The organism is Paraburkholderia sp. A3BS-1L (assembly GCF_051125215.1).
Classification (GTDB): Bacteria; Pseudomonadota; Gammaproteobacteria; order Burkholderiales; family Burkholderiaceae; genus Paraburkholderia.
The window spans coordinates 400,604-631,289 of sequence record NZ_CP120444.1 but is presented as its reverse complement, the minus strand read 5'-3'; the positions used below and the strand labels follow the sequence as shown (position 1 = coordinate 631,289).

Annotated in this window: 200 protein-coding genes and 11 pseudogenes (1 of these 211 only partly in view); 139 read left to right on the top strand and 72 right to left on the bottom strand. The window is 63.3% G+C overall.

Annotated elements, in window-relative coordinates:
* Positions 1-821 precede the first annotated feature (821 nt).
* The 4 genes from P5W99_RS27995 to P5W99_RS27980 are packed head-to-tail and all read left to right on the top strand — an operon-like array spanning position 822 to position 4,611.
* A complete protein-coding gene (locus P5W99_RS27995) occupies positions 822-1,772 on the top strand; it encodes a hypothetical protein (protein ID WP_434665370.1) in 951 nt (316 codons plus the stop codon).
* A 54-nt stretch (positions 1,773-1,826) separates the two neighbouring features.
* Positions 1,827-3,830, top strand: a complete 2,004-nt coding sequence (locus P5W99_RS27990; RefSeq protein ID WP_434665367.1) for a SpoIIE family protein phosphatase — start codon at positions 1,827-1,829, stop codon at positions 3,828-3,830.
* Positions 3,827-4,252, top strand: a complete 426-nt coding sequence (locus P5W99_RS27985) for an ATP-binding protein (RefSeq protein WP_421027111.1) — start codon at positions 3,827-3,829, stop codon at positions 4,250-4,252. Before P5W99_RS27990 ends, P5W99_RS27985 begins: the two co-directional genes overlap by 4 nt.
* A 14-nt stretch (positions 4,253-4,266) precedes the next feature.
* Complete coding sequence (locus P5W99_RS27980) at positions 4,267-4,611, top strand: STAS domain-containing protein (RefSeq protein WP_421027110.1); 345 nt, start codon at positions 4,267-4,269, stop codon at positions 4,609-4,611.
* Positions 4,612-4,710: 99 nt separating this feature from the next.
* Here the strand turns inward: P5W99_RS27980 and P5W99_RS27975 are convergent, their stop codons facing one another.
* Both P5W99_RS27975 and P5W99_RS27970 read right to left on the bottom strand, forming a co-directional pair.
* Entirely contained in the window at positions 4,711-5,199 is a 489-nt protein-coding gene (locus P5W99_RS27975) for an Hcp family type VI secretion system effector (protein ID WP_421029157.1), read from the bottom strand.
* A gap of 164 nt (positions 5,200-5,363) precedes the next feature.
* Positions 5,364-5,711 carry an STAS domain-containing protein gene (locus tag P5W99_RS27970; RefSeq protein ID WP_035532714.1) on the bottom strand — a complete coding sequence of 116 codons (348 nt, stop codon included), beginning with the start codon at positions 5,709-5,711 and terminating at the stop codon, positions 5,364-5,366.
* Between the two features lie 504 nt (positions 5,712-6,215).
* On the opposite strand from P5W99_RS27970, the gene tssB (P5W99_RS27965) reads away from it, so the two are divergent.
* The 21 genes from tssB (P5W99_RS27965) (at position 6,216) to P5W99_RS27865 (ending at position 33,492) form a co-directional block, all read left to right on the top strand.
* A complete protein-coding gene (tssB, locus tag P5W99_RS27965) occupies positions 6,216-6,710 on the top strand; it encodes a type VI secretion system contractile sheath small subunit (RefSeq protein WP_421029155.1) in 495 nt (164 codons plus the stop codon).
* 61 nt (positions 6,711-6,771) lie between these two features.
* Positions 6,772-8,259 (top strand): type VI secretion system contractile sheath large subunit, encoded by a 1,488-nt coding sequence (gene tssC / locus P5W99_RS27960; protein WP_421046687.1) that lies wholly within the window; start codon positions 6,772-6,774, stop codon positions 8,257-8,259.
* 184 nt (positions 8,260-8,443) lie between these two features.
* Complete coding sequence (locus P5W99_RS27955) at positions 8,444-8,932, top strand: Hcp family type VI secretion system effector (RefSeq protein ID WP_421029157.1); 489 nt, start codon at positions 8,444-8,446, stop codon at positions 8,930-8,932.
* Between the two features lie 71 nt (positions 8,933-9,003).
* Positions 9,004-9,411 carry a type VI secretion system baseplate subunit TssE gene (gene tssE, locus P5W99_RS27950; protein ID WP_035535285.1) on the top strand — a complete coding sequence of 136 codons (408 nt, stop codon included), beginning with the start codon at positions 9,004-9,006 and terminating at the stop codon, positions 9,409-9,411.
* Between the two features lie 50 nt (positions 9,412-9,461).
* Positions 9,462-11,186 (top strand): type VI secretion system baseplate subunit TssF, encoded by a 1,725-nt coding sequence (gene tssF / locus P5W99_RS27945; RefSeq protein ID WP_434665363.1) that lies wholly within the window; start codon positions 9,462-9,464, stop codon positions 11,184-11,186.
* Positions 11,150-12,133, top strand: coding sequence for a type VI secretion system baseplate subunit TssG (gene tssG / locus P5W99_RS27940; protein WP_421029152.1), 984 nt, complete (start codon positions 11,150-11,152; stop codon positions 12,131-12,133). Before tssF (P5W99_RS27945) ends, tssG begins: the two co-directional genes overlap by 37 nt.
* A gap of 32 nt (positions 12,134-12,165) precedes the next feature.
* Positions 12,166-14,811, top strand: a complete 2,646-nt coding sequence (gene tssH, locus P5W99_RS27935) for a type VI secretion system ATPase TssH (protein ID WP_421029153.1) — start codon at positions 12,166-12,168, stop codon at positions 14,809-14,811.
* Positions 14,812-14,905: 94 nt separating this feature from the next.
* Positions 14,906-17,593, top strand: coding sequence for a type VI secretion system Vgr family protein (locus P5W99_RS27930; RefSeq protein WP_421029154.1), 2,688 nt, complete (start codon positions 14,906-14,908; stop codon positions 17,591-17,593).
* A 376-nt stretch (positions 17,594-17,969) separates the two neighbouring features.
* Entirely contained in the window at positions 17,970-18,464 is a 495-nt protein-coding gene (gene tssB, locus P5W99_RS27925; protein ID WP_421029155.1) for a type VI secretion system contractile sheath small subunit, read from the top strand.
* 61 nt (positions 18,465-18,525) lie between these two features.
* Positions 18,526-20,013 (top strand): type VI secretion system contractile sheath large subunit, encoded by a 1,488-nt coding sequence (gene tssC, locus P5W99_RS27920; RefSeq protein WP_421046687.1) that lies wholly within the window; start codon positions 18,526-18,528, stop codon positions 20,011-20,013.
* A 184-nt stretch (positions 20,014-20,197) separates the two neighbouring features.
* Positions 20,198-20,686: an Hcp family type VI secretion system effector gene (locus tag P5W99_RS27915; RefSeq protein ID WP_421029157.1), complete on the top strand. Its 489-nt coding sequence runs from the start codon at positions 20,198-20,200 to the stop codon at positions 20,684-20,686.
* A 25-nt stretch (positions 20,687-20,711) separates the two neighbouring features.
* Positions 20,712-20,894 (top strand): hypothetical protein, encoded by a 183-nt coding sequence (locus P5W99_RS27910; RefSeq protein WP_421027996.1) that lies wholly within the window; start codon positions 20,712-20,714, stop codon positions 20,892-20,894.
* Between the two features lie 7 nt (positions 20,895-20,901).
* Entirely contained in the window at positions 20,902-23,601 is a 2,700-nt protein-coding gene (locus P5W99_RS27905) for a DUF2169 family type VI secretion system accessory protein (protein ID WP_421027995.1), read from the top strand.
* On the top strand, positions 23,598-24,665 hold the full coding sequence (locus tag P5W99_RS27900) for a pentapeptide repeat-containing protein (protein ID WP_421027994.1): 1,068 nt from the start codon (positions 23,598-23,600) through the stop codon (positions 24,663-24,665). Before P5W99_RS27905 ends, P5W99_RS27900 begins: the two co-directional genes overlap by 4 nt.
* 23 nt (positions 24,666-24,688) lie before the next feature.
* Complete coding sequence (locus P5W99_RS27895) at positions 24,689-25,354, top strand: DUF3540 domain-containing protein (protein ID WP_421027993.1); 666 nt, start codon at positions 24,689-24,691, stop codon at positions 25,352-25,354.
* Positions 25,355-25,363: 9 nt separating this feature from the next.
* Positions 25,364-25,759: a DUF4150 domain-containing protein gene (locus P5W99_RS27890; protein ID WP_421027992.1), complete on the top strand. Its 396-nt coding sequence runs from the start codon at positions 25,364-25,366 to the stop codon at positions 25,757-25,759.
* Positions 25,760-25,775: 16 nt separating this feature from the next.
* Positions 25,776-26,561, top strand: a complete 786-nt coding sequence (locus P5W99_RS27885) for a hypothetical protein (protein ID WP_421027991.1) — start codon at positions 25,776-25,778, stop codon at positions 26,559-26,561.
* Positions 26,562-26,744: 183 nt separating this feature from the next.
* Positions 26,745-27,554, top strand: a complete 810-nt coding sequence (locus tag P5W99_RS27880; protein ID WP_421027990.1) for a type VI secretion lipoprotein TssJ — start codon at positions 26,745-26,747, stop codon at positions 27,552-27,554.
* 1 nt (position 27,555) lies between these two features.
* Positions 27,556-28,944, top strand: coding sequence for a type VI secretion system baseplate subunit TssK (tssK, locus tag P5W99_RS27875; protein ID WP_421027989.1), 1,389 nt, complete (start codon positions 27,556-27,558; stop codon positions 28,942-28,944).
* A 1-nt stretch (position 28,945) separates the two neighbouring features.
* A complete protein-coding gene (locus tag P5W99_RS27870) occupies positions 28,946-29,632 on the top strand; it encodes a DotU family type IV/VI secretion system protein (RefSeq protein ID WP_421027988.1) in 687 nt (228 codons plus the stop codon).
* Entirely contained in the window at positions 29,629-33,492 is a 3,864-nt protein-coding gene (locus P5W99_RS27865) for a type VI secretion protein IcmF/TssM N-terminal domain-containing protein (RefSeq protein WP_434665351.1), read from the top strand. The genes P5W99_RS27870 and P5W99_RS27865 overlap by 4 nt, the downstream gene beginning before the upstream one ends.
* A 74-nt stretch (positions 33,493-33,566) precedes the next feature.
* Here P5W99_RS27865 and P5W99_RS27860 read toward each other — a convergent pair whose 3' ends face one another.
* The 4 genes from P5W99_RS27860 to P5W99_RS27845 all read right to left on the bottom strand — a co-directional run bounded on the left by P5W99_RS27860 (position 33,567) and on the right by P5W99_RS27845 (position 39,587).
* Complete coding sequence (locus P5W99_RS27860; RefSeq protein ID WP_434665349.1) at positions 33,567-35,132, bottom strand: serine hydrolase; 1,566 nt, start codon at positions 35,130-35,132, stop codon at positions 33,567-33,569.
* Positions 35,133-35,197: 65 nt separating this feature from the next.
* Entirely contained in the window at positions 35,198-36,811 is a 1,614-nt protein-coding gene (gene tssA / locus P5W99_RS27855; RefSeq protein ID WP_421027985.1) for a type VI secretion system protein TssA, read from the bottom strand.
* A gap of 41 nt (positions 36,812-36,852) precedes the next feature.
* Positions 36,853-37,587, bottom strand: a complete 735-nt coding sequence (locus P5W99_RS27850; RefSeq protein WP_434665347.1) for a response regulator — start codon at positions 37,585-37,587, stop codon at positions 36,853-36,855.
* The gene (locus P5W99_RS27845; protein ID WP_421027983.1) at positions 37,584-39,587 is read right to left on the bottom strand and encodes an ATP-binding protein; all 2,004 of its coding nucleotides are present in this window, start codon (positions 39,585-39,587) and stop codon (positions 37,584-37,586) included. The genes P5W99_RS27850 and P5W99_RS27845 overlap by 4 nt, the downstream gene beginning before the upstream one ends.
* 333 nt (positions 39,588-39,920) lie before the next feature.
* Between P5W99_RS27845 and P5W99_RS27840 the strand changes: the two are divergent.
* A pseudogene (locus tag P5W99_RS27840) lies at positions 39,921-40,244 on the top strand (ABC transporter substrate-binding protein); the annotation flags it as partial.
* A gap of 534 nt (positions 40,245-40,778) precedes the next feature.
* On the opposite strand, the pseudogene P5W99_RS27835 reads toward P5W99_RS27840, so the two are convergent.
* Positions 40,779-41,619 (bottom strand): annotated as a pseudogene (locus P5W99_RS27835) (TolC family protein); the annotation flags it as partial.
* 77 nt (positions 41,620-41,696) lie between these two features.
* On the opposite strand from P5W99_RS27835, the gene P5W99_RS27830 reads away from it, so the two are divergent.
* The 4 genes from P5W99_RS27830 to P5W99_RS27815 all read left to right on the top strand — a co-directional run bounded on the left by P5W99_RS27830 (position 41,697) and on the right by P5W99_RS27815 (position 47,487).
* Positions 41,697-42,314, top strand: a complete 618-nt coding sequence (locus P5W99_RS27830) for a TetR/AcrR family transcriptional regulator (protein WP_421027982.1) — start codon at positions 41,697-41,699, stop codon at positions 42,312-42,314.
* 82 nt (positions 42,315-42,396) lie between these two features.
* Positions 42,397-43,512, top strand: coding sequence for an efflux RND transporter periplasmic adaptor subunit (locus P5W99_RS27825; protein ID WP_421027981.1), 1,116 nt, complete (start codon positions 42,397-42,399; stop codon positions 43,510-43,512).
* On the top strand, positions 43,509-46,649 hold the full coding sequence (locus P5W99_RS27820) for an efflux RND transporter permease subunit (RefSeq protein WP_434665342.1): 3,141 nt from the start codon (positions 43,509-43,511) through the stop codon (positions 46,647-46,649). Before P5W99_RS27825 ends, P5W99_RS27820 begins: the two co-directional genes overlap by 4 nt.
* Before the next feature lie 31 nt (positions 46,650-46,680).
* Complete coding sequence (locus P5W99_RS27815) at positions 46,681-47,487, top strand: oxidoreductase (RefSeq protein ID WP_434665339.1); 807 nt, start codon at positions 46,681-46,683, stop codon at positions 47,485-47,487.
* Between the two features lie 444 nt (positions 47,488-47,931).
* On the opposite strand, the gene P5W99_RS27810 is transcribed toward P5W99_RS27815, so the two are convergent.
* Entirely contained in the window at positions 47,932-48,795 is an 864-nt protein-coding gene (locus P5W99_RS27810; protein ID WP_434665337.1) for a class I SAM-dependent methyltransferase, read from the bottom strand.
* On the opposite strand from P5W99_RS27810, the gene P5W99_RS27805 reads away from it, so the two are divergent.
* Positions 48,794-49,195 (top strand): DUF736 family protein, encoded by a 402-nt coding sequence (locus P5W99_RS27805; protein WP_421027977.1) that lies wholly within the window; start codon positions 48,794-48,796, stop codon positions 49,193-49,195. The two genes, P5W99_RS27810 and P5W99_RS27805, sit on opposite strands and share 2 nt — an antisense overlap.
* Here P5W99_RS27805 and P5W99_RS27800 read toward each other — a convergent pair.
* Complete coding sequence (locus P5W99_RS27800; RefSeq protein WP_421027976.1) at positions 49,090-49,983, bottom strand: NAD(P)/FAD-dependent oxidoreductase; 894 nt, start codon at positions 49,981-49,983, stop codon at positions 49,090-49,092. The two genes, P5W99_RS27805 and P5W99_RS27800, sit on opposite strands and share 106 nt — an antisense overlap.
* 291 nt (positions 49,984-50,274) lie before the next feature.
* Between P5W99_RS27800 and P5W99_RS27795 the strand changes: the two genes are divergently transcribed.
* Positions 50,275-50,907: a TetR/AcrR family transcriptional regulator gene (locus P5W99_RS27795; protein WP_421027975.1), complete on the top strand. Its 633-nt coding sequence runs from the start codon at positions 50,275-50,277 to the stop codon at positions 50,905-50,907.
* Positions 50,898-51,017, top strand: a pseudogene (locus P5W99_RS27790) (IS5/IS1182 family transposase); the annotation flags it as partial. The gene P5W99_RS27795 and the pseudogene P5W99_RS27790, both read left to right, overlap by 10 nt.
* Before the next feature lie 322 nt (positions 51,018-51,339).
* Here the strand turns inward: P5W99_RS27790 and P5W99_RS27785 are convergent.
* From P5W99_RS27785 to P5W99_RS27755, 7 genes and pseudogenes are all read right to left on the bottom strand, one after another.
* Positions 51,340-51,516 (bottom strand): annotated as a pseudogene (locus tag P5W99_RS27785) (3-hydroxyacyl-CoA dehydrogenase NAD-binding domain-containing protein); the annotation flags it as partial.
* A 41-nt stretch (positions 51,517-51,557) separates the two neighbouring features.
* Positions 51,558-52,880, bottom strand: a complete 1,323-nt coding sequence (locus P5W99_RS27780; protein ID WP_421027974.1) for an MFS transporter — start codon at positions 52,878-52,880, stop codon at positions 51,558-51,560.
* 143 nt (positions 52,881-53,023) lie between these two features.
* Positions 53,024-56,599 (bottom strand): indolepyruvate ferredoxin oxidoreductase family protein, encoded by a 3,576-nt coding sequence (locus P5W99_RS27775; protein ID WP_421027973.1) that lies wholly within the window; start codon positions 56,597-56,599, stop codon positions 53,024-53,026.
* A gap of 81 nt (positions 56,600-56,680) precedes the next feature.
* Positions 56,681-57,694, bottom strand: coding sequence for an Ldh family oxidoreductase (locus P5W99_RS27770; protein ID WP_421027972.1), 1,014 nt, complete (start codon positions 57,692-57,694; stop codon positions 56,681-56,683).
* The gene (locus tag P5W99_RS27765; protein WP_421027971.1) at positions 57,691-58,395 is read right to left on the bottom strand and encodes a GntR family transcriptional regulator; all 705 of its coding nucleotides are present in this window, start codon (positions 58,393-58,395) and stop codon (positions 57,691-57,693) included. The genes P5W99_RS27770 and P5W99_RS27765 overlap by 4 nt, the downstream gene beginning before the upstream one ends.
* Before the next feature lie 6 nt (positions 58,396-58,401).
* The gene (locus P5W99_RS27760) at positions 58,402-59,556 is read right to left on the bottom strand and encodes a UxaA family hydrolase (RefSeq protein WP_421028057.1); all 1,155 of its coding nucleotides are present in this window, start codon (positions 59,554-59,556) and stop codon (positions 58,402-58,404) included.
* Positions 59,557-59,560: 4 nt separating this feature from the next.
* The gene (locus P5W99_RS27755) at positions 59,561-59,851 is read right to left on the bottom strand and encodes a UxaA family hydrolase (protein WP_421027970.1); all 291 of its coding nucleotides are present in this window, start codon (positions 59,849-59,851) and stop codon (positions 59,561-59,563) included.
* 241 nt (positions 59,852-60,092) lie between these two features.
* On the opposite strand from P5W99_RS27755, the gene P5W99_RS27750 reads away from it, so the two are divergent.
* The 10 genes from P5W99_RS27750 (at position 60,093) to P5W99_RS27705 (ending at position 68,899) form a co-directional block, all read left to right on the top strand.
* Complete coding sequence (locus tag P5W99_RS27750; protein WP_421027969.1) at positions 60,093-60,554, top strand: hypothetical protein; 462 nt, start codon at positions 60,093-60,095, stop codon at positions 60,552-60,554.
* The gene (locus P5W99_RS27745) at positions 60,544-60,909 is read left to right on the top strand and encodes a hypothetical protein (protein ID WP_421027968.1); all 366 of its coding nucleotides are present in this window, start codon (positions 60,544-60,546) and stop codon (positions 60,907-60,909) included. The genes P5W99_RS27750 and P5W99_RS27745 overlap by 11 nt, the downstream gene beginning before the upstream one ends.
* Before the next feature lie 38 nt (positions 60,910-60,947).
* Complete coding sequence (locus tag P5W99_RS27740; RefSeq protein WP_434665332.1) at positions 60,948-61,919, top strand: quinone oxidoreductase family protein; 972 nt, start codon at positions 60,948-60,950, stop codon at positions 61,917-61,919.
* Positions 61,920-61,967: 48 nt separating this feature from the next.
* Positions 61,968-62,762: a TauD/TfdA dioxygenase family protein gene (locus tag P5W99_RS27735; RefSeq protein ID WP_434665329.1), complete on the top strand. Its 795-nt coding sequence runs from the start codon at positions 61,968-61,970 to the stop codon at positions 62,760-62,762.
* Positions 62,763-62,951: 189 nt separating this feature from the next.
* Positions 62,952-64,073 (top strand): porin, encoded by a 1,122-nt coding sequence (locus P5W99_RS27730; RefSeq protein ID WP_421027965.1) that lies wholly within the window; start codon positions 62,952-62,954, stop codon positions 64,071-64,073.
* Between the two features lie 68 nt (positions 64,074-64,141).
* Positions 64,142-65,287 carry a Re/Si-specific NAD(P)(+) transhydrogenase subunit alpha gene (locus tag P5W99_RS27725; protein WP_421027964.1) on the top strand — a complete coding sequence of 382 codons (1,146 nt, stop codon included), beginning with the start codon at positions 64,142-64,144 and terminating at the stop codon, positions 65,285-65,287.
* 11 nt (positions 65,288-65,298) lie between these two features.
* Positions 65,299-65,631, top strand: coding sequence for an NAD(P) transhydrogenase subunit alpha (locus P5W99_RS27720; protein ID WP_421027963.1), 333 nt, complete (start codon positions 65,299-65,301; stop codon positions 65,629-65,631).
* A complete protein-coding gene (locus tag P5W99_RS27715; RefSeq protein WP_421028056.1) occupies positions 65,631-67,094 on the top strand; it encodes an NAD(P)(+) transhydrogenase (Re/Si-specific) subunit beta in 1,464 nt (487 codons plus the stop codon). The genes P5W99_RS27720 and P5W99_RS27715 overlap by 1 nt, the downstream gene beginning before the upstream one ends.
* A gap of 371 nt (positions 67,095-67,465) precedes the next feature.
* Positions 67,466-68,230, top strand: coding sequence for an SDR family oxidoreductase (locus P5W99_RS27710; RefSeq protein ID WP_434665456.1), 765 nt, complete (start codon positions 67,466-67,468; stop codon positions 68,228-68,230).
* A 438-nt stretch (positions 68,231-68,668) separates the two neighbouring features.
* Positions 68,669-68,899: a hypothetical protein gene (locus P5W99_RS27705; protein ID WP_434665326.1), complete on the top strand. Its 231-nt coding sequence runs from the start codon at positions 68,669-68,671 to the stop codon at positions 68,897-68,899.
* 97 nt (positions 68,900-68,996) lie between these two features.
* Here P5W99_RS27705 and P5W99_RS27700 read toward each other — a convergent pair whose 3' ends face one another.
* The 6 genes and pseudogenes from P5W99_RS27700 to P5W99_RS27675 form a co-directional block, all read right to left on the bottom strand.
* The gene (locus tag P5W99_RS27700; protein ID WP_421027960.1) at positions 68,997-69,266 is read right to left on the bottom strand and encodes a hypothetical protein; all 270 of its coding nucleotides are present in this window, start codon (positions 69,264-69,266) and stop codon (positions 68,997-68,999) included.
* Positions 69,267-69,292: 26 nt separating this feature from the next.
* Positions 69,293-69,523: a hypothetical protein gene (locus tag P5W99_RS27695; RefSeq protein WP_421027959.1), complete on the bottom strand. Its 231-nt coding sequence runs from the start codon at positions 69,521-69,523 to the stop codon at positions 69,293-69,295.
* Positions 69,524-69,633: 110 nt separating this feature from the next.
* Positions 69,634-69,831, bottom strand: a complete 198-nt coding sequence (locus P5W99_RS27690; RefSeq protein ID WP_434665322.1) for a hypothetical protein — start codon at positions 69,829-69,831, stop codon at positions 69,634-69,636.
* 99 nt (positions 69,832-69,930) lie between these two features.
* Positions 69,931-70,386 (bottom strand): hypothetical protein, encoded by a 456-nt coding sequence (locus tag P5W99_RS27685; RefSeq protein ID WP_421027958.1) that lies wholly within the window; start codon positions 70,384-70,386, stop codon positions 69,931-69,933.
* A 198-nt stretch (positions 70,387-70,584) separates the two neighbouring features.
* Positions 70,585-70,858: pseudogene (locus P5W99_RS27680) on the bottom strand (IS21 family transposase); the annotation flags it as partial.
* A gap of 120 nt (positions 70,859-70,978) precedes the next feature.
* Complete coding sequence (locus P5W99_RS27675) at positions 70,979-71,989, bottom strand: AraC family transcriptional regulator (protein WP_421027957.1); 1,011 nt, start codon at positions 71,987-71,989, stop codon at positions 70,979-70,981.
* Positions 71,990-72,191: 202 nt separating this feature from the next.
* On the opposite strand from P5W99_RS27675, the gene P5W99_RS27670 reads away from it, so the two are divergent.
* The 10 genes from P5W99_RS27670 (at position 72,192) to P5W99_RS27625 (ending at position 84,217) form a co-directional block, all read left to right on the top strand.
* Positions 72,192-73,127 carry a 3-keto-5-aminohexanoate cleavage protein gene (locus tag P5W99_RS27670; protein WP_421042767.1) on the top strand — a complete coding sequence of 312 codons (936 nt, stop codon included), beginning with the start codon at positions 72,192-72,194 and terminating at the stop codon, positions 73,125-73,127.
* Positions 73,128-73,396: 269 nt separating this feature from the next.
* Positions 73,397-74,368: a quinone oxidoreductase family protein gene (locus tag P5W99_RS27665; protein WP_421027955.1), complete on the top strand. Its 972-nt coding sequence runs from the start codon at positions 73,397-73,399 to the stop codon at positions 74,366-74,368.
* Between the two features lie 118 nt (positions 74,369-74,486).
* The gene (locus P5W99_RS27660; RefSeq protein WP_421027954.1) at positions 74,487-75,335 is read left to right on the top strand and encodes a TauD/TfdA dioxygenase family protein; all 849 of its coding nucleotides are present in this window, start codon (positions 74,487-74,489) and stop codon (positions 75,333-75,335) included.
* Positions 75,336-75,568: 233 nt separating this feature from the next.
* Entirely contained in the window at positions 75,569-76,627 is a 1,059-nt protein-coding gene (locus P5W99_RS27655; protein WP_434665454.1) for a 3-keto-5-aminohexanoate cleavage protein, read from the top strand.
* A gap of 238 nt (positions 76,628-76,865) precedes the next feature.
* A complete protein-coding gene (locus tag P5W99_RS27650) occupies positions 76,866-77,294 on the top strand; it encodes a nuclear transport factor 2 family protein (protein ID WP_421027953.1) in 429 nt (142 codons plus the stop codon).
* A 181-nt stretch (positions 77,295-77,475) separates the two neighbouring features.
* Entirely contained in the window at positions 77,476-78,795 is a 1,320-nt protein-coding gene (locus P5W99_RS27645; RefSeq protein WP_421027952.1) for an MFS transporter, read from the top strand.
* Between the two features lie 244 nt (positions 78,796-79,039).
* A complete protein-coding gene (locus P5W99_RS27640; protein ID WP_434665317.1) occupies positions 79,040-80,239 on the top strand; it encodes a porin in 1,200 nt (399 codons plus the stop codon).
* A 127-nt stretch (positions 80,240-80,366) separates the two neighbouring features.
* Positions 80,367-81,113 carry an SDR family NAD(P)-dependent oxidoreductase gene (locus P5W99_RS27635; protein ID WP_434665315.1) on the top strand — a complete coding sequence of 249 codons (747 nt, stop codon included), beginning with the start codon at positions 80,367-80,369 and terminating at the stop codon, positions 81,111-81,113.
* Between the two features lie 220 nt (positions 81,114-81,333).
* Positions 81,334-83,025: a fatty acid--CoA ligase gene (locus P5W99_RS27630; protein ID WP_421028053.1), complete on the top strand. Its 1,692-nt coding sequence runs from the start codon at positions 81,334-81,336 to the stop codon at positions 83,023-83,025.
* Positions 82,994-84,217: a multidrug effflux MFS transporter gene (locus P5W99_RS27625; RefSeq protein WP_434665312.1), complete on the top strand. Its 1,224-nt coding sequence runs from the start codon at positions 82,994-82,996 to the stop codon at positions 84,215-84,217. Before P5W99_RS27630 ends, P5W99_RS27625 begins: the two co-directional genes overlap by 32 nt.
* Before the next feature lie 227 nt (positions 84,218-84,444).
* Here P5W99_RS27625 and P5W99_RS27620 read toward each other — a convergent pair whose 3' ends face one another.
* Together P5W99_RS27620 and P5W99_RS27615 are read right to left on the bottom strand one after the other, a co-directional pair.
* Positions 84,445-85,575, bottom strand: a complete 1,131-nt coding sequence (locus P5W99_RS27620; protein ID WP_434665310.1) for a DSD1 family PLP-dependent enzyme — start codon at positions 85,573-85,575, stop codon at positions 84,445-84,447.
* Positions 85,576-85,713: 138 nt separating this feature from the next.
* Positions 85,714-86,634, bottom strand: coding sequence for a LysR substrate-binding domain-containing protein (locus P5W99_RS27615; RefSeq protein ID WP_421027947.1), 921 nt, complete (start codon positions 86,632-86,634; stop codon positions 85,714-85,716).
* A 200-nt stretch (positions 86,635-86,834) separates the two neighbouring features.
* Between P5W99_RS27615 and P5W99_RS27610 the strand changes: the two genes are divergently transcribed.
* The gene (locus tag P5W99_RS27610; RefSeq protein ID WP_434665307.1) at positions 86,835-87,239 is read left to right on the top strand and encodes a RidA family protein; all 405 of its coding nucleotides are present in this window, start codon (positions 86,835-86,837) and stop codon (positions 87,237-87,239) included.
* 146 nt (positions 87,240-87,385) lie between these two features.
* Here the strand turns inward: P5W99_RS27610 and P5W99_RS27605 are convergent, their stop codons facing one another.
* From P5W99_RS27605 to P5W99_RS27585, 5 genes are all read right to left on the bottom strand, one after another.
* Positions 87,386-88,858: an NAD-dependent succinate-semialdehyde dehydrogenase gene (locus tag P5W99_RS27605; protein WP_421027945.1), complete on the bottom strand. Its 1,473-nt coding sequence runs from the start codon at positions 88,856-88,858 to the stop codon at positions 87,386-87,388.
* A gap of 104 nt (positions 88,859-88,962) precedes the next feature.
* Positions 88,963-89,454 (bottom strand): Lrp/AsnC family transcriptional regulator, encoded by a 492-nt coding sequence (locus P5W99_RS27600; protein WP_421028052.1) that lies wholly within the window; start codon positions 89,452-89,454, stop codon positions 88,963-88,965.
* Between the two features lie 84 nt (positions 89,455-89,538).
* Positions 89,539-90,939, bottom strand: a complete 1,401-nt coding sequence (locus P5W99_RS27595) for an aspartate aminotransferase family protein (RefSeq protein WP_421027944.1) — start codon at positions 90,937-90,939, stop codon at positions 89,539-89,541.
* 159 nt (positions 90,940-91,098) lie between these two features.
* The gene (locus P5W99_RS27590; protein WP_421027943.1) at positions 91,099-92,025 is read right to left on the bottom strand and encodes a 2-hydroxyacid dehydrogenase; all 927 of its coding nucleotides are present in this window, start codon (positions 92,023-92,025) and stop codon (positions 91,099-91,101) included.
* Positions 92,026-92,035: 10 nt separating this feature from the next.
* On the bottom strand, positions 92,036-92,896 hold the full coding sequence (locus P5W99_RS27585) for a GNAT family N-acetyltransferase (RefSeq protein WP_421027942.1): 861 nt from the start codon (positions 92,894-92,896) through the stop codon (positions 92,036-92,038).
* A 454-nt stretch (positions 92,897-93,350) separates the two neighbouring features.
* On the opposite strand from P5W99_RS27585, the gene P5W99_RS27580 reads away from it, so the two are divergent.
* From P5W99_RS27580 to P5W99_RS27525, 12 genes and pseudogenes are all read left to right on the top strand, one after another.
* The gene (locus tag P5W99_RS27580) at positions 93,351-94,019 is read left to right on the top strand and encodes a haloacid dehalogenase type II (protein ID WP_434665304.1); all 669 of its coding nucleotides are present in this window, start codon (positions 93,351-93,353) and stop codon (positions 94,017-94,019) included.
* A 291-nt stretch (positions 94,020-94,310) separates the two neighbouring features.
* Positions 94,311-95,897, top strand: coding sequence for an ABC transporter substrate-binding protein (locus P5W99_RS27575; protein WP_421027940.1), 1,587 nt, complete (start codon positions 94,311-94,313; stop codon positions 95,895-95,897).
* 49 nt (positions 95,898-95,946) lie between these two features.
* A complete protein-coding gene (locus P5W99_RS27570) occupies positions 95,947-96,900 on the top strand; it encodes an ABC transporter permease (RefSeq protein WP_421027939.1) in 954 nt (317 codons plus the stop codon).
* A 30-nt stretch (positions 96,901-96,930) separates the two neighbouring features.
* A complete protein-coding gene (locus tag P5W99_RS27565; protein ID WP_421027938.1) occupies positions 96,931-97,887 on the top strand; it encodes an ABC transporter permease in 957 nt (318 codons plus the stop codon).
* On the top strand, positions 97,887-99,761 hold the full coding sequence (locus P5W99_RS27560; RefSeq protein WP_434665300.1) for an ABC transporter ATP-binding protein: 1,875 nt from the start codon (positions 97,887-97,889) through the stop codon (positions 99,759-99,761). Before P5W99_RS27565 ends, P5W99_RS27560 begins: the two co-directional genes overlap by 1 nt.
* Before the next feature lie 197 nt (positions 99,762-99,958).
* Entirely contained in the window at positions 99,959-101,236 is a 1,278-nt protein-coding gene (locus tag P5W99_RS27555) for an NAD(P)/FAD-dependent oxidoreductase (protein ID WP_421028051.1), read from the top strand.
* Positions 101,237-101,259: 23 nt separating this feature from the next.
* Complete coding sequence (locus tag P5W99_RS27550) at positions 101,260-101,751, top strand: helix-turn-helix domain-containing protein (protein ID WP_434665297.1); 492 nt, start codon at positions 101,260-101,262, stop codon at positions 101,749-101,751.
* 118 nt (positions 101,752-101,869) lie between these two features.
* Entirely contained in the window at positions 101,870-102,604 is a 735-nt protein-coding gene (locus P5W99_RS27545) for a cupin domain-containing protein (protein ID WP_421027935.1), read from the top strand.
* A gap of 2 nt (positions 102,605-102,606) precedes the next feature.
* The gene (locus P5W99_RS27540; RefSeq protein ID WP_421046662.1) at positions 102,607-103,932 is read left to right on the top strand and encodes an NAD(P)/FAD-dependent oxidoreductase; all 1,326 of its coding nucleotides are present in this window, start codon (positions 102,607-102,609) and stop codon (positions 103,930-103,932) included.
* Positions 103,933-104,061: 129 nt separating this feature from the next.
* A pseudogene (locus tag P5W99_RS27535) lies at positions 104,062-104,235 on the top strand (FAD-dependent oxidoreductase); the annotation flags it as partial.
* On the top strand, positions 104,232-105,689 hold the full coding sequence (locus P5W99_RS27530) for an aldehyde dehydrogenase family protein (protein WP_421027933.1): 1,458 nt from the start codon (positions 104,232-104,234) through the stop codon (positions 105,687-105,689). The pseudogene P5W99_RS27535 and the gene P5W99_RS27530, both read left to right, overlap by 4 nt.
* A gap of 93 nt (positions 105,690-105,782) precedes the next feature.
* Positions 105,783-106,946, top strand: a complete 1,164-nt coding sequence (locus P5W99_RS27525) for a M20 aminoacylase family protein (RefSeq protein ID WP_421028050.1) — start codon at positions 105,783-105,785, stop codon at positions 106,944-106,946.
* On the opposite strand, the gene P5W99_RS27520 is transcribed toward P5W99_RS27525, so the two are convergent.
* From P5W99_RS27520 to P5W99_RS27490, 7 genes are all read right to left on the bottom strand, one after another.
* A complete protein-coding gene (locus P5W99_RS27520) occupies positions 106,925-107,389 on the bottom strand; it encodes a hypothetical protein (RefSeq protein ID WP_421028059.1) in 465 nt (154 codons plus the stop codon). The genes P5W99_RS27525 and P5W99_RS27520 overlap by 22 nt on opposite strands.
* A 21-nt stretch (positions 107,390-107,410) precedes the next feature.
* Positions 107,411-108,172 (bottom strand): enoyl-CoA hydratase-related protein, encoded by a 762-nt coding sequence (locus P5W99_RS27515; protein ID WP_421027932.1) that lies wholly within the window; start codon positions 108,170-108,172, stop codon positions 107,411-107,413.
* A 30-nt stretch (positions 108,173-108,202) separates the two neighbouring features.
* On the bottom strand, positions 108,203-109,111 hold the full coding sequence (locus tag P5W99_RS27510; protein ID WP_421027931.1) for an amidohydrolase family protein: 909 nt from the start codon (positions 109,109-109,111) through the stop codon (positions 108,203-108,205).
* A gap of 4 nt (positions 109,112-109,115) precedes the next feature.
* The gene (locus P5W99_RS27505) at positions 109,116-109,733 is read right to left on the bottom strand and encodes a glutathione S-transferase N-terminal domain-containing protein (protein WP_421027930.1); all 618 of its coding nucleotides are present in this window, start codon (positions 109,731-109,733) and stop codon (positions 109,116-109,118) included.
* A gap of 186 nt (positions 109,734-109,919) precedes the next feature.
* The gene (locus tag P5W99_RS27500; RefSeq protein WP_421027929.1) at positions 109,920-110,675 is read right to left on the bottom strand and encodes a GntR family transcriptional regulator; all 756 of its coding nucleotides are present in this window, start codon (positions 110,673-110,675) and stop codon (positions 109,920-109,922) included.
* 102 nt (positions 110,676-110,777) lie between these two features.
* Positions 110,778-111,467: a carboxymuconolactone decarboxylase family protein gene (locus P5W99_RS27495; RefSeq protein WP_421027928.1), complete on the bottom strand. Its 690-nt coding sequence runs from the start codon at positions 111,465-111,467 to the stop codon at positions 110,778-110,780.
* A 45-nt stretch (positions 111,468-111,512) separates the two neighbouring features.
* A complete protein-coding gene (locus tag P5W99_RS27490) occupies positions 111,513-112,700 on the bottom strand; it encodes a CaiB/BaiF CoA transferase family protein (protein WP_421028049.1) in 1,188 nt (395 codons plus the stop codon).
* Positions 112,701-112,916: 216 nt separating this feature from the next.
* Here P5W99_RS27490 and P5W99_RS27485 point away from each other — a divergent pair, with 216 nt between their 5' ends.
* The 5 genes from P5W99_RS27485 to P5W99_RS27465 all read left to right on the top strand — a co-directional run bounded on the left by P5W99_RS27485 (position 112,917) and on the right by P5W99_RS27465 (position 118,283).
* Positions 112,917-114,257 (top strand): MFS transporter, encoded by a 1,341-nt coding sequence (locus tag P5W99_RS27485; protein ID WP_421027927.1) that lies wholly within the window; start codon positions 112,917-112,919, stop codon positions 114,255-114,257.
* A gap of 144 nt (positions 114,258-114,401) precedes the next feature.
* Positions 114,402-115,577 (top strand): porin, encoded by a 1,176-nt coding sequence (locus tag P5W99_RS27480; protein WP_421027926.1) that lies wholly within the window; start codon positions 114,402-114,404, stop codon positions 115,575-115,577.
* Positions 115,578-115,707: 130 nt separating this feature from the next.
* On the top strand, positions 115,708-116,577 hold the full coding sequence (locus P5W99_RS27475; protein WP_421027925.1) for a fumarate hydratase: 870 nt from the start codon (positions 115,708-115,710) through the stop codon (positions 116,575-116,577).
* An 11-nt stretch (positions 116,578-116,588) separates the two neighbouring features.
* Positions 116,589-117,218 (top strand): fumarate hydratase C-terminal domain-containing protein, encoded by a 630-nt coding sequence (locus P5W99_RS27470; protein ID WP_421027924.1) that lies wholly within the window; start codon positions 116,589-116,591, stop codon positions 117,216-117,218.
* An 84-nt stretch (positions 117,219-117,302) separates the two neighbouring features.
* The gene (locus P5W99_RS27465) at positions 117,303-118,283 is read left to right on the top strand and encodes a ketopantoate reductase family protein (protein ID WP_421027923.1); all 981 of its coding nucleotides are present in this window, start codon (positions 117,303-117,305) and stop codon (positions 118,281-118,283) included.
* A 116-nt stretch (positions 118,284-118,399) separates the two neighbouring features.
* Here the strand turns inward: P5W99_RS27465 and P5W99_RS27460 are convergent.
* A pseudogene (locus P5W99_RS27460) lies at positions 118,400-118,584 on the bottom strand (IS110 family transposase); the annotation flags it as partial.
* Positions 118,585-118,626: 42 nt separating this feature from the next.
* The gene (locus P5W99_RS27455) at positions 118,627-119,073 is read right to left on the bottom strand and encodes a lipocalin-like domain-containing protein (RefSeq protein WP_421027922.1); all 447 of its coding nucleotides are present in this window, start codon (positions 119,071-119,073) and stop codon (positions 118,627-118,629) included.
* 234 nt (positions 119,074-119,307) lie between these two features.
* Between P5W99_RS27455 and P5W99_RS27450 the strand changes: the two genes are divergently transcribed.
* Both P5W99_RS27450 and P5W99_RS27445 read left to right on the top strand, forming a co-directional pair.
* The gene (locus tag P5W99_RS27450) at positions 119,308-119,820 is read left to right on the top strand and encodes a lipocalin-like domain-containing protein (RefSeq protein WP_421027921.1); all 513 of its coding nucleotides are present in this window, start codon (positions 119,308-119,310) and stop codon (positions 119,818-119,820) included.
* Between the two features lie 105 nt (positions 119,821-119,925).
* Positions 119,926-120,489, top strand: a complete 564-nt coding sequence (locus tag P5W99_RS27445) for an isochorismatase family cysteine hydrolase (protein WP_421027920.1) — start codon at positions 119,926-119,928, stop codon at positions 120,487-120,489.
* A 120-nt stretch (positions 120,490-120,609) separates the two neighbouring features.
* Here P5W99_RS27445 and glcC read toward each other — a convergent pair whose 3' ends face one another.
* Positions 120,610-121,362, bottom strand: a complete 753-nt coding sequence (gene glcC / locus P5W99_RS27440) for a transcriptional regulator GlcC (RefSeq protein ID WP_421027919.1) — start codon at positions 121,360-121,362, stop codon at positions 120,610-120,612.
* A 236-nt stretch (positions 121,363-121,598) separates the two neighbouring features.
* On the opposite strand from glcC, the gene glcD reads away from it, so the two are divergent.
* The 5 genes from glcD to P5W99_RS27415 all read left to right on the top strand — a co-directional run bounded on the left by glcD (position 121,599) and on the right by P5W99_RS27415 (position 127,643).
* Complete coding sequence (gene glcD, locus P5W99_RS27435; RefSeq protein WP_421027918.1) at positions 121,599-123,098, top strand: glycolate oxidase subunit GlcD; 1,500 nt, start codon at positions 121,599-121,601, stop codon at positions 123,096-123,098.
* On the top strand, positions 123,098-124,165 hold the full coding sequence (gene glcE, locus P5W99_RS27430) for a glycolate oxidase subunit GlcE (protein ID WP_421027917.1): 1,068 nt from the start codon (positions 123,098-123,100) through the stop codon (positions 124,163-124,165). The genes glcD and glcE overlap by 1 nt, the downstream gene beginning before the upstream one ends.
* 13 nt (positions 124,166-124,178) lie before the next feature.
* Positions 124,179-125,417: a glycolate oxidase subunit GlcF gene (gene glcF / locus P5W99_RS27425; RefSeq protein WP_421027916.1), complete on the top strand. Its 1,239-nt coding sequence runs from the start codon at positions 124,179-124,181 to the stop codon at positions 125,415-125,417.
* A gap of 5 nt (positions 125,418-125,422) precedes the next feature.
* Complete coding sequence (locus P5W99_RS27420; RefSeq protein WP_421027915.1) at positions 125,423-125,827, top strand: heme-binding protein; 405 nt, start codon at positions 125,423-125,425, stop codon at positions 125,825-125,827.
* A gap of 172 nt (positions 125,828-125,999) precedes the next feature.
* The gene (locus tag P5W99_RS27415; RefSeq protein WP_421027914.1) at positions 126,000-127,643 is read left to right on the top strand and encodes an L-lactate permease; all 1,644 of its coding nucleotides are present in this window, start codon (positions 126,000-126,002) and stop codon (positions 127,641-127,643) included.
* A gap of 125 nt (positions 127,644-127,768) precedes the next feature.
* Here the strand turns inward: P5W99_RS27415 and P5W99_RS27410 are convergent, their stop codons facing one another.
* Together P5W99_RS27410 and P5W99_RS27405 are read right to left on the bottom strand one after the other, a co-directional pair.
* Entirely contained in the window at positions 127,769-128,482 is a 714-nt protein-coding gene (locus tag P5W99_RS27410; protein WP_421027913.1) for a M24 family metallopeptidase, read from the bottom strand.
* 75 nt (positions 128,483-128,557) lie between these two features.
* Complete coding sequence (locus tag P5W99_RS27405; protein ID WP_421027912.1) at positions 128,558-130,216, bottom strand: APC family permease; 1,659 nt, start codon at positions 130,214-130,216, stop codon at positions 128,558-128,560.
* Positions 130,217-130,468: 252 nt separating this feature from the next.
* On the opposite strand from P5W99_RS27405, the gene P5W99_RS27400 reads away from it, so the two are divergent.
* The 18 genes from P5W99_RS27400 (at position 130,469) to P5W99_RS27315 (ending at position 151,861) form a co-directional block, all read left to right on the top strand.
* On the top strand, positions 130,469-131,896 hold the full coding sequence (locus P5W99_RS27400; protein ID WP_421027911.1) for a PAS domain S-box protein: 1,428 nt from the start codon (positions 130,469-130,471) through the stop codon (positions 131,894-131,896).
* A gap of 78 nt (positions 131,897-131,974) precedes the next feature.
* Positions 131,975-132,991 (top strand): GlxA family transcriptional regulator, encoded by a 1,017-nt coding sequence (locus P5W99_RS27395; protein ID WP_421027910.1) that lies wholly within the window; start codon positions 131,975-131,977, stop codon positions 132,989-132,991.
* 171 nt (positions 132,992-133,162) lie between these two features.
* Positions 133,163-134,374 carry a M24 family metallopeptidase gene (locus P5W99_RS27390; protein ID WP_421027909.1) on the top strand — a complete coding sequence of 404 codons (1,212 nt, stop codon included), beginning with the start codon at positions 133,163-133,165 and terminating at the stop codon, positions 134,372-134,374.
* A 164-nt stretch (positions 134,375-134,538) separates the two neighbouring features.
* A complete protein-coding gene (glyA, locus tag P5W99_RS27385; protein ID WP_421027908.1) occupies positions 134,539-135,798 on the top strand; it encodes a serine hydroxymethyltransferase in 1,260 nt (419 codons plus the stop codon).
* 7 nt (positions 135,799-135,805) lie between these two features.
* Positions 135,806-137,182, top strand: coding sequence for an L-serine ammonia-lyase (locus P5W99_RS27380; RefSeq protein WP_421046637.1), 1,377 nt, complete (start codon positions 135,806-135,808; stop codon positions 137,180-137,182).
* 11 nt (positions 137,183-137,193) lie between these two features.
* On the top strand, positions 137,194-138,438 hold the full coding sequence (locus P5W99_RS27375) for a sarcosine oxidase subunit beta family protein (RefSeq protein WP_421027177.1): 1,245 nt from the start codon (positions 137,194-137,196) through the stop codon (positions 138,436-138,438).
* 28 nt (positions 138,439-138,466) lie between these two features.
* Positions 138,467-138,838: a sarcosine oxidase subunit delta gene (locus P5W99_RS27370; protein WP_434665276.1), complete on the top strand. Its 372-nt coding sequence runs from the start codon at positions 138,467-138,469 to the stop codon at positions 138,836-138,838.
* Positions 138,835-141,843, top strand: a complete 3,009-nt coding sequence (locus P5W99_RS27365; protein WP_421027175.1) for a sarcosine oxidase subunit alpha family protein — start codon at positions 138,835-138,837, stop codon at positions 141,841-141,843. The genes P5W99_RS27370 and P5W99_RS27365 overlap by 4 nt, the downstream gene beginning before the upstream one ends.
* Complete coding sequence (locus tag P5W99_RS27360; protein WP_421027174.1) at positions 141,833-142,471, top strand: sarcosine oxidase subunit gamma; 639 nt, start codon at positions 141,833-141,835, stop codon at positions 142,469-142,471. Before P5W99_RS27365 ends, P5W99_RS27360 begins: the two co-directional genes overlap by 11 nt.
* Positions 142,468-142,935: a dihydroneopterin aldolase gene (locus P5W99_RS27355; RefSeq protein WP_421042759.1), complete on the top strand. Its 468-nt coding sequence runs from the start codon at positions 142,468-142,470 to the stop codon at positions 142,933-142,935. Before P5W99_RS27360 ends, P5W99_RS27355 begins: the two co-directional genes overlap by 4 nt.
* Before the next feature lie 52 nt (positions 142,936-142,987).
* The gene (gene purU, locus P5W99_RS27350; protein ID WP_421028048.1) at positions 142,988-143,875 is read left to right on the top strand and encodes a formyltetrahydrofolate deformylase; all 888 of its coding nucleotides are present in this window, start codon (positions 142,988-142,990) and stop codon (positions 143,873-143,875) included.
* 121 nt (positions 143,876-143,996) lie between these two features.
* Positions 143,997-145,247 (top strand): YbfB/YjiJ family MFS transporter, encoded by a 1,251-nt coding sequence (locus tag P5W99_RS27345; protein WP_421027905.1) that lies wholly within the window; start codon positions 143,997-143,999, stop codon positions 145,245-145,247.
* A gap of 343 nt (positions 145,248-145,590) precedes the next feature.
* Complete coding sequence (locus tag P5W99_RS27340) at positions 145,591-146,952, top strand: MFS transporter (protein ID WP_421027904.1); 1,362 nt, start codon at positions 145,591-145,593, stop codon at positions 146,950-146,952.
* 733 nt (positions 146,953-147,685) lie between these two features.
* Complete coding sequence (locus P5W99_RS27335) at positions 147,686-148,060, top strand: sensory rhodopsin transducer (protein ID WP_421027903.1); 375 nt, start codon at positions 147,686-147,688, stop codon at positions 148,058-148,060.
* A gap of 79 nt (positions 148,061-148,139) precedes the next feature.
* Entirely contained in the window at positions 148,140-148,514 is a 375-nt protein-coding gene (locus tag P5W99_RS27330; protein WP_421027902.1) for a phage holin family protein, read from the top strand.
* Complete coding sequence (locus P5W99_RS27325) at positions 148,511-148,819, top strand: hypothetical protein (RefSeq protein WP_421027901.1); 309 nt, start codon at positions 148,511-148,513, stop codon at positions 148,817-148,819. Before P5W99_RS27330 ends, P5W99_RS27325 begins: the two co-directional genes overlap by 4 nt.
* 200 nt (positions 148,820-149,019) lie before the next feature.
* Positions 149,020-150,759, top strand: a complete 1,740-nt coding sequence (locus P5W99_RS27320) for an IS1634 family transposase (protein WP_434661312.1) — start codon at positions 149,020-149,022, stop codon at positions 150,757-150,759.
* Between the two features lie 211 nt (positions 150,760-150,970).
* Positions 150,971-151,861 carry a YihY/virulence factor BrkB family protein gene (locus P5W99_RS27315; protein WP_421027900.1) on the top strand — a complete coding sequence of 297 codons (891 nt, stop codon included), beginning with the start codon at positions 150,971-150,973 and terminating at the stop codon, positions 151,859-151,861.
* A gap of 119 nt (positions 151,862-151,980) precedes the next feature.
* Here the strand turns inward: P5W99_RS27315 and phbB are convergent, their stop codons facing one another.
* The 3 genes and pseudogenes from phbB to P5W99_RS27300 form a co-directional block, all read right to left on the bottom strand.
* Positions 151,981-152,724, bottom strand: coding sequence for an acetoacetyl-CoA reductase (gene phbB, locus P5W99_RS27310; RefSeq protein WP_421028047.1), 744 nt, complete (start codon positions 152,722-152,724; stop codon positions 151,981-151,983).
* A 143-nt stretch (positions 152,725-152,867) separates the two neighbouring features.
* Positions 152,868-153,221: pseudogene (locus P5W99_RS27305) on the bottom strand (acetyl-CoA C-acetyltransferase); the annotation flags it as partial.
* A gap of 110 nt (positions 153,222-153,331) precedes the next feature.
* Positions 153,332-153,481 carry a hypothetical protein gene (locus P5W99_RS27300; RefSeq protein ID WP_421027899.1) on the bottom strand — a complete coding sequence of 50 codons (150 nt, stop codon included), beginning with the start codon at positions 153,479-153,481 and terminating at the stop codon, positions 153,332-153,334.
* Between the two features lie 264 nt (positions 153,482-153,745).
* Here P5W99_RS27300 and P5W99_RS27295 point away from each other — a divergent pair, with 264 nt between their 5' ends.
* A complete protein-coding gene (locus P5W99_RS27295) occupies positions 153,746-154,813 on the top strand; it encodes a hypothetical protein (RefSeq protein WP_421073384.1) in 1,068 nt (355 codons plus the stop codon).
* Between the two features lie 182 nt (positions 154,814-154,995).
* On the opposite strand, the gene P5W99_RS27290 is transcribed toward P5W99_RS27295, so the two are convergent.
* Positions 154,996-155,964: a cation diffusion facilitator family transporter gene (locus P5W99_RS27290; RefSeq protein WP_421027897.1), complete on the bottom strand. Its 969-nt coding sequence runs from the start codon at positions 155,962-155,964 to the stop codon at positions 154,996-154,998.
* Between the two features lie 278 nt (positions 155,965-156,242).
* Entirely contained in the window at positions 156,243-156,455 is a 213-nt protein-coding gene (locus tag P5W99_RS27285; protein WP_421027896.1) for a CsbD family protein, read from the bottom strand.
* A 314-nt stretch (positions 156,456-156,769) separates the two neighbouring features.
* On the opposite strand from P5W99_RS27285, the gene ligD reads away from it, so the two are divergent.
* The 6 genes from ligD (at position 156,770) to P5W99_RS27255 (ending at position 163,046) form a co-directional block, all read left to right on the top strand.
* Entirely contained in the window at positions 156,770-159,502 is a 2,733-nt protein-coding gene (gene ligD, locus P5W99_RS27280; RefSeq protein ID WP_421027895.1) for a DNA ligase D, read from the top strand.
* Positions 159,503-159,645: 143 nt separating this feature from the next.
* Complete coding sequence (locus P5W99_RS27275; RefSeq protein WP_421028046.1) at positions 159,646-160,731, top strand: extracellular catalytic domain type 1 short-chain-length polyhydroxyalkanoate depolymerase; 1,086 nt, start codon at positions 159,646-159,648, stop codon at positions 160,729-160,731.
* Between the two features lie 162 nt (positions 160,732-160,893).
* Positions 160,894-161,184: a hypothetical protein gene (locus tag P5W99_RS27270; protein ID WP_421028045.1), complete on the top strand. Its 291-nt coding sequence runs from the start codon at positions 160,894-160,896 to the stop codon at positions 161,182-161,184.
* Positions 161,185-161,535: 351 nt separating this feature from the next.
* Positions 161,536-161,697: a DUF1328 domain-containing protein gene (locus tag P5W99_RS27265; RefSeq protein ID WP_421027894.1), complete on the top strand. Its 162-nt coding sequence runs from the start codon at positions 161,536-161,538 to the stop codon at positions 161,695-161,697.
* A complete protein-coding gene (locus tag P5W99_RS27260; protein WP_434665266.1) occupies positions 161,697-162,758 on the top strand; it encodes an NRAMP family divalent metal transporter in 1,062 nt (353 codons plus the stop codon). Before P5W99_RS27265 ends, P5W99_RS27260 begins: the two co-directional genes overlap by 1 nt.
* Positions 162,759-162,779: 21 nt before the next feature.
* Positions 162,780-163,046 carry a hypothetical protein gene (locus P5W99_RS27255; protein ID WP_434665264.1) on the top strand — a complete coding sequence of 89 codons (267 nt, stop codon included), beginning with the start codon at positions 162,780-162,782 and terminating at the stop codon, positions 163,044-163,046.
* A gap of 2 nt (positions 163,047-163,048) precedes the next feature.
* On the opposite strand, the gene P5W99_RS27250 is transcribed toward P5W99_RS27255, so the two are convergent.
* The 3 genes from P5W99_RS27250 to P5W99_RS27240 all read right to left on the bottom strand — a co-directional run bounded on the left by P5W99_RS27250 (position 163,049) and on the right by P5W99_RS27240 (position 166,586).
* Positions 163,049-164,344 (bottom strand): NRAMP family divalent metal transporter, encoded by a 1,296-nt coding sequence (locus tag P5W99_RS27250; protein ID WP_421027892.1) that lies wholly within the window; start codon positions 164,342-164,344, stop codon positions 163,049-163,051.
* A 138-nt stretch (positions 164,345-164,482) separates the two neighbouring features.
* Positions 164,483-166,012, bottom strand: coding sequence for a CHAD domain-containing protein (locus P5W99_RS27245; protein WP_421027891.1), 1,530 nt, complete (start codon positions 166,010-166,012; stop codon positions 164,483-164,485).
* Between the two features lie 115 nt (positions 166,013-166,127).
* Entirely contained in the window at positions 166,128-166,586 is a 459-nt protein-coding gene (locus P5W99_RS27240; protein ID WP_421027890.1) for an NUDIX hydrolase, read from the bottom strand.
* A 440-nt stretch (positions 166,587-167,026) separates the two neighbouring features.
* Here P5W99_RS27240 and P5W99_RS27235 point away from each other — a divergent pair, with 440 nt between their 5' ends.
* Positions 167,027-167,287, top strand: a complete 261-nt coding sequence (locus P5W99_RS27235) for a hypothetical protein (RefSeq protein ID WP_421027889.1) — start codon at positions 167,027-167,029, stop codon at positions 167,285-167,287.
* A gap of 194 nt (positions 167,288-167,481) precedes the next feature.
* Here P5W99_RS27235 and P5W99_RS27230 read toward each other — a convergent pair whose 3' ends face one another.
* Together P5W99_RS27230 and P5W99_RS27225 are read right to left on the bottom strand one after the other, a co-directional pair.
* Positions 167,482-167,670: a hypothetical protein gene (locus P5W99_RS27230; RefSeq protein ID WP_421027888.1), complete on the bottom strand. Its 189-nt coding sequence runs from the start codon at positions 167,668-167,670 to the stop codon at positions 167,482-167,484.
* 856 nt (positions 167,671-168,526) lie between these two features.
* On the bottom strand, positions 168,527-169,012 hold the full coding sequence (locus tag P5W99_RS27225; protein WP_421027887.1) for a winged helix DNA-binding protein: 486 nt from the start codon (positions 169,010-169,012) through the stop codon (positions 168,527-168,529).
* A 170-nt stretch (positions 169,013-169,182) separates the two neighbouring features.
* On the opposite strand from P5W99_RS27225, the gene P5W99_RS27220 reads away from it, so the two are divergent.
* The 14 genes and pseudogenes from P5W99_RS27220 to acs all read left to right on the top strand — a co-directional run bounded on the left by P5W99_RS27220 (position 169,183) and on the right by acs (position 185,808).
* Complete coding sequence (locus tag P5W99_RS27220; protein WP_421027886.1) at positions 169,183-170,298, top strand: LLM class flavin-dependent oxidoreductase; 1,116 nt, start codon at positions 169,183-169,185, stop codon at positions 170,296-170,298.
* Entirely contained in the window at positions 170,288-170,824 is a 537-nt protein-coding gene (locus P5W99_RS27215; protein WP_421027885.1) for a flavin reductase family protein, read from the top strand. The genes P5W99_RS27220 and P5W99_RS27215 overlap by 11 nt, the downstream gene beginning before the upstream one ends.
* Positions 170,825-170,931: 107 nt before the next feature.
* Positions 170,932-172,047: a porin gene (locus P5W99_RS27210; protein ID WP_434665258.1), complete on the top strand. Its 1,116-nt coding sequence runs from the start codon at positions 170,932-170,934 to the stop codon at positions 172,045-172,047.
* 202 nt (positions 172,048-172,249) lie between these two features.
* A pseudogene (locus P5W99_RS27205) lies at positions 172,250-172,477 on the top strand (glycogen/starch/alpha-glucan phosphorylase); the annotation flags it as partial.
* A gap of 346 nt (positions 172,478-172,823) precedes the next feature.
* Complete coding sequence (locus P5W99_RS27200) at positions 172,824-174,551, top strand: methanol/ethanol family PQQ-dependent dehydrogenase (protein WP_421027883.1); 1,728 nt, start codon at positions 172,824-172,826, stop codon at positions 174,549-174,551.
* 52 nt (positions 174,552-174,603) lie between these two features.
* Complete coding sequence (locus P5W99_RS27195) at positions 174,604-174,918, top strand: high-potential iron-sulfur protein (protein ID WP_421027882.1); 315 nt, start codon at positions 174,604-174,606, stop codon at positions 174,916-174,918.
* 70 nt (positions 174,919-174,988) lie between these two features.
* A complete protein-coding gene (locus tag P5W99_RS27190) occupies positions 174,989-176,656 on the top strand; it encodes a cbb3-type cytochrome c oxidase subunit I (RefSeq protein WP_421027881.1) in 1,668 nt (555 codons plus the stop codon).
* The gene (locus P5W99_RS27185) at positions 176,653-177,249 is read left to right on the top strand and encodes a cbb3-type cytochrome c oxidase subunit II (protein WP_421027880.1); all 597 of its coding nucleotides are present in this window, start codon (positions 176,653-176,655) and stop codon (positions 177,247-177,249) included. The genes P5W99_RS27190 and P5W99_RS27185 overlap by 4 nt, the downstream gene beginning before the upstream one ends.
* Positions 177,246-177,833 carry a c-type cytochrome gene (locus P5W99_RS27180; protein WP_421027879.1) on the top strand — a complete coding sequence of 196 codons (588 nt, stop codon included), beginning with the start codon at positions 177,246-177,248 and terminating at the stop codon, positions 177,831-177,833. Before P5W99_RS27185 ends, P5W99_RS27180 begins: the two co-directional genes overlap by 4 nt.
* Before the next feature lie 4 nt (positions 177,834-177,837).
* A complete protein-coding gene (locus P5W99_RS27175; protein ID WP_421027878.1) occupies positions 177,838-180,084 on the top strand; it encodes a heavy metal translocating P-type ATPase in 2,247 nt (748 codons plus the stop codon).
* 76 nt (positions 180,085-180,160) lie between these two features.
* On the top strand, positions 180,161-180,505 hold the full coding sequence (locus tag P5W99_RS27170) for a hypothetical protein (protein ID WP_421027877.1): 345 nt from the start codon (positions 180,161-180,163) through the stop codon (positions 180,503-180,505).
* A gap of 201 nt (positions 180,506-180,706) precedes the next feature.
* On the top strand, positions 180,707-181,831 hold the full coding sequence (locus P5W99_RS27165) for a porin (RefSeq protein WP_421027876.1): 1,125 nt from the start codon (positions 180,707-180,709) through the stop codon (positions 181,829-181,831).
* A gap of 322 nt (positions 181,832-182,153) precedes the next feature.
* Positions 182,154-183,680, top strand: coding sequence for an aldehyde dehydrogenase family protein (locus P5W99_RS27160; RefSeq protein WP_421046602.1), 1,527 nt, complete (start codon positions 182,154-182,156; stop codon positions 183,678-183,680).
* A gap of 145 nt (positions 183,681-183,825) precedes the next feature.
* The gene (gene acs, locus P5W99_RS27155) at positions 183,826-185,808 is read left to right on the top strand and encodes an acetate--CoA ligase (protein ID WP_434665250.1); all 1,983 of its coding nucleotides are present in this window, start codon (positions 183,826-183,828) and stop codon (positions 185,806-185,808) included.
* Between the two features lie 282 nt (positions 185,809-186,090).
* Here the strand turns inward: acs and P5W99_RS27150 are convergent, their stop codons facing one another.
* From P5W99_RS27150 to P5W99_RS27140, 3 genes are all read right to left on the bottom strand, one after another.
* Complete coding sequence (locus P5W99_RS27150) at positions 186,091-187,374, bottom strand: c-type cytochrome (RefSeq protein WP_434665247.1); 1,284 nt, start codon at positions 187,372-187,374, stop codon at positions 186,091-186,093.
* Positions 187,375-187,471: 97 nt separating this feature from the next.
* On the bottom strand, positions 187,472-189,199 hold the full coding sequence (locus P5W99_RS27145) for a methanol/ethanol family PQQ-dependent dehydrogenase (protein WP_421027872.1): 1,728 nt from the start codon (positions 189,197-189,199) through the stop codon (positions 187,472-187,474).
* Positions 189,200-189,540: 341 nt separating this feature from the next.
* Positions 189,541-190,557 carry an alpha/beta fold hydrolase gene (locus P5W99_RS27140; protein WP_421027871.1) on the bottom strand — a complete coding sequence of 339 codons (1,017 nt, stop codon included), beginning with the start codon at positions 190,555-190,557 and terminating at the stop codon, positions 189,541-189,543.
* Positions 190,558-190,861: 304 nt separating this feature from the next.
* Here P5W99_RS27140 and P5W99_RS27135 point away from each other — a divergent pair, with 304 nt between their 5' ends.
* The 6 genes from P5W99_RS27135 to pqqE all read left to right on the top strand — a co-directional run bounded on the left by P5W99_RS27135 (position 190,862) and on the right by pqqE (position 196,377).
* Entirely contained in the window at positions 190,862-192,847 is a 1,986-nt protein-coding gene (locus P5W99_RS27135; RefSeq protein WP_421027870.1) for a sigma-54-dependent Fis family transcriptional regulator, read from the top strand.
* Positions 192,848-193,192: 345 nt separating this feature from the next.
* A complete protein-coding gene (pqqA, locus tag P5W99_RS27130) occupies positions 193,193-193,267 on the top strand; it encodes a pyrroloquinoline quinone precursor peptide PqqA (protein WP_006485436.1) in 75 nt (24 codons plus the stop codon).
* 66 nt (positions 193,268-193,333) lie between these two features.
* The gene (pqqB, locus tag P5W99_RS27125; RefSeq protein ID WP_421027869.1) at positions 193,334-194,257 is read left to right on the top strand and encodes a pyrroloquinoline quinone biosynthesis protein PqqB; all 924 of its coding nucleotides are present in this window, start codon (positions 193,334-193,336) and stop codon (positions 194,255-194,257) included.
* Positions 194,258-194,259: 2 nt separating this feature from the next.
* Positions 194,260-194,979: a pyrroloquinoline-quinone synthase PqqC gene (gene pqqC / locus P5W99_RS27120; protein WP_434665243.1), complete on the top strand. Its 720-nt coding sequence runs from the start codon at positions 194,260-194,262 to the stop codon at positions 194,977-194,979.
* Positions 194,976-195,257, top strand: coding sequence for a pyrroloquinoline quinone biosynthesis peptide chaperone PqqD (gene pqqD / locus P5W99_RS27115; RefSeq protein ID WP_421027867.1), 282 nt, complete (start codon positions 194,976-194,978; stop codon positions 195,255-195,257). Before pqqC ends, pqqD begins: the two co-directional genes overlap by 4 nt.
* 1 nt (position 195,258) lies before the next feature.
* Complete coding sequence (gene pqqE / locus P5W99_RS27110) at positions 195,259-196,377, top strand: pyrroloquinoline quinone biosynthesis protein PqqE (RefSeq protein ID WP_421046597.1); 1,119 nt, start codon at positions 195,259-195,261, stop codon at positions 196,375-196,377.
* A gap of 159 nt (positions 196,378-196,536) precedes the next feature.
* Here the strand turns inward: pqqE and P5W99_RS27105 are convergent, their stop codons facing one another.
* From P5W99_RS27105 to P5W99_RS27080, 6 genes and pseudogenes are all read right to left on the bottom strand, one after another.
* Positions 196,537-197,691, bottom strand: coding sequence for a DUF3300 domain-containing protein (locus P5W99_RS27105; RefSeq protein WP_421027865.1), 1,155 nt, complete (start codon positions 197,689-197,691; stop codon positions 196,537-196,539).
* Complete coding sequence (locus P5W99_RS27100; RefSeq protein ID WP_421027864.1) at positions 197,688-198,590, bottom strand: DUF2950 domain-containing protein; 903 nt, start codon at positions 198,588-198,590, stop codon at positions 197,688-197,690. Before P5W99_RS27100 ends, P5W99_RS27105 begins: the two co-directional genes overlap by 4 nt.
* Before the next feature lie 181 nt (positions 198,591-198,771).
* Positions 198,772-198,924 (bottom strand): annotated as a pseudogene (gene glyA / locus P5W99_RS27095) (serine hydroxymethyltransferase); the annotation flags it as partial.
* A 153-nt stretch (positions 198,925-199,077) separates the two neighbouring features.
* Positions 199,078-199,851, bottom strand: coding sequence for a slipin family protein (locus tag P5W99_RS27090; RefSeq protein WP_421027863.1), 774 nt, complete (start codon positions 199,849-199,851; stop codon positions 199,078-199,080).
* Complete coding sequence (locus tag P5W99_RS27085) at positions 199,848-201,416, bottom strand: NfeD family protein (protein ID WP_421027862.1); 1,569 nt, start codon at positions 201,414-201,416, stop codon at positions 199,848-199,850. Before P5W99_RS27085 ends, P5W99_RS27090 begins: the two co-directional genes overlap by 4 nt.
* Before the next feature lie 208 nt (positions 201,417-201,624).
* Positions 201,625-201,918 (bottom strand): GYD domain-containing protein, encoded by a 294-nt coding sequence (locus tag P5W99_RS27080; protein ID WP_213306825.1) that lies wholly within the window; start codon positions 201,916-201,918, stop codon positions 201,625-201,627.
* A 499-nt stretch (positions 201,919-202,417) separates the two neighbouring features.
* Between P5W99_RS27080 and P5W99_RS27075 the strand changes: the two genes are divergently transcribed.
* Positions 202,418-202,630: a DUF1059 domain-containing protein gene (locus tag P5W99_RS27075; RefSeq protein WP_421027861.1), complete on the top strand. Its 213-nt coding sequence runs from the start codon at positions 202,418-202,420 to the stop codon at positions 202,628-202,630.
* Here the strand turns inward: P5W99_RS27075 and P5W99_RS27070 are convergent.
* Both P5W99_RS27070 and P5W99_RS27065 read right to left on the bottom strand, forming a co-directional pair.
* The gene (locus P5W99_RS27070) at positions 202,588-204,027 is read right to left on the bottom strand and encodes a sensor histidine kinase (RefSeq protein WP_421027860.1); all 1,440 of its coding nucleotides are present in this window, start codon (positions 204,025-204,027) and stop codon (positions 202,588-202,590) included. The genes P5W99_RS27075 and P5W99_RS27070 overlap by 43 nt on opposite strands.
* Positions 204,014-204,679, bottom strand: coding sequence for a response regulator transcription factor (locus tag P5W99_RS27065; protein ID WP_421027859.1), 666 nt, complete (start codon positions 204,677-204,679; stop codon positions 204,014-204,016). Before P5W99_RS27065 ends, P5W99_RS27070 begins: the two co-directional genes overlap by 14 nt.
* Positions 204,680-204,776: 97 nt before the next feature.
* Here P5W99_RS27065 and P5W99_RS27060 point away from each other — a divergent pair, with 97 nt between their 5' ends.
* The gene (locus P5W99_RS27060; protein WP_421027858.1) at positions 204,777-205,817 is read left to right on the top strand and encodes an ABC transporter substrate-binding protein; all 1,041 of its coding nucleotides are present in this window, start codon (positions 204,777-204,779) and stop codon (positions 205,815-205,817) included.
* A 69-nt stretch (positions 205,818-205,886) separates the two neighbouring features.
* The gene (locus P5W99_RS27055) at positions 205,887-207,155 is read left to right on the top strand and encodes an MFS transporter (RefSeq protein ID WP_421028044.1); all 1,269 of its coding nucleotides are present in this window, start codon (positions 205,887-205,889) and stop codon (positions 207,153-207,155) included.
* A 66-nt stretch (positions 207,156-207,221) separates the two neighbouring features.
* On the opposite strand, the gene P5W99_RS27050 is transcribed toward P5W99_RS27055, so the two are convergent.
* The 3 genes from P5W99_RS27050 to P5W99_RS27040 form a co-directional block, all read right to left on the bottom strand.
* The gene (locus P5W99_RS27050) at positions 207,222-208,331 is read right to left on the bottom strand and encodes an S-(hydroxymethyl)glutathione dehydrogenase/class III alcohol dehydrogenase (protein WP_421027857.1); all 1,110 of its coding nucleotides are present in this window, start codon (positions 208,329-208,331) and stop codon (positions 207,222-207,224) included.
* A 39-nt stretch (positions 208,332-208,370) separates the two neighbouring features.
* Positions 208,371-208,646 (bottom strand): formaldehyde-responsive transcriptional repressor FrmR, encoded by a 276-nt coding sequence (frmR, locus tag P5W99_RS27045; protein WP_421027856.1) that lies wholly within the window; start codon positions 208,644-208,646, stop codon positions 208,371-208,373.
* A gap of 83 nt (positions 208,647-208,729) precedes the next feature.
* Positions 208,730-208,930: a DUF2905 domain-containing protein gene (locus tag P5W99_RS27040; RefSeq protein WP_421027855.1), complete on the bottom strand. Its 201-nt coding sequence runs from the start codon at positions 208,928-208,930 to the stop codon at positions 208,730-208,732.
* A gap of 254 nt (positions 208,931-209,184) precedes the next feature.
* On the opposite strand from P5W99_RS27040, the gene P5W99_RS27035 reads away from it, so the two are divergent.
* From P5W99_RS27035 to P5W99_RS27005, 7 genes and pseudogenes are all read left to right on the top strand, one after another.
* Positions 209,185-211,722, top strand: coding sequence for a type VI secretion system Vgr family protein (locus P5W99_RS27035; protein WP_434665232.1), 2,538 nt, complete (start codon positions 209,185-209,187; stop codon positions 211,720-211,722).
* 5 nt (positions 211,723-211,727) lie between these two features.
* Positions 211,728-212,729: a DUF4123 domain-containing protein gene (locus tag P5W99_RS27030; RefSeq protein WP_434665230.1), complete on the top strand. Its 1,002-nt coding sequence runs from the start codon at positions 211,728-211,730 to the stop codon at positions 212,727-212,729.
* 45 nt (positions 212,730-212,774) lie between these two features.
* Positions 212,775-215,618: a T6SS effector BTH_I2691 family protein gene (locus P5W99_RS27025; protein ID WP_434665227.1), complete on the top strand. Its 2,844-nt coding sequence runs from the start codon at positions 212,775-212,777 to the stop codon at positions 215,616-215,618.
* A complete protein-coding gene (locus P5W99_RS27020) occupies positions 215,618-216,355 on the top strand; it encodes a putative type VI secretion system effector (RefSeq protein WP_421027851.1) in 738 nt (245 codons plus the stop codon). Before P5W99_RS27025 ends, P5W99_RS27020 begins: the two co-directional genes overlap by 1 nt.
* A gap of 206 nt (positions 216,356-216,561) precedes the next feature.
* Complete coding sequence (locus P5W99_RS27015) at positions 216,562-217,614, top strand: IS630 family transposase (protein WP_434664674.1); 1,053 nt, start codon at positions 216,562-216,564, stop codon at positions 217,612-217,614.
* A gap of 3 nt (positions 217,615-217,617) precedes the next feature.
* A pseudogene (locus P5W99_RS27010) lies at positions 217,618-218,208 on the top strand (putative type VI secretion system effector); the annotation flags it as partial.
* A gap of 64 nt (positions 218,209-218,272) precedes the next feature.
* Positions 218,273-218,548, top strand: a complete 276-nt coding sequence (locus P5W99_RS27005; protein WP_421027850.1) for a PAAR domain-containing protein — start codon at positions 218,273-218,275, stop codon at positions 218,546-218,548.
* On the opposite strand, the gene tssF (P5W99_RS27000) is transcribed toward P5W99_RS27005, so the two are convergent.
* The gene (tssF, locus tag P5W99_RS27000; RefSeq protein WP_434665223.1) at positions 218,517-219,866 is read right to left on the bottom strand and encodes a type VI secretion system baseplate subunit TssF; all 1,350 of its coding nucleotides are present in this window, start codon (positions 219,864-219,866) and stop codon (positions 218,517-218,519) included. The two genes, P5W99_RS27005 and tssF (P5W99_RS27000), sit on opposite strands and share 32 nt — an antisense overlap.
* 200 nt (positions 219,867-220,066) lie before the next feature.
* Here tssF (P5W99_RS27000) and P5W99_RS26995 point away from each other — a divergent pair, with 200 nt between their 5' ends.
* Positions 220,067-222,547 (top strand): DUF3772 domain-containing protein, encoded by a 2,481-nt coding sequence (locus tag P5W99_RS26995; protein ID WP_421027849.1) that lies wholly within the window; start codon positions 220,067-220,069, stop codon positions 222,545-222,547.
* Positions 222,548-222,617: 70 nt separating this feature from the next.
* Here the strand turns inward: P5W99_RS26995 and P5W99_RS26990 are convergent, their stop codons facing one another.
* Complete coding sequence (locus P5W99_RS26990; RefSeq protein ID WP_421027848.1) at positions 222,618-223,715, bottom strand: TAXI family TRAP transporter solute-binding subunit; 1,098 nt, start codon at positions 223,713-223,715, stop codon at positions 222,618-222,620.
* A 61-nt stretch (positions 223,716-223,776) separates the two neighbouring features.
* Positions 223,777-224,367: a hypothetical protein gene (locus P5W99_RS26985; protein ID WP_421027847.1), complete on the bottom strand. Its 591-nt coding sequence runs from the start codon at positions 224,365-224,367 to the stop codon at positions 223,777-223,779.
* 697 nt (positions 224,368-225,064) lie between these two features.
* On the opposite strand from P5W99_RS26985, the gene P5W99_RS26980 reads away from it, so the two are divergent.
* From P5W99_RS26980 to P5W99_RS26965, 4 genes are all read left to right on the top strand, one after another.
* Entirely contained in the window at positions 225,065-225,607 is a 543-nt protein-coding gene (locus tag P5W99_RS26980; protein ID WP_421027846.1) for a DUF4142 domain-containing protein, read from the top strand.
* A complete protein-coding gene (locus P5W99_RS26975; protein WP_421027845.1) occupies positions 225,604-225,957 on the top strand; it encodes a cupredoxin domain-containing protein in 354 nt (117 codons plus the stop codon). The genes P5W99_RS26980 and P5W99_RS26975 overlap by 4 nt, the downstream gene beginning before the upstream one ends.
* 17 nt (positions 225,958-225,974) lie before the next feature.
* Positions 225,975-226,667: an RNA polymerase sigma factor gene (locus P5W99_RS26970; RefSeq protein ID WP_434665219.1), complete on the top strand. Its 693-nt coding sequence runs from the start codon at positions 225,975-225,977 to the stop codon at positions 226,665-226,667.
* Positions 226,668-226,818: 151 nt separating this feature from the next.
* Positions 226,819-227,892, top strand: a complete 1,074-nt coding sequence (locus tag P5W99_RS26965; RefSeq protein WP_434665217.1) for an MBL fold metallo-hydrolase — start codon at positions 226,819-226,821, stop codon at positions 227,890-227,892.
* Positions 227,893-227,907: 15 nt separating this feature from the next.
* Here P5W99_RS26965 and P5W99_RS26960 read toward each other — a convergent pair whose 3' ends face one another.
* The 4 genes from P5W99_RS26960 to P5W99_RS26945 form a co-directional block, all read right to left on the bottom strand.
* Positions 227,908-228,942, bottom strand: coding sequence for an SGNH/GDSL hydrolase family protein (locus P5W99_RS26960; protein ID WP_434665214.1), 1,035 nt, complete (start codon positions 228,940-228,942; stop codon positions 227,908-227,910).
* A gap of 261 nt (positions 228,943-229,203) precedes the next feature.
* Entirely contained in the window at positions 229,204-230,139 is a 936-nt protein-coding gene (catA, locus tag P5W99_RS26955) for a catechol 1,2-dioxygenase (RefSeq protein WP_421027841.1), read from the bottom strand.
* A 76-nt stretch (positions 230,140-230,215) separates the two neighbouring features.
* The gene (gene catC, locus P5W99_RS26950; RefSeq protein WP_421027840.1) at positions 230,216-230,506 is read right to left on the bottom strand and encodes a muconolactone Delta-isomerase; all 291 of its coding nucleotides are present in this window, start codon (positions 230,504-230,506) and stop codon (positions 230,216-230,218) included.
* Positions 230,507-230,534: 28 nt separating this feature from the next.
* On the bottom strand, positions 230,535-230,686 hold the final stretch of the coding sequence (locus P5W99_RS26945; RefSeq protein ID WP_421027839.1) for a muconate/chloromuconate family cycloisomerase. It continues 985 nt past the right edge of the window; only the last 152 of its 1,137 coding nucleotides appear in the window; its start codon lies beyond the right edge, outside the window; its stop codon occupies positions 230,535-230,537.

Here is a 230,686-nt window from a genome sequence, read left to right as displayed (position 1 = left end):
GTCGGTGCATCCCGGACAGTGGGGAAAGGGCACCGCATGATCCCGCTGCGATCCCGGTCAATTAATAAGTAATCCAGATAAATATGTGGCTTCTTTCGTTCGCAATCGTGCCACGATTGAAGATTGGGAAACAGCTTGATATCTTGATCGTCGGCACGACGCGACGGTCGGACCAATAAACCGATCCGCATTCGATTCAACCGTAAGAAGGGAAAACAACATGTCACGGAGACTTTGCGCGATCGTTCTGGCGCTGCTCGTGATGCCGTCGAAGCTTTCAACATCAGGGATACTCCCTCCGGACCACGGCGGCGAATTCATGGTCGAGCCATCCGGTGGACAGCCCTTGCGCTTCGGCGCCACGGTTCTTCCTGTTTTGCAACGGTAGTGGCTTGCATTACGCGACAATCGGGTTTACGACCATGAACATCAAGACTTGAGCCACGCCGAAATGAACCGCCGTCGCCAGCAAGCTCGAAGCGATGTGGCGATGCGCGCTTTGCCGAGGTCGCGATTGACACTGCCGGTTTGTTTGGGTACCTTCACTGCGCGTTTTGCTGCATGGACGGTCCCGCACAAAAACGTACGGACGTATTCGAACTTGTGCGCGGTTTCGCGAGTTTTCGTCTCGTTGTCGTCAGCAGCGACCCTGCGCAGTCAACAGCAATACCGAGAAAGACGGCATGAGGGGGCAGGCCTGTGAAAGTATCGCCGCGAGGCGGCGCGAGGCGTGCGTTCCCGTTTGTCCTCTGCGCTGAGGTGGTGGCGGTTGCAACGCATGCATGCTGCTGCATTCAAGGGGCCGCGTTCGGGGAATGTCGATGGTCGACCATACAGACCATTATTTCGTGGGTTTGACGCAGCAGTCCAGCGCAGGCGGACTGGCGCGCCTGCGCGGGCATGGTGCCGTGACGCTGCCGGCATCGCGTGTCTATCCGGTGGGCGCGCGCTTCGACGAGTTCGTGCAGCCGCTGCTGCGCCTGCTCAATGGCGACGACCACGTGCGGGAGATCGTGCTGCGCCCCGTGCTGGGGCGCTATGGCGTGAGCCAGGAGCTCTCGGTCGGCCTGGAGGTTAAGGCGGCGGCGGGCTTCAATGCGGCGGCGCTCGCCGCTGGCGTGTTCCGGCTCGCGCAGGCCGCCGCGCAGATCGACGCGTTCGTCGGCCGGGTGCTGTCGCCAGGCGAATGGACCGACAATGCGCGCCCCGGCCTCACGGTGCTTTTCAAGGAGCCGCGGCGCATTGCCGACACAACCGACCTCGTGCGGCAGATCATCGATTTCCCGGGCGACGGATGGCCCATCGACGGCTTCACGACCATTCCCTCCGCCGAGCGGCGCATCGGTCTCGTGCAGGGGCTGCGCTACATTTTTCTTCCCGAGATCAGCGTGCGCTGGGACCGCGAACTGCGCCAGCGCCTGAGCGTCAACGACGAGGAGATCGACGTGATCCTGCTTGATCAGGCCACGCGCATCGGCCGCATGTGCAAGGTGCTGCTGCAGGATGCGTCGATCGAGGCGGCGTGGCTCAGCTGGTTCGACGTGATGGTGGCCGGCATCGAGGACTACCAGGAGCTGATCGCCGTGCTGGCCGCCGAGCAGGGCGCGCGTGCCGCCGATCCTGGCTCGATGGCGCGCAAGGCGTTTTCGGCGATCCTGCGTCTGACGAGCCTCGGCGTGTTCCAGAAGCGGCTCACGCATATCGGCTTCGACGAAGCGCAGCGGGACCGCACCGCAAGCGCGCCGGCCATGGCCGCGAACCTGGCCCGATGATGCTGCGCGACCTCACCCGGCATGGCGCCGGATTCCCACGGAGCGAGGCAGCGTATGGCTGACCTGACGGCGGCATTGTTCGCCCGCTACAACCGCGTCATGCGCGGCACCTTCGTCGGTGTCCTGATCGTCGCGTGCGCGCTCGTCTACATCCAGTTCCGGATGACGCTGGGCGCCGAAACGTCCAGCCTGGGCCAGCGCATGCAGGAGCAGGCCGTGTCGCTCGACGCCATCGTCAAGACCGCCTCGGACGCTGTCAACACGATGCGCATCCAGGCACAAACCTGGTTTCGCCTGCATCCACAGGGCGCCGCGCCTTCCGTGCTGCTGCGCGCGCTGCAACCGGGCGCCGCGCCCGGCAGCATCGAACTCGAGCAGTTGCCGCCGCCGTGGACCGTCGCCGACGCCGGCAACCTGACCGGGCTCGTCGGCGTGCGCACGCCCGCCATCGACCGCGAACTGGAGATGGCGCTGAGCCTGAACGGCACATTCAAGACCCTCAAGGCCAATCTGCCCGGCGCGACCTGGGTCTATTACACGTCGGCGTACCGCTTCATCAATATCTATCCGTGGGTGTCGTCGAAAAACTTCTTCTACGCGGATTCGCTCAAGCAGAAGGAGTTCTTCGCCGGCGTCGAGCCCGCCGCGGATCCGTCGCGGCACATCCTCTGGACGCCGGTGTATCTGGACGAAGCGGGCCAGGGCGTGATGGTGACGGCCTCGGCGGGGGTCTACGACGACAAGGCGTTTCGCGGTTCGGTCTCGCTCGATCTCACGCTCGTGCGGCTCAACCAGTTCGTGCGCAACTGGGACGAGAGCCTCGGCACGCTCTTCATCATCAACGATCGCGGGCAGTTGCTCGCGCATCCCACCCTCGTGCGTTCGGGCGCACAAACCATTCTGCAGGCCGCTGAAGCGTTTCCTCTGGCATTGCGCCGCGATCTGCCAGCCACGCTGCAGGCGGCGGACGGCGACCTCGTCGAGCTGGACGGCTATTACGTGGAGACGCTTGGCATCCAGAACGCGCCGTTCCATCTCGTGCTGCTCGTGCCGCGCTGGAATCTCGTGAAGGTGGCGCTGGAAACGGGCGTGCCGAGCGTGCTGCTGCTCGTCATGGGCCTGACCTTGATGCTGCTGATCGCGAGCAGCTTCACCTATCGCGACGCGATCGTGCCCGCGCAAAAACTCGTGCGCTATATCCAGGAGGAAGACCGCGGCTCGGTAAAAACGATCCCCGATATTCCGCAGGCGTGGCGCCCCTGGTTCCTCACTATCCAGAACGTATTCAACGCACACACGCAGCTCGTGTCGATCCAGCAGGAGCTGGACGTCGCGCGGCGCATGCAGCAGTCGATCGTGCCCACGCGCTTTCCGTCGCGCCCCGATCTGCAGATGTTCGCGCGCATGATTCCGGCGCGCGAGGTGGGCGGCGACTTCTACGACTATTTCTGGCTGTCCGACCAGAAGCTCGGCGTGGTGATCGCCGACGTTTCGGGCAAGGGCGTGCCCGCCGCGCTGTTCATGGCCGTGGCGCGCACGCTGCTGCGCGCGATCGCGCCAAGCGCAGCCGGTCCCGGCGCCTGCCTCGCGCTTGCCAACGACCTGCTCGCGCAGGATAACGAGGCCACGATGTTCGTGACGCTGTTCTACGGTATTCTCGATACGGGCACGGGTATGCTCGAATACGCGAACGGCGGGCATAATTCGCCTTGGCTGATCGCGCCGGACGGCACGGTTTCTCAATTGCCGGGCACGGGCGGCATGGCGCTCGGCGTGATCGAAGGCGTGCCGTTCGTGCAAGCGAGCGCCCAGATCGCTTCGGGCTCGACGCTGCTGCTCTACACCGACGGCATTACCGAGGCGTTCAACCCCGCCGACGAGGAGTACGGCGAAGTGCGCCTTTCCGGGCATCTTGCGGCTTCGGCGGGACTCGGCGTGGAGGCGCTGCTCAAGCGGCTCGTCGACAGCGTCTACGAGTTCGCCGATGGCGCGCCGCAGTCCGACGACATTACCTGCCTGGCAGTTCACTATGGAGCGGCCGGGCCGACGAAGGCATGAACGTGAGCGACCGATTCGATACGCAGTTGACGGTGCACGCACCGGATATCGGCGGCCTTGTCGATTCACTCGACATATTTTTTGCCGCGCACGGCTTGCCGCATGCGCTGCTGCAGTCCTTTGCGATGGCGTTCGACGAGGTCGTTTCGAACATCGCGGCCTACGGCTCGGCGCAGCAGCCGATCCGCATTCACGTGACGGTCGCGGCCGACGAGGTGTGGGCACAGGTGATCGACGACGGCGTCGCGTTCGATCCGCTGCAGCTCGCCGACCCCGACGTGACGAGCAGCGTCGAGGATCGCGCGATTGGCGGGCTGGGTGTCTTTCTCGTCAAGAAGATGATGGACAAGGTGGCCTATGAACGCCGCGAGCCGTACAACTGTTTGAGCTTCGCGAAGCGCATCGCGCCCGCGCGAAACTGATCTACGAGGGAAACATGAATATCAGCGAAGTCAACGAGGGCGAAGTGCTGGCAATCGCCGTGTCGGGGCGCGTGGACAGCACGACGGCGGGGCAGCTCGAAGAAGTGTTGCCCGAGCGCGTGCAGAGCGCGTCGTGCGTGCTGCTCGATCTCACCGACGTGCAGTACGTGAGTTCGGCGGGGCTGCGCGTGATGCTCAAGGCCGCGAAGATTGCGAAGGGCACCGGGCACGATCTCGTGCTGGCGGGACTCGCGGCGCCGGTTCACGAGGTGTTCCAGGTGATCGGCTTCGACTCGCTGTTTCGCATTCTGCCAGACCGCGCGGCGGCGCTTGCCGCGCTTTCGGGCAACGGCGCCTGAGCGTCGCGCCTCGCTTGCCCATGCGTGACGGGCCGCCTTGCGGCGGGCCCCTTGCCGCTCAGCCGCAGGTTCAGGCGCGGCCCGGATTGTGTGTGCCGTTCAGGACTTCGGTGCGAGCCACGAGTCTTCCGCCTCGATGCCGTCCGGGTCGAATGTCCACGTGATCTTCTCGTAGGTGAACGAGATATCCTCCATGTGGCCCATCTGCTTGTTCTCCAACGCCAGGCAGTTCGGCGTCCATGCGCGGACGTTCGTCAGGATCGCGTTCGACAGCTTCACCGTGTAGTACTTCTCTTCCGTGCCCTTCGGCGAGATGCGGTAGTACTCCAGCGTCACGTCCTTCATCTGCTCGCCAGAGGTCAGCGCCTGGAACAGCTTGGGCGAGGACTTGTCGATTTCCTTGGTCAGCGTCATCGGCAGGTGCACCCGCTTGCCCGTGGGCAGCCCCGTCTGCGGGCTCTTCGGAATTTCAATGGTGTGGTCCACGGCCTGCACCAGGATCTTTCCCTCGTGGCCCTTGACCTTCGTCGAGCCTTCGATCTTTCCCTGGTTCTGGCCTTCGAGTACGAGATAGCACGGCATCGGCATGATGATTTCTCCAGTTGGTATTCGGTTGCGGCGTTGTCTTCAGTCGTTGCTCAGAGTTCGTCTCTGCGCATGGGATGAATTCTGGTCGCGGGCCATTACGAGCTTGTTTCAGGAAAGCCGCACCGTGTTACCGATGAAATACGCGCTGCCCCGGCGTGTTTCTCTCAGGCAACCTGATTAAAGCGCTCGAGTGCCTGCGCGCGCGTGTCCGCGACACTCAGGATCGATAGAAAGCCGCTGATTTCGAAGGCTTCGCGAATCTGGTTCTGCACGCCGCACAGCACGAGCAGGCCGGCGGACTGCTTGAGCCGCTTGGCCGCCACGAGCACGACGCGCAGCCCGGCGCTGGAAATGTAGTCGAGCGCGCTCAAGTCGATCAGCAATTGATTGATCCCCCGGTCGAGCTGCCGCAGAATCTCGGCCTCGACTTGCGCGGAGTTCGTGCTGTTGAGCGCGCCTTCGAGGTTCGCTACTAGCACATCTCCGTGCATTTCATACTGGTTTGCCAACATGGTCTCTCGTGCAATGGTTTACCGCTGTTTACCGTTGCAACGGTAAGTCGTGGTGTGGACGTTATCGTTCATGTACTCGCCACACAGGGAATTCACGCGCCCAATTTTATGATTGCGTCTTGTGAAACAGGCGGTTGGGGCAACTAAAAAGCTTTCAAACGATTGACAAAAAAACCGTCAATGCTCCATGGCATCCATAGCTCTCGCAATGTCGCGCCCACGTGAATCGGGCGTATGGCGCGCGTAGCGTATCACGTACCGTGCGCGGATCGAAGTGGGAAAAAAACCGATAAAAATATTCAGTCTGACTCGTTTGCATACCACATCGATGTGGTATGCAAATTTCCTTATGGATCGTAATCGCGTCATGCAAGGAAAAGCATTGTCCAATGCGTGAGAAACAGATTTTTGTGGCGTGCGAATTGGGTAAACGCTATTCTCCAGGGCTACAAGAAAGCTCTCTGTTTTCACCAACAGCTACGGGTACAAGAAAGGGGATCGGCCATGGCATCTGACGGGTCAGTCGCTCCGAAGGAGCGCGTCAATATCGTATATCGTCCGGCGACAGGGGATGCCAAGGCGGAGGTGGAGTTGCCGCTGAAGCTGCTGGTGCTGGGGGACTTCACGCTGCGCGACGACGATACGCCGATCGAGGAAATGAAGCCCGTCAACGTCGACAAGGACAATTTCAACGACGTGCTCAAGGGGCAGAAACTGTCGCTGGATCTGGCGGTGCCCAACCGTCTGGAAGCGAATGCCGATCCGGACGCCGCGCTCGCGGTGAACCTGAAGTTCGAGTCGATCGACGACTTCTCGCCGGACGCGATTGTCGAGAAGGTGCCGGAGCTGCGCCAGATGATTGCGCTGCGCGATGCGCTCAAGGCGCTCAAGGGGCCGCTGGGCAACATCCCGGATTTCCGCAAGCGGGTTCAGGATCTCATCGAGGACGAGGGCGTGCGCGCGCGTCTTCTGAGCGAGCTGGGCATCGGCGAGAAGTGATTGCGCCGGGCGGGCATCGTCCATATCGTCGATTTCGTCCGTATCCATTCGGGGACAGCACATGAGTGAAGAGCAAAAGCAGCAGGAGCAGGCCGTCGCAGAGCAGGCGGCCGCGGGGGGCTCGCTGCTCGATCAGCTGATCGAGTCGGCGCGCATCAAGCCCGGCGACGAGGCGTATTCGATCACGCGCCAGGGCATCCAGGCGTTCATCTCGCAGTTGCTCGAGCCGCAGCATGCGGTGGAGCGCATCACGCAGGCGACGGTGGACAGCATGATCGCCGATCTGGACCAGAAGCTGTGCGCGCAGGTCGATGCGATCCTGCATCACGGCGATTTCCAGAAGATGGAGTCGGCGTGGCGCTCGCTGAAGTTCCTGGTCGAGCGCACCAACTTCCGCGAGAACGTCAAGATCCAGGTGCTCAGCGTGAGCAAGGGCAAGCTGCTCGACGACTTCCAGGATGCGGCGGACATCACCAATTCGGGGCTGTACAAGAACCTGTACACGGCGGAGTACGGCCAGTTCGGCGGACAGCCGTTCGGCGCGATCGTGGCGAACTACGAGTTCGGGCCGGGCACCCAGGACGTGAAGCTGCTGCAGTACGCGGCGAGCGTATCGGCGATGAGCCATGCGCCGTTCATCGCGGCGGCGGGTCCGCAGTTCTTCGGGGTGGACACCTACGACCAGTTGCCGAACCTGAAGGACCTGTCGTCGATCTTCGAGGGTCCGCAGTTCGTCAAGTGGAACGCGTTCCGGGAGTCGGAGGACGCGCGCTACGTGGGGCTGACGCTGCCGCACTTTTTGCTGCGTGTGCCGTACGGTGCGGATACGGTGCCGGCGAAGAAGTTCAACTACAGGGAAGACGTGTCGGGCGGCAACGGGCAGTTCCTGTGGGGCAACGCGGCGTTCGCGTTCGCCTCGCGGCTGACGTCGAGCTTTGCGGACTACCGGTGGTGCGCGAACGTGATCGGGCCGCAGGGCGGGGGCACGGTGGGCGACCTGCCGGTGTACACGTACGAGTCGATGGGCGAGCTGCAGAACAAGATCCCGACGGAGGTGCTGATATCGGAGCGGCGGGAGTTCGAGCTTGCGGAGCAGGGTTTCATCGCGCTGACGATGCGCAAGAACAGCGACAACGCGGCGTTCTTCTCGGCGAATTCGGCGCAGAAGCCGAAGTTCTTCGGCAACACGAAGGAAGGCAAGGAAGCGGAGCTGAACTACAAGCTGAGCACGCAACTGCCGTACATGTTCGTGGTGAGCCGTCTGGCGCATTACATCAAGGTGATCCAGCGCGAGCACATTGGCACGTGGAAGGAGCGTGTGGATCTGGAGAGCGAGCTGAACACGTGGATCCGGCAGTACGTGGCGGACATGGACAATCCGGCCGAAGGGGTGCGCAGCCGCCGGCCGCTGCGCCAGGCGGAGATCGTGGTGGCGGATGTGGAAGGGGATCCGGGGTGGTACCGGGTGGACCTGAAGGTGCGTCCGCACTTCAAGTACATGGGTGCGTCGTTCACGCTGTCGCTGGTGGGCAAGCTGGAGAAGAAATAAAAGAGCCGCGGCGAAGTTTCGGTTCGATGTTTCGTATGTAACACAGCTGAAACGTCGCGCTAACGGAGCGCCTGCATGATGTGAATCATGCGCAGCGCACACAGGAAAGCTGGGCAGAACAGCCGGGGCGCCGAGCCCTGGCGCCATTGACGACTTGCCACCAGTTAAACCGGGGAAAACTATCATGCCGATGCCGTGCTATCTCGTACTCGAAGGCCAGAACCAGGGAAAGATCGAAGGCTCGACGAAGGTCAAGGGCCACGAGGGAAAGATCCTGGTGCAGGCCGTGGACCACACCATTGAAATTCCGAAGAGCCCGCAGACGGGGCTGCCCACGGGCAAGCGGGTGCACCTGCCGATGACGCTGACCAAGGAAATCGACAAGTCCTCGCCCAAGCTGTTCCAGGCGCTGACCTCTGGCGAGCAGATGAAGGACGTGACGCTGGAGTACTACCGCATCTCGCCGAAGGGCACGGAAGAGAAGTACTACACGGTGAAGCTGTCGAACGCGATCCTGACGAACGTCCGCGCATGGACGCCGAACTGCCTGGCGTTGGAGAACAAGCAGATGGGCCACATGGAGGATATCTCGTTCACCTACGAGAAGATCACATGGACGTTCGACCCGGACGGCATCGAGGCGGAAGACTCGTGGCTCGCACCGAAGTCCTGAACGGGCTGAACGTGGTGAGCGGGCGGTGACAATGCATTGACAAAGCGGGGGCGGGGGTGAAAGAGCGTCGGTTGCTCGAACGGATTGCGAGCTGGGAGGCGGGCGAGGAGGGCGACGCCCGCACTAACCAGACGCAGGTGGACGTGCTCGTGCGCTCGGTGATGAATCACCTCACGCGCCTGCTCAACACGCGGCAAGGCAGTGTGCAGATCGACCCGCTGTTCGGCGTGCCCGACTTCACGAACCTCGCGGGCACGACGGCGATGGGCTCGACGCGCGAGATCGAGGAAGAGATCCGCCGCATGGTGCTGCGCTACGAGCCGCGAATCAAGTCGCCGCGCGTCACGCTCAATCGCGAGGAGACCGACGTGCTGTCGATCCGCTTCGCGCTCGAAGGAGCGCTGGAAGTGGACGACCGCGAAATTCCGCTACGCATATCGACAACGGTGGGCGCCAACGGCCGGGTGAGCATTGCCTGAGCGTCGGGTCCACCTATCTTTCCGCTCCTGTGTCAGTCAGTCGGGCAGCCATGTTCAATCAATATTACCTGGATGAGCTGAACAAGCTGAAAGGCTTGGCTGCGGAGTTCGCGCGGGTCAATCCCGCGATTGCGCCCATGCTTTCGGGCGCGTCCGCGGACCCCGACGTCGAACGCCTGCTCGAAGGCGTGGCGTTCCTCACGGGCCTTACGCGCCAGAAGCTCGACGACGAATTCCCTGAGTTCGTCCAGGAGCTCACGAACCTTTTGTTCCCGCATTATCTGCGGCCCGTGCCGGCGTCCACGCTGATCCGTTTCGCCGCGAAAGGGCCGCGCTCGCAGGCGGCGCGCGTGGCGGCTGGCACCGAGCTTGCGTCGGTGCCGGTGGATGGCACGCCGTGCCGCTTTCGCACTGCCTGCGATCTCGATGTGGAGCCGCTCGCCATCGCCGAGGTCAATCTGCTGAGCCACGCGGGCGCCGCGCCCGTGCTCATGATCGATTTCGAGATGCAGGGCGGCCTGTCCATCGCGCAGTGGGGCGGCGACAGCCTGCGGCTGTTTCTCGGCGGTGGCTATGTGGATGCCTCGAAGCTGCTGCTGCTGTTGATGAACCACGTCGTCGGCGTGCGCATTTCGAGCGGCAACGGCGAGCGGCTCTCGCTCGGCGCGAAGTGCCTGCGCATGAGCGGCTTCGACCACGATCTGCTGCCCTATCCGAGCCAGGCGTTCAGCGGCTACCGCACGATCCAGGAGTTCTTCACGCAGCCGGAGAAGTTCCTGTTCGTCGACATCGCGGGCCTGCAACGCTGGACGGCGAACGCGAAGGGGACCAGCTTCAGCGTGGTCATGACGCTCGATTCGCTCCCCGAATGGCTGCCCGAGATCGGCAACGAAAGCTTCATGCTCAACGTGGTCCCGGCCATCAACGTGTTCTCTCACGCGGCTGATCCGATCGCGCACAACCATCGCGCTACCGAATACCGCGTCGTGCCCGAAGGGCGGGACCGCCGCCATCACCAGGTCTACTCGGTCGACCAGGTGCTGGGCTACCAGCAAGGCCAGGCGCGAGAGCGCGTCTACCAGCCCTTCGGCATGTTCCGCCACGACGGGCGCGGCGCGCAGCTGAGCTACCGCACCTCGGTGCGCAGCGCGAACGTGGAGCGCGGCAGCGAAGTTTATCTCTCGCTCAACTATCCACCCTCGGATACGCCGCTGCCCGAGACGCTGTCGATCCGCATCACCTGCACGAACCGCGCGCTGCCGGAGAGTCTCAAGCTCGGCGACATCAGCCAGCCCACCAGCACCTCGCCGGACCAGATGACGTTCAGCAACATCCGTGCGGTGACGCCCGCCCAGGACCCGCCGGCCGGCGAGGAACTGCTGTGGTGCCTCATCTCGCACGTCTCGCTGAACCTGCTTTCCCTTGCCAACGCGGAGAACCTGCGCAAACTGCTCGGCCTGTACGTGTTCTCGGGGCGCCAGGGACCGGAGGCGGTCAATCGCCGGCGCATCGAAGGCATTCTCGAGCTGAGCGTCACGCGCGAGACGCGCCTCGTCGGCCGCGGCGGTATCCAGCGCGGCCAGCTCATCCGCATGCGCTGCCGCGAAGATCACTACGCCGGGCTCGGCGACCTGTATCTGTTCGGCTGCGTGCTGGAGCGCTTTCTCGGCGATTACGCCGGCATCAATTCGTACACCCGCGTCGAGCTCGAAGGCGCGCATTCAGGAACCGTCTTCAAATGGCCGCAGAGACTCGGGCAACAGCCGACGCTGTAAAGGACCTGCTGCTCACGAACGGTGAGAAGTACTCCTGGTTTCAGGCGATCCGTCTGCTGCGGCTGTACGACCGGCATACGGGCCTGCGCCAGGAGAATCTGCGCGTGCGCCCGCGCCTCGGGCTTGGCTTCCCCGAAAACGACATCGACCGCATCGAGGCGCTGCCCGGCGGCGGCTATCGCATCACGGCCAACTTTTTCGGCCTGTATGGCGTGTCCTCGCCGCTGCCGACGTACTACACCGAAGATCTGTTCGAGGAGCAGCGCGAGGGACGTCATGTCACGCGCGACTTTCTCGACATCGTTCACTACGCGCTGTATCCGCTGCTGTTCGACGCGTGGGCGAAGTACCGCATCGAGCAGCGCATCGTCGAGGACCGCGACGAGACGGTGCTCAATCATCTCTACGCGTTTGTCGGGCTGAACGATGCGGACCTGCGCGTCGAGCTGCTGCCGGCCAGCGCGGAGTTGCTGCGCTACGCGGGCCTCTTCAACCAGCGGCCGCGCTCGGCGCTCGGCCTGAAGACGATGCTGGCCGACGCGTTCGCGCCGGCGCGGATCCGCGTCGAATGCGGCCTGCGGCGCGCCCAGCCGATTCCCGCCGACCAGCGCTGGCAACTCGGTGCCCAGGGCAGCCATCTTGGCGACGATGCATGGCTGGGCGAGCTGATCGACGATTACGGCGGCACGATCAAGGTGCAGTTCGCCGACGTGCCGCAGCCGCTCTTTCATCAACTGCTGCCGGGCGGCGCGGGGCATGCGCGGCTGCGCTTTCTCACGCGCTTTTACCTGATCGATCCGCTTGACGTGGAAGTCGAGCTCGATCTGTGCCGCGAGGAGGCGCACGCGGCGCGCTGTGGTTGCAGCACCTGGTCGCGGCTCGGCTACGACACGTGGCTCAATCCCGGGCTGGCCGATCTGCCCACACGCGTCCGCTACCGCCTTTAACGCTACGGATAGAACAAGAGAGGAGAACCAACATGCTGCTGGTCGAGCTCAAGCCCCTCGTGGGGCGACTGAACGCCTACTGCAAGCAGGCACTCGAAGATGGCGTGGGGCTGTGCGTGTCGCGCGGCCACTATGAGATCACAGTCGAGCACCTGCTCGTCAAGCTGTTCGAGGATATCCAGGCCGACCTCGCGCTGCTGCTGCGTCAGCACGGTATCGACGCCGCGCTCGTGCAGCGCGGCATCAATCTCTCGATCGAAGACATGAAGACGGGCAACGCGGGCCGTCCGGCGTTCTCGCCGCTCCTGCTCGAGCTGCTGCAGGACGCGTGGCTCATCGCCTCGGTCGACCTGCAGGAGCCGCGCATACGCTCGGGCGCCGTGCTGCTGGCGTTCCTCGCGCGTCCGACCTATTACGCAACGGGCGATTACGCGGCGCCGCTGCGCGAGCTCAATCGCGAACTCCTGCTGCGTTCGTTCGATCAGATCTGCGGCGGCTCGATCGAAGCGGGCGAGCGCGAGTCCGGCGGCGGCGAGGGCGCGGCCGCGGCGCCCGCTGGCGCCGACGGTAGCGCCATTGCGCGCTTTTGCGAGAACTTCACCGAAAAGGCGCGGGCCGGCAAGCTCGATCCCGTGTTCGGCCGCGACGCGGAAATCCGCCAGATGGTCGACATCCTCGCGCGGCGCCGCAAGAACAACCCGATCTGCGTGGGCGACCCCGGCGTCGGCAAGACGGCCGTCGTGGAAGGGCTCGCGCTGCGCGTCGTCGAGGGCGATGTGCCCGATTCGCTCAAGGACGTGACGATCCTCGGCCTCGACATGGGCCTCCTGCAGGCCGGCGCGAGCGTGAAGGGCGAATTCGAGAACCGCCTGAAGGGCGTGATCACCGAAGTCAAGGCATCGGCGAAACCGATCATCCTGTTCATCGACGAAGCCCACACGCTGATCGGCGCGGGCGGCCAGGCCGGCACTTCGGACGCGGCCAACCTGCTCAAGCCGGCGCTCGCGCGCGGCGAACTGCGCACGGTCGCGGCCACCACGTGGGCCGAATACAAGAAGTACTTCGAAAAGGACGCGGCGCTTGCGCGCCGGTTCCAGCTCGTCAAGCTCGATGAGCCCGATCTCGCCACCGCGGTGCTGATCCTGCGCGGCCTGAAGGAGAAGTACGAGGACGTTCACAAAGTGGTGCTGCGCGACGACGCGATCATCGCCGCAGCCGAGCTGTCGAGCCGCTACATCACGGGGCGGCAATTGCCGGACAAGGCGGTGGACCTGCTCGACACGGCCTGCGCACGTGTCAAGGTGCTGCAAAGCGCGAAGCCTGACGTGCTCGAAGACAAGGAGCGCTGCATTCAGGCGCTCGAGCGCGAACAGCGCGGCCTCGAGCGCGACGAGGACAACCAGCAGCCGGTGGACCGCGCGCGTCTCGAAGCGATCGGCGCGGAGTTGCAGAGCCTCGCTGCCGAAGCCGCGGCGCTGCGCGAAGTCTGGCAGCGGCAGCAAGCAGCGGCGAAGGTGCTGCTCGATGCGCGCACGGCGCGCCACGAGGCCAAGGCCAATGGCGCCGCGCCCGAGGAACTGCAGCGGCTGGCGCAGGCGATCGCCGGGGCCGCCGAAGCATTCAGGACCGCGCAGGGCGACGAGCCGCTCGTGCATATCGACGTTGATCCCGATGTCGTGGCGCGGGTGATTTCCGACTGGACCGGCATTCCCGTGGGCAAGATGCTGCGCGACCAGGCGCAGAGCGTACTGGGCATGGCCGCCACGCTCAAGGAGCGGATCCGCGGCCAGGATCACGCGATGGAGCTGATCGCCGAAGTGCTCAAGACAGCGAAGTCGGGCTTGAAGGACCCGCAGCAGCCGATGGGCGTGTTCCTGCTCGCGGGACCGTCGGGCGTGGGCAAGACAGAGACGGCGCTTTCGGTGGCGGACATCCTGTTCGGCGACGAGAAGTCCACCACCGTCATCAACATGAGCGAGTTCCAGGAGAAGCACAACGTGAGCCGCCTGATCGGCTCGCCGCCTGGCTACGTGGGCTACGGCGAGGGCGGCGTCCTGACCGAGGCGGTGCGCCAGCGGCCTTATTCGGTCGTGCTGCTCGACGAGGTGGAGAAGGCGCACCTCGACGTGATGAACCTGTTCTACCAGGTGTTCGACAAAGGCATGCTCTCGGACGGCGAGGGCAAGGAAATCGACTTTTCGAACACGGTGATCTTCCTCACCTCAAATCTCGCGACCGACGTCATCACCGAAATGACGGTCGGTGACGACAAGCCCGACGCGGCGACGCTGCTTTCCGCGGTGCGCCCGATCCTCTCGAATCACTTCAAGCCCGCGCTGCTCGCGCGCATGACCGTGATTCCTTACTTCACGCTGCAAGGCGAGGCGCTCGCGGGCATCGTGCGCCTGAAGCTCGACAAGGTGGTGCGGCGCGTCGCGCACAACAACAAGATGCGCTTCACCTATAGCGACGCGGTGGTGGCACAGATTGCCGCGCGCTGCACGGAGGTGGAAACGGGCGCGCGCAACATCGACTTCATCCTGCGCGGCAACGTGCTGCCGCTGATGTCGCAGGAGATTCTCGCACGCATGAGCGAGGGCGAGGCGCTCGAAGAGGTGGCGCTCGACGTGGACGAGGACGGTGAGTTCGTCGTGACCTTCCCCGGCGCTCACGCGTGAGCCGCGAAGCACCGTTTCAGATGTAACGCGATTGCAATCTCGCAGCAAAGCAGCGCCGCGAGAATAGAAAGAAATCACTGTACGGAGAATCAGCATGGTCTCAATGGCCGATCGGATATTGGCGAACAAGCGCTTCGCGTTCAGCTCGCAAGCGTTTGGCGCGGACAAGTTCGCGGTCGTGGAAATGGAGGGGTTCGAGTCGATCTCGCAGCCGTTCCGTTTCGTGCTCACGCTGGTATCGGACGATGCGTCGATCGACTTCGATTCGATGCTGAGCCACCCGGCGACGTTCGAGATTTACGGCCCGGAGGGCGAGATCCGCACGCCCCGGCACGGCATCCTTGCCGAATTCGAGCAGTTGCATCGCGCGGATGGCTACGTGTTCTACCGCGCCGTGCTGGTGCCGCGCCTGTGGCGGCTGTCGCTGTTCCGCATCTCGGAGGTCTACCTCGGCGAGCAGTCGATTGTAGACACGCTGCGCACGGTGCTCGAAAACGGCCGGCTCAACTCGGCCGACTACGAGTTCCGCCTCACGGGCACGTACCGGCCGCGCAGCTTCGTGTGCCAGTACCAGGAGACCTATCTGGACTTCCTCTCGCGCTGGATGGAGAAGGAAGGCATCTACTACTACTTCGACCATTCCGGCAGCACGGAAAAGCTCGTCGTCGTCGACGACAAGGTCATGCTTGACTCCCAGGCGCTGCCGGTCTCGTACCGGCCCGACGATTCGCTCGATACGGGTGTGGCGGCCGATTCGGTGCGCGACTTCGTGTGCCGGCAGCGCCCGCTGCCGCACGAAGTCGTACTGCAGGACTACAACTACCGCAAGGCGGCGCTGCAGTTGAAGGCGAGCGCAACGGTTTCGGATTCGGGGATCGGCGAAGTCGTGCTGTACGGCGAGAACTTCCGCACCCAGGACGAAGGGGAGCGCTACGCGAAGCTGCGCGCGCAGGAAATCGTCTGCGCGAGCAAGGTGTTTTCCGGCGAAGGCACGGCGATGGGGCTGCGCGCGGGCTACTTCTGCACGCTCTCGCATCACTATCGCGACGACTTCAACGGCGAGTACCTCGTGACTGAGGTGCATCATCAGGGATCCCAGGCAGGCGCGCTGCTCAGCGGCGTGGCGAGCCCGTACAGCGACGGCGCGCGCGGCGGCGAAATCGCCTATCGCAACAGCTTCCGCGCGATTCCCGCGGCGACCCAGTTCCGTCCGGAGCGCGTGACGGCCAAGCCGCGCGTGGCGGGCACGATGAACGCGACGATCGACAGCGAAGGCGACGGCCAGTACGCGGAGCTCGACGAGTTCGGCCAGTACAAGGTGCAGTTGCCGTTCGACGTGACGGACAAGAATCCGAATAAGGGCTCGGCGCGGCTGCGCATGGCCACACCCTACGCAGGCACGGACCACGGCATGCATTTTCCGCTGCACAAGGATGCGGAGGTGCTGCTGTCGTTCATCGACGGCGACCCCGACCAGCCGGTGATCGTGGGCAGCCTGCCGAATTCGGAGAATCCCAGCGTGGTGACGCAGGAGATCGCGCAGGCGAACCGGATCAGCACGGCGGGCGGCAATCAGGTCTACATGGGCGATGGCGAGGGCAAGGAAGTGATCTGGCTGCACTCGCCGTTCCATAACAGCTCGGTGGGCATCGGCTCGACCGACCCGAAGGGCGGAGGCAGCCTGTGGATGGCGACGGCCGGCACCTCGGAAAGCGTGACGGTGGGCGCGAACAACGGTGTGACGGTCGGGCCGAAGACCGCCATCACGGTCGGCACCTCGGTTGCGCTTTCGGCCGGCGTGAACAGCAATTACACGCTGGGCTCGAACGTGAACGTGACGTGGGGCCAGAATGTCGGGTGGACCGGAGGACGGAATGTGTCGCTGAGCGACGCCGAAACCGTCATGCTGAAGACCGACGCCAAGCTGCAGGGCAGTACCACCTTGAAGCTTTCCGGCGGGATGCAGCCGGCAATCGATACGGCGGTTCAGGCTGCGAAAAAATCGGTTCTGCGCGCCGCGCAGATCAGCACGGCCGTCAATGCTGCGCTGGGCGTCGCGGCGGGCGGCACGGTGACTGCCGGCGTGTACCTCGGCGGCGGGGAGAAGACCAACGGCAAGCTCGACCTCGCCAACCCGTGGGGTTACGGCACGACGGCCGGGCAGATGGCGGGCGCGGTCGGCGCCGGCCTCAACCTGTTCCGGGTACTGCGCAATGCCGGTAATTCGATTGCCGCAGCCGTTGCGGCCGCGCCGACCTATTCGAGCAATATCGACCTCGATATTTCCGGCATCACGGCCATGGCCGGCGTGGCCGCCGCCGGCGGACAGCTTAAGCTGACGCCGCTGACGGGAGAGTTCTCGGTAACGAACGCCGCCGCCAAGGGCAGCATCGACGTCACGAGCCTGAGTGTCACGGTGACGGCGGCGGCCACGAACACGGTGGTCGTGGATGGCCAGGGCGTCGCCGCGAAGGGCGCGATGGCAAGCCTCGAAGGCACGAGCACCGCCAGCGTCAAAGCCGGCACCAGCGCCAGCGTCACGGGCGGTACCGGTGTTGGCGTCAAGGCCGATACCGGTGCTGTCAGCATCGAGGCCACGGCCGGTAGTGTCGGCGTCAAGGCCGGTGCGGGCGTTTCGGTCGAGGCGGTGTCGAACGTATCGATCACCGGCGCCAAGCTCTCCGTTGTGGCAGACATGGACGTCGCCCTGGAGGCCGGCAATGCGTTCAGGGTGACCGCGGTGACCGCCAAGATCAACGGCAGGCTGATCCAGCTCGGATGACAACGGTATGAGGATCGAATTGCAATTGACGACCCATATCACCCGATATGCATTCCATTTAATCGTTGCAAAATGAGCTGGGGCAGGATGTGTATTCCTGCTTTATATGTGCTTTATTAAGGTATGCAGGGCAATAACTTCGAGGTTTTCAAAAAAATAACACGGGAATCATCCGCGCGGCATGTCGTCGATGCCGGATAGCCCTTGTTTAAAGCAGCGAACGAAGGTTCGCTTTCTTGAAGATTCGCGGTGCCCATAGGTGCGCGGCAGATTCTTGTAGCGTGAAGAATAGCTAAGCGCTATGCTCATCGCGCTGTAAGAAAAGCGCTCGGGTTTACTAACTAACGAAGCGGTACAAAGAAGAAGGGGATCGGCCATGGCATCTGACGGGTCAGTCGCTCCGAAGGAGCGCGTCAATATCGTATATCGTCCGGCGACAGGGGATGCCAAGGCGGAGGTGGAGTTGCCGCTGAAGCTGCTGGTGCTGGGGGACTTCACGCTGCGCGACGACGATACGCCGATCGAGGAAATGAAGCCCGTCAACGTCGACAAGGACAATTTCAACGACGTGCTCAAGGGGCAGAAACTGTCGCTGGATCTGGCGGTGCCCAACCGTCTGGAAGCGAATGCCGATCCGGACGCCGCGCTCGCGGTGAACCTGAAGTTCGAGTCGATCGACGACTTCTCGCCGGACGCGATTGTCGAGAAGGTGCCGGAGCTGCGCCAGATGATTGCGCTGCGCGATGCGCTCAAGGCGCTCAAGGGGCCGCTGGGCAACATCCCGGATTTCCGCAAGCGGGTTCAGGATCTCATCGAGGACGAGGGCGTGCGCGCGCGTCTTCTGAGCGAGCTGGGCATCGGCGAGAAGTGATTGCGCCGGGCGGGCATCGTCCATATCGTCGATTTCGTCCGTATCCATTCGGGGACAGCACATGAGTGAAGAGCAAAAGCAGCAGGAGCAGGCCGTCGCAGAGCAGGCGGCCGCGGGGGGCTCGCTGCTCGATCAGCTGATCGAGTCGGCGCGCATCAAGCCCGGCGACGAGGCGTATTCGATCACGCGCCAGGGCATCCAGGCGTTCATCTCGCAGTTGCTCGAGCCGCAGCATGCGGTGGAGCGCATCACGCAGGCGACGGTGGACAGCATGATCGCCGATCTGGACCAGAAGCTGTGCGCGCAGGTCGATGCGATCCTGCATCACGGCGATTTCCAGAAGATGGAGTCGGCGTGGCGCTCGCTGAAGTTCCTGGTCGAGCGCACCAACTTCCGCGAGAACGTCAAGATCCAGGTGCTCAGCGTGAGCAAGGGCAAGCTGCTCGACGACTTCCAGGATGCGGCGGACATCACCAATTCGGGGCTGTACAAGAACCTGTACACGGCGGAGTACGGCCAGTTCGGCGGACAGCCGTTCGGCGCGATCGTGGCGAACTACGAGTTCGGGCCGGGCACCCAGGACGTGAAGCTGCTGCAGTACGCGGCGAGCGTATCGGCGATGAGCCATGCGCCGTTCATCGCGGCGGCGGGTCCGCAGTTCTTCGGGGTGGACACCTACGACCAGTTGCCGAACCTGAAGGACCTGTCGTCGATCTTCGAGGGTCCGCAGTTCGTCAAGTGGAACGCGTTCCGGGAGTCGGAGGACGCGCGCTACGTGGGGCTGACGCTGCCGCACTTTTTGCTGCGTGTGCCGTACGGTGCGGATACGGTGCCGGCGAAGAAGTTCAACTACAGGGAAGACGTGTCGGGCGGCAACGGGCAGTTCCTGTGGGGCAACGCGGCGTTCGCGTTCGCCTCGCGGCTGACGTCGAGCTTTGCGGACTACCGGTGGTGCGCGAACGTGATCGGGCCGCAGGGCGGGGGCACGGTGGGCGACCTGCCGGTGTACACGTACGAGTCGATGGGCGAGCTGCAGAACAAGATCCCGACGGAGGTGCTGATATCGGAGCGGCGGGAGTTCGAGCTTGCGGAGCAGGGTTTCATCGCGCTGACGATGCGCAAGAACAGCGACAACGCGGCGTTCTTCTCGGCGAATTCGGCGCAGAAGCCGAAGTTCTTCGGCAACACGAAGGAAGGCAAGGAAGCGGAGCTGAACTACAAGCTGAGCACGCAACTGCCGTACATGTTCGTGGTGAGCCGTCTGGCGCATTACATCAAGGTGATCCAGCGCGAGCACATTGGCACGTGGAAGGAGCGTGTGGATCTGGAGAGCGAGCTGAACACGTGGATCCGGCAGTACGTGGCGGACATGGACAATCCGGCCGAAGGGGTGCGCAGCCGCCGGCCGCTGCGCCAGGCGGAGATCGTGGTGGCGGATGTGGAAGGGGATCCGGGGTGGTACCGGGTGGACCTGAAGGTGCGTCCGCACTTCAAGTACATGGGTGCGTCGTTCACGCTGTCGCTGGTGGGCAAGCTGGAGAAGAAATAAAAGAGCCGCGGCGAAGTTTCGGTTCGATGTTTCGTATGTAACACAGCTGAAACGTCGCGCTAACGGAGCGCCTGCATGATGTGAATCATGCGCAGCGCACACAGGAAAGCTGGGCAGAACAGCCGGGGCGCCGAGCCCTGGCGCCATTGACGACTTGCCACCAGTTAAACCGGGGAAAACTATCATGCCGATGCCGTGCTATCTCGTACTCGAAGGCCAGAACCAGGGAAAGATCGAAGGCTCGACGAAGGTCAAGGGCCACGAGGGAAAGATCCTGGTGCAGGCCGTGGACCACACCATTGAAATTCCGAAGAGCCCGCAGACGGGGCTGCCCACGGGCAAGCGGGTGCACCTGCCGATGACGCTGACCAAGGAAATCGACAAGTCCTCGCCCAAGCTGTTCCAGGCGCTGACCTCTGGCGAGCAGATGAAGGACGTGACGCTGGAGTACTACCGCATCTCGCCGAAGGGCACGGAAGAGAAGTACTACACGGTGAAGCTGTCGAACGCGATCCTGACGAACGTACGCGCGTGGACGCCGAACTGCCTGGCGCTGGAGAACAAGCAGATGGGCCACATGGAGGATATCTCGTTCACCTACGAGAAGATCACATGGACGTTCGACCCGGACGGCATCGAGGCGGAAGACTCGTGGCTCGCACCGAAGTCCTGAACGGGCTGAACGTGGTGAGCGGGCGGTGACGGGACGTGACCACCCCGCCGTTCGGCGTATCCGATTTCACGACAAGCCCTTCGGCCAGTTTCCGGTCGCCACCGATATCGGCCTGAGCGTCGGCAATGCGTTCAGCGCGAACGCGGCGCAGGTGAAATTCAACGGCTCGACGCCGAAGTTCAGCGGCCCGCTGAGCCAACTGGAATGACGACGGTATGAAGATCCTCAAGCCCGACAACCTCGCGCTCGTCTACCGCGCGCTGCGCTTCGCGCGGCGCGACACGCTCGCCGTCGGCATGATCGCGGGCTTTCGCTTCGAGCCGGCCGGCCTCGACGGATTGATGACGGAAGACGCGTTCTGGCCGGTCGTCGCCGCAGCGCTCGGCAAGGACGCGATCCTCGACGAGGGCTATCCCAAGCCGGCCGGCGAATACAAGGTCTATGGCGCGGCGCATGCGCCGGCCGGCACGCAGGTCGCGGAGATGCGCGCGGGCGTGCGGATCGGCGCGCTGTCGAAGGCGCTGATCGTCCTCGGCGACCGCGAGTTCAATGCGCTGGGCGCGATCACGGCGCCCAAGCCCTATGCAAGCATGCCGATTGCGCCGGCCACCGCATTTGGCGGCGCCGGATGCGTCGACAATCCGCACGGCAAGGGCTTTGCCGAAATCGTCAACGACGACGGTACGCGCGCCTGGCCGCTGCCCAATGTCGAAGCCGAGGGGCAGCGTTTCTTGCGCCGCGGCGAGCGTGCCGTGCCAGCCGGATTCTGGGGCTTCGACATGGCGGCGCCATTGCGCCAGCAGCACCTCGGCGTCTGCGACGAGCGCTGGGTGAAAGAGGAGTGGCCGCACCTGCCGTCCGATACGCGGCCCGAGCTGTTCCTGAGCGCGCCGCTCGACCAGAGGCTGTCCGGCTACTTCGCAGGAGACGAGCGCTTCGAGCTCGACAACCTGCATCCGCATGCGCGGCGCCTCGCGGGCTCGCTGCCCGCGCTGCGCGCGCGGTGCTTCGTGAACGTGCGCACGTCCGAGGGCGAAGCGTTGCGCGAGTTGCAGACCCGTGCGGAAACGGTGTGGCTGTTCCCCGAGTTCGAATGCGGCGCGGTGCTGTACCGCGCGCTCGCCGACGTGGCGGACGCCGACGGCAGTGACGTCCTCCACGTCATGGCCGAATGGGAGCGCATGGACGAAGCGCCGTTGCCGTTCGAACACTATCGCGCGCGCTTGCACGAACTGCTGACGCAAGCGGCCGCCGCGACGCCCGCAGCGGCGCCAGCTATTGCGCCCGAGGCTGGGGCGGCCGTCGCCGAAGCGCAACCCGCTGCCGCGGTACCGCTGGCCGCCGCGGCGTCTGCCACCGCAGTGGCGGACCCGGCGCTGGCCGCCGAGCCGCATCTCGCGATCGCCCGCGCGCTGGCCGAGGAGCTCAATGCCGAGTCGCGCGCGCGAATGCAGCAGCACAATCTGACCGATGCCGATATCGCGCGCTTCCTGAAGCCGGAAGCGCCCGAGCGCACGTATTCGCTCGCCGAGGTCGAGCAGATGGCCGAGCGGCTCAATGCCGAGTCGCGCGCGAGGATGCAGCAGCACAACCTGACCGATGCCGATATCGCGCGCTTCCTGAAGGCGGATACGCCTGAGCGCGTGCCGACGCTCGCCGAGATCGGCAAGCTCGCCGACGACGTCAAGATCGAGGCGCGCGCGCTGATGCAGCAGCACAACCTGACCGAAGCGGATGTGGCGCGCATGCTGCCCGCCGAAACGGCCGCTACTCTGGGACCGCTGTCGTTTGCGGGGGGCGAAGCGCAATCCGCCTTTGCCGCGCTCGGCGCGGTGCTGAAGCCACCGTCGCCACCCGCGCTCGAACTGTCGGGCAAGCTGCCGGAAGCCGCGGCGGCGGCACTGCCGGTGCGGGCGGCCGCGCCGCTCACGCGCGAAGATGTGATCGCTCGCCACGCGGCGCGGCAAAGCCTTGCGGGTTACGACCTCTCTGGTCTCGATCTCTCCGGCCTCGATCTGTCCGGTGCCGATTTTTCGGGCGCCGCGCTCGACAAGGCCTCGTTCGCGAAGAGCCGCCTTGAGGGCGCCGATTTCACCCACGCCCTGCTGCGCGAGACCGATTTCAGCGAAGCCGGTCTGCAGCACGCGCAATTGGGGGGAGTCAGTGCTGCGAACGGAACGTTCGCAAACGCCGACCTGCGGGAGGCGCAACTGGCCGTCGGCGACTTTACGGGTGCCGATTTTTCCGCCGCGCAGCTTGCGAGTGCCGATCTGCGCCGTGCGGTGTTCGACACCGCGAAAATGCCGGGCGTCGACGCATCGGCCTGCCGGGCCGAGCACGCGAGCTTCACGGGCTGTGATCTGGCAAACGCGAAGTTCGGCGGCGCGGCGCTCGCGAAGGCGAGCTTCAGCGGCAGCCGTCTTGCCGGCAGCGACTTTTCCGCCGCGGCGTGCCAGCAGGCCGAGTTCTACGGCGCCGATGCGCAGGCGGCGCAGTTCGCCGGCACCAACCTGAACGGCTCGCGCGCCGACGCCGACACGCGTTTCGACGAAGCGCGCTTCACGCGCACGCAGCTCAACCGCGCCTGTTGGGAAGGTGTGCAGCTGCGCGGTGCGAAGTTCGAGGAAGCCGTGCTCGATTACGCCGATTTCACTGGCGCGCAGGCGCAGGCCGCGCAGTTCGGCATGTCGTCGGCGAAGGGCGCGCGCCTCGCGAACGCCGACCTGAGCGGCGCGAACCTGGACGCGGTCAACCTGTTCGGCGGCTCATTGCGTAAAGCGAACGTGAGCGGCGCGCACCTGCGCTTCGCGAACCTGTACGGCGTCGATTTCGACGGTACGCGGCCCACTGTCGCGATGCTCGAAGGTTCGAACATCGACTGCACCATTCTTCAATTCAGGCCGCCCGTCCTATGAGCACCACGCACACCACCGCCCCGGCACGCATGAGCGCGGACGAAGCCCGCGCAGCGCTCGCGGCGAACCGCGCGCTGGCCGACGCCGATCTGTCGGGCGCCGACCTTGCCGGCGCCGATCTGGCCGGCTGCCGCCTGCACAACATCGTGCTTGCCGGTGCCGACCTGCAGCGCGCGAATCTCGCCGATGCCGATCTACAGAACGTGTCGCTCGCGCGCGCGTTGCTGGGCGCCGCGAACGCGCAGCAGGCGCGCTTCGAAAACGTCGACTTCAGCGGGGCCGAGGCGCGCGGCGCGGATTTCACCCATGCCGCCTTCGATCGCTGCAACTTCACCGGCACCTCGTTCGCATCCGCGCGTCTCGTGCGCAGCGACGCGCACGGCTGCGTCCACGCAGGCACAGACTACTCGGGCGCCGACCTGCATCGCCACACCGCGATGGACGCCGACCTGAGCGGCGCGCGGTTCGACGGCGCGTCGCTCGTGCAGGCGTTTTTGCGCGGCTGCGACCTGAGCGGCCAGGACCTGCGCAGTTGCGACCTCACCATGACGATCATGGACGGCGCGCGGCTGCGCGGCGCCAACCTCGCGCTCGCGCGGCTCGACCGCACAAGCCTGATCGGCGCGCAGTTGCAGAACGCCAACCTGCAGGGCGTGAACGCCACCTTCGCCGCGTTCATGAACGCGGTCTTCACGCAGGCCGACCTGAGCGGCGCCGTCTGTGAAATGGTCAACGCCAGCGAAGCCGACTTCGGCGAGGCACGTGCGGAGGCGTCGCGCTGGAACAAGTCGGTGCTGACCGCCAGCGCCTGGCGCGCCGCCTCGCTGAAATCAGCTCGCTTCACCTATTGCGATCTTTCGCATGCCGATCTGTCCGTGGCGGATTGCTCGCAGGCCGACTTCAGCGGCGCAAATCTTCACGCGCTCACGCAGAACGGCACGCGCCTGAACGGCGCGCGGCTCGACGGCGTGCGTGAAACCGATCCCGTCCTCGCGCGCGCCGAAAGCTGGCAGCCGCGTGCCGCTCCCCGGCCGGACGCCCCTAAGCCGGGCGCGCCGAAATAAACATCCGTAAAGGAACCCTGGACATGAACCGCACGCTCGTCACGATGTCCCGACCCGGCAATGATCCGCAGGCCGGCCTCACGTACGCCACGGTGACTGGCCGCGCCGACCCGTGGTACCTCTTCGACGCTTCGCCGAACGCGCCGCAGCGCGCACTGCGCGCAGACAGCTGCCTCATCGAGCCCGATTGCGGCGACACCGTGCTCGTTTGCTCCGGCGGTCCCGGCACGGTGCCGTATATCCTCGCGGTGCTCGCGCGCGCGGTGCCCAGCGGCGCGGCGCTCGTGCTGCCCGGCGACGTGGCGCTGCATACGAGCGAAGGCGCACTGCGCGTCGAAGCGGCCCAGGTGGACCTGAGCGCCACGCGCGGCGTAGCGATGCACGCGCCTGAGATCGTGATGGACGGCGTGCGCGGCGAGATGAAATTCCAGCGCGTGGATGCGGCGATCCAGCAGCTGCACGCGGGCCTTGGCGCCGTGAGCACGGTCGCACAGCAGATCACGACGACGGTCGGCCGGCTGGTCCAGCGCGCCCGCGATAGCCTGCGCTGGACCGACAACGCCGACGAAACGCGCGCCGGCCGCCTGCGCATGCAGGTGGACGAGCGGCTGCACGTGTCGGCGCGCCATGCTACGGTGCTGGCCGAAGGGCAGGTGAAGATCGACGCCAGCAAGATCGATCTCGGATAGGAGTGCGATATGTTTGCAGTCACCAAGGCGGGCGGCCAGTGCATGGCAGCGCCCGATGTATGCAAGACACCTGCGCCGCCTGCGCCGCCGGTGCCCATGCCCTATCCGAACATCGGCATGCCGCCGATGGGCAACCCGGCCACCACCACGGTGCTGATCGCGGGCATGCCGGCGCTCAACAAGTCGTCGGAGATTCCGATGACGTCGGGCGACGAGGCGGGCGTGGCCGGCGGCGTCGTGTCGTCCAAGGTGATGGGGAAGGTGCAGTTCGCGAGCGGCAGCATGACCGTCAAGCTCGAAGGCTCGCCCGCCGTGCGGCTCTCGGACCCGACCCAGCACAACGACGGCAATATCGTCGGCGCCGTGCTCGCGCCGAGCCAGTCGGTCGTGATGGTCATGAGCTGAGGGGGCGCGCTACATCATGAAAACCGTCTGGATCACGGCCTTCGACAAGCAAAAGGACGCCGCGCGCGTGAGCGCCGTCTCGCAGTTGCTCAAGCGCTACGGCCTCGCCACGCAGGGGCACTTCTGGGTGGACGAGCCGGCCAAGCTCGCCTGGCGCGTCGGGCTGGAAGCGCTCGCGGCCGCGCGCGCCGACTTGTGGCTCGTGCTCGCCGACGCCGACGCCCTGGCGAAGCCTTCGGTGCGCTATGGCCTGTCGCTCTTCGCGGCGAGCTTGCGCGAGGCGCGCGGCCTGGGCTTCCCGGTCGTGCTGTCCGCGCAGTCGGCCAGCATGGGCGCCGATACTGTTCCCCCCATGCTCGAAAACGCCATCACGCTCGTGGAGAGTCATCCCGCGTGGCCGGCGAAGATCGTTGCGCGCGCGAACATCGCGAAGGCGGGCGAGGCGCAGGACTACCGGCTCGAGGTGGTCGGCGAGGAGCAACTGGGCCAGTGGTTCGCAATCGGCCCGCGCGAGGGAGTATGGACGGGCGTCGTATTCGGCGTGCAAGGCGGTGACGCGAAGATCGACTTTCAGGCAGTCGGCCCGCGCGGCGCGCTGCCCGAGAAGACCGTGCTCGAGTACGCGCAGGAGGGCCTCACGCTGCAGGTGGGCGAGCGCGCCTTCACGGCCTGGGCGGTGCGCAACCGGCTCGGTCCGGGCGAGGCCTATTACGCGCGCGTGAGGGGCGAGCCCGAGTCGATCCTCTTCATGCCCTATACCGAGGACAACGAGGCCGACGCAACGATCCTGCCGCTGGTCTGAAGTCGGGCCAGCGCCGCGCCGCCTGAAGATCCTTCGGCGCGGCTTTTCTGAGACATCTATGCAACAGAATCGCGGCGTCACAGTAACTGCAATGGTTTTTTTATATACGGGCAAGGCTTTTGTTGGAGAATGCTCGGCTGGACGGGCGGTTAGACTCGATAAGACAAGAGTGGGGCAGAGCGAATGAGAGGGGCGGTAGCGGGGGGCGCCGGAGCAACGGTTGACCGGAACAGCGCGGGCCGGCCGGCATGGCTGGCTGGAGCGGTGCGCGCGCTGGGTACGTTGGGTACATTAAGCGCCGCGCTCGTGCTGAGCGGCTGCGGCGGCGGGCCGCCGAAAGACCCGCTCGCGGACGTCTCGTGGAGCTACGCCACGGACGCCGTGATACTCGAAATCACGGCCGATGCTGGCCTGAACGATTTCGACGGGCAGCCGCACACGCTGCTGCTCGGCATCTACGAAACGGCGGACGCGCAGGCGTTCCGCAATCTCGCGGCCGACCCAGCCGCACTGGCGGGCACGATGGCGGGCGGCAAAGCGCCGACGACGTTCTCGCAGTTCTCGCGCTACGTGGTGGCGCCGGGCCAGCATTCATACCTGATCCTCGATCGCGCGCAAAACACGCGCTCGGTCGGCATCGCGGCCGGCTATGCGCAGATGGGCGTGGCCAACGCAGCGCGCCAGTTCGACGTGCCCGTCGTCACGAAGACCAGCGGCTTCATCTTCAAGACGCGCACCAAGCTGCCCGCGCCGCTCGTCGTGCAGCTCAATCTCGGCGCGCAGGGCATCCTCAACGCCGTGGTGCTGCCCAAGGGTCCCGACGAGGCGGCGCTGCAGCGCGCGCAACAGGTGGAGGGCGGCGGCAAGCAGATCCGCCTCGATGGCAACGGCAACGCGAGCGGCACGGCGTCCGGCGGCGCGAGCAGCAGCGAAACGGGCGTAGTCGGCGCCGCAAATACTCAGGAGACCCCTTTGCGCAAGGTCGGAAACTAGCATGGATCACAACAAGGGCATCTACTGGCATCAGGGCATGTTCATGCAGCCCCAGCACTTCCAGCTGGCAGCGCTGTACGAGCAGTTTCGCGTCAAGCCCGTGTTCGAAACCGGGCTGCCGCACTTCTGGGGCGCTGGCGCGCTCGACATCGCGCCGAGCGCGATCGCGCGCCAGGTGATCGAGGTGCGCGCGGCGCAGCTGATCTTCCCCGACCATACCTACGTGGAGTTTCCCGGCAATGCCGTGATTGCGCCACGCGAGTTCGATGCGGCCGCCGTCGGCGAAGGACGCTCGCTCACCGTCTACCTCGGCGTGCGCAAGCTCGCCGCCGACGGCAACAACGTCACGCTGTGCGAGACGCCCGACGAGGCCATGGCCGTGCCGACGCGCTATGCCAGCATCGCGAACCCGCCCGAGGTGCCGGACCTCCATTCGGACGGACCGCCCGCATCGGTGCACACGCTCCTGCACGTGGTGAAGGTGTTCTTCGAGGGCGAGCAGGCGAACCTCGGCCAGTACGACCTGATTCCGGTCGCGCAGCTCGTGCGCGTGGGCGAGACGGTCAAGCTCTCGGACCGCTACATCGCGCCATGCTATGCGCTCACGGCGTCCGACGCGCTGCTGCGCATCGCGCGCGAGATCCGCGACGACGTCGTGGGGCGCGCGCATCATCTGCAGGAGCTCAAGAGCCCGCGCGAGTTGCAGAAGGCGGAGTTCGATCCCGGCTACATGACGCTGCTGCTCGCCATGCGCACGCTCTCGCGCGCGAGCCCCGGCCTCGTGCATCTGACGCAGACACCCGCGGTACATCCATGGCTGCTGTACGGCGAGCTGCGCCGGCTGATCGGCGAGCTGAGCGCGTTTTCGGAGCGCTTCGATATGCTGGGGGAAGCGCAGGACGGCACCCCCGGGCTGCCCGCCTACGACCACATGGATCTGTACGCGTGCTTTTCGCGCGCGCAGGTGCTGATCGGCTTTCTGCTCGGCGAGATCGCCACGGGCCCCGAGCATCTCGCGGTGCTCGAGTATCGTGACGGCCTGTATGCGGGCGAGCTGCCGCGCGCGTTCTTCGACCGGCGCAATCGCTTCTATCTCGTGCTGCGCTCGGACGAGAACGCCGCGCAGGTGGTGGACGGCGCGCTGCGCGACGCGCGTCTTGCCAATGCCGCCGACGTCCCGCGCCTCGTCGCGCACGCGTTGCCGGGCCTCGACCTGATTCACCTGCCGCAGGCGCCGCAAGGCTTGCCGCGGCGCTCGTCGTCGAGCTATTTCCGCATCGAGCAGGCGAGCGAGTTATGGGACGCCGTCGAGCGCGACGAAAGCATCGCACTGCAATGGCCGGACGCGCCGCAAGATCTGCGCGCGGAAATCGTCGTGCTGCGGAGGTAGCATGACGCTCATCGACTGCCTGATGCCTTTGTTCGCGCAGGTTCGCGCGTTTGCCCAGGCGCCCTCGGGCGATGCGCAAACGCTCACCGTGCAGCTCGACAACGCCATCGCCGCCGCGCGCCACCGCGCCCAGGACGCGGGCCACGCGCAGGCCGACGTCGATGCCGCGCTGTTCGCGTTCGCCGCATGGGCCGACGAAGTGCTGCTGACGACGCGCTGGGAGGGCGCCGCGCAATGGCAGCGCCACCTGCTGCAGCGCCGCTACTTTAATCTGAGCAACGCCGGCGTCGCGTTCTACGAGCGCCTCGCGCAGCTCGCGCCCGCAGAGCGGGCGGTGCGCGAGGTTTTCTACCTGTGCCTCGCGCTCGGCTTCGGCGGGCGCTATGCATACGACCGCAACCAGAAGGCGCTCACCGACATCAAGCGCGCCAACCTGGCGATGTTGCTGCCCGACACCGAGCTGAGCGCGAGCGCGCAGGCGCTGCTGTTTCCGGACGGCTACGGCGTGGCCTCCGGTGCGCAGGACCCCGCGCGGCCGACGCTGCGCGCGCGCCTCGCCACGCGCTGGTCGCGCGCGGCGCTGGCCGCGATCCTGCTGCCGCTGTTTCTGCTGGTGCTTCTCTTTGGCACCTATCACTACGTCGTCGGGCAATCGGTCGATACGCTTCTTGCACAGATCCACTTATGAAAAAGCTCGGCCTCGTGCTGCTCTGGCTGCTCGCCCTGATCGTGCTCGCGCTCGTGAGCTGGGGCGTGGTCCTGTACTTCGGCTGGCCGCTGTGGGTCGCGCTGGCGATCTTCATCGGCGTGCTCGCGCTGTATTTTTTCGCCGGCTTCGTGCGCCGCATGATCGTCATGATGCGCTCGCGCAGCCGTCTCGCGCAGCAGTCGGCGGCGCTGCGTAGCGAGACCGTCACGACCGTGGCGCCCGAAACGCTGCTGCGGCGCAAGTGGAAAGCCGCCGTGGCGACGCTGCGCCAGTCGAACCTGCGCAGCCAGGGTGATCCGCTCTATGTGCTGCCGTGGTACATGGTGATCGGCCGCTCCGGTACCGGCAAGACCACGGCGCTTACGCGCGCGCGGCTGTCCTCGCCGATCCAGAAGGTCAGCCAGCAGGCCGAGATCGGCCAGACCGCCAACTGCGACTGGTGGTACTTCGATCGCGCCGTCGTGATCGACTGCGCGGGCCGCTACGTCCAGGCCGAGGACATCGACCAGGATCGCCGCGAGTGGGAACTCGGTCTGGACCTGCTTGGGCGCTACCGGCCACGCGAGGGTCTCGACGGTCTCGTGCTCGCGGTCAGCGCGGACCGGCTCGCGGCGCCCGACGCCGATGGGTTCGCGGACGAAGGGCGCGTGGTGCGCGCGCGCATCGAGCAGCTCATCAAGATGTTCGGCAAGCGCTTTCCCGTGTACGTGCTGATTACGAAATGCGACCGCCTGTACGGCTTCGAGGCGTGGGCGCAGGCACTGCCCGCGGACGCGCTCGACCAGGCGATGGGCTATCTCGCCGACGAAGCCAGCGACGGCGAGGCCGCCTTCGCGGCGCGCGCGCTCGACTCGATCGGCGCACGTCTTGCCGCGTTGCGGCTCGCGCTCGTCGCGCGCAACCCGGACGCGTCGCCCGACCTGCTGATGTTTCCGAACGAGCTTGATCAGCTGCGCACGGGGCTCGCGCAATTTCTCGCGGCTTGTCTCGCCGATAACCCGTACCTCGAGCGGCCGCTGCTGCGCGGCATCTTCTTCAGCAGCGGGCAGCAGGAGGGCGGGGCGGTGTCGTCGCTGCCGGGCGTGCCGCTGCCGCCGACGCCCGTGCACACGGGCGGCATCGCCGGGCTGTTCCTGCACGACTTCTTCGGCCGCATCCTGCCGCAAGACCGGCATACGGCGAAGCCGGCCGTGCTCGTCAATCACTGGCGGCGCGTCACGCAAAGCGTGGGAATCGCGGCGTGGCTGCTGCTGCTCGTGATGATCGGCATCCTGCTGTCGGTCTCGTTCGCCGGCAACATGCAGACTCTTGCGTTCGTGCGCAGCACGCGCCCCGACCAGCCCGCATTGAACGGCAACCTGGCTCACGATGCCGATGTGCTGGCCGTGTCGAACGACGTGCTCACGCAGGTCGCGCAGAACGACCGGCGCTGGCTGTCGGGACTGCTTGGCAACGGCGCCGGACTGCCGGATCTGGAAGCGCGCCTGCATGGCGTGTTCGTGAAGCAGTACCGCGAGGCGATCCAGCCCGCCGTCGACCAGAATGAGCAGGCCGCGCTCGCGTCCGCGGGTAACGCGCCCGTCGAGGCGGCGAGCCAGATCCTGAACCTCGCGCGCTCCATCGGCATCGAGCAGGCGCGCCTCGGCGGCGCGGATCGCGCAGCGCTGGAGGCGCTGCCGCAGCCGGTGCCGACCCAGCTCTATCCCACGCGCCTGAACGAGCAACTGAACCAGCTCGCGATCTCGTCGCTCGTCTGGTCGCCCGAGGACGCGCCGTGGCTGCGCGAACGCGTGAAGGCGCAGCGCGCGCTGCTCGATCAGCTCGTGAGCGCGGATCCGCAGATGACCTGGCTTGTCGGCCTCGTGCCGGATGGCGCGGGCGCGCCATCCGTGCGCGCGAGCGACTACTGGGGTAGCGGCCTCGTGAGCCGCGCGCCGCAGGCAGCGCCGATGGGGCAACCCACCCAGATCGCGCAAGCGCCGCAGGTGGCCGGCGCACCCGAGGTCGTCGTGCCGGCCGTCTACACGGTGGCGGGCAAGCAGGCGCTCGACCGGCTCGCGGCGCAGATCCGCGCTGCCGTGAGCGACACGGCGCAGTTCGACCGCGAGCGCGCCGCCTTCGATACCTGGTATCGCGCGCAGCGCGTGACGGCGTGGCAACGCTTCACCGACGCGTTCGCGAGCGGCGCGACGCCGTATTCGAACGAAGCCGACTGGCGCGCCGCGCTCGGCACCGTGAGCGGCGCGCAGAGCCCTTACTTCCGCCTGATCGCACGGCTCGCCGACGAGTTCAAGGACGACTTCCACACCTCGCGCGGTGCCGCCGCCGACGAAGCGCCGCTGCCGGGCTGGCTCACGCTCGCACGGCAGTTCGAGCAACTACGCGAGCAGGCGACACGACTCGGCGCGACGAACCGGGCCATCAAGCTGGCCGGCGCGCTCAACGCGGTGGGCGCCTCGGCCATCCGCGAGACGCTGGCGGGCGGCCCGATCGCGGGCGGCCAGACCGTCAACAGCAACCTGGGCGCCGTGGACGCGCTGAGCCTTTACCTCGGAGCCTTGAACAAGCTCGCGATCGACAGCGGCACGGGCAGCGGCAAGGACTATCAGCTCGCGGCGGATTTCCATCAGGTCGCAACGAGCGCGCAGCCACAGCCATCGCTGATGATGGGCGCGCTGGAGCCGCTCACGCGCCTGCACACGCTGATCGGTGCCGGCGACGGTTCCGATCTCGTGACCTGGCGGCTGATTCGCGGGCCGTTCGATTTCCTCTCGAGCTATATCGAGCAGCAGACCTCGTGCGAGCTGCAGCGCAACTGGGATTCGAGCGTGGTGTGGCCGCTGCAAGGCGCGCTCGACAAGAGCGCGGCGGTCGATCAGCTATTCGGCGCGAAGGGCACGGTATGGGCGTTCGCGGACGGGGCCGCCAAGCCCTTCCTCGTGCGCGACGCGAGCCGCTACGACGTCGTGCAGACGCAGGGCTACAGCGTGCCGTTCACGCCGGCCTTCGTGACCCTGCTCAACGGCGCGCTCGGACGCCAGGTCACCCAGCAGCAGACGCAGCAGCGCAGCGCCGCAGCAAAGCAGACGCAGCAGTTGCAGGCGCAACAAGCCCAGTTGCAGGCGCAGCAGACGCTCGACCAGCTCGACCGGACGCTGGCTACGGCGAAGCAGCAGGCCGACGCCGGCCGCGCGCTCTCGGTCCCGCTCACGATCACGGCGCAGCCCACGGGCGTCAACGCGGGCGCGAAGTCCAAGCCGTACGCGACGATCCTCACCGTTCAGTGCGCGGCCGGCGTGCAGACGCTCAACAACTACAACTTCCCGGTGAGCAGCAGCTTTGCGTGGACGGCCGGCCAGTGCGGCGACACGCGGCTGCAGATCAAGATCGGCAATCTCGTGCTGACCCGCAGCTATCCGGGTCCCCTTGGCGTCGCCGCGTTCCTCAAGGACTTCGCCAACGGCCAGCGCCAGTTCGTGCCGGCCGACTTCCCGGCCGATGAGGCCGCGCTCGATGCGCTCGGCGTGCGCACGCTCACGGTGAGCTACGCGTTCACAGGCAACGACACGGTGCTCGACGCGGCGCGCGCGATCAATACCTACGAGACGCTGCAGAAGACCACGGCGGAGCAGAAGCAGCAGATCCAGGACGCGCAGGCGCAACGCCAGCAACTGAGCATCGTCGATCAGATGGCCGCGCAGAATCCGCCGCTGCCGGCGTCGGTGCCGAGCGTCGCGGGCAGCGCGCCGAGCCTTGCGACTCTCGGGCTGCCCGCGATCATCGGCGCCTGCTGGCATGCGCCCGTGCTCGCGGGCGCGGCGCGCAGCGACGGCATGTAAGGCGCGCCGCGACGGCGGGCGAGTCAGGCGGGCGGCGCGTGCGCCGCGCCGCCGAACCGCATTTGTGCGCCCGGCTACGCGGTGCGCGTAAACGTCCCCAGGCCCTCGTCGTTGAAATAGTCGAGCGTCACCTGCTGCCCCGCGAAGCTGACCTCGAAGCGCGAGCCGGCCGGCGCCTCCGTGAGCGGCAGGACGTAGCTGAACACGTCGCCGTTCCAGTGCGTGCAGGTGAACTGGGTGCCGGCGGGACCGAGCGTGAGCACGAGCGCATTGTTCTGGACGGCAACCTGTAGCGGACCGAAATAATCATTGGCGTAGACGCCCGCGTAATTTGCGAGCGGCTGCGCGGGTGTCGGCGATGCGGGGGGCGTCGCGCCCGCCAGCGCGCCCATGGGTTTCGAGTACTGGCCGAACACCGTGCCGAAAAACGTCGCCCAGTCCCGCTGGGCCTTGCCATACTGCACGAGATCGAGAAACTGGTAGGCGAGCGTTTCGGGCACGCCGATCGGCGCCGTGTTGGTGAGCACGACAATCGCGAGGTTCATCGACGGCACGACCATGAAGGTGGTGGCGGCGCCGGTGGTGAATGCACCGGAGTGATTGAACGTCACGCGGCCACTATCGAGCGTGCTCACGACGAAACCGAAACCGTAATACGAGGCCGGCAGCGTCGCACTGGCGGCGCGGCTCTGGATCTGCTGCGAGAGTGCTGGCTGGAGCGCGCTGGCGGGAATCAACGTCTGGCCGTTGACGGTGCCGTTGCCGAGCAGCATCGCGAGCCATCGGGCCATGTCGTTCGCGGACGAGCTGACACCGCCCGCCGGCGATTGCGGGTCGGGGTCGCGCAGCGGGCCGGGCACGTATTGGCCGTTGACCAGGACGTGGCCCGCCGCGGCATTCGTGCGCACGGCGAAATCGGCGTAGAGCGAACTGGTGCGCGTCATACCGAGCGGCGCGTAGATTGCCTGTTGCGAAAGCGTGGCCCAGTCCGTGCCCGCCGCGGCCGCGACGCCGGCCGCGCCCGCGGTGAGTCCGAAGTTCGTGTAGTGATAGGTCGTGCGGAACGGGTCGAGCCCGAGGTAGTGCAGACGTTGCAGTATTTGCGTCTGGTCGTAGCCGATCTCTTCGAGGCTGTCGCCGGCATGGTCCCGCAATCCCGAGCGATGGGCGTAGAGATCGCCGACCGTCACCTCCGCGGTGACGGCCGGATCGGACAGCGTGAACCACGGCAGCACGCTGGACATGGGGGTGTCCCACTTCACGACACCGTTGCCGACTTGCGCGGCGACCACCGTCGCGCCGACCGATTTGGATACCGAAGCAAGCTGGAAGACGGTGTCGGCGTCGACGCTTTGCTGCGTTTTCACGCTCGTGACGCCATAGCCTTTGGCGAAGACGGTCTTCGCGCCCTGCACGACCGCGACCGACATTCCGGGAATGCCCGAGCTCGCCATCAGGTTGCGGGCGAGCGCGTCGAGCTGCGCAAGCGCGTTGACGATCTGGGTGTCCGACACCGGGCCGTCCGGGCCGAGCGAGACCACCGCGCCACCGCCGCACGCGCTCAGTGCGCCGCACAGCGCCGTTCCGAGCATGCGCCGGCGCATCAGGAAATGGGAAGTCACTGCCGGGTTCGTCTTCATGGTCTCTCGCTTGCTTTGTTGTGCGTGGTGGGGGCATGCGAAGCGGCGACGCGCCGCTCAGGCAATCAGATAATCAGGCGCACGGCCGTGGCCGCGTTCAGTGGCGCGATGCGCGCGAGCAGGGCGTCGGTTTCAGCCTGGTTTTCGTCGTTGCGGCTAAGCACTGCCCAGGCCGCGCGCAGGCCGTCGGCGGCGAGCGCCGGGTCCCATGCGGCGATGCCGTAGCGGTCGATCTCCGCGACCACGGCGCGCGCGAACGAATCGAGCCGCGCGCCCGGGCGATGCTCGAGCAGCAGATCGCAGAGCGCCGTGCGCAGCCGCAGCCGCGCAGCCACGGCGGCGTTGCGCTCGATCGCGTCCTGCAGGCACTGCGCGGCGTCGGCCAGTTCACCTTCGGCCGCGAGCGCCCGCGCCCGCGACAGCGCGCCGGCGAGCGGATCGGGTGCCGCCGCGGCTTCGCCGCCGCTGCCTGCCGCGAGCGACTGCAGCCATTGCACGGTGTCCGAGTTCGCGAATGGCACGCCGTTGGCAAACTTCAGCTGTGCGATGCACGTCATGCGGTCGACGAACTTCGCGGTTTCGTTGCACACCTCTTTGCGCGCGGCGGCCCATGTCTCGCCGAGTTGCGCGAGCGCCGCCGCGGCGACACAGTTCAGGTCGAGCCAGAACGGATGCTGACGCAGCTGGGTTTCGGCGAAGCTCACGAGATCGGCGTGCGCCGCGCGCGACTGCAGCGCGCGCAGCGCGTCCTGCAGCGGCGGGATCGGGCCGGGCAGCGCGGTGTCCGTGCCGGCGCCCACCGGCACGCGTTCGATGCCGGTCCACACGGCGATGCGCCGCAGGCGGAAACCCATCGCGTTGGACGGATCGGCTTCGGCGTACCAGGCGCCGATATTCGCGAGCCGCTCGAGCGCTTCAGTCGCGGCGCGCTCGGCGCTTTCGGGCCCATCGACTGCCGTGGACGCGAGCGCGGTGTCCGCCAAGCCGGACGCCGTTGCGGCAGGCGCGGCGGAGGTGAGCGCAGGGGCCGCAGCAGGGGCCTCGCTGCGCGGCGCACTGGCCGGCGTGGTCGCCGTTGCGGGTGCATCGGTTGCCGCCGGCGTTTCGGCGACCGGCGGGGGCGGCGCAGCTTCGGCGATCGGCACGGTGCCGGCGAGTGCGCGCAAAGGCTGCATCGAGGGCGCTTCGCTGTCCTTGTCGGCGAGCACGCGATCGATCGTATCGAGCGCCGTGCGCAGGCTCTCGACCTGCTGCGGGTCCTGCGGCGGCCAGCTCGACCAGTCGTGTTCCTCGGCATGCGCGCGCACGCGGTCGATCAGCCATTGCAGGGCGTTGCGCCGCGCGCGCAGCCGCGCGAGCGGCGGATGCAGTTGATCCCACCACATGTCGAGCAGCGCGGCCAGCATCTGCGCGCCGTCGCTCAAGCCCGGCAGGCCGCGCGTGACGAGCAGGCCGCCGGCCAGATAGCAGGCGACGAGCACATCCTTGCCCTTGCTCGCGAGCAGCGTCGACGAGAGCTGCACCACCTGCTCCCAGTCCGGCGTGCCGCTAGCCGCCGGGTTCGACATCCTGGCGATTTCGTTCTGCAGCGACTCGAATTCGGGTTCGTCGCGCACGTCGGCGCCGCAGGGCTGCGCTTCGCTGACCGGTTGTGTTGCGAGGCTCGTGTAGTCGTTCACTGGGCAATGGGCTGTCTGGAAAAGTTGGTCGGGAAGGGCGCTCAGGTCCACAGCGGCTCGATGACCGCATCGAAGAGATAGCCCGCGCCGCGCTCGGTGCGCAACAGCGTCGGGTTCTTCGGATCGCGCTCGATCTTGCGGCGCAGCCGCAGGATCTGCACGTCGATGGCGCGGTCGTAGATGTCGTCGAACGCGCGCGTGCTCTCGAGCAGCTTCTCGCGCGAGATGATGCGTTGCGGCGAGCTCAGGAACACCACGAGCAGATTGAATTCGGCGTTGGTGAGCGGCACGACGCTTGCGTCGGGCGAGGTGAGCCGCCGCGTGTTCAGGTTCAGCGTCCAGCCCGCGAAGCGATAGGCGCGCGGATGCTTGCCGCGCGTCATCGGCGCCTGCGTCGCCTGCCCCGCGCGGCGCATCACGGCCCGCAGGCGCGCCAGCACCTCGCGCAGCGAAAAGGGCTTGGTGATGTAGTCGTCTGCGCCGAGCTCGAGCCCCATCACCATGTCGGCTTCCTCGTTGCGCCCCGTGATGTAGACGATGGGCACCGGCGCCTGCTCGCGCCAGCGGCGCGCGAGCTCCGTGCCGTCGCCGTCGGGCAGGCCGAGGTCGAGCAGCACGAGATCATAGGGCTTCGCGTCGAACACGCTCATCGCCTCGACGGCGCTCGCGGCGCCATCCACGCGATAGCCGTGACCCGACAGGTACTCGATCAGCATGGTGCGCATCGAGTGGTCGTCGTCGACGATCAGAATGGAAGGTTGCGGCGGCAGGGTCATGGCAGGCTCTTGAGGGCGGACGCGGCGGCGCGGCCGAGCGCCTCGCGGTCGAAAGGTTTGGGGAGGACCGTCGCACGCGCGGCCCGCGCGACAGTGACGACATCGGAGTTATCCGAGCACAGGATCACGCGCAGCGCCGGCACCTGGTCGCGCAGGTGCTCAGCGAGGTCGGCGCCGTCCATCGACAGGCCGTCGAGGTCGGCCAGCAATAGCGCAATGCTGTCGCGCAGATCGGTGGCATCGGCGAGCGCTTCGAACGCCTCGCTCGCGTCGCCATAGCCGAGCGGCTCGAAGCCCAGTTCCGCGAGCCAGTTTTCGCTGCGCTCGCGCGAAGCCGGATCGCCGCCGATCAGCACGACGGCCTCGCCATTGCCCAATTGCCCGGCTGGCGGGAAGGGCGCTGCTTCGGCCAGTGGCAGGACGAGTCGAAAGCGCGTGCCAGCGCCGCTCGTCTCGACACTCACGCCGCCCTGGTGCTCGCAGGCGACGCCAGCAACGATCGCAAGGCCAAGACCGGTGCCGTTTCCTTGTGCGCGCGTTGAATAGAACGGCTCGAACAGATGCGCAAGGTGTTCCGCGGGAATGCCACCGCCGTCGTCCTCCACCTCGATCCAGACGGAGGAGCCCGGCGGCGCGTCGCCAACGGCGAGCGGCGCAGCCATCGGCCCGGCGCTGGCCACGCGCACGACCACACGCGAGCGCGCGGCGAGGCATGCATTGCGCACGAGATTGAGCACGGCGCGCACGAGCTGGCCACGGTGCGCGGTGACGGGCCACGGGCCTGCGTTTGCCTCGATATCGATGACGACGCCGTTGCGGCTGAGCGGGCGCGCGAGCGCGACGGCTTCGCCGACGACCGACGCAAGCTCGTGCATTTCGCGCACACGATCGCCGCGGCGCGCGGCGAGCAGAATCTGCTCGGTCAGGTCACGGCCCCGCGCAGATGCGGTCCGCACCTCGTCCAGCGCCGGGCGGGCGGACGAACCCTCGGGCAGGCGATCATGGGCGATTTCCGCGTAGCCGTCGACGGCCGCGAGGATATTGTTGAAGTCGTGCGCAACGCCGCCGGCCAGCAGGCCGAGCGACTCCATGCGCCGCGCCCGCTCGAGGCGCAATGCAAGCTGCCGGCGCTCGCGCGTGGCCACGGCGACGAAGAAAGTCAGAATGGCGAGCCCGGCCATATCGACCTGAAGGCTCCAGGAGCTGTTCGCACCCTCGTACTGGTAGGGGCCGAGATGCACGAGCGTCAGACTGACGCCGAGTATTGCCGCGGTCGCCACTGTCGCCGCAGCCGCGGGCAGGCCGCCGTAAATGGCAACGGCGGCGAGCACGAGCGCGAGCATCCCGCGCTGCACTTCTTCGGAAAGGTTCAGTGCGGCCGTTGCGGCGAGTATCGTGACGACGGCGAGGCATCCTGCCAGCGCACTGAGACGCTCGCCGGGCGCCGCGGCGGATGATCGGTCCCGCCATGCGAGCAGGGCAGGCACGAGCACCAGCACGGCGACGCCATTGCCGACGAAGAGGATCTGCCATTCCCGCCACCAGCTGTCGCCGCCCAGATCGGCCGCGAATGTGGCGCCCAGCATGGCAGTGAGCCCGATGCCCACGAGCGGCAGCAGCACGAGAAAGCGTATCAGCGCCGAGGTGGTGGACAGTATGCCGCTCGCGCCGACATAGCGCCGGCCCAGCCACGCGCATAACGCCACCTCGAAGACGTTGAGGAGGCAAAAGCCGACGTCGCTACGCCAGGATTCGGCACTGAAATGGCCGTTGGACGCGACTGCGGCCAGGACTGCGAGCAGAAAAGGGAACCACTGTCGCGGCGGCAGCGGCCAGAGAAAAGCAATTGCGGTGGCCGGCGCCGGCCAGGCGATGGCAGCGAGGGAGTTGGCGCTCTCGAGGTTCGCGACGGGGCGGGCGAGCAGGTAATAGAGCGTGCCGAGCGCAATGGCTTGCAGGAGCGTGCGTGCGCGAGTCGCCGTCCACGGCACTGTATTCATGCAAATGATCCCCGAATTGCGCCGACGTCTTTCATGGACGGAGCTCGCTACGATTTTTGGGAAATCATATCAAAATCACTCGTCAGTTCGGTGCACAAGCTTCGGTCAGGCGCGATTGAGACGGCCTTCCGGTATTGGGGTTGCGGGCTGCGATTCGGCGCGTGCGTGACCTGGGTGTGCCGCATTCCTTGAATGCAAATCTCGGGTAGCACCAAACGCCAGACGATCTGGTCGATTCATTGTTTTAATAAGGAATCCAATTTTTATGAGTGGCGTGTGTTCGGTTCGTTCAGATAATCTCTAGTGCAACGCGGTGCGCACGCCGGATTTATATTGCGTAGAAATCTGATTCATAACTCGAATCATCGTGGATTGGCTGCGGGCGGCATTAACCCTGCATGGGCTGCGCCACCGGATGCCCTCGTGGCCGCGGCCACGCAGGAAGGGCAGTTGACCTCGATCGCCCTGCCTAATGACTGGTGCGCGGCTCGCTGATCGCCGCATTCCAGAAGAAATACGGCATCCATGTCAACGAGCACAACCCTTGTGCAGGCTCGGGGGGGCGAGATCGAAGCGATCAAGGCGACCACAGGCAATAAGGGACCACAGGCGCCCGACGTGATCGATGTCGGCCTGTCTTTCTCACCCTTAGTCCGGATTGGATAGGGCGCCGGTCTTTCCGGACGTCCACGGATAGCCACTTCATTCCGTTGACTGCCACCGATTCTTGGGGGTAGTTTTGAGTAGGTCGCAGGCTGTGAAGCGAGATACTCCAAGTCCCCGCCGGGACTTCAATCCGCAAAGCCAAGTTGGGTATGATGTCTGTTGCACGGTGCTGGCGGAGCGTGCGTAAATTGAAAAGCAATCCGAAGTTTGTGTGCGGCCACTGACAATAGCGGGAACATTACGACGGAGTCGTATGGTTTTGCCATAGCAAGAGAAGAAAACTTGTCGTAATGGCCCGGGTATTTCATATTTTTCCGGAGAAAGCGGGGCGCTCACGCGAGTAAAACAGCCTACGGCCTCCCCCCGTTTTGCAAACCCGGACGCTTCATGCAGCGTTGGCCTGCTCAAATCTATCGTTGTGGGGACTGCTCCTCGCGACACGATAAAGTTCACGCTCGCGAGCCCCCCATAGTTAGGCGGCTTCAGGAGCGTCTTTCTTGCCGGGCGTCCCATGCGCATCCCAACTCCGTTGCCTGCGAACCCCGGGGCGGCCGGGATCTCGCCGCCCTCGATGAGTTCCGCCCGATGCGTGCCGGGGCTGTGCACCCATCACACCCGGCGCGTTCATCGCCGCATCCAGGCCGGCCTCCAGGACCGGAATGGATGCCTGCACCCGGGCCAGCGCACCCTCGGCCTGGCTCACCTGGAGATCTGCCGCCGGCTCCTTGCCGTACAAAAGGTTGATGGTCGACAGCAGTTCCTGGTGCGTCTGCAACTGCTTGCGCGCCACCTGCAGACGAGCCTGCAATCCGCGAATGGTGATGTAGATGTCGGCGGTCTGGGAGGTCACAGCCAGGCGCGTGGCCGCCTCGCTGGCCTCTGAAGCCTGATAGTCGGCAAGTGCCGCTTCCCGCCCGCGACGCAGGCCACCAAACACATCGAGTTCCCAGCCCGCGCTGAAATTGGCCTCGAGCGCTCGAAACCGCGTCGAGTTCAGGACACGTCCCAGCGGCGTTTCAACCGACTGGTAGACCCGGGCCGCCGGGCCGCTTGCGTTGCCGGAAGGCAGCAGCGCTGCATTCGCTGCCCCGAGTCCTGCGCGCGACTGCGAGACGCGCGCCGCGGCCTGCGCGAGGTCAAGGTTCTGCTCCAGCGCAAGCGTAACGAATCGTGTCAGTTGCGGATCGCCGAAACCTGACCACCATGTGGCCAGGTCCGCACTCGCTACCGCCTGCCGATGACCTGGCGGCCTGCCCTCGGATATGCTCTGGCATCGCTACAACTGGGCGACATAGTCGGGGCCGCCAGCGCAACCCGCCGATAGGCTGACGACAATGGCCGCAGCAAGGAAGTGTTTGGGTAGCATGAGCGTCTTTGCGAGAACCTTTTCGATGACCATAAAACCAAATAGTCACTAGTTGTCCATTTCTGTATGCTATGCCCATGAAAAAGACCACCACTCCTTCCGCTCCCGCGCGCGGCCCGGCTGATCACGAGGTGCGGGACCAGATCGTTGCCGCCGCCACCGAGCACTTTAGCCGGTATGGCTACGAGAAAACGACGGTATCTGACCTCGCCCGGGCGATCGGGTTTTCGAAGGCGTACATCTACAAGTTCTTCGAATCGAAGCAGGCCATTGGCGAAATGATCTGTGTTAACTGTCTGCGCCAAATCGAAGGCGAGGTGCGGACAGCGGTTGCACAGGCGGATCTGCCGCCGGAAAAGTTGCGACGAGTGTTCAAGGTCTTTACCGAGGCCAGCCTCAGGCTGTTTTTCCGGGACCGCAAGCTGTACGACATCGCTGCGTCAGCCGCAACGGAAAACTGGCAGGCGGTGCAAGCTTATGAAGCACGGGTTCAGAAGCTGCTCCAGGAAGTGCTCCAGGAAGGCCGGCAAAGCGGTGACTTCGAGCGCAAGACGCCATTGGATGAAACCGCGATGGCGATCTATCTGGTGCTGCGCCCCTACCTCAATCCGCTTCTTCTGCAATACAACCGCGATACCACCGACGTCGCGCCGGCGCAACTCTCCAGCCTGGTACTTCGAAGCCTGTCGCCATGACCCCGTTCTTTTTGTGACTGTTGACTGATTTGGTCACTAGAACCATAATGAAAGCCATCATCATTCCCTCGATGGGACTTTCATGTTCTCGCGTTGCCTCGCCACCTCCGCACTCGCCTGTGCGCTGCTACTTGCGCTAGCGGCGTGCGTCGAAAAAAACCAGTCTGATCCGCGCACCGTGGTGCCGCTGGTGCGCACGGCAATCGTTCAGCGCGCCACGCCTGCATCGCGCTCGTTTACGGGGACGGTCGCGGCTCGCGTGCAAAGCGACCTGGGTTTCCGCGTTTCCGGCAAGGTGCTGCAAAGGCTTGTGGATACCGGCCAAACCGTCAAACGGGGTCAGCTGCTGATGCGTCTCGACCCCATCGATCTCAAACTTGCCGCGCAGGCGCGGCAAGAGGCGGTCACCGCTGCGCGGGCGCGAGCGCGGCAGACCGCACAGGATGAGAAGCGCTATCGCGATCTGCGCGGCACGGGTGCGATCTCGGCTTCGGCCTACGACCAGGCCAAGGCGGCCGCCGATGCAGCCAGGGCGCAGCTCAGCGCGGCGGAAGCCGACGCCGACGTGGCGCGCAATGCGACGGGCTATGCCGAGCTGGTGGCGGACGGGGATGGCGTCGTGATGGAGACGCTGGCCGAACCGGGACAGGTCGTGAGCGCCGGACAATCCGTGGTGCGCCTCGCTCACGCGGGGCGGCGCGAGGCTCTCATCCAGCTACCGGAAACCCTGCGTCCCGCCATCGGTTCGGACGCACAGGCCACCCTGTTCGGCAACAGCGGCGTCAGCGTGCCAGCCACGCTGCGCCAGCTCTCGGAGACGGCGGATCCCAGTACCCGCACCTTCGAAGCGCGTTATGTGCTGCAGGGTGCGCTGGCCGACGCGCCGCTAGGCGCGACCGTAACGGTGGAGATACCGGATGCACACGTGGCGCTCGAGGGCGGCTTGCAGGTGCCGATCGGCGCGGTGCTCGATGCGGGCAAAGGACCCGGGGTGTGGATCGTCAACGGCGAGCCGGCCCGGGTCGCATGGCGACCGGTCACGGTCCTCCGCCTGGACGACGACAGCGCTCGCGTGTCAGGCACGCTGGAACAAGGCGACCGCGTCGTTGCGCTCGGTGCCCAATTGCTGCGCGATGGCGAACAGGTCCGGATGTCCGGCCAGACCGTCGCGGCGGCGAAGGAGGGAGCGCATCCGTGAGCGAAGGCCGATTCAACCTGTCGGCGCTCGCCGTGCGCGAGCGCTCCATCACCCTGTTCCTGATCTGCCTCATCTCGCTGGCCGGGCTGCTATCGTTCTTCAAGCTGGGTCGCGCCGAAGACCCGGCGTTCACGATCAAGGTGATGACCATCGTCACCGCGTGGCCTGGCGCCACCGCACAGGAGATGCACGATCAGGTCGCGGAGAAAATCGAAAAGCGCATGCAGGAACTGCGCTGGTACGACCGGACCGAGACCTATACGCGACCTGGACTGGCCTTCACAACGCTGACGTTGCTCGACAGCACACCGCCGTCGCAAGTGCAGGAGCAGTTCTACCAGGCCCGCAAAAAAATCAGCGACGAGACAGCCAATCTTCCGGCTGGTGTGATCGGGCCGCTGGTCAACGACGAATACGCGGATGTCACGTTTGCGCTTTTCGCACTGAAGGCCAGGGGCGAACCGCAGCGCCTGCTCGTGCGCGATGCGGAGTTGCTGCGCCAGCGGTTGCTGCACGTGCCGGGCGTGAAGAAAGTCGACATCATCGGCGAGCAGGCCGAGCGCATCTATGTCCAGTTCTCGCATGACCGGCTGGCAACGCTCGGTGTCAGCCCGCAGGACGTGTTCGCCGCGCTCAATGGCCAGAACGCCCTGACGCCAGCCGGCTCCGTGCAGACCAAAGGTCCGGAAGTGCTGATTCGCCTGGACGGCGCCTTTGACAAGCTGCAGAAGATCCGCGATACGCCCGTCGTCGTGCAAGGTCGCACGCTGAAGCTGTCGGACATTGCCACTGTCGAGCGCGGTTATGAAGATCCGGCGACATTCATGATTCGCAACAACGGCGAACCGGCCTTGCTGCTCGGCATCGTGATGCGCGACGGCTGGAACGGGCTCGATCTCGGAAAGGCACTCGACAGCGAGGTCGGCGTAATCAACGCCGGGCTCCCGCTGGGAATGAGCCTGACCAAGGTCACGGATCAGGCCGTCAACATTCATTCGGCGATTGACGAGTTCATGCTCAAGTTTTTCGCCGCTCTGCTGGTGGTCATGTTCGTTAGTTTCGTGAGCATGGGCTGGCGCGCAGGCCTGGTGGTTGCCGCCGCCGTGCCGTTGACGCTGGCCGTCGTGTTTGTGGTCATGGCCGCGACTGGCAAGAACTTCGACCGCATTACGCTTGGATCACTGATCCTGGCGCTGGGACTGCTGGTGGACGACGCAATCATCGCCATTGAAATGATGGTGGTGAAAATGGAGGAAGGCTACGGCCGTGTGGCCGCCTCTGCCTATGCCTGGAGCCACACTGCCGCCCCCATGCTCTCGGGCACGCTGGTGACGGCGGTCGGCTTCATGCCCAACGGCTTCGCGCGGTCCACCGCAGGCGAATACACCAGCAACATGTTCTGGATCGTCGGCATTGCACTGATCGCGTCCTGGGTCGTTGCCGTGGTCTTCACGCCCTACCTCGGCGTGAAGATGCTGCCCGACTTCAATAAGGTCGAAGGGGGGCACGACGCAATTTACGACACGCCGCGCTACAACCGCTTCCGTCAACTGCTCACGCGCGTCATCGCGCGCAAATGGCTGGTCGCTGGTTCGGTCGTTGGCCTCTTCGCCCTGGCTATCCTTGGCATGGGCGTGGTCAAGAAGCAGTTCTTTCCGATCTCCGACCGCCCTGAAGTGCTGGTCGAGGTGCAGATGCCCTATGGCACATCGATTTCCCAGACCAGCGCCGCCACGCAAAAAGTGGAGGCATGGTTGTCTAAACAGAAGAACGCCAGAATCGTCACAGCTTACGTCGGGCAAGGTGCGCCGCGCTTTTTCCTGGCGATGGGACCGGAACTGCCTGATCCGTCGTTCGCGAAGATCGTGATCCGCACGGACAGTCAGGAGGAACGCGATGCATTGAAGGCGCGACTGCGGCGAGCCATCGCCGACGGTCTCGCCCCGCAAGCGCGCGTGCGCGTCACGCAGCTCGTGTTCGGGCCGTATTCGCCGTTTCCCGTCGCCTATCGCGTCACCGGTCCGGACCCGGACAAGCTGCGTGGTATCGCGGCTGAAGTCCAGCAGACGATGGAGGCCAGTCCGATGATGCGCACGGTCAACACCGATTGGGGCACGCGTACGCCCACGCTGCACTTCACCTTGCAGCAGGACCGCCTGGTGGCGCTCGGGCTGACATCCAGTGCCGTGGCGCAACAGCTGCAATTCTTCCTGACGGGCGTGCCTGTCACCGCCGTCCGTGAGGATATTCGAACCGTGCAGGTCATCGCGCGTTCGGCCGGCGATGTGCGTCTCGACCCGGCGCGGCTCGGCGACTTGACGCTGGCCGGGGCGAACGGGCAGCGTATTCCGCTGTCGCAGGTGGGCAAGGTCGACGTACGCATGGAAGAGCCGATCATGCGTTGGCGCGACCGCGTGCCGACGATCACGGTGCGCGGCGATATCGCCGATGGGCTGCAGCCACCGGATGTTTCAACGGCGATCACCGGGCAGCTTCAGCCGATCATCGCGAAGCTGCCCAGCGGCTATCGCATCGAGCAGGCGGGCTCCATCGAGGAATCGGCCAAGGCGACGACCGCCATGTTGCCGCTGTTCCCGATCATGCTGGCAATCACGCTGGTCATCATCATTCTCCAGGTTCGCTCGATATCGGCGATGGCGATGGTGTTCCTGACGAGTCCGCTCGGCCTCATTGGCGTCGTGCCGACATTGATCCTGTTCCGGCAGCCGTTCGGTATCAATGCGCTGGTCGGACTCATCGCGCTCTCGGGCATCCTGATGCGGAACACGCTGATCCTGATCGGGCAGATCCATCAGAACGCCCACGCGGGCCTGGATCCGTTCCACGCAGTTGTCGAAGCTACTGTGCAGTGTGCCCGCCCGGTGATCCTGACGGCGATGGCCGCAATCCTCGCATTCATCCCGCTGACGCATTCGGTGTTCTGGGGAACGCTCGCCTACACGCTGATCGGCGGCACGTTCGCCGGGACGATCCTGACCCTGGTGTTCCTGCCGGCCATGTATTCCATCTGGTTCAAGATCCGCCCCGGCAAACCAGCGGGTTCACACAGGGACCACCATCGCCTGCCATTGCATTCAGATTCGATGACACAGGACGCGCTCGACGCGCGCAGTTAACACCCCATCCATTCACCAAACGGAGCTGTTCATGTCGAATTCCACGGTTGTCGTTGTGACCGGCGTGTCATCGGGTATCGGTCGCGCCACCGCCCAAAAATTTGCGAGGCGAGGTTGCCGCGTGTTTGGCACAGTACGCAGCTTCGCAAAAGCGGTGCCTGTCGCCGGCGTCGCGCTCGTCGAGATGGATGTTCGCGACGATGCTTCGGTCAAGGCCGGAATCCAGTCCGTCATCGAACGCACCGGGCGAATCGACGTACTCGTCAATAATGCGGGAACGAGCCTGATCGGCGCCGTGGAGGAAACGTCGACTGCCGAGGCCTTGTCGTTGTTCGATACCAACTTCCTCAGCATTCTGCGTACGACACACGAAGTACTTCCCCATATGCGGGCGCAACGTGGCGGAAGGATCGTCAACGTCAGTTCGGTGCTCGGGTTCCTGCCCGCTCCCTACATGGGACTCTATTCGGCATCCAAGCATGCCGTCGAGGGGCTGACCGAAACCCTGGATCACGAGGTGCGCCAGTTCGGCATCCGGGTAACATTGGTCGAACCGTCCTTTACCAGGACGAACCTGGACATCAACACCGCTGCGGCAAGCTCGAAAATCGCCGACTATGACCGCGAGCGGGTGCTTGCATCGAGCGCAATCGTCAACAGTGCCAAAGGTGCTCCCGCGCCAGACGGAGTGGCAAACACGATTGTCGACGCGGCGCTTGGCGCCTGGCGTATGCGTCGCACACCGGCCGGCGAAGCATCGCTGTTGCGCAAATTGCGGCGCTTCATGCCCTTCGGTCCGGTCGACTCCAGCTTGAGGAAAACTTTCGGGCTCGTGTGAAGTTTTCTTTCTCGCCGCAACGTGGTCTGTGCATCACGTTCGCGGGCGCGCCCTGCGCCGACGAGCAATCAGCTGCAGACGTCCATGGTCATGACGATCTCGACGCGTCGCAACAGCTTCGCGTTAGGGATCGTGTTCAGAACTCGTTTTCCCGCACTGAGCCATCAACATAGAGCCGATGCGGTGCAAGCGGTACGGCACCTGGCTCGAATGCAGCGCGAGGTTCGGTATAAAGACCTTCTCCGACCAGCCAGGTCGGCAAAAATTTTGAATAGCATCCCTAAACATGTGCACCAACGTTTTCGAGTGTCGTGCAAACGCTGTACCCCGCCGTCAAGGCATCTAGCTCGCCAATGGCGGCTTCCAAACCCAGAAGGGACATCAGTCTGAGCGCCCAAAGACGCCCAGCTCCACCGAGCGGGGCATCTCCCCTGTTAATCCCTGTCAGCTTGCCGGATTGCGTGCCATGACGATCCACGCCGCGCCGTCGATCATCACCGACCGCTCGCCGGGGAGGCCCGCGAAGGCGGCACGAACCGCGGCCGAGGCGCGGGCGCGGATGTCGTCGGGCTGATCAGCGAGCGCACGCGACAGTGGGCCGACCTCGAGCGTCATCTTCACCGCGTCGTCGATCGCCGCGTCCCGCGTCTCGCCCTCGCCGAACGGGACGGAAGCATCGAAGGGCGCGATAGCGATATCGGTGAAGCCGGCCGCCGTCAGGATGCGTGCCACGCGCCCCCGGTCGCCGAACGAAAATGGGCCGGGCGCTTCGGGATCGGGCAGCGCGCTTGGCGGGACGATGCCCTTGAGCGCGCCCATCGGCAGGCGCACCCAATCGTTTTCGGCCGCGCCGCGCCAGCAGACGAAAGCGACCCGCCCGCCCGGCCGCAGCGCGCGTCGCATATGGGCGAACGCCGCTGTCGGATCGTCGAAGAACATCACCCCGAAACGCGAGAACAGGATGTCGAACGCGCCCTCGGGCAGCTCGGCGCTGCTGGCGTCGGCCACCTGGAACAGGACCGGCGTATCCTGTGGCACTAGCGCGCGCGCCCGGCTGATCAGCGGTTCGGATATGTCCACGCCGAGCACCTGGCCCCCCGCGCCGACGCAGGCGGCCAGAGCCAGACTCGACGCGCCCGCGCCGCAGCCGACGTCCAGCACGTGCTCGCCCGTCATGGGCGCGGCGGCTTCTATCGCGGCGTGGCCGAACACCGCCACCATGGCGTCGAGCCGGGCCTGGTTGGCGACCCAGCGCTCCCCGCTTTGACCATTCCAGTCGGCCACCTGATAGGCATTTTCCTTTGCCATGTCATCTCCTTGTTCTGATTCGTTCTTAACTCGCTACCCTTTGTTCGAGGCAACGGGGAGCCGAACCGATGGCAACGTGCGTACCGTCTCGAACAAACCCGCCTCCACCTGCGATAAGGCGCAAGACCTGCGTGTGATCGTCTCAGGCATCGAGATCGGTGCCGCCTGGCGCCAGACCTCGAAGGACAACCGCTCCTGCCATTCCGTCAATCTCGACGATCAGTACTTCACCGCGCCGATCTACGCCAACCTTTTCGACAGCGAAGACGCAACGGGAGAAGGGAATCCGTGCTCTCAAACCAGCATCGACTGCTGGGCGACGATACCCGCCATCGCGCCCTGCGATGATGCCTGGGTGACCGAGGGCAAGAAGGGCGTGGTAAGGTCGCCAGCGGCGTAGATGCCGGGCATGCTGGTTTGGCGGCGCTCGTCGACCTTGAGGACGATGCCGGTGGTCGTTTCGACCGTGGCGAGGCCCAGCGATTCATGCAGGCTTGCGGACGGCCTGTTGCGCGGCTGGGCGAACAGGACGTCGACCGCGATATTGCGGCGGGTATCGAGATTGACGGTGGTGATATGGCCGTTGTGATGGGCGATCTCGACGATCCGGCCATCGACGACAGGTACGTTGCGGCGCGCCAGATCGGCCTGGATATCGGGCGCAATGTCATGACCATCGGCGAACACAGTCAACTTGTCCGTCCAATCGCGGAACAGCCTGACAGACTGGTGCGACTGCGGGCCGGACCAGACGAGGCCCCAATGCTGGCCGGCGACTTCAAAGCCGTCGCAATAGGGGCAGGGCACGATGGACGTACCCCAGCTTTCGGCAAAGCCCGGAACATCAGGCATCTGGTCGGAGACGCCATAGCTCAGGATCAGGCGGCGCGCCCTTAGGCTTTCGTTATCGTCAGTGACGACGCAGAAATCGTCGACGGCGCCAGACACGCTCTCGGCCCGGGCATCGACCAGCCTGATCGTTGGATAGCGCGCCAGCTGCTGCCGCGCCTCGGCCAGGATGTCCAATGGCGGCTTGTGATCGTGGCCGAGCAGGCCATGCGAGTGGCCTGCAAAGCGGTTGCGCGGCCGGCCGGTATCGAGAACCGTGACCTTGCGGCGGGCACGGCCGAGCTGCAGGGACGCGGCGAGGCCGGCAAAGCTGCCGCCGATGATGATGACGTCATCCATGGTGATGGATTCCGTGTTGTGGATGGAGGGGTGGGCTGGGCGTGCTGTGCAATATCGTCCGGCGATACGCGTTCGAGGCGTCCGGCGGGCAGGGTTTCGGCATCGGCATCGGCGAGAAAGTGGCCCATCACTGTGTTGAACGGTCGGACAATGCCGCATTCGCTATCGCCGGGCGGCCCGGGGAAACCTGATTCGGACAACCGGTTGAGACCTGCCCTTGGTTTGCACATTTAAGATACTGAGTGGTATCGTAATTCAAGAATTTGAATACTGTCAAGTACCGTAATTGTCATGACTGAAAACAGCCAGGGCCGGCGGGGCCGGCCCGCCAACGAGGCGCTTCGCCAGACGATAGTCGACGCCGCCTGCGAACTCTTTGTGGAATTGGGTTTTCAAGCGACGACCATGGACAAGGTCGCCCAGCGGGCGAAGATTTCCAAGCTAAGCATCTATCGGCACTTCGAGAACAAGGAGGCGTTGTTCAGCGCGGCCATGGTGGCCCGCTGCCATCAATTTGCACCACAGGCCCTTTCTGAAGGCGTCGACGGTTCGGCCGAAGATCAGCTCATGGCGGTGGGATCATCCCTGCTTCGCACGCTGTTGAGCCCGGACGTCCGCAGTGTCGAAGCCATGGTTTTGGCCGACAAGACGAATCAAAAGTCGTTAAGCAAGCTCCATTACGAAGCCGGGCCCGCCCATGTCATCGCCCAGATCGAGGCCGTGTTGCGTCAGTTGCACGCGAAGGCGATTCTGAACGTGCCCGATGCTCTCCGGTCCGCCCGCTTGTTTGCCGCGCTTTTCAAAGGATCCGATCTCCTGCTTATCGCACGCTTCGATGAGGCGAGAGCAGAGGACGACAACGAAATCGAATCCTATTGCCGGTCGGCCGTCGCCATGTTCATCGCCGCGCACGGTCGCATCTAAAGGTGCGCTATCGCGGGTTGATGAAGAAGCCGCAGCAGTTGCACACGCTGTTTACTCTGAGCAATCTGTGGATGACTCGCGAACAACTGATGCGCGAGACCATTGCATGAGCGCAAAAGCCGCGGGGTCGCGGGGCCGGGCAGTGTGATGTACGAAACAGCGGCCTCGACGCACACACCTGAAATCGTCAGCACGGAAGGCACGGGCGGCTACGTGCAGTCGCTCGTGATCGTGACTGGCGATCTCGTCTTCCTCGACGGGAGCGACAAGGTGGTGGCCATCGAGAACTGGAAAACAGCGTTGCAGCGATACCTTGCCTACTGCGAGAAGCATGGCAGCGGCGCGCGACCTTACCGCGTTCCATTGATCTCGCGCGATGCGCCGCCCCGGGGCGCATCAAGATCGAACAGGAGAGGCGTTGGACACCGGATCAAGCTTGCCCTTCGTAACCAGTCGCTCGAGACTGCTGCTGAGGCTCGCCACTCCTCTGGAGAGGGCGGCCTCGGTCACGTCGATCATGACGACCTTCAACCCGGCGATGGCGGCGGTCTGGGCGATCCCGTTGCCCATCGTGCCAGCGCGAACGATACCGATCGATTCAGTTTGCATGTGCATGAAATCCTGCCATGCCGGATGTTCTCGAAGATTGGCTACTTCAGGCGGCGACCCATCGTTTCCGGAACCATCGCCAGGCCGACCAGCGAGAGCAAACCGCAGCCGATCACGTAGAACGCCGGTGAATCGGCATTGTGGGTCAGGTGAATCAGCAGCGTCGAGAAAAACTGGGAGAAGCTGCCGAAGATGACGGTAGCAACGTAATAGCTGACCGAGAGCCCCGTGGCCCGAAGACGCTGCGGCAGCACCTCGCTGACGAGCACAAGCGTGGCCGGCGAAGTCATCGCCATCGGCACGCCGAGCATAGCCGCAACGCCCAGCACGGTGGAGAGCGATGGATGACTGTTCAACATCAGGAAGGCCGGGTAGATCAACACCAGCATCGCAATTCGAGACCACCACACAACCGTGCGGCGGCCGATCCGATCGCTCAGCCAGCCGGAGAACGGGGAGAGGATCACCAGCAGCAGGGAGCCGACGAATCCGGCCCAGATCGACCGTGAGAGCGGAATATGCAGTTCAATCGCGGCATAGTTCGGCAGATAAAAGACGACCATATGCACGGCGGAGGCGAGCCCGATCATGAGCAGCACCGTCGCGACCAGCGCGCGCCAGTGACGCGTGGCGAGCTGCCAGTGCGTTTCGGCGGTGCTGTCCCCCCACTTCGTGGGCACCAGCGTTTCGTCGAGACGGCTGCGGATCATTACGCTGATCGGGATGACAAGCACGCCAATCACGAAAGCGACGCGCCATCCCCAGGAAGTCAGCGCGGGCGGCGTCAGGAGGTTCGCCAGCGCGAGCGCGACGAGCGCCGCGAAGACTGCGGCAAGCCCCTGGCTGAAGGGTTGCCAGCTCGTGTAGAAGCCCCGTGACCGGTCGTCCGCATACTCGAGAAGCATGGCGCTTGCGGGGCCCATTTCGCCGCCGATGGCAAAACCCTGGAGCAGTCGCGCGGCCGTCATCAGGATAGGCGCGGCAATACCGATCTGCGCATAGGTGGGCGTCAACACGAGAACCGCAGCGCTTAGCGCCATCAGCCAGAGCGTGAGTACGACAGCTGGCTTGCGTCCGACGCGGTCGGCATATGCTCCGATGACCAGCCCGCCGACCGGCCGCATCACATAGCCGACCCCGAACGCCGCAAACGACAGCAGCAGCTGGCCCACGCGATCGGTCACGGGGAAATAGAGCGGGCCGATCAGCGTGGCGAAGAAGTTGTAGACGACCGAGTCGTACAGTTCGAGGCCGCTACCTACGGTTATCGCCGCGATGACCATGGGTTTGGAAAGAGGCCGGGATGCCGATGTGGACGACGTCATGGGAGGATGAGCGCCGGGCGCGACACGGGGGTTCGACATGAGTGTCTCCTGATTTGTCTGGCGAGGCCAGTAGTTGCCCGCTCTTTGGCGGATAGGTGCCTGTATTGCACGTCTGGATGGCGGCACCGTCCAGGGCCGTCCGCCGGACTCGTTTTTCCATCAACTGAACGTGAGGCTATCCGTCAGCGTGCGACGCCGTTGCCGACGGCGGGTGTGGACCTGGACGTTTTCGCCAGGCGCCACTGCTGCATGAGAGCGGTCCATTTCGTGCGCACCGCGTCCAGGTTGCGCCCCTTGACGTGGCCGTAACCCCGGATACCTTCGGGAAGGCTCGCGATATCCAGCGCGAGCGTCAGGTTGGATTTCGAAAGCACAGGCAGGATTTCCTCGATGCAGGCCTGGTATTCGCGGATGAGCTCACGTTCGGTCCGGCGTTCGCCGGTGTGGCCGAACGGATCGAGGAACGTCCCGCGCAGGCCGCGCAGTGCGGCGAGAACGCGAAATGCGCTGCGGACCCACGGGCCGAACGGCCGCTTGACGGGTTCGCCATTCGCATCCTGCTTCGCGAAGAGCGGCGGGGCGAGATGGTGAACCAGTTTGAAGTCGCCTTCGAACATCCCCTCCACCTTTTTCGTGAATGCCGCATCCGTGTGCAGGCGCGCCACCTCATATTCGTCCTTGTACGCCATCAGCTTGAACAGGTATCGGGCGACGGTCTCGGTCAGCCGGTGACCGCCAATGCGCGACTCAGCTTGCTGCACCTTCGCCACAAATGCTGCATAGCGATCGGCGTAAGCGCGGTTCTGGTAGCTGATGAGAAACTCGCTGCGCTTGCTGATGATTTCATGCACCGACGGCTTCTTCGCGAACTGGATTACCTGGGCGTCGGCGGCCTGCATCGGCACCTTCGCGAAATGGTGCGCACAATGACGGCCCCATTCGAACGCCGCCTTATTGCTGTCGACCTGCACGCCATTGAGCTCGATGGCGCGCATCAGCGTGGCGCGCGAGAGCGGCACGCGCCCCTTCTGCCAAGCATAACCGAGCAGCATCAGGTTCGAGTAGATCGACTGGCCGAGCAGTTGGGTCGCGACCTGTTCCGCGTCGAAGACTCCGAGATGGTCGGGTTCGACGCCGGCCGAGATCGCCGCCAGGGCCTCGTCGTTCGGCGACTTCCAGTCGGGGTTGCGCACGAACGCCGCGGTGGGCGTGGCGTGGCTGTTCAGCACGACGTATGTCCGGCCCGGCAGCATTGTCGACAGTGTCGTCTTCTGCGCGCCGACGACGGTGTCGCAGGCGATCACCAGATCCGCCATCGCCACGTCGACTCGCGAAGCGTGCAGGGCGCTTGCGTCACCGGCAATCTGGATGTGACTCCAGGTGGCGCCGCCCATCTGGGCCATCCCGGTTGCGTCCTGCGTGATCACGCTTTTGCCTTCGAGGTGCGCGGCCATGCCGAGCACCTGGCCGATGGTGACGACCCCGGTCCCGCCCACGCCGGCCACCACGATCCTCGATGCAACGGCAGCATCGGGCAGCTGCGGCACAGGCAGCGCAGGCATGTCCGCGAGTCCGGCCTTGCGCGCGGCCTGGGGCTTCCTGAGCTGTCCGCCCTCGACGGTGACGAAGCTCGGGCAGAAGCCCTTCACACAGGAGAAGTCCTTGTTGCACGTGTTCTGGTTGATCTCGCGCTTGCGGCCGAATTCGGTCTCGAGAGGCTGCACCGCAACACAGTTGCTTTCGACCGAGCAGTCCCCGCAGCCTTCGCAGACCAGTTCATTGATGATGACGCGCTTCGCAGGGTCGGCCATCGTGCCGCGCTTGCGCTCGCGGCGCTTCTTGGTCGCGCAGACCTGATCGTAGATGATGACGGTGGTGCCTTCCGCTTCGCGCAGTTCGCGCTGCACGGCATCGAGCTCGTCCCGATGACGCACCGTGACTCCCTCCGCGAGGTTCGCGACTCCGGTGTACTTTGCGGGATCATCGGCCACCACGACGATGCGCTTTACCCCCTCCGCGGCCAGTTCGCGCGTCATGCCGGGCACGTCGAGCTGACCGTCTACGGGCTGTCCGCCCGTCATGGCCACTGCGCTGTTGAAGAGCACTTTGTAGGTGATGTTGACGCGGGCATGAATCGATTGCCGGATGGCGAGCAGTCCGGAGTGGTTGTACGTGCCGTCGCCGATGTTCGCGAACATGTGCTTGCGCGTCGTGAATGGCGCCTGGCCCATCCACGAAACGCCTTCGCCGCCCATCTGCGACCAGGAAGTGGTCGAGCGGTCCATCCATACCACCATGCCGTGGCATCCGATTCCCGCTGTCGCGAGCGAACCGTCGGGCACGCGGGTGCTGGTGTTGTGCGGGCAACCCGGGCAGAACCAGGGCAGCCGTTCAGCGCCGCCGGCGGGTTCGGAAGCGGCGCGTTCGCGCGCGTCGATTTCCGCGAGCCGGATATCCATGCGCGCGGCGACATCCGCGGGTACGCCGAGCTTTTTCAGACGGCTCGCGACCGCCTTTGCGACGAGCGACGGGGAGAGATCGGCCTTCGCGCGCAGCAACCAGTCGTCGCCCGGCGAGGAGTGACTCCATTCGCCCCCGCGATGGCTGGTGCCGTCGTCACGGTACTTGCCGACGATGACGGGACGCAGGTCGGAAGGGTAATGGTAGAGCTCGTCTTTGAGCTGTTGCTCCACGAGCGGACGCTTTTCCTCGACCACGAGGATTTCGCGCAGCCCACGCGCAAATTCGCGCACGCTTTGTGGTTCGAGCGGCCACACCACGCTGACCTTGTGCAGGCGGATACCGAGTTCCCGGCACCGCGCATCGTCCAGTCCGAGGTCGAGCAGTGCCTGACGCGTGTCGCTGTACGCCTTGCCGGTCGCGATGATGCCGAGCCGGTCGTGCGGTCCCTCGATGACATTGTGATTCAGCCGGTTCGCACGGATATAGGCAAGGGCTGCCGGCCACTTGTACTCCATCATCCGCGCTTCCTGGACGAGCGGGGCGTCGGGCCAGCGGATATGCAGGCCACCTTCCGGCATCGCGAAATCGTCGGGCAGGATGATGCGCACGCGCTCCGAATCGGTCTCGACCGGCGCGCCCGATTCGACCACCTCCTGCACGGTCTTCATGCCCGCCCACAGGCCGCTGTAACGGCTCATGGCAAAGGCATGGATGCCGAGGTCGAGAATGTCCTGCACGCTCGACGGAAAGAACACGGGCAGACCGCAGGCGATGAAGGTGTGGTCGCTCTGGTGCGCGAGCGTGCTGCTCTTGGAGACGTGGTCATCCCCGGCCAGTGCGATGACGCCTCCAAGGGGCGCAGTACCGGCCAGGTTGGCATGCTTGAGGGCGTCCGCGCTGCGGTCCACACCCGGGCCCTTGCCATACCAGATGCCGAACACGCCGTCGTATTTCCTGTTGTCCCGGTCGAACTCGACCTGCTGCGAGCCCCAGACGGCCGTCACGCCCAGTTCCTCGTTGACGCCCGGCTGGAACACCACGTGCTGTTCTGCGAGATGTCTTTTGGCCTGCCAGAGCGCCTGATCGTAAGTGCCAAGCGGCGAGCCGCGATACCCGGAAATGAAGGCGGCGCTCTGATGGCCGGCGAGTGCATCGCGCCGGCGTTGCATCAGTGGAAGGCGCACCAGTGCCTGCACGCCGCTCATGAAGGCGCGCCCCGTTTCCAGTGAATATTTGTCGTCTAGCGTGACGACCTCCATGGCCTTTCGGGTCGATTCGGTAAGGGGGGCATTCATGTGACTGACACTCGCCAAGATATTTGATATGGATAACTAATCGAATGGCGTGGAAGGAATCCAGCACCAGATTCGATAAACCTACGCAGGAAACCGGATGCGCAGTCGTTCGCCGAGCGACATCAGTTCCTGCATGATCGCCGGGGGCAGGGCGATGCCGCGTTCGCGTCCGGCGCGCTCCATTGCATCGCCGCGGTTGCCGGGCAGCCTCGCATCCTCGCCGCCGGCTGCAAGATAAACCTGCGTCCATTTGTGCATGTAATCGCCGAAGGCCTGTTGGCCACCCCAGCTAGCGGGGTTCACCAGCCAGAGGAACGCCCCTTGCATCGCGTCGCCACGACTGACGGGCGGAGTAGGTGCCCCGGCCGTGAGCGCGCCAGCGAGGCATTCGACCATCATTGCAATGCCAATGCCCTTGTGTCCGCCCATCGGCACGAGGAACCCGTCCAGCGCACGCTTCGCATCGGTGGTGGGGCAGCCTTCCGCATCGAGCGCCCAGCCCTCGGGAATGGGCTGGTTCTCGCGCGCCGCAAGCAGGATATGGCCACGCGCCGCGACGCTGCACGCGACGTCGAACACGATCGGTGCCTCATCGGGCACCGGGCACCCGAACGCGATCGGATTGTGTCCGATCGCCGCGCCGGTAAAGCCTTCCATCGCCAGCGCTGGCGGGGTGTGCTGCCCCATCATGCTGAAGGCGCCGCCTTCGGCAGCGAGCAGCGTATGAATGCCGAGCGCACCCAGGTGAGCGCACGACTGCAACACGACCAGCACCGACGCGCTTGTTTTGAGCGCTTCGAGCCCGAGGCGCACGGCATGGGGGCCGGCAACGTGCCCCATCGCGCCATCCGCGTCCAGAACGATGCCGCCGGCAAAGGCGCGGCTGGTCATTTGTGGCCTGGGATTGAAGGCGTTCGACTGAAGCCGGTCGACGTACGAGGCGAGACGCGTCATGCCATGTGTCTTGTAGCCGCGCAGTTCACTGCGAACAAGCATCGATGCCGCCTCGGTGGCCTGCTCCGGTGGTACATCGCAGGTTTCCAGCACGGCCGCCGTCCATTCGGCGAGCGCGTCGGGACGCAGGCGCTGGTTCATTGTCCATTCTCCCGGAGGATGACCAGTCGTTCGGCAAACGGCCCCGAATAGATCGACTGGTAGTAAAGGGGCCGGTTGCGCAGCGTATAGCCACGCAGTTCCATGATGAATCCGGGCACTTTGGACTCGAGGCCCAGTTCGCGCGCGGCAGCGGCAGGCAGTTCGCCGAACCGGATCCACTGGTCCACGCGCAACGTCGGCAGAGACAGACGTTGCGCGACCAGCTCACGCAGGTTCTTTTCGAGTGCGGCGCGGTTCACGCCACCCAGCTCGGCGAAATCTTCCTCGCGTAGCCAGAACTCGCTATATAGATCGAAACGCCCGCCGACGCTGATTACGCGATCGATGCGCACATAACCTTCGCCATCCAGGAAGTCGGACCATGGCCCCTTGCGCTTCAGACGCTTGACCGCGCGCGCATGCACGTAAGCGGGCAACTCATTGCCGTCGGCGTCGTGAAAGCGCAGGTAACGGACATCGGCCGGCGCGACGCGCGAGCCCGAGACGAACGTGCCGCGGCCCTGCTCGCGCGTGATGACGCCCGAGTGCACGAGCTGCGTGAGTGCCTTCTGGACGGTGCCGACGCTCACGCCGTGGCTTGCAGCCAGTTCGCCCTCGGAGGGCAGGCGATCACCCTCGCGAAGCGCCTGGGATTCGATGTGCCGGATGATTGCGTCCGACACCATGGATAGCTTGGTCATTTTGTCTCAGAGACTGCGTTCGAAACGGCTGATCGCTGTTTCCCTGACGTCCAGCACCTCGCTTGCGAGACGTGTACCCGATGCGACATCCATCGCGTACTGGAACAGCTCGTCGCCGATCTGTGAAATTTTCATGCCTTTTTCAAGGATCCCGCTTGCGTCGAAGTCGATGTTATCCGCCATCGTTTGCAAGGTCTGGATATTGCCACACACCTTGATCGTCGGCGCCACCATACTGCCGATCGGGTTGCCGACCCCGGTGCCGAAGAACGTGAGCTGGCAACCGGCGGCGGCAAGCCCGGTCAGGTTCTCGACTGCCGCGGCCGGTGCGTCCATGAAGTGCAGGCCCTTGCGCTGCGGGGCTTCGCCATAGCGGAGCACCCCGACGAGCGGGCTCGAGCCGGCCTTCGCCATCGCACCCAGCGCTTTTTCCTCGACCGTGGTCAGCCCGCCGCGCTTGTTGTCGGGCGAAGGCTGGGAGTCGCGCATGTCGACGCCACGGGCGAGCGCGAGATTCTCCATGTTGCGAACGGCCTCGACGAAGGCGGTCCTGACCGATTCATCGACGGCGCGTGCGGCGAACAGGTGATCCGCGCCGATGAACTCCGAGGTTTCGGAAATGATCACGGTGCCGCCTTCGGCGATGATTTCGTCCGCCATCCGTCCGATAACCGGATTGCAGCTGAGACCGGAGGTCGTGTCGGACCCGCCACACTCGACCCCGACGACCAGTTCCGACACCGGGCACGCTTCGCGACGCAGGCGCGAGGCCTCGATCGAAAGTTTCAGCGCCTTGCGCGTGCCTTGCGCAATGCAGTCAATGGTGCCGTGCGGCTGCAGGTGCACGGCCTCGACGGGCTTGCCGGTAGCCCGAATGCGGGCGGCGACTTCCTCGGTGGAGGATTCCTCGAGTCCCACCAGCAGCACGCTGGCGATGTTCGGATTGCGGCCCAGGCCGGCAATCGATTCGTACGCAAAGTCCAGGTCGGCGCCGAACTGCCCGCGCACAAACAGCGTGGTGACGGCGATCGTGCCCTCGACCGCGCCCGCAATCGACCGCGTCACCGGATTGCAGTTGTCCATGACAGAAACGACGGCGACCCAGTTGCGCACACCCACAGCGCCATTCGCGCGCCGATAGCCAAAAAACGTCTTCATTATCTGCTTACCTCGTATTCAGATCGCCGCGAGCGCGGGTGGAATCGATGTTGTGGACATGTGCGTGCTCGCCGACGACGAGGGCCTTGCGCGCAGAGCCGATCACCTGCCCGTACTTGAGCACCTTGTCGCCCGCAGCCGTTTGCACGATGCAGATCTTGTGTCCGAAGGGCACGTCCTGCCGCAACGTGACCTGCCCGGATCCTTCGCCCTGCAGGATGCAGCGTTCTCCCTCTTTGCCGGGATCGAGCAGCGTCGCGACGTTGTCCGAGGGGTGAAGCACGATGGCACGGGGCATCATCCAACTCCTATATATATCTTGAGACAAATTGCGGAAACCCTGACGGTGATCGATCGGCCTTGAAACGATGCGTTCAATCAACCTCTCGGTGAATGAAGCATAGGAGAGTGCGAACAACTCCTATATAGGTATTTTCCTGAACTCCTATATAGAAGTGTTGACTTGGATGTGGCTGGCGTCTATCTTTCAAACCATCCGCTGCACTTGCAGGGGCGCAAATGCGAGGAGACAGATTCTGATGAATGTGCAATCCCACCTTGAGAAGATCGCGAGGCTGGAGTCTTTACGCAACCGCATGGATCCGCTTCAGGATTTCGATCTCTGGTTCTGGGCCGGCATGACGGCCGGCACGCACGCGGTGAACGCGGCACTCCATCATGGCGGCATTACCGCGAGTGACGACATGTATCCGACGCAGCCGGGCGTTTATCTCGTTCCCCAGTGCGACGGTGGATTGAGGGCAGCGTTCCGGTCGGTCGGAGACATATTGCATGTCGGGCGTCCGGTCATCGAGGCACGAGTGCCAGAAGACGTGGCGTCGATGATGCACCTGATGGAAACGATCGAGCGGCACCGGGATCCATGCGTGCGTGAGGGGCGGACGCCGACAGCCGCGATTGTTGAGGAGTGCGATGCGGCACTCAGGCAGTGTCTGCTGCTCTTGGACAATCGCTTGAAAGGGGATGGGCATGGACTTTGAACAGCACCTGGCGGCCGCAACGCGTATCGAGCGGTCGCTGCAAAAGTGCGGCGCGAACGACTGGGAGATGAAGATAGAAGGCGCAATGCTCGCGGGTACACACTGGCTGAACGCCGCACTGCACCGCATGGGTGTCACGCAGCCAACGGGCGATGTATTTCACAGTTATCTGCTGACGGTGAACGAATACCGGCGACTGTGTGTTGCCGCTGATGAAACGGTTCGCGCGCTCTCGGAGATCGAAGACCTGCGTCCGCCATTCGTGCGCGGAAACTGGCCCGGCGCCGAGGCAGCTGCGGATCGTGCGCTCGCGCTGTTGTCGGTTATCCGCAGTAAGGTGACGGCCGCCGGTTGATCGCGTAGGGGCGAATTCAATTAGAGGAGAAAGGAATAGTGAAAGCAGTTCGTGTGACACCGACGCCCGATGGTGGCAGAGTGGAAGTTCTGGATATTCCCGTGCCGCAGGTCGGCGCGGGACAGGTGCTGGTCAGGGTGCGCGCTACGGGGCTGAATCGCGGCGAGATCAAGCAGGCGGGCGAACTGCGCTCGGGCAGCGCGATTACCGCCGGCGTCGAGTTCGCCGGTGAAGTGGAGCAGGTCGGAGAGGGTGTGACGCTCTGGCGCAAGGGCGACCGGGTGATGGGTCACGGGCGCAACTGCCAGGCGGAATACGTGATCGCAGACCCGCGGGCATTGATGCGTGTGCCTGACAACCTCTCCTGGATCGACGCGGCCGCGTTTCCCAACGTGTTTATCACGGCGCACGACGCCGTCGCGACCAACGGCCAGCTCCGCGAGGGCGAATCGATTCTGGTCAACGGGGCGTCGGGTGGCGTGGCCATGGCGGCCATCCAGATTGCCTCGGTGCTCGGGGCGAAGCCGGTGATCGCGACGTCCCGCTCCGCTGCGAAGCTCGACAAACTGAGCCAGTTCGGCGTGGACGTGGGCATCGACTCGTCGCGCGAATCGCAGGTGGAAGCCGTGATGGCAGCGACGGCTGGGCGCGGTGTGGACGTCGTCATCGATACTCTGGGCGGCCCGGTATTCGAGGCGAACATGGATAGCCTCGCGGTGAAGGGCAGACTGGTTCAGATCGCGCGCGTGGGTTCCCCGACTGCGCAGATCGACCTGGCAAAGCTGTGGCTCAAGCGCCTGAAACTGATCGGCGTGACGTTTCGCACGCGCACCGAAGCGGAGCGGCTCGAATGCATTCAGGCCTGCGCGCGCGATCTGCTGCCCGCGCTGGAAGCGGGCCGTATCCGGCTGCCGATTGATCGAACCTTTTCGATCGATGCGATTGGCGAAGCACACGCGTACATGCAACTCGATCAGCACGTCGGCAAGATCGTGCTGACGGTGGCGTGACGAATCCGACGAAAAGTGACGCATAGCGTCAACACACAGGAGACATGGATGAGCATCCGGATTACCCCGCTGACGGGCACGACCGGCGGGCTGGTCGAAGGCGTCAGCCTGAACGAGCCCATTAACCGCGATACGTTTGACGTGCTGCATCGCGCATTTCTCGACCACGGTGTGCTGGTCTTCCGTGGGCAGTTCCTGCAGCCGGCCGCACATATCGAATTTGCGAAGCTCTGGGGCAATCCCGCCCAGAACAACCCGCTCGATCCGCCGGTGCCCGGTTTCCCCGGCCTGATCCAGGTCACGAAGATTCCAAAGGAAACGGCTTCGACGGAAGCATGGCATTCGGACTCGATCTATACGCCGGTGCCGCCGAAGATCTCGATCCTCTCGGCCGTCGTTGTGCCGCACGGCGGCGACACGATGTGGTGCAACCAGTACGTGTCGTACGAGCGTCTGTCGCCGACCATGCAGCGCATGCTCGAAGGCCTGCGCGCACGCTTTGCCGGCCTGCGACTGGCGCGCATGAGAAACATCGACAAGGTCCCCGAAGCGGTTCATCCGATCGTGCGAACCCACCCCGAAACGCAGCGCAAGGCGCTCTATGTCGGCCACCCGGAAACGGCCAAACAGATCGAGGGCATGACCGTCGCCGAAAGCCGTCCGCTGCTCGACTTCCTGTACGAGCACTCGACGACGCCCGACAACGTCTACCGCCACATGTGGCAGGCCGGCGACGTGGTGATGTGGGATAACCGCTGCACGATGCACTACGCCGTGCATGACTACGGCGAGGCGGAACGTGTGCTGAACCGGATCACGCTCGAAGGCGAAGTGCCCGTCTGACCCGGGCACGCTGCGGAGTCTTCCGCAGCGTGCATTTTTCGGGCATTCAGCGTCTGCAATATAAACAGGATTGCTAATCATAAGAGCCGTGCCGGATATCGTGACAGGTTGCATGCAATTTCAAGGGGCGTCGCAGCCGATATGCCGTCGTGGAATGCGTGGCCGTGCGCCCGCGCTGGAGGAGATCTGATGAAGAAGAAGGGGCTTGCGGCGTTCGCCGTCACTGCGATGGCATCCGCGCCGGCATTTGCGCAGAGCTCGGTCACGCTCTACGGGATCGTCGATACGGGTGTCGAGTTCATCACGCATGCCACGCCGACGGGAGGTTCGGTTGTGCGAATGCCGGTGATCGGGGGAGGCGACGTGCCGTCGCGCTGGGGCATCAAAGGCGCGGAAGACCTGGGCGGGGGCCTCAAAACGGTCTTCACGCTCGAAAGCGGATTTTCCGCGTCGAACGGGGCATTACAGCAAGGTGGCCGGCTGTTTGGCCGGCAGTCCTATGTCGGCGTGAGCGGCCCGTGGGGGCAGCTTACGTTCGGCCGCCAGTACAGCATGACGAACTGGGGCATGGCGGAGTCGAACATCATGGGCGCGGGAGGATTTGGCGGGCTCGCATCGTTCGATCCTTATCTGCTTGCCGCGCGTTTCGACAACGACGTGGTGTACATGGGCACGTTTTCTGGCCTGACGGTCGGCGCCAGCTATTCGTTCGGCCGCGATTCCAGCGCGGCGGGAAATTGCGCAGGGCAGACGGCCAATGACTTCCTCGCCTGTCGCGCCATTTCCGCCATGCTCAAGTACGACGGCAACGCATGGGGCGCCGCGGCGACCTACGACGAGCAACGCGGCGGTGCGGGCGCGACGCCGGTCACGATCGTTCCGGGTGTGCCGGGTATCGCCTTCACGAAGTCCGGCGACACCGACCGGCGCTACCAGCTGGATGGGTATTTCAACATCAGGTCCGTGCGGGTGGGCGCCGGATGGCTGCATCGTATGGTCGAGGGCGATGCCCGCTCGGCGCGGGTCGATATCGAATACCTCGGTGCGTCGGTGCCGTATAGCGCATGGGTCTTCGATGGTCAGATCGCGCATGTCCACAGCAGCGCCTACGACGCGACCGGCACGATGGGTACCTTGCGGGCGAACTACAACCTCAGCAAGCGCACGGCCGTCTATGGCGTGTTCGCCTACATGAAAAACAGCGGCAAGCAGGGCATCTACTCAGTTTCGGCTTCCAGCGCGGTCCCTGCAGCGCCGCATCCCGGGTCAAATCAGCTCGGCGTGGAGATCGGCCTCCGGCATCTATTCTGATCAGGAATGTGTCTGTACCGACGGCCTGAAAACAGTATCGCGCAGACATGCGCAATGTGAGGTTGAAAATGGAAATTGGAGTACCCGCAGAGTCGAACGAACGCAGATCGCTCGTTGCGGCGACGCCCGAGACGGTCAAGTCGCTGGTTGCCCGGGGGCATGGGGTGATTGTCCAGGCAGGCGCCGGCGAGTGCGCACACTACACGGACGATGCGTACCGAAACGCCGGCGCGCAGATTGGCGATGCTGCAGCCGCGTTCGGCGCGCAGATCGTGTTGAAGGTCGGGTCGCCCACAGTCGATGAGTTGCCGCTGATGAAGCGCGGCGCGGTGCTCGCGGGCATGCTCGATCCATTCGACACGGAGAATGCCCAACGTCTTGCCAATGCGGGCGTGACGGCTTTTGCACTTGAAGCAGCGCCCCGCACGACGCGTGCGCAAAGCCTCGATGTCCTGTCCTCACAGGCCAACATCGCAGGCTACAAGGCTGTGCTGCTTGCCGCGCATCATTATCCGCGCTTCATGCCGATGCTGATGACAGCGGCGGGCACTGTGAAGGCCGCACGCGTGCTGATCCTGGGCGCGGGTGTCGCGGGCCTGCAGGCGATCGCTACCGCGAAGCGCCTCGGGGCTGTGATCGAGGCGTCGGATGTTCGTCCGGCAGTGAAGGAGCAGATCGAGTCGCTGGGCGCGAAGTTCCTCGACGTGCCCTATGAAACCGACGAGGAGCGCGAAGCGGCGCAAGGCGTCGGCGGTTATGCGCGGCCAATGCCGCCTTCCTGGCTCGCGCGCCAGGCGGCGCTCGTCCACGAACGCGCGAAACAGGCGGACGTCATCATCACGACCGCGCTGATTCCGGGCCGTCCCGCGCCAACCTTGATCACGGTCGAAACCGTGCGGGCGATGAAGCCGGGTTCTGTCATTGTCGATCTGGCCTCCGGGCGCGGTTCCGTCATCGACGCTCGTCGGGGCGGCAACTGCCCGCTCACCGAGCCGGACAAGGTCGTCGTCACGGAGAACGGCGTGCAGATCGTCGGCTTTACGAACCTCGCGGCGATGGTGCCAACGGATGCGTCATCGCTTTACGCACGCAACCTGCTCGATTTCCTGAAGTTGATCGTTGCGAAGGACGGTTCGCTCAACATCGATCTCACCGACGACATCGTTGCGGCCACGCTGCTGGCGCGCGACGGCGAAGTTACACGCAAGACTTAAGGAGGCGGTTGATGGAAGTCCTCAACCATACGGTGATCAACCTGATCATTTTCGTGCTGGCGATCTACGTCGGCTATCACGTCGTCTGGAACGTCACCCCGGCGCTGCATACGCCGCTGATGGCCGTGACTAACGCGATTTCGGCGATCGTCATCGTCGGTGCGATGCTCGCGGCCGGCCTCACGGTGGGCGACTCGGGCAAGTTTTTCGGCGCGATTGCGGTAGCGCTTGCAGCCGTGAACGTGTTCGGCGGGTTCCTGGTCACACGGCGAATGCTCGAAATGTTCAAGAAGAAGGAGCCCAGGAAGGTCGCTGGTTCCGGCAATGCAAAGGGGGGCGCATGATGAGCCTGAATTTCGCGAGCGTGAACGTCGTCACGCTTCTTTATCTGATTGCGTCGGTCTGCTTCATTCAGGCACTCAAGGGTCTGTCGAATCCACGGACCGCGCGCACCGGTAACGCGTTCGGCATGACCGGCATGGCCGTAGCGATTCTCACGACCATTGTGCTGATCGCGAAGCAGGCGGCGGCGCTCGGCTCGAATCTCACGCTCGGGCTCGCGCTCCTCTTTGCTGCGCTGGTCGTTGGTGGCGCGATTGGCTCGTTCGTTGCCGCGCGCGTCGAGATGACGAAAATGCCGGAGCTGGTCGCTGCGATGCACTCGCTGATCGGTCTTGCTGCCGTGTGCATTGCGTATGCCGTCGTGTCGGAGCCGGCTGCTTTCGGGCTGGGCGCGGAGGAAGGGATTAAGGGCTTCCTGCCGTACGGCAACCGGATAGAGCTGTTCATCGGTACGTTCGTTGGCGCGATTACTTTCAGCGGCTCGGTGATCGCGTTCGGCAAGCTTTCGGGCAAGTACAAGTTCCGCCTGTTCCAGGGCGCGCCTGTCGTCTATGCGGGCCAGCATCTGATCAACCTGTTGCTCGCGCTGGGCATGATCGGCTTCGGCATTCTGTTCTTCCTCACGCAGTCGTGGCTGCCATTCATCATCATGACGGCGATCGCATTCGCGCTGGGCGTGCTCATCATCATCCCGATCGGCGGCGCCGACATGCCGGTGGTCGTGTCGATGCTGAACTCGTACTCGGGCTGGGCGGCGGCGGGCATCGGCTTCTCGCTGAACAACGCGATGTTGATCATCGCCGGTTCGCTGGTGGGTTCGTCGGGCGCGATTCTCTCTTACATCATGTGCAAAGCGATGAATCGCTCGTTCTTCAACGTTATTCTTGGCGGCTTCGGTGCCGAGCCCGGCGCGGCTTCGGCGGGCGGACCGGCCGAGCAGAAGCCGGTGAAGGCGGGCTCGGCGGAAGACGCTTCGTTCATGCTCGGCAATGCCGAAACCGTCGTTATCGTGCCGGGCTATGGTCTCGCCGTCGCACGTGCACAGCATGCATTGAAGGAGCTCACCGACAAGCTCGTCGAGAAGGGCATCGACGTGAAGTACGCGATTCATCCGGTTGCGGGCCGCATGCCGGGCCACATGAACGTGCTGCTGGCGGAAGCGGAAGTGCCGTATGAAATCGTCCATGAAATGGAGGACATCAACGGCGAGTTCGGCCAGGTCGATGTGGTGCTGGTGCTCGGCGCGAACGACGTGGTGAACCCGGCAGCGAAAAACGATCCGAAGTCGCCGATCGCCGGCATGCCGATCATCGAGGCGTACAAGGCACGTACGGTGATCGTCAACAAGCGGTCGATGGCAGCGGGCTATGCCGGTCTCGACAACGATCTCTTCTACATGGACAAGACCATGATGGTCTTTGGCGATGCGAAGAAGGTGATCGAGGAGATGGTCAAGGCGGCGTGACCGACCGGACCGGGAAAAACTCATGGCGGAACTTTATCTCGTGCGCCACGGCTTGGCGCCGTTTCCGGACTTTTCGTCAATTTGAGAACAAGGTGGAATGGCGACGAATGACGCCATGCAGGTAGATGTGGGAACGCTTCTCCCGTATCTCGAGTGGACGATCGAAGGGTTCAGCGGGCCGGTCAGCGCTGGCGTCAAGAGGCGTGCGATGGATGGCAATGCATCGCATGCCGACGCTTGCGAAGTCGGCGGAATAGTTGAGCATGGCAGTGAGCGTGCTGAAAGAGCAGGGCTAAGCGGCTGTAATGGAAGGCATATGTCAGGCATTTAGTGCCAGCAAACATGAATCCTCTACGGGAGTTGTCAGCAACATGAGCACCAAACTCTTCGATCTGAGCGGAAAAATCGCGCTCGTCACAGGAGCCAGCAGAGGCATTGGCGAGGAAATCGCCCGATTGCTCGCAGAGCAAGGCGCATACGTGATCGTATCGAGCCGAAAGCTGGAAGACTGCCAAGCCGTTGCGGAAAGCATTCGCTGCGACGGCGGCAACGCCGAAGCGCTCGCGTGCCATGTCGGCCGCATGGAGGACATCGCCCGGGCGTTCGAGCATATCCGCAAGGCTCATGGCCGGCTGGATATCCTCGTCAACAACGCTGCGGCCAATCCGTATTTCGGCCACATTCTCGACACCGATCTGGCGGCGTACGACAAGACGGTCGAAGTGAATGTCCGCGGATACTTCTTCATGTCGGTCGAGGCGGGCCGCCTGATGCGCGAAAACGGCGGCGGGGCGATCGTCAACACCGCGTCGGTCAATGCGCTGCAACCGGGCGACATGCAGGGTATCTACTCGATCAGCAAGGCGGCCGTGGTGAACATGACCAAAGCGTTTGCCAAGGAGTGCGGACCTCTGGGCATTCGCGTGAATGCACTGCTGCCTGGCCTGACCCGGACGAAGTTCGCCGGCGCGCTCTTCGAGACCCCATCGATCTACGAAGAGTGGATGAAAAAGATTCCGCTTCGTCGCCACGCAGAGCCGCGGGAGCTTGCCGGCGCCGTGCTTTACCTCGTATCCGATGCCGCGAGCTACACCAACGGCGAATGCCTGGTCGTAGACGGCGGACTGACAATCTAGTGAAAGGAGCCGCCGCAAAATATCGTCGCGACCGGATCGGTGCACGGTGTTGACGCGGCTGGCGAGCGAAAGGAGCAACGATGCAATTCGATTACACACTGAAGGTTGGAGAACTGCAGGCGCGGCTGCTCGATTTGCCGTTCGCCAACGACTTTCGGGTTGTAATGAGCAGAGTTCGATAATTGCTAGCGCCGTGCAATGCCGTTGCCGATGCGCGGCTTCACTGGGATGCGTGCGAGCGGAGAGGCGAGCTTCGATGGGCAAGGCGTTGAGTAGCGCAGCCCGCGCCCATGAGTCGAAAGAGGGTGATCAAGACTGGCTGGACCTCGCCTCTGCAGCCAACGCGGCACTTCACGCATGAGCCTCGTCCGCCATCCGCGCAAATCGATACGCGCACAATGAACGCTACCGCCGTGACCGGGGCCACTGCAACCAGTCATGGTGATTCAGATTGCGCAGCAGATCGGCCCGGCGCCGTTCGCGACGGTAGTGGGCAGCGACACACATTGCAGCAATGACAAGCACGATCGTGCCCACAGCCATGTCCAGCCAGGATTGGTCCATGCCACGCTCCTCGGACAACGTCCGGAACGCCGCCTGCCACAGATGACGGCGTCCACATTGATTATGGCCTGTCGGGACGACGGGCCATGTATTGTTTATCGCTGACCAGTGACCCCGTGCCGTGGCTTGCAGGACGACGTCCGCGCCTTGTGTCAAGCGGGAAACGGCAATTCAGGCACGGCAGTCTCGACCACGTTCGACTTCAGGTCGAGGAGACAAGATCATCGACGATTTGGCGGCCCGCACTGAAGCCGCCCATGAGCGCATCGATCTCTGTTGCGAACGGATTGCAGCAGGTGCCGCTGAACCTCAAAGGCGAGAAGGCTGCCATCGCTTTACCTTCCCTGGAAATCGTGACGACAGGGACGTAACCAGGGGCGGCTCGTGTCTCCACGCTCGCCCCGATTCGAATCACGTCGACATCGACTGAAACCTCGACGGTGAATCCGTGGTATTCGTAACTTCGATACATTTTTTGCTCGTCACGTCATTGTTTCGTCACCTTCCCCTCGCATCAGCTGCCAGCCAGTTCTGTGGAGTCGCCACCGTTTTCAGCGCCGGGTCCAACGCATCGTTCAGCGTCGCTCGCGTGAACTGCGCCTTCAGTTCGGCGAGTCTACAGATGCTCTCCATCATCGTGCTGGACTGACCCAAAGCCTCATCCAGATTGGCAAGCTGAACATCTGCAACGTGTTCCTGGGTTGCATGATCAATGATCTCCTGAATCAACTGGATAGTAGTGAGCCAGCGCCATTTTTAAGCGCTTCTTCAGCTACTCTATCGTGTATTAGCACGTCTTGCCGGGTCTGGCACGACCTACGCGGCCGACCGCGCGCGGATCACCGTTTTCTCATGATCGCTTCGAGAAGGAATTCGCCGTGGTCTGTTATACACGGACGGTGCATACCGGTGGAGAGGCTCTCGAGTGATACGAGCTGTTGCTCGAGCAGTGTGTCGAGTTCCTTCCGGTCCATGTCGATCTGTTCGGGCGACGACTTGACCAGCATGAGCGTCGCAAATTCGTGAGGGCTCAGCACTTATGTCTCCTGGGTATATCGAACAGGCGGCTTTGCCGCTCTATAGTTATCTCCTGAAACGACATCAGATCGTGCGCGCCTCCTTCGCGTTGTGCGTGATCAGTCACACGTGCGAGGCGGGCAATGGTTGCCGGCATTCCCCACTACTGTCAGTTTCAGGCCCGGACGCGATGAGTTCGGAGCGAAGTCGCAGCATTTTGTTGGGAAATCGCCGAAGACGTCACTGGCGGATCGCGAAGTCGAGATGACCGTCATAATGGAAGCCGTGACGGTCATCTCCAGAGGAGGCCTGCCGAGCGCAGCGGCGATCTCTTCAGTTCGTAGCGGATCAGCTTCAACAATGTCGACCGTCATCGAGTCCATACCATCATTGTGGTCCGTGCGGACGTTCCAGCGAACAACATTGGCGCCGCTCCGTGCCAGGCATCTCCAAACCGGAATGATCTTGAGCTTGCCCGTGGCAGCACGGATTGTGAGCCTTTGAACGCCCATTTTTGTATCCATGGTGTCACTCTTCCTGACCGGGAAAGGCTCGTTGATATCTTGCTTGAGCATAATCCAGGCACCACCGGAAAGTACACCGTGGTGACCTGTCCGTAACCTTGTCCTTATGGACAGACGTGGCAGACAGGGCCACCGGTCTGGCTGAACGGCAGGTTGCCGAGTTCGTCGAGAATCAAACGTGCGCCTGTGCGAAGTCGAAGCCCTTCAGGTCGCGGTGAGCCGGGAAGCGCGCAGCGGTCATCTGGTAAGTGTTGACGAGACCCGCAGGGTCTGCTCGACATAGCCGTCGAACGGCCGTGGATTGGGCATCAGCCGGGTGCGCTCGTCCTGCAGCACATCATCGACTGTCAGCTCTGGCCATTGCGGGTGCCGCATGTGCCAGGTTTCGCGACACTGGCCGGCAACCGATTCGTTCAGGATTTCCAACGTTTCCCAACGTCGCAGAGCCGCTTCGTGCCAGATGGCGTCGCCGGTCCTGTACGTTCTTCTCGACGATGCCTTTCTCCCAGCCAGCACCGTGATCACCTCTGTATGCCCTGCTCAAAGATTGAGCAGGGCATTCAAACACGTGGGTCAAAATTCGATGAAAACCTGTGGCTCAAGTGGGTCAGTTCTGCGTGAACATCAACACACCGGGCGCCACCTACCGGCTATTTGCTGGCTTACCGCTTCGCCAACGCGTCGGCGTCATTCCGAACTGCGCCTCGAACCAGCGTACGAATGAACCATAAGCGGAGTATCCAAGCGACTCGGCAATCCGTCCCAGCGTGTAGCTCTTGTTGTCCATATAGTGCATGACGAGATCGCGGCGAACGCCATTGACCATCTCCGAGAAGACGCTTCCGGCGCTTTCGAGCTGGCGCTGTAGCGTACGCACGTTCATGCCAAGGCCGTGTGCCACCTGTTCAATCGTTGCGCGCCCAACCGGTAGCAGCAGGTAGATTGCTTTGCGCACCTCGAGCACAATTGACGGCTCGCTGGCCCCCGGCAGGCCCTCGAGCAAGCGTTGCGCGTGGCGTGCCATGACCGGGTCAGCGATGGGGTTGGGAAAGTCCATATCGGCAGCACGGCAAATCATGCCATTGAAGGAGCTGGCGAACTCTAGTTTTCCAACGAATACGCGGCGGTGCAGCCGCAGATCCGGGGGAGCATCATGGGTGAAATGGACGCTCAGCGGGTGCCAGGCGGCACCCATCAGCGTGCTGCACATTCGCGATAATGAGCCGAGTACCAGCTCGGTATGTTGTATAGATGTCCCGGTCTCGTCCGCGACGAACTCCTCTCGTACGATAACTTTCTTGCCGACATCTTCCATACGTATGACCAGGAACTCGTTGAGCAGGTGCCGAAACCGAATCAAGGTTCCAACGGCTTCGCGCAGGGTTCTCTGATGCGTAAGCAACACGCTGACGACACCGAGGTCGGACAGTTGCCACAGGTCGGCCATACGCAGCCCAAATGTCGGGCATTGGGTCATTTGCGCTGACACCTTCAACAAGGTAACGGCGGCACTCGCAGGGATCCGGCATTCCGGGTCCGCAAACATCTCACTGTTCAACCCCAGTTTCCGTAGCAGCGGCTGAGGCTTGAAGCCTAATTGCTGCGCTACCTTGAGATAGTTGGTCAGCACCCCTGTTCGAATCAATGTGTCCATCGCTTCTCGTCCATGTAGCGTGTGGTCCCGCCGCCTTCTGCGTAGAAACCCGGACCCCCAATGATTCTGTCATGAAATGAGATATCTATGTCATCAAATGAGAGAAAAACGAAGACCCGCGATTCCTAGAATATTGCTCATCTGACATGCCGCGTTGATTCTCCGACCCACTCTTCAGAAGCACGAACGGAACACAGATGCCATGGCCGCACCTCAAAACAAGGTAATCGTCACCTGCGCCGTGACCGGCGCCATTCATACACCGACGATGTCCCCCTATCTGCCCATCACGGCAGAAGAGGTCTCGCGCGAGGCGGTTGCCGCTGCCGAGGCCGGCGCTTCGATTGTCCATTTGCACGCGCGTAAAGCCATGAACGGCCAGCCGTCCCAGGATCCACTCCTGTTCCGGGAATTTCTCCCGGAGATTGCCGCACGCTCCGACGTCGTAATCAACCTCACGACGGGTGGCGCCCCCAACATGCTCGTCGAGGAACGACTGCAACCGGCGCTGCAACTCAAGCCCGAAGTCGCCTCGCTGAACATGGGATCGATGAACTTCGGACTGTACCCGATGCTCGACCGCTACAAGGAGTTCAAGCACGATTGGGAGCGCCCGTACCTGGAAGGCTCGGAGGACCGCGTCTTTCGCAATACCTTCAAGGAAATCCGCTACATCCTCGAGTCCTGTGCCGACAACGGCATGCGCTTCGAGATTGAATGCTACGACACCAGCCACCTCTACACGGCGGCGCATTTCATCGACCGCGGCATTCTCAAGCCGCCATTCCTCATTCAGTCCGTTTTCGGCCTTCTCGGTGGCATCGGCACGCACCCCGATGACGTCACGCATATGCGCCGCACCGCTGAACGGCTGTTTGGCAAAGATTACTACTGGTCCGTGCTTGGTGCCGGCCGCAGCCAGATGCCCATCGCGTCTATGGCTGCCGCCATGGGCGGCAACGTTCGCGTGGGCCTGGAGGATTCGCTCTGGGACGGTCCCGGCCGGCTGTCGACGAGCAACGCGGACCAGGTCCGGCGCATCGTAGACATCCTGCATTCGCTGAATCTGGAGGTGGCCACGCCAGACGACACGCGCAACATGCTTCAACTGAAGGGCAAACATGCTGTCGCGTTCTGATCGCTCCCGGGCGCATCGCGTGGATGCTGCCGGAGGACGGCGGGGATTCCGCCATCCGGACAGATTTTTGGCAAGCAGGCGAAATGAAGCGCTTCGAAAGTGAAGCGATGTTCCCGCAGAACCAGGGGAGCCGCATGATGGCCATCAGCGTCCGATGGCACCGATTGGGTGCATGAGGACTTCCGGGCTGACGCCGAAGCGATTATTCGAAGCAACGCTTCCGAAGAAGCTCCGGATCCAGTTGAGCAAGCATTTACAAGAGACATGACATGGCAAAAGCAATCCGCTTCTACGAAACAGGCAGCGCAGACGTTCTCAAGCTCGAGTCGGTGGAGGTCGGCGATCCCGGCCCCGGCCAGGCTCGCGTCAGGCACACGTATATCGCAGTCAACTTCATCGACATCTATTTCCGCACCGGGCAATATCCGCTGGCGTTGCCGAATGGCGTTGGCTCGGATGCCGTTGGCGTTGTCGAGGCGGTCGGCCCCGGCGTGGCGGACATCCGTGTTGGTGATCGCGTGGGCTACCTGCTCGGACCGCAGGGGGCATACTCGGACGTCCGCGTCATGCCGGCGGACGTGCTGATCCCGCTGCCGGATGGCGTTTCTGACCGCACCGCCTCTTCGCTCATCATGAAGGGCATGACGGCGCAGTACCTGTTCCGCCAGGTCTACCCACTCAAGGGCGGCGAGACCATCCTCTATCATGCCGCGGCCGGCGGGGTGGGGCTGATCGCGTGCCAGTGGGCGCGCGCGCTGGGCGTGAACATGATCGGCGTCGTCAGCACCGATGAAAAGGCCGAACTCGCCACGGTCAATGGCTGCACCCACACCATCGTGACATCGCGAGAGAACATTCTTGAGCGCGTGATGGAGATCACCGACGGCAAGAAAGTCCCGGTCGTCTTCGACTCGGTCGGCAAAGCGACGCTTGATGCCTCGCTGTCCTGCCTGCAGGTGCGCGGCACCCTCGTCAGCAACGGCACCACCTCCGGACCGGTGGAAATCGACAGCCGTACCCTTGCGGCCAAGGGCTCGCTGTGGGTTACGCGTCCGGCCATGGTCCACTATGCCACGCCCCGCTCACACATGCTCGACATGGCCAGGGAGGTGTTCGACATGGTGCTGGCCGGCAAGATCAAGAGCGAGCCGAAACAGACCTTCGCGCTGGCCGATGCCGCACAAGCGCACCGCGCGCTGGAATCCAGGCAGACCAGCGGAGCCACCGTGCTGGTGCCTTAATGATCACACGCGCCCATTAAAAGCAGTTCGCCGCTGAAGCACGTTCCGGGCTGGAAGCGGGACAGCATGGCGATCGCGACCGAAGCCCTTCCACATCGAGCCCGAGGGTGGACTCTTCATGCACATTGAACAACTAACCTGCTCAATTGGCGCCGAGCTGACCGGCGTCAGCCTGGCCGACGCAATCCATGACGTTGCTTTGTTTGTCAGCATCCGCAAGGCACTGCTGCGACATAAGGTGCTGTTTCTGCGGGATCAGGACATCACGGCAGCGCAGCACGTAGCCTTTGCGCGTTGCTTCGGCAGTCTGGAGGATCATCCGGTCACGGGAAGCGACCCGGAGCACCCGGGATTGGTTCAGATCTACAAGACGCCAGCGAACCCACCGGATCGTTATGAGAACGCCTGGCACACCGATGCGACCTGGCGCGATGCTCCGCCGCTCGCCAGCGTCCTGCGCTGCCGTGAATGCCCCCCGGTCGGTGGCGACACCATGTGGGCCAACATGGTGCTCGCGTACGAGAATCTGCCGCATCACGTTAAAGAGCAGATCACGGACCTTCGTGCGCGCCACAGCATCGAGGCCAGCTTTGGCGCGGCCATGCCCATCGAGAAGCGCATGGCTTTGAAGGATCAGTTCCCGGACGCCGAACACCCGGTTGTGCGGACCCATCCGGAGACTGGCGAGAAGATCCTCTTCGTCAACGGCTTTACCACCCATTTCACCAATTTCCACACGCCAGGTCGCGTGCGGTTTGGTCAGGATTACAACCCCGGCGGGGCTGAGTTGCTGCGCTATCTGATCACTCAGGCCTACGTTCCCGAGCATCAGGTGCGCTGGCGCTGGACCAGGAACAGCGTGGCGATCTGGGATAACCGCTCAACGCAACACTACGCCGTCATGGATTATCCACCGTGTCATCGCAGGATGGACCGGGCCACGATCATTGGTGACAGGCCATTTTGAGCCATGAGCAGGAATGCTTTTACCTGTCTTCAATGAAGGTTATTTCGGTTCACAGAATTCAACGCCGCGTATCAGCTTAAAAAAGCGGCAGAAACATGTACGTGAACTCGAATGATTCGCCTGCACCAATGCGCAGTAGCAGCGCCGGCCTACGCGTCAGCGAAGCCTGCCTTATCGTCATCCCGAGATTCGGGCGTGCTGAAATTTTTTTAAATTCTTATCCTTTACTTGCCATGAACTTTCTAGACGGACACCTGTTCCCCGAAAACCAGCAACCGCTGATCATCACCGCTGCGCCATATGCGCCCTCGTGGGTTCCATCGGACTTCCCCGAGGACATCGCAGTGACAATGGAGGAGCAAATCCAGAAAGCGGTGGATTGCTACAACGCAGGCGCCACCGTACTGCACCTGCACGTACGCGAACTCGATGGCAAAGGCTCCAAGCGTCTGTCCAAGTTCAATGAGCTTATCGCTGGCGTCCGCGCCCGCGTACCGGAGATGATTATCCAGGTCGGCGGATCAATCAGCTTTGCTCCCGAGACAGAAGGTGCGGCTGCAAAGTGGCTCTCGGACGACACGCGCCACATGCTAGCCGAACTCGACCCCAAGCCTGACCAGGTGACGGTAACCGTGAATACGTCGCAGATGAACATTCTCGAGCAGTTTGACCATCGCGATGTCATGGGTACCTCCATGGAAGACCCTGCGGTTTTTGACGCCTACAAAGAGATGACCGTACCAGCGCAGCCGGGCTGGGTCGAGGAACACATCCGCCGCCTGACTGCGGCGGGAATCCAGAGCGAGTTCCAGTGCTACAACATCAACAGCTTCGAGTCGGTGGAGCGATTGATCCGCCGCGGAGTCTATAAGGGCCCGTTGGTACTGAACTGGGTGGCGATAGGCGGGGGGATGGATTCACCCAGTATCTACAGCCTGGCTAATTTCGCGCGCGCCGTGCCAGATGGGGCAGTGTTGACAGTGGAGAGCTCGGTGCTCCACGTGCTGCCGGTGAACACCATGGGTATTGCGATGGGGCTGCATGTTCGCTGCGGTACTGAGGATACCCTCTGGAACCAGACGCGCACGAAGAAGATTGGCACGGCGGCACAGGTCGAGCAGCTGGTGCGTATATCGCGCGAACTGAGTCGCCCGATCGCTACCGCCAGGCAAGCGCGCGAAATCTGCAGGATCGGCGTGTTCTATGACACGGTGGAGGAAACGCTGCAGGCCAACGGCTTCGCGCCCAATCGAAATGGGAGGCAACAAGGCTTCCTGCAGAAAGTCGCCTGATCGGGCTTCTGTTCTCGGGGGCTTGCCTCCCAAACGCACAGTTTCTGTGCCCGACTCGCTCCATCGTCAGCACCGGCCGCAAATGGCACTCACTTGAGGGTTTTTGGGGTCTGGCCTGTGCTGACACCGTCCGGTTTCGGCGCGGAAATGGCGCGTTTTCGCAAACCATCGTCCGTACCGGGCCAGCGTATCCCGGCTGAACGAGCGTTACTAGCGACACACTTCAGGTAACAGAACCATGAACAACCCAGAGCGTTTCTACCAGGTCTATGCCGCCGAGCAAACCGTGATGCGCATGTACCATGCCCTCGACCGCAACGATTATTCTCGCGCCGCCCGTTGCTTCACGCTCGATGGCAGTTGGGAGCGGGGCGATATTGCACTTCGCGGGCAACAACAGATCTTCGTTTCTCTGAACCAGCGGTCCGCGACGCTGCTTACCCGACACTATGTCACCAATTTTTTTGTCATGGAGCATAGCGGACCAGTGGCCAAGGCCTCATTCGGTCTGACCGTCTATCGCTCTGACAAGGGTGCACCGCCAACGCTCCCCGTGGGCGGAGCGGGACCAGCCATGTTGGCTGACGTGGAATGCGAACTGGCATGCAGTGACGATGGCAATTGGCTAATCAAGCGCCTCCAGGCCTGCATCACTTTCACGGCATAACGTGGAAGCGCTATTGCAACGAGAGGACATATCCATCAACGTGGCATGAGATTCATGAACAGGGCAGTGCACATAATACGCTTTTTGAAAATCTGACTGTTCTGATAAGTGCCGAAGTCGATGGGGAAACAAATTACTCGAAAATGCTTACAGGCTGGGCATAAAAATTAGCGGAGGAGACATGCAACAACATATCGAAAGCGATAGAGTCGGTGATCGCGATGGCTATATTTGCGGACGCGCGCAAGCATGGTTTGCGTTCGCCATGACATTCGTTTTGATGCTGTTCGATTACGTCGATCGTCAGGTCGTCGTCTCCCTGTTCCCACAACTGAAGGCGGTCTGGAATCTATCTGATAAACAACTCGGAGGCCTCGTTTCCATCATTTCCATTGTCGTTGCCCTCGCTGGTTTGCCTGTAGCCCTGATCGCTGATCGATTCAGCCGTGTCAAAAGCGTATTTGTAATGGGGGCTGTGTGGAGCCTTTCGACAATGGCTTGCATGTTTACCGCGAATTACGCACAGATGTTTATTGCCCGTGCCATGGTGGGTGCCGGTGAGGCAGGATATGGCTCGGTCGGAGCGGCATTGATTGCCACGCTATTCCCGAGGCGGATGCGTTCAGCTCTTCTGGGGGCACTCTTCGCTGCAAGTTCCCTCGGCGCTGTGCTCGGGGTGCTCCTCGGTGGGATCATTGCGGCGCGCTGGGGATGGCGGGCGGCATTTGGTGTGGTTGGTATTCCAGGCATTATCGTCTCATGCCTTTACCTCATGGTACGCGACTACAAGACAGTCTCAATCGCGCAAAGTGGGAAAGGTCAGACCGGTACATCGATGCTCGCGAGTATGCGCCGTATTGTGCGTGGGCTTACCAGTTCGCGTACGGTTTGGTGGACGTGCATTGGCACCTCTCTCCAGGTCGTTACCGTTTCCACGGTGTGGGCGTGGCTGCCAAGCTATCTCACGCGCTTCCACGGTATTGCTGGCAGCCAGGCGGCAAAGCAAGCAGCATTTGTCGTATTGCTTGGCGGTATCGGTACCTTCTTTTGGGGCTATGTCGCAGATCGTTTCGGAACTCGCCGCGCGCGCAACAAACTGCTGGTGACTGCCCCGTTGTGCATCCTTACCTTTGTTGTGCTTGTATCAGCTTTTTCTGGAAGAGTCGCGGGCTTCTTCCCTATCGCGACAGGCGGGTTTCTCATGGCGTGCACGGGTGGCGTCGGGGTCGGTGTGGTGCTCGATATCATGCATCCAGCCCTGCGCTCGACGGCCGGAGCCATGCTGTCGCTCTTCCAAAACCTGTTTGGACTTGCCTTGGGGCCGTTTGTCGCTGGGGTCCTCTCGGATCTGTGGGGGTTGGAGAAAGCGCTCGAAATTATGCCGTGCTTCAGTATTGCAGCCGCATTGTGCTATTTGCTGGCAGCAAGGAGCTACGAGTCTGATTTGAAAATTGTCGTAGCCGCAGAAAAAAAATCCCTGGTAGCGGACATCGCCATTTAGCGGCACCCACCGGCATCAGTGGCGGCAGGATTACTTCAGGGCGTATGGCGCGAAGGATCACTGCAGGAACGATGCATCGCAGGACTTGCAGTCAACTTGTTTGGCGGCCGGTTACAACGGCGATTCAAGGACGCGCGTTCACTTAAGATTCCAAAAGTTCTTCCTGCCGCAGACGGTAATCTGATTATAGAAAAATCCGCTTGTGGCAGCGGAGATTTGTTTGCATCACTACTGATTTAACCATATGATTAATATGGATTCCAAAATTGCGTGGAAAACAAAGATCCCTGCTGCGCTAATCGTCAGCGCCGGTGTCGCACACGCGCAGTCCTCGGTTACTTTGTACGGGGCGGTGGATTCATCCCTGCTCTGGCAAACCACTTCGGCAACCAGTTTCGCACCTCATCCGGCTGTCAATCCCAACAGGGGTTCGGTCGTCCGCTACAAGGACGGTGGTATGTTCTCCAGCATCCTCGGGATGGTCGGAAGGGAGGATGTCGGCGGTGGCTATGCGATCAACTTCAAGCTGCAAGGATCGTTCGACAGCGGGACGGGAAGGTTACAGCTCTCAGACACGCCAGGCGCTGCCGCAATTTTCAACCAGGTGGCAAGCGTCGGGGTGTCCGGCCCATTCGGCACATTAAACGCCGGTCGCCAGTTTGCCCCTATGGCGTATGCGTTCTCCGATACGGACGTGCGCGGCGCACAATTCTTCGGCAGCGTGTTGACCGCCTGGTTGTCGATGCTAACCTCCACCGGCTGGCCCGGCACGAGTACAAACGGGACGATAGGTTCGCTGTATGACAGCAATGCAATTGTCTACAATTCCCCGTCCTTCTATGGTGCATCGGTTTCGCTGGAGTACGCGTTCGGTGGCATCCCTGGTAATTTCTCGGCCGGGTCCCACGAGTCCGCAGTGCTCAGATACTCGAACTACGGCCTGAATCTCGCGGCGGTCTACTACAACGCACACGACACCAACCCGTTCCTGCCGACCTACCCGGCGACGCCTGCCGTTCCGGCAACCGGTCTGGACAACAACCGCTTTGTCTATTTCGGTGGAAAGTACGTTTGGCGTGGCTTCTCCGTTTCGGGCTCTTTCAGCAACGGCCGGCAACCCGCGTACGAGAACGGCAATCCTGCGTTTGGTGCAACGTCTGGGGATTTCGACATGTGGACGGGTGGCCTCGGCTACCAGTTTTCTCCCGCATTTGGTGTGACGTCGGGCGTGTATTACGTGCGCGACGAGAAGCACTCGAAAAACCAGTCGACCGCCTACATTCTGGGCGCCCTCTACATGCTTTCCAAATCGACGATGCTTCATGCGGACTTCGGCTACGTGTCCAATCGCGGCGCGATGAATCAGGAACTCGCGTACGGTGCGCCACCTGCGCCGGGACGCAACACGACAGGCGCGATGATCGGGCTTCGTCATACATTCTGACGACTACTTGAGCGACTTGTTGTAAGGGAACGTTGGTAAGCGGCCGTCGGTAGCTGGTGGCCACATTCTGTTCCGATGCCGCTGGAATGCTGCGGCAAGCGAATATTTACTCACTGCTGGAGGTTATGTGAATCCTTTGATTGTGCTTGTTACCGGGGCCACTGCCGGCATCGGCCGTGCGACAGCCATTGCCTTTGCCCGCGATGGGGCCCGGCTGGTCTGCTCCGGCCGTAACGCGGCCGCGGGCGCTGTGCTCGTTGCCGAACTTCGCGAGATGGGGGCAGAGGCCGATTTCGTGGCCGCCGATGTGAGCAAGGAGGCCGAGGTCGCCAATCTCATCGACTTTGTCGTCTCCCGTTTCGGTCGACTCGATGTGGCGGTGAACAGTGCAGGAACGGAGGGCACACCTGGGCCGATCGTCGGGCAGACAGTCGAATCCTATGCAGCCACATTCGATGCGAACGTTTTGGGAACATTCCTGAGCATGAAGCGCGAACTGCGGGTGATGCTTGCGCAAAACTGCGGTGCCATTGTCAACCTTTCTTCCACGATGGGAAGTCGTGGCAATGCACTCAATCCAATGTACGTGGCCAGCAAGCACGCAGTCGAGGGGTTGACGAAGTCAGCGGCGCTCGAGGCGAGCAAGTCAAACGTCCGGGTGAATGCCGTGGCTCCGGGGCCGATCGATACAGGGATGCTTGAGCGCATTGCGGGTGGTACCGATAAGTTCGAAATGGTTGCGGCAACAATACCGGCTGGGCGTATCGGAACCCCCGAGGAGGTGGCCGATGCGATTGTGTTTCTTGGGTCGGATCGGTCGAGGTATATCGCCGGTCAAATCATTCACGTGAACGGCGGCAAGACAGCGATGTGAAGACTCGACGACGCAACGTTGGTTGGGCCGTTAAGGGACAACGCTGCGCGGAATGCCGCGCTGGCGAGGTAGTGTAGATAGTTCATCGCAACCTTCAGGCAGAGCCCTCCTGGAGGTTGTGTCACGAATCGACAAGTCGCGCAAGGACGCGGCAATTTTCCGATTCCAGACGGAGGAACCTCTCGTGCAGGCGATCGATAAACCAGATAGCTTGATTGCTATGACGCCTTCGGCATACGCTTACCCGCTGCTCATCAAGCAGCTATTGCTGAATTCGCTGAGCCTGAGTTCAGGACAGCAGATCACCTACCGCAACAAGCTGCGTTACACGTTTGCCGACATGCGCAAACGCGTTGGACAGCTCGCTTCCGCGCTCGAGGTGCTCGGTGTGCGGCACGGGAGCACCGTTGCCGTGATGGACTGGTGCAGTCACCGTTACCTCGAAAGCTACTTCGCGATTCCGATGATGGGCGCGACACTCTTGACCGTCAATGTACGCACGTCGCCCCAGCAGATCGCGTATGCGCTGAACGACTCGAAGGCCGAAGTCGTGCTCGCGAACATGGATTTCCTGGCCGTGCTCGAACAGATCCAGACGGAATTGAAATACGTGCGCCAAGTGCTGGTGCTGGCCGACGGCAACCCGATGCCGTCGAGCACGCTCCCCGTCGCAGGCGAGTACGATGCGCTGCTCGAGCAAGCCTCGCCGGAATTTGCGTTTTGCGAGTTCGACGAGAACACGCGTGCGGCGCTTTTCTACACTTCCGGCACCACGGGCGATCCGAAAGGCGTCTACTACAGCCACCGGCAAATCGTGCTGCACGCGATGACGAGCGCGATGACTCTGTGTTCTCCGCACGATGGGCAGCGGCTGCACCGCGAAGACGTGTACATGCCGATCACGCCGATGTTTCACGTGCTGGCATGGGGCCTGCCGTATGTGGCGGTGCTGCTCGGACTGCGTATCGTGTTGCCCGGACGCTATGTGCCGGAGATGCTGCTGGACCTCAAAAAGACTGAGAAGGTGACTTTCTCGCACTGCGTGCCCACGATCCTGCAGATGCTGCTCGATGCCGCTGCCCGTGAGGGTGCCGATCTGCAGGGCTGGAAAATCATCATAGGGGGTTCGGCGCTGTCACCCGCGCTATGCCGCGCCGCCGTCGAGCGCGGCATCGACGTATTTGCGGGCTACGGAATGTCGGAAACGGGTCCGACGGTGGCGCTATCGCAGTTTCCTCCCGGCAGCACTCCGGCCGATCAGGACGAGAACATCCGCAGGCGTTGCATGACGGGGCGGGCATCGCCGATGGTGGAACTCCGCATCGTCGATGCCGACATGCACGACGTGCCGCGTGACGGCAAGACGCCGGGTGAAATCGTCCTGCGAGCGCCGTTCCTCACGCAGGGGTACCACAATCAGCCGGAGGCGTCCGAGGCGCTGTGGGCCGGCGGCTACCTGCACACGCAGGACGTCGCGGTCATGACGCCGGACGGTCATGTGCAGATCGTCGATCGCATCAAGGACGTGATCAAGACTGGCGGAGAATGGGTTTCTTCGATCGAGATCGAAGGGTTGATTGGCGAACTTTCGAACGTGCAGGAATGTGCAGTGGTCGGCGTCAAGGATGACAAGTGGGGAGAGCGTCCATTCGTCGTAGTGGTGTGCCGGGATGGGAGCGTGCTCGGCCCCGGCGATGTGCGCCAGCATCTGCTGCGTTATGTCGACGCAAAACGCATCAGCCGGTATGCCGTTCCCGAAGAGCCCCGGATTTCGGTCGTGACGGAAATACCCAAGACGAGCGTAGGCAAGATCGACAAGAAGGCCATACGCAAGTGGGCTGAATGCGAACCTGAGGACAACATGAAGCTGGAGTCTGTGAATGTCGAACGTGCCCTTTACGGCAGAGATTGAACCGCAAGGTTTTCACACCCGGACGATCATCGTGCTCGTTGCCGGGCTTTCGATGCTTGGACAGTTCGCGATCGCCACGTACCTGCCGGCATTTTCCATCATGGCGCAGGCGCTGCACGCTACACCCGCTCACATCCAGCAGTCGTTGTCAGCCTACCTTCTGCCTTTCGCGCTGATGGTGCCGTGGCATGGGGCGATCTCTGATGCGGTCGGCCGCCGCGGGATGATTCTTGCCGGCAACGTGCTGTTCACCGTTGGATCGCTGATGTGCGCGGCCGCCCCGGGCATATCGCTGCTCTACGCCGGTCGTGCCCTGCAGGGCATGAGTGCCGGGGCCGGCGTCATCATTGGCCGGGCGATGGTGCGCGACGTCTTCCACGGAACCGAGGCGCAGAAAATCATGGCACTGGTCGCTATGATCTTCGCGCTCGCACCCGCTATCGCGCCCGTCTGTGGCGGGTGGCTGCTGCTGTGGACGGGTTGGCGCAGCATTTTCCTTTTCCTCGCATTCCTGTCGGCATCGCTCGTCGTGATCAGCTGGTTTCTCGTCCCGGAGACGCTGCCGCCGGCGCGCCGGCATCCGCTGCATCCCGTCCCGGTTGCGCGCGCATATGGCGCGTTGTTCGCGAAGCCGCGCTTTGTTGCGCTAGCGCTCGCCAACGCAGCGGTCAATCTCGGAATCTACCTTTATGTCCTCTCCGCGCCGACCTTCGTCGTGAAGCATCTCGGCCTTCGAGAGCAGTCGTTCGGCTACCTTTTCATTCCGATCGTGGTGGGACTGGTCGCCGGCGCCGCAGTCGCCCACCGTACCGCCGGGCATGGCAGTGCGGCGCGCAATGTGCTGCTTGGCCATCTCGTGATGGTCGTGGCCGGTGGGATCAACATCGGCGTCAACGCGATGCACGCGTCACCGATGCCGTGGGCGCTGGTGGCGCTACCGGTTTTTGGTCTTGGCATGATGATGACACAGCCGTTCCTGATGGTTCTCGCGCTGGATTGCTTTCCGGAGAGACGCGGCCTGGCGTCAAGCTGCTACGTCACCGTGCAGCAGTTTGGCAACTTCCTGTCCTCGGCCCTGCTGGTTCCCATGCTGCTCGACAGCACCCTCTGCATGGCTCTTGGAATGGCGGTTTTGCAGTGTTTTGGCCTGTTGATGTTCTGCATCGCAAGGCGCTATGGGGACTCCGACTGAGCAACCTGCGAGGTTGCCGGTTGCCTCATCTCACACAATAAGTCCGGTGGTCCCGCGCGATCATGCCGTCGGACTACGTTTCGGTGGCGAACAGGCTGGAGATGAACGGCTGGGGGCGATGCAGTGCGACAATCCGCTGCTTATCCAGCGCCGCCCGCAGGTAAGAGCACTCGCAGGGCGAGTTCCCGTGTCCGGACTGGATTGTCAACGGGGAATGGCGTTATCTCTTACCAGCCATAGAAGCGTGGCCAGGTTTCGACTCTTCCGTCAGGACCGACGGCCTGATAGACGGGATGCTGCGCGCCGGTGGCACACGCATGGTTGGGCAGGATGCGCAGACGTGTCCCGATTGGGAAGCGCTGCTCGATGTCGTGATCTGGCGTTCCTGACCGGGACACTATGCCGTGCTCCTGGTTCGCGCCGCTCATCACATATCCGCCTGCCACCTCCCCGTTTTCGAGGCAGACGAGGCCGTAGCCAAAATCGCGCTTCTGGCGGTGAGTACCCCGGTCGCGGCTCATTGCCATCCAGCCCGCATCGACGATGGCCCAGCCTTTCTCGCTTTGGTGGCCGATGACAGTAGTCAATACGCTCAATGCAATCTCTGACGTGTCGTTGACGCCCACGTTATGCATGACGAGATCGAACATCACGTAGACGCCAGCGCGAACTTCCGTCACGCCTTCCAGATGTTCGGCGGCCAGCGCTGTCGGCGTCGATCCGATGCTGACGACGTCACACTGCAGGCCGGCCGCGCGAATGCGCTCGGCGGCGCGCACACAGCGCGAACGTTCTTGTTCCGCGATGCGGACGAGATCCTCGTGCGTGTCGTAGTCATAGCTGGAACCCGCGTGGGCCAAGACGCCGCCGAGATGCATCCCGCCGTTGGAAAGCGTCGCTGCGACTGCGAGAAGCGTGTCATCCTCGGGTGCAATGCCCGAGCGATGGCCATCCACGTCGATCTCGATCCACACATCGAACCGTTCATTGTGTTCCCGCCCGAATGCAACGATGGCTTCGGCGCATACGACGCTATCGGCAACGATCTTCAGGTCGCAGCCTTGCCGGCGCAGCGCCAGTGCCTGCGGGAGTTTCGTCGGGGCCATGCCCACTCCGTATACGATGTCGCGGATGCCGCGTGCCAGGAACTGTTCGGCTTCCTTGAGCGTGGACACCGTGATACCGTGTGCGCTGGCCTTCATTTGCGCGGTGACCACCTGCTCGCATTTGGTTGTCTTGACGTGCGGCCGGAAATTCACGCCGAGCGCATTCATGCGTCGCTGCATCCGTTCGATGTTGCGGTGCATGCGAACCACATCGATCAACGCTGCGGGGGTGTTCAATGACTCCAAGTTCATCTGTAACTCCTGGCGAGTATTCGCGCGATCGATGTTCGATGCCAACCTCGCGCGTGAAGAAAAGCCACTATAGGAGTTCGCTGCGAACTTGTGCTTAATGACCGATAAATCCACCTTTAAGCAACGTTCAATGCTGAGTCAATTCCGCCAGGGCACTGGGTCGAAGGCTTGCTTCGCGGCTTCCAAAAACACGCGCTGACGGATGGTCAAGCCCTGACGCGTGGGCGTCAGGGCTATTACCGGTGCGGGTTCAAGGCGCCATGCCGGCAACACGCGCTTTAGCTTTCCCTCGGTGATTAGCCGTGCGCAATCCCATTCGGATCGCGCGACAACGCCGAGGCCGTCAACCGCCCAATCCCTCACCACGGTGCCGTCGTTCGAAGACAAAATGCTGTTCAGGCGAACCGTTACGGCCTTGCTGATGCGTTTGCCTTTGGCGTCGTATTGACTGAAACGCAGACGCGTCACGTCTTCGTCGTTTTCTCGTAGCGTCAGGTACGCGTGGCGGGTGAGTTCGGACGGATGCTTAAGCTGTGACAAGCTATATGCAAGAGCGGGGCTCGCGCAGAGGAAGCGCTCGTTCGGGGCCAGGTAATGTCCTACCCAAGACGATCCTTTGATGTGGCCGATCGAAATGACTACGTCGGCGCCCGACGCGGCAGCGAGCGGACTTTCGAACAAAACCAGCGAAATCCCCAAATTGGGATGCGAGCGATGCAAGTCCCGAACGAGCGGCGCGACGTATTCCCTGCCGAACCCGAACGGTGCTACGACGCGTAAATGGCCGCTAACACCGCTCGCCTTTCCCGAGACGCGGGACGCAATGGACTCGATCCGCTCCAGGATTTCGATCGCTTCCTGAACGAAGCGGTGGCCTTCCTCAGTGAGAGAAATGCCTCTGGCTGCGCGTGTCGCAAGGCTCACCCCGATACGTTCTTCTATGCGCTGAAGACGTACCGTAACCGCGGGCGGCGTTAGATCCAGTAACCTGGCCGCGGCCGCAAGCGACTTTGATACGCCAAGCGCACGGAGCAACTGCATGTCTTCGAGCTGAAGCATTAAGAACTCGCTAACGACGGATTCATCAGTTATTAAACACGACCAAGATATTTATTTCTATAGTACGTCGCGTCAGCTGGCAACCGCCGTGGGCCGATCCACACTGGAGGCGGACTGGCGAGGCGACTCTAAAACTGACAGCCTTCCCGCCTGGCACGGCGCAGCGCGCCTGCCGGTTTATTGTACTTAAAGTGGACTTTATGGATCAGTATGAACACGGTACGCAGTACCCTCGAACGATGAACCCCGCTGGGCTGGCAACGCCGGGCGGCCACTACAGTCACGTTTCAATTGCAAATGGCCTGGTTTTTGTATCGGGTCAACTTCCGATCGACGCAACCGGCCGAAAACTCACGGACAGCTCTTTTGAAGCGCAGGCCAAGCAGGTTTTGGCAAATCTGTCTTCCGCGCTTGTCGGTGCAGGCAGCAACGTCAAGAAACTGGCCCAGGTCCGCGTCTATATCGTCGATGTCGGGCATTGGGCGAGTTTCAACGAGATCTACGCGCGCTGGGCCGGCGATGCGAGACCCGCTCGCGCCGTCGTGCCGGTTCCGGCACTGCACTTCGGTCTGAAGATCGAGATCGAGGCGGTTGCAGTTGTATAGCCCCCAGTGGTTGCGCTCGCGGTGGAACTCAAATATTTTGTAGAACGGATTAATGGAGATGGAATCCGTTGTGAACGTTCCTCTCTTGGCGGCGAATCCTGATATCCGGCGCTGGTAGGGCGGCGGAATCACGGATTCGGCGCGACTCAGTCGAGCCCGCCCTGGCACAGGTACTTGATCGACAAGTAGTCGTCGAGGCCGTAGCGCGAGCCTTCGCGCCCGTAGCCCGATTCCTTCACGCCGCCAAACGGCGCGGCCTCGCTCGCGAGCGCCCCCTCGTTGATCCCGACGATGCCCGTCTCGAGCCGCGCCGACACGCGTGCGATCCGCCTTAAGTCCTGCGTGTAGAAATACGCAGCGAGCCCGAACGGCGTGTCGTTCGCCGCGTTGACGGCCTGGTCCTCGGTGTCGAATGGAAACAGCGCGGCGACCGGACCGAAGGTTTCCTCACAGGTGAGCTGCATGTCGGCGGTGGCGTCGGCGAGCACCGTCGGCGCGTAGTAGTTCGGCCCGAGTTCGGGCAGACGCTTGCCGCCCGCGAGCACGCGTGCGCCGCGCTCGATGGCGTCGCTGACATGACGCGCGATCTTGTCGACCGCGCGCGCGTTGATCATCGGGCCGATCTGCGCGGCCGGATTGGTCGCGGGCGCGACCTTCAGCTCTGCCACGCGCGCGGCGAGCTTCGCGGCGAATACATCGTAAATGCCGGTCTGCACGTACACGCGATTCGGCGACACACAGGTCTGGCCGCCGTTGCGGAACTTGGCCGCCATCAATCCGTCGACCGCGGCATCGAGCTCAGCGTCGTCGAACACGATGAACGGCGCATTGCCGCCGAGCTCGAGCGAGAGCTTCTTCAGCGTCGCGGCCGACTCACGCGCGAGCAGCTTGCCGACGGGCGTCGATCCGGTGAACGTGATCTTGCGCACGCGGCCGTCGGCGAGCCAATCGGCTACCGCGTCGATGCCGCGCTCGCGCGACGCGGCGATCATGTTCAGCACACCGGGCGGCACGCCGGCTTCCTGCGCGAGGAACGCGAGCGCGAGCGCGGTCAGGGGCGTGTCCTCCGCAGGCTTTGCGACCACCGTGCAGCCAACCGCGAGCGCGGGCGCGATCTTGCGCGCGATCATAGCGAGCGGGAAATTCCACGGCGTGATCGCGGCGACGATGCCGATCGGCTCCTTGACCGCGCTCAGCCGCTTGCCGCGCTGCTGCTGCGCAATGATGTCGCCGTACGTACGCGTTGCTTCCTCTGCGAACCACAGCACATACGATGCGCCGTAGGCGACTTCGCCGCGCGCCTCCGCGAGCGGCTTGCCCTGTTCGCGCGACATCAGCTTCGCGAGATCGTCGGTGTGCGCGACGATTGCCGCGTGCCAGGCGCGCAGGATCGCAGCGCGTTCGCGAGCGGGCGTCGCGCGCCATGCGGGGAGCGCGCGTGCGGCCGCGTCGGCCGCGGCGCGCGCGTCGGCCGCGCCGCTGTCGGGGGCGTGGGCGACGGTCTCGAGCGTCGCCGGATCGACGACGTCGAAGCGAGCGCCGTCGAGCGCGTCGCGCCATGTGCCGTCGATCAGGTTGGCGGAGCGCAGGAGTTCGGTTCGGGTCAGCGTAAGCGGCATGGCAGGTCCTTGGATGAAGCGATCCAGCGACGACGGCGGCGGTGCGGGCGCGCGACTCCCGCGCGGACAGCGGGCTGCCGCGTTGCAGGTGCGCACATCGACCGTCAGTTTCGTTCGCCGAACAGCGATTCGAGCGGATAGTGCCGTTTGACGAACGGCGACTTGATGATCACGTAACTAAAATACTTCTCGATGCCGATGTTCTGCTCGAGCAGCCCTTCGACGATCGTCTGGTAATGGCTCACGCTGCGTGTGACGAACTTCAGCAGATAGTCGTAGCCACCGCTCGCGAGGTGGCACTCGACAATCTCGTCGACGTTGCGGATCGCAGCGACGAAACGGTCGAAGTCCTCGCGCCGGTGGTCGGCCAGCGTGACCTCGGTGAACACGACCTGCACGTCGCCGAGTTTCTCGAGCTGGATGTGCGCGCCGTAGCCGCCGATGTAGCCGGCCTTCTCGAGCCGCTTCACCCGGATCAGGCATGGACTGGGCGATAGCCCGACCGCATCGGCCAGCTCGACGTTGGTCATGCGGCCGCGCTTTTGCAACTGGGAGAGGATGCGCAGGTCGATGCGATCCAGCTTGCTGTCCGTAATGTTCACGTGAAAAGGCGAAAATGGAATGTCTGGTTACTTTAGAGTCGAACGTTGGCCGCCACAAGCCCGGCTTCCCATACTGGCTCATGCTGGCTGCGAGTGCGCGACGTCCAGCGCGCGCTGCACGGCCGCATCGGCCAGGACGTCGTCGAGCGTCTTGCGCACGCGTTCGAACAGCAGCTCGAACTCGCCCGCGGTGAAGCTCAGTGCCGGCGCGAAACCGAGCACGCCGTCGCTGAAGGCGCGGAACACCACGCCGTTCGCATACGCGGCGGCGGCAATCTTGTCGGGCAAGTCGAGCGCCGGGTCAAAGCGCGTCTTGCTCGCCTTGTCGGCCACCAGTTCGAGCGCGCCGAGAAGGCCGATCGAACGCGCATCGCCGACGAGCGGATGCGCGCGCAGCGCGTCGAGTCCCGCGGCAAAGCGCGGCCCCATCGCCTGGCCGTTCGCGAGCAGTCCACCTTCGTGATAGAGCTTCAGCACCTCGAGGCCGATCGCCGCGCTGACCGGATGAGCGGAATACGTGTAGCCGTGTCCGACCACGGCCGACTCTGACCGGCTGCCTGCAATGCCTTCGTAGATTTCGTCGGACATCAGCACTGCGCCCATCGGCGCGTAGCCGGCGGTCAGCCCCTTCGCGACGGTCATCAGGTCCGGGTCGACCCGTTCGGCTTCGCATGCGAACAGCGGCCCGGTGCGGCCGAAGCCGGTGATCACCTCATCGGCGACGAACAGGATGCCGAGGCGCCGGCACGCGTCGCGCATCGCACGCAGCCAGCCGGCCGGCGGCACGATCACGCCGCCGGAGCCCTGCACGGGCTCGCAGAAGAACGCCGCGACGTTGTCCGCGCCGAGTTCCGAGACTTTGGCCTCGAGCGCGGCGACCGACGCGGCGATCAGCGCCTGCGGATCGTCGCCGAGCGGGTGGCGGTACGGGTAGGGCGACGGAATATGGTGCTGGTCCGCGCGCGGCAGGTCGAAGTGGCGGTGGAACGCCGGCAGCGCGGTAAGGCCGGCGCCGATCGACGATGAACCGTGATACCCGCGTTCGAGCGCGATCATCTGCTTCTTCGACGGGCGGCCGGTCGCGTTGAAATAGTGCGTGATGAAACGCATGGCGGAGTCGATCGCGTCCGAGCCGCCGAGCGTGAAGTACACGCGGTTCAGGGACGGCGGCGCGAGCGACGCGAGCCGGTCGGCCAGCTCGATCGCGGGTTGCGAGCCGAAATGAAAATAGCCGGTCGCGTACGGCAGCTTCGCCATCTGCGCGGCCGCGGCCTTGACGATGCTGTCGCGGCCGTAGCCGACGTTGACGCACCACAGGCCCGAGAATGCGTCGAGTAGCGTATGGCCTTCGGCATCGCGCAGAAACACGCCTTCCGCAGACTCGAGCATGGTGACGCCGCGCGCCTCGTGGGCGCGATAGTTGACGACGGGGTGGATCAGGTGTTGACGATCGGCTTCGATCAGCTCGGCTTGGTTCATGGCGGGGCGGGACTCTCGTCGGTTGTCAGCGGTGAGTTCATGCTACCGGGCGAGAAATCCGCATGCGCCTTCAATTTGCGGCCTGAAACGTATGGACACGGCGTTTGCACGGGACGCTTCCGCATTTTCTGCTGTACGCCCCGCTGGGCAGCGCGCGCGTCAGTAGCCGCGCGCGCGGTCGACCACGCCGATCATCGGCTGTCCTGCGCGATGGCGCGCGATGTTCGCGAGCACGGCGTCGACCGCGGTGCCGGGCCGCGTTGCGCTGGCAATGTGCGGTGTGATCCGGATGCGCGGATGCGTCCAGAACGGGTGGCCTGCCGGAAGCGGCTCCGGATCGGTCACGTCAAGGATCGCACTGTCTAGCCGGCCGCCGTCGAGCGCCGCGAGCAGCGCGGCCGCGTCGAGCTGCGGGCCGCGCCCGACCTGCACGAGCGATGCACCGGCCGGCAGCGCGTCGAACACGCGCGCGCCGAGCAGCCCGCGCGTGCTCTCGGTGAGCGGCAGCAGGCAAATCAGGAGGTCGGTGCGGGCGAGGAACGCATCAAGCGCCGCGTCGCCCGCGTAGCAGTCGATGCCGTCGAGCGTGCGCGGGGTGCGGCTCCAGCCGGCGCACGGAAAACCGAAGCGGCGCAGCATGTCGAGCACGGCCTGCCCCAGTGTGCCGATGCCGAGCACGCCGACGCGGCGCGACGCGGCCGCGCGCACCGGCTTCTCGCCCCACACCTGCGCGCGCTGTTGCGCCGCGTAGTCGAACAGGTCGCGGTGGATCGTCAGCACGGCCTGCGTCACGTACTCGACCATGCCTTCGACGATGCCCGGCTCGATCATCCGCACGACGGGGATATGCGCGGGCACGCTCGACAGATCGAACTGGTCGATGCCGGCCGCCACCGAAAACACGACCTCGAGGTTCGGCAGCAGTGCTACGGGGTCGTCCGGCGGCTGCCACGCGGCAAGATAGCGGACGGCGTTGGGATCGCCGATGTCGGGCCAGATCCGGAACGCGAGGTCGGGCGCTTTTTGTGCGAAGCGCTGAGCCCATTGCGCGCCCCGTACCGGGTCGGATTTGTACAGGAAACTCATCCCGTAATGCTCAGCCGAGCGCCTGGCTGACGATCCCGAACGCGCGCGGCGCTGGTTCGCGGGCGGGCACAGCGCCGCGTGCCATTGCGACGACGGTATCGACGCGCGGCAGGCCGAGCCCCTGCAGCCAGTCCGACAGCCCGCTGTCGCCCGGCACGTCGAGACGGAGGAACATGCCCTCGTGCAGCGCGAGCCAGTGGCTGATGAGCGCCTGCGCGCGCAGCGCGTCAGGCGCGATCACCGGGCCGATCACATGTCCGCGGCCGAAACGGCGAAAGAGCGCGAAGCCGAGCAGTTCGCCATCGCGATCGAGCGCAATCCCGTTTGCGAAGTCGAGCAGTGCGTCGATCACCGCGCCGCGCTCGTAGCCGGCCGCGCGCGATGCGAGCGCGGCCAGGCGCGGGCCGTCGTTGATTCCGAGCGGGCGCAGGCGCTCGCCCGGCGGCAGGGAGATCAGCGGCGGCTGGAACGCCGCGCCCTGGTGCTGATCGATCGTGCCGATCGCTTTGAAGCCGAACTTCGCGTAGAGCGGTTCTCCGGACGGCGTCGCATGCAGGAATATCGTGCGCGTGCCGAGGCTGTCGAGAACGCGCGAGAACAGTTCGCGGCCGATGCCGCGGCCCTGATGCCCGGGCGACACGATCACCATGCCGAGCGCCGCGTGCGCGTCGCCGAAGGGCCAGCCGAGGGCGGTGCCGACGACGCCGGATTCGTCCTCGGCGACGAAGCCGCTGCCGAGTTGCAACACAAAGCGCCAGTCGTCGAGCCGGTGCGGCCACTTGACCGCCTCCGACAGTCGATGCGCGGCGGGCAGGTCGGTTTCGGTGAACGGGCGATAGATAAGCGTGCGGGAAGGATTGAGGTCGGCCACGCCGGACTCCAAAGCGGTAGAAATGACGTCCTCACTCTGCCAGCGCCGGTGCGGCCCGGATAGGACGATTCGCCTGTTTCGCCGCGGCAGTGGCCGCGCGTTCGAAATCAATGCAATCCGGCGCGCCCGGTGCCGACGAACGCGCGTTTCGTGCCACCGCGGCGCATCGATCCGGCAGCTTCTGCTGCGCGCATGCCACTACGATGCAAGCATGGTGGCGTCGTCGTTCGTCGCCATGCCGCACCGCTGGAGGCCGCGCGGCAGGACCGCGAAGGCCACGGCAGCGCTTCGTCCGGCCGCGGCAGATCGTGCTGCTCGCTGCGTGCAATACGCGACGATTCTGCGTTTGGAGCCGCGCCGAACGATGCGCGAACGACTTATTGCCCTGATTCAATTTCGTTGAACCCAGCCCGTCCCCGGCCCTGCCGGGGCTTCACACCGACAGGACGTCACCATGATTCAATTTGAACCGAAGTACATCACGTTCGACTGCTACGGCACGCTGATCCACTTCCGAATGGCCGAGATGGCGCGCGAGGTCTACGCGGACAGGCTGTCGCCGGTCGCGCTCGAACAGTTCGTGCGCGCGTTCGCCGCCTATCGGCTTGACGAGGTGCTCGGCGCGTGGAAGCCGTTTCGCGACGTCGTCGTCAATGCGATCCGGCGCACCTGCGCGCGGGTCGGCGTGAAGTTCGACGAAGCCGAAGCCGAGCGCTTCTATCTGGCAGTGCCGACCTGGGGTCCGCACGCGGACGTGCCCGCGGGTCTGTCGCGGCTCGCGACGAAGTACAGGCTGGTGGTCCTGTCGAACGCGTCGGACGACCAGATCATGAGCAACGTCGACAAGCTCGGTGCGCCGTTCCATGCGGTGTTCACCGCACAGCAGGCGCAGTCGTACAAGCCGCGGATGCGGGGCTTTGAATACATGTTCGACAAGCTCGGATGCAAGCCGGAGGATGTGCTGCACGTGTCGTCGAGCCTGCGCTACGACCTGATGACGGCCGAGGATCTCGGCATCAAGCACAAGGCGTTCGTCAATCGCGGCCACGAGCCGGGCACGCCTTTCTACAACTATTACGAAGTGTCGGACATCGGCCATCTCGCGACGCAGCTCGGGCTGTAAGCGGCGCTTGCGCCGAATTCTGTACCGAACGGTTAACAGGCGGCAGCCGTCATTCTGCGTTCGGCAAACGGCGATACATGCGCGCACGCAGCAAACAATGCTGCGCGGATGGCTCAAAACGGTCGATTCATATCGTGAGGGCGGCCCGAATCGCGACAAGCCGCATTTTGGCGGTGCTTAAATGAATCGCATGCGCACGACGTCACGCCCGCCACCAGCAAGCGGGCGCGGCGGGGTTGAAGAACCACGCTGGACCCCACGATCCACTTACAACAGTCAGGAGCAGTTCGGATGAGCGACGATATCGACAACGGCGGCGGCAACGGTGGCTTCACGCGCCGCGACATGATGCGGGTCATGGCGGCGAGCGGCATGATGGCCGCCGGCGCCGGCGGACTGCTGGTGAACCCCCGGACTGCCTTCGCCGCGCCCGCGCCGCAGCGCGGCGGCAAGATCCGGGTCGCGAACGATGCCAGTTCGACGGCCGATACGCTGGATCCGGCCAAGGGCTCGACGGGCGCGGACTACATCCGCTTCTTCATGTTCTATAGCGGTCTCACGCAACTCGATCAGAGCCTGACGCCGCAGATGAATCTCGCCGAGTCGCTGCACACGACAGACGCGAAGACGTGGGTCATCAAGCTGCGCAAGGGGGTCACGTTCCACGACGGGAAACCGGTCGGACCGGCCGACGTGGTGTTTTCACTGATGCGCCACAAGAACCCGACCACCGCGTCGAAGGTCAAGACGCTCGCCGACCAGTTCGCGGACGCGAAGGCGAGCGGCCCAGACGAAGTCACGCTCACGCTCGCCAGCGCGAACGCGGACCTGCCGGTGATCCTCGCGACGCCGCAGTTCGTGATCGTCAAGGACGGCACGACCGATTTCTCGACCGGTATCGGCTGCGGCCCCTACAAGCTGAAGACGTTCAAGCCGGGCGTGTCGACGGTCGGCGTGCGCAACGACAGCTACTTCAAGCCGGGCATGCCGCATCTCGACGAGATCGAGCTGATCGGCATCAGCGACAGCGCAGCGCGGCTGAATGCGCTGCTTTCGGGCGACGTGCACCTGATCAACGCGATCGATCCGCGCTCGACGCAGCGGGTCGCATCCACGCCGGGCTATGCGCTGAAGGAAACCAAGTCGGGCCTGTATACCGATCTGATCGTGCGTAGCGAGAACCCGATTACCGCGAACCCCGATTTCGTCGAAGGGATGAAGTACCTGTTCGATCGCGAACAGATCCGCTCGGCCGTGTTCCGCGGCTACGCGGTGATCGGCAACGACCAGCCGATTCCGCCGGGGCATCGCTACTTCAACGCGTCGCTGCCGCAGCGGCCGCACGACCCGGACAAGGCGAAATTCCTGTTCCAGAAGGCCGGCGCGCTTGGTACCACGCTGCCGCCGATCTATGCGACGTCCGACGCGAACGGCTCGATCGAGATGGCCGTGCTGCTGCAGCAGGCCGGCCAGAAAATCGGCCTGAACCTGCAGGTGAACCGCGTGTCGGCCGACGGCTATTGGTCGAACCACTGGATGAAGCATCCGCTCGGTTTCGGCAACATCAACCCGCGCTCGAGTGCCGATGTGCTGTTCACGCAGTTCTTCAAGTCGGACGCGCCGTGGAACGAGTCGGGCTGGAACAACGCGAACTTCGACCAATTGCTGCTTGCCGCTCGCTCCGAGACCGACGATGCGAAACGCAAGCAGATGTACGGCGAGATGCAGACGATCGTGTCGCAGCAGGGCCGGGTCGGGATCCCCGCGTTCATCAGTTTCCTCGACGGGTACGACAAGCGGCTCGGGGGCCTCGGTTCGATCCCCACCGGCCCGATGATGGGCGGCATGTTCGCCGAGTACGTGTGGTGGAACGCCTGACGCCGTCGCTTGCCGCCGCCGCGCGCGGCTTTTTCGGGAGTCTTGCTTCATGAACCGAATCCTCGTCGCGCTGATCGGCCGGCGCATCGCGGTAACCGCACTGACGCTGCTGATCGTGTCCGCCATCATCTTCACGATCACGAACCTGCTGCCGGGGGACGCCGCGCAGGCCGCGCTGGGCCAGTCGGCGACGCCGGAGACGATCGCCGCGCTGCGCCAGCAGTTCGGCCTCGACCTGCCGGCGCACGTGCGCTACTTGCACTGGCTCGCGGGGCTGCTGCACGGCGATTTCGGCCGTTCGCTGTCCGGCGATATGCCGGTGTCGGAGATGATCGGCGGACGCCTGCCGAAGTCGCTCGCGCTCGCGGCAATCACGACCGCCGTGTCGGTGCCGATCGCGCTGCTGCTCGGCATCGTCGCTGCAGTCAAGCGCGAGTCGGCTATCGATCGAGTGATCAGCCTCGGCACGCTGTCTCTCGTCGCGACGCCGGAATTCCTGATCGCGACGGTCGCGGTGCTCGTGTTCGCGGTGAAGCTGCGGTGGTTGTCCGCGCTGTCGTACGGCGGCCCGATCGACAGCGTGCACGATTTCCTGCGTGCGTATGCCATGCCTGTGCTGACGCTGTGCGCGGTCGTGATCGCGCAGATGGCGCGGATGACGCGCGCCGCGGTGATCGAGCAGCTGAGCGCGTCGTATGTCGAAATGGCCGTGCTCAAGGGGGCGAGCCCCGCGCGGGTCGTGCTGCGTCATGCGCTGCCGAACGCGATCGGTCCAATCGCGAATGCGATCGCATTGAGCCTGTCGTATCTGCTCGGCGGGGTGATCGTCGTCGAGACGATCTTCAATTATCCCGGCCTCGCCAGCCTGATGGTCGATGCCGTTGGCAACCGTGATTTCCCGTTGGTTCAGGCCTGCACGCTGATCTTCTGCGTCGCTTACCTGACACTCGTGCTGTTCGCCGATCTGTGCTCGATCGTGTCAAACCCGCGACTGCGCAGCTGAGTGTTTCGTCCTTCTAAAGAGATACCGACCATGCACCCGAGCGAATCCGTTCAACGCAGCAGCACGCTGCAGCCGTCAAGCGAGCCCCCCCCGCCGCGGGGCGGCGTGCCGCCGGCCGCGCCTTCCCCCGATCAGCCGCCCAGGCGCCGCGCGCCGCGCATGAAACTGACGGCCGGCGGCCGCGTCGGGCTGTCGATGGTCGGCCTGATGCTGTTCATCGCGGCGTTCTCGCCGTTGCTCGCGCCGCACGACGTCGGCGAGATCGTCACGTCGGACGTGTTCGCGCCGTTCAGCGCGAAGCTGCCGTTCGGCTCCGACTTTCTCGGCCGCGACATGCTGAGCCGGATCCTGTACGGCACGCGGCTCACCGTGCTGCTCGCGCTCGCGGCGGTGCTGCTCGCCGCGCTGACCGGCACGACGCTCGGGTTGCTCGCGACCGTGTCGGGCCGTGCGGTCGACGAAACGATGAGCCGACTGCTCGACGCGCTCACGTCAATTCCGTCGAAGATGTTCGCGCTGATGTTCGTCGCCGCGTTCGGCTCGTCGCTGCCGCTCCTGATCCTGACCGCCGCGGTCAGCTACATGCCGGGCTCGTACCGGATCGCGCGCGCGCTGGCGGTCAACATCAGCACGCTCGAATTCGTGCAGGTTGCGCGGGCTCGCGGCGAGAGCGCGCTGTACATCGCGTGCGTCGAGATGCTGCCGAACATGATCCACCCGATGCTCGCCGATACCGGGCTACGCTTCACGTTCGTCGTGCTGCTGCTGAGCGGCCTGAGCTTTCTCGGGCTCGGCGTACAGCCGCCGTATGCGGACCTCGGCTCGCTCGTGCGCGAGAACATCGCCAGCCTCGGCGACGGCTCGGCCGTCGCGATCATGCCCGCGGTCGCGATCGCAATCCTGACGGTGGGGGTCAACCTCCTGATCGACGGCCTGCCGCATCGCGGCCGCCGCAAGGGCGCAGCCGTGGCCGCGGGAGAACACTGATGCGAAATCAATCGACTCCGCTCGTCGAGGTTCGCGGGCTGCGCGTGGTCGGCGGCCGTCCGGGCGGCGCGGAAACGACGATCGTCCACGACGTTGACTTCGACATCGGGTGCGGCGAGGTGCTCGCGCTGATCGGCGAGTCGGGCTCCGGCAAGACAACGATCGCGCTGTCGCTGATGGGCCATGCGCGTGCCGGCTGCCGCATCGCCGGCGGCTCGGTGAAGCTCGGCGGCATCGACGTCTGCAGGCTGCCGGCGCAGGCGCTGACCGCGCTGCGCGGCCGCAAGGTTGCGTACATCGCGCAGAGCGCGGCTGCCGCGTTCAACCCGTCGCGCACGATCCTCGACCAGGTGATCGAGAGCGCGTTGATCCACCGGACGCTGACGAAGCGCGAAGCGCAGGCGAAGGCGGTCGAGCTGTTTCGCGCGCTCGCGCTGCCCGAGCCGGAGACGATCGGCAAGCGTTATCCGCACCAGGTGTCGGGCGGGCAACTGCAGCGGCTGATGGCCGCGATGGCGCTGATCACCGACCCGGAGCTGGTGATCCTCGACGAACCGACCACCGCGCTCGATGTGACCACGCAGATCGACGTGCTGCAGGCGTTCAAGAACGTGATCCGGCGCTGCGGGATGAGCGCGGTGTACGTGTCGCACGACTTGGCCGTGGTCGCGCAAATGGCCGACCGGATCGTGGTGCTGAGCGACGGGGTGATCCGCGAGACCGGCGATACGGAACAGATCCTGCATGCGCCGACGCACCCCTACACGCAGAGCCTGATCGCGGCGGTCACGCCGAGCGATGCGCAACGAGATGAGAAACCGACGCCCGCCGCACCGGGCCCGCTGCTCGATGTGCGCGGTGTGATCGCCGGCTATGGCAGCCGCGCCGCGAACGGCTGGCCCGCGAAGGTGATCTTGCACGAAGTGGACCTGCGCATCGGGCGCGGACAGACGGTCGGCGTGATCGGCGAATCGGGCTCCGGCAAGACGACGCTCGCGAAGGTGATCGCGGGGCTCGTGCCGGCGACGGGCGGGCAGATCCTGCTCGACGGCGAACCGCTTGCGCTCGACATCGGCAAGCGCACGAAAGAGCAGCACCGCCGCGTGCAGATCGTGTTCCAGAACGCCGATACCGCGCTCAATCCGGTGCATACGGTCGAGCGCACGCTGGCGCGGCCGCTCGCGTTCTATCACGGGATCAGGGGCGCGCGCGCGCGGCAGCGCGTTGCGGAGCTGCTCGAACTGGTGCGGCTGCCGCAGGCGGTCGCAGCGCGGCGCACCGGCGAGCTGTCCGGCGGCCAGAAGCAGCGCGTGAACCTCGCACGCGCGCTCGCGGCCGAGCCCGACCTGATTCTGTGCGACGAGGTCACGTCGGCGCTCGACACCGTGGTCGGAGCCGCGATCATGGATCTACTGCGCGAGCTCCAGGCGAAGCTCGGCGTGTCGTACGTGTTCATCACGCACGACATTGCGAAGGTGCGCGCGATCAGCGACGACATCGTCGTGCTGTACGCGGGCCGCCGCGTCGAAACCGGCAGCCGCGACGCGCTGTGTGCGCCGCCTTACCACCCGTATTCGCACTTGCTCGTGTCGTCTGCGCCCGAGCTGCGCGCGGGCTGGCTCGACGAAGCCGGCGAGCGTTGCCACCGGCCGCTGGTGCCGATCGGCGCGAGCACAGTTGACACCGAGCTGTGCTCGTTCTTGCCGCGCTGCGCGATGCGGGTGGACGGCGTCTGCAACCGGACGGCGCCGGCGCTGCGCACGCTCGCGAACGGTGCGCAGGTGCTGTGCCATCGCAGCGAGGAAGATCTCGCGCGCTTCCAGGCCGAGCCGCTTCAGGTTGGCATCGCGCCGGTGCAGCCGGTGCATCCGTAGGGTGCGATACGCCGCTTGTCACCGCGCGTGCCGCGGCAGCCGGCGTTCCGCATAGTCTGCTGCGGCGATCGCGCAAAACGGCGATTTGTACGCGTTCCGCGCGCAAATGCGCGGCAACTGCGCTTTTGGACAGTGATTAAATGGCTTGCAATGGACGGTCGCCGATGGTCGTCGCACGAATGATCGAGAAGGATTCGATGAAACTGGAATCGTACTGGCTGGATACCCGCCCCGCGTTTGGGGCCGGCAGCGAAGGGCCCGTCGAAGGGCGTGCGGACGTGGTCGTGATCGGCGGTGGCTTCACCGGATTGTCGGCGGCGCTCGCGCTCGCGCAGCGCGGCGCATCGGTGGTCCTGCTGGAGGCCGCGCAGATCGCGGGCGAAGCATCGGGCCGCAACGGCGGCCAGTGCAACACCGGCGTTGCGCAGGACTACGCGTCGCTGGTCGCGCGACTCGGCGCCGAGCCGGCGAAGCAGTTCTATCGCGCATACGAGAGCGCAGTGAAGAGCGTCGAGTCGATCGTCGCAGAACATGCGATCGACTGCGACTTCCGGCGTGCGGGCAAGCTGAAGCTCGCTGCGAAGCCGCAGCATTTCGCAGGACTCGCGAAGACGTTCGAGCTGTTGCGACGGGACGTCGATCCGGACATCGAACTGATCGAGCCGTCGCGGATCCGCGATGAAGTCGATTCCAACGGTTTCTACGGCGGGCTCTTGCAGAGCAACGGCGCGCAGATGCACATGGGCAAATTCGGCGTCGGCCTGGCGCAGGCGGCGGTGCGCTCCGGCGCACGAATCTTCGAGCACGCTGCCGTCACGCAGCTCGAGCGGCTCGACGGCGAGCGCCATACGGTCGCCTGCACGCGTGGCACGATCGTCGCCGATCGTGTGCTGGTCGCGACCGGCGCATCGCAGCACGGGCCGTTCGCGTGGTTCCGGCGACGCATCGCGCCGGTCGGCAGTTTCATCGTCGTCACCGAGCCGCTGCCCGACGCGCAGCTGAACCGGCTGTTCCCGAACCGCCGTGCGTATGTGACGTCCCGCCAGATCGGCAACTACTTCCGGGTGACGCACGACAACCGGCTGCTGTTTGGCGGCCGCGCGCGCTTCGCCATGTCGAGCCCGCGCTCCGACGCGAGAAGCGGCGAGATCCTGCGTGCTGGTATGGCCGGCTATTTCCCGGAACTGGCCAACGTGCGGCTCGAATACTGCTGGGGCGGGCTGGTCGACATCACCGCCGACCGCCTTCCGCGCGCGGGCCAGCACGACGGGCTCTACTACTCGATGGGCTACAGCGGCCACGGCGTGCAGATGTCCGTGCATATGGGCCGCGTGATGGCTGATGTGCTGTATGGCGCGGCCGCGTCGAATCCGTGGCGCGAGCTGGACTGGCCCGCGATGCCCGGCCATTTCGGCCACGCGTGGTTCCTGCCGTTCGTCGGCGCGTACTACCGGATGCAGGATTTCCTGCACTGAAACGAGCGCCGGGAGGATTCGATATGACAGTGCAATTCGTTGGCCTGGCTCGTGCCGCGCGGCCCATATCGCCGGCGATCGGCGATGTGCTGCGCACGATCGACGCATCGTTCGCGCAGCCGCTGAACCTCGACACACTCGCATCGGTAGCTGGCTTGAGCGTGTCGCGTTTCACTGCGCGCTTTCGCGGCGAAACCGGGTTGTCGCCGCACAGGTATCTGTGCCTCGTGCGGGTACGGCGTGCGCAGGACCTGTTGCGCGCCGGTCTCGCGCCGTCGGTTGTCGCGACCGACGTCGGCTTCTTCGATCAGAGCCATCTGTGCCGACATTTCCGGCGGGTGCTAGGGATCACGCCGCGCGATTACGTAGCCGCGCGGGAAGGCCGCGCGACGGCGAGCCTGTCGCAAACGTGCACGTCGCAAACGCGCACGTCGCCAACGCGCATGTCGCCAACGCGCATGTCGCCAACGCGCACGTGCGCAGAAGGCCGTGAAGCGACGTGTCACGCGGCGTAAGAACGATCACAGATAGTATGTACACCTGAAGAGTTCCGGCAGGAGAGCCGGCGAACAACGATTTCCGATATTGCGTGGCGTTTTCAGTCAGACCGTCACGCACTGCACAGGAGCAGAAATGACGGCAGCTTTCGTGTTGCACCGTGCCGACGGCGCACCTTCTTCAACCGCATTGCGCAAGCATGCGTTCGGCGAGAGCGATCCGTTCGCGCAATACCGGGAGATTGCATGGGAGGGACCCGACGCGATGGCCGCGGGGCGTATCGGCTTCGTCGGTGAGCTCGATGTGCGGAGCTTTCCGCACATTGAAACGATCATCGTCGTCGAAGGCGAGCTGACGCTCGAGGCGGCCGGGGCCGCGCCGCTGGTGCTCGGCCCGCGAGAAGGCGCCGTCATCGGCGGCGGCACCGCGCTTCGCATCGCCGCGCAATCGCGGGTGCTGCTGATGTTCTGCGCGGCCGCATGCACGACACCGACGAAGCGCGGCCTCTTTGCGCTACATGCCGACGCCGACTTCAAACCGTCCGCAACGCTGCCGGCGGAGGTGCTGCTCGGCCCGGCGCCGCAATGCCGCAGCGACAACGTGTTCGTCGACGACGGCGCCGCGTACTGCGCGGGCACGTGGGATTCGACGCCCTATCACCGGATCGTCCGCGCGCATCGCGTGAACGAGTTCATGCTCCTCCTCGACGGCGGCGTACGGTTCGCCGCGCCCGATGGCAGCGTACTGTCGCTCGGTGCCGGTGACGCGCTGTTCGTGCCGCGGGGTGCATCGATCGGTTGGGAAAGCAGCGAACGCGTGGTGAAGTTCTACGTCGCGCAGAACGTCGATGCATCCACCGAGCGAGACTGAACATGTCCCCTCCGCTGCACCATATCGCAACTCCGGCCACGCCGCCCGCTTTGGCCGATGTCGTCGTGATCGGCGGCGGCATCATCGGCGTCTTTGCCGCCTATTACCTCGCCCGGCGCGGAGTGTCGGTCGCGCTCGTCGAGAAAGGGCGAATCGGCGCGGAACAGTCGAGCCGCAACTGGGGCTGGTGCCGGCAGCAGAACCGCGACGAGCGCGAATTGCCGATGGCGAGCAAGAGCATCGATTTGTGGGAGCGATTCGCTGCCGAATCCGGCGAAGACACGGGCTTTCATCGCTGCGGGCTGTTGTATCTGAGCAATGACGACGCCGAGCTGTCCCGCTGGGCCAGCTGGGGGGAATTCGCGAAGACCGCGGGCGTGACAACGTACATGCTCGACGGCAAGCAGGCCACCGAGCGTGGGCACGCGACCGGGCGGCAGTGGAAAGGCGGCGTATTCTCGCCGAGCGACGGCACGGCCGACCCGGGGAAGGCCGCACCCGCCGTGGCCACCGCACTGATGAAGCTCGGCGGCAGTGTCCATCAGCACTGCGCGGCGCGCGGCATCGAACTCGAGGGCGGGCGTGTCAGCGGCGTCGTCACGGAGGCGGGCGTCATCAAGACCAGGACGGTCGTGCTCGCCGGTGGCGCATGGGCGTCGTCGTTCTGCCGCCAGCTCGGCATCCGTTTTCCGCAGGCCTCGATCCGTCAGTCGATCCTGAGCGTTTCGCCCGTCGAGCATCCGCTGCCGGATGCGTTGTACACGTCCGGCGTTTCCGTTACGCGCCGCAGCGACGGACGCTACGCCCTGGCAATCAGCGGCCGCGCGCGCGTGGACTTGACGCAACAGTTCCTGCGCTTTGCGCCGCAATTCGTGCCGATGTTCGCGAAGCGCTGGCGCAATCTACTGCCGGGCGGCCTCGAAGGGATGCGCGGCGGCCATGAATCGCTGAAGCGCTGGCGCCTCGATGCGCCCACGCCGATGGAGGCAGTACGCATCCTGGATCCGAAGCCCGACATGCGGACGATCCACGAAACGTACCGCCGCGCCGTCGAGCTCCTGCCCGAACTTCGCGACGCAAAGATCACGCACGCATGGGCCGGGTTCGTGGACAGCACGCCGGATGGCGTGCCGGGCATCGGCGAGGTGCCGGGCGTGCCGGGGCTGATCCTCGCTGCGGGCTTTTCGGGCCACGGTTTCGGGATAGGACCGGGCGCCGGGCACCTCATCGCGGATCTCGCGACCGGCGCGCAACCGCTGGTCGACCCGGTGCCGTATCAGCCGGGCCGGTTCAACGATTCCTCGTGGGGTAAGGTCGCCGATTTCTAGGGCGGGGCCGTCACGCGGATGACGGTGGCGGCCTCGGGATGAGGCGGATCGAATGGGCTCGCACCAGTCCGCCAGCCCCGGAGTTTGTCATGCATTTCGGCTCATGCTGGCTTGGATACGTGCGAGCCATTCGTGAGCTACGGCACGCACATGGCGACGCTGATGGCGGAGATCATGGGCAGGCGCGCCGGTCTCAATACGTGGACGGGCTTTGACTGGCCGGCGATTCCAGGTCACTTCGGAAAGCCCTGGTTTCTGCCGTTCGGCGGAGCGTGCTATCGACTCAAGGACATCCTGCAATGACTTCTCCCGTGATTCACCTGATGCAAGCCGGAAGGCTGGACCGGTTCTTCATCGATGGCGATTGGAGCGTGCCCGACGGCGGCGACCGGTTCGCGGTCGTGTGCCCTTCCACCGAGGGCACACTGTGCGAGATCCCGCTCGGCAGCGCGCGCGACGCCGACCGGGCCGCAAGCGCTGCGCGCCGGGCGTTCGAGCGTTGGTCGGCTACTTCGCCGCAAGAGCGCGCCGCGCTGCTCGACCGCATTCATGCGTTGATCATCGAGCGTGCGGAACTGTTTGCCACCGCGCTCGCCATGGAGATGGGCGCGCCCATCGGCTATGCGCGTGCCGCGCATGTGCCGCTCGCAGCCGAACATATCCGGGTTGCGCGCGACAACCTCGCGAGCTACTCGTTCGTCACGCGGCGGGGGACTACCGCGATTGCGCGCGAGCCGATCGGCGTGTGCGCGCTGATCACGCCATGGAACTGGCCGATCTATCAAATCACCGCTAAGGTCGGGCCGGCGCTTGCCGCCGGCTGTACGGTGGTGCTCAAACCGAGCGAGCTAGCGCCGCTCAGCGCGCTGCTGTTCACGGAAGTGATCGCCGATGCGGGCGTGCCCGCCGGCGTATTCAACCTTGTGAGCGGCAGCGGTGCGGAGGTAGGCGCTGCACTTGCGGCGCACCCTGAGGTCGACATGGTGTCGATCACCGGATCGACGCGGGCGGGCGTGCTGGTTGCGCAGGCGGCTGCGCCGACGGTCAAGCGCGTCGCGCAGGAGCTCGGCGGCAAGTCGCCGAACATCGTCTTGCCGGACGCGGACCTGGAGCGGGCTATTGCGCCGGGCGTGGCCGCCGCGTTCCGGAACATGGGGCAGTCGTGCAGCGCGCCGACCCGCATGATCGTGCCGCGCAACGTGCTCGGCGCGGTCGAAGAACAGGCCATCGCGGCAGCGCAGCGGCTCATCGTCGGCGACCCTTTCGCCGAAGCAACGACGCATGGGCCGCTCGCCAATCGCGCGCAGTTCGGGCGGGTCGCGCAGATGATCGACGTAGGCCTCGACGAACGCGCCAGGTTGATCGCCGGTGGACCGGGGCGGCCTGCGGGCTTCGACAAGGGCTTTTATGCGCGACCGACGATATTCTCCGACGTGCGCACGGACATGACGATCGCGCAGCAGGAGATCTTCGGTCCGGTCCTCGCGATCCTGCCTTACGACACCGTTGACGAAGCCGTCGCGATCGCGAACGACACGGTGTACGGGCTCGGCGCGCATGTGCAGGGCACGGACATGGAACGCGTGCGCGCGGTGGCCGCGCGCATCCGGTCGGGGCAGGTGCATCTGAACTATCCGGCGTGGGATCCGCAGGCGCCATTCGGCGGATACAAGCAATCGGGCAACGGCCGCGAGTACGGGATCGAAGGGATGGAGGAGTACATGGAGGTCAAGTCGATCCTCGGATACTACGACTGACGCGGCCGCTGCGCGCAAAGGCGCCGACAGTACAGGATGTAAGCCATCGACTTTCCGAAGGTGCCTAAATTGGAAGACTCCGTTGATTCCGAAATGTCGCTGAGCGCGCATCAAGCGCACTGGGCCGGACTGCGCCGCGATCTGCATGCGCATCCCGAGCTGCGGTTCGAGGAGCACAGAACGGCCGGCGTCGTCGCTCGCGAGCTTGAAGCGCTCGGGTATTCGGTGTCGCGCGGGCTGGGCGGCACGGGTGTCGTCGCGAGCCTGAGCGGTGCGGATCCGGGCCGCGGCATCGTGCTGCGCGCCGATCTCGATGCGTTACCAATCCGCGAAGCCAACGACTTCGCGCACGCATCGTGCACGCACGGGATCATGCACGCGTGCGGGCATGACGGCCATACCGTCATGTTGCTGGGCGCCGCGCGCATCCTGAAGGAACTGCCGCAATTGCCGGGCGCCGTTCATTTCGTGTTTCAGCCCGGAGAAGAGGGCGGCGCGGGCGCCCGCAAGATGATCGACGACGGCCTGTTCGAGCAATATCCCACCGAAGCGGTGTTTGGCATGCACAACTGGCCCGGCTTGCCCGCCGGGCATTTCGGGCTGCGCACCGGCCCGATCATGGCCGCGGGCTCCCGCTTCAGGATTACGGTAACGGGCAAGGGCGCGCATGCAGCGCAGCCGCATCTGGGCATCGATCCGGTACCGCTCGCGTGCGCGATGGTGCTGCAGTGTCAGACCATCGCCGCGCGACACAAGGATCCCGTCGATCCGGCCGTCATTTCCGTCTGTATGTTCCATGCGGGTACGACGGACAACGTCATTCCGGACACTGCCGAGTTGCGCGGCACGATTCGCACGCTGTCGTCCGAGTTGCAGCAGAAGCTGCAGCGCAACGTCCAGCTTGCGTGCGAGGGGCTAGCCGCGGCTCATGGCGCGCTGGTCGACGTGGAGTTTTTTCAGTACTACCCGGCCACGGTCAACACGCCAGCCGAGACGGCGCTGTGCGAAGCGGTGATTCGCGACACGTTCGGAGACCAGCGCCTGTACCGCGACGTGCCGCCGAATATGACGTCCGAAGACTTCGGCTTCATGCTGGAGGAGCGGCCGGGCGCTTACGTGCTGATCGGCAATACGCGGGACGGCGCGGCCGCGCCGGCACTGCATCACCCAAGATACGATTTCAACGACGACATCATTTCGGCCGGCGTCCGGTATTGGGTTGCGTTGGCGCAGCATTACTTCAAGCCATCGCCTTGATGCGCCGATTTGGCGTCATAGACCGGCTGAATGGGCGGGGCATCGTGCTGTGTTCGATGCGCACCGCTCGACAGCAGGGCGCTCGTACACTGGGAGGCCGGCGTGCGTGCGTCCATATTGCGTCCGCGGTTCAGATGATCGTCGATTGCCGCCGCGCACCCGAGCCCGCGCGGGTGAAGGAAGATCGTGAACGCGGCGGTTTCGAGATCCGCCTCGCGGAATTCGCTGGCTGCCCGGTTGTGGCCGCACTGCGTCCCACGACCGGGCACGCCGCTCGCCCCTGGCCCACACCTGATACAACAGGCATAACCGCATGCAATCTGACACTTGGCGTCGATCAGGAGGATCTCGGCAACAGGGCTCTGATCCCCGCTACGATTGACTGAGGGCTCAGGACGTTCGCAGCGCACGTTTTCTGCGATACCCGAATCTGACGTGTCCATAAGAGCCTCAATGTCAGTAGATTATCGGCCCTTGAAGACCGGCGGCCGCTTCTCTACCGATGCCCGCGTCGCTTCGCGCGCATCCTCGGTGTACATGAGCTTTGTGCTGTAACCCTGCTCGTGCTCGTAAGCGGCTTCGAGCGGCATCGATTCGATGTCGTTAAGCGCCTGCTTTGCGTAACGTAATCCGAGCGGGCTTTTGGCGGCGATCTTCGCTGCGAGCTTCAGCGCCGCGGGCATCAGGTTTTCGGGCTCAACGACTTCATCGATCAGTCCCAGCCGGAACGCTTCCTGCGCTCCGATCGGTTCGCCCGTGAAATACATTCGACGCAGCGCGCCCTGCGGAATAAGGCGGCCGTGATGAGCCGCACCACCGCAGCGGCCCACGTTGATCTCGGGCGTGCCAAAACGTGCATTGCTCGCAGCGATGCGAATGTCGCACACTGTGGCCAGTACGGAACCGGCACCAAGCGCCGGACCGTTGACAGCGGCGATGACGGGAATCGGGCAACGGTAGACGGCGGAGAACGTCCTGCGCACGATGGCCGCGCGTTCGGGGTCCTGCTCGGGTGTTGCGCTCAAGAATTCGTTCAGGTCCAGGCCTGCGCAAAAAGCGCGATTGCCCGCACCGGTGAAGATGGCGCAATGGACATCGAGTTCATTACCGAGGCTTTCGAACACATCGGCGATTTCGCCATAGAGCGCGAGGGTGAGTGCGTTGACCGGCGGCCGGTCAATGGTAACGATCGCGACGCCATCGCGCTTTTCAAGAATCAGTGACATGGGTTGCCTTTCGGGAAGTGACTAGTGCAATCAAGCGTCAAACCGGTAAATGCGTGCGGGGTTATCGACAAGGATGGTCTTACGCAACGAAGCGTCATCCACCCAGTCATGGAATGTATCCAGCAAGTCGGCCACGTCCGGCGCAGCATCGCCCATTCGGACGTAAGGCCAGTCTGAACTCCATACGAGCTGTTGCGCGTTCGCTTCGACCATCAGATCGTGGAATGGACGCAGATCCTCATAGTGCGGGGCTCGCCTCGACACCCGACACAGAGCCAGTTTTACGCCGATGCGTCCCTCGCGCAGCAGTGCGAGGATGTTCCGGAAGTCGTGATGGCTGGTCCCGAGCGATGGATCGAAACACGTCATGTGTTCGAAGACCACGCACAATCCCGCCCGCTGGAGGTTCTCAGTAATGGTGGGAACGTCGGAGCATTGCGCCCAAACCTGAGCGTGCCAATCGAGTGCCTTCATGCGGCTCGCAAGCGACAGCGCAACCTCCAGCCCGACACTGCCCGCGAACGGTTTACCCGTCTGCGGACTCGGCATTTCATTAAAACGCAGTGCGCGTACGCCACTGTTATGGAGGTTTTGCAACTCATCCTCGGTCACATCTCGCTGTGCGACTGCGACGCCGCGAATCCTTCCGGCACCCGCCTTGAGCGCCGCCACGAGCGCCTCATTGTTGGTGCCGTACGGCGCCGGCTGAACGAGCACGCCGCGTCTGGCGCCAATTGTGTCCAGCATGGCGAAATAGGTGGTTGAAGGCGCGAGCGGCGGCGGGTAACTGGACGGTGTCGCAAACGGAAAATCCCGGTACGGACCGAAAACATGCGAATGCGCATCGCAGGCGTCCTCGGGAAGCGGCAGACTCGGTGCACTCGGCATCCGCGCGGGCACGACCTCCACGGGGCGCAGGGGATCCATAAAAACGCTCATGGCTTCACTCCCCATCGCCAGGTTCGGTGCGGCGCATCGAGTCGCGCTCGGCGAATCGCGCATGCCACGCTGCGAGCATCGGATGGCCGTTGCGCCATTGCGCATCGGGCAGGCGGAAGTCGTAGTAGGAGAGTACGCAAGCTATGGCGATATCACCGATCTGGATCGCGTCAAGCCGTAATTGAGGCGCCAGTTTCTCCAACGCATCGAGCGACGCAGTCGACTTAACCTTGAAAGCTGCGAGCCACTCCGGGCGCTGTTGCGGCTGAGGCTTGTTGCGCTCCTGGCGCCAGAGCAGCAACACGTCGAGCAAGCCGTCAGCAAAAGCCTGTTGTTGCAGCGCGACGAAGCGCTCGCGACCCTCGACCGGAAAGAGCTTCGCACCAGCGTGCAACGTGTCGAGGTATTCGCAGATGACCGATGAGTCGAACAGAGCGAATCCATCGTCGAGAACGAGCGTAGGCAACTTGCTCAACGGGTTGTCGGGCAATAGATCGAGGTTGGGTTTATCCATTGCCACTGGAGAACGCACGCATTCGAACTTGTCGACGATACCCGCCTCGTACGCGCATACCATCACCTTGCGGACGAACGGCGAGCGCGGCGACCAATGCAGTTTCATGTGCTTGTCCTTGAGGAGCGTTGAGGAACACACGAAACTCGGCCAGGTCATTGTGCAGCGATACGACCTGCTTTCGTGTTAGGGCAATTATATGGCCTTTTGACCTAATGGCACCGAAAAACTCATGGGTGAAAACACTGATACGAGGACTGCGAGCGCCGCGCCTGGCGGCGCCCCGTATAAGACTTAGAGAGTGACCTTAATATCCAGGCGGATGACATCGCCCCGATACACGCCGTTGCCTACGAAAACGATGTTTCCATCAGCATCGGTTGCAGTGCGATAGGCATGAGCAACAGGCGCATTGAGCGGGATCTGCAGCATCCGCGATAATTCCATGTCGGCGGTGCCGATCGTAATTGTCTGGCGAATCTCCTGAAGCTTGAGGTCTGGCATATCGCGCAGGATTCGCATGGTCGTGTACTGCTTGAACGCGGACTTCGGGATGCGGCGGCTCAGGCGCTCGTCAATATACGCATCGCCGAGATAATAGGGTTGGCCTTCGCGTGAATGGCGTCGGCGCCAGTGGTGATAGGAAGGGGCGAGCTTGCCGCCGGTGTGCAGGATGTTGGTGGGCATGACGCCCTTTTCGGACTTCAGCAATTCGATGCTGGCCCCCTCCGCGGCGAGCAGCAGGCCGGACAAGTCGGTAGGCACCTCGCACCAGAGCTGGCTCTGTGGCTTCTGAGTGACGAAGGTACCCTTGGCCCGAAAGCGTTCGATGAGCTTGTCCTCCTCGAGGATGTCAAGCGCCTGCCGGACCGTGGCGCGAGCGACGGCGCATTCTTCGGCCAGTTCATCGACTGTCGGAATCTGCGTGCCGACACCCCATTGACCCGACTCAATGCGCCTCCTGAAGAGCGTCGCAAGCTGGATGTAGCGGGCTACCCCGCTCAGGCTGAAATCAATGGCTGGTTCCTTCAGGGCCGCCTCTGTGCTCATTCCAACTCCGGATGATGTCAAGTGGCTCTTCCAGCGCGACTGCCGAGAGCAGCCCGCGCCCGCGAGCCCTCATAGTTTAATCCAAAGAACTGGTAGTCTAGCCTACTGACTTTTTTCGGCTGTCCGACCAGACGGGAAAGCAGATTCGTCCCCGTTTCCGGCTTCCGCATCGGATGGCGGACATGACAAGGAACAACGCGCAAGAGTTGGCAGCGCCTCGCCTGATCCGTTCGTATGGGGCAGGGGCGCGAGCGGCGGCGACACATCGTCGGGCAACGGGATCTGGTGGACGTTGAGCGTCATCGACACGAGCGTGTAGTAACCAATCACCGCTCCAAGCTCAACTACACCGACGTTGCCCCATCGATGCATGACACGCTGGTAGACCTCCTCATCGACATTGCCGGTCTGTTGCAGCTGTCGCGCGAATTCGTAAATATCAGCTTCTTCCGCGTCATCAAATGCTGGCTGGGCGCCTGTCCTGATTGCGTCCAGCACGGCTTGGCTCAGACCGGCACGCAGGGCTGCCTCGGCGTGTATATGCCATTCGAGTTGGCTGTTCCAGCGACGCGCCGTGACAACGATCGCCAGTTCATTCAATCGCGCCGGCAAGGTTGTCCCGTAACGCAGGATTTCTCCAAAGCGTTGCCAGCGGTCAGCCAGCTCGGGGCGATGAAGCGCAGCGCGCAAGGGGCCGACGACCGTCCCGCGTGGTCCGTCGACGACGGCCCGATAGACGCGCTCCTGTTCGGCAGTCATCGATTCGGGAGAAAAAAGGGGAATGCGTGCCACGTTCAGTCCTTGCAAATTAATGTCATTTGGTCTGCATCGCCCGCTTCACGCGCGCGTAATGCCAAGTTCACTCAACACCTGGTCCGTATGCTGCCCGAGCGTCGGGGGTGCGCGGTCGAAGCTCAACGGTGCATTGCGCAGCCGAATCGGGCTCACCACCTGAGGCACTGTGCCGGAGACCGGATGAGGAAGATGGCGCAGCATCTCGCGGTGCTTGACCTGAGCGTCTTCGAAAACCATTGGAATCGTATTGATCGGCCCACACGGCACCGTGGCGGCATCGAGTTTGGCGAGCCAGACCGCGAGGTCGTCTTTAAGCAGCGCTTCGCGAATGATCGCGAGCAGCGCCGGAAGGTTACGCACGCGCTGGGCATTGGTCGCAAAGCGCTCGTCGTCAGCCAGTTCGGAACGCGCGATGACGTCGCAGAATTTGCGGAACTGGCCGTCGTTACCAACCGCGAGGACCAGATAGCCATCCCGGCACTTGAACACGTCCTGCGGCTGGATGTTCGGATGCTTGTTGCCGTTGCGAGCCGGCGTCTTGCCCGAGACAAGATAGTTCATCGCCTGATTGGCGAGAAACGCGACCTGAACGTCGAGCATCGCCACATCGATGTACTCGCCTTCGCCCGTTTCGTTGCGCCTTGCGAGCGCGGCGAGAATGCCGACCGTTGCGTACATGCCCGTCATGATGTCGACGATCGGCACGCCAACCTTTTGCGGGCCGCCCCCCGGTTCGTCGTCACGCTCGCCCGTCACGCTCATCAGCCCGCCCATCGCCTGAATCATAAAGTCGTAGGCGGCGTTTTCCGACTTCGGGCCATCTTGACCAAAACCCGTGATCGAGCAGTAGATCAGGTCCGGCCTGACTGCCTTCAAGTCGTCGTAGGCAAGGCCATAACGCTTCAGGGCGCCGGCCTTGAAGTTCTCAAGCACAACGTCGCACTGCGCCGCCAACGCACGTACGGTTTCCTGTCCCTCAGGGGTCGCCAGGTCAACTGCGACCGAGCGTTTGCCCCGATTCACGGACAGAAAATAGCCTGACTCCTTCGACGACGTACCATCGCTTGCTTTCAGGAACGGCGGCCCCCAACTGCGGGTGTCGTCCCCGACTTCGGGGCGTTCCACCTTGATGACGTCGGCGCCGAGGTCCGCAAGGATCTGGCCACTCCAGGGGCCAGCCATGATGCGGCTGAGGTCGAGCACTCTGACGTGAGAGAGGGGTCCACTCATGATCTTTTCCCATTCCAATCGATAGTTCGCGTGACGACTCGTTGTCGTTTCAACGTACGTCACGATCCATGCGTCGTATTTTGTCTGTTTCTGGGCCCCGACACCGCCCGTAAAAACCCTATAGGTCATGTTATTGACTTGTATATGTCCAAGGTCTCTAATTCGGCTACCGAGTGCGCTTGCTCGCATCGAGCCTGTTCAAAGACGGAGACAGCAGTGACCATCCAGACATCCACCTCGCCGACTGGCAACCTATCCGCTGGTATTACGACGGAAAACGCCGTCTATAAGAAGCTGCTCTGGCGCTTAATGCCGCTTCTCATGCTGCTGTACATCGTTGCTTTTATCGATCGCTCCAATGTCGGCTTCGCGAAGCTGAGCTTCCTGCGCGACTTGGGGCTTTCTGAGACAGTGTTCGGAATTGGGGCCGGCATCTTTTACGCCGGATACATGCTCTTCGAGATTCCGAGCAACATGCTGCTAGCAAAAATCGGCGCCCGAAAGACATTTCTCAGGATCATGGTTCTTTGGGCAGTGTGTTCGGCCGGGCTGGCCGCCATGAACAGTCAGAACGGCTATTATCTTTGGCGCTTTCTGCTCGGCGCTTCCGAGGCAGGACTCTTCCCCGGCATTCTGCTTTACCTCACCTACTGGGTGCCGGTCTCCCGCCGGGCACGCTTTACCGCCCTCTTCATGGCCTCCATTCCTATTGCGGGTGTGATCGGCGGCCCACTGTCGGGCATCATCATGCACACGATGGATGGTGTTGCTGGGCTGCACAGCTGGCGATGGCTTTTTCTGATTGAAGGTATGCCGCCGTTGCTGCTGATCTTCGTCGTGATGCGGCGGCTGCATGATACGCCAGCTAATGCGCCATGGCTCTCGTCGGACGAGGTCGCCGTCATTGAGCGCGATTTGCGTGCCGACCGCGAGGCGAGCAGCGTCAACGCCCACAAGTCCTTCGGAAAGGCGCTGCTCTCGCCTCGTTTTTATCTGTTGACAGGAATGGGTGTCGCGCTCCTCGCCGGCGCGTCGAACGTTTTCTTCTGGTTGCCTACAATCATCAACCGAACTGGTATTACCGATGTGTGGACGATCGGCGTATTGTCGTCGCTCCCCTTCATCGCTGGCTTCGTCTGTCAGTACCTCGTGGCTCGACACTCCGACGCGCGCAAGGAGCGCCGCTGGCACGCCGCGCTTTCTGGTCTGGTCGCAGCGGTGGGCTGGGCCGCTCTGCCGCTAGTGTCGGCAAATCCTGCGCTGTCGGTCGTCGCATTGATCGTGACCGCAGCCGGTACGTTTTCCGCAATGGGACCGTTCTGGTCCATGCCCAGCCTCTATCTGAGCAAAGAAGCCGCCGCGGGTGGGATTGCGTTGATCAGCACGCTTGCTGGACTTGGCAGCCTCGTCAGCCCTGGCATCATCGGCTGGCTCAACCAGACCACACACACGCTCGCCGCGGGCCAGTATTACCTTGCAGCCCTGATGCTGATTGGCGCCGTTACTGTCGTCGCGGTGGGTCGTCACGACACGCCGAACAAGACGAAAAACGTCTGAGCAGCCCCGCAGAGCCGAGGATCGATCCTCGGCATCGCTTCACAACACCATTACGTAACTATCAACGTGAGGCACCGCTTTTCGGTCTCTCTGATGGCGGAGGCTTGCCCACGCCCATATAAAACCAAACCTTGGAGACTGTTAATGAAAAAGCATTCCTGCTCGCTTTGCGCGCTCGCGGCGCTCAGCGCCTTCGCCACTGCCGCGTATGGTCAAAGCAGCGTTACGCTCTACGGCATTGTTGATGCCGGCTTCAACTATCAGTCGAACGCCAATGGCGGACGCCTGTTTGCCATGGTGAGCGGCGTTAATCAGGGAAGTCGGTTCGGACTTTCAGGAAGCGAGGATCTCGGCGGGGGGCTTAAAGCGATCTTCCGGCTGGAAAATGGATTCGACATCACGAACGGGCGACTCGGCCAAGGGGGCCTGATGTTCGGCCGGCAAGCCTATGTCGGGCTCTCCAGCACGTACGGTACCGTGACATTCGGCCGACAGTATGACGCGCTCACCGACTTCCTGGGTCAGTACTCAGTGAGCAACCAGTGGGGCGGCTACGTCTCGGCCCATCCGGGTGACCTTGACAACTTCAATTACAGCTTCCGAAGCAATAACGCGATGAAGTTCAGGAGTGCGGACTACGCTGGCTTCTCATTCGGCGGCACGTACAGTCTCGGAGGTGTAGCTGGTGACGTGACGCGTAATCAGATTTGGTCATTCGGCGCCGGTTACACGCGCGGCCCGCTCTCCCTCGGTGTCGCCTATCTCAATGCCCGGAACCCCAACACGAGCTTGTTCGGAGGCAACTCCGCGACGACTGCAACGGCCACCGTGGCCAATGCAACATCGCCCGTTTATCGCGGTTTCCTCTCGGCGCATTCCTATCAGGACATCGGTGCAGGCGCGTCATACACATACGGCGCCGCCACTTTCGGCGCAACGTATTCAAATATCAGATTCCGTGACATGGGCGATACGACCTCTGGGCCAAACCCGAGCCGATATGCGGGAAATGCGACATTCAACAACGCCGAGGTGAACTTCAGCTATCACATCACGCCTGCGTGGATGGCGGGCGTTGCTTACGACTACACCAAGGGTAGCTCGAACAACGTCAATGAAGGGGCGACTTACCACCAAGCCGAGGCCAGCACGCACTACTTCTTGTCCAAGAGAACGGACGTTTATTTAACGGCCGTCTATCAGCACGCCTCAGGTGTCGATTCGACAAACCATAAGGCGGTTGCGGCCATCAACGTTCTGACGCCATCCTCATCGGACAGCGTTACCATGGTACGTATCGGCCTGCGTCACAAGTTCTGACGACGGCATGAAGACGCTCAGATACAGCATGGTCCGGTATGCAACATGCGGCCTGGCATAGTAAATCGAGCGTAAGCGGTTTTCGAGCGGAAACTTTAAGCAACAAATACCCGAAAGAAAGGAGAAGATCGTGGCGATCTCATACGATCAGTTGAAAGCAGTGACGGCGCAGATGTATGACCGCTCGCTCAGACGGGTCCCGGAAGATGCCAGGCGCGCTCTCAGCGCTGCCCACACACGAGAACGCAGCGAAGTTGCCAGAAATACGCTGACCATCATGCTCAAGAGCGCCGAGGCTGCAGAATCACGCAACCACTTCGTATGCTCGGATGCGGGCTTTCCCGCCTACCTCGTGCGAATCGGATCACAAGTGACTTTCGAGGGAAGTGTCAAAAAAGCAATTCGTGACGGGTTCAAGGAACTGACCAACACAATTAACCCTCCGCTACTGCAGCATATAACGAATCCCCTCACTCTCGAGCGCAGTTACGAGGGTAAGGATATGCCAATTATCACGTTCGACGTCATTGACGACGCCGACTACATTGATATCACCTGCTCTCCTAAAGCGTTAGGATCCGGGCGTTGGGCGGCTCTCGAGATCTTTACGTTCCCATCCTTGGAGACCATCGAGAAGTTCATTCTGGACACGGTCATTCGCGCTGGCTCACAGGCTTGTCCGCCTGTGGTTGTAGGCGTGGGAATTGGCGGAAGTTTTGACTATGCCGCCAAGATGGCCAAGGAAGCTACGTTTCGCCGGATGGAGGAAGAAAATCCTGAGCCGATTCTGGCCACTATGGAAGAGCGCCTGCTAAAGGCGATCAACTCTACGGGTTTTGGTCCTATGGGTACCGGTGGCGATACCACTGCCATGGCGGTCCACATCAATTACGCCGCAGGACATGGATTCACCCCTGTAGCCGTGTGCTTCAATTGCTGGATCGATCGTCGTACGCGGGTGCGTATCAGCAACGACGGCGAAGTCACGGTAATTGAATAGGACGATAAATCATGCTCAAGACACACCATCTTCATCTGCCGCTCGACGACAGCTCAGTACGGGATCTATCGGTAGGTGACCTCGTCTATTTGAGCGGAGAGATTGTCGTATCGGCTGGGCTTCCCACCTATCAGCGCCTCACGGAGTTCGTCAACGACAAAAAGCCACTTCCGCTCGACTTCTCTGGTGGCACGCTTTTTCACGTAGGAAGCATGACCCGTGAAAATGATGATGGGTACGAGATGCTGTATCTCAACCCCACGACCAGTACGCGCTTCAACCAATACATGCCAACATTGATTCGTGGGCTTGGCTTGCGTCTCACTGGTGGTAAGGGCGGGCTTGATCTCGAAAGCGTTCAAGCCATGAAGGAGGCTGGGTGTATATACCTATCGTTCCTGGGAGGTGGTTGCGCATTGCTGTCTGAAGCGATCCGCGAAGTCACAGGCGTGTATTGGAAAGATCTCATCACGCACTACCGGCTAGTTAAAGTAAGAGTCGAAAACCTCGGTCCGCTGACTGTTGGGATAGACGTGCATGGCAACAGCGTCTATGAGGGGCTTACTCAAAATGCCCTTTCTAAACTCCCGGAAATCCTGACGACTCTTCAAGACGAACGCCAAGCCGGCTCATACGAGTAAGGAATCGTTGGTAACATCGCCTGAAGCACTCCGGTACATTTTTAATAGCAGCGAGTACTGCGGCGCTTTAAGGAAAGGAAGAACATGCGAATTTGTGTAGTGGGCGCCGGCGCAATCGGCGGCTTCTTTGCCGCACGCCTGGCGAAAGCCGGTCACGATGTAAGTGTGGTCGCACGCGGCGCAACGCTTTTTGCGATTGATAACCGGGGGCTGACTCTACAAAGTGATGGGCAGACGATTCACACCCGGCCCAAGGCAAGCGATAACGCGGAGGTTCTTGGGGAACAGGACGTTGTGATCTTTACCGTTAAGTCTCCCGCACTACCGAAAGCGGCTCAACAGGCCAAGCCCTTAATCGGCCCAAACACCATTGTCATTCCAGCACTGAATGGCGTTCCCTGGTGGTTTTTCCTCTCGGAGTCTGTTCCGCTCTCGGGATTGCGCCTGGAAGCCGTGGATCCCGAGGGACGCCTCGAAGCGGCGCTGCCGATTGACCAGATTGTAGGCTGCGTTGTATTCCCGTCCTGCTCGACGTTAGAGCCGGGCGTAGTGAGGCATGCTTCTGGAAACCGCGTCGCGTTCGGAGAGCCGTTCGGTGCGTCCAGCGAGCGGATAAAGATGATCGCGGAAGCCATGAGCGACGCAGGATTTGACGCCACCGCTGTTCGCGACATCCGCAACGAGATATGGTTGAAACTACTCGGAAATCTTTGCTTCAATCCGGTTAGCATGCTAGCTGAGCGTGCAACGGATGAGCTCATTGACGACCCGAACATTAATGCGCTTTTCGAATCCATGATGCAAGAAGCAATCGATTTAGGAGGTAGGATCGGGATAGACCTAACCGTAGAGCCGAAACAACGGATCGCGCTGACTCGCCGGCTCGGACACGTCAAAACATCGATGCTCCAGGACTGGGAGGCCAGGAAGCCGATCGAGCTGGAAGCGATTCTTGGAAGTGTTGTGTCAATCGCGGGCGAAGTGAAACAGTCGGCACCGTTGCTGAACGCGGTTTACGCGATAGCCAAAGCGCGTGCTAGTGGTCTGGGGATTGCTGTATCGTGATCGTTAGGAAGTTGCTGCAAGCACGCGGCGAGGCGCGTGACTGGACCATCCGCCTGTAATTATTGACAGTCTTGCGTTTCGGAATCATTGGGGCAGTCCTTACGCGCGCGGGAGGACTACTGGAGCTGGAATCCGACGGCGGAGGCATGTCGCCTGAGGGCCGGGATGCTGCGCTGCCTTTGCTGTTCCTCGTAACGCTGTCGCCCCTGGTCAACGAACGCTTCACCGCGCGTCAGCATGAAATAGACCATGCGGGCGAGCTTGTGGGCCCCGCGGTGTTGGCGCGCGGTTTGTCCATACGCTCGAACGGTGAAACTCCGCTTTCTGGGTCGCAAGGGCTTCCTTATTCCCGGGAAAATGTGACCTCGTAGGTGCAGAGCTGGCCATCCATCGGATCAATGGTTTCCGGCGTGCGGTAGACGAGTTGCGCTCCCTGAAGGGTAATGAAGCGGATCTGTTGCGTGCCTGTCCAAAGCTCGTTCCAGCTGCCGTCGAGGGTATGAATAACCCGATCGGATTCCACGACGTATGTTCCGACGTAGGCAAACATCGAATCGAAGAGCGCGATTTTCTCTTCATTGGTCGGCCGACTTGAGGCGGGTACGAGGCGCCCGCTCTTGAGCACGAAGACCATCACCCGTCCGTCCGCGGAGTAGTTGATGAAACCGAACGGATGCGGGCCGAGTGCATCTGTTAGCTCGCCGGTATCGACTACCCGGCGCGTCCAGGCGTGCATGCGCCAGGTGCCGAGGATCTTCGTGCGCAATGGGTTGTCTTGCTTGTCAGACATGGTTGCCGCTCCTTTCAGCCCAATGGGCGAATCGGGAGAAATATCGTTGCCGCGCGAGCGAATGCGCTGACCAGCATGAAAACTAATATAGTCCGCATAGGCGCGTTGTCCCATACTGGTCATTGCGGATGAGATTAATCCGTTGCAAGGTGACCTTGAAGCCACTCGATAAGCGATCTTTGCGGTGTTCGAAACAGCGGAAACACGACGAACGTACTCTCGAGGAGAAGCGTGATGAGTCAAGTGAGCGCTTTCACCCGCCATACTTTGGCGGTGTTGCTGGGTATGACGATTTCATACACAGGCGTCGCCGCCCGAGCGGAAACGCTGAATGAACAGGTCGTCGGAACGTGGGCCTACGTATCGGTCGATACCGTGCACCCGGACGGCAGCCGGCAACCCATGTTCGGCACCAATCCGCAAGGACTCGCGATCTTCGACGGGCGTGGGCACTATATTCTGATGACATCTCGCGCCGACATCGCAAAGTTTGAGTCCGGCAACCGGATGAAGGGCACGCCCGAGGAAAACAGGTCCGTCGTGCAAGGATCGATCGCTCACTTCGGTACATACACCGTGGACGAAGCTGACAAGACGATCACTTTCCATGTCGCCGCCAGCACGTTTCCGAACTGGAATGGAGCCGAGCAAAAGCGGCCATTTGTGATCAGCGGAGACACACTCAAATGGACGACGTCGGCTTCCAGCGGTGGCACGGCCGAAGTGGTCCTGCGGCGCCTCAAATGATGCATTCGCGTTCAATTGGGTAGCTCTGCGCACCGGGCCACGCGAATGATCGTTATCGATACGACAGCATGAAGTATTATTTATCGGCCTAAAGGAGATGCGCAAATGGACGCAATCGCGCCGGCGCAAACCGCGCTTGTCGTCATGCATTACCAGACCGATATTCTCGGGCTCTTTCCATCGGTTGCGCCAGACTTGCTGGCCAATACGCGCAAACTTTGCGACGCCGCGCGGGCGAAAGGCGTTGGAATTTACTTCGCCAACTTACGGTTCAGTCCGGGCTATCCGGAAGTCAGCCCGCTGAACAAGAATGGACAGGGCATCAAACAACTGCGCCGCTTTGTCGATGACCGGACCGCGCCGGAATTGGGCCAGCAGGCCCATGAACCGCTCATCGTCGCGCACCGCGCCAGCGTATTCTTCGGCACCGATCTGGAGGTGCGGCTTTCGGCAAAAGGAATCAATTCGCTGATCATGGTCGGCATCGCGTCGACCGGTGTCGTGCTGTCTTCGGTCGCGTATGCAAGCGACGCGGACTTCCGCCTGTACACGGTCAAGGAGTGTTGTTACGACCCGGATCCGCTCGTGCATGAACATCTGTTCGCCACCGCATTCGATTCGCGCACAACGGTGTTGTCGCTCGGCGATGCCTTGCGATTGCTCGCGTAGATGTTCGTGCGGCAGGCTTGGCACCCGCACATAGCCGTGCTCGTTTAGCGTGGGGATACTCACCTGGTTCTCATTGTCCAGGCCACCAAGCCGGTGGCCTGCATGAGCGTTGTCCGCGGTTCAGGCCCAACCCTCGAGCCGGAGCGTTGCCCGCACGAGCCGCTGTTCTTCGTTCTCGATTTCGCGAAGATAATCAACGACGCTGCGGATATGCTCGCTCGCCGCTCTGCGTGCCTGCTCGGGCAATCTTCCCGTCACGGCGTTATAGAAGCGGGCGTGTTGCCGATCGATCTGTTTCTTGTGTGGCTCGCGGTGGTACAGGTTGTTCACGGATGCAAATACCGAACTCAGTAGCAGGTCGGTGAGCGACTGCAGCGTATTGACGAGGATGGGATTGTGCGACGCCTCGTAGATTGCCCGGTGAAACGCGTGATCGAGCCTCGCCCGTTCGGCGGGCGGTAAATTATGAGCTTCCGGGGCGTTCATTTCCTCATAGCGTCTCGTGATGAGGATGAAATCGGCTTCGGTGCCGCGCAGCGCCGCCAGTCGGGCGGCTTCGGCCTCGAGCATGCCGCGCACCTCGAAAAGGTCGTAGAGCGTGCGTGGCTGCGACGCGAGCAGGTGCATCATCGGCGTGATGTGCTCCTGCGGCGTGAGGCTTGCGACAAACGAACCCTTGCCGTGCTTCGTATCGATGATGCCGCGCGCGCGCAACACCTTCATGCCTTCGCGCAGTGCCGTGCGCGAAACCCCGAGCTTTTCTGTGAGGCGGCGCTCGGAGGGCAGCGCCTGCCCGACTTTGAGCACGCCGTCGACAATCAACTTCTCGATGCGCTCGGCCACGACGTCAGCAACACGCCGTGCGCCAGCCATTTCGCCTTTGCCTTCCATACTGGTATGACCACTTTTCACGGGGAGAGGTGAGTATCTCATAACTCCATGTATTTATTGAGGAAAAGTTAAAAAATACAGGCCGGAAGCGGGCCCCATAAAAAGAACTGGTGTGACCAGTGCTGAAGGCTCTGGACAGCCCGGCGCGCGCCCAGAAGAATTGCGCCAATTCGCAATTGCGGGTGCGCCATGCGACGCCCCGCGCTGGAGACGACGCAATGAGCTTTATGTATGACGAGGCGATCGACGGCCCGCTGCCGGCTGTCGATCGGGCCGAACTCGCAGCGGCGCTGCGCACGGCAGCGCCTGGGCTGGAACTCCTTACCGAACGCGAGGATCTGCGCCCGTTCGAATGCGACGGCCTCGCCGCTTATCGGACGGTGCCGCTGATGGTCGCGCTGCCGTCCACGGTCGATGAAGTGCGCGCGGTGCTCACGGTGGCAGCGGCGCGCGGTGTACCGGTGGTGGCGCGCGGAGCGGGCACCGGGCTCTCGGGTGGCGCGATGCCGCTCGAGAAGGGCATTTTGCTGGTGATGTCCAAATTCAACCGGATTCTCGACATCGACACCGAAGCGGGCATCGCGCGCGTGCAACCCGGCGTGCGTAATCTGGCGATCTCCCAGGCGGCCGCACCCTACGGCCTGTACTACGCGCCGGACCCCTCTTCGCAGATCGCCTGCTCGATCGGCGGCAACGTTGCGGAAAACGCGGGGGGCGTTCACTGCCTGAAGTACGGCCTGACTGTCCACAACATCCTCAAAGTCGACATCCTCACGATCGAGGGCGAGCTGGTCACGCTCGGTGGCGACGCCCTCGACAGCCCTGGCTTTGACCTGCTCGCGCTCTTTACGGGGTCGGAGGGCATGCTCGGGGTGGTCGTCGAGGTGACCGTGAAGCTATTGCCGAAGCCGCAGAGCGTGAAGGCGCTCATGGCGAGCTTCGATGACGTCGCGCTTGCGGGCGGCGCGGTGGCGAAGATCATCGGCGCGGGGGTGATCCCTGGCGGCCTCGAAATGATGGACAACCTCGCGATCCGCGCGGCTGAGGATTTCATCCACGCGGACTACCCGGTGGACGCGGAGGCGATTCTGCTGTGCGAGCTCGACGGCGCGCACGACGACGTCGAGGAAGACGCCGAACGCGTCGGCGCGCTGCTGCGCGAGTCGGGCGCCTGCGAGCTGCGCGTGGCGCGCGACGAGTCGGAAAGACAGCGTTTTTGGGCCGGGCGCAAGAACGCGTTCCCCGCGGTGGGGCGCATTTCGCCGGACTACTACTGCATGGACGGCACGATTCCGCGGCGCGAACTGCCGCGTGTTCTCGAAGGCATCGCCGCGTTATCGGAAGAGTACGGCCTGAAGGTCGCGAACGTTTTCCATGCGGGCGACGGCAACATGCACCCGCTGATCCTGTTCGATGCGAACCAGCCCGGCGAAATGGACCGTGCCGAGGCACTGGGCGGCCGCATTCTCGAACTGTGCGTGGAGGTGGGCGGCAGCATCACGGGCGAGCACGGCGTGGGTCGCGAGAAGATCAACCAGATGTGCGTGCAATTCAAGCACGACGAGATCGAGTATTTCCACGCCGTCAAGGCCGCCTTCGACCCGTCCGGGCTGCTCAACCCAGGCAAGAACATCCCCACGCTGCACCGCTGCGCCGAGTTCGGTGCGATGCACGTGCACCGTGGCCAACTTCCTTTTCCCGAACTGGAGCGGTTTTGATGCGACGCGAACTGGATTCGACGGACAACAGTGCCGCGCTGATCGCCGAAGTCGAAGCGGCGCTTGCCGCGTGCACGCCGCTGCGCATACGCGGCGGCGACAGCAAGGTGTGGCTGGGGCGCACGGTCGATGCGCGAGTGCTCGATACGCGCGGGCACCGGGGCATCGTTCACTATGATCCGACCGAGCTTGTCATGACGGTGCGCGCGGGTACGCGGCTCGCCGACGTGGAGTCGGTACTCGACGAAGCGGGGCAGATGCTGCCGTTCGAAGCGCCGCTCTTTGGCGGCGCGGCCACGGTGGGTGGCGTGTTCGCCTCCGGCCTGTCGGGTGCGCGGCGCCCGTGGGCCGGTGCGGTGCGCGACTTCGTGCTCGGCTGCCGCGTGATCACCGGGCAGGCGCGGCACCTGCGCTTTGGCGGCGAGGTGATGAAGAACGTCGCCGGCTATGACGTTTCGCGCCTGCTGGCGGGAAGCTTTGGCTGTCTTGGGCTCGTGACCGAGGTGTCGTTCAAGGTGCTGCCCCGGCCGCGCGCGACGCGCCATATCGCGCTCGAGCTCACGGCGCAGGAGGCGCGCGAGCGGCTCATCCGCTGGCGCCGCGAGGGGCTGCCGATCACCGGTGCGTGCCATGCCGACGGCATGCTGCAGCTACGGCTCGAAGGCGGCACCGGTTCCGTGCGCGCCGCGTTGGAGGCAATCGGTGGCGCCGAGGCCGATGCCATGTTCTGGAGCCGGCTGCGCGACTTCTCGCTGCCGTTCTTCGCGGACGAGCGGCCGCTCTGGCGCCTGTCGCTGCCCGTTGCCGCGCCCCTCGTGACACTTCCGGGCGAAGTGCTCCTCGACTGGGGCGGTGCCCAGCGCTGGCTCAAGACTGCCGTCGGCGCGAATGAGATTCGCGGGCTCGCGCGCGAGCTCGGCGGCCACGCGACAGCCTTCACGCCTCGCGTGACCGACGCGCCGTTCCAGCCGCTGCCCGCCGCGCTGATGCAGTTGCACCGGCGCCTGAAGGCCCGCCTCGACCCGCAGGGGATTTTCAATCCGGGCCGCCTCTACGCGGACCTTTGAGGGATGCCTCACCATGCAAACCAACCTGAGCGAAGCCGCGCAGTCTCTTGCACGCGCCGATGAGGCGGAGTCGATTCTGCGCTCATGCGTGCACTGCGGATTCTGCAATGCAACCTGTCCGACCTATCAGCTACTGGGCAGCGAACTCGACGGGCCGCGCGGCCGCATCTATCTGATCAAACAGGTGCTCGAAGGGCAGCCGGTCACCGAAAAGACCCAGTTGCATCTTGACCGTTGCCTGAGCTGCCGCAACTGCGAAACGACCTGTCCGTCGGGCGTGCGCTATCACGCGCTGCTCGACATCGGGCGCGCCGAGGTCGAGCGGCGCACGGCGAGGCCGGCGCGCGAGCGCTGGCTGCGGGCAGGGCTGCGCCACGGCGTGTCGCGGCCGGCCGTATTCGCCGGATTGATCGGCGCGGGCCGGGCGGTGCGCGGGCTCCTGCCTGAAACGTTGCGCGAGAAGATTCCCGCGCAGGCGCCCGCTGCACGCCCGAGGCCCGCCGTGCGCCATGCGCGCCGCGTGCTGATGCTCGAAGGCTGCGTGCAGCCGTCGCTTGCTCCGAATACGAACGCGGCCGCCGCGCGCGTGCTCGATCATCTTGGCATCAGCGTGACGCCCGCGCCGCGCAGCGGCTGTTGCGGCGCCAACGAATATCACCTGAACGCGCAGGAGGCGGGGCTCGCGCGCGCGCGGCGCAATATCGACGCGTGGTGGCCCGCGATAGAAGCGGGCGCCGAGGCGCTCGTCATCTCGGCGAGCGGCTGCGGAGCCTTCGTGAAGGAATATGGCGACCTGCTGCGTTTCGATTTGGCCTATGCGGACAAAGCCCGGCGCGTGAGCGCGCTTGCGCGCGACCTGGTCGAGGTGATCGCCGCGGAGCCGCTCGATGCGTTCGCGCGCGCTACCGGCCAGCGCATCGCCTTTCATTGCCCGTGCACGCTGCAGCACGCGCAGCGGCTCGGCGGCGCCGTCGAAGGCGTGCTCACCCGGCTCGGCTTCGATCTGAGCGCTGTGGCGAACGCCCATCTGTGCTGCGGCTCGGCCGGAACGTACTCGCTCACGCAGCCCGAGATCGCGAAGCAACTGCGCGATAACAAGCTCGATGCGCTCGAGGCCGGCCAGCCGGAGGCGATCGTGACGGCCAACATCGGTTGCCAGACGCACCTGAACAGCGCGGGCCGCACGCCCGTCACGCATTGGATCGAGCTCGTCGAATCCCTGCTTGCCCCGATTTCCCAACAGAGAGCCTGACTGACATGCAGACCAAACCCGTGCTCGGTGCCGCCGAGGCGCACCGGATTCTCGAAGCCGCTCGCGATGAGGCCCAGCGCAACGGCTGGGCCGTGGCGATCGCCGTGGTCGACGACGGCGGCCACCCGCTCGCGCTCGCACGTCTGGACGGTGCCGCGCCGCTGAGTGCCTACATTGCCGAGGAGAAAGCGCGCACCGCGGCGCTTGGCCGTCGCGAGACAAAAGTCTACGAAGACATGGTCAACGGCGGCCGCACCGCCTTTCTCAGTGCGCCGCTTTGCACGACCCTGGAGGGCGGCGTGCCGGTCATCGTCGGTGCCGTGGTGGTCGGGGCCGTCGGCGTATCGGGGGTGAAGTCCGACCAGGACGCGCAGATTGCCAGTGCGGGCGCACGGTGCGTTGCCGCATGAATCTGGATATCCATGAGCGCGCGGATTGAGTAACCAGGCAGACGCTTTGGCGTCTGCCTGGTTATCGCTTTCTTGTCCGCTGCGGGGGATTGCCGCGTCCTCCGCACGGGGCTCCATTGCCATCGCGGCAGCATACAGACAAAAGTCCCGTCAACGGGACATAGGAGACATAGTGAATTCAGGTTTGGCTTTACCCGCAGGAACCCTGTTCGCGCAGCCGCTGACGCCTGTCGGCAACTCACTGCCCCTTTCATTTGTCGTCGCCGTCATTCCGATTGCAGTTGCGCTTGCGATGCTCGGCATCCTGCGCCGGCCCGCGTGGCAGGCCTCGTTGGCGGGGCTGGTCGCGGGCCTCGCCATCGCGATCGGCGTGTGGGGCATGCCCGCTGGCCTGGCGTTCGATGCCGTCGGCGCAGGCATGACGCTCGCGCTGATACCGGTGATGTGGATCGTCGTCAACGCGCTGCTGCTCTACAACATCGCGGTGAAGTCGGGCCGCTTCGACCAGTTCCGCCAATGGATGCTCGATCATCTTCCCGACGACCGGCGCCTTGTGCTGCTCGTCGTCGCCTTCTCGTTTGGCTGCCTGCTCGAAGGCATCTCCGGCTTCGGCACGCCGGTGGCGATCACGAGCGCGCTGTTGATCGGCCTCGGCTTTCCCGCTATCGAGGCGCTCAGTTTCACGCTGATCTTCAATACGGCGCCAGTCGCATTCGGGGCGCTTGGCGTGCCCATCACCGTGCTGGGCGCTGTGACGTCGCTGCATCCCGAGACGCTTGGCGCGATGGTCGGCCGCCAGTTGCCGTTTTTCGCGTTCCTGCTGCCGTTCTATGTGGTCGCCATGTACGGCGGCATTCGCTCCATCGGCAAGCTCTGGCCGGCACTCGTCGTGTCGGGCGGCAGCTTCGCGCTCGCGCAATTCGTCACGTCGAATTTTCTCGGCTATCAATTGACAGACGTGCTGTCCTCGCTGACTTCGCTGATCGTCACCATCGGCTTCCTCAAAGTCTGGAAGCCTGAACCCGACGCAGCCTTCGCGATCGCGCGCGGTGCCACGCGAGCCACAAACCACGCCGATCGCATCGGCTACGGCGGCTGGCTGCCGTGGATCATCGTTTCGGTGGTCGTGATTTTCTGGGTGCATGCGGGCATTGCGTCGATTGGCCAGGCGAACATCAAGTGGCCCGGCCTTCACAACGCCGTCTATATGACGCTCTATCACAAGTCCTATGCCGCGATCTGGACGTTCCAGCCGCTTGGCACCGGCACGGCGATTCTCGTTGCCGCGGCGATCACCGCAGTGTGGACGCGAGTGGGGATCAGCGGCTTTGTCGCCTGTGTCGCCCAGACCTGGAAACAGACGCGCATTGCCATTGTCACGGTGATGATGATCGTGGCGCTTGCCTATCTGCTCAATTATTCGGGCATGAGCTACACGCTCGGGATGGGGGTCGCGTCCACGGGTGCGCTGTTCCCGCTCGTTTCGGCGACGCTCGGCTGGGTTGCGGTATTCCTTTCGGGCAGCGACACGTCGGGCAACGCGCTGTTCGGCAACCTGCAGGTGGTGGCGGCAAAGCAGCTCGGCCTGGACCCGGTGCTGATGGCGGCGACCAACTCCTCGGGTGGCGTGATGGGCAAGATGATTTCGCCGCAGAACATTGCGACCGGCGTGGCAACGACCGACCTCAAGGGGCAGGAGGGTGTCGTGTTCGCGCGTACCTTCTGGCACAGCATCGCCCTCACGCTGGTGCTCGGCGTGCTTGTGTACCTGCAGCAGCACGTGCTCAGCTGGATGATCCCATCGGTGCCGCATTGACCGGACAGGGCCGCGGGCGGGTCGGCCGGCCGCGGCCTTCCAGGGTGCTACTGCGCGGCGGCCCCAGCGTCAGGGGGCGCTGTACGGTGGTATCGACCGGCCTCAAACAAGTGGCGCTCCCGCTCCTAGAGTTCATGCAAAACGCCGCCGGCTAAGAAATAGATGTTCTCGTGTTTGAACCCATGGCGGCCGCCCTTGACGCGAAGCTGCGGTTCGAGGGTGAACAGGCCCACCTCTCCGAGCGTGTGGGTGACCTTCGGTGCGATGAAGTCGAGCGCGCTCATATCGGCCTGCATACTGTGGCCGAGATAGTCCAGCAGCTCGCATTCGAGCCGGTCGGCGGCATCCTTCACCATCCCGTATAACTCGTCGAAACGCAGGTCGGGCGTCGCCACACGCCGAAGCAGGGCGTGCAGCGATGCCTGGGCGTGGGCGCCGGCGAGAAACTCCTCGTCGCGGTGCGGTGCGCGTCGCACCTGTCCTTCTTCGATGAAGTAAGTGCGCGCGAGATCGCCGCAGTAGCCATTCATGGCCGGATTGAGGTCGATGGTCAGCACGTCGTGGTGTTTGAGCGGGGCGCTTTCGGGCACGTAGGCCTCGCGCGAAATGGCGAGGCAGGTATGCTCGCCGGCCAGCACGAGCGCTGGCAAGGCGCGATACCAGTAGTCGTCTACGCCCGCCGCGCGCTGTAGTTCGTCGCATTTGCGCACGAGGTCGATTTCGCTGACGCCCGGCGCAATGAAGTGCACGATTTCGTCCAGCGTCCGACGCGCGGCATGCTGCACCTTCCGATAGCCGCAGAGCGTGTCCGCTGCATCGAGATGTTCCGCATTCGACATGAAAAATCCTTTCCGGTTGAGTGCGATCGGTAAGCCGTCGCCGCCGCGCTTGCGCTCGATGCGGGCGGGAGACACTTAAGGCAAGACTGCCAGGTGATGGGTCACTGCCACCACCAGCGCCGCCACAATGAGAGCTGCGTAGGGCTGCCAGGGCCTGCGTGCACCGACCCGGTTCACGAGATCGGTATCGCGGCTGAAGGCGGCCGGGAACTTGCCACGGTCTTGAACATAGTGGCGGAACAGGAACACCGGCACGATCAGGCATGTGAATATCAGGCCGTTACGCAGCGTGCCGGGCCCCCAGATATCGGCACCCATGCCCATGAACGCGAGGTTGAGAAAACCGAAGATCGCGCCGAGCGCCAGCAGCCATCCGCGCGCCCGGTACAGACGTGGCCAGTTTCCCCGGTCAAGGCGATGAATCCAGCCTGCCTGGAGATTGAGGAAGTTGAAGATCAGGTAGCCCACGTTGCCGATCGCGAGCAGCATGATGTTGTCCGAGAGCATCAGCAACACCAGGTTGAAAGCCAGGTCGGTCCACATGGCGGCCGTCGGCGCGCCGTGCTCGTTGACGCGCGCGAGGTATCTGGGCAGCCAGCCGTCGACTGCGCCCTGGTACAACGTGCGCGACGAACCCATCATCGAGGTCATCACTGCGAGCACCAGCGAGAGCACCAGCATCGCAACCACCACGTTAGTGACGAGCGCGCCGCCGCCTATCATCTTCGCCATCACGACGCCGACTGCGGTGCCGTCATAGAGCCCGGGGTCGAGCAGCTTGTCGAGCCCGAGCGAGCCCTGGAACGCCAGCGGCACCAGGGTGAAGATGGCAACGCATAGCAGGCCCGAGTAGACGATCGCCCGAACGGTGTCGCGCTTCGGATCCTTGAATTCACTGGTGTAGCACACCGCGGTTTCGAAGCCATAGGTGGCCCAGCCCGCAATGAACATGCCGCCGGCCATCAGCGTGATCCCGGCCAGGTTGTAGTGGCCGAAGCCCACATGGCCGGACGCGTCCCGTGCCAGCGGCAGCAGCGGCAGAAAATGCGTACTCGGCATATCGCCGCTCATGATCGGCACAATGCCGATCAGCACGAGCGGCAACAACGAACTGATGCCGAGAATCATTTGGGTACGCGTCGCCTGCGAGATGCCGCGATGCTGGATCGCGAAGGTAATCAGCAGGATGAGGGCGGCGAGGATGGCCATCGAATTGATCCGCAACGTCAGGCCGTGCTCGATGAAGTCGAGGTGCATGAGCGTAAGCGACCAGGTGTTGATGGCCGAGTTCGCCGGAAACAGGGCCGTGAGGATGTAACCCGCGGCGAGACCCGTACCGAGTGCGAGCACGGGTGACCATGCGTACCAGTTGCACCAGACGGAGATCGGGGCAATGAACTTGCTGTAACGCACCCAGGCGATTGCCCCATACACCGACGCGCCTCCGGACTTGTGTGGAAACAGCCCGGCAATCTCGGCGTAGGTGAAGCACTGGATGAAGCCCATCAGGATCGACACGATCCAGATCAGCCATGCTGGCTGTCCGACTGTCGAAGCAAGCGCTCCAATGTTGAAGAGGACGAGCGCGGGCACGCCGCTCGCCGCCCAGAAGGCGCCCTTCCAGCTGATGGCCCGGTGCAGGCTGGCCTGCCCGCCGCCGGGGTGAGACGTCGAGACGTACGCATCATCGGATGCCCCCGCCTCTTTGATGACGGGATCGTTTGCGGTTTCCACGGGAGTTGTCTCCTCCAAGGTGAACTGCCGGTTGTGTGTTCTGCAGCACGTTCCTGGACGCCGTCAGAACGCGTGTGGAATTTATAGAAGTCGCAATATTTCTCGTCAAGTAATATATTGCGTATAAAGTAATACTCACAAAGAGGTAGCCGATAGCTGCGTGCTATGATCGGCGCACAAAGGACGCTGGCACTCGACTGGGGTGCTCCAGCGCCACGAATCTCAGTTCCAGGCAAAGCGAGACGGGAGACGATGAAGTCATCGGGGTTTGGTCAGCGTCTGAAGGAATTGCTGCAGCAAAAGCAACTCACCCTCACACAAGTCGCGAAGTCGCTGGGCATCTCCACGCCGTCGGTGCACCGGTGGACCAATGGCGGAGAAATCGAATACGCGAATCTGCGTGCACTTGCCGCTTTTCTGGACGTCAACTGGGTCTGGCTACGCTACGGCGACGAGGCGATCCAGGATCTCCAGGAGACCCTGGTACCCGAGAGCGGCGCGCAAGACCTGCGGCAGAAGTACCTCGGCCAGATCATCGACAGCGAAGCGCGCATGAAGCTCGCCTATGACGCCGCGCGCATCGCCACCTGGGAATGGCATGTCCTGACGCGGGAGCTGACGACCTCGCCTGGTGCAGAGCAGATCTTCGGCAAACCGGTCGAAGCCACGCGGTCCAATCTCGTCCCGTTTGAGGCGCTTCCCCTCGAACGCCTGGTGGCGCAGTTCGCCGATGGCGCCGAAACTCAGGAATGGGACTTCTGTGTGCCCGGCACCGATGCGGGAGATGGACACGGACAGGGCGAGGAGCGCTGGCTCTCCTGTCGCAGCCAGCTCATCTACGACGCGGCGCGGCGGCCCCTCAAGGTCGTGGGCGTATGCATCGATATCACGCAGCGCAAGGCAATGGAAAAGGCCCTCACGCGCAGCGAATACATGATGCGCAAGGTCATTGAAATGATTCCGGTGGGTTTGTGGATCGCCGACGAAAGCGGCCATATCCGCATCGCCAATCCGGAGGCGGAGCGCATCTGGGGCGGTGCCAAACTCGTCGAACTTGCCCGCTATGGCGAGTACAGCGGGCGTTGGGACAGTACGGGCAAGGAGGTGGGCGGCGAGGGCTGGACGCTGGCGCGCGCAATTCTCTCGGGCGAGGCTAGCCGGGGGGAAATCGTCAACATCGACGCCTTCGACGGGCAGCAACGCTCGATTATCATGTCGGCCATTCCGCTGCTGGACGACGACGAGCGCATCATTGGCGCCATCGAAGTCAATCAGGACATTACTTCGCAGAAGCAGGCCGAAGCGTCTCTTGCGCGCAGTGAAGATCGCTGGCGGGCGATATTCGATCAGCCGATGGTGGGCATCGCCTGGCTGGAGTCGGGCAGTGACACCCTGTGCGCGAACGCCAAACTTGCCGAATTGGCGGCGCTCACAGCCGCCTCGCTGGCCCGGCAACCGCTGGCTTCGCTGTTCGACGAAGCGACCGGCAAGTCCCTGCGCGACCATATGAAGTCTGCCGAGGCGCGCGGCACGCTCAAGATGCTCAATATCACCGGTCATATGCGCCGTGCAAGCGGGCCAGGGCCGGAGGTTCTGGTGCAGGTGGTCAGCCAGTGGGGAGACAAGCATGGCGTATTTCGCACCCTGGTCTTTGTAAGCGAAACCCATCAAGCGGGATAACGGTCGAGAGCGCCGGGTTCACGCCCATATCCTCGTGCCTCTATCAACCGGTCCCTTTCAGCTTCAAACCGATCCCCAATGTCTACGACCCTGCCCAGGCAATCGCCACCGTCAAAGGTACGTGACGGCATGCACGATCTACGTGTCATGCGTTACGGCTTCCTGTTGCTCGAGAACTTTTCCCTGATTGCGCTTGGCTCCGCGATTGATCCACTTCGGATTGCCAACATGATCGTAGGACGGCGTGTGTACGACTACAGCCTGATCGGACCAGGCGACGAGTTCGTTCCGTCGAGTGACGGTATCCGCGTGGTCACGGACGTCTCGATGGCGGACAGCGCGCCTTTTGACGTGGTGTTCGTTGTCGGGCCGAATCCCATTCCGAAAAGGGGAATTGGTGCAGTGGTGGACTGGCTGCGCAGGCAGGCGGGAAAGGGGGCGGCTCTTGGCGGGCTCGACACCGGCAGCTACTTTCTGGCGCGTGCCGGATTGCTGAATGGATACCGTTGCACGATTCACTGGGAAGACCAGGACGTATTGATGGAGCAGTTTCCAAAGCTGACGGTTTCAACACGGCTATTCGAAATCGACCGGGATCGCTATACCTGCAGCGGTGGCGTGGCACCGCTCGACTTGATGGTGCATCTGCTGGCGAATCCGCCGGGCAGCCAGGCACTCGCGGCACGTGTTCTCGAATTGCTGGTCGCGGAACCGCGCAGCCGCGAATATCGTCAGCAGACTTCGTTACGTCAATATATCGGCGCGGAGCATGAGAAGCTCGACGAGGCATTGCAAATCATGGAAAGCAACGTCGAAGAGCCGCTTGCCGTGCCGGAGATTGCGTCTCATCTGCGTGTCTCGCAGCGGCAGCTCCAGCGCTGGTTTCAGGAGCGCCTGGGCAAGTCCCCCGCCGAGGCGTACCTCGAGATTCGTCTTTTGCGCGCCCGGCAACTTCTGTACCGCACGGCAACCTCGCTCGAGGAAGTGTGCGCGCGCACCGGTTTCACGTCCACGACACACTTTGCCACACGCTACAAGGCGCAATTCCAGATCTCCCCGATCGCTGACCGGCGTCGCTATCAGAACGCGCTGTAGCCATTCTGGCATCGTGGCCGGATACCCCGGCCGCAAGCCAGCGAGCGATTTCATGGTTAACCCGATTTGGCCAATTCGGGAACGACGTTGTCCATTTCGGAAATTCTCAAAATTCCCGAACTTCTAACATCTGCTCACACCCACCACGCTTTTTCACCCAGGAGCGAGCACATGAAGATGGAGAACCTGATTCGAATCGAGAATGGCGAGAAGGTGAAGCACACCTTTTCCGATGCGGAGTACGCAACCCGTCAACGCAAGCTGCGCGAGTTGATGGCGCGCGAGAATATCGACGCCGTGCTTTTCACGTCGTATCACAACATCAACTACTACTCGGACTTTCTCTACTGCTCGTTTGGCAGAAAGTACGGCCTCGTGCTTACGCCGTCCAAAGTGGTTTCGATCTCGGCCAACATCGACGGCGGTCAACCGTGGCGACGCACGGTCGGCGACTACAACGTGGTCTACACGGACTGGCAGCGCGACAACTTCTTTCGCGCCGTGCAGGGCGAGATCGACAACAAGGGCCGTGTGGGCATCGAGTTCGATCATGTCCCCGTCGAAGTATTGTCGAAACTGAAGGCGGCACTCCCGTCGGTCGAGTTTGTTGACATCGGCGCCCAGACGATGCGCATGCGGATGATCAAGTCCGACGAAGAGATCGCGCTCATCAAGCATGGCGCGAACGTGTGCGATATCGGCGGCGCGGCGCTCGCGGCGGCCGTGCACGAAGGCGTGCCCGAGCATGAGGTTGCGCTCGCCTCGACGCAGGCAATGGTGCGGGAAATTGCGCGTCGTTTTCCCGATTCGGAACTGATGGACACATGGACGTGGTTTCAGTCGGGGATCAATACCGATGGCGCACACAATCCGGTTACCACGCGCAAGGTGCAAAAGGGCGACATCCTCAGCCTGAACTGTTTCTCGATGATCGCTGGCTATTACACCGCGCTGGAGCGCACGATGTTCTTTGACCACTGCCCGGACGAGCACCTGCGTCTCTGGAAAGTTAACGTCGAAGTACACGAAGCCGGCCTGAAGCTGATCAAGCCGGGCGCGCGCTGCAGCGATATCGCCCAGGAACTCAACAAGATCTACGCGGAATACGGGCTGCTGCAGAACCGGACATTCGGCTATGGCCACTCGTTCGGCGTGCTGTCCCACTACTACGGCCGCGAGGCAGGGCTCGAACTGCGTGAAGACATCGACACCGTGCTGGAGCCGAACATGGTTGTCTCGATGGAGCCGATGATCATGATCCCTGTGGGTCTGCCGGGTGCCGGCGGCTATCGCGAGCACGACATCCTCGTGGTTGGCGAGAAAGGCGCCACCAACATCACCGCGTTCCCGTACGGCCCCGAACACAACATCATCAAGGCCTGATCAGGCTATCGCCGCCCGTGGCGCAGCCCGCGGGCGCTTATTGACAGCAACCATCTTGCATTGGACCGGAGCCAGTACTTTGGCTGGGATCCGGGGAGCGCGCTTGAGCGCGAACCAGGGTCGACAGCCAAAGCGCCGGCTCCGAATCGACAGGAGACGCCAGCGTGTTTTCCAGGGAACAAACCATCGCCGGATTCGATCCGGATCTCGCGGAGGCGATGCGCCTCGAGCGCGCGCGCCAGGAAGCGCATATCGAGCTGATCGCATCGGAGAACTACACGAGCCCGCGCGTGCTCGAGGCACAGGGCTCGGTGCTGACCAACAAGTACGCGGAGGGCTATCCCGGCAAGCGATACTATGGCGGCTGTGAGCACGTCGATGTGGTCGAGCAGCTGGCGATTGCGCGTGCCAAGGCCCTATTCGGCGCGGATTTCGCGAACGTGCAGCCGCATAGCGGATCGCAGGCCAACGCGGCCGTGTACCTTGCCTTGCTCTCGCCGGGCGACACGATTCTCGGCATGAGCCTCGCTCACGGCGGACACCTCACGCATGGTGCCAAGGTTTCGTTCTCCGGAAAAATCTTCAACGCCATCCAATATGGCGTCGACGCCAGCACCGGCCTGATCGATTACGACGAGGTCGAGCAGCTTGCGCTCGAGCATCGTCCGCGCATGATCGTGGCGGGGTTCTCCGCGTACTCACGCGTCCTCGATTTCGCGCGCTTTCGCGCTATTGCCGACAAGGTGGGGGCCATCCTCTTCGTGGACATGGCGCACGTCGCCGGTATCGTCGCGGCGGGCCTGTATCCGAACCCGGTGCCGTTTGCCGACGTGGTGACCACCACCACGCACAAGACGCTGCGCGGCCCGCGCGGTGGCCTGATTCTCGGGCGCGCCAACACGGATATCGAGAAAAAACTCAATGCGACAGTGTTTCCGGGCACACAGGGCGGTCCGCTGATGCACGTGATTGCCGCCAAGGCCGTTGCATTCAGGGAGGCGCAAAGCGCCGAATTCAAGGCTTACCAGGCGCAGACGCTCGCCAATGCACGGGCCATGGTGGAAGTATTCATCGCGCGCGGCTACGAGGTCGTATCCGGTGGCACCGACGACCACCTCTTTCTTGTCAGTCTCGTGGCAAAGGGCGTGACCGGCAAGGACGCGGATGCCGCGCTCGGTCGCTCGCATATCACCGTCAACAAGAACGCCGTGCCCAACGACCCGCAATCGCCTTTCGTTACGAGCGGAATCCGTATCGGTACTCCCGCGATCACCACTCGCGGATTCAACGAGGACGACGCCGCAATGACGGCGCGACTGATCTGCGACGTGCTCGATCACCTGGGCGACGCGCAGGTGGAAGGCCGTGTGCGTGACGAGGTGGCGAAGCTGTGCGCGCGGTATCCGGTCTATCAGGGTCTGTGAGGACGCCATGAACGTGAGCACCTTCGACCTGTTCAAGATCGGCATCGGTCCATCCAGTTCGCACACCGTGGGACCGATGATCGCCGCGTGCAAGTTTGCCGGACGTTTGCGCGATCGTTCCGTGCTGGCTCGTCTGGGCTCGATGCGTATCGAGCTGTTTGGATCGCTTGGTGCAACCGGCAAGGGGCACGGTACCGACAAGGCGGTGCTACTCGGTCTCGAGGGCAACCTGCCCGATACGATCGATCCCGACTATGCGGAACAGCGCCTCGCCGCCATCCGCGCGGCGAAGGAACTCGACCTGGCGGGCGAGCGCCGCATCGCCTTCGACGAAAAGACGCAGATTGCCTTTCTGCGGCGCGAGGTATTGCCGCTGCATCCCAATGGCATGCGCTTTACGGCGCTCGATACGAACGGATCGGTGCTCGATACTCAGGCGTACTACTCGGTGGGCGGCGGCTTTGTGGTCAACGATGCGGGGGAGCGGCTCAATGGCCTGCCGGGCACCGACGACGTGCCGTATCCGTTCCGGACCGGCGTGGATCTGTTGCGGCTGTGCGGCGAAAGCGGCCTGTCGATCGCCGATGTGATGATGGCCAATGAGTGCACGTGGCGCTCGCCCGACGCCGTGCGCGCGGGCCTCCTGACGATCCGCGACGTGATGGCGGCATCGATTGCACGCGGCTGTGCGATCGAAGGCACGCTGCCCGGTCCGCTTAAAGTGCGGCGGCGCGCTTCCGCGGTCTTTCAGCAGTTGAAGGCGCAGTCGGAAGAGTGCCTGCGCGACCCGCTTTCGATGATCGACTGGATCAATCTCTACGCGATGGCCGTGAACGAGGAGAACGCGGCGGGCGGGCGAATTGTCACCGCACCGACCAACGGCGCGGCGGGGATCATCCCGGCCGTGCTGCAGTACTACACCAAGTTCGTTCCGGGCTCCGACGATGACGGCGCAGTGACGTTTCTTCTGACTGCCGCCGCGATCGGCCTGCTTTACAAGGAGAACGCGTCGATATCCGGCGCAGAGGTGGGGTGTCAGGGCGAGGTGGGCGTGGCCTGTTCGATGGCAGCGGGCGCGCTCGCTGCCGTGATGGGCGGCACGCCCGAGCAGGTGGAAAACGCCGCTGAAATCGGCATGGAGCACAACCTCGGCATGACCTGCGATCCCGTAGGTGGCCTCGTGCAGATTCCGTGCATCGAGCGCAATGCGATGGGCGCGGTAAAGGCCGTCAACGCGGCCCGCATGGCGCTCAGGGGCAACGGCAAGCACTACGTTTCGCTCGACAAGGTCATCAAGACGATGCGCGAGACCGGTGCGGACATGAAAACGAAATACAAGGAAACATCGCGCGGGGGCCTCGCGGTCAACGTGATCGAATGCTGAGGGAGGACACCATGAGCCACTATTCGATATTCAGTCTGTTCCGCAACGGGTTGTCGTATCACGAGAACTGGGAGCGGCAGTGGAGGAGCCCCGAGCCGAAGAAGGAGTACGACGTCGTGATCGTCGGCGGCGGCGGGCACGGTCTGGCCACCGCGTACTACCTCGCGAAAGAGCACGGCGTGAAGAACGTCGCGATTCTGGAGAAGGGCTGGATCGGCGGCGGCAACACGGCGCGCAACACCACCATCGTGCGCTCGAACTATCTGTGGGACGAGTCGGCGGCGCTGTATGAGAAGGCCATGAAGCTCTGGGAAGGGCTCTCGCAGGACCTGAACTACAACGTGATGTTCAGCCAGCGCGGCGTGATGAATCTCGCGCACAACCTGCAGGACGTGCGCGACACCGAGCGCCGCGTGAACGCGAACCGCCTGAACGGCGTGGACGCCGAGTTCCTCACGCCCGAGCAGATCAAGGAGATCGAGCCCACGATCAACCTGAACAGCCGCTATCCGGTGCTGGGCGCGTCGATTCAGCGCCGCGCCGGCGTGGCGCGCCACGATGCGGTGGCCTGGGGCTTCGCGCGCGGCGCGGACCGTCACGGCGTGGACATCATCCAGAACTGCCAGGTCACGGGCATCCGCCGCGATGGCGGGCGCGTGACCGGCGTGGATACCGTGAAGGGCTTCATCAAGGCGAAGAAGGTGGCGGTGGTGGCCGCAGGCAACACCACCACGCTCGCCGACATGGCCGGCATCCGCCTGCCGATCGAAAGCCATCCGCTGCAGGCGCTGGTTTCCGAGCCCATCAAGCCGGTGGTCAACTCGGTCATCATGTCGAACGCGGTGCACGCGTACATCAGCCAGTCCGACAAGGGCGACCTCGTGATCGGCGCGGGCGTCGACCAGTACACGGGCTTTGGCCAGCGCGGCAGCTATCACATCATCGAAGGCACGCTGCAGGCCATCGTCGAAATGTTCCCGGTGTTCTCGCGCGTGCGCATGAACCGCCAGTGGGGCGGCATCGTCGACGTTTCGCCCGACGCCTGCCCGATCATCAGCAAGACCGACGTGAAGGGCCTCTATTTCAACTGCGGCTGGGGCACCGGCGGCTTCAAGGCGACGCCGGGCTCGGGCTGGGTGTTCGCGCACACCATCGCGAACGACGAACCGCATCCGCTCAACGCGCCGTTCGCACTGGACCGTTTCTATAACGGCCATCTGATCGACGAGCACGGCGCAGCTGCCGTGGCGCACTGATTACGCACCTGAAACAGGAGAAGACATTATGTTGCTGATCGAATGCCCATGGTGCGGGCCGCGCGCCGAACTCGAATTCACCTGCGGCGGCGAGGCGGACATCGCCCGGCCGCTGGACACCGACAAGCTGAGCGACCGCGAATGGGGCGAGTACCTGTTCATGCGCGATAACCCGCGCGGCGTGCACAAGGAGCAGTGGCTGCACACGCAGGGCTGCCGGCGCTGGTTCAAGGTGACGCGCGACACCGTCAGTTACGACATTCAGGGTTACGAAACGTTTGGCGACGCCGGCTCGGCAGTGAACGTCCAGGCCAGGGCGCAACAAGGCGCACAACAAGGCGCACAACAAGGCGCACAACAAGGCGCACAACAAGGCACGCAGGGGAGCAAGCAGCGATGAGCCAGAAGAACCGTCTCGGCGCCGGCGGGCGCATCAACCGCGCGATTCCGCTGAGCTTCACGTTCAACGGCCGCACCTATCAGGGCTATCAGGGCGACACGCTCGCCTCGGCGCTGCTGGCCAACGACGTGCACTTCGTCGCGCGCAGCTTCAAGTACCACCGCCCGCGCGGCATCGTGACCGCCGATGTGGCCGAGCCGAATGCCGTGGTGCAGCTCGAGCGCGGCGCGTACACCGTGCCGAACGCGCGCTCGACCGAAATCGAGCTTTATCAGGGGCTCGTGGCGACCAGCGTGAACGCGGAGCCGGACCTCGAGCACGACCGCATGGCGATCAACCAGAAGTTCTCGCGCTTCCTGCCGGCGGGCTTCTACTACAAGACCTTCATGTGGCCGCGTAAATTCTGGCCGAAGTACGAAGAGAAGATCCGCGAGGCCGCGGGTCTGGGCAAGGCGCCCGAAGTGCGCGACGGCGACCGCTACGACAAGTGCTTCGCGCATTGCGACGTGCTGGTGGTCGGCGGCGGCCCCACGGGCCTGCTGGCGGCGCACACGGCGGGCCGTGCCGGCGCGCGCGTGATTCTCGTCGACGACCAGCGCGAACTGGGCGGCAGCCTGCTGTCGTGCAAGACCGAGATCGACGGCCGCCCCGCCATCCAGTGGGTCGAAAAGATCGAGGCGGAACTCGCGGCCATGCCGGACGTGAAGATCCTCTCGCGCAGCACGGCCTTCGGCTACCAGGATCACAACCTCGTGACCGTCACGCAGCGCCTGACCGAGCATCTGCCGGTCTCGACGCGCAAGGGCACGCGCGAACTGCTCTGGAAGATCCGCGCGAAGCGCGTGATTCTCGCCACCGGCGCGCACGAGCGTCCCATCGTGTTCGGCAACAACGATCTGCCGGGCGTCATGATGGCCTCGGCGGTGTGCACCTACATTCATCGCTATGGCGTGCTGCCGGGCCGCAAGGTCGTGGTGTTCGCGAACAACGACGCGGGCTACCGCTGCGCGCTCGACGTGAAGGCCTGCGGCGCGGAAGTCACGGTGGTCGATTCGCGTGCGCAGGGCAAGGGCGCCCTGCAGGACGCCGCGCGCCGCCAGGGCGTGAAGATCATGAACAACGCGGCCATCATGGCTGCGCACGGCAAGCTGCGCGTGAACTCGGTCGAGGTGGTCGCGTATCAGAACGGCCAGACCGGCGCGAAGCTGGCTGACCTGCCGTGCGATCTGGTGGCGATGTCGGGCGGCTTCAGCCCGGTGCTGCACCTGTTCGCGCAGTCGGGCGGCAAGGCGCACTGGAACGATGCGAAGGCCTGCTTCACGCCGGGCAAGCGCATGCAGCAGGAAGTGAGCGTGGGCGCGGCAGTGGGCGAATTCAGCCTGGCACGCGGCCTGACCCAGGCAGTCGATGCCGGCATCGATGCAACGAAGTCGCTTGGCTTCACCGTGACGCGCCCGCAGGTACCGAAGGCCGCCGAGATCACGGAAACGCCGCTGCAGCCGCTGTGGCTCGTGGGCAGCCGCAAGGCCGCGCCGCGCGGACCGAAGCAGTTCGTCGACTTCCAGAACGACGTGGCCGCATCGGACATCCTGCTGGCCGCGCGCGAAGGCTTCGAGTCGGTCGAGCACGTGAAGCGCTACACGGCGATGGGCTTCGGCACCGACCAGGGCAAGCTCGGCAACATCAACGGCATGGCGATTCTCGCCGATGCGCTCGGCAAGTCGATTCCGGAAACCGGCACGACCACGTTCCGCCCGAACTACACGCCCGTGACGTTCGGCACCGTGGCGGGCCGCGAACTGGGCGACTTCCTCGACCCGATCCGCAAGACCTGCATTCACGAGTGGCACGAAGAGAACGGCGCGCTGTTCGAGGACGTGGGCAACTGGAAGCGCCCCTGGTACTACCCGAAGAAGGGCGAGGACATGCACGCGGCGCTCAGGCGCGAGTGCCTCGCGGTGCGCAACAGCGTGGGCATTCTCGATGCGTCGACGCTCGGCAAGATCGACATCCAGGGCCCGGACGCCGCGAAGCTGCTCAACTGGGTCTACACGAATCCGTGGCTCAAGCTCGAAGTGGGCAAGTGCCGCTACGGCCTGATGCTCGACGAGAACGGCATGGTGTTCGACGACGGCGTGACGGTGCGCCTCGGAGCGCAGCACTACATGATGACGACCACCACGGGTGGCGCCGCGCGCGTGCTCACGTGGCTCGAACGCTGGCTGCAGACAGAGTGGCCCGACATGAAGGTGCGTCTGTCTTCGGTGACCGATCACTGGGCGACCTTCGCCGTGGTGGGCCCGAAGAGCCGCAAGGTGCTGCAGAAGGTGTGCAGGGACATCGACTTCGACAACGCCGCGTTCCCGTTCATGTCGTATCGCAACGGCACGGTGGCAGGCGTGAAGTCGCGCGTCATGCGCATCAGCTTCTCGGGCGAGCTGGCCTATGAAGTGAACGTGCCGGCGAACGCGGGCCGCGCGGTGTGGGAAGCGCTGATGGCCGCGGGCGCGGAGTTCAACATCACGCCGTACGGCACGGAAACGATGCACGTGCTGCGCGCGGAGAAGGGCTACATCATCGTCGGCCAGGACACCGACGGTTCGGTCACGCCGTTCGACCTGGGCATGGGCGGGCTGGTTTCGCAGACCAAGGACTTCCTGGGGCGCCGCTCGCTCAAGCGCTCGGACACCGCGAAGGACGGGCGCAAGCAGTTCGTCGGACTCCTGACCGACGATGCGAAGTTCGTGCTGCCCGAAGGCGGCCAGATCGTGGACGTGAATGCGCAGCAGAGGGCCGACGGCACCACGCCGATGCTGGGCCACGTGACGTCGAGCTACTACAGCCCGATTCTCGACCGCTCGATCGCACTGGCGGTCGTGAAGGGCGGCCACAACAAAACCGGCGAATACGTCGCGATCTCGATGGCCGATGGCCGGCGCGTGAAGGCGAAGATTGCCAGCCCGATTTTTTACGACACTGAAGGGGTGCGTCAGCATGTTGAATGAAACGATGGATACGGCGCCCCTTGCGGAGCGCGCAGCAGCAGCGGTGCGGCTCGAGTCGCCTTTCGCCGGCGTGGCCGGGCTCATCAAGGCCCAGGAGGGCCGCGCGCCGAACGGCTTCACCCTGCGTGAACTGCCGTTCCGCGATCTGGTGAACGTGCGCGGCGAACTGAGCGATCCGGCGTTCGTGGACGGGTTTGCCCAGGTGGTCGGCTGCCAGCCGCCTTCGACGCCCAACACGGTCACGCGCGGCAACGGCTACGACGTGCTGTGGCTCGGCCCCGACGAATGGCTCGTGCGCTCGGACGCGGCGGTGCAGGCCGGCGTGCTCGAAGCGAAGCTCGCGCCCGCATTCGGCGAGGCGTACGCGGCCGCCGTGGACGTGGGCAGCGGCTACACGGTGGTGGAGATCGACGGCGCGCGCACGCGCGAGCTGCTCTCGCGCGGCTGCCCGCTGGACCTGCATCCGGGGCTGTTCAAGGAAGGGCAGTGCGCGCAGAGCGTGTTCTTCAAGGCCTCGATCGTGCTGGTTCCGATGGGCGGCGACCGCTTCGAGATCGTCGTGCGCCGCAGCTTCGCGGATTACTTCTGCCGCATCATGGTAGACGCCACGGCGTCGCTTGCATCATGAAGATCGTCGACGGAACCTTCGATCCGGCGCCCGCACCGTTCGATGCGCCGGCGGCGCGCGATGTGCCGCCCTCGCGCGGCCGCGGCTGGAGTGTGTTCGTCGAGGGCCTGAGCGTGCCCGCGCGCATCGGCATTCATGCGCACGAGCATGGCCAGCCGCAGCCGCTCGTGATCGATGCGCAACTGGGCTATCGCTCGATGCCGAAGGAAGAGAGCGACTGGATCGATTACGAGCGCTATTGCGCGCGCATTGCGGAGTTTCTCGCGAAGAAGCCGCATACGCGGCTGCTCGAAACGCTGGTGGCCGACATTGCGGCGCTCTCGTTTCGCGAGTGGCCCGCGCTCGATACGCTCACGATCGAAGTGCACAAGCCGAAGATCCGGCCCGGCACGCAGCGCATCGGCGTGTCGCTCGAATGGACGCGCGCCGATTATCTGCAGTGGAGCACATGCAAGCGTGACTGATACGGAAAAAACACGGCACTCAATCGATGTGCCAATCACGGGGGGGAAAATCATGAACGGGTCTTCTGATGACGTGACCGATAGCACGTGCCGCTTTATCCTGAACGTGACCTGCGCCAGCGCGCAGGGCCAGGTGGCAGCTGTCGTCGGTTTGCTCGACGGATTTGGCTGCTATATCGACGAATTCTCGGTTTTCGACGATCCGCAGACCACCCGCTTCTTCGTGCGCTGCGAGTTTCATGTTCCTGCGCCGAGACGCCTTGGCCTCGAGACGCTATCAGAAGCCTTTGCGCCGCTTGCACGCCAGCACGCTTTCGAGTGGGCCATCTTCGACGCACGCGTGAAGCCAAAGGTGCTGATGCTCGTCTCGCGGCTCGATCACTGCCTGGTGGATCTGCTGCATCGTTGGCGCATCAATGAATTGCCGATCGATATTGTGGGTGTGGTATCCAATCATCGCGATCTGGAGCCCATGGTGCGATCTCATGGGATCGAGTTTCATCACCTTCCCGTGACCACTGAAACGAAATCCATACAGGAGCAGGCGCTCGTCTCACTAATCGAGCGCACGGGAACCGAGCTGGTGGTGCTCGCCCGCTACATGCAGGTCCTGAGCGCCGCGCTATGCGCACGTCTTGCGGGCCGGACGATCAACATTCATCATTCGTTCCTGCCGGGTTTCAAAGGCGCGCGGCCCTATCATCAGGCCTATACGCGCGGGGTCAAGCTGATTGGGGCCACTGCGCACTTCGTGACCGGAGATCTCGACGAAGGGCCCATCATCGAGCAGGTGGTGGAGCGCGTGGATCATACTTACACACCGGAGCGGCTGCTCGCGGCGGGCCGCGACATGGAGCGCGCCGCGCTCGCCCGCGCCGTTCAGGGCTTTATCGAGCGGCGCATCTTTATTCACCAAGGGAGAACGGTTGTCCTGCGCTAGCGCTCCGGTGCGCAGGATTTTCTGGCACTATTCCGGGCGGTGCGGGCGACCGGCGAGTGCTCGGGCGCCCGGTCTGGACCGTGCGTGACGGGGCAACTGGAATACGGAGATCCCGACCTGGATGCAGTCGAATACCGACAACCGGACTGCCGGACGTATCGAGGCGGCGCCGGCACCTCTCGAGGATAGCGAGTCGTTTGCGCCGCTCTGGCTGGCTATGCGCCTGTCGCTGGGCAGCGCGATGGCCCTGGGTTTCGTGCGCTTTTCCTATGCTTTGCTCCTGCCGGCGATGAAGGCCGACCTGGGATGGAGTTTCGCCCAGGCCGGCGCGATGAACACATCCAACGCGGTGGGTTATCTGATCGGCGCGGTCATGTTCCCCTGGCTCGCCCGCCATCGAGCGTCCAGCACGCTGTTCGTTGCGGGCGCATATGCGGTGATCGTGCTGACGGTGTTGTGTGGTCTCGTTTCCGGCACGTCCCTGCTGCTCGCGCAGCGGCTCGTGGCTGGCGTCGGCAGCGCGTTCATCTTTATCAGCGGCGGTGTCTTGGCGGCGCGGCTCGCGACAGCCGTGCCGCGCCGTGGCGGACTGATCCTGGGCCTCTATTACGGCGGGACAGGATACGGCATCGTATTGTCGTCCATTCTCGTGCCGGCCACGGTGCGTACCGGGCTGCACGGCTGGCAGCCCGCATGGTTCGCGCTGGCTGCCGCATGTGCGGCCTGCACGCTGCTTGCACGAGGCGCCGCCCGCCGCATCGATGCAGCGGGCGCGGCCATCGCGAGTGCGCGAGGATGCACGCCCACGCAGCGAACCGCGTGGTGGCGCTACGGTCCCGCAATGGGCGGATACGGCCTCTTTGGCGTGGGATATATCGGCTACATGACGTTCATCGTTGCGCTGTTGCGCAGCGAGGGCATGAGCCAGGGCGTCGTCTGCGCGTTCTATATCGCGTTGGGAGTCGCAACGGTCGCCTCGGCACGCATCTGGTCGCGCTTTCTGGACCGCACGCATGGCGGCCTCGCGCTGGCGACGTTCAATGCGCTACTGGGCCTCGCGACGCTGATGCCGGCCATGTTCGCACACCCTCTGGCGGCGGCTATTTCGGGTGTGATCTTCGGCTCGACATTCCTTTCCGCGGTGGCCTCGACGACCGCATTCGTGCGACACAATCTTCCGTCTGACGAATGGACGCGCGGCATCAGCGCGTTCACGATCGTGTTCGCGTTCGGCCAGATCGCCGGGCCGGTTGCGATCGGCTGGGTCTCCGATAATGCGAGTCTCACGCGCGGGCTCGTCTATTCTTCAGCAGTTCTACTCGTTGGCGCGCTACTGGCAGCTTGCCAGCGTCCGCTCGATCGCCACGCCTGATGGGCTCGGCCGCTTGCTTAAGCGTTGAACGCAGGCCCCCCGACTCACTTCCTTCACACCACAAGTGCCTATGCGCGGCAATGCCGCCTTTGAAGCGCATTGCCGCGTGTGTCTTTATGCCATGATGCCGCCGCGTGCCGCGAGGAATTCTCTCGGGGTGTTTACCCTCGATGTCGAATGCAGAAAGCCGCTTGTCCGATAAAGATATTTTCCATTGGCGGCAACTTCTACTATTCCCTTGAACCCGCGGAATTCTCAGCACTCGACGGCGCCCGAAGCGGTAACGGTCGAGGCGGAATTTCGTGTTCGTTGGAGCGAACCAGCAGAACCATTGGAGACTTGGATGAGTACCAGAAAAGCGGTGCCGAGCTGCCTTGCGGCGGCCAGTGAGTGGAAGGCGGACGAAGTGGCAGGGCGCAGTGATAATAGAGCTGATGCGGGGCTATTAAAGCGGGCGGCACTCGCGAGCTTCATCGGCAATTTTGTCGAGTGGTTCGACTACGCTTCGTATGGCTATCTTGCAACCATCATTGCGGTGATGTTCTTTCCGAAAAGCGACTCGATGACGGGACTGCTCGCGGCCTACGGCGTATTCGCGGTCTCGTTCATCGTGCGTCCGCTGGGCGGCGTGGTCTGGGGGCATTTCGGGGACAGGCATGGGCGCAGGGCCGCGCTGTCGCTGTCGATTCTGATCATGTCGTGTTCGACCTTCCTGATCGCGTTCCTGCCCACCTATGCGCAGGTCGGCATGATTGCACCCGCATTGCTGCTGCTGGTGCGCGTCATACAGGGCTTTTCAGCCTCGGGCGAATATGCGGGTGCGTCTGCGTTTCTCGCGGAATTCGCCCCCCCGGGCAAGCGCGGCGTGTACACGAGCATTGTGCCGGCGAGCACGGCTGCCGGTCTGCTGTTCGGCTCGGTATTCGTCGCCGTGATGCACGCGGTGCTTACCACGCAGCAACTGCATGATTTTGGCTGGCGTTTGCCGTTCCTGCTCGCGGCACCTTTCGGGCTGGTCGGGCGCTACATCCGGCTGAAGCTCGAAGACACGCCGAAGTTCAAGGCACTCGAAGGATCGCACGACCTGGCCAAGGCGCCTGTGACCGAGTTGCTGACCCGCCATCGCGGCAAGATGCTCATCGCGTTCGGGGTGACCTGCCTGAACGCCGTAGCGTTCTATCTGGTGCTGAGCTACATGCCGACCTACCTGTCGACGGAAATGGGTATTAGCGAAACGGCGTCGTTCGTGGCCGCGACCATTTCGCTCGCGGCATACATCGGGCTGATTTTCCTGATGGGCGCGCTGTCCGACCGTGTCGGCCGAAAGACCATGCTGATTGGCGCATCGGTCTTGTTCGCACTGCTCACGGTGCCGCTGTTCAAGGGACTGGCCGGCGCGAGCTTCGTGACCATTGTGCTGATCCAGATTGCGTTCGGCGCGTTGCTCACGCTCAATGACGGCACCTTGCCGTGCTTTCTGTCCGAGATATTCCCGACGCGCGTGCGCTACAGCGGCTTCGCCTTCTGCTTCAACGCCGCAAACGCGCTCTTTGGCGGTACTGCACCGCTGGTCGCCACCTGGCTGATCGCTACGACCGGCAGCAAGCTCGCGCCAGCGTGGTACCTTGTGGGCGCTGCTGGCGTCGCGCTAGTAGCCATGCTGGCGAGCAGCGAAACCTCCCGGTTGCCGCTGGCCGACGATTGATGAGGATGCGCAAACCATTCTCGTTCTGATTGGTGCGCAGGAGCAGCATGGCCCACATGTCAATGAACCTGGACGTGCTGCTGCACCCGGCGATTTCAGAATAGGTGGCGCGCAGGCGCGGCACTATAGCTGCGCCTGCAATCGCTACCGTTACAAGTCGCAGCAAAAGGGCGCAGGCGGCAATCATCTTTGTGGCGCCACGAGCCCGGACGGCCATGCGCGTTCCGTAACGGTTAAGAATGAAGGTGAATGCAAAGTATGCGCTGACGCCTGGCTTCAGGTGTTCGGAGCGCATACCTACACGAACGATGCCTACAACCGTTTTACACCGGGGTGAACACGGGGCATGATCCAATACGATTATGCCGTTAGCAAGCGTACCGATTTTTACCGCACAGCCATGCTTGCCTGGTAGATTTCGGCGATTGCACTTTCCGCACGCCATCGGCTCGGCGGGCGTGATACCGAATGGAATATACCAAGGGCATTGTAACGAAGACGTAGGCGGCGCTGTAAAAATCGCGGGGCTCGCGCGGGTTGCACCGCTCCATGGACGTCGCCCACTAGTCAGCTTGCGCGTGTCTCGACGGCGTCACGCGAACGGTATCGACATCAATGGTTCTGGTTCGCGACAAGTTCGCCGGCTAATCTGGCGGCACCGCTGGCATGCAGGTTGCGGACTATTCCTGAGACAGGGAGCGGTATCGTGCCCGGCGGAAAGAAAGGAGGCTTTATGCAGGCGATCGGAAAGACCCGGTGGGCAATCGCGGAAGGCTACTTGCCGCGGTATGGCACGGGTGACCGGCCCGAATTGAGGAGCCATGAGACGGCGTGCATCTTGAATGCCGGCGAGCAAGACGCGCACATCGAGGTGACCGTGTTGTTCAAGGATCGCGAACCAGCCGGCCCATACTTTATTACGGTGCCTGCAAGAAGAGCGCTGCATATGCGTTTTAACGATCTTCGCGAACCTGAGTCTATTCCAACCGGTACGGAGTACGCGAGCGTGTTTGAGTCGGATGTGCCGGTGGTCGTGCAGCACACGCGCCTGGATTCTCGCCAGGCTGAATTGGCACTGCTATCCAGCATCGCCTTCGGGAGCGATTGATGACGCGCCGGTTTTGAAGCCGTGTGGCACGCGGGATGCGAAAAGCGGCTTTTTCACGGGCGCGGCAGATGTGAACATCATGTCTACGAATCCGAAGCTCCGCCGCTGGCGCAACGTGGCGCGATTCGCGGTTTCCCGATCCGCGGATTACGGGCAGTTGTTTGTGATTGAGTTGGCGGAAACCCGCCTGCGGATTGTTCGCGAAGTGCTCGCCGTCATCGCCCTGATCGTCAGCGGCCTCTTTACGTTGTCGTTTTTCTGTCTCGCAGCCATAGCGTCCGCCTGGCACACGCGCTATTTCCTCTTCGTGGCATGGGGCATCGCGATTGCCTGGCTGGTCGCCTCACTGGTGGCGCTCATGGTCGTGCGCGCGCAGAAGCCGGCGCAAGCATTCTCTATTCTGGAGCGGGAACTGCGCGCTGATATCGAAACGCTCAGGGAGGCGCTCAAGTGAAACGTGGTCTGCGCAAACTGCACGAACGTGAAGCGCTCGTGCTAGCCAGAATGGAACTGACACGTGCGCAATTGCTTGCTGCAAACATGGGTTTAGGTTCCAGGGAGCGCGCAAGAGAGAGCGAAAACTCGCTGACATTTTCGCAACTTAGTCGTGCCTTGATTGCGACGCCAGATATTGCGCTGCTTGGCTCCATTATGATTGGATCACTGCTGATCGGGCCGAGGCGCGTCTTGCCGACCGTTGTGAGGACAGGGCTGACCGCGTGGATTGCGCGTCAAGTCCGGGCTGCCATCGCGCGCTGATCAAAACGGCAGGCACCTGCCTGTCGCGCTTTCGCAGGATGTCCAATATTCGCGGGCGGGCTAACCCGAGCTTTGCCTTCTCAAATAGCTGGAACCCCTATCAGTGCTGGGTTTCGGCTATTTTTTGAGGCTATCGTGTACCCATGTAAATTAGTATTTTTATATTGCATTTAGCGGTTTTTGTGCTTGAATTAGTGTTCATGTACGTCGAACACGTTCCCAACCGCAATTCCCCACCCGCGATCCTGCTGCGTGAGTCGTATCGCGATGGCAACAAGGTGAAGAAGCGCACCCTCGCCAACCTCTCGGCGCTTCCCGCCGAGGTCATCGAGGGCTTGAAGGTCCTCTTGCGCGGGGGCGTCGCGGTGCCCTCGGCTGAAGAGGCCTTCGTGATCGAGCGCAGCCTGCCACACGGACACGTGGCCGCGGCGCTCGGCGCCGCGCGCGCCTGTGGCGCCGAGCAGTGGTTTGCATCGGCGCCTGCCGCGCTGCGCTCGGTGGTGATGGCACTGCTGGTGGCGCGGGTGGTCTCGCCGGCTTCCAAGCTCGCCACCCATCGCATGTTGCGCGACGAAACCGCCACCCATTCGCTGTCGCGGCTGCTCGGTCTGGGCGACGTTGACCTTGAGCAGATCTACGCCGCGCTCGACTGGCTCGGCGATGCCCAGGAAGGCATCGAGAAGCGGCTCGCCAGGAAACATCTGGCCGGCAACACGCTGGTGCTCTATGACCTCACCTCCACCTGGGTGACCGGACGCTGCTGCGAGCTCGCCGCCCACGGCTACAGCCGCGATGGCAAGCGCGACGATCCGCAGATCGTGTTCGGGCTGGTTTGCACTCCTGATGGATGTCCGGTGGCCGTCGAAGTCTTCGCGGGCAACACCGCCGATCCGGCTACCGTGGCCTCTCAGGTGGAGAAGCTCAAGACGCGCTTTGGCATCGGCAAGCTCGCCTGGGTGGGCGACCGGGGCATGCTCACGCAGGCGCGTATTGACACGGTATTGCGCCCGGCGGGCCTGGGCTGGGTGAGCAGCCTGCGCGCGCCGCAGGTGAGCGCGCTTGCCCAGGAGAAGGGGCCCTTCCAGCCGTCGCTGTTTGATGAGCGCAATCTGCTCGAGGTGACCAGTGAGTCGTTTCCCGGTGAGCGGCTCATCGTGTGCCGCAATCCGCTGCTGGCCGAGGAGCGCAGCCGCAAGCGCGAGGCGCTGCTGCAGGCCACTGAAGCCGAGTTGATGAAGATCGCCGCAGCGACCACGCGGGCCCGCAACCGCCTGAAGGGCGTGGAGACGATTGCCTTGCGCGTGGGCCGCGTCATCGACCACTACAAGATGGCCAAGCACTTCGATCTGAGCTTTACCGACGAGGGCTTCACGTGGACGCGCAAGTCCGAACAGATCCGGCAGGAAGCGTCGCTCGACGGTCTATATGTGGTGCGCACCAGCTTGCCCGAACAGGACCTGCCAGCCGAGGCGGCCGTATCGGCCTACAAGGGCCTGGCGGTCGTGGAGCGTGCGTTCCGTTCGCTCAAGACGGTCGACCTGCAGGTGCGCCCCATATTCCACTGGAACGCCCAGCGCGTGCGCGCTCACGTGTTTCTGTGCACGCTCGCCTACTACGTCGAATGGCACATGCGCGAGACCTTGAAGCCCATGCTGTTTGACGATGAATACATCGAGCTCGCGCGCGCCGCCCGAGCTTCGCCAGTCGCCAAGGCGCAACGCTCGGAGCAGGCGAAATCCAAGGACACCACCCGGCTGGGTGAGGACGGCTTGCCACTCCACAGCTTCCGCACGCTGCTCGATGATCTGGCCACGCTCGCCTACAACGTCTGCCACACACCTCTGAACCCTGAGGCGAAGATCGTGATGACCACGCGGCCCACACCTGTTCAGGAAAAGGCCTTCCGCCTGCTCAACATCAGCCCCGCGCGTACCCAGTAACCGACTCCGCCGGACACGCGCAACCGCGACAAATCAAAGACTTGCGCGCGCCGCGCGCTCAAAGTTCGGGCTAACCGCACTAACGCTGGTGCACGCGATACCGCGAGTCCGCACACCAGACATAGCTGGCTGTCGCGCTGGCGTGCGCGGGGCATACAGATTGCGATAGTTCCCGCATTCACTGAGATTCTTTCGGGGCCGGAGTCACGCGATGAAAGGACGGGCTGAACATCGTGCCGCCCGCAGCCACTCGAGCCTTAGGTTTTGTTGGTGCGTTGCGTTGGACGCGCTCGAGCGCTTTGGCAGTGACCGCTGTTCGATGCTCTCCGCCAGCATCGGATTCTTTTCGGCTTTCTCGCTCGCCCCAACGTTGATCATCGTGCTCGCCATCGCGGGGCGGGTACTCGGCGCGGATGCAGCTCGCGGCAGGCTTTTTGACCAGATCCACGATATTCTGGGAAATGACGCAGCGGCGGCCATTCAAGCAATCGTCGAGCACGCGCACCGCTCCGGCCAGGGGGGCTTCGCAGCTCTCGTTTCACTGGTGCTGCTGGCTATCGGTGCGTCCGCGACGTTCACCTCGCTGAACTCGGCGCTCGACGTCGTTTTCGATGAGCTGGCGCTCAAGAACCGCAGCAGCGTCACGATGCTCATCCGGGCCCGCCTGATGTCGTTGGGCATGGTCATGGGAGTGGGTTTTCTGCTCGTCGTCTCCCTCGTGCTTGATGCGGCGGTCCAGTGGATCGGGGATCATCTGTTCGGCGATTCTCCCCTCGCCGTCATCGCTCAGCTGGCTCAGGCGGCGCTCACGCTAGTCGTTCTGGCCGCCGCCTTTGCTGCGTTGATGAAATTCATGCCAGACGCAAGGGTGCCGACCAGACATGCAATATGGGGCGGAGTTGTGGCTGCCGTGCTGTTCTCTATCGGCCGCCATTTTTTCGGCCTATATCTCGCTCGTGCCGGAACGGCAAACGCATTCGGAGCGGCCGGCTCGCTTGCGGTCCTGATGATGTGGCTGTATTTTTCGGCGGTGACGTTCTTGCTGGGAGCCGAGCTCTCGGCATCCATTGGACGTGAACGCCGCAAGCGCGTGTCAAGCTGACGGGAGCGAATGGACATCGAGCGAATCTCTGGTGCGCGCGTCGCCTTTGCCGGCGGCGCGCGCCTGGAGATTACAACGTGCTGTCGAAATCTTTCTGTCCGGTCGCCCAGGCACGACGGTCACTGCATATGCTGACCACCGTTAATGGGGATATTCGCGCCAGTGACGAAGCTTGCATCGTCCGAGCACAGAAAGAGCACGAGCGCGGCGACTTCATCCGGATTGCCGAGGCGGCCCATCGGGATCTGCGGGATGATTTTCGTGTCGAGAATCTCCTGCGGAATGGCGGTGACCATCTTCGTCGCGAGGTAGCCCGGCGAGATCGTGTTCACCGTCACGCCCTTGCGGGCGACTTCCAGCGCGAGCGCTTTTGTGAAGCCGTGCATCCCGGCCTTTGCCGCCGAATAGTTCGTCTGGCCCACGGCGCCTTTGGAACCGTTCACCGACGAGATGTTGACGATGCGGCCCCAGCCGTGCTCGACCATACCGTCGCACAGCGGCTTCGAGATGTTGAAGATGGAGTCCAGGTTCGTGCGCAAGACTGCATCCCAATTGACCTTGTCCATTTTTTTGAAAGTCATGTCGCGCGTGATGCCGGCATTGTTGACCAGAATGTCGACGGCGCCGACTTCGTCCTTGATCTTCTGCGCGCCACGCTGACATGAGTCGTAGTCGGCGACATCGATGGAATACGCATGGAATTGGCGGCCCGTTTTCTGCATTCTGGCCAGCCAGTCCTTTGCGCCGGCGTTGTCCGGCGAGTGGGTGACGACGACCTTGTAGCCTGCGTCGTAGAGTCGTACGCTGATGGCCTCTCCGAGACCGCCCATTCCGCCCGTTATCAATGCAATACGATTAGTCATCCTGTCTACCTGAGAGAAATGAGATTTAAAAAAATCAGGTGGTGCCTGGCCAGCGGTCACCCCTTCTGGCCAGGCCCTCCGCCTTCGGACACTGGGCGAAGATCACGCGGGTAAGATCGCGCGGCTAATGGTGTCCCTCTCGCTTAAACCCGCTCGACCGCAAGCGCCACACGCATGCCACCGCCAATGCACAGCGAGGCCAGACCGCGCTTTGCATCACGACGCGACATCTCGTGCTGCAGCGTCACCAAAATGCGGCAGCCCGATGCACCAATCGGGTGTCCAATCGCAATCGCGCCACCGTTCACGTTGATCTTCGACGTGTCCTAGCCCACCTGTTTGTTCACGACCCGGGCCTGCGCCGCGAACGCCTCGTAGATCTCCATGCGATCTACGGCCGCCGCGCCGTCGTTGAGACCGGATGCATTGGCCGCCTTCACCGAGCCTTCCCTCGAGAAAGCAGGTTTCAGGCCAGCGAGCGATTCCGCCGTCACACCGTCGCACGAACGAGTGGAGTACGAGCGGAATTCGTCCGAGCAAGTCGGCCGGCCGTCTGTTGTTCAACCCTTGCGCGTTATGGCCTGAGGCAGTGATACACCATCAAGGGTCACGCGCGAACGGTGTACGCCGGACGCGAGCTTTCGAGGGCAGCAAGTTGTTGCTCGAACAGTGTATCGAGCGCTTCGCGGTTCAGATCGATCTGGTCAGGCGAGGCCTTGACCAGCATGAGTGCCGCGAATTCGTGAGGGCTAGGCATCGCTGTCTCCTTCGAATTCCTGATAATTGTTTGCATGGTCTGTATGCCACGCTGCCAGACGATCACGCAGGCCGAGAGAAGACCTTAACAAAGAATCAGTGAAAGAGTATCTACAGGAAGACGTCCGTAAGTGACAATTTACGGACAGATGGGGGCATTGGATGCCGCGTCGCATGGGTACGCGTATTGCACGCTCGTCGATAGGGGTGAGGATACCGCCGCGAATTGCGGAAGGAGAAAGTCATGAGGCAAACCGTGTTAGGCGTGTACGACAGCTACGCGAACGCGCGCTCGGCGCAGCGCGCACTCGAGGCCGGGATGGCGCAAGCGGATATTGCCATCTATTCGACATCAGTTGATGCACCTCGCGAAAAAGGGCCACGTGTCTATGTACAGGGCGCTGTCGATACACGCCATCACAGAAAGGTCTTCGATCGGCTTGAGCAGTTGTTCGCACGCATCTTCACGAAAGGATCGTACCCCCCGGATGCGGAGGATTACAGGGAGTTCATGCGTCGCGGGGGAACGATAGTCAGTGCCGATGTTTCTGAAGCACAAGTCGATCAGGCGCTTGAAGTGATGCTTCGAGCGGGCGCTGCTGACATCGAGGAATGCGCCACGGCGTGGCGTCCTGCCGCTTCGAATGCCCAAAGTCCGGAACATGCGGCGCCCTCGGTCAGCGCGATGGCCGACGAACTGGCCAGACAGAACGAGGCAACGCGCGGACGGCAAGGCAACACGCCGGCTGCGTCAGCGGTACGCACGACGCCTGCCACGGTCACGCCGGCCGCGGCGATAGACGATATGCAAGGCACCGCATTTTCGTCAACCGATCCGAATCTGCGGCAGGTATCGACGCGCACGGAAGGGCGCGGACCGACCCCGCCGATAGGGAAGCCGTCGTATGCAACGGACGTGTCTCGTGCCGGGTTCGCGCGCACGAATCAGGATGCGGGCGTCAAATCGCACACCGCCCAGGCAAGCGACGGCAACCCGCCCGCGCCAAAAGCCCGGCGTTCATTGGCTACGGGCAACAGGGATGAGCCTGGTCGTCTCGGCACCCCGCAGGACGACGCAGACTGGCGCGAAAGCGAATTCAGAAGGGACTACGATGCACGCTATGCGAACACGGGCGCGTCGTACGACGAGCATCGACGTGGCTACCCGCACGAGGCGACGCTCGGACGCGACGAGCGGTACCGCGGGGCCGACTGGCAGGGCGTCGAAGCGGATGCGCGGGCGAAATGGGAGGCACGCAATCCTGAGAGCGCATGGGAGCGGTTCAAGATGACCGTCAGGCGCGGTTGGGAACGTGTGTCGCGCGGAGTCTAGTCGATTGCGTCCTTGAATTGGCGTCCCATCGCGCGCAGGCGCACCGTGCGGGCGGCGGAATTCGCTGCTGGACTCACGCTTTATCCAAAGTGACGTAGCGCCAGACTTCAGTTGTCGCGCATTCAAGCCGCTTCCGGAATGTTGCGGCGCGCCTGCGTTGCGCCACCTGTATTTCGTTGCCCTTAAAGAGGATGCTCGCCCGGCTTGCTCAGTTCGGGCTCGAAGAAAATCCAGCGCGCGGGCGCAAAGGCGGCCTGCAAGTCAGTTTCGATCCGGTCGATGGTGCGCACGAGGTCATCGGCGCTATGGTGTGCAACAAGCCGGGCCTGCACGGCCACCACGAAGCTGTCCGACCAGCGCAGTACAACCAGGCTCACGATATGCTCGATCTCGGGACGCGCTTCGAGCCATGCGCGAATGGCCTTGCGATCGCGGAGCCCAGCGGACTCGCCGACAATCTGCGACTTGATCTCACGCATGGAGACGATGGCCACCACCATCATTACGGTGCCCACGCCAATGCTGCCGAGCACATCGAACACGGGGCGGCCGGTGAGCGCCGCGAGCCCCGTGCCGGCGAGCGAGACGAGCACGCTGACGAGCGCGGCGGCATCCTCCCCAATCGAAAGCATGACTTCGAGCTCGCCGGTCTCGCGAAACCACCGCCACAGCCCACCGGCGCGCCGTTTCGTGTCGATCGAGCGAATCGCGGCACGCAAGGCGCTGCCCTCCACAATGGCCGACACGGCGAGCACGGCGATGGCGACGGGCACATGCTGAAGGCCGGCGTGCCGCCATAGCCGCCAGACGCCAATGCCCACAGAACCGAGTCCGCCGACGATGAAGAACTGGAGCGCGACGAGCATTGCGTAGAAATGGGTTTCACGCCCGAAGCCGAGCGGATGCTGTTCATCCGCGTCGCCAACGGCCGCGCGGCGGCCGACGATCAGCAGGATCTGATTCATGCAATCCGCGCTGGAGTGGACTGCCTCGGCAAGCGTCGCGCTGGAGTTCGTCCATGCCGCGGCGGCGAACTTGCCGAGCGCCACGACAACATTTGAAGCGAGCGCATAGTAGACGGCGCGGGGGATGGCGCCGGACGCAGTGTGGGCCGTCGCCCGGTGATCGGCGCTTGCCTTTGCTCGCGTCATCGTCTGATCCTCGCTGGCACCCTCCGAAACGCAGTGGCGCAAGCCCCGAACCCGCGCTGCCCCGGCAGACTCCGCTGCAAGAACAGGATCCCGAAACGAAGTTGCGATACCAAGGCGAGCCGCTGCAGTTCGATGGCGCGAATCTGCTGATGCAATTCGTGGCTGAGGCGGACGGGACGCCGCTCGACTGAAGCATCACCGCCGAAGCGCGGAAAGGCCATGTCGGTGCGTGCGAGCACCTTTGCGGTACCCGCGCGCCTCGTTGCAACCGTTGCTGGCTAGCGGTCCTTGTCTTGATCGTCGCTGGAGGCATCCCTTGCTGCATCTCTTGCGGCGTCCTTCATGTCGCCTGCCTTCTTCTGTACCTCACCGGCTCCCTGCTGGAGGTCGCCTTTGAGTTCCCGGGACTTGTCGCCAGTGACTTTTCCAGTGACTTCATTCGCTTTGCCTTTGAGCTTTTCAGCTTCGCCTTTCACATGCTCTTTGTTCATGATGATTCTCCATTTGTTTGCGCTGAATGCGCGCGGTCTTGGCGCAACGACCGTTCCTGATCGAGCGTTGGAGGAGGTCCGTATGGTATGGGCACACCCGGGTGGCCTAGCGCGGGCGCGCCCGCTTGGAGCCCGCGCGACGCCCGGGCACGACGGGCACGACGGGCATTGCACTTGCGTGAGCGTAGCGTCAACGCACAAGTGTCAACGCACAAGTAGCCCGGGCGGCGAACGCGCCGCACAAGCGCACCGGAACTCGAGTGGCATGCGGCTCGAGGCCGCCGCGCGAACACGCATCAAAAAAGGGGAGTGGTATGAAACGAAAGCTTGATGCCTATGAATCGAAACGTCGCTTCGAAGTGACGCCGGAGCCGCGTGGCCGTGCGGCACGAGGGCGTGGACGCGCGAACGAGAGCGAAGGATCGTTCGTGATCCAGCGGCACGATGCGCGGCGGTTGCATTACGACTTTCGCCTTGAGTTGGACGGCACGCTCAAGTCATGGGCGGTGCCAAAGGGGCCGAGCCTCGACCCTGGCGTGAAGCGGCTTGCCGTGCACGTCGAGGATCATCCCATGGAGTACGGCAAGTTCGAGGGACGCATTCCCGAGGGTAGCTATGGCGCGGGCGAGGTGGCGATCTGGGATCACGGCGTATGGCGGCCCGAGGGCGGCATGCGCGCCGCGCGCGATGGCTATGCGCAGGGCAAGCTCAAGTTCACGCTCGACGGCGAAAAGCTGCACGGTGGCTTTACGCTCGTGCGCAGCGCGATGCACGACGGCAAGCAGGAAACGTGGTTGCTCATCAAGCAGCGTGACGATGAGGCCGTGAGCGAAGACGATTTCCATGTGGTCGACGACGAGCCGGCTGCGGAGCCGTCGCGCGAGCGCGCGGGAACCGGTGGGTCGAAACAGCGCTCAGCGGATAGCGAGGTAGCCGGCACGCAAGCCGAAGCCCGCGTCGCGAGCGCTGCCAGGCCGCGCCGCGCGAGCTCGCGAAAGAGCGTACGCGGCGAAGCTCCAGCGGAGATGCAAGGCGCCGTGCGCGCCGAGCTGCCCGCCACGCTCGCCCCGGAACTGGCGACGCCAGCCGACGCGCCGCCGGAGGGCAATGATTGGTTATACGAACTAAAGTTCGACGGATACCGCGTGCTCGCGCGAATCGATCGTAAGGCGCGCGGCGAGGGCGATGTGCGCATCCTGACGCGCACCGGCAATGACTGGACCGCGAAATTCCCGCGCCAGGTCGAAGCGCTGCGCGCGCTCGATATTGACTCGGCTTGGATTGACGGCGAGGCCGTGGTGCTGGACGATGCGGGCGTGCCCGACTTTCAGGCGTTGCAGAACGCTTTCGATGCGGGCAGGGCCGACACCATTGCGTTCTGGCTATTCGACTTGCCTTGGCTCGATGGGATGGATCTGCGTGCCGTGCCGCTGGAGGCGCGCCGGGCGAAACTCGCCGCCTTGCTGGCCCGCAAGCCCCAGGAGGCCTTGCGTTTTTCCGAAGCATTCGAAGGTGCGCCCCAGGCGTTGCTCGAAGCCGCTTGCGAAGCGAATCTCGAAGGCCTCGTCGCCAAGCGGCGCGATAGCCAATACACCTCCAGGCGCAGCGCGGCGTGGCTCAAGCTGCGCTGCTCACGACGCCAGGAATTCGTTATCGGCGGTTATACGGAGCCTCAGGGCAGCCGCGACGGCTTTGGTGCACTGTTGATCGGCGTGTATGACGACAAGGGCACATTGCAGTACTCGGGCAAGGTCGGCACGGGTTTCGACGCCAGCCGGCTCAAGGCAATGGCGGGCGAGCTGGCCGCGCGCGAGCGCAAGACCTCGCCTTTCGCCGCCGTGCCTGCCGCCGATCGCCGCGCTTGCGTGCACTGGGTAGAGCCCGAACTCGTGGCCGAAGTGCGTTTCAAGACGTGGACGAGCGCTGGCGTCGTGCGTCAGGCGTCGTTCGTCGGCCTGCGCGAGGACAAGCCCGCGCAGAGCATCGTGCGCGAATCGCAGCCGCCGCCCGTGCGACGCAACCAGAGCGAGAGCGCAAGCAAACACAAGGTCAGAACACAGAACCCGAACAACGGCCGGACGGCGAAGGCTGAGAGCACGTCCAAAGCCAGCGGGCCAGCCCCGCATGCCCGGCGCCGTGCAAAGGTGGGCGATACCGAAGTGGCAGGCGTTCGCGTGAGCCATCCCGATCGCGTGATCGATTCGAAAAGCGGCCTCACAAAGCTCGATCTGGTTCAGTACTTCGAGGCGATTTCGCCCTGGCTGCTGCCACATCTCGCACGGCGTCCCGTCGCGCTCGCACGCGCACCCAAGGGCGTGGGCGGGGAGCTGTTCTTTCAGAAGCACGCGAACGCCTTGCAGATTGCGCAGGCCACCCAGCATGCCGATCTGGATCCCGGTCACGCTCCGCTCTTGACGCTCGACTCGACTGAGGCGCTCGTGGGGGCCGCGCAGATGGATACCATCGAGCTGCACACGTGGAACGCGCTCGTGACGAACATCGAAAAGCCCGATCGCATCGTCTTCGACCTCGACCCCGATCCCTCGCTGCCGTGGACGCGCATGCTCGAAGCGGCGCGGCTCACGCGCGATTTGCTGGACGCGCTCGGTCTGCGTGCGTGGTGCAAGACGAGCGGCGGCAAAGGGCTGCACGTGGTCGTGCCGCTGGCGCGCCATGCGGGCTGGGACGAAGCGAAAGACTTCGCGCGGGCTGTGGCGGACCATATCGCCGCGACGCTTCCTGAGCGCTTTAGCGCGAAGATGGGCGCGCAAAACCGCAGAGGGCGCGTGTTCGTCGATTATTTGCGCAATGGGCGCGGCGCGACGACTGCCGCCGCGTTTGCGCCGCGCGCGCGGCCTGGCCTCGGCGTTTCGGTGCCCGTGGCCTGGGACGAGCTGCAGGCCGTGACGAGCGGCGACCAATGGAACGTAGCGAATGTGCGTGAACGGCTCGATAGCCTGCGTGAGGACCCATGGCGCGACTACGCAAAGGCGCGCCAGCGTATTACGGCGGCGATGTGGCGACAGTTGGGGAAGGCAAAGGAGTAAGAGCGCGATAGACGAGCCGGCACAGCAAATGCGCCCTGCGCATGCGCCGGATTGCGCCGGGCGGCTTTGGTCACGTGGCGGAAATCCAGCAGGCCGAGAATACCAACCTTAACGCCGAATTGAATGGCTTACTGCGCTTGCTCATGCCAAGGAAAAAGACCGGAGTCTGGCTCAGATGCCTCGAGCTGCTTTTCAGCCCAACGGGCGCACGACAGAAGAGGAAAACGCTCGCGCGCAAGCCGACGACGGCCAGACCCACCCGTACGCCCGCGCCGAAGCGTACCAACGAACGCCATCCTGGCCGCCCACTTGTGGCGCGCACGCCGGGGCGGTGGGTGCGCTCGTTTCACTCCGCGCCCGCGTTGCCCGGTCGGCTCGTCAATCACCTGACGTACGCGTTATATCTGCCAGCCGCAGTGACATCCTGGGCGGACATACCCCTCGTGGTCATGTTGCATGGCTGCAAGCAAACCGCGGAGTCGTTTGCTGCCGGCACACGCATTTGCAGGGTCGCAGAGCGCGCCGGATTCGCCGTGCTCATTCCCGAGCAGGCAAAGACCGCGCACGCACACCGTTGCTGGCACTGGCACGAGAGTCTGGCGCATTCCGAGGCGCCTGCCGTTGCGTCGCTCGTCGAAGAGATTGTTGAGGCGCACGGCTTCGACCGCGAACGCATCTATCTCGCGGGGATTTCGGCAGGAGCGGGCCTCGCGGCGTTGCTCGCAGTTCATTATCCAGAGCGCTTTGCCGCCGTTGGCCTGCATTCAGGCCCGGTGTTTGGCGCCGCGAATTCCGCCATGACCGCCATGCGCGTCATGCGTGACGGCAGCCGCGAAGATCCCCTGCGTCTCTTGGAGGCGGCTGTGGATCTGGCCCACCATCCGGGCATGCCGGCCATTATTGTCCATGGGGAGCTTGATGCGGTTGTCTCGAAGCGCAACGCCGCGCAGCTCGCCGTCGAATTCGCGCGGCTCAACCGGCTGATCGATGCACAAGGCGCCATGCGCGTCGGCGAGCGACGGACATACAGCCGCGATGCGGTCGAGTACACCGATTATCTGGGGGCGGGGCGGCTCGTCGTTAGAGTCTGCATCGTTCGGGGTCTGGGCCATGCGTGGAGCGGCGGCGACCCACGCGAAGCGTTTCATTCTGGCAAAGGTCCCGACGCAACGGCGATGCTGTGGAATTTTTTTCGGCGCCAGCGGCGGTCGGTGAAGCGACTGCCATAACGTCTCGTTGGGGTGTGGCGCTCAGCGTGAGACGACGGCTGTGTGTTTTGACGGTCCCGGAGAGGGGCATCACGGGCACTACTCGTCGTGCCCGCTACGGCGTTTGTCATTCATCGTGGGTACGGGCGGTGCGCAACATGGGGTGTTTGAGGAGGGTACATGATGAAACCTATGATGAATGCAACGCACACGATTTTGATGGCACTTCTGGCAGGCATGGCACTCGTCACGGCAGACGCGGCCTTCGCGCAAGTCTATGTCACGCCGCAACCACAGCCGCGGTACGAAGAGCCGGCTCCCGCCCCGGCGCCTGGCGTGGCGATCACGCTTGGGTGGCACGGCGACCGCTATTGGGACGGCCACCGCTATTGGGAGCATGACGAATGGATGCACCGTCATCCCCATGAGTATGACCCGCGAGGCGATCGTGAGCACGAAGACCGCGACCGCTAATAGCACGCCTGAGGCGAGGGGCAGCGCGCCTGTCTGCCTTGCGCGACAGGCGCGTTCTTCTCGCTAAAACACTCGTCTACGCGATGAATCTCCACTGCCGTCGAACTCGTCGAACGATGGCGTCTAACTGGTCGGCAACCTGCGCGATGATTCTGTCGCGCTGACTTTGTCGCGCTGACTTTGTCGCGCTGACTTTGTCGCGCTGACTTTGTCGTATTGACGCAATGCGCGCTTCGAGGCACGGCCGTTGCGTAACACGAGGCGTGACCATGTGGAGCGTGGGTCCGTGCGACGTGGCGGAAGGTTTCCTCGGCCAGTTGCGCCGCAGCCCGCGCCATTCAGGAGTTGACAATGCTTTATTACGCCCTCGTGTTTTTCATCATCGCCGTGATCGCCGCCTTCTTCGGGTTTGGCGGCATCGCTGTCGGAGCAGCGAGCATCGCCAAAATCCTGTTCTTTATCTTCGTCGTCCTCTTCGTTGTGAGTCTGCTGTTTGGCGCTTTACGGCGTTAATGGCGTCTCTGAAGCGGGGCGAACGATGCAATTGCCTCATGAAAACCCGCGGAGTCCGTTGGCCGAGAGGCCACTCGTTGAAACACGGAGACCGCCCGGCACATGCATGGGCGGTCGACATGCGTCCGGGGCTCGCCACCACCGGAACCGACAATGACCCGAGCGGCATTCTGACTTACTCCCTCGCCGGTGCGCAATATGGATTCGACCTGCTGTGGATATGCGTGCTCTCGTACCCGTCGATGGTTGCGCTTCAATTGATCGCGACGCGCGTTGCAGCGGTGACTGGCAAAGGCCTCACGGAAAACATGCGTGAGCACTATTCACGTTGGCTATTTCTGCTCGCGGTTGGGCGCTTTCTTTTGGCGAATACGCTGAACATGGCCGCAGACATGCTGGCGATGGGCGAAGGCGCGCAGCAGATTTTTCGCGGCCCGGTGGCACTTCTTACGCTCGCATTCGCCGGCGCATCACTTGCGCTCCAATGGTGGGTGCCGTACGCGCGCTACGCAGGCGTCGTAAAGTGGCTTTGTATCGCCTTGTTCTGCTATGCAGGCACGCTGCTTGTGGCCGACGTGCAGTGGCGGGTGGCGGGATGGCACGCGTTGGTGCCGGACGTGACATTATCGGAAGGCTTTCTGGGAATGCTGGTAGCCGTACTCGGTACAACCGTCAGTCCCTATCTGCTGTTCTCGCAGGCCGAAGAGGAAGTCGAGGAACGGGGAGACGATGCTTCGCAAGCCAACGTCGATCGTGCGCAATCGCGTGAAGAGCCGCGCCAGTTACAAGGAAAGCGCCATGAAACGCTGATTCGCACACTGCTGTCGAATGGGGCAGGCGCACTCATTCTGTGCGCTTCGGCAGCAACGTTGCACGCGCAGCACATGCAGGTCAATTCGGTTAGCGACGCAGCGAAAGCGATTCTTCCTCTTGCGCATGGATTTGCCGCGCAGGTCCTCGGTCTTGCGCTCCTGGGCACGGCGCTTCTCGCGCTACCACCGCTGGCCGGTTCGGCGGCGCACGCAGCGGCGAGTTCGTTCGGCTTGGCCCGGGGCAAATGACGCGACCGCCGCATCGCCGTCGTGCTGCTCGTCCTCATGGCAATGAGCGCCGCCACCGCCCTGCTCTTTGGGGCACTCGGCGTGGATGCGGTGAAGGCCTGTTACTGGAGTGCGTTGACCAATGGCATGACAGTGACGCCGGTGCTCATTCTGCTCGTCCTTTTGAGCCGTCACCCAGAAGCCGTCGGCACGTTGAAATTTCATTGGTTCGTGCGCGCATTGAGTTGCTTGGCGGTCGTTGCTGCGGGAGCAGCGTTGACCGCGCATACGATATTGCCGTTTCTCTAACGCTATGCGGGAACGAACATACCGATCGCTGCCAGGGCCATGAACGCAGTCGCTGTCCAGCCTCCAACTTTCAGGAGCCCTGAAATGGCAAATTTGCCCATCATGCGACGACTGGTCCCCATCAGCATGACGACGATCATAACGGGTACGGCGGCAAGACCATTGATGACGGCGCTCCAGTAAAGCGCCTTTACCGGGTCGAGGTGCAAGAACGTAATCGCTACGCCGCCCAGGATGGCCAGGACAATGACGGAATAGAACTCGCGTGCCAGCGTGAGATGCAGGGACAGGCTGCCGCGCCACCTGAACGCGCCCGCCGCGCCGTAGGCCGCGGAACCGGCAAGCACGGGCAGCGCGAGCAGCCCGGTTCCCACGATGCCCGCGGCAAATACGAACGCAGCGAAACGACCGGCGATGGGCGTAAGGGCTTTCGCCGCGTCTGCGGAAGTCTGAATAGAGACGTGGTGAACATGCAGCGTGGCTGCCGCGGTCAACATGATGAAAAAGCCCACGCCATTTGAAACACCCATACCGATCCATGTGTCTGCCGTAATCCTGTCGAGCTGCCGGTATGCACGGAACGAAGAGACCCAGCGCAGCGAATGTTCGCCCGGCTTCGATCGGAGCTCCTCGACTTCCTGTGAAGCTTGCCAGAAAAAAAGGTAAGGGCTGATCGTGGTCCCGAGTACGGCGACAATGGTGGTGAGATATTTGCCAGACAGCTGCGCACGCGGGTGAACCACGGAAAGCGCGACTTGCGCCCAGTCGACAGGCACAACGAACGCAACCGCGACGTACGTAAAGAGCACGATGGTCAGCCATTTCAGAAAGCGGGCGTAGCTTTCATAGGGCAGGCAGATCTGGACTATCGCGGAAAATGCGCCCAGCGCCACTGTGTACAGTTGCTCCGGGCCGTGCACCAGCAAATGGATGGCCGCACCCATGGCTGCCAGGTCCGCGGCGATGTTGATCGTATTGGCAATTGCTAGAAGCAGCACGAGAACGATCACGATCCAGCGTGGACCGAAGGCGCGCATGTTGGAAGCAAGCCCTCTGCCGGTCACCCGTCCGATTCGCGCGCTGATCATCTGAATGGCGACCATCAGCGGATACGTCAGCAGCAGCGTCCATAGCAATGAGAGACCAAATTTCGCGCCGGCCTGCGAGTAGGTCCCGATTCCGCTCGGGTCGTCGTCGGCACCGCCCGTTACGAGTCCGGGTCCGAGGCGGGACAGCCAGGATCGTTCCGTTCGATCCGTTACGGCGGCTTCTGGTTCAAGCTTTTGATTGTCGGCCACGAAAGTTTCCTGCAACGCGCGGGATGCGATGTTGCCGGGAACGCGCAAGTCCCGTGCCGCGCCCGAATATATTGTCATGAGCTAGGCACGCTGCTTTGGCAAGGTCCTGACAGTATCGTAATCTGGCGCGTCGCCGGCTCAATGCGGAGGAGAACAGTGTCTGAAACGCTTCCACAGCTTTTTCATTGTCCGATGATCGGCTGCGACGCGCGAGGCGAGAAAGCCCCGTGCGAAGGAGGCGCCCGGCGCCGTTTCAGGTGACGTTTGAGGGAGTGCCTTCAGAAGCCGATCGGCAACGACGGCGTCGTTTCGCCAACCCAGATCATCCTGGAGCGCGGTTAGCGCTTCAACATAATGTTGGACGGACCGCCTCGCGCACAGTGACGCGAAGAACTCGGTGGCATACCGAACTTTCTTTGCCGCGATGCGGGCGCGGTGGCGATGGTGAGCGTCGAGGCCGGCCAGACCTTTGCCGCGGCGAATCAGTTTACTGTGACGACGGCGCAGGACATTCGCGGCGAATTGTCTTGCTGGACGGCTGATTGCTTCGCGCTGTTCGTCGGACATTTCAACTCTCCAGCTTCCTCGCTGCAACCACAATGCGAGTTGAAGCGCGAGTCGCGTGTAGCGAACCGACTCGACTGCAGCGGCCGCCCGTTGCCGGTTGCTGGCGGCGATCTGCGCGCATGCCTCGCGCACGGGCAGAATCTCGTCCGGAGTCGTGTTTGCGCCGGCATGTTCGAGCGTCGACCCCGCGAGTACCTCCCAGTCCCGCGCAGCGCCGAGTTCAGCGGCAATCCAGCGCAATTCATCGTCAAGTCCGGGAGGCGCGGGAATGACTTTTCCAAACAGACCAAGCGCCGAGCGCAAACGGCGAAGCCCCACGCGCATCTGATGAACGCTCGACGGCCCATGGCCGGAGACGACACCGCGCTCGTTGGCGGCGACCTGATCCAGACAATTGCGCGCGATGGTGCAGAAGGCGTCTTCGACAGAGTCTCGCTTGTTCAGCTGCACCGGCTGCGCCTTCACGGCCGCGCAGTGCTCAGTGAGGAGCAGGCCGTAGCCGATGTCAGCCTTGCTGAAATGGTCGATACGCAAGGGCACAGATTCGAGCAGTTCCAGTGCGACCTGGTACAGGCTCTCTGGCTTACCCCGCTTCAGCTCAAGTTCCACCGCTGCGATCGGCTCAGAAGCCGACTGCGCTTCGATGGTTCCCTCGTCGAGCGCCACCTCAAGTTCGTCGCCAGACGACAAGCGCAGCGGATAGACTGAGCGCCTGATCCGGGTGACAAACACGGGGTTTAGCTGTGCGACAGTCGCGTCGTCGCGAACCAGCCTGCCGCAGTCACTATCGTCAGGGATGCGATCCCGAAGCAACTTGAGATCGGGGACGTTGCTCTCGACGGGTGTTTCGAACTCGTCCCTGTCGAAAAGGCCCGCCCGCGCCGACCCTTCCCGCTTCAATGTCTGGAACCTGTCGTTGCCGTCGGTCCGCACGCGCAAAGAAGCCTTGCAGCTATGAAATTCAAGCGAAGGCGTATCGAAATAGGTAGTCGTCAACAACCGGGGGCGCCTGGCCGCTCCCTCGTGCTGCTTACCTGGCGGGTGACGACGCAACGCCACAAGGTCCTCATTGGATACCCGCAACTTCAGCTCGCGCTCCATGGTGCCTCCCCTACGAACGACGGCCCGATGGCGACAGTGCAATGACGCGACATGGGTGCTTGAACGCAGTTTTCAGATAGTGCGCGAAGCGGGCCTGCCGCCGCTGCGCGGGCGGTCATAGCAGCCGTGCGCGAGCGTTTGCGGCAGCGTGCTCCATGAGAAGAGCCACGATTTCGCGCGTCGGCACGCTCACCGCCAGCGCGCCGACCATGGTCGGGCGAACCCAGCGACAATGCACAATTTCGTGGGCGGGCTGTGGCGTCGTATCGACTGGCACATCGAGAACGAATACGTGATGCCGTTTGCTGAAGCCCACAAACTCGAATTCATACCGTAGCAATTCTCCGACAATCAATGTTTCTTCCAGCAGCTCCCGCTTCGCCGCATGCAGTGGGCCCTCGTGCCGCTTTACCGTCCCGCCGGGGAGTGACCAGCGAGAGCGCCCGCGCGTCACGAGCAGTACCCTGCCATCATTTCGGCACACGATCGTCGCGCGGCTTCTCATGGCTGAAAATTGTCTGGTGACCTTCATTAACAGGCGGGTACGAACCTTCCGTCCCGCATTCTCCCGCATTCGTTACCCCGGCAGCGCCGCCGGATGGAACACGAACCCAATCGCAATTCCCGCGCCTGAAGCCGCACCATCACCTCGACAGTCGCCATCGATGAGAACGGACTCATGTCGGTCGTTGTCGCCAAAATTCAGTGACCTGCAAAGTCAATAATTTGGATATCTAAATCTTATTTTTGAGAGCCAAATTTCCTCGAACTGACAAGTAACATTTTCTTTTCTCAGATGAAACTCTTTTCGCAAATCTGGCGGGCCGCATTTATTGATTGCATCGCCCATCCCATCGTGCACAACGACAGTTTCAGCGACATGCGGGACGGCCCGGATTGCCGCGTTGCCGTCCACCATTTACGATCAGATCACCTCGCTAGCGTCGCCTATTCCGATTGACACCGCGAGAGCAAAGCTTAATGAATTTCACCAGTGATGATTGGAGCAGACGAATGAACGAACTGGCTGGTGACATGCTGGCGACCGTCCTGAACATCGACGCGGAAATCAGGGTCCGCACGAACCGTCTGGCTGAAATGGAGCGCAGCGCTCAAGAGGGAATGGACCCATGGCTGGATGAAGCGCAAGCTATTTTGCTTGCGGACGTGGCGCGGTTGAAAGCGCGCCGCGAAGAGCAGTTGCGCAAGCTCGAAGCGCTGGTTGCTTGCCGACCGGCCAGACGGTCAACAAGCAAGCACGTGCTTTTTGGCTGACTGGTTGGAGTTGGGCGTCGCTTGTCCAGGTGCGGCGGCGTTCAACTGTTTGCCGCCATGCGTACGCGCGCGCCATTAAATAGTCAAACAATGGGCGCACGCGGTCAGCCGCGGGATAAGAGATTTCCTTGACCGAGTCCGGGCACACGATCGCTCGCTCAACCGGCCCGGCCGGCACTCGCCCATTAACGTTTTCACGTCATGGCGTGGAGCAGGGTTTCACCATCATGCGTCACACGCGGGCGGTGCACGCCAGACGCGAGTTTCTCGAGTGCGACAACCTGCTGCTCAAGCAGCGTGTCGAGTTCTTCGCGGTCCAGGCCGATCTGGTCGGGCGACGCTTTGACCAGCATGAGCGTCGCAAATTCGTGAGGGCTCAACATTGCTGTCTCCTTTGTGCTTCTGATAATTTTTTTGCCGCTTTCTATCGGTCAGTCCTGCACGGGAGGGCGATACGGTCAGTGTTGCCTTCGACTAGAGTTCGCTCCGGTCCTGAGCGGGTGTTCGGGCATGGACCTGCCGCTGCCCGCGTCCAGCTCCGTGGTGTGGGCACACGCGAGAGGAAGCGGGGTAACCGTCATCTCCAGCGCAGAACTGGCGAGCATCGCGATGACATTTTCGGTGCACTGGGGCCCGGCAACGGAAATATCGATTGTCATTGACTCGACGCCGGTCTTGCGATCGACGCTCACACTCTAGCGCCGAACTTTGGCGCCGCTTTTCGCCAGCGATTGCCATATCGGAATGACCTGCAGCTTGCCCTTGGCGGCGTGGATCGAAAGCCTTTGTATGACCATTCTGGTATCCATTTTTGACGACTACCTCAGCCGGGAAAAGAAGAATACGCAGGGAATATTAAAAAGTCATGCCCGGGAGCCTGTCCGTATAGGCAGAGTTATGGACGCGCAACCGCCGGAGCGCAGCAGTGCGTCTTCTACATCGGCCCGAGTTCGTCGCCAGGCCAATGCCTCGCCAAGTCATTCAGCAGTGGGCCCAGTTCTTCGCGATCCCGAAAGCGCTTGTTCGGCTTCAGCGATGTCCCGAGCGGTGGCGCCGGAAGCCAGCGTCGAGGCGACTGGGTGGCAGCCGGTGTTTTCCCTGAGATGAAATCGGTTGCAGCCAAAAAAAGGCTGAACTACGATTCAATCAAATAGAAATTCGATGTGAAATTCTATGTAAAGCGGCCTGGACACCGGAGGGTCCGGTGCGCCTCGTGATTTCGGCCGGGATGCGATGGCATTAGCGTCTCCGATGGAAGGTGGCGACTTCACGCGTGGCGGATTCGTAGACACGTTCCATCTGTTCGAGGCAGGCGGTAGCCTGCTCGGCAGCGGACTGGATGCCCGCGGCCGCCTTGGCCATCTTGAGGAGCACCGCCTCACGCAACCGTGCGTACTCTTCGCACACGCGTGCACCTTCTGCAGTGCTCACGTAGTACACGCCAGTGCGCGCCGTTCCGGATTTTTCGACGAGTCCGGCCTTGATCAGCTTGCGTAGTTCGTACTGCATATTAGCTACGTCCTGCCGGTTGGTCATATGCAGCAGATCGCGAATGGTCTTTGGCCGTTCGTGCATATGGATGACGTGCACCAGTGCGTTCTCCAGGCCGCTCAACGTGGTGCCGGTGACCGCGGCCATGCACTCGGACTGCCAGCGCGAGAACGACTGGTTCAGACGCATCACGGCGTATTCGAGGTCGGTGATCTCGACGCCGAAGTCGTCCATCGCGAGGTGCCATCGATGTTCGGCAGCGTCGGTCTTTTTTGTGGTTCTGCGTGAATGTTCGGTCATTGCGGAATCGCGCGGTTGCGGCCTATGCCGTCGACTGGGTTGAGAGAGTGGGGCGCCGCGAGGCAGCCCGTCATGTAAACAAATTTTACTGCGCCAGGACTGACATGAGACGAATTCTGAACACGAAGGATTTCATTCTGGGGACGTTTGCGACGAACTGCTCGGGCGGGATGTCGGTGACGAAGATCGGGGAGCGCTGGGCCAACTCGTGGGAGAACAACGAAAAGCTCGCGCTCATGCTGGACGAGGCCGGTATCGACTTCATGCTGCCCATCGCGCGCTGGATTGGCTACGGCGGGGAGACGGACTTCCACGGCTCGGTGCTGGAGACCATGACGTGGGCCGCGGGCCTGCTCGCGAAAACGCGCCATCTCACCGTATTCGCGACGATTCACACGGCGGCGAACCATCCGGTCGTGGTTGCCAAGCAGATCGCGACGCTCGACCAGATTGGCAGCGGACGCGCCGGCCTGAACATCGTCGCGGGCTGGAACCGCCCCGAGTACGAAGCGCTCGGCCTGCCGCTCGCGACAGGCCACGACAAGCGCTATGCGTATGCGCAGGAGTGGTTCGACGTCGTGCAGAAAATCTGGACGCACGACGGCCCCTTCAACTGGAACGGCGAAAATTTCCAGCTGAAGAACGTCTATGGGCTGCCGCGCCCGTGGAACGGCGAACGCCCGCCGATCCTGAACGCGGCCGGTTCAGGCGAAGGGCGCGATTTCGCGATCGGCAACGCGAATTTCCTGTTTACGCCGGCGATCGATCTGGATCGTTCGCGCACGGAGATCGCCGAGCTAACGCAGAAAGCCGTCACTGCGGGTAAGGACGTCAACGTGCTGACGTTCTCGCACGTAGTCTGCCGCCCGACCGAGGAGGAAGCGCGCCAGTATCTCCACTATTTTGCGCAGGACAACGCGGACTGGGGGGCGGTCGATAACCTGGTTGCACTGCAGTTCGCGAATGCACAATCGTTCCCGCATGATCTGCTCGCGCTGATTCGCGACCGGATGGCCGCAGGGCACGGTGGCTTCCCGCTCGTGGGCACGCCCCAGCAGGTGGCGGCGGGGTTGATCTCGCTCGCCGAAGCCGGTTTCAAGGGCACGACGCTGTCGTTCGTGGATTATGTGAAGGAGTTCCCGTACTTCCGCGATACGGTGTTGCCGATCCTCGAGGCACATGGGCTGCGCAGCCCGCGGGAGCGTAGCCATGCAGCCTGAAGCCATCGATGACATCGGCGCGCTAAGCCGCTGCTTCGTGCAGGCGATGCGCGGTTTCGCGGGCGCGGTCTGCGTGGTGACCGTCGCGGACGCAGAAGTGCGCAGCGGCTTTACCGCCACTTCCGTATCGTCGTTTTCGGCTCAGCCGCCCATGGTGGTGGCCTCGCTGAAAGCGACCAGTTCTTCGGCCGCACTGCTCGAACGTACGCGACGCTTCGGCGTGAACCTGCTGCGCACCGAGCAGCGTGCGATCGCTGAGCGCTTCGCCGGATTTTGCGGCGAACAGGGCGAGGCGCGCTACGGCGACGACCAATGGGTGCACGCGATACCGGACGGCGCACCGCTGCTGGCGAATAGCGTGGTCGCTATGGATTGCGAGGTGGAGGAGTTGATCGTACGCCACGGGCACCTGCTTATCATCGGCCGCGTGCGCGCGGTGAATCGCGACGAGTCCACGCCTTGTCCTCTCGTCTACTGGCAGGGGCGTTACACCGCGCTCGCTGACCAACTGGCGGCAGCGGGCTGACTTCTCTCATTCGGGGAGATCCTGGCACATTTGTTCGTATCAACTGTGCGACGATGCCGGGCTGGTACTAAGCATGACGAATCATTGATGAAAATTGGAGATTGTCGATGGGGAGGAAGTACGGGAAATGCGCGCTCGCTGCGCTGATTGGCCTTGCAGCACCGGTCGCCCACGCGCAAAGCAGCGTCACGATCTTCGGCTTGCTGGACGCCGGCGTGTCGTATATCAGCAATCAGGGTGGTAAATCGAACTGGCAGATGGCGGATGGCATTGCGGTGCCGAACATCTTCGGAATGGAGGGGACAGAGGATCTGGGCGGCGGCCTCAAGGCAAAGTTCCGTCTCGTCAACCAGTTCTCGCTCGGCAACGGCTCGATCATCGCCTCGCCCAGCAACAGCTCGATGACGAGCGGCGGTCTCTTTGCCCGCGAAGCATGGACTGGCCTCGCGAGCGACCGTTACGGCAGCCTGACAATGGGTCGCCAGCAGGACTTCATGGTCGATACCTTGCTCGCAGACGTCGGTGCGGATTCGGCGCTATACGTGGGCGGCCTGTACAACTTCCGTGACGGTCCGTTCTCCGGCCTGAATCTGCCGGATTCGCCGCCAAACGAAGCCTATAACTTCGATCATATGAACGGCGCCGAAGCGTTGTCGAATTCGGTGAAATACACGTCGGCGAACTTTAGCGGACTCAAGTTCGGCGGTATGTACGCGTTCGGCGGGACTGCTGGCAATTTCAGTCAGAACAGCGCGTCGAGTTACGGCGTGAGCTATGCGAGGGGGGCGCTCGCCGTGGGGGCCGCCTATACGAATGTCAAGTACGCGGTGCTCGAAGGCGGGAGTATCCGCAACTGGGGGGCGGGCGCGCGCTACTCGATCGGCGGCGCGCTGTTGACTCTGCTCTATACCAATACGCGCAACACACAAAATGGTGCGGCCGTCAACATGGTCGAGGCGGGCGGCACGTATCGCGTAACACCGGCATTCGGGCTGGGGGCGAACTACATGTACATGTGGGGCAACGCGGGCGTCGACAACAATCACGCGCATCAAATCAATGCCGTGGCTCAGTACAGTTTGTCGAAGCGCACGACGGTCTATGCCGAGACGTCGTATCAGATCGCCAACGCCGGGGCGACCGCGGCCATCGACGGCACGTTCGGCCCGTCCAGCAGCAATTATCAGTTTGTGGGGCGGGTCGGGATCCAGACGAGGTTCTGACCAGTTGGATGAGCACCGCCCGCCGTGTGTGCGGGGGGCGGTGGAGCAGCCTGAACGTGGCGATCCCGCTGTTGCTCGCGAAACTCGTGCTGCTCAGCCCACAGAAGATGGACGCGCATGGCTGCCAGTCCGCTCATGGAAGCGTGATACACGGTCGAAATCTGCTGCTCTCTAACCCTCAGGAAGTTCGAGCCGACAACCCGGCTTTCGCGTCGATACGTGCAACACGCTGCGCCTGTGGAAGAGCGAAGCTATCGAGTCCTTCGACCTGCAGGATTTCAACGCCGGCGACTACTACCAGGCCGTACAGGACAAGGTGATCTCCGAAACACCGTGCTGGGTGCCGTACCCGAATGACGAGCCCGTTTCGCGTTTCGCCCTCATGTTCACCACGCAACTGAACGATACGCATCCTGCCATAAGCCGCGCTGCGCGAACAGGTTCCCGGCGGCGCCGCCAATCACTCAGCATTCCTCTATAAAAATCGTTGTCGATGCCTGTCTGACGAACCCTGCAGGCCGTGTTCGGTCCGTATCGTTCGCTGTCCTGGCTGGTGACATGTCCGTTGCCCGGTTGTGGCGAAACGCAACAAATTTCGTGTTGACTGTTGCATGCGCGAGGTGCTGACAAAAATGTCCCAAACCCTTGTCCAGCAAGGATATCGACATGTTGGCATGTGGTTTGCTTTGTAGCTGCGGTACCAGGCCACAGCCCTTCCGGGCGTGAGGTGTTCCTGCGTTTATCGAGCGGTCATGCAAATTCACATGGAGACAATGATGAGAGAACGTGTAGCGTCGGCATTCCGAATGAGATCATGGGGGATAGGGCTTGCCGCAGTGGCCATGCTCAGTGGCGGCATGGCGCGCGCGGCCGCCGACTATCCGCCCGTCACCTTCGGCAGGCTGTCCAGCGCGCAGGGCGATCCGGGCTGGCTGACTTATTACCGCACCTATGACGGTCAATCGCATTCGCCTCTAAAGCAGATAACTGCGTCGAACGTAGCAAATCTGAAGCAGGCGTGGGCCTACAAATTCCCTGACGACCTGAAACAGGGCTTCGAAGCAACCCCGATCGTCAACGGCGATTATCTATTTGTTAGCACGCCAAAGGACAACGTCTACGCTTTCAACGCGAAAACTGGCGAGCAGTTTTGGAAGTTCGAGCCGAAGCTCGGACCGGAGTCGTTCAAGACGGCCTGTTGCGATGTGGTCAACCGCGGCGTCGCGCTGTATGGAAAGAACGTCTATGTCGCGATGCTCAGCGGCGAAGTGGCCGCGATCGACGCGCAGACCGGCAATCTGGTCTGGAAGAAGCAGATGTTCGAGCCTGGTCTCGGCTACGCGTTTTCGCTCGCGCCGCTCGCGCTGAATGGCTCGATCGTGGTCGGCACATCGGGGGGCGAGTACGGCATTCGCGGCTATATCGCGGCGCTGAACCCCGAGGATGGTTCGATCCAATGGAAGCGCAATACGATTCCGGGCAAGGGAGAGAAGGGCAGCGAAACCTGGCCCGAAGGCATGCAGGATCATGGTGGCGGCGCGGCCTGGCTGACCGGCACCTACGACGTCTCCTCGAACACGCTGTACTGGGGCGTGGGCAACCCCGGCCCGTGGCTGGCCGCACTGCGTCCCGGCGACAATCTGTACTCCGATTCGCTGCTCGCGCTCAACCCGTCGAATGGTTCGATCAAGTGGCACTACCAGTTCACGCGTAACGACACGTGGGACTACGACGGCGTCAACACGCCGATCCTCGCGAAGATCACCTATCAGGGCAAACACTACGACGCGATCGTGCACGCCGACCGCAATGGCTTCTTCCACGCGATCGATCGCACGACCGGCAAGCTGATCTATGCCAAGGCCTTCGTCAAGACGGAATCCGTCACCGGCTACACGAAGGATGGTCAACCGATCGCCGACGCGAGCAAGTATCCGAAGGCCGGTACGACTATCGAAACCTGCCCGAGTTTTCTGGGCGGCAAGAACTGGTGGTCAGTGTCGTATGACCCGAGCCGTCATATCGCCGTGGTGCCGACCCTGCACGCCTGCATGAGCCTGTCGGGCAAATCGGTAAGCTACATGGAGGGCCTGCCGTATCTCGGCGAAGGCTTCGAGATCAAGCCGGAACCGGGCAGCGAGGGTTACGGTGAACTGCAGGCAATCGACGTGAATACCGGCAAGAAGCTCTGGAGTCACTGGACCAGGATGCCCTGGAATGGCGGCGTGGCCACCACGTCAAGCGGTCTGGCTTTCAGTGGTTCGCTCGACGGCCACCTGTATGCGTTCGACACCGCTACCGGCAAGATCCTTTGGACCAGCCCGCAGTTGGCGAGCGGCATCATCGCGCAGCCATCAGTCTTCGAGGTTGACGGTAAGGAATACGTAGCAGTACTGGCAGGCTACGGCGGCGCCAATCCGATCTGGGGCGGACCGATGGCCGACGTCGCCAAGGATGTTCCGCGCGGCGGCACGCTCTACGTATTCGCATTGGCGCAGGACTGATTCAGGCCTGTGCGGCCTCTCACGAATTCATCTTCATAACGAGCACTACATCATGGTCTCCCAAGCACGCAGAACTTTCATGATCCACACCGTGGGCCTGTGCGCGGCGCTCGCCGTGGCGCAACGCGCACAGGCGGGTGCGCCGCCCGTCGACGAGAACGACCCGGCAGCCAAGGGCCTTGGCTATCGCGCCAAGGCCAGCACAGTCGACGCTGCACACTTTCCCAAGTATCAGGCGGGCCAGAAGTGTGCGAACTGCCGGTTCTACACTGGCGCGGCGAACGAGCCCTCAGGGCCGTGCCCGATGTTCCCGGGTAAGGCCGTTTCCGCGGACGGCTGGTGCAACGTTTATGCAAAGCGCGCCTGAGCAGCACACCTGAGTCCGCCCGGTGCCGGCTCGCCCGGCACCTCCCGTTCCTGAATCCGGCATTCTCCGCATGACATTGACTATCGGCGCACTTCTGGCGCTTTCATTCCTGATCTCCATGCTCGGCCTGTTCCTGTTCATCTGGGCCCAGAGCAAGGGGCTCATGCGCGCAGGCCCCGCAGCGGCAGAGGTGATCTTCGCTGCGCATGAGGTCGGCTTCGTCGAAGACCCCGCCGCACCGCAGGCGCAGCTCGCGGCCTTGCAGGCCATCGAGCGCGCCGCCGAGGGTGCAGCCCACGCCGGCACCGCGCAATTCGCCCTCGCGCCCGATGCTTGCGAAGCGCGTCTGAAGCAGGACCGTTCGAGCCGCTGGCCCGCCTTCGCCTTCCTGACGTCCTCCATCGTCTGGCTCGTGCTGGGCTCGCTGGCCGGCCTGATCGCCTCACAGAAGCTGACGTCACCCGACTTCCTCACGCAGAGCGCCTGGCTCACGTTCGGCCGGATCCGCACTGCGCATCTGAACATGGTCGCCTATGGCTGGGCCTCGATGGCCGGTCTTGGCGTCGTGCTGTGGATGCTGCCGCGCCTGCTCGGCACCGAACTGGCCGGCGCGCGCTTCGCCACGCTCGGCTCGCTGGTCTGGAATGGCGCGGTGGCAGGTGGCGTCTCGGCGATCCTGTGCGGCTGGACCGACGGCCAGCAATGGCTCGAGATCCCCTGGCAGATTGGCATCCTGTTTGCGGCAGGTGGCGCGCTCTGCGCGGTGCCGCTGTTGTGCACGCTGCGCCGTCGCACCGTCGATCATCTGTACGTATCGGTCTGGTATGCGAGCGCGGCGCTGCTTTGGTTCCCGATCCTCTATGTGGTCGCGAAGGTCCCGCACGTTCATTCCGGCGTAGAGCAGGCGATCGTCAACTGGTGGTATGCACACAACGTGCTTGGCCTCTGGCTCACGCCGATCGGTCTCGCATCGGCCTACTACTTCATCGCCAAGGTGCTTGGGCGTCCGATCTATTCGTATAGCCTCTCGCTGGTCGGCTTCTGGGCGCTCGCGATGTTCTACAGTCAGGCCGGCATCCACCACCTGATTGGCGGGCCGGTGCCAGGCTGGCTGGTGAGCGTGTCGGTGGTGCAGAGCGTGATGATGATCGTGCCGGTGCTGGCCGTGGGTGTGAACCAGCATATGACGGTGGTGGGGCGCTTCGCCGCGCTGCGCCATTCGCCGACGCTGCGTTTCGTGGTGCTCGGCGCGATGCTCTACACGCTGGTTTCCCTGCAGGGTTCGCTCGAGGCCGTACCGTTCTTCAACCGGCTGGTCCATTTCACGCAATACAAGGTTGCGCATGCGCACCTTGGGGTCTATGGCTTCTTTTCCATGATCATGTTCGGTTCGATCTATTTCATCATGCCGCGCGTGCTCGAACGTGCGTGGCCCTACCCGCGCCTGATCGCGGCGCATTTTTGGCTGGTCTGCGTCGGCTTCGCGATTTATTTCGTAGCGCTGACGATTGGCGGCGTGCTGCAGGGCGTCGCGCTGCTCGATGCCTCGCGCCCGTTCATCGAATCGGTGACACTGCTCGAACCCTGGCTGCTGGCGCGCACGGTTGGCGGCGCGCTGATGACGCTCGGCCATGTGATCTTCGCCGGTCATTTCGTTGCGATGGTAGTGGGCCGCAGCGTGTACCGGACAGATCACAGCGGTGTCGAGCAAGCGGGCTCGCTGGGGGTGCGGGCATGAACCGCCTGCTGACCATTTTCATCGGCGCACTGATCATGCTGGCGCTTGCCACGCTCCTGCTGGTGGCCTTGCCGTACCGGGAACTGCGGACCGTGGGGGCACCGCAAGCGCTCGCACCTTACACGATGACCCAGTTGCGGGGCCGCGCCACTTATATCTCGATGGGCTGCGTCTACTGCCATACGCAGCAACCGCGCGCGGCCAGTTTCGGTCCCGATGCGCTGCGCGGCTGGGGCCGCCCTTCGGTGCCGGCCGACTATGCCTATGACGACCCGCATCAGCTTGGCGTGGCGCGCACCGGCCCCGATCTGTTCAATATCGGCGTGCGCCAGCCCAGCCTCGACTGGAATCTTGTCCACCTGTATCAGCCGCGAGCGGTGTCGCCGGGCAGCGTGATGCCGTCGTATCCGTTTCTGTTCCGGCACGTCACGCAGGCCGCGCCCGGCGAAAAGGTGATCAGCCTGCCGCCGCGGTATGCGCCGGCGCACGGCCAGCTCGTCGCCACGCAGGAGGCGCTCGATCTGGCGGCCTACCTGATTTCGCTGAACCACACCTATCCGATTTCCGCTTCCGAAGCTGGAGCCATGCAATGAACCGCCGTTTCCAACACGACTCCTTGATTGATCTGCGCGAACATGCGGAGCCCGGTGAGCGCACTCATCCCGTGCCCTGGCTGCTGTGGATCACCGTCCTGTCGCTCACAGTGTGGGGTGCCAGCTATTTCTGGCTGGAAATGTATTGGCCCGAGCAGGGTGCCGCGGCCAGCACGGCGGTCCAACCGGGTGCTGCGGCAGCGCCAGGGCCAGACGGCGCGCAGATCTTCTCGAGCCGCTGCGCCGCGTGTCACCAGGCAACGGGCAGCGGTCTGCCGGGCATGTTCCCGCCGTTGGCCGAATCGGAGTGGGTAAATGGCGACGCCCACAAGCTTGCCGATATCCTGCTGCTCGGCATCGAGGGCGCGCTGTCGGTCAAGGGGGCGAGTTTCAATGGCACCATGCCGACGTTTGGCGGGACGTTGTCGGATGCGGAAATCGCCGCAGTCGGCAGCTACGTGCGCTCGCGCTTCGGCAATCATGCGCCTGCGCTCGACGCTGTGCTCGTCAAGGCCGAACGCGATCGCCTGGGCCATCGCGCTACGCCGTGGAAGGGCGACGCCGAGCTGAAGTCGGCGCAATAGCGATATGTCCATGAGCGCCGCATCGACTCTCGACTGCATCACACTCGACGTGCGAGGCATGTGGTGCACGAGCTGTGCCAACGCCCTGGAGCGCGTAATGAAGCGTCAACCGGGCGTGCTCGATGCCACGGTCAGTTTCGCCTCGGAGTCTGCCCAGTTGCAGTGGGATCCCCATGTGACCACACTCGATTCGATCCTTTCTGCCGCCGATAAGCTCGGTTACGCCTGCGCCGCAGAGGGCGCCGGCCACGACCGCCGCGCGCACTTCGCGAGGATCAGGCGGGATCTGGGCTTGCGTCTGGCCGTGGCGGTGTTCTTCGACATGTGGGTGATGGTCGCGCAATGGACGCTTTATCTATCTCCCGACGGCACACTGTCGCCTGCGGCGCAATATGACTTCGCGTTGTTTGCAGGCGTGATGTGTCTGCCGATCATCGGCTGGTGCGCGCGGCCGTTCTTTCGCGCGGGCTGGCGCACCCTGCGTGCTGGCGCGCCGGGCATGGACCTGCTGGTGTCGCTTGGCGCGCTGGGGGCCTTCGCCTTGTCGCTGTGGCGTCTCGCGAGCGGTAACTCGGCCGTGTATTTTGATTCGGCGGCTACCATCGTGACCTTCCTGCTCGCGGGTCGCCTGATCGAAATATCGGTGCGGGCCCGCTCCGCGGATGCCGTGCGAGTCCTGCTCGATCTGCCGCCAGAGCACGTTTGCGTCGTCAACGCGGATGGTTCAGAGACGGTGATGCTTGCCAAGCGGGTCGCGCCGGGCAACGCCATCCGGATCCGGCCCGGCGAGCGTATTCCACTCGACGGCATCGTTGTGCGTGGCACGTCGCTGCTCGATCGCTCGCTGCTGACCGGCGAAACGCAGCCCGCGAAAGCCGGCTGCGGCGACGCGGTGGAGGCCGGGACGCTCAACGGCGAGGGCGAACTGATCGTGCTGGTACATGGCGCATGGGGGGCGCGTCGGGTGGACCGGATCGCGCGCGAAGTGCGTCGCATGCTGGCGCGCAAGACCGCCTCGCAGACACTCGCCGAACGGTTCACGCGACGTCTGGTGCCGGCGATCAGCATGCTGGCCGTGGGTGCCTGCATGCTGGGCCTGTACCGCGGGATGGCGTGGCCGACGGCGCTCGAGCGTGCGGTGGCGGTGCTGGTGATCACCTGTCCGTGCGCGCTGGGCATGGCGGTGCCATTGGCGTTGTCGGCGGGTGTCGGGCGAGCCGCGCGGGAAGGCATCCTGTTTCGCGACGTCGAAGCGCTGGAAAAGGCCGGGCAAATCTCACACGTCTATCTGGACAAGACGGGGACGCTGACCGAGGGCCGGCCCAGGCTTGTGAACTTGTGCCTTGCGCCAGGTATCGATCGCGATTTCCTGATTGAAATGGCAGCGCTGGCCGAGCGTGGCAGCGAACATCCGCTGGCGAAATCGATTCGTTCGCTCGTGTCGGCGGCCCGTCTCGAGGTGCTCGATCGCGCCATCGGGACCTGCCGGGCGGTGCCGGGTTCCGGCGTCGAATGGCTGGGCGCGGATGGCGTCTGCCTGCGCGTGGGGCAGGCCGCATGGCTGGCTGAAAACAGCGTTGCCGTGCCGTTCAAGTCCGTGCCGCACACGCTGGCGCATGTGGCGCGCGGGGATCGGTGGCTGGGTGCACTGGCCTTTTCCGACATGCCACGACCCGGTGTCCGCGATGCCGTGACGCGTCTGCGCATGTCCGGCCTCACCGTTGCGATGCTGAGCGGCGACGCCGACGATGTCGCCCGGGACATCGCCCGCAAGGTGCGTATTGCGGAAATCGATGTCTTTGCCGGCCACTCGCCCGAAGAGAAGGCGCGCCGCATCCACGCTGCCCAGGCTGCTGGCGCCTGCGTGATGTTCGTCGGCGACGGTCTCAACGATGCGCCAGCGCTTGCCGCGGCTGATCTCGGGGTGGCGGTGGAGGGCGCTACGGCGTCGTCGGTGGCCTCGGCGGCGATCGTGCTGACGGGGGGCGGAATTGCGCGGCTCGATCACGCACTGCTGCTCGCACGGCATACCGCGCGCACCATGAAGCAGAACCTGGTCGCCGCGGCCGCATACAACCTGCTGGCGATTCCTCTTGCACTGACCGGGCACGTCTCCGCGGCCATGGCAGCGGCGTTGATGGTCGCGAGCTCGCTGTCGGTCACGTTCAACTCGGCACGCCTGCTGCGCACGGGCAGCTCGCGAGATGCCGCGATGGACGATATTGCCAGGTCATGCCATGCCTGGCCGTGACGCTCGATGCGCCTGCCGTTCAGCGGCGTTGGACGCATGCCTCCCGACGTCCCGGGTCGTATCGCGCGCTCTGCGGTTGACAGTTCTCGCACTGCAGATCGTGGCGCCGAAATGCGCGATCTGCTGGACCACCTACGCGGGGCTATTCGGCGCGAGCTGGTTCGCGGCAACGCGATACAACCCGGTCTGGTTCGCCGCAACCCTGGGCGCAGCGGCTGTCGTGCTGACGCTGGCATGGCACGAGACGCGGCGTACACGCCAATACGCCGCCGCACTCGCCAGTCTGCCCGGCTGGGTGCTGCTGCTTTTCGGCGCGTTTGTCGGGTTTGCTTCGGTCAGGTGGGCGGGCGTGTTGTGGCTGGGGTTCGTCGCGGCGCTATCCCATTGGCACGGCGGGCGGGCGAAAGCGGATCTTCGATGAGCCTCTGATGACGAGGCTCTGGCATCAGGCGATTCAGGCATTTACTTGATTAGTTATACGAAATAAATGGAGCGCGAATGAAATATTGACAACCGGCTCGATCGTTGAAATCCCCTCGCGCGCGCCAATTCGATGGCGCGGTTCGCAGTTAAAAAGAAGAGAAGCCGATCAGGCTTGATTCAATCAGAAAATCAAGGAGACATGATGCATATCCGACACTATCGACGCATTACGCTGGCTGTGGCACTTGCAACGATGGCGAGCGCCGCAGCGGCGCAATCTTCGGTAACGCTCTACGGCACCATCGATGCGGGTTTGCTTTATCAGAATCGTGCGGCGACGGGGCAGGGTTCGCAGGTCCAGCTCGCAACGGGCGGCATTGATCCGAGCGTCTGGGGCTTGAAGGGTAACGAAGATCTGGGCGGCGGCATGGCCGCGACCTTCGACCTGGAATCCCACTTCGCCAGCAATAATGGCGCCTTGATGATGGGACCCGGTTATCAGTCGGAAATCTTCCGGCGTCAGGCCAACGTCGGGCTGACCACGCCATATGGCTCGCTCACGTTGGGCCGGATGTACAGCCCGTCGATTCTGGCCGCCATCACGACCGAGCCGCGCGCATTCGCGGAGAACCTGTCGAACCTGTACACCTGGGCCTATAACCAGCTCGCGGCACCCGGCAACGCGCTGGGCGCGGGCACCAACCCCGGTAATGACGTTGGCGTCTTCATCGGCAATGCGCTGCAGTACGCGAACACGCTCGGCCCCGTCTGGCTTGGCGCCGCGTGGTCGTTCGGCGGAGTGGCGGGCAGCCTGCACAGGGGCAGTGAGATCTCGCTGGGTGCGACCTATACGGGGCCGTTCACGGCGTCCGCTGCTTATCAGCAGGTTGCCGATTCCGTGACCGGCGAGAACGTGAGCCGTCTGTGGAGCGTGGGCGTGGCCAAATCGTTTGGCCCGGTAACCGGCAAGCTCAACTATTTCGACGTGATCGACCGCTCCATCTATGGCCCGGACATCTCGCACGTGAGCTCGATCAGTCCGGGCATCAGCTACCAGTGGAGCGCAGCGAATACGGCTGAACTGGCCGCTTACTACAACACCTATCGCGCCAGCCACAACAGCACGACGCGTTCGCTGGTGCTGAGCGACGATTACGCGTTGTCGAAGCGCACCGTTGTGTATGCACAGGTGGCGTACGTCGATGCCGGTGCGGTCGGTGCTGCCGATCCACTCGAAAGCCTCAAGACGTCGATCGTCGCCGGTGGCACCGCCCCGGGCGAGAAGACCGTGCTGGTCAACGTCGGCATCGCGCACCACTTCTGATCGATACAGCAGCACTGGCGTGCGGCGTTCAGGCGCCAGTGCTGCCCATTCCGGGGCCGGGCCGGCGCACTGCGCTTTTCCCGCGCAGGCACAGATACCTGGAGACTCACAACGCACTTGATTCTGTTGTGCCGTTCTGCAACAGGACCGCAGTTTGTGACACCCGATGATCCAAATAGCAACACGCGTGCACGCATGCCTGCGAATTTCATGCCGCAGGACGGCGCCCGCGCGCTCCATGTCCGCATGGCACGTACTTTGCAGATAAGGCGGAGTGCCATTAGCACGCTTTGAACCTCACATACTGAGCAGGAGACGCAAGATGAACCCGTTTGATCTGAAACAGCTGGGCGTTGATATCGAGTATCCATATCGCAAGCAGTACGAAAATTATATTGGCGGCAAGTGGGTGGCGCCGCTCGATGGCGAGTATTTCGAGAACGTGTCGCCGATCAATGGGCAGCCGTTCTGTAACGTGCCCCGCTCGCGCGGTGCGGATGTGGATCTCGCCATCGACGCCGCACATGCGGCGCGCCGCAAATGGGGCAAGACGTCCGTGACCGAGCGGGCGAATCTGCTACTCGCGGCGGCGGACCGGATGGAAAAGAATCTCAGGCTGCTCGCTGTCGCCGAGACCATCGACAACGGCAAGCCACTGCGCGAAACGACGCTCGCGGATCTACCGCTTGCCATCGATCATTTCCGCTATTTCGCGGGCTGCATCCGGGCGCAGGAGGGCGGCATCTCCGAGATCGACGACAACACGGTCGCCTATCATTTTCACGAGCCCCTGGGTGTTGTCGGCCAGATCATTCCCTGGAATTTTCCGCTGCTGATGGCGGCATGGAAGCTCGCGCCTGCACTCGCGGCGGGCTGCTGCGTCGTGATGAAGCCCGCCGAGCAGACGCCGGCTTCCGTGCTCGTACTGATCGAGTTGATCGGCGATCTGTTCCCTGCGGGGGTGATCAACATCGTCAACGGCTTTGGCAAGGAAGCGGGTGAAGCGCTGGCAACCAGCAACCGCATCGCGAAGATCGCGTTCACGGGCTCGACGCCCGTCGGCAAGCGCATCCTTCATGCAGCAGCGGACAATCTGATCCCTTCGACGGTCGAATTGGGCGGCAAGAGCCCGAACATCTTCTTTGCCGACGTGCTTGACCATGACGACGTGTTTCTCGACAAGGCGCTCGAGGGGCTCGCCATGTTTGCCCTGAATCAGGGTGAAGTTTGCACGTGCCCGTCCCGCGTGCTGATTCAGGAATCGATTTACGAGCGTTTCATCGAGAAGGCGATTGCCCGGGTCGAACGCATCAAGATCGGGCATCCGCTGGACCTCGACACCATGATCGGCGCACAGGCGTCGCAACAGCAACTCGACAAAATCATGTCGTATATCGACATCGGGCGAGGCGAAGGCGCGCAATGTCTGACTGGCGGCGAACGCGCGGCCCCTGGCGCCGAGCTTGGCAATGGCTTCTATGTGAAACCGACCATGCTGTTCGGCCACAACAAGATGCGCGTGTTTCAGGAAGAGATTTTCGGGCCGGTAGCTTCGGTCATGACTTTCAAGGATGAACAGGAAGCCATCGAGATCGCGAACGACACCTACTATGGCCTTGGCGCCGGAGTATGGACCCGCGACGGCACGCGCGCATACAGAATGGGCCGCGAGATCGAGGCCGGACGTGTTTGGACCAATTGCTACCACCTGTATCCCGCGCACGCGGCGTTCGGTGGCTACAAACAGTCGGGCATCGGCCGGGAAACCCACAAGATGGCGTTGTCGAATTATCAACAGACCAAGTGCGTACTGGTGAGTTACCAGCCCGAGGCGCTCGGCTTCTTCTGAGCGCATAGCGTGGCGCCTGGATGAGCACCTGCCCTGAATGACCGCCGCGATGTAGCAATCCGGCGGCTTTCAGCGGCCGAATTCAGGTACGTTCGCCCGAAGCAGGCGTCACCCAATGTGACCGGATACACAATATGGAATGGACATGTCTGCAATTGAATCGGTTCTTCAGGAACATCGCGTGTTTGCGCCGTCCGCGCAAACGGTGGCGGACGCTACGGTGTCCGGCATGGACGCATACAAGGCCTTGTGCGCCGAAGCCGAAGGCGATTACGAGGGTTTCTGGGCGCGTCTCGCGCGCGAAACGCTGACGTGGCAAAAGCCCTTCACGAAGGTGCTCGACGAGTCGAAGGCGCCGTTCTACACCTGGTTCGAAGACGGCGAGCTCAACGCCTCGTACAACAGCCTCGACCGCCACGTGGAAGCGGGCAACGGCGAGCGCGTCGCGATCATCTTCGAAGCCGACGACGGCACCGTCACCAACGTGACCTACCAGGACCTGCTCTCGCGCGTCTCGCGCTTCGCCAACGCCTTGAAAAAACGCGGCGTGAAGCAGGGCGACCGCGTGGTCATCTACATGCCGATGTCGGTTGAAGGCGTGGTGGCGATGCAGGCCTGCGCACGCATCGGCGCGACGCACTCGGTGGTGTTCGGCGGCTTCTCGTCGAAGTCGCTCAACGAACGCATGGTGGACGTGGGCGCGGTCGCGCTCATCACCGCCGACGAGCAGATGCGCGGCGGCAAGGCGCTGCCGCTGAAGAACATCGCCGACGAAGCCATCGCCATGGGCGGCTGCGAAGCCGTGCAGAGCGTGATCGTCTACCAGCGCACGGGCGGCAAGGTCGGCTGGACCGAAGGCCGCGACCACTGGATGCACGAGCTTTCGGCTGCCGGGAGCGACACCTGCCCGCCGGTGCCGGTGAGCGCGGAGCACCCGCTCTTCATCCTCTACACCTCGGGCTCGACCGGCAAGCCCAAGGGCGTGCAGCACAGCACGGGCGGCTATCTGCTGTGGGCCGCGCAGACCATGAAGTGGACCTTCGACTCGAAGCCCGCGGACGTGTTCTGGTGCACGGCCGACATCGGCTGGGTCACGGGCCACAGCTATATCGCCTACGGGCCGCTCACGATCGGCGCGACGCAGGTCATGTTCGAGGGCATCCCCACGTACCCGAACGCGGGCCGCTTCTGGGAGATGATCCAGAAGCACAAGGTCACCGTGTTCTACACCGCGCCCACGGCCATCCGCTCGCTGATCAAGTCCGCGGAAGCCGATGCGAAGGTGCACCCGAAGAGCTATGACCTCACATCGCTGCGCATCCTCGGCACGGTGGGAGAGCCGATCAACCCCGAAGCATGGATGTGGTACTACGAGAACGTGGGCGGCAAGCGCTGCCCGATCGTCGACACGTGGTGGCAGACCGAAACCGGTGGCCACATGATCACGCCGCTGCCGGGCGCGACGCCGCTCGTGCCGGGCTCGTGCACGCTGCCGCTGCCGGGCATCATGGCGGCGATCGTCGACGAAACGGGCCAGGACGTGCCCAACGGGCAGGGCGGCATTCTCGTGGTGAAGCGCCCGTGGCCCGCGATGATCCGCAACGTGTGGGGGCAGCCTGAGCGCTACAGGTCGGGCTACTTCCCCGAGGAACTCGGCGGCAAGCTGTACCTCGCGGGCGACGGCAGCGTGCGCGACAAGGAAACCGGCTACTTCACGATCATGGGCCGCATCGACGACGTGCTGAACGTCTCGGGCCACCGCCTGGGCACGATGGAGATCGAGTCGGCGCTGGTGGCGAACCCGCTGGTGGCCGAAGCCGCCGTGGTGGGGCGCCCCGACGACACGACCGGCGAAGCCGTGGTGGCGTTCGTGGTGCTCAAGGCCGCGCGCCCGCACGGCGACGATGCGGTGAAGCTCGCCGCAGAACTGCGCGCGTGGGTGGGCAAGGAGATCGGGCCGATCGCGAAACCGAAGGACATCCGCTTCGGCGAGAACCTGCCGAAGACGCGCTCGGGCAAGATCATGCGGCGCCTCTTGCGCTCGCTCGCGAAGGGCGAGGCGATCACCCAGGACGTCTCCACGCTGGAAAACCCGGCGATTCTCGATCAGCTTGGCGAGGCGCTTTGAATCAGATAGCGGGCAGCCGTCGCTAATCGCATGAATGATGAGGATGACGTAACGCTTGCCAACATGCTGCCGCGTGGGCTCGTAGTACGCGGCTACGTGTTCTCCGTTGATCGACTTGCTTGCGGCGTCGCCCGGTGATCGGGCGCGCCGCAATTTCGCTTCCAGGGAGATCGCCGTTGTCGAGCGAGCCGATGGCAAGCAGCGAGAATTGGCCTTCCGATGCCAATTCGAGAGGATGCCGCGCTCCAGCGAAGCCGGCACCCTTCGTCGCGAAGCGCCGTGTTAGTGGCGCGGCCCGGCATTGAGCGGCGTTGTCGAGGTTTGCGCGGCCTGTGCGGTCAGCTTCGTGCCACCGGACTCATACCCGTTCGTGTAGAGGAGGAAGGCCATCAAGTCGGCGTAATCCTCGTCGCTCATCTTGCCGGGGTGATCGGCGGGCATGTTGGTCGACATGTACTGATAGATGCCGCCGATCGTCAAATGCGAGTTGGCTGCGGGCGCAAATGCAGGGCCGCTCAGCGCCGGCGCCGTGATCCCTTCGAGCTTGGCGCCGTGGCATTTCGCGCAGGAATCCGCATAGAGATGTTCGCCCTGCGTGACCTGGTCGTGATCGAACGATGGCGCCGCGCCGCCCGTTGTTGCAGCGACCTTGATGAAGCCCCCGCCCGCCGGCACGCCGCGCACTTGCCACACATCTGCGCGGGGCAACGTGCGAGTCGCGCCGATGAGATAGCGCGCTGAGATGCGCGTGACGCTCGCCTGCGTGGTGGACCCGGCGGCGGTGGTGGCTCCAGTCGCCTTGTTGCCGGGTAGCGTCCAGTTGCGCGTCAGCGCGGCGAGCCGGCCGTCGTTGCGCATGCGCGTGAGCGCGCTGTCGATGCGCTTTTGCAGCGACTGCGTGCCGGGCCCCGATGCGAACACGAGATTCCAGTCGGCATAGGGCGACTCGGCGACAGCAACGTCGAACTGCTGCTGCGGGTGCGCATGCCGGTACTCGACCACGGCCGGATACCAGACGATCGCGCGCTGTGCACGGCCCTTGGCGAGCGCATCGACGGTCAGCTCGGAGGTGTTCTCGAGATCGAAGCGTGCGTTCTTCTGCTGGACCGCGATCAATTGCGACGGACTCGACCACGTGGCGGCAATGGTGACCTTGCCGCCACCTGGTTCGACGCTGGTGTTTGCGGCATGTGCGCCGTGCAGGGTGACGCTCACGTAGCCAGACCGTAAATAGCCCTGCGAGAAAAGCAGGCGCGAGCCGTCGCCGTCGGCGACGCTGGAACGCGGAAAGCCCGCGATCACATCGCAATCGCGCTGCAGCGATTGTGCGAGCTCATGAGCGGAGATGCCGTCGTCGCCACCGTCGTCGTCGATACCGCGCTTGCTAAATGTCGCGGTAATGCCAGCGGCGTCCAGCACCGCGCGCGCAACGGACGTGTCCAGTTCGGCCGACGGACTGCCGGGCAATGTGCACACGCGCACGCTGGATGCGGCCTGCGCGGGAGACTGCGCAGCGCCGGCGGCGAGCGCGGCGGCGAGCGCAATGTGAGTGAGTCGAATGTTCATGGTGTTGCGTTCCAGTGATGGCGGAAACCGCGCGCCCGCATTGGCTGCGTGCGGGCGCGCAAAGCGGCAGATAACCGATGTAGAGGCAATGCGGGGCTCAGCTGTGATCGAGCGCGAACACGTAGAGCGTGCCGCCGCGCGGAACATCCTTGGCGACGTCGGCCATCGGGCCGCCCCAGATCGGGTTCGCCCCGCCGTAGCCCGCGAGCACGGCCACGTATTCCTTGCCGTCGACTTCGAATACGGAAGGTTGCGCGATGATCCCGCTCGCGAGTTGCGGGCTCTCCCACAGCACCTTGCCCGTGGATACGTCGAACGCGTACAGGTGGCCGTCGAGCGAGCCGCTGAAGGCAATGCCGCTGGCCGTCGTGGCAACGCCGCCGTTCCAGGGCATCTTGCTCCAGTGGCCCCAGAGCTTCTTGCCGGTATTCACGTCGATGGCCTGAAGCTCGCCATAACCCTTGCTGCCCGGCTCAGGCTGGATCTCGAAGCCTTCGCCGAGGTAGGGCAGGCCCTCCATATAGCTGACCGATTTGCCGGACAAGCTCATGCACGCATGCAGAGAAGGAACCACCGCGATGTGCCGGTCAGGATCGTAGGACACCGACCACCAGTTCTTGCCTCCCAGGAAACTCGGGCACGTGTTGATCGTCGTGCCGGCCTTCGGGTATTTGCTGGCATCGGCAATCGGCTGACCATCCTTCGTGTAGCCCGTAACGGATTCAGTCTTGACGAACGCCTCGGCATAGATCAGCTTGCCGGTCTTGCGGTCGATCGCGTGAAAGAAGCCGTTGCGGTCGGCGTGAATGATGGCGTCGTATTCCTTGCCCTTGTAGCTAATGTCGGCAAGGATCGGGGTATTCACGCCGTCATAGTCCCACGTGTCGTTGCGCGTGTACTGGTAGTGCCACTTCAGGTCGCCGTTCTTCGGATTGAGCGCGAGCAATGAATCGGAGTACAGATTGTCTCCGGGACGCAGCGCGGCCAGCCACGGCCCCGGATTGCCCACGCCCCAGTACAGCGTGCGCGTAGCGGCATCGTAGGTGCCGGTCAGCCATGCTGCTCCGCCGCCGTGGCCCTGCATCCCATCGGGCCACGTATCGCCGCCCTTTTCGTCGGCATTCGGGATCGTGTAGCGCTTCCACAGAATCGAGCCATCGTCGGGATTGAGGGCGGCAATATAGCCTCGGATCCCATATTCGCCGCCAGACGTGCCCACGACGATAGAGCCGTCGAGCGCGAGCGGCGCAAGCGAGAACGCGTAGCCGAGGCCCGGTTCGAACATCTGCTTCTTCCAGACCAGATTGCCTGTCTGCGCGTCGAGCGCGGCCACTTCACCGCTTAGCATGGCCACGTAGACGTTCTTTCCGTACAGTGCGACGCCACGATTCACTACGTCACAGCAGGCAGTCTTGAACGATTCCTGGCCGAGCTTCGGCTCGTACTTCCAGAGCTGCGTGCCGGTCTTTGCATCGAATGCGTAGACATTGTCCTTCGGCGTGCTCACGAATAGATAGTCGCCGTTGACGATGGGCGTTGCTTCAAAGCCTTGCTTGAGATCCGCAGGGAACTGATAGCTCCAGGCTTGTTTGAGCCCGGCGACGTTCGAGGCGTCGATCTGCTTGAGTGGCGAATGCGACTGGCCGCTATAGGTCCGGTAATAGGTGAGCCAACCCGGGTCGCTCTGCGCGTGGGAGAGGCGCTCGTAGGTCACGGCGGGATAGTCCGGGGCGGCGGCCACCGGAGCCACATTGAGCGTCATCGCGATGGCGGTGCTCGCCCCATAGACAGCCAGCCGGCTTGCGGCAGCCGAACGTTTCTTCATAGTCGTCTCCTGAGTCTTTGTCGATGCAGTGCCGGCAGAGGTGCAGCCCTTGTTTCGGTGGCCGTCCGGTTGCGGTGTCCTTACTGCAAATCGCATGCCATTTGTGCGCGCGAGCCTCCGGGTGCGGCGGGCCTTCAATGCGTGACGGATGACGACGACCGCGCGGTGCTCCAGGTGTTGCATCCAGGTACAAAGCGGGTGAGTCGGTGTTGAGAAAAAGGACAGTTGCCGGGCAGAGGCGCTGCGCCGCTATCGCGGCATGGCCCGGCCATTCGTTCGATGGTGCTGCCCCTTAAAGAGCAGTTCGTCGGCTGGGGCGCGCCGCGCGGCGTCTGTCTGCGCTAGGCGTGGGGCCCGAGCGTGACGCTGTTCTGAGCGGGCGCATGGCCGAGCATGGCCCGCACCGCCTGCGCGACACCGTGCTTCAATGCTGGATCGCTAGCGAGATGCCCGCCGCGCACGCGAGCGATGTGCGCGGTGGGTGCGGCTTGCGCAAGACGCTCGAGGTTGCGGACCGGGCATACGGGATCGCGCATCCCATGCACGGCATGGATCGACACGCCTGCGTGTTCCGCCATGCGCGCGAAAGCGAGCAGGCGCCGCTCGCCGAGCCAGCAGTCGTGCAACAGGTAATGGGCCTGGATCCGGTACTTGGCGATGAGCGTGCGTACGGCCTTCGGGGCGTTTGCGCGGCGGGGCCGAGATACCGTGGCGCGGCCCGGCCGCGACGAGGCGAGTATCGCTTCTTCATACGCGTGCCATGCGAGCGCGACCTCACGTTGGCGCGCGCGTGCCGCGCCAGGGCGCAATTGCTTCGCACAGCAAGCGAGCAACGCGCTTGCGCGGGTGCATCCGGCAGCAGCGCACAGGCGCCGCCAGGCGCGCGGCGCTTTGCGCCGCGACGTCACGAACAGACGCCGTACTTCTTGTCGCGAGGTCAGGAAGAGGCCGCGCAGCACGACACCCAACACGCTCGCGGGATGGCGTCCCGCATACGCGAGCGCGAGCGCGGCGCCCCATGAGCCCCCGACGACACCCCACCGTGCGATCCCGAGCGCACGACGGATCGCCTCGAGATCTTCGACGAGGCAGTCCGTGCGGTTGCCGCGCAATCCGCCGCGTGGAAGCGATTCACCCGCGCCGCGCTGATCGACGAGCACGACGCGCGTCTTCGTCAGATCGAACAAGGCCAGCATGCCGGGTTGGCTGGCGCTGCCCGGCCCGCCGTGCAACACCACGACTGCCTGCGCCGCGCGCGCGCCGGCAACCGTGAACGCGATTGAATGCCCATTTCGGTTCAGGCGCATGTGCTGCAACGGGGCATGCGAGGATGGCCAGGCGCAAACGCGTCTGTTCATGAATGTGTTGCTCATCGCGAGCCCGTGGTGGAGAAGAGCGCTCAGCCAAGCAAGAATCGCGCGCTGTGTACGAGCCGGTACAAATTGGGGTGAGTCCGCATATCGCATCCTGACGCATTTGCGGTAATACACCGTCAGGCCTGCGAGTGCGTGACGCCCACCCGCATGACGCTGATATGCAATGCTGCGCGTCGCGCACGAATTTGGTGCACCGCCTGAGCCGTGCCGTGACAAGATGGCCCGGAGCTTGCTTTATAGGATGACGAAAAGCCTGGCGAGGTACCTGGCTGTCGTGGAGGAGACAATGCGCGATGACGATTATCCGGCCGCCGCTCGGACGGCCGTGCTGTCCAATGGCTGGCCCGCTCCGGCAATCCAGAAAGCGCACGAGCGTTCCGAGACGTTTGGTCTCTGTGCGTCGGCGCGGCCGGATTACGAAATACTTTCGAGTGCGGGACTCGAACTCAAGCGCGAGCAGAACCGCGTGCTGTACGCGCACGCGATGCCGGTGATGGAAACGCTGCACGAGCAGATCGTCAACACGCAAAGCATGATTGTGCTGACCAATGCCGAAGGCCTGATCCTGCATTCGATTGGCGACGACGACTTCCTCGCGCGCGCGGAGAAGGTGGCGCTGCGGCCCGGCGCAAACTGGGCCGAAGACCGCCAGGGGACCAACGCGATCGGCACGGCGCTGGCCGAGCGTTGCGCGATGGTCGTGCACGGCGACCAGCACTATCTGGCGGCCAACCGCTTCCTGACCTGCTCGAGCGTGCCGATTCTCGATCCGTATGGCGACGTCATCGGCGTGCTCGATGTGACCGGCGACTACCGCAGCTATCACCAGCACACGATGGCTCTTGCGAAGATGTCGGTGCAGATGATCGAGAATCATCTCTTTACGACAACCTTTCAGGAGACGTTGAAGCTATCGTTCCATAGTCGTCCTGAGTTTCTCGGCACGCTGATGGAGGGCATCGTGGCGTTCACGTCCGATGGCCGCTTTCTTTCGGCCAACCGCAGCGCCCAATTCCAGCTCGGCATGTCGCTCGCGGCGCTGCGCGCGCATACGCTCTCGTCGCTATTCCAGACCACGAGCGCGCAACTGATCGACCGCATGCGCGTGGGCCTCGAACCGCATCTGATGCTCAATCTGAGTAGCGGCGCGGTCGTGTGCGCGCGCGTGCAGTTCAAGCGCGCGTCGCTTGCAGAGGGTAGCCGCCCGGTGGCGGTGCACGACGGCGCACGTTCCATGGCGCGCCCGGAGCCGCCCGCGTCGGCTGTCGGGCTTTCGCGCCTGAGCTACCTTGACACGGGCGACCCGCAGGTTGCCGCAGTCATCGCGAAGGTCCGGCGGGTGATCGGCAAGGACATTCCCATCCTGATCAACGGGGAGACCGGCACGGGCAAGGAACTGCTCGCGCAGGCGATCCACAACGATTCGCCACGGCATGCTGGGCCATTCGTGGCGGTGAACTGCGCCTCGATTCCCGAAACGCTGATCGAGTCCGAGCTATTTGGCTACGAGGAGGGCGCATTCACCGGGGCGCGGCGCAGGGGGGCCATCGGCAAGCTGTTGCAGGCAAACGGCGGCACGCTGTTTCTGGACGAGATCGGCGACATGCCGTATCCGCTGCAGGTGCGACTGCTGCGCGTGCTGCAGGAGCGCGTCGTCAACCCGCTGGGTTCGACCAAGAGCATTCCAGTGGACATCGCGATCATCTGTGCGACGCACCGCGATTTGCGCGAGATGATCGCGCAAAGCCGCTTTCGCGAGGATCTTTATTACCGGCTCAATGGCCTCGTGGTACGGCTGCCACGGCTGCGCGACCGTACCGACCTTGCGGTGGTGATCCAGAAGATGCTCCAGCGCGAATCGATCGCTGCCGGAAATCCGCAGGCGCTCGGTGTCGCGCCGGATGTCATGGCGATGTTCGAGCGCTGTCCTTGGCCGGGCAATTTCCGGCAACTCGGCAACCTGCTGCGCACGGCGGCGGCCATGGTCGACGCGGACGGCGAGATTCGGCGCGAGCATTTGCCCGACGACTTCTTCGATGACCTGCGCTGCGGCGCTTCGCAAGGTGGCGCGCTGGATGCGCCAACGGCGCCCGACGCATTCCTGCCGGAGAGCGGGCGCCTGCAGGACGTGACTGTATCGGTGATTGCCGCTGCGCTCGCGCGGCATGGCGGCAACGTTTCGGCGGCTGCGCGCGAGCTGGGCGTGTCGCGCAATACGATTTACCGCAAGATGCCCGCCATCGAGCCGGGCCGCGCCGTGGACGACCTCTGACCCGGCTAGCCTTGTTAGCGCGGCTCTAGCGCTGCCGCACCCTCCATCGCGCTCGCCGCGCTTTGTCGCGAGCGAACTGTCACACCGGTGTTGCATCCTGCAGCACCAGTGTTCCAAAAATCAACACTGCGCATGTCCCGAACGCGTCGAGTGGCGACGCGTTCGGTCCGCTTGCATCTGCGATACGAAAATATTCTCGTCGGCGATCGCGCGTAGCCCCATTCGCACGGCTTGCGCGCTTTGCGTATCGGCATCGGCATGCACCTTGCTTTGAAGGAAGCGGCCGCGCATCAAGTGCGGTTCTTCCATCCAATCGCAAATCAATTGCACACAAGGAGACACGCCATGCAATGGACCACCCCGTCGTACACCGACCTGCGTTTCGGCTTTGAAATCACGATGTATATCGCCAATCGCTAAGCGGACTGGGGACCGCCGCCCGCAGCGCCCGAACGGCGTTGCGGGCGGCGCCCGGAAGCAACGACCATGAAGATCAAGATACTGGGTTCGGGCGCGGGCGGCGGCCTGCCGCAATGGAACTGCAACTGCGCGAACTGCCGTAGCGCGCGCCACCGCTGCGGCGACGTGCTGCCACGCACGCAATCGTCGATCGCGGTCAGCGACAACGGCGTCGACTGGATTCTCGTCAATGCATCGCCAGACCTGCTCTCGCAGTTGCGCGCGCATCCTGACCTCCAGCCCGCGCGCGCGCTACGCGATAGCGCAATCGCGGCGGTCGTGCTGAGCGACGCGCAGATCGATCACGTGACCGGGCTGCTGATGCTGCGCGAGCGCACCACGCCGCTACCGCTCTATGCGTGCGCCCCCGTGCTGGAAGATCTCTCGACGGGGCTGCCGCTCGTGCCGCTGCTCGGCCACTACTGCGGAGTGCGAACGCATGCGATTCAGCCCGGCAAGCACTTTACGATTCCCGACTGCGAAGGCTTGCGCTTTACCCCGATCGCCGTCGAGGGCAAGGCGCCGCCTTATTCGCCATTTCGCCAGAGCGGCATCGACGGCACGAATATCGCCCTTTTGATTGAAGATCGGATCAAGGGCACTCGGGCCTTCTATGCGCCGGGCCTGGCGCAGATGCACGACGAAATTCACGCCACGATGTGCGGTGCCGATCTCGTTCTCGTGGACGGTACGTTCTGGACTGCTACGGAGATGATCGATCTGGGCATCTCGACGAAGCACGCGGACGATATGGGGCATCTGGCGCAATGCGGTGAAGGCGGACGGCGCGGCATGATCGACTGGCTCGAAGCGTTGCCGCGCGGGACGCGCAAGGTTCTCACGCACATCAACAACACCAATCCGATTCTCGACCCGCATTCCGACGAGCACGCGCAACTGCGTGCACGCGGCATCGACGTCGCGCACGACGGCATGGTTCTCCAGGTATGAACATGAACGCACAGCTCTCCAGTCAGGCGTTGCACGACGCGCCGTGGACGCCAGAGCAATTCGAGGCACGGCTGCGCGCGCTCGAGTCGCACTATCACATCCATCACCCATTCAACCAGCGGCTCAATAGCGGCAAGTGTTCGCGCGAACAGATCCGGGGCTGGGTGGCGAACCGGTTTTACTATCAGATCAACATCCCGCTCAAGGATGCAGCGATTCTGTCCAACTGCCCGGACCGGCCCACACGCCGGCGCTGGATTCAGCGGCTCGTCGATCACGACGGCCAGGCAGACGGCGAGGGCGGCATCGATGCGTGGGTGCGCCTTGGCGAAGCGGTGGGGATTGATTCCGGCACGATGTGGGAGCAGTCGCTCGTGCTGCCCTCGGTACGCTTCGCAGTGGACGCCTACGTGAATTTCGCGCGCCGTGCGCCATGGCAGGAGGCGGTATGCTCGTCGCTCACGGAGATGTTCGCGCCACAGATCCATCTCGATCGTCTCGCTGGCTGGCCGTCGCATTATCCGTGGATCGAGCCGGACGGGCTGCACTATTTCCGCAGCCGCGTGCCGCTCGCCCAGCGCGATGTCGACCACGGTCTCGAAGTGACGCTGAACCACTTCCGTACGCCCGAGGCGCAGCAGCGAGCGCTCGATATTCTCCAGTTCAAGCTCGATATCCTCTGGTCGATCCTCGATGCGGTCGAAAAGGCCTGGCCCCTATGAACACGAGTGACGCGGACAGCGGCGTGCCGCTGCGCCCCCGCCTGCGGGGCATCTTCCGGCTGCAGTGGGAAGTGGCGCAAGACGCCTACGTGCTGCTGTATCCGGAAGGGATGGTGAAGCTTAATACGAGCGCCGGCGAAATACTGGCGCGCTGCGACGGAGCGCACGAGCTCGATGAAATCATTGGCGAGCTCGAGCGATTGTTCGGCACCGCGGAGCTTGCGCCCGACGTCTACCGTTTTCTCGATCACGCGCGACAGCGCGGCTGGCTGGACTGACATGGCACACGACAATTCCCGTCCTCCCGCGCCCCTGTGGCTGCTCGCCGAGTTGACGTACCGGTGTCCGCTGCACTGTGCTTTCTGCTACAACCCGCTCGACTTTGCACGACACGGCGCGGAACTCGACACCGACACATGGATCGAGGTCATCAGCGCCGCGCGCAAGCTCGGCGCGGCGCAAATCGGCTTCTCCGGCGGCGAGCCGCTGCAGCGCGACGATCTGGAGGTGCTCGTCGAGCATGCGCGCGCGATCGGCTTTTACACGAACCTGATCACCTCGGGCATCGGCTTGAACGAGGCGCGCATCGAGCGGCTCAAACTGGCTGGACTCGATCATATTCAGTTATCCTTACAGGACTCCACGCGCGAACTGAATGATTTCGTGACGAGTACGCGCACATTCGCGCTCAAGCAGGAGGTCGCCCGGCTCATCAAGGCGCACGGCTATCCGATGGTGCTCAACTGCGTGCTGCATCGTTACAACCTGCCGCACGTGGGGCAGATCATCGAAATGGCATTAGAGCTCGGCGCTGACTACCTGGAACTCGCGAACACGCAGTACTACGGCTGGGCCATGTTGAACCGCGACCAGTTGATGCCGACGGCGGAACAACTGCTCCAGGCCGAAGAGACGGTCAATCGCTATCGCGAGACTATTGGCGGGCGCTGCAAGATTCTGTTCGTGGTGCCCGATTACTTCGAGAGGCGTCCGAAAGCCTGCATGAATGGCTGGGGTTCGGTATTTCTTGGCGTGGCGCCCGACGGCGCCGCACTGCCGTGCCACGCGGCGCGCTCGCTGCCGGGACTCGTGCTGCCCAATGTGCGCGACATGCCGCTCAGTGAGATCTGGTACGAGAGCGACGCATTCAATGCTTTTCGCGGCGACGGCTGGATGCGCGAGCCCTGCCGCGACTGCGACGAGCGCCACGCCGATCATGGCGGTTGCCGCTGCCAGGCCTGGATGCTGACTGGCGACCCGGCAGCAGCCGATCCGGTATGCGAAAAGTCACCGCATCACGCAGAGGTCGTGCGGACGGTGCAATTTGCACGGCAGCCCAGACAGGCGGACGAGCGGCCGCTCATCTTTCGCAGCAAGGAGAATTCGCTGGCGCTTTGAACGGAGAGGGGCATGAATTCAGTCGCCGCGCAGGCGGATCATGGCAGTCGTCCAACGCGTTCGCGAGGCGTGGATGACGGCTCAGGTTGCCTCATCCGCGGGGCAGCCAGCAGCGGGCCGCGCCGACCCGCCGCGGCGAAGCGCGGTTGAAGATCGCGCTTAGCGGCGCCGGCCGCCGCCACTGAAGCCTCGTGCGCCCCATCCGCCGCTGCGCGAAGCACCGCCTTTTTGCAGGCTCGTATTGGCGCGATTGACGTCCTGCCGCACGGCATTGCCGCCGCCGCTCAAACCCTGGAATCCGCTGTCACGTCCAGCGGCCGCGTCCCGGCCCCGAAAGGCGCTGCGTCCGTCCGCGCCGGCGCCGCCGCGGCCGTATTTTTCGCGCGTGGCATTGTCGCGATACGCTACGCCCTGGCGGTGTTTCGCGTCGTGCTGCCAGCGCCCGCTGCCATCGGTTTTGCCGCGTTCGAAATTGCGGTCGATGTTGGTGGCTTTGCGATGATCGACATACACATTGCCGCCATTCCAGTCGCAGTTGCCGAAAATCGCCGCTGCCGCGATCAGGCCGACGCCGAAGCCGAAGGCGGCGCCGGGATAGTACGCGGGATAGGGCGGCCAGTAGTAGTACGGAAAGGCGGGGTAGGCCCACCCGGCGTAGACGACGGCGGGATCGTAGACCGGCACATAGATCACGGCCGGATCCGCGGGCTCGATGCGCACGATCGATTCCCCGCCGGCCGTGCCGCCGGCCGGGGCCTCCACGGTCACGGTCTGCTGCGCATTCGACTCGAGGTGTCCGGATTGCTTCGCGCGTGCACGTAGCCGCTGCACGGCGTCGAGCACGTCTTTCGGCTGGGCCAGAAAGGCGTCGCCGAGCTTCTGGGTCCAGTCGAGCTTGTCGTTCATTGGCTCGAGGATCTGCGGGAACGCGACCAGCGATTTCACACTGACGTCCCAGGTCTCGCCCTGCACCGCCTTGATGGCGGCCTCACCCTTGAGATCCGGATGCGCTTTGACCCAGCGCGCGGCAACCACGACCTCCATCGGATAGGTCGACGCCATCAGCACCTGGGACAGAAGTTCGTCCGGATAAAGCGCGATCGGCGCGACCATCGCTTCGATTTCCTCGCTACGGTACGGCGCGGGTTCGTTCCGGACTGGCGCGCCATTCACGCCAGTTGCACCATTCGCGCCGGGTGGCGCGGCGGCTGGCGTCACGGCGGCCGGGCCGGCCGCCGGCGGCGGGGCAGCGGTCTGGCATCCGGCGAGCGCAAGCAGGGCGCAACACGAAACGGCATAGGTCCGGCGTGTCATGGCGACACCTTCCTCCAGCCGTGGCCGGGGTCAAAGGATTGCGCGGCCGCTGCCTGCGCGGCGGTATTCGGCCCGAGGTCGCGCTGATAGACCTGGCCCGTATAGTTCGCGATGAAACTCATCACCCCGGTATCGCCGTAGCGCGCCGGCCATGCCATGACCGCAAAGCCGGCAAACAGCTTGCCGTCGAGAACATAATTGGCCGCGCCGCCCTGGGCGTCGGGCCCCTGCGAGGTGAGAATCTTGTAGTGATAGCCGTAATAGCCGTCCTTGCCCCCGTTTTGCGCGCCGGCGCCTTCGAACGCCGGCCCAAGCGGGCTCGGAGATTCTCCCGGGCCAGTCGGCCAGTAAAGGCCGTCGTGTTTGCCGGGGGAACTCGACAGCTTGCTCGCGTAGACCATCATGGTTCCGTCGTCGTGAGTGGTCTCGGCGTATTCGTCCTCGGCGTCGTGGATTGCCTGCAGGACCTGGATCGCGGCAAGCTCGTTTCGTCCGATGCGTCGCAGGCGCATTGCTCGCGCGCCTGCGACGGTATCGAACTGCCAGCCGCCGGCCGACTTGACGATGGGGACGGGCAAGGTCCAGCCATCGTTGCCGACCGCGATGAACGCCCGGCCGTCCGCTTGCTGGATGGCGTGAGCGACGCCCCATGCCTTGATGAACTGCTCCCGGACGGCGTCGCCGACCGGTGGGACGATGTCGCGGAAATGTGCGCCCAGCATCTTTTGCATTGCCGGCTCGTCGTTGTTCAGCACGGCCTCGCCGAAGGCCGTCATCGCCGCATCCGGCGTGCTGAAGTGCTGGCGGGCCAGTGCGTTCGTCCCGGCGAGCCCGAATAGCAGTGCGCAGGCCACGCCGATGCGGACTCGCCGCGAAAATCCGTGTTGCTGGGTTCTCATGCCTCGGTCTCCCTGACATAAGCTTGCGCGGCGCGGGGAGCGCCGCCGCCGGTCTGCGGGCAGTGCCGGTCCAAGCGTACGCGAGGCAGGAGTCAGCGGGTATTGGACTTTGGTCTCATACCCGCGCGGGAAGTATTAGTGCAAATCGGCGTCCGGGCGGGCCGCCGCACGGCGGGGCGAATCAGCCATGGACGGGGAAGCGCTTCGTCAGCTCGGCCACCTGCGCCTTCACGCGTTCGATGGTTGCGGCGTCTTCCAGGTTGTCCAGCACGTCGGCAATCAGGTTGCCCACCTGCTCGGCTTTCTTCACGCCGAAGCCGCGCGTGGTCATGGCCCTCAGCCAGGATCACAGGCGCGAGGGGATCGCAACGATGGGTTGTTGTGCGGCGCGATGTGTTGTCCGCGTGAATTCACGAATGGCCGAAACGGCGGCAATGGCCAGCCGCCGTTTCGCACTCGCCAATCGCAACAACAACGCCAACCCTTTTCAATTCCCGCGCGGCGAGTTAAAGCGCTCCAGCAGCGAGCTCAGTAAATCGATCGGCAACGGAAACACGATGGTCGAGTTCTTGTCGGCGGCGATAGTGGTGAGCGTCTGCAAATAGCGCAATTGCATGGCCTGCGGCTGCTGCGCGAGCCGCTGCGCGGCTTGCAGCAATTTTTCGGAAGCTTGCAGCTCGCCTTCCGCGTGAATCACTTTCGCGCGCCGTTCGCGCTCTGCCTCGGCCTGGCGCGCGATGGCGCGGATCATCGTCTCGTTGAGGTCCACGTGCTTGATCTCGACAGTGGAGACCTTGATGCCCCACGCGTCGGTTTGCGCATCGAGCGTCTTCTGGATATCGGCGTTCAATTGCTCGCGCTCCGCGAGCAACGCGTCGAGTTCGTGCTTGCCCAGCACCGCACGCAGCGTGGTTTGCGCGAGCTGGCTGGTGGCCTCGAAAAAGCGCGCGACCTGAATCACGGCCTTTTCCGGATCGACCACGCGAAAGTAGACCACGGCGTTGACTTTCACCGAGACGTTGTCGCGCGTGATCACGTCCTGGGCGGGCACGTCGAACACGACGGTGCGTAAATCGATGCGCACGACCTGCTGCACGACGGGAATGATAAGCACGAGCCCCGGCCCCTTGACCTTCCAGAAGCGGCCGAGCATGAACACCACGCCGCGCTCGTACTCCCGGAAAATGCGAATGGCCGAAACGGCGAGCATGATGGCCAGCACGACCAGGAGACTCGTGAAGCCGAAGGTGTAGCCGATCATGAATGTCCTCCGTGATGTGCTTCGCGCAGCGGCGCTTCATGCAGCGGCGCGACGCTCAACAGCAGGCCGTGGCGACCCGTTACGCGCACCTGGCTGCCCGTGGCGAGCGGCACCTCGCAAGTCACGCGCCAGCGTTCGCCATGCACGCGCGCCCAGCCCGAGGCCGCCGCGTGATCGGGCGTCAGGCCATCGTCGATGATTTCGCCGATGCTGCCGACCATCGCTTCCGCGCCGCTCACCACCGGGCGGCGCCGCGCGCGCAGCGCCACGCTGGAGACCGCCGCGACGAACGCCGCGCCGCCGAGCGCAAGGCCCGCGATCAGCGGCAGCGGAATACCGTAGCCTGGCACGTCGGTGTTGATCAGCATGAGCGCGCCCACGGCGAATGCGACGATGCCGCCGAAGCCGAGCACGCCGAACGTGGGCAGGAACGCCTCGGCAATCAGGCACGCGAGCCCCAGCATCACGAGACCGAGCCCCGCGTAGTTGATGGGCAGAAGCTGCATCGCGAACAGGCCGACCAGCAGGCAAATTCCGCCGGCTACGCCGGGCAGCACGAAGCCCGGATTTGCGAACTCGAAGAAGAGACCGTAGATGCCGATCGTCAGCAGGATCAACGCGACGTTCGGATCGGCCACGATGGAGAGGAAGTGATTGCGCCAGTCGGGCACGACGTACACGAGCGGCGCGTGCGCGGTGTCGATGCGCACCGTGCCGGCCGCCGTGGCGATGGTGCGGCCGTCGAGCTCGCGTGCGAGATCGGCGGGGTCCTGCGCGATCAGGTCGATCACGTGCTGGTCGAGCGCCTCGCTGGCGGACAGGCTCACCGCCTCGCGCACCGCGCGCTCCGCCCACACGGCGTTGCGCCCGCGCAGTTGCGCGAGTCCGCGAATGTAGGCGGCGGCATCGTGCATGACCTTGCGGGCTTCGGTGGAGGCGGTGTCGGTGGCTTCGTTGCTGGTTTTGTCGTTGGCCTTGCCGTTGGTTTGCCCGCCGGAGGCCGCTCCTGGCGCGCCGGGCGGATTCGGCGCGCCGCCAATGCCGCCGCCGATCCCCAACTGCACTGGCGAGGCCGCGCCCAGGTTGGTGCCGGGCGCCATGGCCGCGACATGGCTCGCGTAGACGATATAGGTCCCCGCGCTCGCGGCGCGCGCGCCGCCGGGCGCCACGAACGCGGCCACCGGCACGGGCGAGCCGAGGATCGCCTTGATGATCTGGCGCATCGAGGTGTCGAGGCCGCCTGGCGTGTCGAGTTGGAGAATCGCGAGCGGCGCGTGTTGCTGCGCCGCATGCTCGAGCGTGCGGACGATGAAATCGGCGCTGGCGGGGCCGATGGCGCCGTTGACGGTCATTACGACGACCGCGCGCTGTGCATCCGCCGGGGCGCGCTGAGCCAGAGCCATGGCGCTGACTGACTCGAGCGCCGCCACCGCCGCGCAAACCACCAGCAGCGCCGCAAAAAGCGCGGCGCGCGCGAGCCGCGCCGGCAGAGGGTGGCGCGGCGGGCGACGATGGGGCGGAGGCGCGTCGTGCTCCGCCGCCCGGGTGGGGCGATGAGCGCGCATCGGAACGTCCGGACGGGCAAATGGAAATGGCCCGATATTTAAGAGTAGGTGGTTTTCTGGGGAAGGGGGCCGCCAGATGAGCCAATGTCCAGACTTTCGCCGCTATGGGCGACATTACCGGTTCGCAGGGGGGCGACTGGTTGATGATCGAGCGCGGTTGCGTCGTTCGGATCAGGTAGGCACCCGCGCCCCTCATTCAGCGCCCGCCTCAAGGCAGCTTGCCAAGCACGGCGCCGAACTCGTCCTTGCTCATCGCGCGCAGCGTTTGCGTGCGGATATTGCCGAGCGAGCCGAGCGCCAGGCCGAACGCCATGAAGCTTTGTTCATCCGGCGCTTCGACGATCGTGACGATGTCGTATTTCCCCAGCGTCCAATAAATTTCCCTCATTTCGCAGCCGAAGGTTTTGGCCATTTCCGCGGCCTGGCCGGCGCGCTGCGCGCTGTTCCGGACGGTGCGAATGCCCTGGTCGGTGAACTGCGCAAGAACCACATAGGTCGACATGACGGCTCCTCGTACGTTGACATCGGGTTGGGATACGCGCGCGATTCGCATATCGCGCGTTAGCACGGACTGGCTGAATTTCTGGCGACCGATCCAATGTTTCGAATCAAGGCGGATTTCGCACGCGCGGTTCAATGCGTGCAAGCGGCCGGGAAAGCGTGAAAGACGGGCTTTCGGAATGGCTGCGGGCGCAGCGTGGCTGACCGGGACGTGGAGCCCCAGCCGACGAGCGCTTCGCGAAACGGCTCGTACCCCGGCAGCCGGCGCGGCTCGAAGCTAAATTAGCTAACCTGAATGATCAAGCTCGATAAATAGTATCTTTCTCGTTTAATTTGCGCACTTAATTCGCAAAGTTAAATCAGATTATTATTATGCGCGGCTTTATTTTAATAGTTTAGCAAACGCATTAAGCGGACTCTATAATTTTTACGCATTCGCGGACTGCTCGCGAATGCGTACGTCGTATTGCGCTGCTAACCTCACAACGAGGAGTCTCGCCATGACTCGAAAGTACATTGATTGCAGGGAGTTCCCCAGCGAGATGAACTGCACGGTTGCGATCTCGGCGGATTCGGACTCGGAACTTCTGGAGGCCGCCGTGCAGCACGCGGTAAGCGTGCACCATCACGCCGATTCGCCGGAACTGCGCGCACAAATCAGTCAGCTCTTTCACGAAGGCTCGCCGCCTGTAGCGTCGCCACGCGCGGCATGAGCGAGAGCGGGGGCGACAGGAAACATTAATACGACAGTAAATCCCCCGCCCGCCGGAAACGCAAAACCCACACGCCCGTGATGCGCCTTCATGACTTCGGCAACAATCGCGAGCCCGAGCCCGGAGCCGCTGCGTCGCGGCGCGCCATCGGCCTCGAAGCGCTCGAACGGTCTGAGCGCGGCGTCCCAATGCTCACGCGGGATGCCGCGCCCGTTATCGGTCACTGTCAACGTTAGCGCGTCGTCGGCAGTGGCCACGCGCACGACGATCTCATCGGCGTCGCCGTGCAGCAATGCGTTGTGCAGCACGTTCGAAAGCGCTTCCTGAAGGCTGATCGGGTCGCCGGCAATCATCGCGCCCGGCGCATCGCTTTCGAATGCCACCTGCACGTCGCGTTCGCCTGCGAGCGGGATGGTGCGCCCGATCGCCTCGCGCGCGAGCGCAACCAGGTCCACGGGTTGCAGCGGCACCGCCTCGGTGCGGTGAATCACCATCGCGTGATTGAGCAGTTGCCCCGTGAGCCGGCCAACATCGGAGCAGGTCGTGCGCAAGGCGTCGAGTCCCTGCGCGTAGCGGGCGGGATCGGTCTCGCCGCTGAGCAGTTCGATTTGCGCATCGAGCCGCGCGATGGGCGTGCGCATCTGATGCGCGGCATCGGCAATGAAGCGCTGCATGGCCGTCATGCGTTCGGCCAGGCGGCCAATCAGCCCGTTGATGGCCCCGATGATCGCGTTGATTTCGCTGGGCGTGTCGTGCTCCACAGGCCGCAGGTCGGCGGGGTCGCGCGCGGCGATGATGGTCTCGATGCGCGCGAGCGGCCGCAGGCCGCGCCGGATTGCCAGCCCGCTGGCGCCGATGGCGAGCACGCTCATCATCAGAATGAGCGTCCAGACCTTGAAGCTCATGTCGTTCGTCAGTTGCTGGCGCGCATTGGTTGTTTGCGCAACGGTCACGACGGCCCAGCCGGGCGTGCGTTCCTCCGGCATGTAGCGGGCGATGGTGGCTGTGCGGATGCGCTGGTTCTGGTAAGCGCCGTTCGCGAACTCGGTGCCTTGCCGTCCGGCTGCCTTGCCGGCCGCACCGGGAAGGTCGCCATAGCCCGCCACCACGACGCCGCGCGAATCGACCACCTTGTAATAGACGAGGTCGTAGCGCGAGAGCGAGGACAGCGCCGCCACGGGCGGATTGAGGGCGAGCACGCCGCCTTGCACGTAAAGATTTTCGGCGACCTGAATGGCCGCGCCGGCCAGCAACTGGTCGTAGGCGCGCTCGGCGGCGACGCCCGCGTAGTAGCGCGCGATGACGGCGAGTGCGAGCGCGCCGGAGGCCACCACGAGCGCGATGAAGAGCAGCGTGCGCCCGAGCAGCGTCTTGCGGAACCAGTCAAAGCGCAGCAATTTGATATCCCATGCCGCGCGCGGTGCGGATTTCCACCGTGCTGCCTTGCAGCTTCTTGCGCACGCGCGTGACATATTGCTCGACGGCGTTGGCGGTGGGTTCGTGGCCGAAGCTGAACAACTGGTTCAGCAATTCTTCCTTCGAGTAGATGCGCTGCGGGCGGCTCGCGAGAATTTCGAGCAGCGCGAACTCCTGGCGCGAGAGTGCTAGCGGCTTGCCGTCGAGTTCCGCGAGCCGGCTGCTGCGATCGATCGCGAGCCCGCCCACCTTGACGAGGTCGTTCGCGTGGCCGCTGTTGCGGCGCAGGAGCGCCTGCACGCGTGCTTCCAGCTCGCGATAGTCAAACGGCTTGACGAGGTAGTCGTCGGCGCCCAGGCCGAGGCCGCTCACGCGGTCGTCGATTGCGGAGCGCGCGGTCACGAGCAGCACCGGCGTGGCGGAGCCTGCCGCGCGCAGATTGCGCAAGATCGCGAAGCCGTCCATCGAAGGCAGCATGACGTCTAGCACGACTAGATCGAAACGCTCGACGCCGAGCAGGCTGTTTGCCATGGCGCCGTCGGCTTCGAGATCCACGGCGTGTCCGAGCTTCGTCAGCCGGCTGCGCATCGCCGCGCCGATTTGGGCGTCGTCCTCTACGACCAGAATGCGCATGATGCCGTTCCTGCGGTGTGATTCATGGTTGAGTTTGCGGGTTTTCCCGGAGGGGTGGTGTCAGCATTTTCTCAGACTCGCCCGGTAATCTCGCACCATGATTACCAGAACGAGTGGAGACAGCAAGCCGGCATTGCGGCGGCGCGCGTTCGTGGCCGCGGGCCTGAGCGCGGCGCTCGCGCCCGCGCTGGTGCTGTCGAGCCCGCGCACGGTGCGCATTTCGAAGGGCTACGGCTTGCTGTATCTGCCGCTGCTGGTGATGGAAAAGCGCCGCTTGTTCGAGCGGCATGCGGTGCGCCAGGGCCTGGGCGCGGTGAGCGTGCAATGGACGCTGCTCGACGGCGGCAATTCGGTGGACGACGCCATGATGGGCGGCACGCTCGATTTCGCGGCCGTGGGCGCGCCCGGTTTCATCGAGTTGTGGGCGCGGGCGCGGGGCATTCCGAATGTCGAGGTGATTGGCGTGAGCGGCTTGTCCACCACGTCGCTTTCGCTGAACACGAACCAGCCGCGCATCGCCACGCTCGGCGATTTCACGAGCGCCGACCGCATCGCGGTGCCGGGCATTCGTACCTCGCTCTCGGCCGTGGTGTTGCAGATGGTGGCGAGCAAGCTGCTCGGGCCGAAGCATTTCGCGCAGCTCGATTCGATCACGGTGAGCCTGCCGCATCCGCAGGCAGTGCAAGCGCTGGTCCGGCATGAAAGCGGCATCACCGCGCATTTCGCGTCGCCGCCGTTTTCCGCGCTCGAACTGAAGCATGCCGGCATCCATCGCGTGGTCAATTCGATCGACGTGCTGGGGTCGCTGACGCTCGATGTCGTGTACGCGCCCAAGCGTCTCGTCGATACCGAGCCCGCACTCGTGCGGGCGTTCCTCGGCGCGCTCGACGAGGCGAACCGGCTGATTGCGCAGGACCGGCAAGCGGCGGCGGCCATCTATGTTGCCGCTTCGGGGCTCGATGTGTCGCACGACGGCGTGATGCAGATGCTCGCCGCGCCCGAGACGCGCTTTTTGGTGTGGCCGGAGCAACTGATGGAGTACGTCGACTTTCTGTACATGGTCGGTACGATCAAGTCCAGGCCGCGCACCTGGAACGAGATGTTCGCCCCCGCGCTGGGCGAGTATCAGCCCAAATAAAACCACAAGGAGTCCGCAGTGAACCCAGCCTCATCCCTCGAACAACAGCCCGCCGAAGAGCGGCTGGTCATGTCGAAGATCGCGCGTCGCCTGATGCCGATCCTCGTCGTGATGTTTCTGATCTCGTTCATCGACCGGCAAAATGTCGGCTTCGCCAAGCTGCAGATGGTGCACAGCCTGCATATGACGGAGACGGCATTCGGTCTTGCGTCGTCGCTGTTCTTCATCGGCTATTTGCTGTTCGAAGTGCCCAGCACGCTTGCGCTGCACCGCTTCGGCGCGCGCGTGTGGCTCGCGCGCATCATGGTCACGTGGGGCGTCATTACCGTGCTGATGGGCTTCACGACCTCCATGCAGGTGTTCTGCGGCTTGCGCCTCGCGCTCGGCATTGCGGAGGCCGGCTTTTATCCGGGCGTGATCTATTACCTCACGCTGTGGTTTCCGCAAAGCTACCGCGCCCGCGTGCTCGGCGTGTTCACGCTCGGCAGCGCGCTCGCCAACATGCTGGGCTCGCTCGTCGGCGGCTGGCTGCTGAGCCTGAGCGGCGTGTGGGGCCTCGAGGGCTGGCAATGGGTGTTCATCGCCACGGGCCTGCCGGCCGTGCTGGTGGGCGTCATGGTGTTCAGGCTGCTGCCGGCTTCGTATCGCGAGGCGGGCTTCCTGAGCGCGCACGAGAAGGAGATCGTTGCGTGCGCACACGAACGCGAGAAGCCCGAGCACGCCGAGCACGCGCATCCGTGGAAGGCGCTGCTCGACCCGCGCGTAATGCTGTTTGCCGCGACCTACATGATGATGTCGACGTCGCTTTACGGCGTGACCTACTGGCTGCCGACGCTCGTGAAATCGTTCGGCGTGTCGAGCAGCACGAACGGTCTGCTGAGCATGCTGCCGTGGGCGATCTCGGTGTTGCTGCTGCTGTATTTGCCGGGGAAACTGCGCCGCGCGAAAAGCATCCTGCGCGCCATCGCGATCGTCGCCGCACTGGGCGCGCTGGGCTTCCTGCTGAGTCTCTTGCTGCCTTCGACGCCGCTGCGCTTTATCGCGCTCGTGTTCGGCGGCGCGTGCATTCCGCTGCTGTACCCGTGCTTCTGGTCGATGCCGCCGCGCTACTTCACCGGCGCGCGCGCGGCAGCCAGTGTCGCGGCCATCAACTCGATCGGCAATCTCGGCGGCTTCTTCGGCCAGAACCTGATGCCATTCGCGGGCAAGGCCACCGGCACCGCGTTCGGCCCGATGATCGTGCCCATCGTCTGCCTCGCCGTGCTCGGCGTGGGCGCGCTCATTGCCTGGGCGCGCTCCGAGCATGGGTACGTAGATGGCGCGGGCGTCTCGGCGTAAGGTCAAGGGCACGCCACGGCGCGCGAGGGCAGCGGATTGCCCTGCGCGCCGCAACGATTGCTTGTCTTAGTAGTGAACCACGGAGCGGATCGACTTGCCTTCGTGCATCAGATCGAAGGCATCGTTGATGCCCGTGAGCGGCATCGTGTGCGTGACGAACGGCGCGAGCTGGATCTTGCCTTCCATGGCGTCCTGCACCATGCCCGGCAGTTCCGAGCGGCCCTTCACGCCGCCGAAGGCCGTGCCCAGCCAGCGGCGGCCCGTCACCAACTGGAACGGGCGGGTGGAGATTTCCTGGCCCGCGCCGGCCACGCCGATCACGACCGACTGGCCCCAACCGCGGTGCGCGCATTCGAGCGCCGCGCGCATCACGTTGACGTTGCCGATGCATTCGAAGCTGTGGTCCACACCCCAGCCCGTCATCTCGACGATCACCTGCTGGATGGGCTTTTCGTGGTCCTTGGGGTTGACGCAGTCGGTGGCCCCGAAGGCGCGCGCCAGATCGAACTTGCCGGGGTTGGTGTCGATGGCGATGATGCGGCCAGCCTTGGCAATCTTCGCGCCCTGGATCACGGCGAGGCCGATGCCGCCCAGGCCGAACACCGCAACCGTATCGCCTTCCTGCACCTTGGCCGTGTTCTTCACCGCGCCAAGGCCCGTGGTCACGCCGCAGCCCAGCAGGCAGACCTGCTCCGGATTGGCTTGCGGGTCGATCTTCGCGAGCGACACCTCGGCCACCACGGTGTATTCGCTGAACGTGGAGCAGCCCATGTAGTGATAGATGGGCTGGCCGTTATAGCTGAAGCGGGTGGTGCCGTCCGGCATCACCCCCTTGCCCTGGGTCGCGCGCACCGCAACGCACAAGTTGGTCTTGCCGCTCTTGCAGAACAGGCACTCGCCGCATTCGGCGGTGTAGAGCGGAATCACGTGGTCGCCGGGTTTTACGCTGGTCACGCCTTCGCCCACTTCCACGACGATGCCGGCGCCTTCGTGGCCCAGCACGGCGGGGAAGAGGCCTTCCGGATCGTCGCCCGAAAGCGTGAAGGCGTCGGTGTGGCATACGCCCGTGTGCGTAATCTTCACCAGCACTTCGCCCTTGCGGGGCGGTTCGACATCGATCTCGACGATCTGGAGCGGCTTGCCCGCCTCGAATGCGACTGCAGCACGTGATTTCATGGGAATCCTTAAGAATGGTGGTCGAACGCTGGGGGTGTCCTAGCGCAAATAGGTTCGGACGAGGCTCACGACATCGTCGATCGAACCGGACGCAGACTCCGTGGTTCCAGTCAGTTGCGTGAACTCTTCGCGCAGATGGCTTTCGAGCACGCCGGCCATGACCCCATTGATTGCGCCGCGAATGGCCGCGAGTTGCTGCAGCACGGGAGCGCAATCGGCGCCTTCCTCCAGCGCGCGTTCCAGCGCGTCCAGCTGCCCGCGCACTTTGCGCACGCGCGTGAGGACGCGTTTCTTTTCTTCAGGGGAATGGGGCATGGCGTTACCGGAATGGTGATACTGGTAGCGAGTATAGGTCAATACTGCCGGGGAGTATAGGGGGCGCGAAGCAGCCCGCGCGCTCAATGCTTCAACAGCCATAGCAGCAAGGACACCACGGCCGACACGAGAATGCCGGTCACGATTGGGAAATAGAAGTCGAGGCCGTCCGTAACGATATGAATGTCGCCCGGCAGCCGGCCGAACGGAATGCGCACGAGCCAGCGCCACCCCATGCCGGCGAGGATGCAGGCGATGCCGACGACAATCAGGAAACGGTTCATGCGGCGCGCTCCCTTGCGTTGGATGGATCAGATTATGATAGGCCGACGGCAAACAAAATCAATGCACCTGGCATATTCCGGATGCGGGATTATTTTCTCTAAAGAACACTGATTTTCTCGATTATCGGTAAAAATGCCTGCCATTTTGTCAAAAAACCAAAAATCCTTGTATTCATTGCGCTTGTTGACCAATTGGGCATTTATAATCGCCGGCTGGCAGAAACTATGACGGATGCCAATCAAGGGAAAGCGGCATGGAATACACCACGCTATATAACGCGCTCAGCCAGCGCGATTCGCAATATAACCGCCTGATCAAGCTCGATTCTCCGCTCGGCACAAACTGGCTATTGCCGCTTCACGTGAAAGGCACGGCCAGATTGGGCCGCGATTATGAATATGTGATCGATGCGGTATCGTCGCGCGGCGACCAGATCGATCTGAATGCGCTGATCGGAAAACCCATCACGTTGCGGATCCAGCAGATGGACGGATCGTATATGCCGATCCATGGCTACGTTCACCGCTTCAGCCGGCTGGGGGCGGACGGGCCGCTCACTTTTTACCAGCTCCGCTTCTCGTCGTGGTTGTACTTTCTGCGCCTGCGCCGCGACATGCGCGACTGGCAGGAGCAGAACGGCGAGCAGATTCTCACGGATGTCTATAACGAGCACCCGCAGGCGCACGGCGCATTCCGCTTCGACCTGTATAAGCCGCTCCCCTCGTATTCGAACCGCGTGCAGTGGGAATTCGACCTGAATTTCGTCTATCGCAGCATGGAAGAAGTCGGAATATTTCCGTACTTCGAACACGCCGATGACGGGCGCTCGCACACGATGGTCGTCACGGACGATTCGTATTTTCTCCCTGAGCTCAGGCAAGCCGTGGTGCAGTTCGGCCGCATGGGCATTGGCGACGAACTGGACGGCTTCACGCAGTGGCAGGAACAGCGGCAGATCGAGAGCGCGCAGTTGACGTCGCGTTCGTTCGACTACAAGCGGCCCGATCTGCCAAGGCAGGTTCAGGGCGTCACCACAGAGAGCGGAAGCGAGCTGCCGACCGATGGCGAGATCTACGATTATCCGGGTGCGTACATGTGGTCGAACCAGGAGCAGGGCGACCGCCGCGCGTTGATCAGGCTGGAAGAACGCATGTCGCGGATGAAGCGCTTTCACGGCTCGGGCGCATTGCGCTGCGCGATGCCGGGGCGGCGCTTCGAACTGCGGGGGCATCCGGTGCACGACAAGGGCAGCAAGGCGGATCGCGAATTCGTGCTACTGGGGGTCGACTGGCTCATCCGCAACAATTTGCCGGGTCTGGACGGCGTGGCGGATTTCCCGGACGGATTGGCGCGGGAAATTGCGGACGCAAGGACCGGCGCGACGGTGCACCATGCCGACGGCAGCGAAGGCCTCTTTCAGGTGACGGTCGAGGCGCTGCCGCGCAACGTGCCGTTCCGCAGCCCGTTCGAGCACAACAAGCCGGTGATGCAGTTGCAAAACGGCATCGTTTCCGTACCGGGCGGCGCGGAAGTCTATACCGACGAGCTGAACCGCGCGAAGGTCTGGTTTCCGTGGAACCGGCGCAACGGCCAGGACGAACGCGCGTCGTGCTGGGTGCGCACGACATTCCCGGATGCGGGAGCCAACCGCGGCGGCGTGCAGCCGCTCAGAAAGGGCGATGAGGTTCTGGTCGGTTTCATGGAAGGGGATTGTGACAGGCCTGTCATCATCGCCAGACTTTACGGCGGCGCGACGCAACCCGTGTGGCATTCGAACGGCCTGCTGTCCGGTTACCGCTCGCGCGAGTACGGGGGCACGGGCTACAACCAGCTCGTCATGGACGACTCGACACAGCAGAACCGTGTTCATCTTTATTCGAGCAGCTACCAGTCGCACCTGCATCTGGGTTATCTGATCCAGCACACCGGCAATACGCGCGGCGTTTTTCTCGGCAGCGGCTTCGACCTCAAGTCGGAAGGGTACGGCGCCGTCCGTGCCGGCCAGGGCCTGTACGTGTCGACTCACCCAGCGACTGTCGCACAGCCGATGAACGTGGCGGCTGCGAGCGAGCAGTTGGCAAGCGCCGAAAGCGTGGCGGAACTGGCGTCGCATGCGAGCGCGTCGAACCAGGCCGAGAGTCTGCAGGACGGACAGGACGCGCTGAAAAAATTCACCGACGCCACGCAGTACAGCGTGAGTGGCAGCAGCGCAGGCAGTGGCGGCAATACGGGCGGTGGCGGCATGGGCAACGCCAACGGATTTTCCACGCCGATCATGCTGATGGCGAGCCCGGCCGGCGTGGGGCTCTCGACGCAGGAATCGGCGCAGGTCACGGCGAACCAGCACGTCAACATCGTCAGCGGCAAGAGCACGCATGTGGCCGCCGGCAAGTCGCTGATCGCCAGTGTGATGGAAAAGATCAGCCTGTTCGCGCAAAACGCGGGGATCAAGCTTTTTGCGGCGAAAGGGAAGGTCGAGATTCAGGCGAAAAGCGATGAGATGAAACTTGGGGCGCTCAACGATATAACGATCACGAGCACGGATGGCAAGGTCGTGATTTCGGCGGACAAGGAAATCTGGATCGGTGCGGGAGGCTCGTACATCAAGATCACGGGGGAGTCGATCGAGAACGGGACGAGTGGACAGATCCTGGAGAAGGGCGCGTCGTGGAGCAAGCTGGAGGCATCGGCGATGAGGTTGCCGGCGTCGCTTCAGAGCGTGCCGAACGGTTGCGCATGGAAGACGGCCTCCGCTGCCGCCGATAGTGCTTCGAGTGTCGTGTTGGAGTAAGGACGATGGAACAGACAGGCATTCACGGCGCAGGACCGCAGGAAGGCGCGATCGAGTCGCCGCAAGCTCGGGAGGCGGCGGCAATCGAGAGGGCGGTCGACATGCTACGCGCGTATTTCAGCAAGCATCCCGCGATGCGCTGCATTCTGGCCGTGGACCCGAGCCAGCGCGATTTCGCCGAAATGGACGGGGCCGATGCCATGGCGGGATTGCCGCGGACGTTCGTGCAGATCGACCACGAGGCGTTTCCGGAAGCCCATCGGCCATATCTGGTCGAAATGGACCTCGATACGCGCGAAGGAAGGGCGCTTCTCGATGCGAGCGTGCGGCTCGCCTTTGAAGACCGGCGCCCCGCATCGATGGCCCAGGGCCAGGGGCAGTGCATTGGCGGGTGGCTGGCAAGCGAGGCCACGCTCGACGAAGTGGCGGCACATTGGTCCGGCCAGGCGCTGCAGTACGACGAGCAAGGACGCGCTTGCGCACTGCGCTTCTACGACGCGCGTGCGCTCAGCCTGATCTGGCAGATTCTGACCGAATCTCAGCAGCAAGCCCTGCTGGGGCCGGTCAAGGTCTGGCATGCACTCGATGCCTGCGCGAAGCCGCATGCCTATAGCGGCATGGGGCAATCGAGGCGGAGTCTTTCAATTCAAAGGGTGCAATGGCCGGACGTTCACCGGCATGGCTTGATCAACCGGGCGCTTGCGCTGCACGCGCTGGCGAACGGCCGTCAGCCTGAGCCGGCGGAAGTCGACGCGGCAGTTGCTGCTGCGGCGCGCGCGCAGCAGCACGGCTTGCATGACCGTGAGGATCAGATTGCGTTCATCGGGCATGCGCTCGAGTGGCATCCGCAGTTCGATCGGCATTCCAGGGTTGCGGATGCGTTGCAGCAGATGCAGCCAGGCGATTACTACACGGCGGCCATCGATGCGCTTCAGCCCGATGCAATCGAGGAAATTCGACGCGGCGCGTGGTACGACACGATGAAAGCCTCGTCGCGGATCGGGTGAATCTGGTTTGCGACCTATACACAGTGCACAGTGCGAAGAATAGAAATGGCTATGACCCAACAAGATTGCGTGAACTGCAAGAAGACCGGCTTGGCGATCTTGCCTGTTCGCTACACCGTCCTGCCACATACCGTTCCCGCAAAACTGCCCGAGGGAATTACGGGCGCGGGTGTCACGGATGTCCCGTTGACTACGCACCGATATGGGTTGCGCACGCTTCGGGACGGTTGGCTTTATCTCTACTATGTCGCGAGTGCGAGAGGTCCCGGTCGTTGGGAGGTGTACAAGGTGACCGAGGACGGACGTCTGTGGAAACAGTCGCGTCCCTTGCCTGCGACACCCACCACGCATCCTGCATGTGCTCAATGCGCGATTGCTGTGCCAATGGATGTCATTGCGATCGAGCATCCAGAGAAATGCACCGATCGCGTCTACATTGCGTTCTCCGAGCATGCGTGGATCGAAGACACCTTCAAGCAGTACGAGTCGGACCAAGCGCTGCTCAAGAAACGTATGCAGTGGATCGAGCCGTCCAAGTGGCTCAAGGATCCCACGGATCCGCAAAAGCACGCTACTGTTGCGACTCAGCAGAGTATCGACAGCATCATCGAATATATGCCGGGTCTCGATCCCAAACTGCTCGTGCCGAAAGACGAGCCGTTGACGGATAAAAGCGGCGCGTACAAACCGGCGCTGATGGCGCGCGAATCGACGCGTTACCCGCTGCACATCCGCCAGGCGTCGCCGCTTTCATCGAGCGAGTCGCTGGTCAAGCTGATGAACCAGATCGGCTCGACTGGAAAAGATCAGCATCATCCGCCGATGATGCTGGCCTTGTGGGACGGCGTAGGCAACGTTCACGAACTCAACGACTTCCGCAACGATGCCGGCAGCATGCTGGCCTTGTATGTCAATGAGCGGGCTGTGCAGATCGACGCAATGCAGTCGATCGATGCGGCCGAAGCCGCTGTGCGCAATGGGGCGGTGGCGTTCAAGAGCCGCTTGCGCTCCGGCATGCAGGCCGGCTGGGAAAATATGATGAACAACCCGGGGGCGATGGATGGCATCCCGAGCTTCCCTATGCTGACTCCGCAGCAGGAGGCGGCTTCGGCGAAGCGGATACAGGATGCCGGCGTGATCAGCCCGGAGGAAGCCAGGAAAATTGGCGATGCCGAGTGGCCGAAATACGAAGACAAGCTGGCGCTGAAAAAGCTCAGGGATTTTCGGCCCTGGTTCAAGTCGATGCAGGATGCGGTCACCGCGATTCAGGCCAAACGCGCCCCCGATGTGGAGGCGTGGCTGAAGGCGCCTACCTTCATCACGACGTTGCACGACTATCACGAAGAAAACGCTGGCGATGGTCGCGAATTTGAAAAGGTCATCATTCAGGCAATCAGCGGTTTGCCTTCGGAGGAGCATGGCGAGGCCATTGTCTACGACCTGGTGAATAACATGGACCCGACGCAGCCCGCCAGTCTCGTTTGGCGCGCCTTTGCCTATAACCAGAAGCATCCGAAAGCGGAGATCAAGGCGCTTCTGGCGCAGGCTATTGCAAACAAGACCACGAAGCCGGATGCGACCGGCGAGGTCATCGAGAAGATCAGCAAGGTACTGGAGAATCTGAAAACGTTCGTTGAGTTCCGGGAAAAGATGAGCGAAGTCCACGAACATGAAAACCCTGTTTCCGTATCGGAGAAGTATTTGAAGAATATCCACGGTGACGGTCTCATCATCACGGTGGGCAACGCGCTTTTCAAATGGACGGGGTTGGGCGTTTTAGGAGATTGCGCGGGCACGTTCATGATCCGTGGCGCACTCATGATGCGTGTGGGTATCAGCAAGCAGGATACGATCGACCTCGTCAAACAAGGGTTTAAAGTCGAGCCCGCATTGCGTTTGAAGCTTGATCAGGGATACCGGGCACTCAGAAGCCAGGGCATTGCGGCGAAGGACGCTTTCGTGAGAACGGTGCAGTCGCTTGCAGAGGACGAAGGCGGCCAGCTTTATCGTGCGAAATGGGCGGCGGTCAAGCTTACCGAGGAAGGCAAGGCGATCAACCTCGGGGTAAGGATAGGCGGAACGCTTGCGGTGATCGAACTGTTGGGCTTCGGTTGCAATCTCGCGAAAGCAAACAAGAAGGGCGAGGATTACGCGATGCTGGTGGCAGGCGGATTCTCGTCGATGTCGGCGTGTTTGCAGGCGTCGAGCAAATTGATGGCGGGGCTTGGGAAGGATGCCGGGCGCACGCTGACTAATTTGAAGGCGATTACGGGGTATTTTGGTGGTGCTTCGTCATTGATTGGTGCTGTGGTGGATTTTGGGAAGGCATTCGAAAGTGCCGGGAAAGGTGCGTACCCCGTCATGGCCGGATACTTTCTTAAAGGTTTGCTCGGATTTGGGGTAACGGCCGCAAATTTCCTTACGGCGTTGACCTCATCTGCTCCGTTGGTTGCGCGGATTACCGGTGCGCGAGGTGTTGTCTTTATTGGTAAAGTTCAAGCAGGTATTGCCGGAGCAACCGCTCGATCGAGTGCGCTGGCTGCCGATGAAACAGGGGGATGGCTTGCACGGCAACGAGCGGCAAACGCTGTCGGAAGAATTGCAGTCGGCACAGTCGCTGAAGAAGCTGGTGTAGTTGTCGGAGAACGTGCTGCATTATTGTTGATTGGTCGGGTGGTTTTGTTCCTCGCAGGTTGGGAAGTTGCTGTAGCACTTGTTGTATTGCAGGTGTTGATTGCATATTTTTCGGACAATGAACTACAAGCATGGTTTGAGAAGTGCTCGTTTGGCAGATATCCGGAGAGTCCGTCCTGGGCAGCGGATAAACAGCATGAGGAATTTGAAAAGGCTTTGGCCGCTGTCGGCTTGAAGACCAGTGAGGGCATGTAATGACGACGAGCACTGTGCAGCCACCTTCTACGGTCCTGCTTCGCGGGCGCATTGACAATCTTCGAAAGACGCGTCGCAGTCAGGACTTCTTTTTTAATGATGCGGATCGTGCCAGGATGGGCGCGACGGCGGTCGCGGCGGGCTTGGCCGGCTTGGGTGGCGTAGCCGTAGGGCTAAGCGGCATGGCAATGGATACCACCGAGGAGGCAGATCTGCTGGAGTTCGATCTTGGCGGTGAGCCAGTCAAGGGGTGGGTATGGTGTTCGGTATTCTCAGAAGGCGATGAAGTGGAACTTGTTGCTGAACGCTGGGGCGAAACGTGGCAAGCATTCGGTATTCGACGAATCGCCGACAAAATCGTAGCACTCCATCCACACTGCAGTCGAGGTCGCTTTGCTCACTACCGGGCTTCGTTCAAGTGGGGCGGCGTCTTCTTTGCATCACTGTTGATCGCGGCATATTTCGTGATGGCCTGCTTCGCAATTTTCAAAGGTGGGGTCCCAATCGAGAATTTGATTGTAGGTTGTGTTATATCAAGTTTAGTTTCCGCGACAGTTTTTGCCTTTATCATCTATCGTGTTTCACGAAAAATGATGGGCTTCGTTCTCCTGGCCGAAGGGATATTTGAGGGATTCGGTTGGAAAAACCCTAAGAGTATCGATCTTCCCGCAATTACAAAGAAGGGAAAGAAACCCGGAGATCCGGGTGCGCTGGGCGTGCTGTATTTTCGCTACTGAGTCTACGCTGATGGAAACCGGTTCTCCACTCGGACAGTTGTTTCGCGGACGCATCCACAATCTGCGCAAGACGCGTTGCAGTCAGGATTTCTTTTTCGGCGATGCTGATCGAGCCAGGATGGGAGCGACCGCCGTCGCGGCAAGCTTGGCCGGGCTAGTCGATTGCGTCATTGAATTAGCACCCCGTCTGTGTTCAGATCTAGGTCATGGGAAAAATGAATCTGACAGATATTGAGCGGGAGCAACTGCTGTCGGCGGCGCGTAGCCGGACGGTGCGTGCGGCGGACGTGCGACGCGCGAAGTTGATCCTGATGCTCGAGGACGGCGAGTCGCGTGACAGCATCATGCGCACACTCGGTTGTGATTCTCGCTTCATCGCGCGCTGGTCGGCGCGATTCCTCAGTGAGCGGCTGGCCGGCATGTATGCCCGGCACCCCGGGCGTGCGCCCAGGCAGCCTCCCGCGAGACTGGAAGCGCGGGTGCTCAACCGAACCCTCAAACACAGGCCTGCCGACGGTTCGACACACTGGAGCAGCTACAAACTCGCGGCAGAACTCAGCGACGTGTCGGTCTCGACCGTGCAGCGCATCTGGCGCAAGCACGGCATCAAACCGCCGCAGCTGGGGCGGCACATGGTCTCCAACGACCCGGATTTCGAGGCCAAGGCGGCCGACGTGATCGGGCTGTACCTGAACCCACCGGCGCACGCAGCGGTGTTCTGCGTGGACGAGAAGACCGCGATCCAGGCGCTCGACCGCAAGGACCGGATGCTGCCGCTGTCACCGGGGCGTGCCGAGAGCCACGGCTTCGAGTACAAGCGCAACGGCACGCTCAGTCTGTTCGCGGCATTCAACACCGCCACCGGCGAGGTGTTGGGCAAAACGGCAGCACGCCACACCAGCGAACAGTTCGTGGCCTTCCTGACCGACGTCGTCGCCAGCCAGCCCAAACGCCGCGAAATCCATGTTATCTGCGACAACGTCAGCAGCCATAAGACGCATCGGGTCGCCGAGTTCCTCGATGCGCATCGCAACGTGCGCCTGCACTTCACGCCGACCTACTCGTCGTGGCTCAACCAGGTGGAGAACTGGTTCTCGCGCATCCAGCGCGATGTTATCGCGCGCGGCATCTTCACTTCGGTGAAGGATCTGGATCGCAAACTGATGCATTACATTCGCGAGCACAACAAGAACCCGAAGCCGATCAAGTGGAAATATGACGATCCTTCGCGTCGGATTCGAGTGGTGCCAATTCAATGACGCAGCGGACTAGCGGGCGTCGGCGTTGGGCTGAGCGGCATGGCGATGGACACCACCTAAGAGGCCGATTTACTCGAGTTTGAACTTGATGGTAAGCCAATCAAGGCGTGGGTCTGGTGGTCGGTGTTTGCGGAGGACGACGAGGTAGAGGTCGTTGCCGAGCGTTGGGGCGACACTTGGCATGTGTTCGGTATTCGAAGAATTTCGAACAGGATTGTGGCGCTTCATCCACACTGTAGCCGAGGTCGCTTTGCGCACTATCGGGCGTCATTTAAGTGGGGAGGCATATTCTTTGCCGTGGCGATGATTGTGATTTATTTCATACTGGCCTGCTTCGCGATCTTCAAAGGTGGAGTGCCAATTGAAAATTTGCTTATAAGCTGTGCACTTGGAACTCTGGGATCGGCAGTAATGTATGCCTTCATTACGTACCGTGTCTCACGAAAAATGATGGGTTTCGTCCGCCTTGCCGAGGGAATCTTTGATGGATTCGGCTGGAAGAATCCCAAGAGTATCGATCTTCCCGCAATTACCAAGAAGGGAAAGAAACCCGGAGATCCGGGTGCGCTCAGCGTCCTGTATTTCCGCTACTAACATTTCCGATATCGACCCTGAATCGCCGTTCAAACGGCGGAATCATCCACCCACGAAATCTCCCATGACCAAATCCCTGATCTGCAACGGCGACCCCACCACCACCGGCGGCCACGTCATCGCAACAACCTCCAGCTTGTACGACGGCAACAGACGCATCGCGCTGGATCAGGAAATGGCGACGTGCGGCAATTGCCCGGGCGAGCATCCAATCCGCGCCACGGGCACCGACACGCAAGACAACGGCCGGGCGTGCGTGCTGGATGGCGATCTGGTCCAGTGCCCGTGCGAAGCGAATCACGTCACAGCTAGCGCCAACGCCGGCTGTACAGTAGCCTGAAAAACACCCCTTCAAACAAGCGGCGCCGTACCGGGCCTCGGTACACACCGCTGAATTTCCACCCCCGTATTCGCGGAAAGCACGACCAGTTGCCGTCGAGCCCGACCAGGCCAATCGCAGTTTCGGTCTTCCCGGAGCCGGCGTTTTTCTCGGCCTGCATAAGAATCCAGTAAGGGCCCGTGAGCTTTTCGGAGCTGCCGTGCATGAGCGAAGTGAATGGGTGGATGGCCATTTTTCTCGTTCTCCCCGTTGTCACGTGGACGGCATTGACCGACCAGATTTCGCTGCCCGCTACCACCGTTTTCGGCATTTGGACTGGATATGCGCCCTTGACCGGATCGCGCTTGAGCTGCAGCGAGGCAAGCCGGAACAGATTGACGACGGGGGTGCAATGGAGCTGGATATTTTCTGCGGACAAGTGTTTCAATCGTTGCGCAGGCCACGAATCCGGATGAACGCGACGAATGGCGAGGTGCAGCGTCATATGCTGACCGGAGCCTGCGGCGCGCGTGAGCGCCTTGAAATCGAGGTCGACGAAATCGAATTTTTTCGGAAACGCAAAATATTCGGTCAGCAGACGCAAGGCGGGTTGAGAGGTATCTTCATCGATCAGCTTTTCTGTGTCGTCGTAGCCAACTGCTGCGAGCGGCGATGCATTCAACTGTGTCCAGCGACCCGTGGCATTTTCAACGAAGGATCCCACTGTATTCAGCATCATGGCATCCATCGTCGTGCTGACGATTTCACTCTGACCATCAACATAGATGCGCAACGGACCCGCGATGTCCTCGATGCGAAAATCCGGGCGAATCACCGCGAAGGTGATGGAGAGTATCCCGGTCGTGCCGGCGGGCAGCACGACGCCGGACGGAATAGTGCTCGTAGTTGGCGTGTAACGTGCATTCGATATACGCACGGGCGAAAGCGTCACGTCGTGGACGGTCCGGAAGCGATAGCCTGTTGTCTTGCTGCTGATTTCGGTGCCGCGTGGAGTGGTGGCGGGCTTGCTGGTCTTGTCGAACGTGTCCGCGATGTCGAACCGGATAATCGCGCACGCGGGAAGCGGCCGCAGGTACTGCGGATACACCATGCCGAGCAGCGCGTCCGTAAACTCCGGATAACGGTATTCGAGCCGGTTGTCGAGGTTCGCGGCCAGTAGCGCGAACGACTGCAGGAGACGCTCGATATGCACGTCCTCGGAGTGGTCGCCGACGATGCCGAGGCGCGCGGCCATCGTGGGATGGCGCGCCGCGAAAATCGCCATGGACCGGCGCAGCAGTCCAAGTTCTCGTTCGTAGTTCGAAAGCAGATAATCCATCGTTCAAAAGAGGGCGGTGGTGCCGACGTCATGGTACGGAGTTGATCGCCGGATAGACCAATATGTCCCCGCCACTTGCGCAGGGGCAAATGGTCCGATGGAGATTCCGCGATTTAGGGGCGGTTCACGAATCGGTAGCGCTTACGGCACTCAAGGCATAATTCCCTACGCGAACTACCCTGTAATATTTGAAAGCTCCCATGGTATTGCACCGACCTTCCGCTTTCGCGCGCCAAATTGCACGAATTGCGCTGATCGCGCTTTTGTCCCCGCTTTTGTCGCTTGCCCTGGTTGCGCCCGCGCTGGCGTTTCCGGCTGTCACGATCGCAACCGCCGCGACCGCAAGCGGCGTGGACGCGACGTCGCCCTCCATTTCGCTGACCGATGCGCAAGCGCTGCTCAAGCAGATGCAGGCCAAGCAGGACAGCATCAAGCAACAGACCTCGACCGCGACCGGCAGCAAGGATCTCGATGCGCTTTCTGACGCGACCCAGCAACTGAGTACCGACGTCGACAAATTACGCAGCCGGATCGTGCCGCTGCGCGCCCAGGTGCAGGCTCAACTCGATGTGCTAGGGCCGGCGCCTGCTCCGGGCGAGCCGCCCGGCACCCAGGCGGTGGCCCGCCAGCGCGCCAGCCTGAACGCGCGCAAGGATCAGATCGACGCCGTGCTGAAGCTGGCCGACGACCAGAAAAGCAATCTCGACATTCTGTCCGCGCAGTTCGCGAAGCTGCACCGGGGCTTGCTGAAAAACCAGCTCGCGCTGCGCTCGGGCGGCATTTTCAGTGCGCAATTCTGGGTGCCGCTCCTGCATCAGCCGCCCGAGGACGGGCAGCGTCTCGACGCGTTCGACGCCCAGGTGCGCGAGATGTTGCGCTCGGTCTGGGAGCCGGGTCAGCGCTTCCTGACTTCGCTGCTGTTGATGGCCGCGCTCGTGATCTGGCTCGGCGGGCGCAAGCTCGTGCAGCGCGCGCTCGCATGGTTCTGTCTGCACCGCTTGCCGCCGACGCGTCTGCGCCGCAGCGCGCTTGCACTGTCGATGGCCATTTCCACGCTGCTGGCAACGTCCATTGCGCTGCAGGTCCTCTATCTGGCGCTCGCGCGCCGCGTCGATCTCACCCCCGCGCTGAGCGACCTGTGGGGCGAATTCACGAAGCTCACGCTAACTTGCGCGCTGATCTCGGGGCTAGGACGCGCGCTGTTGTGCACCAATCATCCGTCGTGGCGGCTGCCTGCGCTGGCCGATCCGGTGGCGCGTGCGCTGCGGCCGTTTCCGAGCACGCTCGCGATGCTACTGTTCGTCGCCGGTGCGGTGGAGGCGATCAACCGCATCGTCGACACGAGCCTTTCGGTCACGCTGCTCGGCCGCGGCCTCGTTTCGCTCGTCACGGTGCTGACCATTGGCGCGGCGCTGCTGCGTGCGAACCGTGTGCGCGCCGCGATGGCCGCGGCCGGCGAGGCGCCCGAATCGCACTCGACGGTGGCGGGGTTGATTCACGCGGGCACCGCGCTGGCGATCATTGCGTCGCTGATCGCGCTGGTGATCGGCTACATCACGGTTGCGCGCTTCATTACCTACGAACTCGTATGGTTCGAGATCGTGCTGTGCAGCATCTACGTGCTCACGCAGTTGAACCGCGATATCTGCGCGAGTCTCTTCAGCGCGAATTTCTCGTCGGGCAAGCAACTGAAGAATCTGCTCGGGCTCGAGGACAAGCATCTCGAACAGGTGCAAGCCGTGCTCTCGGGCGCCGGCACGAGCGTCCTGATGCTGCTCGCGGTGGTGGCGCTGTTGACGGGCGGCTTCGGCACGACGCCGGCAGATCTCCTCAACAGCCTCATCGGCATCATTGGCGGGCAGCGGCTGAAGAGCCTCGATATCATGCCCGCGCATATCGTGAACGCCGTGATCGGGTTCGCGGTCGGCTTTTACCTGCTGCGCTCGGTGCGCCGCTGGCTCGACCAGGAATTCATGCCGGCGCTGGGCATGGACCCCGGCATGCGCATGTCGCTCATCACGCTGTTCACGAACGTGGGCTATGTGCTGCTGGTGCTGATGACGTTCTCGCTGCTCGGCGTGCGCTGGGACAGCCTCGCGTGGATCGTGAGCGCGCTCTCGGTCGGTATCGGCTTCGGCCTGCAGGAGATCGTGAAGAATTTCGTCTCGGGCCTGATCCTGCTGACCGAGCGGCCCGTGAAGGTGGGCGACCGGATCAGCATCGCGGACATGGAAGGCGACATTCGCCGCATCAACGTGCGCGCGACCGAAATCCAGCTGCTCGACCGCTCGACGATGATCGTGCCCAACTCGCAGCTGATTTCGCAGAACGTGCGCAACGTCACCATGGGCGACAGCACCCAGGGCGTCGCCACGCTGGTCTTGACGTTCCCGCTGGATACCGACCCGGAGCAGGTGCGCGACCTGTTGCTCGAGGTCTATCTCGAGCATCCCGATGTGCTGACCGAGCCCGCGCCATCGGTCCTGTTCAGCCAGCTCACGCCCCAGGGCATCACGCTCAGCGTGACGGGTTATGTCGGCAGCCCGCGCATCGCCGCCAAGACCAAGAGCGATCTTCTCTTCGCCATCCTCAAGCAATTGCGGGCCGCCGGGATCACGCTTGTGAATCCGCACAAGGTGATGGTGCAGAGCTGGCCGACGCCGGACTCGGCACAGACATAGACCGCAATAAGGCAAGCCGGCTGATGATTCATGAGTTCAAGACGATTGAATTCAAACGGTCAAATGGCGATTATTTGCCACAAAGCAGGAGCAGGCGCTCCTGGTCCGAGCACGGCCGACCGGTGATTTTCTGCTGGGCGGTGGGGCCTGGCGGCATCGCGGCCTGCGTCGTGGCGCGATGCGCGATACACGCTCTCAGGCGCCGCTCGACAGGCGGATAGTATTGCCACCCTTTGCCAAGGCCCGGCAGTTCGAGCTTCACCTGCTTCCATTTCGGGTGGCCCTGGCTCTGCAGATTGCCGAAGTTCTCGCAGAGCGAATCGGCAAATCGTTTCAGGTTGCCAACCGTGTCGCGCAGATTGTAGTCATACGTCACGAGAAAGGCCTTGACCGTCCATGTCGGTACGTCTTCTTTCAGCCAGTTCGGGTAGCTCGATGCATGAATGGTCGCGGGAAAATAGGTTTGCTTCGCACGGGCCGTTTCTGGGGCATTCGGGTCGACGCGCAGGAAGCGGATTTGCTGAAGCAAGTCGGGGTTCATATCGGTGAAGAGCTTCGCGGGTTGCCCCGCGACGACAATCGCAACGTCGATCTTCTTTACGATCAGCGCGGCCAGGGCATCTTCGTTGCTCAGATTCTGTGCGTTCTGCGCGGGAATCTGCTGGCCGAACATGAGGCGGTACAGTGTCGTTGCGGATTGTGCGGTTCCGCTGCCGATCAGGCCCACGCTGATCACCTTGTCCTTGATTTCGTTGATTGTCTTCATCGGCGAGTCGTTTCTAACAACGAAATAAATTTCCTCGTCGTAGAGGGGCATGATGAGCCGCAACGGGCGAATCGTCGTGCCGGCCTCTTCGTTGCCCGATTTGGCCATATCGACATAGGCCTGATAGACGTCCGATTGGACGAGCGCGAGCTTTACGCCCGGTTCGAACCGCATGCGCTGCACGTTTTCCGCCGACCCTTTCGAGGGAATCACGGCGAGGTCGATGCCGGCGGGTTGCGCGACCCATTTTGACAAGTCCTGGCCGATCTGAATGTACGTGCCTCGCTCCGGGCCCGTCACGATCTTATAGTGTGCTTCTGCGTCTGCCGTAGCGCTGGCGGCGAAGGTGGAAAAAAACAGGGCAAACGCGCCCGCGAGGGCCGCCAGGGTCGTTTTCAGCATGGTCTGTCTCCCGCATGGAATCTGATGACCAACAGACGTTCAATATGATATGGAATCCTGCTCAATGCGCGCCATTTGCCGGCGCCGGGCGTTTCCAGCCATCTTGCACGATCGCTCGCTGCTGCGTATCGACGCTGTTGTTATTTTTATTGCTGGCCGGACTGGCGGCGTGGGCGGCAGCAGATGGAGTCGCGGCGGACGCCATGGCGTTGGCGTTGGGCGCACCCGGCGGATTCGGTGGGCTCAGCGGTTTCCAGCCCGTGGCGAGGATGACGCGTTCCATCAACGCTCGCGCGCGCTGGCTGTTCGAATCGATCGCGAGCGCTTCCGATGCCTTTTGCCGCACGCAACCCCAGACATGCTCCGACGCGCATTGCTCTGCGATTCGCAACGCACTGTCGCGCCGCTGGTCGCGTGGATTGTCGGATATATCCGTGAACGAAGACATGACTTGCGGTTTTGTCGTGGCGGATTGCGATCCCGTATCGGCAGCCGTGGGCAGCACACTCGCTTGTTGCGCGAGTGCGTCATGAACAATGGGGCCGCCGGAAGCATGTGCGGTTTGTTCGTCAACGGCACTGTCGGGCTTGCGGATCTCGGCGACCAGAAGATGCGCCGCGTAGGCGATGGCGAGAAAAATGCCGGCGAGCAACAAGCCTTTCGTAAAGATCCAGCGCGGGATGAACCAGGATGGCGTCCCGGGTCCGGGCGGTCCGTCCTGGTATTCGGGCTTTACTGCTGCATGATCGGGTGCAGGCTCGCCCGCGGGTGCGCGCTTCGTCGCCGCAGGCGCGGGCGGGCCCGCCGCCAGGGGGCCAGGAGCGCCCGGCATGATTCTCGCGCGCGCATCCAACGCAATCCTGTCGAGTGGATGATTCACGCCGCAGTAAGGGCAAAGGTCGACGTCATCGTGGAGCACGCCGCCGCAGCGCCTGCACGCCGGGCGAAAACTCGGGTCACGTGAAATCTGAGTGGACATATTGATGCTCCACCGATATGCCGATGCCGTTCGGCATGTTCAGAATCGTCGTCGAAGCGATCGGCGAGGCGTCGCTGAAGCCACGATCTGCATGTGCGAGAAAGCGGAGGCGTTGGTCCGTGCGCCGCCGCTGGTGAGGAAAATATGGGTGATTTCCCACAGCGAGTCAACCGCAGCTGTTACCTACCGCACATATGCGTTTTGGAAGTGTTACTTGAACGGTTGCATCGCGCGTTTTTTTAGTATGCATGTGCCGTACCCATGCGTGGGGCTGCCTGTTCATAGACCGGGAACAGCGCTTCGGTTCGTGACATCTATTTCCTCGAAAGCTGGGAAAGTCCCGGCCATTGACCATTTCGAGGAGAGACACATGAAAATCGCAGGCAGGTTGTTGTGCACCGGGTTTGCACTGGCATTTTCATGCGCGCCCGCGCTGGTGCGGGCGCAGAGTGCGGGCCCGACCGATCCCCAGATTGCCGCCATCGTCGTGGCCGCGAATCAGACCGATATCGACGCGGGCAAGCTCGCCGAATCGAAAACCCATTCGCAGGAGGTTCAGGCGTTCGCGCAGCGCATGGTCGCCGATCACACGAGCGTGAACCAGGCGGCCGTCGACCTCGTGCACAAGCTCGGCGTGACGCCGCAAGACAATCCGACCAGTGACAGCCTCAAACAGGGCGGCAAAGCCAATATTGCGAATCTTCGGTCGTTGCACGGCGCGCAATTCGACCGTGCCTATATCGATCACGAGGTGAGCTATCACGAGCAGGTAATCGATGCGCTCGACAAGACACTCATTCCCGGCGCGCAAAACGCTGAATTGAAAGCGCTGCTGGTGAAGGTGCGGCCTGCGTTCGTCGCGCATCTCGACCACGCGAAGCACGTGCAGGCTGCCATGGCGAGAGCGCAATGAACCGGCTGCCGATTGTCCGCCGGTTTGCTCGAGTCGGCGCTTGCGGGATTTGCGCGCTCGCGCCGATGGCCTTCGCCGGGGCCGCCGCCGCAGGCGATCACGTGGTGGCGATCGCGCAAATGCGCTTTAGCCCGCCAATCGTGAAAGTGCATCGCGGCGAGCGTATCGTGTGGGTCAACCAGGACCTCGTGGCCCATACGGCGAGCGCGCGGACGAAGATCTTCGATTCGGGCAGCATCGCGCCTGGCGCGTCGTGGCGATACGTTGCAAGCACGCCCGGCTCGTACCCGTACCAGTGCCTGTTTCATCCGGCTATGCGTGGCACACTGATTGTCGAGCCGAAACCATGATGGAACGAGGAACTGCAATGCCGGACTCGCACGTGAGCGCATTGGACGATGCCGACGCGGATATCGTGCGCCGCGTCGTGGCTGGCGATCTCGCGGCCTTCGAGTTGTTGATGCGCCGCCATAACCGCCGCCTGTTCCGGCTCGCGCGCGCCACGCTGCGCAACGACGCCGAAGCGGAAGACGCATTGCAGGACGCGTATCTGAAGGCGTTCAGGGCGCTCGGGCAGTTTCGCGGCGATGCCGCGCTCGCGACGTGGCTCTCGCGCCTCGTGCTCAACGAGTGCTTCGCGCGGATGCGCCGCGAGGCCCGCCGCCAGCACCTGATGCCCACGCTTGTGCATTGCGCCGACGACGAGCAGATGGCTTTCGATATGGACCCGATCAACGCTCACGACGATGTTGCCCCCGACCAGGCGGCCTCCCGCGCCGAGATCCGCGCGCTGCTGGAGCGCAAGCTCGATGCGCTGCCGGTGGGATTTCGCACGGTTTTCGTGCTGCGCTCGGTCGAGGAGATGAGCATCGAGGAAACGGCGCAGTGCCTGGGCATCCCCGAGGCCACGGTGCGCAGCCGCCATTTCCGGGCCCGCCAGATGTTGCGCGACGCACTGGCAGAAGATGTCGATCGGCTGGGGCCGGCGCTGTTCGAATTTGGCGGCTCGTGCTGCGACCGCATCGTTGCCGCCGTGCTCGCGCAGCTGGGCCGGATCTAGCGGCGCAGTGAATCAATGCATGGGTCGATGCGTGCGTTGTCGAACACGCACGCTTGACCGATGAGCGTCCGCGTCTGCGAAAATCGGCGGAGAATTCACACGTGCGCGCCAGCCGGCCAGCGTCATGCCTTTCTCCTCCGCGAGGTCCGCGATGATTTTTCGCCAGCTATTCGACTCCGTTTCGTCTACCTATACCTACTTGCTTGGCGATGTCGAAAGCGGCGAGGCGCTGCTGATCGACCCCGTCTACGAGCAGGTGCCGCGCGATCTCGCGCTGTTGCAGGAACTGGGCCTGCGCTTGCAGGTGACGCTCGACACCCATGTGCACGCCGACCATGTGACCGGCGCGTGGCGCTTGCGCCAGCGCTGCAGCAGCGAGATCGCGCTTGCGGCCACGGTGCATGCCGAGGGCGTGACGCGTCCACTGCAGCATGGCGACCGCGTGGCGTTCGGCAAGCGCTATTTGAGCGTGCGCGCAACGCCGGGGCATACGAGCGGCTGCCTGACCTATGTGCTCGACGACGAGAGCATGGCTTTCACCGGCGACAGTCTGTTGATTCGCGGCTGTGGCCGCACCGATTTCCAGGGCGGCAGTCCGCAGCAACTGTTTGCGTCGGTGCGCGAGCAGATCCTGACGCTGCCCGGCGACTGCCTGCTTTACCCCGGGCACGACTATCGCGGCATTACGGTCACGAGCGTGGCGGAGGAGCGGCGCTTCAATCCGCGCCTGGGTGGCGACGTGGATCTCGGCGATTTCGCGGGCTACATGGACAACCTGAACTTGCCGCATCCGAAGCAGATGGCCGTGGCGGTGCCCGCCAACCTGCGCTGCGGAAAGCCGGAGGGCGAGGCACAGGCGGCGATGGAGACGCCCGACTGGGCGCCGCTGACCTTGCGCTTTAGCGGCGTATGGGAAATCGAGCCCATGGCGCTGCTCGAGCATGCCGCCGATTTCCAGATCGTCGACGTGCGCGAGGTGCCGGAATTTATCGATCGTCTCGGCCATCTGCAAGGCGCGACGCTGGTGCCGCTTTCGCAGTTGATGGGCCGGCTCGATGAACTCGACCGCGAGCGGCCCGTGGTGGCGGTGTGCCGCTCGGGCGTGCGCTCGGCGCAGGCGAGCGTGCTGCTGGGCAAGGCCGGCTTCGGCAAGGTCGCCAACCTCGCGGGCGGCATGCTGCGCTGGAAGGCCGAAGGCTTGCCGGTTGCGACGGACAGCGTTTAACCCCCGTTGCGCCGTTCAATGCCCCAGCCCCGACCTGGCGATCTGCTGCTCGACGAATTGCGCGAACAGGGCGTGCATACGCGTGGTCGGATGGAGATCGTCGGCGAACATATAGGTCTGGTCCGCATTGGGCGTGACGTAGGTGTTCGGCGAGCATAGCAGCGCGGTGTCGTCAGGCGTTTTCGCGGGATCGCAGGCCTGCGCGGTGTTGGACACCGTGAAGCCGTTCGCCTGGTAATTGGCGATCAACTGCGTGGCCCACGTGTACGAATCGATCTCGATGACCTTGCCTTGCAGGCCATTGCTTTGCAGCGCGGCGTTCAATGTCGTGTTGAAGCGTTGCGACAGCTGGGTGAGGTTCGCGCCGTGGTCGGCCTCGGCGATGCCCTTGGGCGAGAGGCCCACGTTCGGCACGTTGACCACCACGACGTGCGTGGCGCCGCTCTGGACGATCTGCGCGACGATCTGGGCGAGCGTGCTGGCGGCCTGGTCCACGGTCGCATTGGCGGCAGGTGGCGTGCCGGCGCGCAGCACGTCATTTGAGCCGGCCCAGACCAGCACCAGTTGATTGGCGTTGAAATTTCCATGCGCGGACAGGTAGCTCGAAACCTGCTGAGTCACGGGCATTTCGACGTTGCCGATCACGTTGGAGAGAAAGTCGTACTGGTTGGCCGGCGTGGCCACGGTGGAGCCGCCTTCCGCGTAGCCCAAACCGCTTTGCGCGCTGAGCCGGTGGTCGATGCCGATCGTGTACGCCGCGCTCAGGTTGTCGCCGTAATACTGCGCAACGTTTTGCGTCCACACCTGGCCGGGATTGGTCGTGAAGCGGCCGCCGCCCACCGCGCTGGCTATTGGCGCATAGGTGCCGACATCGGAAAGGCTGTCGCCGAAAGAGACGATTTGCAGATGCACGCCGCCGGGCGGGGGAGCTGCGCTGGGGGCTGGGCTGTTGCCGCCTCCACCGCCGCCGCACGCGCAAAGCAGTGCAAGCAGGATTGTCGAGGTTATTGCAGAAGTTACACCGCGCAGGTTGTTGCGGGTTCGTTGCATCGCGCCTCCTCGCCGCACAAGGCGGCCATGCCCGCATGGCGGGCTCGCGCAGGGGGAAGAGGCAAAAAGGGTGCCCGCTCCACAGGCGGAGATTTTTTCGTCATTCGTTTATTTGTCCCCTATAGCCGCTTTCGTGAATGCGCTTGATCAATGAGGCTCTCGAACTGGTGCTTGCAGCTAGCACGCGTCTCGCGGGTAGCAGCGGCCAATCCACCACACTGACCGGCGGCAGCGTTGCGGCTCTGCCGCCGGGTCGACCCATTACGCTGTGGCCGAAGCGCGAAGGCGATTGACGATCTGGTTATCCTTGCCCTGGACCAGTGGACTCAGGGAAATGTTGAATTCGATGTCCTTGTACGTGTCGGCCTTCAGGCCCAATGCCGTACCACCGGTTTTCTCGACGACGTGAGGAATCAGTTCCTCACGCGTGGCGTAGGCGAAGTCGTCCCAGATCAGCGGATCGCCTTCGATGTTGAACTGCGTCGTGAGCTTGCGGTGGCTGTCGCTGGTGACGAAGAAGTGCACGTGCGCAGGACGATTGCCGTGACGGGCAATTTCGTCGAGGAGTTGCTGAGTCGCCCCTTGGGGAGGACAGCCATAGCCGACAGGCATCAGCGTGCGGAATTCGTACTTGCCGTCGGCGCCGGTCTTCACTGCGCCGCGCAGGTTGAAGTCGCTTTGCGCGCCCGTCGGGTCGAAGTGCGAGTAGAAGCCCTTCGAATTCGCGTGCCAGCATTCGACCACGGCGCCAACGACCGGCTTGCCATCCGGACCGGTGACGGTGCCGTGGATGATGAGCGGACCCGCATCGGCGTCGGGATTGATGTCGATCCTCGAAACGCCATCGCGCAGGGGCGCGCCCGCCACATACAACGGACCTTCGATAGTGCGAGGTGTACCGCCGTCAATGCCGATCGCCTTGTCCGAGGCGTCCATGCGGATGTCGAGATATTTTTCCAGACCAAGGCCTGCGGCCAGCAGGGCCGCTTCACCGTCCTGGCCGAGCTTGTTCAGATAATTGATGCCGGTCCAGACTTCGTCGGGCGAAATGTCGAGATCGTCGATGGCCTTGAAGAGATCGCCCAGTAGACGGTGGGCGATCTGCTTGAAACGTGTGTTTCCGTCGTTGCCGTCAATGTTTGTGGCGGCCTTCAGCAGATTCTGAACTTCCTTGGTTTCGAATACTTTCACGCTCATGATGACTGTCTCCAGTTGGTATTGGGGGGTGGCGCGGGTGAGCAGGGGCATCCTTTAAAACATCAGCATTTCCGGTTCACGCGTCGCCGTCACGGACCGACGACGGATGGCGACACAACGGGGTTACTTCAATCTCCATGTACGGGAACAGCGGCAAAGCGCTCAGGAGGTCGTGGAGCTCCGCGTTGCTCCCCACGTCGAAGATGCTGTAGTTCGCGTACTCGCCGACAAGACGCCAGATATGGCGCCACTTTCCGCTGCGCTGCAACTCCTGCGAGTACTCCTTTTCGCGCGCCTTGATTTCGCTGGCGACATTGGCGGGCATGTCGGCCGGGATGTTCACATCCATGCGTACGTGGAAAAGCATCGTCAATTCCGTTTATCAGGTATCCAGATTATTTGGTGGCTTTCATGAAGCCGTCACGGGTAAAGCGCTTGACCTTCGCTTCGTCCAGTTCGATCCCCAGGCCCGGGCCGTTCGGCACCGTCAGCTCGAAGTTGCTGTAGTCCAGCGGGGTCGTCAGAATTTCTTCGGTGATCAGCAGCG

Bases quoted from the DNA above. Each gene is read 5' to 3' on its own strand.
- P5W99_RS27700 (WP_421027960.1), bottom strand. From the start codon at position 69,266: ATGTATCGAAGTTACGAATACCACGGATTCACCGTCGAGGTTTCAGTC.
- P5W99_RS27515 (WP_421027932.1), bottom strand. From the start codon at position 108,172: ATGTCACTGATTCTTGAAAAGCGCGATGGCGTCGCGATCGTTACCATT.
- P5W99_RS27550 (WP_434665297.1), top strand. From the start codon at position 101,260: ATGACAGTGCAATTCGTTGGCCTGGCTCGTGCCGCGCGGCCCATATCG.
- P5W99_RS27175 (WP_421027878.1), top strand. From the start codon at position 177,838: ATGTCCATGAGCGCCGCATCGACTCTCGACTGCATCACACTCGACGTG.
- P5W99_RS27565 (WP_421027938.1), top strand. From the start codon at position 96,931: ATGCACCCGAGCGAATCCGTTCAACGCAGCAGCACGCTGCAGCCGTCA.
- P5W99_RS27375 (WP_421027177.1), top strand. From the start codon at position 137,194: ATGAGCCACTATTCGATATTCAGTCTGTTCCGCAACGGGTTGTCGTAT.
- P5W99_RS27360 (WP_421027174.1), top strand. From the start codon at position 141,833: ATGTTGAATGAAACGATGGATACGGCGCCCCTTGCGGAGCGCGCAGCA.
- P5W99_RS27190 (WP_421027881.1), top strand. From the start codon at position 174,989: ATGACATTGACTATCGGCGCACTTCTGGCGCTTTCATTCCTGATCTCC.
- tssB (WP_421029155.1), top strand. From the start codon at position 17,970: ATGGCATCTGACGGGTCAGTCGCTCCGAAGGAGCGCGTCAATATCGTA.
- P5W99_RS26970 (WP_434665219.1), top strand. From the start codon at position 225,975: ATGCCGGACTCGCACGTGAGCGCATTGGACGATGCCGACGCGGATATC.
- P5W99_RS27560 (WP_434665300.1), top strand. From the start codon at position 97,887: ATGCGAAATCAATCGACTCCGCTCGTCGAGGTTCGCGGGCTGCGCGTG.
- P5W99_RS26990 (WP_421027848.1), bottom strand. From the start codon at position 223,715: ATGCTGAAAACGACCCTGGCGGCCCTCGCGGGCGCGTTTGCCCTGTTT.
- tssF (WP_434665363.1), top strand. From the start codon at position 9,462: ATGTTCAATCAATATTACCTGGATGAGCTGAACAAGCTGAAAGGCTTG.
- P5W99_RS27625 (WP_434665312.1), top strand. From the start codon at position 82,994: ATGTCGAACGTGCCCTTTACGGCAGAGATTGAACCGCAAGGTTTTCAC.
- P5W99_RS27540 (WP_421046662.1), top strand. From the start codon at position 102,607: ATGTCCCCTCCGCTGCACCATATCGCAACTCCGGCCACGCCGCCCGCT.
- P5W99_RS27660 (WP_421027954.1), top strand. From the start codon at position 74,487: ATGCACATTGAACAACTAACCTGCTCAATTGGCGCCGAGCTGACCGGC.
- P5W99_RS26975 (WP_421027845.1), top strand. From the start codon at position 225,604: ATGAACCGGCTGCCGATTGTCCGCCGGTTTGCTCGAGTCGGCGCTTGC.
- P5W99_RS26995 (WP_421027849.1), top strand. From the start codon at position 220,067: ATGGTATTGCACCGACCTTCCGCTTTCGCGCGCCAAATTGCACGAATT.
- P5W99_RS27900 (WP_421027994.1), top strand. From the start codon at position 23,598: ATGAGCACCACGCACACCACCGCCCCGGCACGCATGAGCGCGGACGAA.
- P5W99_RS27985 (WP_421027111.1), top strand. From the start codon at position 3,827: ATGAACGTGAGCGACCGATTCGATACGCAGTTGACGGTGCACGCACCG.
- P5W99_RS27805 (WP_421027977.1), top strand. From the start codon at position 48,794: ATGTCATCTCCTTGTTCTGATTCGTTCTTAACTCGCTACCCTTTGTTC.
- P5W99_RS27730 (WP_421027965.1), top strand. From the start codon at position 62,952: ATGAAGAAGAAGGGGCTTGCGGCGTTCGCCGTCACTGCGATGGCATCC.
- P5W99_RS27750 (WP_421027969.1), top strand. From the start codon at position 60,093: ATGAATGTGCAATCCCACCTTGAGAAGATCGCGAGGCTGGAGTCTTTA.
- P5W99_RS27555 (WP_421028051.1), top strand. From the start codon at position 99,959: ATGAAACTGGAATCGTACTGGCTGGATACCCGCCCCGCGTTTGGGGCC.
- P5W99_RS27860 (WP_434665349.1), bottom strand. From the start codon at position 35,132: ATGAAGACGAACCCGGCAGTGACTTCCCATTTCCTGATGCGCCGGCGC.
- tssG (WP_421029152.1), top strand. From the start codon at position 11,150: ATGGCCGCAGAGACTCGGGCAACAGCCGACGCTGTAAAGGACCTGCTG.
- P5W99_RS27270 (WP_421028045.1), top strand. From the start codon at position 160,894: ATGAAACCTATGATGAATGCAACGCACACGATTTTGATGGCACTTCTG.
- P5W99_RS27685 (WP_421027958.1), bottom strand. From the start codon at position 70,386: ATGCTCAAGCAAGATATCAACGAGCCTTTCCCGGTCAGGAAGAGTGAC.
- P5W99_RS27675 (WP_421027957.1), bottom strand. From the start codon at position 71,989: ATGGACACATTGATTCGAACAGGGGTGCTGACCAACTATCTCAAGGTA.
- P5W99_RS27005 (WP_421027850.1), top strand. From the start codon at position 218,273: ATGACCAAATCCCTGATCTGCAACGGCGACCCCACCACCACCGGCGGC.
- P5W99_RS27575 (WP_421027940.1), top strand. From the start codon at position 94,311: ATGAGCGACGATATCGACAACGGCGGCGGCAACGGTGGCTTCACGCGC.
- tssF (WP_434665223.1), bottom strand. From the start codon at position 219,866: ATGGATTATCTGCTTTCGAACTACGAACGAGAACTTGGACTGCTGCGC.
- P5W99_RS27955 (WP_421029157.1), top strand. From the start codon at position 8,444: ATGCCGATGCCGTGCTATCTCGTACTCGAAGGCCAGAACCAGGGAAAG.
- P5W99_RS27230 (WP_421027888.1), bottom strand. From the start codon at position 167,670: ATGTTGAGCCCTCACGAATTTGCGACGCTCATGCTGGTCAAAGCGTCG.
- P5W99_RS27915 (WP_421029157.1), top strand. From the start codon at position 20,198: ATGCCGATGCCGTGCTATCTCGTACTCGAAGGCCAGAACCAGGGAAAG.
- P5W99_RS27235 (WP_421027889.1), top strand. From the start codon at position 167,027: ATGAACGAACTGGCTGGTGACATGCTGGCGACCGTCCTGAACATCGAC.
- P5W99_RS27285 (WP_421027896.1), bottom strand. From the start codon at position 156,455: ATGAACAAAGAGCATGTGAAAGGCGAAGCTGAAAAGCTCAAAGGCAAA.
- P5W99_RS27410 (WP_421027913.1), bottom strand. From the start codon at position 128,482: ATGTCGAATGCGGAACATCTCGATGCAGCGGACACGCTCTGCGGCTAT.
- P5W99_RS27595 (WP_421027944.1), bottom strand. From the start codon at position 90,939: ATGAACCAAGCCGAGCTGATCGAAGCCGATCGTCAACACCTGATCCAC.
- P5W99_RS27030 (WP_434665230.1), top strand. From the start codon at position 211,728: ATGGAACAGACAGGCATTCACGGCGCAGGACCGCAGGAAGGCGCGATC.
- P5W99_RS27765 (WP_421027971.1), bottom strand. From the start codon at position 58,395: ATGACCAAGCTATCCATGGTGTCGGACGCAATCATCCGGCACATCGAA.
- P5W99_RS26965 (WP_434665217.1), top strand. From the start codon at position 226,819: ATGATTTTTCGCCAGCTATTCGACTCCGTTTCGTCTACCTATACCTAC.
- P5W99_RS27220 (WP_421027886.1), top strand. From the start codon at position 169,183: ATGAGACGAATTCTGAACACGAAGGATTTCATTCTGGGGACGTTTGCG.
- P5W99_RS27770 (WP_421027972.1), bottom strand. From the start codon at position 57,694: ATGAACCAGCGCCTGCGTCCCGACGCGCTCGCCGAATGGACGGCGGCC.
- P5W99_RS27665 (WP_421027955.1), top strand. From the start codon at position 73,397: ATGGCAAAAGCAATCCGCTTCTACGAAACAGGCAGCGCAGACGTTCTC.
- P5W99_RS27580 (WP_434665304.1), top strand. From the start codon at position 93,351: ATGATTCAATTTGAACCGAAGTACATCACGTTCGACTGCTACGGCACG.
- P5W99_RS27745 (WP_421027968.1), top strand. From the start codon at position 60,544: ATGGACTTTGAACAGCACCTGGCGGCCGCAACGCGTATCGAGCGGTCG.
- P5W99_RS27340 (WP_421027904.1), top strand. From the start codon at position 145,591: ATGAGTACCAGAAAAGCGGTGCCGAGCTGCCTTGCGGCGGCCAGTGAG.
- P5W99_RS27195 (WP_421027882.1), top strand. From the start codon at position 174,604: ATGGTCTCCCAAGCACGCAGAACTTTCATGATCCACACCGTGGGCCTG.
- P5W99_RS27640 (WP_434665317.1), top strand. From the start codon at position 79,040: ATGATTAATATGGATTCCAAAATTGCGTGGAAAACAAAGATCCCTGCT.
- frmR (WP_421027856.1), bottom strand. From the start codon at position 208,646: ATGCCCCATTCCCCTGAAGAAAAGAAACGCGTCCTCACGCGCGTGCGC.
- glcE (WP_421027917.1), top strand. From the start codon at position 123,098: ATGCGACGCGAACTGGATTCGACGGACAACAGTGCCGCGCTGATCGCC.
- P5W99_RS27490 (WP_421028049.1), bottom strand. From the start codon at position 112,700: ATGAGTGGACCCCTCTCTCACGTCAGAGTGCTCGACCTCAGCCGCATC.
- P5W99_RS27810 (WP_434665337.1), bottom strand. From the start codon at position 48,795: ATGGCAAAGGAAAATGCCTATCAGGTGGCCGACTGGAATGGTCAAAGC.
- P5W99_RS27055 (WP_421028044.1), top strand. From the start codon at position 205,887: ATGTCGAAGATCGCGCGTCGCCTGATGCCGATCCTCGTCGTGATGTTT.
- P5W99_RS27825 (WP_421027981.1), top strand. From the start codon at position 42,397: ATGTTCTCGCGTTGCCTCGCCACCTCCGCACTCGCCTGTGCGCTGCTA.
- P5W99_RS27705 (WP_434665326.1), top strand. From the start codon at position 68,669: ATGGTGATTCAGATTGCGCAGCAGATCGGCCCGGCGCCGTTCGCGACG.
- P5W99_RS27620 (WP_434665310.1), bottom strand. From the start codon at position 85,575: ATGAACTTGGAGTCATTGAACACCCCCGCAGCGTTGATCGATGTGGTT.
- P5W99_RS27865 (WP_434665351.1), top strand. From the start codon at position 29,629: ATGAAAAAGCTCGGCCTCGTGCTGCTCTGGCTGCTCGCCCTGATCGTG.
- P5W99_RS27090 (WP_421027863.1), bottom strand. From the start codon at position 199,851: ATGATCGGCTACACCTTCGGCTTCACGAGTCTCCTGGTCGTGCTGGCC.
- P5W99_RS27015 (WP_434664674.1), top strand. From the start codon at position 216,562: ATGGGAAAAATGAATCTGACAGATATTGAGCGGGAGCAACTGCTGTCG.
- P5W99_RS27135 (WP_421027870.1), top strand. From the start codon at position 190,862: ATGCGCGATGACGATTATCCGGCCGCCGCTCGGACGGCCGTGCTGTCC.
- P5W99_RS27300 (WP_421027899.1), bottom strand. From the start codon at position 153,481: ATGCCTAGCCCTCACGAATTCGCGGCACTCATGCTGGTCAAGGCCTCG.
- P5W99_RS27140 (WP_421027871.1), bottom strand. From the start codon at position 190,557: ATGAACAGACGCGTTTGCGCCTGGCCATCCTCGCATGCCCCGTTGCAG.
- P5W99_RS27085 (WP_421027862.1), bottom strand. From the start codon at position 201,416: ATGCGCGCTCATCGCCCCACCCGGGCGGCGGAGCACGACGCGCCTCCG.
- P5W99_RS27160 (WP_421046602.1), top strand. From the start codon at position 182,154: ATGAACCCGTTTGATCTGAAACAGCTGGGCGTTGATATCGAGTATCCA.
- P5W99_RS27615 (WP_421027947.1), bottom strand. From the start codon at position 86,634: ATGCTTCAGCTCGAAGACATGCAGTTGCTCCGTGCGCTTGGCGTATCA.
- P5W99_RS27890 (WP_421027992.1), top strand. From the start codon at position 25,364: ATGTTTGCAGTCACCAAGGCGGGCGGCCAGTGCATGGCAGCGCCCGAT.
- P5W99_RS27800 (WP_421027976.1), bottom strand. From the start codon at position 49,983: ATGGATGACGTCATCATCATCGGCGGCAGCTTTGCCGGCCTCGCCGCG.
- P5W99_RS27545 (WP_421027935.1), top strand. From the start codon at position 101,870: ATGACGGCAGCTTTCGTGTTGCACCGTGCCGACGGCGCACCTTCTTCA.
- P5W99_RS27480 (WP_421027926.1), top strand. From the start codon at position 114,402: ATGAAAAAGCATTCCTGCTCGCTTTGCGCGCTCGCGGCGCTCAGCGCC.
- P5W99_RS27275 (WP_421028046.1), top strand. From the start codon at position 159,646: ATGCCAAGGAAAAAGACCGGAGTCTGGCTCAGATGCCTCGAGCTGCTT.
- pqqC (WP_434665243.1), top strand. From the start codon at position 194,260: ATGAACGCACAGCTCTCCAGTCAGGCGTTGCACGACGCGCCGTGGACG.
- P5W99_RS27370 (WP_434665276.1), top strand. From the start codon at position 138,467: ATGTTGCTGATCGAATGCCCATGGTGCGGGCCGCGCGCCGAACTCGAA.
- purU (WP_421028048.1), top strand. From the start codon at position 142,988: ATGAACGGGTCTTCTGATGACGTGACCGATAGCACGTGCCGCTTTATC.
- pqqD (WP_421027867.1), top strand. From the start codon at position 194,976: ATGAACACGAGTGACGCGGACAGCGGCGTGCCGCTGCGCCCCCGCCTG.
- P5W99_RS27885 (WP_421027991.1), top strand. From the start codon at position 25,776: ATGAAAACCGTCTGGATCACGGCCTTCGACAAGCAAAAGGACGCCGCG.
- P5W99_RS27510 (WP_421027931.1), bottom strand. From the start codon at position 109,111: ATGAGCGTTTTTATGGATCCCCTGCGCCCCGTGGAGGTCGTGCCCGCG.
- P5W99_RS27995 (WP_434665370.1), top strand. From the start codon at position 822: ATGGTCGACCATACAGACCATTATTTCGTGGGTTTGACGCAGCAGTCC.
- glcF (WP_421027916.1), top strand. From the start codon at position 124,179: ATGCAAACCAACCTGAGCGAAGCCGCGCAGTCTCTTGCACGCGCCGAT.
- P5W99_RS27025 (WP_434665227.1), top strand. From the start codon at position 212,775: ATGGCTATGACCCAACAAGATTGCGTGAACTGCAAGAAGACCGGCTTG.
- tssH (WP_421029153.1), top strand. From the start codon at position 12,166: ATGCTGCTGGTCGAGCTCAAGCCCCTCGTGGGGCGACTGAACGCCTAC.
- P5W99_RS27990 (WP_434665367.1), top strand. From the start codon at position 1,827: ATGGCTGACCTGACGGCGGCATTGTTCGCCCGCTACAACCGCGTCATG.
- P5W99_RS27200 (WP_421027883.1), top strand. From the start codon at position 172,824: ATGAGAGAACGTGTAGCGTCGGCATTCCGAATGAGATCATGGGGGATA.
- P5W99_RS27530 (WP_421027933.1), top strand. From the start codon at position 104,232: ATGACTTCTCCCGTGATTCACCTGATGCAAGCCGGAAGGCTGGACCGG.
- P5W99_RS27650 (WP_421027953.1), top strand. From the start codon at position 76,866: ATGAACAACCCAGAGCGTTTCTACCAGGTCTATGCCGCCGAGCAAACC.
- P5W99_RS27880 (WP_421027990.1), top strand. From the start codon at position 26,745: ATGAGAGGGGCGGTAGCGGGGGGCGCCGGAGCAACGGTTGACCGGAAC.
- P5W99_RS27725 (WP_421027964.1), top strand. From the start codon at position 64,142: ATGGAAATTGGAGTACCCGCAGAGTCGAACGAACGCAGATCGCTCGTT.
- P5W99_RS27780 (WP_421027974.1), bottom strand. From the start codon at position 52,880: ATGTCGAACCCCCGTGTCGCGCCCGGCGCTCATCCTCCCATGACGTCG.
- P5W99_RS27400 (WP_421027911.1), top strand. From the start codon at position 130,469: ATGAAGTCATCGGGGTTTGGTCAGCGTCTGAAGGAATTGCTGCAGCAA.
- P5W99_RS27590 (WP_421027943.1), bottom strand. From the start codon at position 92,025: ATGAGTTTCCTGTACAAATCCGACCCGGTACGGGGCGCGCAATGGGCT.
- P5W99_RS27245 (WP_421027891.1), bottom strand. From the start codon at position 166,012: ATGGAGCGCGAGCTGAAGTTGCGGGTATCCAATGAGGACCTTGTGGCG.
- P5W99_RS27450 (WP_421027921.1), top strand. From the start codon at position 119,308: ATGAGTCAAGTGAGCGCTTTCACCCGCCATACTTTGGCGGTGTTGCTG.
- P5W99_RS26980 (WP_421027846.1), top strand. From the start codon at position 225,065: ATGAAAATCGCAGGCAGGTTGTTGTGCACCGGGTTTGCACTGGCATTT.
- P5W99_RS27380 (WP_421046637.1), top strand. From the start codon at position 135,806: ATGAACGTGAGCACCTTCGACCTGTTCAAGATCGGCATCGGTCCATCC.
- P5W99_RS27500 (WP_421027929.1), bottom strand. From the start codon at position 110,675: ATGAGCACAGAGGCGGCCCTGAAGGAACCAGCCATTGATTTCAGCCTG.
- P5W99_RS27520 (WP_421028059.1), bottom strand. From the start codon at position 107,389: ATGGACACGTCAGATTCGGGTATCGCAGAAAACGTGCGCTGCGAACGT.
- P5W99_RS27845 (WP_421027983.1), bottom strand. From the start codon at position 39,587: ATGAATACAGTGCCGTGGACGGCGACTCGCGCACGCACGCTCCTGCAA.
- P5W99_RS27605 (WP_421027945.1), bottom strand. From the start codon at position 88,858: ATGCCGCTTACGCTGACCCGAACCGAACTCCTGCGCTCCGCCAACCTG.
- P5W99_RS27260 (WP_434665266.1), top strand. From the start codon at position 161,697: ATGGCGTCTCTGAAGCGGGGCGAACGATGCAATTGCCTCATGAAAACC.
- glcD (WP_421027918.1), top strand. From the start codon at position 121,599: ATGAGCTTTATGTATGACGAGGCGATCGACGGCCCGCTGCCGGCTGTC.
- P5W99_RS27420 (WP_421027915.1), top strand. From the start codon at position 125,423: ATGCAGACCAAACCCGTGCTCGGTGCCGCCGAGGCGCACCGGATTCTC.
- P5W99_RS27895 (WP_421027993.1), top strand. From the start codon at position 24,689: ATGAACCGCACGCTCGTCACGATGTCCCGACCCGGCAATGATCCGCAG.
- tssC (WP_421046687.1), top strand. From the start codon at position 18,526: ATGAGTGAAGAGCAAAAGCAGCAGGAGCAGGCCGTCGCAGAGCAGGCG.
- P5W99_RS27630 (WP_421028053.1), top strand. From the start codon at position 81,334: ATGACGCCTTCGGCATACGCTTACCCGCTGCTCATCAAGCAGCTATTG.
- P5W99_RS27105 (WP_421027865.1), bottom strand. From the start codon at position 197,691: ATGACACGCCGGACCTATGCCGTTTCGTGTTGCGCCCTGCTTGCGCTC.
- P5W99_RS27980 (WP_421027110.1), top strand. From the start codon at position 4,267: ATGAATATCAGCGAAGTCAACGAGGGCGAAGTGCTGGCAATCGCCGTG.
- P5W99_RS27240 (WP_421027890.1), bottom strand. From the start codon at position 166,586: ATGCGGGAGAATGCGGGACGGAAGGTTCGTACCCGCCTGTTAATGAAG.
- acs (WP_434665250.1), top strand. From the start codon at position 183,826: ATGTCTGCAATTGAATCGGTTCTTCAGGAACATCGCGTGTTTGCGCCG.
- pqqB (WP_421027869.1), top strand. From the start codon at position 193,334: ATGAAGATCAAGATACTGGGTTCGGGCGCGGGCGGCGGCCTGCCGCAA.
- P5W99_RS27795 (WP_421027975.1), top strand. From the start codon at position 50,275: ATGACTGAAAACAGCCAGGGCCGGCGGGGCCGGCCCGCCAACGAGGCG.
- P5W99_RS27315 (WP_421027900.1), top strand. From the start codon at position 150,971: ATGAAAGGACGGGCTGAACATCGTGCCGCCCGCAGCCACTCGAGCCTT.
- P5W99_RS27050 (WP_421027857.1), bottom strand. From the start codon at position 208,331: ATGAAATCACGTGCTGCAGTCGCATTCGAGGCGGGCAAGCCGCTCCAG.
- P5W99_RS27905 (WP_421027995.1), top strand. From the start codon at position 20,902: ATGAAGATCCTCAAGCCCGACAACCTCGCGCTCGTCTACCGCGCGCTG.
- tssB (WP_421029155.1), top strand. From the start codon at position 6,216: ATGGCATCTGACGGGTCAGTCGCTCCGAAGGAGCGCGTCAATATCGTA.
- P5W99_RS27715 (WP_421028056.1), top strand. From the start codon at position 65,631: ATGAGCCTGAATTTCGCGAGCGTGAACGTCGTCACGCTTCTTTATCTG.
- P5W99_RS27465 (WP_421027923.1), top strand. From the start codon at position 117,303: ATGCGAATTTGTGTAGTGGGCGCCGGCGCAATCGGCGGCTTCTTTGCC.
- P5W99_RS27830 (WP_421027982.1), top strand. From the start codon at position 41,697: ATGAAAAAGACCACCACTCCTTCCGCTCCCGCGCGCGGCCCGGCTGAT.
- ligD (WP_421027895.1), top strand. From the start codon at position 156,770: ATGAAACGAAAGCTTGATGCCTATGAATCGAAACGTCGCTTCGAAGTG.
- P5W99_RS27735 (WP_434665329.1), top strand. From the start codon at position 61,968: ATGAGCATCCGGATTACCCCGCTGACGGGCACGACCGGCGGGCTGGTC.
- P5W99_RS27330 (WP_421027902.1), top strand. From the start codon at position 148,140: ATGTCTACGAATCCGAAGCTCCGCCGCTGGCGCAACGTGGCGCGATTC.
- P5W99_RS27215 (WP_421027885.1), top strand. From the start codon at position 170,288: ATGCAGCCTGAAGCCATCGATGACATCGGCGCGCTAAGCCGCTGCTTC.
- P5W99_RS27365 (WP_421027175.1), top strand. From the start codon at position 138,835: ATGAGCCAGAAGAACCGTCTCGGCGCCGGCGGGCGCATCAACCGCGCG.
- P5W99_RS27670 (WP_421042767.1), top strand. From the start codon at position 72,192: ATGGCCGCACCTCAAAACAAGGTAATCGTCACCTGCGCCGTGACCGGC.
- P5W99_RS27100 (WP_421027864.1), bottom strand. From the start codon at position 198,590: ATGAGAACCCAGCAACACGGATTTTCGCGGCGAGTCCGCATCGGCGTG.
- P5W99_RS27020 (WP_421027851.1), top strand. From the start codon at position 215,618: ATGACGACGAGCACTGTGCAGCCACCTTCTACGGTCCTGCTTCGCGGG.
- P5W99_RS27505 (WP_421027930.1), bottom strand. From the start codon at position 109,733: ATGAAACTGCATTGGTCGCCGCGCTCGCCGTTCGTCCGCAAGGTGATG.
- P5W99_RS27355 (WP_421042759.1), top strand. From the start codon at position 142,468: ATGAAGATCGTCGACGGAACCTTCGATCCGGCGCCCGCACCGTTCGAT.
- P5W99_RS27775 (WP_421027973.1), bottom strand. From the start codon at position 56,599: ATGAATGCCCCCCTTACCGAATCGACCCGAAAGGCCATGGAGGTCGTC.
- P5W99_RS27470 (WP_421027924.1), top strand. From the start codon at position 116,589: ATGCTCAAGACACACCATCTTCATCTGCCGCTCGACGACAGCTCAGTA.
- P5W99_RS27065 (WP_421027859.1), bottom strand. From the start codon at position 204,679: ATGCGCATTCTGGTCGTAGAGGACGACGCCCAAATCGGCGCGGCGATG.
- P5W99_RS26960 (WP_434665214.1), bottom strand. From the start codon at position 228,942: ATGCAACGAACCCGCAACAACCTGCGCGGTGTAACTTCTGCAATAACC.
- P5W99_RS27720 (WP_421027963.1), top strand. From the start codon at position 65,299: ATGGAAGTCCTCAACCATACGGTGATCAACCTGATCATTTTCGTGCTG.
- P5W99_RS27225 (WP_421027887.1), bottom strand. From the start codon at position 169,012: ATGGACGACTTCGGCGTCGAGATCACCGACCTCGAATACGCCGTGATG.
- P5W99_RS27815 (WP_434665339.1), top strand. From the start codon at position 46,681: ATGTCGAATTCCACGGTTGTCGTTGTGACCGGCGTGTCATCGGGTATC.
- P5W99_RS27335 (WP_421027903.1), top strand. From the start codon at position 147,686: ATGCAGGCGATCGGAAAGACCCGGTGGGCAATCGCGGAAGGCTACTTG.
- P5W99_RS27970 (WP_035532714.1), bottom strand. From the start codon at position 5,711: ATGTTGGCAAACCAGTATGAAATGCACGGAGATGTGCTAGTAGCGAAC.
- P5W99_RS27850 (WP_434665347.1), bottom strand. From the start codon at position 37,587: ATGACCCTGCCGCCGCAACCTTCCATTCTGATCGTCGACGACGACCAC.
- catC (WP_421027840.1), bottom strand. From the start codon at position 230,506: ATGCTTTTCCACGTACGCATGGATGTGAACATCCCGGCCGACATGCCC.
- P5W99_RS27060 (WP_421027858.1), top strand. From the start codon at position 204,777: ATGATTACCAGAACGAGTGGAGACAGCAAGCCGGCATTGCGGCGGCGC.
- P5W99_RS27570 (WP_421027939.1), top strand. From the start codon at position 95,947: ATGAACCGAATCCTCGTCGCGCTGATCGGCCGGCGCATCGCGGTAACC.
- P5W99_RS27210 (WP_434665258.1), top strand. From the start codon at position 170,932: ATGGGGAGGAAGTACGGGAAATGCGCGCTCGCTGCGCTGATTGGCCTT.
- P5W99_RS27645 (WP_421027952.1), top strand. From the start codon at position 77,476: ATGCAACAACATATCGAAAGCGATAGAGTCGGTGATCGCGATGGCTAT.
- tssK (WP_421027989.1), top strand. From the start codon at position 27,556: ATGGATCACAACAAGGGCATCTACTGGCATCAGGGCATGTTCATGCAG.
- P5W99_RS27390 (WP_421027909.1), top strand. From the start codon at position 133,163: ATGAAGATGGAGAACCTGATTCGAATCGAGAATGGCGAGAAGGTGAAG.
- P5W99_RS27710 (WP_434665456.1), top strand. From the start codon at position 67,466: ATGAGCACCAAACTCTTCGATCTGAGCGGAAAAATCGCGCTCGTCACA.
- tssC (WP_421046687.1), top strand. From the start codon at position 6,772: ATGAGTGAAGAGCAAAAGCAGCAGGAGCAGGCCGTCGCAGAGCAGGCG.
- P5W99_RS27150 (WP_434665247.1), bottom strand. From the start codon at position 187,374: ATGAACATTCGACTCACTCACATTGCGCTCGCCGCCGCGCTCGCCGCC.
- P5W99_RS27165 (WP_421027876.1), top strand. From the start codon at position 180,707: ATGATGCATATCCGACACTATCGACGCATTACGCTGGCTGTGGCACTT.
- P5W99_RS27930 (WP_421029154.1), top strand. From the start codon at position 14,906: ATGGTCTCAATGGCCGATCGGATATTGGCGAACAAGCGCTTCGCGTTC.
- catA (WP_421027841.1), bottom strand. From the start codon at position 230,139: ATGAGCGTGAAAGTATTCGAAACCAAGGAAGTTCAGAATCTGCTGAAG.
- P5W99_RS27395 (WP_421027910.1), top strand. From the start codon at position 131,975: ATGTCTACGACCCTGCCCAGGCAATCGCCACCGTCAAAGGTACGTGAC.
- P5W99_RS27975 (WP_421029157.1), bottom strand. From the start codon at position 5,199: ATGCCGATGCCGTGCTATCTCGTACTCGAAGGCCAGAACCAGGGAAAG.
- P5W99_RS27755 (WP_421027970.1), bottom strand. From the start codon at position 59,851: ATGCCCCGTGCCATCGTGCTTCACCCCTCGGACAACGTCGCGACGCTG.
- pqqE (WP_421046597.1), top strand. From the start codon at position 195,259: ATGGCACACGACAATTCCCGTCCTCCCGCGCCCCTGTGGCTGCTCGCC.
- P5W99_RS27610 (WP_434665307.1), top strand. From the start codon at position 86,835: ATGGATCAGTATGAACACGGTACGCAGTACCCTCGAACGATGAACCCC.
- P5W99_RS27080 (WP_213306825.1), bottom strand. From the start codon at position 201,918: ATGTCGACCTATGTGGTTCTTGCGCAGTTCACCGACCAGGGCATTCGC.
- P5W99_RS27040 (WP_421027855.1), bottom strand. From the start codon at position 208,930: ATGAACCGTTTCCTGATTGTCGTCGGCATCGCCTGCATCCTCGCCGGC.
- P5W99_RS27525 (WP_421028050.1), top strand. From the start codon at position 105,783: ATGTCGCTGAGCGCGCATCAAGCGCACTGGGCCGGACTGCGCCGCGAT.
- P5W99_RS27185 (WP_421027880.1), top strand. From the start codon at position 176,653: ATGAACCGCCTGCTGACCATTTTCATCGGCGCACTGATCATGCTGGCG.
- phbB (WP_421028047.1), bottom strand. From the start codon at position 152,724: ATGACTAATCGTATTGCATTGATAACGGGCGGAATGGGCGGTCTCGGA.
- P5W99_RS27290 (WP_421027897.1), bottom strand. From the start codon at position 155,964: ATGACGCGAGCAAAGGCAAGCGCCGATCACCGGGCGACGGCCCACACT.
- P5W99_RS27320 (WP_434661312.1), top strand. From the start codon at position 149,020: ATGTACGTCGAACACGTTCCCAACCGCAATTCCCCACCCGCGATCCTG.
- P5W99_RS27455 (WP_421027922.1), bottom strand. From the start codon at position 119,073: ATGTCTGACAAGCAAGACAACCCATTGCGCACGAAGATCCTCGGCACC.
- P5W99_RS27345 (WP_421027905.1), top strand. From the start codon at position 143,997: ATGCAGTCGAATACCGACAACCGGACTGCCGGACGTATCGAGGCGGCG.
- P5W99_RS27145 (WP_421027872.1), bottom strand. From the start codon at position 189,199: ATGAAGAAACGTTCGGCTGCCGCAAGCCGGCTGGCTGTCTATGGGGCG.
- P5W99_RS27265 (WP_421027894.1), top strand. From the start codon at position 161,536: ATGCTTTATTACGCCCTCGTGTTTTTCATCATCGCCGTGATCGCCGCC.
- glcC (WP_421027919.1), bottom strand. From the start codon at position 121,362: ATGGCTGGCGCACGGCGTGTTGCTGACGTCGTGGCCGAGCGCATCGAG.
- P5W99_RS27655 (WP_434665454.1), top strand. From the start codon at position 75,569: ATGAACTTTCTAGACGGACACCTGTTCCCCGAAAACCAGCAACCGCTG.
- P5W99_RS27035 (WP_434665232.1), top strand. From the start codon at position 209,185: ATGGAATACACCACGCTATATAACGCGCTCAGCCAGCGCGATTCGCAA.
- P5W99_RS27445 (WP_421027920.1), top strand. From the start codon at position 119,926: ATGGACGCAATCGCGCCGGCGCAAACCGCGCTTGTCGTCATGCATTAC.
- P5W99_RS27870 (WP_421027988.1), top strand. From the start codon at position 28,946: ATGACGCTCATCGACTGCCTGATGCCTTTGTTCGCGCAGGTTCGCGCG.
- P5W99_RS27180 (WP_421027879.1), top strand. From the start codon at position 177,246: ATGAACCGCCGTTTCCAACACGACTCCTTGATTGATCTGCGCGAACAT.
- P5W99_RS27075 (WP_421027861.1), top strand. From the start codon at position 202,418: ATGACTCGAAAGTACATTGATTGCAGGGAGTTCCCCAGCGAGATGAAC.